We start from the raw sequence: 230,686 nt of genomic DNA, 5'->3' as shown, positions 1-230,686 counted from the left end.
AGACTTCCAAAATCTTCTTGTTTGCCATTTCGATAACGAGCTCTTTGCCGCGCAGCACGGCAATCGCAATCGGCGCATCTGATAGCAGATACCTTAGGCGGTTTTCAGAAATGGATAGTGCGGTGCTCCGTTCTTCTACCTTACTTTCGAGTGCCTTTCTGCCTTTCACCGTTTCCGTAACGTCCCTGGCGGTTTCCAATATAGCATAGACTGCTCCAGCACTGTCCTTGACCGCCCGGTACGCGTAATCAAAATAGAACAACTGAAGTTTGCCATCCACAACCAGTTCTGCAGCTATGGCTTCGCCGATATCGTCAATGCCTGTTCTCCAAACCTCCTGAAGCATTTTTGAAAATGGCTGGTTGGCAATTTCGGGTAAGGCTTCTGCTAATGTGCCGCCGATGACCTCAGGACCTTTGCCCCATGCCTTAAGCATGGCCGCATTGGCAAGCTCAATCCGGATCTCTTCACCTGAATATACAGCAGTTGGTGTTTCTGAAGTACATAGGATTTCCAGTAGGCTGTCGTTATTCAGTCTCTTACCTTGATTCATGCTTGATGTTAATTGTTGGGGGCTTTGATTTGTGTTCAGGAGATTTATAGCTGCCTTGAAGTTGATCTACAAGAAAGGGGCTGCAATATAAGCATTTGATTACGGCAAAGCTGCCGCTATTAAAACTAACACCAGCGCGCGTTTGCAGCTGAAAATGCAAGTACTGAATTGTTTTCACAAGTGAATAGGCAATTTATTTCATACAAATAACCAAAAAACGTGGTAGTAGTAACAACAGTTTACAAGGCGATTTATTGAAGATCCTAAAGCATATTTTCGTTGCACAAAAACCAAGATCAATATGAAACACAACTATTTTCGCTCTTTCATGTTCCTTGCCCTCGGCGCAATGATCATGAGTTGTTCTAAAGAGGAAGCAACACCCACAAAAGCTGACCACAACAAACTGGCGGCTTCAGACTACATTGATGATTTGCCAGTTGTGATACCAGCATCAACAGTGTATCCAAATGAACCCGAAGTGCTTAGCGGGGTCACACACCTCATCCGCTATGGTGAAGAAGAGTCTGATCCGAAGTCTCCTTTTACCGTGACTGAAATGCCTGGCAAAGCCTACCTGGATGAAACCTGTTTGTTCGACTTTTCAAAAAAGACTTATGGGAAGGGATTCTCCTTTATCAAAAATAAAAACATCAACCTTGGATTTCATACCAGCCTGACACCGGACGTACAGGTGATTAAATTACCGACAAATTTACCTCCGGTTGATGGCTGGAACCTTCCATGGGGCAGTATGCCTATGGTTCAGGGTAATCCGAAGGAGGTATTGTTTGCGCGGATTATAGACGAGGTGACACTGGTGTTCTCAAAGCCAATCATCCAATTTGGGGTGGAACTAACGCCGAACAAAAGAGATTATGATTGTAGTGTCTATGTTAGCGCAGGAAAGATGCAATACGATTATACCAGCGGATCCGTATCCAAAATCGCCAGAACCCCGGGTGGCGCCAATTTCTACGGTATCAAGGCTACACAGCCATTCACAACAGTAACGATCAGCTGGACAAAGTCTACAGGGACAGACCCAAGAGATCCAGAGGGTTTTATCTTAGCAAACTTGCGTTACAAACTTGCAAAATAAGCTAAAACACCATACATCATGAAAAAACATTTTATTATCGCTCTAGCTGCAATAGGCTTACTTGCGACCTTAAACAGCTGTTCTAAAGATGAAGCGGCAGAACCAAACAAAAAGCCCAGATATAAACTAGCCAAATAAAATTAATGAACATGAAAAGAAATCATTTTCGCGCTATTATGTTCGTGGTTTTAGGAACCATGATCATAAGCTGCTCCAAGGATGAAGGATCCATAGGCAACCCAGATGAAAAGCTAGCGACTACGACAAAGGCTGCTGTAACGCAGGAGTATTCAAACGTCTTTAAAGGTACATGGGAACCAGGGAGTACAAAGCCAGGCACCATTTTCTTTCCCCCACCACCAGATGACCCATGGAGCTGGCCTAGTTACCCTTATACCAAAATTTTAACGCCCACATCGGAGTACCTGGAAGAAACCTGCCTTGTGGATGTTTCCAAGCTGGCGAACGGCAAAACTTATAATCAACTTACCAATGGAAAGCTTACGATGGGATTTTTTGCATCGCCATATAATAATGGAGATTCAAGATATGACCTACTTAAATTGAAGTCAAACGATCGTACGCAGTGGAACTCTGCCTGGGGTACATCGCCAAATGTGGAAAGCGAAAATCCAGATGTATTTTATGCAGGGATTAGCCGCGACAATCTGGTGATCTATTTCTCGAAGCCACTGATTGAATTTGGATTTGAAGTAGCACCAAATCGCAAAAATGGTGATCACAGCATTTCGGCGCAGTATGGCGACTGGTTGTTTGATGGCGCAAAAGGTGGATCAGGAGCTGTAACCAGAAGTCCAAATGGCGCCCGACTAATTGCAGTGAAAGCCACAAAGCCTTTTACCATGATTATGATCAGCCTTGGTGATCATCCAACACAAGACATTCCGGCAAATGGTATTGCAATGGCAAACTTCAGATACAAGCTGGCAAAGTAAGTTCCAATAATTACAAAACAAAGAGGCCGTTCATCTTTCAATGATACGGCCTCAGTTTTTAATTACTGCACCGTAATTTCAACACGGCGGTTGCGCTGGCGGCCTTCTTCTGTTTTGTTGCTCGCCACAGGTATCGTACTTCCGTAAGGCGTTGTGACGATTTTATCCGCTTTCACGCCTTTACGCACGAGATAGTTTTTTACAATCAATGCGCGTTTGTCAGACAGCATCCAGTTGTACTTATAACGTCCTACCGAATCCGCATGGCCCTTTAGTGAAATGGTAAAGTCTTCGCTCTTAACCGCAGCGGCCAGTTGATCCAGGTTCGCATAATATTTGGATCTGACCAGCGACCGGTCATTATCATACTCCATGTTTTTGATGAGTGCTGCAATTGCGGCCCGTTTCATACTCTTGGTGGATGCTACAGGATTTGCAGGGACAACTTTTTTGGCTGGATTTAGGGTCGCGGCCAGCAGCAATGCGGCCATACTTGTGGTGATGAGGATCGTTTTCATAAATAGTTGGTTTAGGTTTTTTGAGCGGCTTGTTTTAGTAATATTTCTTCTTTCCTTTTTAACAGGAAAGCATATTGGTTTTCGTAATTGAGTTGCTTGCGTTTCAACAGTACAAGCTTTTGTTCCATGGGCGCCATCAGCTGGAGCATTCCAGCCGCACGGACATCCGAAGCTTCCACAACAGCCGACCTTTTTTGAAGGGTAGCCGCGATACTTCCAATCTGTTGAGTCATTAAGGTTCTGATCTTAGCGGTTTGTTGCACAAGCGGTTTAAATGCAGGGTCGGTACGCAGGTGGCTTTGTAAAAGTTGCTGGCTCTGTGACTGCAGTGCAATCAACTGGCGGAGCAACGCATCCAGCTTGGGATCTGCTAAAGCTGCGCTTGAAGGCGGAAGCACAGTCAGGAGATCCTGCTTGAGATAGCGTGTCAAACCTTCCAGGGCGCTGCGCTTGAAAGCGATTTCGTTCCGTGCAACTTCGCTTTCCCTTGCAAGCTTGAGGTAGTTTGTCGCAGCGGGCGACTGTTCTGAATCACGGGCGGTCCTGCTCAAGGCATTCAGTTCCGCCTGTAAAGAATCGACCTTATCATCAAAAGCCAACAATTGCTGATCCAGCTGTTTGATGTCAATTGCCGCTTTTGTTGCACGCTCCTCCGCGAGGCTGGTATTCAATTGGGAAATTACTTTGTTCAGGAATGCTTCTCCCCTGCTTTGTACCGGGTCTTTAACGGAGAACTGCGTGAAACCTGGATTATTGGTATCCATTTCGCTGAGCAATCCAATGAACAGTTTCTCTGTAACGAGCTCCGGATTCTGTACATCAATAATAATGGTCTGTCCATCGTAAGCCGCATAAGCCGGCATCCTGGTAATCATCCAGGATCCAATTTCAGTTGTATAGATTCTGTTGAATTCGAATTCCGCAGCAGCCCCCTTACCATGTTTTAGCAAATAGGTGTTAGGGTCTTTCATAGAAAGCTCAAATCGTGCGACAATCGGCGCGCCCGTTCGAACCAGTTGGAATTTAACCGGAGCCTCATTGAACAGTTCTGGGTTGCTGATCCAACCCTTCTTTTGGTAGCGTACCGCAAGGTTTAAATCCTTGACCGCTGTTGCAACTGCTGCACGTAACTTCAGTTTCCCCAGTTCATCAGGCTGCCAGGTCTTAAAGTCTGCAGCATCCGTATGGAGTATTTGTGTAGAAACGACATTAGCTGGGTTTTTATAACGCAGGTAGAAGAAAACAGCGCCCAGGAGCAATACCAGCACAAAGACGTAAGTCTTCCAGGATACCGCAAAGCGGAAAGCACGTGCCTCGCCGACCTTGATACTGCGATGTTCCTGACGGTGTCGAAGCTGATAAGGTATACTTTCTTCCTGATTCATGTGCAACATTAAACGCGCGCGTACAATGCGCTTGTTGCTTTACATACGAATGGCGGTTTGCCCTTGGATTGTGTATTCGTAAGATGAGGTGTTCTTCGTGTACTTTATACCGTTAGGTGTGCAATTTCTACACAGCTATTTCACGCCTGCAGCTTGGGCAAGGAACCGCAGCGTAGCCTGTATGGAATTAAGAAAGGATTGGAGCTTTAGCCAGTTGAAGCGTAAAAGAAAAGGTGCTCCCTTTGGCAAATTCGCTTTCTACCGACAGCACGCCATCATGCCTTTGTACAATCTCTTTGCAAAGGTACAGCCCGATGCCAAACCCTGAGGTATGCTTCACAGGGCCCTGCTCCACGCGATAAAAAGGATCAAACAACTGCGGAATATCTTCTTTAGCAATGCCTATACCCTCGTCTGACACCTGCACCTGCGCCACATCATCCTGGACGATGCAGGAAACGCGGATTGTGGAACCTGCAGGAGAATATTTTACGGCATTATTGATCAAATTTTCAAGTACATGACCGATCTTCTCCTCGTCTGCATAAACCATTGATGATTCTACAGGTGCAAAGATGAGCTGATGTGTGCTCACAGCCAGGATCGTTTCTTCTTCTATTTCGCGGATCAGCACGGCCAGATCAAAGTACTGACGGTCGATATGGATCTTGCCCGACGCTAAACGGGAGATATTCAGGAAGCCATTGATGATCCTGGTCATTTTAGTCAGTTGCTTTCCAGCCCGCTCCATCATGATTGCAGTAGCGCCATCACCCTGCGCCAGTACTTTCTTCTTCGCCACCTGAACGTAACTGATGGCGGAGGTTAAAGGTGTCTTTAACTCATGGCTCACCATGCTGATGAAGGTATTCTTCCGCTGTTCATCCTGCTTGCGCTCCGTAATATCAATTACAGAAGCAATGTAGCCCGTAAAGGTGCCATCAGAATTGAAGCGCGGCGAACCATACACCAGGAGCCAGCAATATTCACCGTTGCCACGCATGAAGCGAAGTTCTGCCGATAAGGCTTGCTGATTTTTAACCGCACTGAAATACTGCTCCGAATAGGCTTCCCGGTCCTCAGGATGAACCAGGTTCCTCCAGCCATTCTCCAGTAACTCCTCCACCGGCCGACCGCTTAACTTCGACCAGGCCTGGTTCATATAGATCACCAGTCCCTGCCGGTCCCCAACCGCAATCAATATCCCGGAACTCTCCGCCATATTGCGGAACCGCTCCTCCATTTCTGCAATCTCCTGCTTCGCCAGGATTTGCTCCGTAATGTTGGTCGTGCTGTTGATCAGGTGCGTAACGTTTCCTTGTTCATCGAGCAAAGGCTCATTTACATTGGTCCAGTATTCTGTAGTATAACTATCGGTTTCTTCAACGTAAATTTCGTAACGGAACACCGGCAATTCATCTACAGCCTTGCTGGCAATGGCACGTAAAAAAGAACTGTGTACGCTGTTCTGCTCGGAAGGGTCGCTCTGGCTACCAGGATAAATTTCAAATAAGCCATGTCCCAGTAATTGTTCCCGGTTTTTATGGGTAATCCGCAGATAATGGTCACTTACCGCAAGTATCGTAAATTTTGGCGCATCGGCTTTCATCACCAGCGAACGGCTGGAATGCTTAAAAAAATCTTGAAACTGCCTGCTGGTATAAAAAGCATCAGCATTATCGAAATGGCTCACGGATCAAAGTTAAGTTAAAAACCTACACAGCACTAAAGCAATATTCATGCAAAACAGGCTTTGTACATCTACAAACAGCAATGTAGTAGGTTTGTTCCATGAGGCGCAAATGATAATACAGGACTGTTAAAACAGAAAAATCGGCAACTAGGCCGATTTTTCTGTTTTAAAGGTATCCCAGATCCAGGGGAAGATGGTCTTCATCCACATCTTGGTCTTCTCCCGGAAAACATGCTTCGGGAAGTGTTTCTTATAAAATTTCATGTAATTGTCGTACGACAGCCCTTTTACGCTACGCATGTATTCAATGCGCTGTTTTAAGGTCGACTCCCCCTTGGACAACCACTTTTTACCATGGTCATTTTCACAGATGCCCAATGCCTTCGATGTGATCATCACGGGAATGTTGTGCTTTCTTGCAGTCAGGGTGTATTCAAAATCTGCAAAGCCGTGTTTATAGCTGTCGGTCAGGATGCCGATCTTCTCCACTACCGTATGGCTAACGAGCATGATGTTCGCATTGCCAAGGTCTATCGCTTGTGGATCGCGGCCATTTGGCGACAGCAGTTTAGCTTTTGGATCACCGGCTTTCAACAGCTTTCGTCCGCCATAAGATACCTTGCGACTATCCAGCGTGCTATAGGTGCTGCCCACCAGGATGATGTCTTTGGTATTTAAGCGGTGCAGGTCGAGCTTGAACACGTCGAACATTTCCGGAAAGATCAGTGTATCATCATTCAGCAATAAGTAGTAGTTGTAACTGATTTCTGCAGCAAGGGCTGCTTTCCAAGCCGCATTACTGCCGGCCGCCCAGAACAGGGAACCGTCGCCAACCAGGATATTGACTTGAGGGAATTTTTCTGCAACGGCTTCTTTTGTACCATCAGTACTCCCATCGTCGACCAAATAGACGTCATAACTAACATTCTCCGGCAAATTACTGCCATACAAAGCCGCTAAACAACTTAATGTTTTCGCTTTTCTATTATGACAGGTGAGCAGTACGGCAATTCTATTCATTTCTTTCTTCAATCCAAATTTTGCTGTGCGGGAATCAACACCTACGTAAATGCCTTGATTCCAATTCAAAAGTGACAAATTAAATCCACAGCAAGGTTTAATTTCAGTGATCTTTATGTTAAGCCATCGCTTCGGGTCCAATCGGTACAGGAATTGTAAAGCCTCGATCATACATTTGCATAAAACAGACCGCAATGCCTACACTGCCCCTCATCTCCATTATCGTACCCGTTTACAACCGTGCGGACCGCATCGGGCAAACGCTCGACAGCCTTTTGGCGCAAACGCAGCGAAATTACGAAATTATCATGGTAGATGACGGATCAACAGACCGTACTGCGGAAGTCATTGCCCCTTATCTCAATGCCCACGTATTCTACTACAGGCAGGAAAATGCCGGTGCGCCGGCCGCACGAAATTATGGCTTTGAACGGTCTAAAGGGAAAATGATCGTCTTTTTCGACTCGGATGACCTGATGTTGCCCAGCCGGCTGGAAGAACAGCAAAAAGCGATGCAACGCGAAAATGCCCAGGCTTGTGCCGCAGGTTTTTACATTAACCTGATTGGGGGCGACACCTACCTGCCGCCTGTACAAGGCCAGGAAAGCATCATGGAGCTGTTCATCAACCGTAAACTGCTTGGCAGTACACAAAGCTGGATGTTCTCCCGGGAACTGGTGATGCAGGTAAAAGGCTTTGACACGGAATTAAGCTGCAGGCAGGATATCGACATCGCGTTCCGCATCCTGAAGCTGAACCCGAAAGTCGCGCTGCTGCGCAAACCGCTCTCCCTGTTTATTGATCATGAGGGCGCCGAACGCATCATGAACAACTGGAACAGCCCGAAACACCTGGACTCCAAATCGCGGTACCACCGTAAAGTATTGCGCTACCTGGCTGCAAATAAACGTGCGGACCTGATGATTAAAGCGCTAGATTACTATTACTGGGACGTCCTGCCTTCGTACATGAAATTAAATCGTTATGGAAAAGTTGCCGGCTATTATGGGGCGGCGCTGGAAGCGTCAAAAGACTTGCCGTTGGGCAGCCGTCTGAAAGTGCTGGCTTCAGCGGCTAAATCGCTGACGCACTGGGCGGCCAAGGGTTTGAAAGGTTGATTTGAAGCTTTATTTAACAATGAGGCTTCGGGGACGTCGAGCCACCACTCTAGATCCCCAAAACCTTTTTGGTAATTATAAAGAACATTTCTATAGACCTTTCTACCGGAGGTCTTACCAAAGTTAAACAACTGTTTCAATAAAAAGTTGTAATATTTATAATATTGAAGAATATTCTTTAAGAATCTTCGTTTTAACTCCCTGACCTTTAGTAAACTGTATTTTCTAACAGCCAAGCGAAGCCCTTCTGCCATGCATTTACGCGTTAAGCTTGCTTCTGGTTTTAAATTCGCGTAATAGTACGCGTCATTTTTTCGTGCTTTTCCCGGAGTTTCCTATATTGCAGTCCTTTAACAACGTTCTCGAATATGGATTTTTCCACTTACAAAGTTTTTTTCAAAGCAGTACTGGATGGCGCGAAGCGCCTGCCCCCCTACAACAATCCCGATTACCTCAATTACACCAAACTGAATTGGTCCAGACAACGCCGCTGGTTAGATACCGGAAAGCTCGATGAAATGCTGGTGGAGAAGATCAAGGCGATCGACAAGCCCCAGACCTGGATTGTGATTACCGAGCCATGGTGCGGAGATGCTGCGCACATTCTGCCTTTCCTTTACCTGCTTTCCGAACTTAATCCACTGGTGAAACTCGACATCCAGCTTCGCGACAGTGATCCTTATCTCATCGATCGCTACCTCACCCGTGGTGGTAAGTCCGTGCCCAAGCTGATCGTACGTGATGAAGCCGGTAAAGACCTGCTGGTATGGGGTCCTAGGCCTGCCGCAAGTCAGGAGCTATACGACCGCCTCAAAGCGGAACATGCAGATGATGAGGAGCTGAAGCTGCAGCTTCAATGGTGGTACAATGAAGATAAAGGGGTCAGTTTGCAGCAGGAGCTGCTTGAACAATTACCTTAAAAATGAACAACGCACCGGATCACCCCGAGCCCTACAGCCTTCGGGGCAATGTAAAACTACTACAGACCAGATTAAGACAGGCAGAAACACTCGCTTCCGTCGCCATTGCCCAGGCATCTTTGGGCACCTGGCATCGGAACCTGACGACCGGGCATTTTGAAGTGTGCGATAGGCTCCGTGAAATCTTCGGCCTTGCTACCGATGTTCCACCAAGCTATGAGGACATTCTTTCCAGGATTCAGGCGGACTACCTGCCCCTGGTCCTGGCACTGATCCGGCAGTCCTTAGCGGCCAATGATGATCACGACATCGAGTTCCCACTCAACGTGCCTGGTAAGCGAAACCCGGTGTGGGTCCGCGCAACCGGAAAAGTAATGACCGCCCCGGAAAGTAAGGAAAGTTATTTTATCGGAACGGTTATGGATTTAACCTCCCAACGGGATCTTATGTTAGTAAAGCAGGGATTTGTGCAATCGATAACCGAGGAATTAAAAACACCTTTAATTGCGCTATCGGCTTATCTGCAGGTACTGGAGCGAAAACTGGAACCACAGGAAGGCCTGCCAGGGAGGGAAATGCTGCAGAAAATGCAGGTGCAGGTGGAAAAGATCAATGCGGCAATAGCGGCTTTAAAGAACCAAAAATTGTAGCTGCAATATTTTCTTTCCCGAATTTTAAACCAAGTACCGGATTTCTCGTTAATATGAATACAATTGTAAAACAAAAATGGAGAGGGTAATACAAATCGTTGAAGATGATGCAGACATCAGATTTATAGTCGAATACGTTTTAGAGGATGCCAGTTACAAAGTGGAAAGCTTTGAAAGCGCTAAAGCATTTTTGAACCGCAGCAATAAAGAAGACGTAGACCTCGTGATCTTAGATGTTATGCTTCCCGACGGTAGTGGTATTGACCTGAGTAAAACCATGAAGGAAGGCTCCACCACGCGTGGTATTCCGGTGATCATCATGTCGGCACATGCCGCATCTGAAATTGCGCTTACTGAAGGTGCGGCAGATGGCTTTATCCAAAAACCTTTCGACATCGACCATTTCATCAAACAGGTAAATCAGTTTATTAAATCCAGAACTTAATTTTTCCCGGTCGCATCATTTCTTAGATCAAGCACATTTTTTTTGCTTTAAAAATCAAGCGCATCGTTTACCAAATTAAGGGTATTATTTGCAGTTGCTGGATGCAGATAATTGATATCTTTGCGGCCAATGATTCGTCGCATAATTGCTTTAGCCTTACTGCTTGCCATGCTAAGTCCCATCTTAGCTAAGCTGTTTGTCTATGCGGAATTCAAATCCAATCAGGCGTATATTGCTGCCGCGCTGTGTGAGAACCGGGACCGCCCGGAACTGAACTGCGAAGGTAAATGTTACCTGATGAAGAAGTTGAAAGCAGCAGAGGACAAGGAGAAAAAGCAGGAAAATCAGGCGCAGAAGAAAGCCTCCGTGGATCTGTTTTTTGTAGAGGAAACGGTTGCTCCTGTGCTTGTCGTTACCATTCCGGCGCAAAAGAAAGCTTCAGCCCAGAAGTTTAGCCTGCCGGAATTTGACCGCGAAATTGCCCACCCACCCAGTTGTTAAAAGAAATCTTTCTGCGCCATTTTAGGGACTTTTGCTAATTGATTATTTTGCAAATTGCATATTGCTTAGTGCCTATTGCGGCTACGTGAGACTGCCATGCTTTGTTGTGCACGATTGTCGGCTTGTATCTCGAATGCTGAGTTTCATGTCGATGCATTTAGGCTGGTTTGTTATTAAACGCAGCGTGATTGTAATTGGGCCGCATATCATTGTGATTTGCAGAACAAGCTCGTTGTATTTTGCTTTGTATGATCATGAGACACATTGAGCCATATCTAATGTTCCTGACCGCATGACTATGCCTGGCTTAATTGCAGATGCAGTAGCAAAAGCAGCTGATCAGCTGTAGATCCCCTGGCGCATATTCATTTTTCTTTTAACAGTTTTTTCCCCATAGATGAAAAGATCCTTTTTCAGCATCCTGATGCTGTTGCTGCTTTGCAGTGTAAAAATTTTCGCACAAAATCCCATCAACAACAATAGAAAAGCGCGGGGGGCTAAGTCCCAGGCTTCGAAAGCCATAACCAGTGACTCCACAATCCATAAATCTCCGGCTGACACCCTTGGGGGCCAGCGTCTGAAAGAAGTGGAAGTCAAACGGCAGAAACCCCGTTACCAGATTTCCCGGTCCAGCAGTGCCAGTCGCACGGAACAACCCTTGCTCCTGAGTCCGCAATCCATACAGGTGATGAGCAGCGAAGCGCTGGCCGACCGCCAGGCTTTTACGCTCAATGAGATCGCCGGCACCTTTACAGGTATGAAAGCCAATAATGGTAATGGCTCCTTCAACATGCGCGGCTTTACCGCCTATTCCCCTACTGATGCCAGCTTCCTGCTTTACAATGGCCTGCGTGGCAACCTTTTCCTCTGGAGCCAGCAGCCCCTGCTGTATAATATCGAAGCTGTGGAACTCCTGCGCGGGCCTTCAGGTGCCCTGTTTAGTGAAGGTGCACCAAGTGGCGTCATCAACTTCATCACCAAGAAACCGCTGGCAGAAAGTGCTGCCCGCATCGAGCTCAGCCTGGGCAGCTGGAATTTCCGCCGTGCTGCGCTTGATCTTGGTGGTCCGCTGACACGCAATAGAAAGTTGCTGTATCGCGCGAACATTGGTTACGATCGCGGGGAAAGCTTCCGCAATGATCAGGACAAGGAGAACATCTTTCTGGCACCTTCCCTGACTTACATCTTCAATGAAAACACAGACCTGAACCTGGAAATCAACTATGCCCGGCAGAAAGCCGTGCATCAGTACGACAATGGGACCTTCATCAAGACCAATCCGGACGGCAGCTTTGATTTCAACTATTATCCTGCGCGGCTGACTGTGCAGAGCCCCAGCGACTATGGCCGGACCAGCAACAGCTCCGCCACGCTGAGTTTCAATCATCGTTTCAATGACAAGCTAAAACTGACGGTGGTACAGCGGGCGGTGCGGAACGTGCTCGACTATACCGATCATATTCCACAGGGGCAGATCCGCAATGATTCGATCAGTCGAGGGTACCAGGACTGGGAGACGGACCGCTTTTCGCTGCAAACAACCGCCTTCGCCAATTACAACCTGAAAACCGGCTTGCTGCGCCATGAATTCGTTTTCGGTGCCGATTACAACCGCTACGGCTGGACACAGAATGATTACCTGTACAAGGCATCGACGCGAATATCAATCTTTAATCCGGATTACCGGAATGACCCGCCCGGAGCAGATGCCGCGGTGTTGGAGTCGGACGACAATAAACGCATCACCAATCTTGCCGGGGTCTATATCCAGGATCAGATCAGCATCGGGAAAAGTCTGCGGGCATTGCTTTCCCTTCGCTACGACAACTACGATGCGAAGGAAACTCCACTTTCTGCCCGGGATGGCAAACAAGGTGATGCATTGCATGCCGCGGGCTGGATCCCGAGACTGGGCTTAGTTTACCTGCCCGCCGCAAACCTTTCCATTTACGGTACTGTTCTGCGGTCCTTCAATCCGCAGACCTCCAATAATGCACTGGCTGGTGGTCCCTTCCCCACCCGGACGGCGACACAGTACGAGCTGGGGTCAAAAGCAGAATTGCTGAAAGGCCAACTCTCTGCGGTGTTTTCCGCCTACCAGATTGATTATGCCAACATCCTGACCGCCGCACCGACGCCGGAGAATTCACACCGGCAGGCTGCGATTGATGGCACAAGGAGTCGCGGCTTGGAATTTTCGTTGAGTGGCAGTATCCAGCAGTTCAACATCATCGCCGGTTATGCCTTCAATGAACATGTCCTGCGCAGCAGCAGTGCTTATGGACAAAAGTGCTACCGCTTTGCGAATGCGCCGAAACACATGGCCAACCTGTGGCTGAAGTACAACGTTGCGGCGAATACATTGAAAGGGCTGGGCATTGCCGGCGGTGTACGTTACGTCGGGGATCAGGTGGGGCTGATCAGCAATCAGAATTTTATCTTTCCGGAATATACCGTGTTTGATGCGGCCATCAATTATCAGCACAACCGGTATAACATTCAGCTGAATGCATATAACCTGGGCGATAAACATTATTTCACCGGCAGCCGTTCCAGTACTGTAACTGCTGGTCTTGGCGATCCATTCAACATCAGGCTTGGCCTGAGCTACCAGATCCGATGAGCGCCATGAAAAAGATTACCCAGATGGCCTTTGCGCTACACAGCTGGCTCGGACTTATAAGCGGGATTTTCCTGCTGCTGTTGGGCCTGAGTGGCTCCGCACTGGTCTTTATGAAAGAAATCGATCAACAGCTTAATGCCGATCGCCTGCAGGTTCATCCTGCAGGCCCGGCTTTGCCGCTGGACAAGCTATACCGGCAAATTGCAGGCAGACACCCTAACCTCGCCGGCATTGCCTGGCTGAACCCCGATGCACCAGCAGATCGCGCCTGGGAATTCCGCCTGTACCAGAACGATGGGAAGCTCAGTACCTACGACCTGGGGATGATCAGCATCAATCCATATACCGGTGAAATTATCCGGGAAGGGCGGCTGCGCGATTTCAATCCCAGCCTGATGCACTGGATCCTGCAATTTCACTGGAGCTTCCAGCTGGGGATTCCAGGTTTATTGCTGGCCACGATCTTCGGTATGACCATGCTGCTGTCCATGCTTACGGGGCTAATCATCTACAGAAAGTACGTCTGGCGCGTGCTGCTGTTCCGCGTGCCCATCAAAGGGAAGAACTGGCGGACACGGACTTCAAGTCTGCACCGCGTCATTGGTATTTGGACGCTGCTGTTCAACGTGATTATTTTCTTCACCGGTTTCTGGATGAACATGTTCTCCATGGATCCGGGGTACTGGAAGAAACAGCTGACACCAGCCGCAGCAAATACCCTGAGTACACACAGCATGGATAGCCTGCTTGCCGAAGCAAAAGGGGCAATGCCGGGCTTGATGATCCGGAACATTTACCTGCCCACACAACCAGGCAAGGATTTCCGCATCAGCGGGATGCTGCATGGCGAGCTCCCGTTATTTCACAATGGCAATTCTGTTTCGGTAGATCCGATCAGTGGCAAGCGGAGCAGCCTGCAGCGGTTTGAAGATCTGGGCTTCTGGGCCAAGTTAGAAAGCACCTTTATGCCGCTGCATACAGGGAGTTTTGGGAATACTGGTGTTAAGGTTTTCTATGTGATTTTGGGTTTGCTCCCAGGTTTGATGTCAATTACCGGCGCGCTCCTGTTTTTTAGACGGCGTTTTTCATAGCCCTTTATCCAAATTTTCAGCAATCCATTTAGCTTTGCTAAATAGCAGTAGCTTAATGGATTGCTGATTTTTTACTGCATTAAAAATGGAAATTCCAACAGCTTCGTTACTTAAAATTAACATAGCGTGTAGCGTAGATCTCGATTTTTATTAGACATTTGCCGCTAATGAAGGGCACACGTAAACATACGTTGAATAAGTTTTACCAGGTAGGAGCCTTCCTGCTGGTGATGCTCTTCCTGTCTATTTCTGTCGCACAGATCTTTCACAGTCACCCGAAAGTTGCGGCCATGGAACAGACGCATGATCATGACCACGATCAGCTGAGTGCTGCCGACAAGTGTATGATCTGCGATTACCTTGCACATCAGAAATCAAAAGAATTCTACATCAATCATCCTGTTGTACTTAGCGTACCCCTTCCGGATGCCATTACCTTAAACAGCAATGTCTTTGTTGGCAACTACAAGTTCAGTCTTCAGGGTTTCACCAACAAAGGTCCGCCTACTTTTTCCTGCTAATTCGTCTGCGCTTTAGCCGCTGACCCTGCATGCCGCCATATCTGGCCGGCTACCGCATTTCTATTTCTCTAATTTCTTAATGCCACAAAAATGACGACTTCTGTATGGAAGGGCATTTTCACAGCGGCGTTTTGTATGTTTTCCCTTTTGCTGCATGCACAAGCTTTACGCTTGTCGGGCAGCATCGTGAACGCTGCAGGACAGCCCCTGGCGAATGTCCGCATTTCCCTCTCTGCCCAAAACCTGCAAACGACTTCGGATGCGAAGGGTAATTTCCGCTTTGAAAACCTGCAAGCCGGCAAATACAGGCTATCGGCGCAGCTTGAAAGCTACCAACTGCTACAGCAGGAACTGGAACTTTCTGGCGACCGACAGCTTCGGCTGCTGCTGCACGAACAGCAACATCAGCTTCAGGAAGTCGTGGTGCGCGACAACCTGGTGCAGCAGCGCAAGCAGGAAGAATCCCTGAATGTGGAGGTGGTTAAAGCCGACTTCATCCAGCGAAATCTGGGTGGCAGTTTGATGAAGACCCTGGAGCGCCTGCCGGGGATTAAGACCATTGGTATTGGCTCCGGACAGTCGAAACCGCTCATCCGTGGACTGGGCTTCAACCGTGTGGTGGTGGTCGACAAAGGCATGAAACATGAAGGACAGCAATGGGGCGCCGATCATGGGCTGGAGCTGGATCAGTTTGCCGCGGGTAGCGTGGAGCTGATAAAAGGTGCGGCTTCTTTCGTTTATGGCTCGGACGCCATTGCCGGCGCCATAGACGTGAAGCCTGCTCCAGTACCTGCTGCATATACCTTAGGTGGTGCGGTGGACCTGATTGGTAAAAGCAACAATGACCTTTACGGCACCTCGGTAAATGTTTTTGGTCGCAATCAGCACCTGTTTTTTGATGCCCGGTATACCGATCAGCGTTATGGCGACTACCGGGTGCCGACAGACACGGTGTTCGTGTACGACTATGCCGTGCGCTTGCATAACAATCAGCTTCGCAACACCGCTGGGCGGGAAAGTGGGATGCATTTCAGCACGGGTTACCTGAGCGATCACTTCCGTTCCATCTTTTACCTGAGCAACACCTATAGCAAGAGTGGCTTTTTCGCGAATGCCCATGGTCTGGAGCCGCGGCGCGTGGATGAGGTGCTGCATGATGCGAGCAGTCGTGACATCCAGCTGCCCAGCCAGCGTGTGAACCACTTCAAAATCATCAACCGCAGTAGCTACCAGTTTGCGGCACATCAGCTGGAGCTGGAACTGGGTTATCAGCGGAACTTCCGGGAAGAATTTAGCATGTACGTGAACCATGGCTTTATGCCGCCACAGTACCCGGAAAGCATGACCATTCCTACCGACCTGGAACGCGGTTTCGACAAGCAGGTGTATGCTGCGAACCTGCGCGACAACATCAGCCTGGGTGCACACCGCCTGCAAGTGGGCCTGAACCTGGAACGACAAAATAACACCATCGATGGCTGGGGCTTCCTGGTGCCATCCTTCAATCAAAGTACCGCAGGTGCATTCGTGTACGATAAGCTAAAAGTTAATGAGGACCTGCTTTTGCATGGTGCCCTGCGCTTTGATTATGGACAAGTTAAGCTGTTTGAATACCGCGATTGGTTCCCATCTTCGATTAATGAATCGGGTGTTGCCGTACCGGAAAATGTGGTTCGCGCCGCAGATTTGACACGCAGCTTCAAGAGTTTGGTGTGGTCGCTCGGCATGAACTACAATCGCGAGCAGCTGGAACTAAAGGCGAATGTGGGTAAGAGCTTCCGGATGCCGATCGCTAAGGAACTCGGTGCCAATGGCGTGAATTATCACTATTTCAGCTATGAGCGCGGGAACCCCAATCTGGATCCGGAGCAGAGCTACCAGCTGGATTTCAGCGCAGGTTGGAATGCAGAGAAATGGTCGGTACAGCTGAGCCCCTTCTACAATTACTTCCCGAATTACATCTACCTGAATCCGACTTCGGCGCACGACCGCAATTATGGCGCAGGGAACCAGGTGTTTGAATATGAGCAAAGTAAAGTGATGCGTTATGGTGCGGAGCTGCAGCTGAAGTACAATTTCTGGAGGAACTTAAGCACGGAAGTGCTGGCGGAATACCTGTACAGCGAGCAGCTATCTGGTACAAAGAAAGGTTATACCCTACCCTTTTCGCCACCGGCTTCGCTACTGCTGAACCTTAGCTGGAACCCGGAACTGCGTGGACTTGCAAACAGCTACTTCTCTGTGGACCTGCGGATGACGGCTGCGCAGAACAGCATTGTGCCGCCGGAGAAGAAAACACCCGGGTATAAGACGGTGAACGTGCAGGCTGGGACGCGGTTCAAGGTTCAGGGGCAGGAATTTCAGCTGAGCTTGCAGGCGCAGAACCTGTTTAATTCGAAGTATTTGAACCACACCAGCTTTTACCGTTTGATCGAACTGCCGGAAGCAGGCAGGAACCTGATCCTTTCGCTTAAAATCCCTTTTATGATCAATAAAGCGGAGTAGCGGCGCATTAGAGGCTATTGTTCTACCGCCTGATCGAACTGCCCGAAGCGCGCAGGAACCTAATCCTTTCGCTCAAAGTGCCTTTTATGATCAATAAAGCGAATTAGCGGCGCATTAGACGCTATTGAGATAAGCTGAGCTGTAAATACAGCCGCAGGCTAGAGATACAGTGCAATGCAGGGAACAGCATGGAAAAGGCCGATGGACGGCAATTCAGCAGGACGAGAAATGATCATTTAGTATGACAAGAAATGATAAACAATTCAATTCAACAAAATCAAGAAACAATAAACAAGACAGTTAAAAACAACCAGAACAAAATGAAAACAACAATCAACATGAAACACAACAAACTCATCGCAGGCTTCCTGCTAATCGCAGCAACTTTTGGCGCATGTAAAAAAGACGATGATGTCGTAGACATCGCTGCACCAACCATTACGGCTATGGAAGTTGGTCCAAACAACAGCAAGGTTGCACATCCGGGTAACGACGTGCATGTGGAAGCGCAAATTGTCGCAACCGCAAACATGGAAAGTGTAACCCTGGAGATCAATCCGAAAAGCGGGACAGGCTGGAAACTGAACACCGTGTATACGGAGGGTTTCGCAGGATTGAAAAACGCAGAATTCCACAAGCATGTTGACGTACCTGCAGATGCAGCACTGGGTAGCTATACCGTGAAACTTAAGGTTCGTGACACGAACGGCAAAGAGACCACAGTAGAGTCGGACCTGGAGCTGAGCAACGATCCAAGCTTACCGAAGGTGACTGGCTTTGAAGTGGGACTGAACGCCGCTGGTAACGACCTGCATGCAGAAGCATCGGTAACCGCCATCAACAAACTGGCGAAAATAGTGGTGGAAATCCATGGTAACGGCTGGGAAAAAGAATTCACTTATGAAGATGCAAATATTGTTGGCAAGACGACTTACAACTTCCACAAGCACATGGATGTGACCGCAGCACCTAAAGGGCACTACCATGTACACTTGAAAGTGGTGGATCAGGCAGGCAAAGAAGCCGAGTTTGAAGGGCATTTCGACAAGCCATAATTAGGGCATCCAAAGGGTTTTGACTCAACATATCAACATAAAATGAAGAAGATAAAGAAACCTTATACACCCATTAGTTTCTTTTATTCCATTGGTACATGTGATGTAATCGGAACCAGATAAACAAATAACAAGCATAATTAACCCAAACCGGGAGGCTTAATGCTTTCCGGTTTTAATCGCATAATACCATGAATAAATTTAGAGGAGGCATCCTGATGCTATTGAGTTGTGCAGCGCTGATGGCCGGCTGTAGTAAGGATGAAGCAAGTCCGGTGGACGAGACTTACCCGGTGATCGACATTACAGCAGCTAATGCTTTTCCAAAGCAGTGCAGTGTGGTGGAGCGCGGTAAGTCCTTCACGTTCCGTGCAACATTTAGTGATAATGTGGAACTTGGTTCTGTGAGTGTGGACGTGCATCATAACTTCGATCAGCACAGCCACAGCACAGAAGTATCGGCTTGCGAAATGGAAGCGAAAAAAGTAGCAAATAAACCGTTCCTGCTGATTCAGGACTTTCCCCTGGCGGCCGGCTTAACGAATCATGTGCTGGAAAAGGAAATCGCGGTTCCAGCGGATGTGGACCCGGGTGATTACCACTTTCTGGTTCGCGTGACCGATAAAGCGGGCTGGCAAACCATCAAGGGGATCAGTATTAAAGTAAAATAGGATAGCAGCCGGACGTATAAATTTGTTAACTTTTGTGTAACATTTATACAATCTAACAATTTTATTTCCGGCTGCTATAAGTATTTATATCTTTGAGGTGAGAGCGTTAATGCAGGGCGGTGATCGAGAGATTACTGCCTTGCATACCTTTAACTACCCGCAATGAGGTCTGAAGCTGAATTTTCAGATTTAAGATGCATTGCAGGGACTTGAACTTCGCCATTCGCAATTCGTAGAAGCAAATTATATCTTTCCAGTAAGTCAATGTACTTTTCTTTCCAGGCATCAAAAGTTTCTTCTTTAACCATTGCCGGCTTTTCCGGAACGATAAAGTCTTCCGGAACAAATTGTGCAGGAAATTCTACAGAGAAATCATGGTGAATGGCTTGTCCGATTTTAATGATGTTTTCGGGTTTAAGCTTAGGTTGCAAGAACCAGTTGTAGATGGAACGACGGTTAACGCCGGTTAATTTAGCGAGATCCGTTAAAGAGTGCCCCTGCCTTCTGATTACGCGCTCAATGATGTCACCTTGATGTACTGCCATATTTATTTGTTTTTTTAGATAGATGTAAGTGTATAAACTACACAAAGCTTAGAAATGAATTACCCACACTGTAGACATTTGTTCTCGATTTTTCCCAATTATTCCTGGCAGAAATACTTAAAATGCTCGTTTAACGTTACAGTAGCTCAATTTCAGCAGCCTTGCTATCTAAATTGTGCAAACACCAGGCCTGTCAGCCTTTATGATCCAACCAGAGCTCCGCAGCGGTTACATCATTAAAGAATGCAAGTTCAATATTCACAGTGCTGATCTCTACGGTTTTTTGTGCGGAGAGCTGGCTAAATGCACTTTTAGATTGAACCCAGGCCATGTGCCGTAATCCTGCCTGTTCAAGGCTCACCAACAGATCTTTTGCGACCCATTCTGCAGATTCCGACCAATTGCCCAACACCTGTGTATTGTCGTTCAGCAATTTTTTCGCACGGTTGATCCGGATAAGATCCAGGATTTTCAGCCCGCCGCGCTGCACGGTTTCCACCCGCTGGTAGCCCGACCAGAATGCTTCAATCCGCCTTGCGGCTGCATTGTATTTGATCTCCACATAATCATCTTTATAGAATCTACTATCGTCGGTTATCGGTTGCTCCGTTAATGTACTTTGTAGCGGCAAGCGGAAGTAAAATGTTGAACCTTGTCCGGGTTCACTTTCCAGCCAATAGGTACCATGGTGTCTCCTCAGAATTTCGGCAGAAATGAAAAGTCCAAGGCCAAGGCCTTCAAAGCGCATGGCTGTGTTGTCGGATCGGTAGTAACGATCGAAGAGCTTGGTGAGATTCCGCTTGTCGATACCTACGCCATAATCCTGCACGCCAATGATTGCGCTATCAACTTCTTTGCTGACGCGAACCAGCACTTCCTCGCCTCCGGGCGAGTATTTGATGGCATTATCCAGCAAATTTACCAGCACCTGCTCCAGGCGCATGCGATCGCCAACAACCTCGAAGCTGCTTCCACTATTCAGGATGATCTCATGGGAGCTCGCGGTAAGTTGCACGTTCTCTATGGTTTCCCGAACCATATCAAGCAAATCGAAAGGCTGCATTTCATAGGTCATCTTGCCTGCGTTGATTTTGGTGACATCCAGCAGGTCGTTGATCAGCCTTTCGAGTCGCAGGATGTTGTTAAATGACTTCTGAATGTACACGCCCATTTGCTGCCCATCCCGCACCCTGTTCATCATCTGGTTGAAGGACTTGATGCTGGTGAGCGGGGTTTTCAGCTCATGACTGGCGATGGAAAGGAACTCGTCTTTGCGTTGTTCATTTTCCTTCTGAATGTCGATATTGGTGTTGGTACCGAGCCAGAAGGTGACTTTTCCGGCTTCAACCATCGGTACGGCGCGGCCAAGATGCCAGCGGTAAATGCCATCTGCGAAGCGCAGGCGGTATTCGGCGGTATATGGCGTTCCGGAGCGCAGTGCTTCCTGCCAGGCTTCGAAAATCAGTGGGAGATCTTCGGGATGTGCAAAATGTGGTAAGCCCATTTCCAGAACCTCCTCCAAACCCTGCCCCAGATCATTACAGAGAATATCATTGACAGCTATAAGTTGGCCCTCGGGATTGGTGGTCCAGACCTGCTGCGGTATGGCATTTAGCATAAACCGGAGGCGTTCAGCCTCTCCTTCCGCAGCTTGTTGCAGTTCCTGAAGCCTTTGGGTTCTGCGTCGCACGCGTTCCTCAAGTTCTGCATTCATCTCCATCAAACTTTGCTGCGCTTCTTCCAGTTGTGTATTGGCTTCACTTAGCGCCGCCACCGTTGCGTTTAATTCTCTATTGGCGCTGTGCAGTGCTTCCGCGGAGGACTCTAGTTCTTCGTTGGTAGCTTGCAGTTCTTCCAACGCCTGACTGAGTTCCTGATTGACGCTCAGCAGTTCCGCTTCGCGAATTTCGAGTTGTATGCGGGCATAAACGGCCTCGGTGATCTCATACTTAAAGCTCAGGATACCGGTGATTTCGCCATGTTCATTCCGCCAGGGTTGGTACACCAGGTTGAAATATCGGTCGACCGCTTCCCCCCGGCCATCAATTATTGGAATTTTAATTTCGGTTCTGGTGAAAGTTGTGCCCTTATGGTAGGTATCATGCAACACACTCCAAACCGGTGTCTCTTTTGCACCGGGAATCATCTCTGATACCGTACGGCCGATCGGGTCCTTGCCGGTTAGGAGTTGCTGCCTGTATTGCGGATTTACATATTCGTAGGTAAATGATGGTCCGGTAACGATGGCGATCTGCGCCGGTATGGCCTCGAAAAGCATTTTCATTTGCACGCTGAGCAGATTTGATTTGGCCGATGACTGCTTCTCCTGTTCAAGACTTTCCCACAGCCTACTCTCCCAAATCACCTGCGCAGTAACGTTGTTGATGTCGTGAATGACATAAGATACCTCTCCATGCTCATCGCATATAGGCGTATGACTCATGATCCAGTAAGATTCGTTGGGGGGTTGATCAGGTTCGTCCCAATTTGGTATAAGAAACCGCACAACGGGCATTTCGTGCCGCGATTTGGTTTCCAGTGCAGTTTGCATGGATTGTTCCATTCCCGCATCTATGGCAAGCTTCCAGTTTGGGTTCTGGTCGAAAACATCATAAACGTTCCAGCCCAGCATCACTTCGCGCGTACGGCCCACCAGCTTGAGGTAGGCATTACTAGCATTTAAAACCCGTAAATCCGGCGTTAGGACAAGGCAGTAGTAGGGTACTGTTTCGAAAGTCTTAAAGATATCGGGCTGAAAAGACCCAGCAGCTTTTATTTCCATAGCGGGCATCATGAGGTACTTAAAGCTAAGAAATTTCCGTAACAAAAAACCCGGTCGTGTATGACGACCGGGTAAGCGGTATTGGGCTTAGTTACAGGTGTTCTGACTACAAAATATGCTTGTCTTTGTTATCCGGATCAATGTTTTCGGTGTCGACTTCGGTATGACGTACGGTATCTACGATGGTTTGGTCGCTTTCGGTCACTTCCTTATTCAGGCTTACTTCTTCAACCACACGCGCATCTTTGCTCACTACAGGAATTTCTGCACTTTCCGTCATCTCTACGGTGCCTTCCTGGAAAGTGTTGAAATCTGCTTCAGAAGCGGGACGGTCTACAGGGGTGCGGTTCACGGTTACGCGTTCCTGACGTAAACGGATGCTTTCTTCCACCGGGCGCTCCACAATGCGGCTACGCAAACGGACACCACCAGTTCGGATTTCCTGTTTGCCGACATTCAGATTTTCCTCCACAACTTTGATCGAGTCTGGGTTGTTCAGGTTTTGGTCGATATCACCAGTCAGGCTTTGACCAAGGTTTACATCTGTATGCCCCAGGTTGGTATCTACATGACCCAGGTTTACGTCTGCATGTCCGAAGTTTGCCGTGTCTGCCTGCCCAAGCGTTGTGTCTCTATCTTGCGTGTAACCCGCAGAAGTGGTATCATGGATATCATTCAGAGATGCTTGCTCGAAATCGCTCGGTGTAGCACTTGCGAATCCTCCAACAGGTGTTGCATCATCGGCAGCTGTGCTCGAATAATTTGCAGTAGTTGCGGTGTCAAAGTCGCCAGTACTCAGGTTTGCTGCACCCGGGATGTTAGCTTCTGAAGTATCCCAATCGTCGCTGTCGTTCACGTTTACTGCACCAAACTCATCCATCAGGTCTGCCGCACGTTCTGCTTCATCATAAGAATAGGCATGTACGGTTACGATGGTTCCGCGTTTTCCAGCTTCGATGTGACGGTTTACCAGTTGGTCATCATCATCATCGTCGCTGCTGAACAGGTTTCTGAAGAAGCCGCCAATCGAATCATCATCTTTTTTATCGTGTTGATGTAATCTCGATTCTGCAGTCACGTCGGTTACTCCACCAGTGATGTCGTTGCCATCATAGTCCGGTGCGGTATAGTTCGAGTCTGCAACATCGATGTTTGCAGGACTGATGCCGGCATTTTCCAGGTGTTGACGTGCGACTGAAGCTTCTGTGAAGGTTTTGAAAATTCCAATTACGGTGTGTGACATAGTTTTAAAATTTAGGGGGTTGTTTTTCTTAGGTTAATTATTGTTTTTCGTAGGTATTGTAGGGTGTATGTAGGTACTAGATGCTATAGTAAAGGTGTATTGTTGGCTGGCGTTCTGGTTACGGTAACGGATTCCTTGCGGAGGATCTCGGTGCCAGTAACGGTTTGTTCGGAGTGGCGTTTGGTGATGTGCAGCTCCTCGACAAGCATCAGCTTTTTTTCTACGACCAGCACTTCTTTAATTACCGGAATAATGAGCGTTTCACCTTCATAGCGGCTTGCAGGTGGTGCGGTATCGATGTACTGGTTGATGGGTTTACGTTCCATAATCACCTCCTCTTGCTGCAGCGGCAATGCATAGTCCACCGCCTCTTCGGTTACGGTCTTGGACACCTGCACACGGCCGGTCTCCTGCCATACCTTGTCGATGTGCAGCTGCTCTTCAATTACGGGAATTACCGTCTGCGGTGCCTGTGGTTTGTTTTCCATATTTCGGTTAAGATATACTACTCAACCACTTAGGCGCAGGAATGTTTAAAATTCCTATAGAATTATTATTGTATTCACACAGTAACTATTGTGTTACAAAAACAATAATCATCCGTATTCCACTGGACACGAAATAGTTTTAGGACATGTTTATTGGCCGGATGGTGGCGGTACTTCGGTGCCCCAATTCTTATTGGGTTGATTTCCCATGGTAAAGACCAGATGACCACCTCTCATTAACTCATCGCGATATAACCAGCAATTATTCAGCGGCTTGCCATTGAATGTCACCGATTGGACATAGCTATTTTCTTTGCTATTGTTTACCGTTTTAATGGTTAAAGATTTTTTATCACCAAGGCTAATAATTGCATGATCAAAGAGCGGGCTGCCAAGTTGTATGATTGGCCTGGCATCGGTTAGACCTTTTACATCAAAGAGACCCAGGGCATTCATAACATACCAGGAGCCGAGTTGTCCCTGATCCTCATCCTGACCATAACCATAGCCATGAATGGCGTCTGTACCGTAAAATTCTTCACCGATTTTTCTGGTCCATTTCTGCGTCAGCCAAGGTTTTCCAGAGAAGTTGAACAGCCAGCTAATGTGTAGGTTGGGTTGGTTGCCGTGGTTGTAAATGGCATTTATTCCGGCAAAGGCGTCTATGGTTTTGCCGCCGCCAAATGCTAACTTTTCCGAGACAGTGAAAATGCTATCCAAGCGATTGTTGAATGTCTCCTGACCTATTGCTTGTATTAATCCTGCCGGGTTATGGGGCACGTAAAAGGTGTACTGCAATGCATTACCTTCCTGAAAGCCTCGCCAAGGCTGGTACGGATCTAACTTTGCTATAAAGGTGCCATCTGCTTTTTTGGGATGCATGAGCTTGGTTTCGGGATTTAACAGCGCGCGCCAGCCGTTTGAATATTTAAGCAGCTGTTTATAGTCGTCCTGCTTACCTAAGGCTTTTGCCATTTGGGCTGTTGCAAACGCGCTAAAGCTATATTCAAGTGTATGTGATCCGGAGAAATAGGAACCCGTGGAGTCGGTAGCGAAATCACGGCCATTGCCTTCCAGGTGTGGTACATAGCCCTGCATTAAAAATGCTTTGGTATCCATTTTACCTGCGCCAATGATTCGACCTTTGTAGTTCAGATCATTCGCCTTAACGGCTTCATAGGCCAGATTGACATCATAATTACGGATGCCGGAATTATATGCAGCCGCGATGGCTAAACCAACAAAGTTGGTACCCACGCCAGAGATGTATTCACTATTTGCTATACCATCACCAAACCACCCGCGGTCTTTATATAGTTGTAACTGCGTGTTTACGAAACTACCATACCACTCCGGATAAGTCAGTGCCCAGAGTTGGGTGATGTTCCAGAAACCGCCCCAGATGGCATCGGTATTGATGAATTCAGCTTTAAGATCCTGATCTTTTTGCACCGGTAACTGCCCGATCGTACCGCCATGTTTAGGGTAGGCACCATTTACATCACTGGCAATGCCCCGACCCAGCAAAGCATGATACAGCCCGGTATAAAACTTGATCTTGTCGGCCGCACTATTACCTTTTACCGCAATCTTGCTCAGCTCCGTGTTCCAGGTCTTTTGTGCATTTTCTTTGGCTTGCTCAAAGGACAATCCTGTGCTTTCGGTACTGAAGTTGGTTTTTGCATTTTCAATAGAAGTATAGGAAAGTCCGGTTTTTACTTCTATGATTTCCTTGTCTTTCGTTTGATAATTAAGGACCAACCCCGCACCAATGCCTTTCGCAGCAGTGGTATTTGGCTGAAGGGTAGCTTTGGTGAATGCGGTTACATTTAGGGGTTTCTTGCTAAGCTCCCCATAAAAGAACATGGCCACCTTCCCCTGAGGATCGTATGTGTTTACATACTTGGGATAGGTAAACACATAGCCCTCAAAATGCGTATCATCAACCATCCTGATGCTGGCATCGGTAACGGCGCCACTTTCACCCTGGGTGTTGCCAATGTCCAGGATGATACGGGAAGCGTCATGTTGCGGGAAATGGTAGCGCTGAAAACCAACCCTTTTGGTCGCGGTAAGTTCGGCCGTAATGCCGTAATCGTCAAGCAGGACCTTATAGTACCCGGGCTCAGCTTGTTCATTTTTTCGATTGAAACTGGATCTGTAACCGCTGTTCGGGTCTTCAAGAACACCGGGCTTAACCTTCAATTCGCCAGTGACAGGCATATAGCTGATGCCACCCACCTGCCACTCATGAAAGTGGACGAAGCCTTCAATTGATGTATGCCGGATGTCATAACCTACCGCTTCCCAGCCGGAGGGATTACCATAATGTCCATTTGTTGAAGGTGCGAGTTTTGCCATGCCATAGGGAACCGCCGCGGGTGTATAAAAGAACCAACGGCTATGCGCGGTTCCGATGTTCGGATCCACATGTTTTAGGTAGTTTTCTCGTTTTACACTGCAGGATACCAGTGCAAGCAGCATGATCAGGAGTGTGAGTTGACAAGATTTTTTCATATGCTTTGTTGTAGAAAGGATCAAATTAAGGTTTTCGTTTATTGTATAATGCGCTGCTAAAAATGGGGCAGCATATGCATCAGCCTTTATGGTTTGATCTCCAAAAGGCTTCTATGTCTTCAAGCGAGCGGCCCTTTGTTTCGGGTATTCGTTTTGAGGTAAGCCATATTGCCGGAGCGCAGCATAATGCAAATAGCCAGAAGGTCCAGGCAGAACCGAGACTTTCGAGCATTACTGGTGTGAGCTGCCCAACCAGAAAGTTGCCTATCCATAGGGAAAGGGTTGCCAGCGCCATGGCTTTGCCCCGAATTGCATTTGGGAAAATTTCTGCAATGACAACCCAGCACACTGGTCCGAATGAAAATGCGAAGCAGGCGATGAAGGCTAAGATAAACAACAATATCCAGGGTCCGGAGGTGATACCTAAGGCGAACAGCGTTCCAATGATAATCAGTGAAGCGACTACCCCACCGACACCTAAGAACAACAATGGCCGTCTGCCCCATTTGTCCACCGTAAATATGGCCACAAAAGTGAATACGACATTGACCAGCCCAATGGTTACCTGACCGCCAAGTGCTGCATTGAGGGTAAAGCCTGCTTGTTCCAGAATACGCGGGCCATAGTAGATAACCGCATTGATGCCGCAGACCTGTGAAAGAAATGGCAATAGCAGACCAATCCATAATGCCCTGCGGTATACAGGCGTAAAAAGTAATGCGAGTGGCGCTTCCTTGATGTTGCGCTGCAACTTGAACGCTAGAATTTCCTGCCGCGCCTTTTCGGCTCCTTCTATTTTAGTGAGGATCATTTCCGCTTTTTGTTCCTGCCCCTTCAGCAGCAACCAACGCGGGGATTCCGGCACGATGAAAAGGCAGACCAGGAATATGAAAGCTGGAACTGCACCTAGACCGAGCATTGCCCGCCAGACTTCCGTATGGAGAATGCTATTTAAGCTTTCTGAAGCATAAACAGCCGAGGCATTATCTGCCAGGTAAGCATTTGTGAAATAAGCGAGGACAATACCGATGGTTAAAGCCAGCTGGTAGAGTGATACCATCATGCCCCGCAGCTGTGAAGGGGCAAATTCAGAAATGTACAAAGGCGAAACCATGGAGGCGACACCAATGCCGAGCCCGCCGACCAGGCGAAAGAGGATCAGTGCTGCAAAGGACTGCGCGAACATACAGCCAATGGCAGAGACCAGAAAGAGCACGGCTGAAATGATGAGGACATTTTTACGCCCATATTTGTCACTTAGCTTACCCGCGCAGCTGACGCCAACAATACAGCCCAATAAGGCACAGCTTACATACCAGCCTTCACTGACTGAATTGAGCACAAAATCCTGTTTAACCAACCCGATGGTGCCGGAAATCACCGCAGTATCAAAACCGAACAGGAAGCCCCCTAAAGCGGCAACAAAGCAGACCATGTACAGGTACATGCCGTTTTGCTGAGAAACTGTGTGGTTGTTTGTTGGAATCCGCATGCTCACTACTTTAAAAATGCCTGGATGACTTTAGCTCGGCCTGTACCGAGATTGGTTAACTGGTACGACTGTGCCGCAGCCGGGACAATGAAAGTTTCTGCATAAGCAAACTGGCAAATTGTGCCATCGGCTGTTTCTATCCGTATTGAAGCACCTTCAACCAACATGAGCACATGACAAGTGTCTGCTGTAGCTACACTGATGATGCTATCAAATTCAAATCGCTGCACATCATAGAAGTGTTCCTTGTGCGTTGGCAAGTGTACAATCTCCCAGTCAGCACCCTTTGCAACTGTTATCGGTTTTGCGAAAAGCTCCCTGGGTACCTGTTTACCTTTGCGGCTGAAGTCAAGATTATGGAAAGCGTGTTCGATGTTTATCGGCCGGGGTTTGCCGTCCAGGTCCAGTCTTAGCCAATCATACATTTTAAAGGTAAAGATATAGGGCGTAGCACTGATCTCCAGCACCAGGTTTCCGCTACCGGCGCTATGTACCGTTTTATTCGGTATCAAGAAAAAATCATGTTTATGCGCTTTGAATGCCTGTACGTATTTTTCAATGTTCACTTCAACACCATTTTGCTGGCTGTCTTCTAGTGTTTTGCGGAAGGCATCCGGATCGATGTCATCCTGAAAGCCAAGGTAGACCTTTGCTTTATCCTGGCAATCTAAAATATAGTAAGTCTCATCCTGCGTAATGTTTTCAGCAAAGTTTTCCTGTATGTATTCCACATCCGGATGGCATTGTATAGACAGGTTTCCGCCCTGAAAGGTATCCAGAAAGTCGAAGCGGATGGGAAATTCTTCACCAAATTTTTCCGCATGTTGACCAAGGACCTCGTGTTGATTATGGAACATCAGGAAATCAAAGGACACTTCGAGCAAGTTGCCATCACTTTCGAACACCAGTCCGTTTTCCGGAGAGATGAGTTCGAAGGACCAGGCATAATTTACGACATCCGTATTCAGACCGTTGATGTGGTTCTTGAGCCATTGTCCGCCCCAGGCGCCTGGTTCAAACCAGGGTCTTGCACGGATTACGGATTTGCTCATCTGGTTTAAGCCAGCAGCGAGATCCCCCTGATGCATCCAGTTGATGGTATCCGGCCATTGTCCGTCGGCAACAACGTTTATTTTTCTAAGTAACGCTTTTTTATGCTTGTTGAGCAGTACCCAATCGACGAAGTAAAATCGTTTATACATCAGGTAGGGTTCCAGGAACTTGTCGGAGCCCAAATTGCAGACCGCAGCTGCCCGCATCCGGAACTGCAGCTCATTTTTTGGCAGATCGATGTAAATAATCGGTGCGTCCCAATTGGCGAGGGCAGCCCCTGTACCGATGATGATGTTTATGGATCTTTCAGGATCTGGCACTTGCATTTCCAGCGAAGGCTTGTCGTACAGGTCCGCCAGCCTTAAAGTACATTTGGTTCCCCAAACGGCATCGTCAGCGCCTAAAAAGGGCTGGACAAGGCTATCGATCTCCGCAGGCGACTTCATAAAATCTGCGGCACTAATCCAATTGGCACTATGCCCTTGTTCAATCAAACAGTTGTTAATCGCAGCTTGCACCTGATCCCAGAATACGCCAATATATCCATCGATAATGACCTGCTGTTGTGCAATGATCCATGTTGCAAGCGCATCATAGCCGTTAAAGATCTTATTAGCAGCAAGAGTGAAAACCGGATGGATATTATAGCCATCTGGCACAATTGGCGCTGGAGCGATTTGTGCAGGCATGAGGTGTTGTGACGTTTTGCGCAGTGTAGTTGCATACGCTCGCTTGTTGTCGGCGAAGTTCAGGTTCATATTTGGATGTTGATGCTTAAGTACCCAATACAGCAGTTTAACAACAAGTAATCGGGCATAGTAATAAGTGGTTTATAAATCACTTATGTACAAACATATAAAATTAAAATTTAAATTCTCAGCCCCAAATCATGATTATATTCCACAATACGTAAGGATTACTACCGCTAAACACCATCGTTTAGCATTAATGTATGTACATATATACATTCATTAAATATTTCTATTTTTGCCGTATAACATCATCATGCAATATAAAATTGATCCTAAGAGCAGTGTGCCCTTGCATTTACAGGCAGAGCAAATATTGCGGGCGCTGATTGAGGAAGAACAATATCAAAGTGGCAAGAACATCCCGAATGAGGTGGAGCTGGCCGAAATATTGGGCATATCGCGGACAACACTCCGAATGGCGATCCATAAACTGGTTTTTGAAGGCTTGTTGGTGCGGAAGAAACGTGCTGGCACCAAGGTTGCGCCGCGTGTGGTCAGCTCAAGATCAAATAACTGGCTAAGTTTTTCGCAAGAGATGCGCTTACGGGGTATACCCATCAAAAATTTTGAGCTTCATGTAGGCTGGGAACTACCCGATGAGAAGCTGACGAGTTTTTTCAACATACAAAAAGACACGTTTGTATTGAAGATGGAAAGAGTAAGAGGAAGACCTGAAGAACCTTTTGTTTTCTTCATTTCTTATTTTCATCCAAGTGTTGGGCTTACGCCAGATGATGATTTTACACGGCCATTATATGAGGTACTGGAACAGGAGCACGCCGTTGTTGCGACTTTATCGAAGGAGGAAATCAGCGCCACTAGCGCAACTGAGCGCATTGCTAAGAAACTTAACGTAAATGTTGGCAGTCCGATCCTGGTTAGAAAGCGATTTGTATACGACCAGCAAGATCAAGCTATAGAGTACAATATTGGCTACTACAAAGCAGATAGCTTCATTTACACCCTGGAAAGCACCAGGTAAACACTGGCGCTGAAGCATTTATACCATAAATGTTTTTGAAAGTTTCTCACAATTACCCACCTGATGCTGAAGGCACAAACTGCAGCGCTGGCCGGATCAAACGGCCCGCGATCAACCTTTAGATAATTACCATCTGGCGTTTTGTATTTGTTTTCCCGATTTTGTGGATAACCATGTGTATAAGTTTGTGGCCCGGGAACATAGGGTTACTTGTAAAATTTTGATCAGCTACTTACCTTGTTTCATACAATAATTAGCTTGAACATTATGACGTATCTCATAAACAGAAAGAGATTTATCTTAAACAACATTGAAGCGCTTCTGAAAGCAGCATTAAATCCTGCCAACATTGAGGCCAGTTTATCCACACAACCCTTAGCGGAACTTCAGCTTTTGCTGGAGAACAGTGGCAATACAGCGATTGAAAGCCTCAGGGCATTTCGCTACCAGGTACCGCCTGTTGATTTCCAAAGACTTTGTCAGCAGAACTATTCGGATCTCTTTCGTTTGCAGGATCATGTTGCGGCATGGCAGCAGGATCCCCTTTGGGATACCCTGCGTTTAGATGCAAAGGCTTTTTATGCTGCGCTGGATAAGATGCTTCATGGAGTGCAAATCTTTCTGGAAAGCACTGGGATTCGTGGGATGGCTGCCGAAGAGTTGCTGCCTGCATGCTATCTGGAAAAGCAGCTTAGCGCGATGGCAAAGAACATTAATCTGCTGCGATCCCGGTTTCTATCGGCCGCCGCTGATCCGGCACTCCAGGATCTGCTTGTTGCACATTTCCAGTCCTTCTGTACGCGGCGGGAGGTTCGGCAGCAGGAACTTTGGTATATGGAGCAGCTGATGGAGGCGATGCTGGCAGGTTTAAGTACATCCAAAGCAGCGGATAACGACCTTTTTCTGATGCACGAGCTGGTTAAATGGAACTTCAATTCCCCGGAAGGCTATGGTTATTGTCGCGATAAGTTGATGGCAGCGTTTGGGGAAATCGCCGGCAGCAAAGGACAATTGCAAGAGCTAATCTGGCAGCAGAAGGGACTGAAACAGCTACTTTGCGTGCCGGGCATGGCGCTTAACCATGATTATCCAAGTCTTAAAGAACTTCTGCTGGAATTGTTGAGAACTGAAATCGCATATCAGGAAACAACTGTGGCGGAAAGTGTTTTGACAGCAGCGGCAAATTCCGAATTACTGTCCGGGACGCAGGGGAACATTGCCGCATACAGCCATTCCAAGTGGCAAAAGGGCAAGCTAAAACCACAGGGGGACGCGCACCAGCAGTTACCAGGATCTGACAAATTTCAATTGCAGCTCAATCAGCGGGTGCTGGCGATCTGGACGCAGGTACTGATGTCCATGCAGATTTTGAAGGTTGGCATAAAAGGTCAACGTCGGTTTACGCAGTTCCTCGCGGATCATTTCACAACAGCGGGCATGGAGACGATCCAGCCGGAAAGTTTTCACCGGCGCTACAAGGAAAAACACAGCGGCTCCTGTGAAATTCTCATCACCATTCTGGAGCAGATGATCATGACTATCCGTTACGAATATATTGGCATCAACATCCCCATAAAAAAATAATAATATTTTTTTTGGCCAAAATCGGCCTTGAATATCATTTAGATCGATGTGGCGGAAATGTGGCGGAAATTCCGCCACATCCGCGCCGACGGCATTGACCTTCATTTGTATCGTAATGTTTGCGCAGGGTTAGACCAGCAACACGGCGGAACTTACGAATTAAACAAATCTTATAAACCCCTTAAAAAACAAGAAAATGGGAATTTACAACGAAGGCATCCTCGGCTTTTTCAGAGGAAAAGTAGGACGTGTTATTGGTAGTGTTGTTCGTGGCGTACACTACATGAAAGGACTTGGCGACGTACGGGTAGACAATCCGACGCAGTCGCAACTGGATCAGCGATTAAAGTTCGCTTTAATGACGAGCTTTTTACGTCCACTAAATGGACTGCTTAAAACAGGCTTCGCAGCCGGCAAGTCGGGTTTAACGTCGATGAACAAGGCGATGGCGGCCAACCTGAACAAAGCGATTACCGGCATTTCGCCAGACTTCGCAATCGATTACTCGAAGTTCACTTACAGCAAGGGCAACCTGGTGAAGCCAATGGGTGTAACGGTGGATGTTGCGGCGAACTGCAACCTGGTGTACAACTGGGAGAACCCGGGCGCAAGCGCTGGAACGGACAAGGTGACCTTACTGGTTTACAACAAAAACAAGGACGTGTATGTGATTTTGCCAGGTGCTGCACCGAGATCGGCAACCACCTATACACTGCAGTTACCTTTGGATTTCGCTACTGACCTGGTACACATCTGGTTGAGCTTCGTATCTGCCGATGAGAAGGACGTGAGCGACAGCTTGTACATGGGCTCATTGAACGTTTACTAAGCAAAAACAAAGAAGCGCGCCTTGCTGGTCAGGCGCGCTTCTTCATTTAAAATCAGATGAAAACACTAGGTATAAAATTCTTAGGCTATTTCAGTCGCTTTCCAGGATTGCGACTTCGCCTGCTTCCCCTTGAAGCCCTGCTGCTGTTCGGATCACTACTCTCCCTTTGGGTACTCGGGAGTCGCTGGATGCAGAACAACATGCCCCTCTCCGGCAGCATCGACCCGAACATCTGGCTGCTGATCCTGCTCTCAATAATCTGCTTTGTTGCCCTCACGGCCTTTTGTGGGTTGTTGCTGCAGCGCATCTGGCAGCGGCTGGGCCTCCCGGCAGTAACGATTTTGGTTTCACAATTTAACACGCTTGCACCATGGCAACAGCTCGGATTTTTCTACTGCTCCTTTGCACTGCTCCTGCTTTCGGCCATTGGCTGCCTCATCGCCATCTGCTAAAGCGCGATGCCGGAACATTAACCGTCGCGCGTTTTTCTGGTTATAAAAGTTCAGCCATGGAGCGTTCACCTGGTGTAGAAATTTCAACGAGCGTAGGTTTAGCGGGTATGGAGGCTTTGGCTGCTGCCCGGATTGTTGGCATTGCAGAAAAACAGCTGGGGGTGCGCGAGCAGGGTGGCCATAATGCGGGGACCCAGGTAGAAGCTTACCTGCGGTATGTGGGTCTGGGCAAAGGGCATCCCTGGTGCGCCGCCTTTGTGAGTTGGGTGCACGGACAAGCTGGTTTTGCACAACCCCGTTCGGGCTGGTCGCCCAGCCTCTTCCCCACTGCCCGGCGGATTCCGAGGGCAAAACCTGCTGCCCTACTGGGCATCTATGTTGGAAGCTTGAAACGCATTGCGCACGTAGGCCTGGTTACTGGCGTTCGCCAGGATTGGGTTGAAAGCATTGAAGGAAACACCAATCCTGCTGGCAGTCGCGAAGGCGATGGCGTTTACCGCAGGTTGCGACACCGCAGAGCGGTTAGTTTATATGCTTACTACTTGTAAGGATGCTATAGCAACTTCATAGTTACATGCAGCAAACATCACCTGCAGCAATTCCACACTTATATATATAACACCGATAGTATGCAGCTGATTTTTTCTGGCAGTAGCATTTTCATAGCTAGATCAATTTCATAGTAACAGACGCAATAATATATACAGCAACATATTGACTTCAAATGCTCTTCAGGCATTCTTCAACACCGATCGCATATGCAATTACAACTTAACACCACTAATAACAGACAACATTCAGGCAAGATGCACTCGCCACATTACGTCCTTAGGTTGGGCATCGCCATGCTTTTCAGTTCCGCCGGATGCGGGATGATGCAGAAAGTGGATCGGGAACGGCTGCAAAGCGAACAATTCAGCGCAGCAAGCAGCAATAAAGACAGCCTGAGTTTGCAGGGGCAACATACGGCAAGTCATTTTCGGTTGGAACAATCCAACTCTAGTGCTGCAACCTATGTACTGGAAATCTGGCCGAAAGGAAGTTTCAGCATTCGCAATGGCAATGAATTTATTGGTGAGGCGGAAAAGGTGTGGGTTCATGGAAGGCATTCAACCCTGCAGAAGCAATCGCTTGTTGCAGATTCGAGTCATACCACCATGAAGCTGGAGCAGCTGCAGACGGCGCAGCAGCAGTTGGAAAGCCATCGCTCGAAAGCACTCCAGCTGAAAAAGCACCCGGCCTGGGGATGGGCACTGATCCTGCTAGGACTGGCCGTGGGACTGGATCTTGCATACACCTTGTACAAAAAAAAGAAGGCGACTCACCGCTGAGCCACCTTCCCTATAATTCGTAGTCGTATTCTAATTCCTATTCTTATTATTATAAGTATTCGAGCGTATCTTATTGGAATGATCCAGGATATCTGCCTAGGCCAGCTTCGATAAAGCCTCTGTAAGCCCATTTAGCTTTGTAATCTTTACCGAATAACAGTGGGTAATCGTGGTCAGCATTTGCATAACCTTTGTTGAAGTATGAAGTTTTGTCTGAAACACCCCATGTTGTGATGCCCCATTGTTGTTTTTTAGGTACTACGTCCAGGTAACCTTGAACGATTTCTTTGAATTTTTTACCTTGTGCTTTTGCTAATGCATCCGGAAGTTCGAACGTTTTAGGCATGCCATGTTTTACAGAGATGTCCAGCTCAGAGATGTGTACCAAAAGGCCTTTATCTGCTGCAAGTTTCAAGCTTTGTGTAATTGGCGCTGCATCCATTCTTACCACTGTGTGCAGTTGGAAGCCCATACCATGGATGGTAACCCCTTGTTTTTTCGCCTCATCAACGATGTTCAACAATTCTTTCATTTTCTTGCCACCATATTCTTGTCCGTAGTCGTTCAGGAATAATTTTGCTGATGGATCTGCTTGTTGAGCGTATTTGAATGCTTTGATGACATAGTCTTTTCCAAGCTTACGGTACCAGATGCTGTTGGTGTATTTTCCACCTTCTTTTACGGCTTCGTTTACCACATCCCAAGATTGAACTTTACCTTTGAAATGCTTCATTACGGTAAAAATGTGGTCTTTCAGCAATTGCTCCCAAGCTTTCTCATCACCCTGGAATTCTTTAACCCATTTTGGTTCGTTTCCGTCATGTGCCCAAATTAGGGTGTGACCGTGAACTTTCATGTTGTGTTTTTGAGCGAATTCTACAATAGCATCAGCTTTAGCGAAAGTGTATTTGTCTTTTGAAGGGTGTAGCGATCCCCATTTGAAATCACTCTCAGAACTTAGTCTGGAGAAATCTTTAATAAGGGTGTTTGCATACTCCGGTTTCTCAAGTAATTCTTTTACGACAGCTGCGCCGATCGGGAATTTGAAAACACCTTTTAGTGTGTAGTCTTTTAAGTGGTAACTACCTTTTGCAGCAGTCTCATTTAAGTCACTTGCGGAAATTACGGTCTCTACAGTATTTGACGCTTCCACTGGGGCAAGTTCTTCATCTGCCGACTTTTTACAGGCGCTGAAAGATGTTGCGAATAAAGCCAACGCTAATGTTGCTGCTTTGAATGTGTTTTTGGTGATTGGGCCGGTAAACCTCATGATGTTGATTTTATAGGGTGTAATACTTTGTTGTTGTTTGACAATGCAATATTACGCAACATTTTGGGATTTATACTATGTTATTAAATATTTATACGGTAGAACACGTATTTGGCAACGTATTTGCATTCAGCGCGAAGCATAAAAATACACTAAGGCTTTCTCCTTTCATTGCATTTAAGACGTTTAGGTTGAGCTTGGTTGATGTTTATTTTTGAAGAACAGGCATTGATTGAAAGGCCTTGAAGCGCCTATTTAGCGGGATTATTGATTAGACAAACACCTACAACATAGGACATTAGCGCGCCAGAATGAAGATGGCTAGTAGCCGATGGATGAAGCGCGCCATATTATGGCATTTAACGCAATCGTACACTATTTACTATTGAAAAAAATTTAAAATATTTTTTCAAAAAGCCTAAAATGATCCAAAAAGACCTTCAAAACGGCTGAATTTAACGCCATTTTGGGATGAGATCAGCAGAACGACGGGAGGAAAAACGCGTGAATTGGGGAACATTGGGTAAATACGTGTTCAATTCGGGATTTACATCCCTAAAAAGGAAAACCCGCAGACCTGATTAAAGCTGCGGGTTACAAATATTTTAATAGAGGTGTTATCGGGATTTCTTCATGATGCCAACGCTCGTTCTTTCAGCATTCAGGAAGTACTCATCGTAGTCTGGACTCACCAGCTTTTCTACCACACCCTTAGGGGTAAGATGAAGATCATAGTAGGATACGACTTGCTTTGCCATACCGGCGATCTGCTGATCATCCAGACGCAGCGCCTTTTGTATCACCTCCATGAAGTTTTCATTGGTATAGATCAGCGCATCTTTCATGTCCTGCAGCTGTGGCATCAGCATATCGGAATATTCCTGGTGAATAATCGGTATAGCGCCGACAGACATCGCTTCAATCAGGTTGTGCGACAATGGCATGTCCACCCCAGGGCAGGCGATGAAGAATGCATAACGCGCGATGGTTGGGCGAAGCAGCTCCATCGGCACCTTAAAATTCCTTTGCTGTACGATGTCGATCTTACCCTCCACATGGTTGTTCAGCAATTCATCGTATGTTTTGGGGAACCTGCAGTTCGGTAAGGTACTCAGCATCCGTCCGATCTCTACCCGATCGACCATATCAAACTTCTTGTTCTTACTTAAACGTTTGTAAACCGCAGGGTTAAAGTTTCCAGCAAAAAAGATGGAACGCTTTCGCTCTTCCGTAGACACCGGTGCATTCCAAAGCCCACGCTTGTACATATTGGGGTGCATGCCGATGGGGATGTGGTAACTGCGCTTGTCGTGCCTGAAGATGGTTGAGAAGTAATCGTTGGAAATGGACTTGCAGCCAAGCTTCTTGCTTTGATGATCGGAAAATACAGCCACAGCATTTTCAGGGGCCTCTTTCGAAAACACCACTTCATTTTCATGGATCAGCAGGCGCGCATAAGGTGCACCCAGGCTCAGCATGAACTTTAGATTAGGTTTGTAGAATACCTGATAGCCCTCCAACTGCAGGAACTTGGCAACGAGGTAGCTAAACCGGACATAGCTGTTGCCACTTAAGTCGAACCAAACAGCTGGTTTACCATTCGGCTTCGCAGCAGTGTTCGCTGCTTTGCGCTTCAAATGGGTTACGAATAGATCTACATCAAGGTATTTACGGTGCAATTTGTCCTTTACCTGCTTGGATAGTTTCTTAAGATCTGCCATATAATTTTAAAACGGTTTATTTATGCTACGCCCCTCTGCAGATACCGGATCGTGCCGGAGGATGAATGCGCTGTTAATGTTTGTATTCAATTCTATTATTTGCCGTATCAATTGCGCCTGCTCATGGCATTTATGATCGCGTAATACGCGGGCTTCGCACGGTAGTACATATCGAAAAGCATGGGATGGTCGTGATTCTTGTTCTTGTAAGGACCATTTCTAAAGGCATCCGCATCGCCAACATTCCAGGTGGTGATGCCAAACTGCTGCTTTTTAGGAATGGAACGGAACGCTTCAAACACGGTTTTGTATTTGTGCGCCTGCAAGTTGGCAAGTTCATCATCCATCTGGAAAACCTTGGGCTTCTTATAGCGCACCGAAATTTCCAGCTCCGAAACATGCACAAGCAGTCCGGTGCTTGCCGCCATCCTGATACCTTTAGCCAGACCATTGTCCGACATCCGTACCACCACGTGCATCTGCAAGCCTAGCCCATGGATTGGAATTTTCCGCGCTTTGAAGTCCTTCACCATCTTCAGGATGGCTTCCATCTTCCTTCCGCCGTATTCCTGGCCGTAGTCGTTAAAGAACAGCAGTGCCTTTGGATCCGCCTCATGCGCGTATTGGAAAGCCAGCTCGAGGTATTCCGGACCGATATTCTCCAACCATACGCACTTCTTTAATTTACCATTATCCTCAAACGCTTCGTTCACCACATCCCAGGACTTCACACGGCCTTTAAAGTGTTTAACCACGGTTTGGATATGTGTTTTCAGGAGTTTCTTCCAGGCTTTTTTATCACCCTTATAAGCATCTACCCATTTTGGGTTCTTGGCCGACCAGATCAGCGTATGGCCGTGGATGCGCATGCCGTTGGTTCTGGCGAAGTTCACCAGTTCATCGGCATCGGCCCAGCGAAATACATCTTCGGAAGGATGCAGCTTACCAAACTTCATGGCGTTTTCTGCCGTGATGCTGTTGTACTGACTGATGATTTTATTGCGGTAGCCTTGGTGCTTACGCAGGAGCTTGATGTTGATTGCCGCACCGACGGGAAAAGGCACTACGGACTTAAGTGTAGGGGTATCTGCAACGATCGCTTCGCTGTGCACCGCAAGGACGTTAGAGTTGCTGAAAAAGGGGCTGCAAAGGAGGAGCAGAACAATAACTAAACGGATGCTCATTTATGAATTTTGTTTGTGTGTTAAATCAGGTGTTGAGCGCTTTAATTTGGGCGGAAGATAGAGAACAAAGCCGCTTAAAACAAAAAAAGCCGTACACGTTTTAGTGCACAGCTTTCTGTAAAGTGGGGATGATTATCTGCCTAAACCGGCTTCGATAAATCCTCTGTAAGCCCATTTGGCTTTATAGTTTTTGTCGAATAACAATGGGTAATCGTGATCGGCATTTTCATAGCCTTTGTTGAAGTAAGATGTTTTATCGGAAACACCCCAGGTTGTAATACCCCATTGTTGCTTTTTAGGCACATTTTCCATGTAGCCACGTACGATTTGTTTGATTTTATCGCCCTGCGCTCTTGCCAATGCATCAGACAAAGGGAAGATTTTAGGCATTTGGTAACGAACAGATACGTCGAACTCAGAGATGTGGATTAACAGGCGTTTATCAGCAAAGATCTTAAGGTTATCATTGATTTTCCAAGGCTCCATACGTAATACGGTGTGTAACTGGAAACCGATACCGTGAATTGGAATACCTTGTTCTCTGGCTTGATCTACGATATCCAGGATCAATTTAACTTTTTTACCGCCATACTCCTGACCATAGTCGTTCAGGAAAAGCTTTACGTTTGGATCCGCTTCGTGTGCGTATTTGAATGCTTTAAGGATATAATCTGGTCCTAATTTACGATACCAGATGGAGTTTACGTATTTACCGCCTTGTTTGATGCCTTCATTTACAACATCCCATGACTGAACTCTTCCTTTGAAGTGTTTAAGAACGGTAGTAATGTGCTTTTTCATCAGGCGCTCCCAATCTTGTTTGTCACCCTGGTATTCTTTAATCCATTTCGGTTCGTTTCCGTCATGTGCCCATAATAGCGTGTGACCGTGAACCTGCATGTTATTTTCTTGTGCAAATTTTACAATTGCATCTGCTTTTTCGAAAGTAAACTTTCCTTCTTCAGGCTGCAATGAACCCCATTTGAAATTACCTTCTGAACTTAAACGACCAAAGTCTCTCTTAAGCGTTGCCGCATAAACCGGATCATCTAATAATTCTTTAACAACCGCTGCCCCAACCGGGAAATCGAAAACCGTACGAAGGGTGTGGTCTTTTAAGTGGTAGCTGCCTTTTTCAGCAACTTCCCCAAGTTCTTTTGTACTAACCAGTTCGGTAGAAGACTCCTCCATTGGTGCAAGATCTTCTTCCATTGAAGATTTACATGCCATTAGATTTGCAGTGACTAGTAAAAAGGAGAGTAAGGCTAATTTAATGTTTGTTTTTCTGACAGTAGAGTTGGTGGACCTCATTTGTTGTTTAGTGGTTTTAAGTCAATAATAGTAGAATTACTAATCCTTAGGGGAAAAATGTGCCATCAAAGGATTTTTGGCACGGTCAATTACTACTATTATGAATAAAAACCTAAAATGGCAGGATAATTGCATTTGGGGGCGCTTTTCGGGAGATAAAATATTTTAAAATATTTTTTCATGGATTTTCTCTTCACCTGGATTGTGTAGAGCATGTCTACACTATGCGGAACTAGCGTTCATAAGTTTTCGTAGAACATCTGTTTAGCACCTGATTTTCAACTTTTAGTAACAAACTTGTGATATTTTTAGCTTAAGGTTAACTTATGCCATGAATAAAAAGCCCCGCTGGTTTGCGGGGCTTTTTATTCATGGCATATTGGATATGGGCTTCGCTCAGGACTCGAGGATAAGATTGGCAACCCTTTTACAAGCATTACCGTCTAAAAAACTATAAATCATCTTACTTAATTTAGCACGATGTCCAGTATACTGATCATCATCCGCCATTAATCGTGAGAAATGCATAAATAAATCTTCCTGGGTACCGATCACTGGGCCTGGCAGCATTTCAAGGTAAGGGTATTTGAAGCCGTTCTCCCGCTCAAAATGCTCAAGATCATATGGGATGAAGTAAATCGGACGGTTCAATAATAAATAGTCGTGGTATATAGAAGAGTAGTCGCTGATGAGTGCGTCTACAAATGGCAGCAGGTAATTGGCTTCCACGAATTCTTTGATGGTTGCAAGGCGGATGTTCGGCGTCAGTGTGCTTAATTTCTTCAGCAACTCGATGCAGCCTGGGTTATCGCTAAGCTCCTGCACATGCAGCCTCAACAACAAGAGTATATTATTGCGGTTCACGAAATCGGCAAGTTCCTCGGGATTGTAGTCCTCGAAAGGGAACATCATCGTTTTGGGTTCATTTCTCCGCCAGGTCGGTGCGTAAAGGATCACCTTTGCGTATTTCTTACCACCGGTGAAGCGGTTCCATTCTTCATGGGCCTCCTGTGGTGGATTGATCATCCAGTCGTTGCGCGGAAAACCGGTGATCTGGTACATCTCCGGCTTCAGGCCATTGCTGGCCGCTTGCACTTCTGCCATGAAAGGTGAGGTACTCACCGCGAACTTCATTTGTCGCGATGCAATTTCGGTATCCTTGCGGTAACCCGCGTCTACCCCAGCATTAACCGCCAGGCGGGTGTTCTTAATGGATTGGCCATGACTCAGGAAGATGACCTTTAACTCTGATGGTACCGCGCGGTAGTCGATCGAAACATCACGAAGTCTGTTTGTGAAGAACGCATACTTCGCCCGGTTGAGCAGGTACACGCCTTTAAGGCTGTCGATTCTGGCTACCCTTAGGCCCTGGGCTTTCATTTGGGCTTCCAGTTGTGGACTGGTGGTTAGCCAATAATAATTCTCCTGGGCATGGTTTCTTTCGAAGTATTCGTACAATGCCCGGCTGTTATCCATAAAGTATTCACCATCCCGGGCACCAAATAAGATAAGTTTAGATCCCCTATTGTTTACCAGTAAAGCAACGGCTTTCGACAGACAGACATAGTAAAATTTACGGATTCTGGTTAACGTGATTTTCTTATCTCGCATGTATTATTAATATATAGATGTTAAGTCTTGACTATGCTGAGGTTTTCTGCTCCAATACCGACCGTACCAATGTACTGGATGTAGATGCCGTGTATTCAAAATAGATAACTTCCACCCCTTTTTTGGAAAACTCTTTCTCCAGTGCGGTCCATTTCGGACTGCCTTCCCAGTCGCTGCCTTTGAAGATGCGGTCGAAGCTGTACAGCTCGTGATCGGCAAGCTCATCGATGCGATCCTGCGCAACCACGCGGTCTACCACACGGATGGACTCTACAATACTGCAGCGTTCATCAAAAGAGATCACGGGCACCTTATTTTTGAGTTTCATACACAGCTCATCTGTTGTTATACCAACAATAAGTTCATCGCATTGCGACTTTGCTCTTTTCAAAATGTTTAAGTGTCCGATGTGGAACAAATCAAACACACCTGTGGTATAACCAATAATCCTTTTCATAATATAAATTTAACGATAACCTAACATCGAAGGCCTAAATTGGCTTTCAGAATTAATTAAACAGTACTTTTCCGTAAGCGCCTGCGATTACTTCCGCAGAAAAGTCCTTTGATCTGCGTATTAAAGGCTCTGGATCCTGTTGTTTAGCCAGTGCAAGCAGTATTTGCTGCGCCAGGGCTTCATGATCGCCCACGGGAAACAGGCTGCCGAACTTACCTGATTGCAGGATGTAGGCCGGCCCGCCTGTGCATGCGGACGAAACAACGGGCTTTCCCAGTGATAATGCTTCTACCAATACATTGCCAAAACCTTCGTATTTTGAACTGAGCACGAAAACTGCTGCACGTTTGAGGTATGGATATGGGTTCTGCATGGCACCGGGCAGTGCTACGGATTCTTCAAGCTTGAGATCTTTGACCAGCTTACGCAAGGTCGGCCGCTCGGGCCCATCCCCCACCAGCATGAGTCTGGCCTCGGTTTTCGCACGCACCAGGGCAAAAGCCCGGATGAGCGTAGCCTGATCTTTCATCTTATCCAGCCTGCCGATGGTGATAACAAAAGGGCTGCTGGAAGCATCTAACCAGGGGTCACTAACTTCCATTTGTGATTTTTTATAAAAGCTTTTGGTGAGCACGGGATTGTCTATTTTGTGTATTTTTTCCGCAGGAAGCCAATTTTTTTCCCGTAATGCCTGCGCAACATCATCTGAATTGGCGATAACCGCCGAGGCGGAGCGGTAGGCAGATTTGATCATGGCCACCATCACCGCATTGCGGTTTAAGGTTTTGGTGATCGGGTTGATGTCGCGAATGACAAAGCGCCCTTTCCTGCCGTTCAACTTCCAGGCGAGTGCCGCAATGATCGTGGCATCGTGCCGCACACCCAGAATAGCATCTGGCTTGATCTGCCGGAAATACTTCAGCAGCTGGTAGGCATTGATGAAGGGGCGGATAAAATGATGCATGTCGATCCTGGGCAGCTTAATGACCCTCAAGCCTTCGGGCAATGCACTGAAGTCCGGATCATTGCTGTTGCCATCTGTCAGGATGATTGTTACCTCCATCCCCTCCTCAAGGTACTGCTCGCTCAGGTTCAGTGCGATTTTTGCCGCACCGCCCATTCTCAATGAAGGAATACAGATGATAAACTTTCTTGCCATTTTACTTTATAAAGGTTTGCATTAAGCGAATGAGCTTCGCCGTTTCTATTTTCAGGTTGAATGCTTCTTCGACCAGCTTTCGGCCTTCCAGCCGGATTTCTTCAAGAGTATCTGCCGGCATGTCCAGCAGGATTTTAACTTTTGCGGCAATATCGATCGGGTCTCCCTCTTTTGCCAGCAGTTGCTTTGAGACTTCCGGAAAAACCTCCGGAATGCCGGAGTGCAGGGTAGAGATGCATGGCAGGCCCATCGCTTGCGCTTCCATCAGTACCGTTGGAATGCCTTCCATGTCGCCGTCCGCTCCGGTTTTGCTGCAAAGGATGAACGCATCTGCCGCTTGCAAAGCTTCTTTTACTTTCTGGTGCGGCAAAGCACCCAGCAGCGTAATATTATTATGAAGGTCTTCCGCATCAAGCATGGTCCGGATCTCTGGTTCCAGTTCTCCGGTGCCCACGATCTTAAGCTTAAGGTCCGGGTAATGTTTCAGCAACAGCTTAAATGCAGCCAGGCAGTCCAGAAAACCCTTCTTTTCTGCCAGTCGCCCTACGGAAATGAAGTTCCGGATCGGCGTATGGATGTCCTGTCGGTACTTGTATTCATCCATACTCTTCCCCACATGGATCAGTCGCAGCTTAGTCGCCGGGCAGCCCAGTGTTTTCAGGTGTTCCATCATGTACTTGGAAACCGCTGTAACGGCACTTGCCGCAGCGAAGATTTCTTGGTAACGACTGTACCAGATTGGCGATTTTGGTAAGCGAAAAACATCATAGCCATGGAAGGATACGATGAAAGGGATATTTAATCGTAATGCCACACTCGCAATCAGGTAGCCTTGAAGGCCAAAATGTGCATGAATAACGTCAGGCCGGTTCTGCTGCAGGTAGTTGTAGAGCAGTTCCTGCCGCTGGGCATGCAGCGTCTCCGAAGCATCGAAGCGACCCAGACCGATGCGGCTTAAGCCCTTTTTTATCGCGGCTTTAAAGCGCATGCCCGCGCCTGGCTCCAGCAATTGCACCTTTTCAAACGGGCGGTCTTTAGGATTCAGCCGCTTGAAGGTCAGCACCTCATTCTCGACCTTCGTCTGATCAACTCGGGTTTGCTCGAGATCGGTAATGACATCGTAAATGAAGGTTTCCGGCAGCTTTGAGAACGTACGACATAAATGTGTTACTTTCATAAAGTGTACTCTGTATTAAATCTGCTGTAGCGAAACCATTCTCTTGAACTTCGGCGATAATTCCGTCAGTTCATCAAAAGTACCGTGGCTGTTGATTTTACCATTTTCAAGCATATAGATCTGGTCTGCCTTTTTGATGGTCGACAGTCTGTGTGCTATGATAATGAGGGTATAATTTCCTTGTAGTTTTTCGATGTTACGCTGAATGTAAAGTTCTGTTTCTGAATCCAGGGCCGAGGTAGCCTCATCCAGAATCAGGATTTCAGATTTCTTAAATAACTCTCTGGCGATGGATATCCGCTGTTTCTGTCCACCGGAGATTAACATCCCTTTATCACCCAGACTTGTGGATTCCTTCTCAGGCATCTTCTCGATGAAATCTGTCAGTGATGCTAATTCAATAACTTCCCAGAAGCGGGCGATGTTTTCTGGCGTACGCTCCGACCAGAAAGTCACGTTGTTAAACACGTCATCCTTAAAGATCACAGGTTCCTGTGAGATGTAACCGATGGTGCTTCTAAAGCTATCCATATTGTATTCGGTTACTTTAACGCCATCTAAGGAGATGTAACCGCCATTGGGCTCCAGAATTCCGGTGATGATGTTGGCCAGGGTTGTCTTTCCGGAACCACTCTCACCCACAAAGGCTATCGTTTGGTTCTTTGGAATATGCATGGTTACATCGTTGATCACGGTATGATCGCCATATTTAAAAGTCAGGTTGTGGATATCTAGACTGTTCTTAAGTCCACCGAACTCACGGTCTTTCTGCACCTCGCGATTTGATTTCATTTCTGCTTTCAGCTTGGATACCGATTCGATGGCACCAACATTCTGAATGAAGTTCTGCCATGAATTCTGGAAGTTCATCAGGAAGGACAATGCGCGGTAGAACAGCAACAAACTCAACATGATGGAACCCAGGTTACCACCTAAGAAGCGGATCTGAATTACAATAACCAGTACCACGATAATCATCACGATAGGTTCACGGATACTCGCCGTGATCGCCTGGTAGTGTCCCACCTTGCGGTTCAAACCTTCCGTCTGGTTAATGACTTTCTTCAGCTTGCGGGTAAACCCGGCGAACTGATTTGTTGCTTTCAGGTATTTGAAATAATGTACGGCCTCAATCAGGTAAGCGGTAAAGATATCGCCTTTGGAGGATATCTTGAAGGATGCTGTTTTCACACTCCGCACCATGCGGCTGAAGAACAGGTTCATGACCATTGCACCAACCGCCACCAGGATGGCGAACTGCCAGTTGGCCATGAAAGCCATGGCAACATAGGTCAGTAACATGCCGACAGAACTGGTTGAATTCAGGTAATGCGTAAGTGAAGACTGTAGTTTCTGCACCTCCGAGGTAATCACGTTCTGGATTTTACCAGCGTTCTGGTTCAGGAAACCTTTGTATGATAAGTTCTGTAAATCATCTGTTAAGCCGAAACGGATGGTACGGATGAAAGTTTGTTTTAAGCCAACCTGGCAATATAGCTCTACAAATTTGAGCATACCTTTGGCCACAAACAGCACCACCAGCATGGTTAGCACAGAATAGATATTCAAAGGAATGCTAAACTTTTCGAACATTTCGGTGAGGAAGCTCAGCTTTCCCATGGACTGCGACTGGTCGGCACTTGGCTGGCCGGTTTCGCTCATGGATTGCAGCAGCGGGATAAACATCGCCAGACCAATACCATCCAGGAAGCTGACCCCCACGCTCAACATCAATGTGATCACAAACTTGATCCCAAGGACTTTGTAAAAGAAATTAAAATACCCTAAAAAATTGTGCTTAATACTGGTCGACTCCATCTATTCCTATGCTGTTATATTAACGTTATTATGTTCGTCATCTTCCACGTCTTCGGGAAAGGTGATATTTGTTGTCATGAGAAATACCATACTTATCGCGAAAAATAAATTGTTGAAAGATGATACGGAGAGACCGTTAATGATGACAATGGTGATAAAAACCAGGATAACATCCCTGCGAATGCCACTTTTAACCAGACACTGGTAAACTGCAAATATGACAAATACAAGTCCGAGGATACCGTGGTCATAAATGATACGCAGTAAAAAGGAGTGCAATACCACCGAGTAGCAGGTACCATCCCCAGATCTACTGAACATCATCTTGAAGTAATTCATATAGCTGCAGGCGCCACTGCTAAGCCTGCTGATCCTTGGAGACCCAAATAGCCAGCTGAATAAGTCCCAGTCTTTTACCTGCGACCACCAAACCAACATAAACCGGTACCTATCCACATCTTCGATACTGTCAGATCGGGCACTGAAAATCATGTACACCGCAATGCCTAAGACCATTAATGCCCCCGGAATAATAAATACCCTGGTTTTCTTAAAGGAATCATAAATGACAAACAGCACGAGTACGCTGTACATCAGCAAGGATGACCTGGATAGCGACAGGATGGTAATTAGACCTGCAAATGCCAGCCAATACAAATATTTTTCCTTCGTTACCATATAGCGGATCAGATAGAGGGCATACACGAACATCAGCTCAAAGTTGTTCTCCATGTACAAGATCGGCCTCGGATGGCCCCTTATAACAATGGCAAAGAGGTATTTAAGAAAGAATAGACTGAAAATGATGACCAATGCTCTGTTCGTGGTCACGAATGACATGAACTGCTTTCCGACCAGGAAGGTCAGGAAGAACAGATAAACGAAGCATTTGTATATGAGCAGGAAATCCAGCACGTTAGCGCCCTGCCAGCCTACTGCATAAATGTAGGAGAAAAATATATAGAGGAAGCTGGACCACCGTATGGCGATGATCACCGGGATGGCCGGATTCTTTTTACTCCACCAAAAACCCAGTGCCGCATAAATCATGAATGTAGCTTCCAGGACGTAAACGGAGAAGTCTGCCTGGTGTTTAGTAAGCAGCAATCCTGTTGATATACATCCTAGAATTACGAGTGTTGCAACAAAGAAATTTTGAAAGAATAAAGATTTTAAGTTTTTAACTTGCCTATATATCACTGATTTCCTAACTACTTAACATAAAACCACGTATTGAATTCACCAGGGTGCTGGATGCATATTCGCCGATGGACGCCTCTTCCGGCACCTCATCCTGCAGCAGCATTTTGATGATCTTTGACTTCAGCTGCACTTCATCATAGGCCACCGGGACATAACCCAGTGCTTCCATTTTACGCGCACTGTCGACCTGGTGATTGTCACGGTGTTCGCCCAATTCGGCTTTACGTGGAATGACGATGATTGGCTTGCCTTTAGTCAGGGCAGATACAATGGAGCCCATGCCTGCATGACTGATGATCAGTCGTGCTTCGTTGATAATACGGCTGTATTCGAGTGGGTGGATGAAACCAACAAGTTTGATGTTTTTGGTTTCAAAATTTACACCTGATGCCTGAACAATAACTTCTTCACCGCCAAGTTCAGCTGCTAATGCATCCATAACTTTTACAAGTCGGTTAAATGGAGCCTGTGTACCTGTTGTTACAAAAATCATAATAATATATTACCAGCGTAAATTATTTTAGGCCCGGACAAGTCCGGCCATTGTGTGTATAAACGATCAACAAACTTCAATGCAATTCTACCACTTAGGGATAGTTTCTCTGCACTGGCGATGGTGTCGATCCATATTGTTTTTATGCCTAATATCTTTGCTGCCATTAGCGCCATCAATCCAGGTGCTGCTCCAGTGGAGATCACAAAGTTTGGCTTTTCCCGACGTACAATATCGAAGAGTTGTATGAAGATCCGGATGAGTTTATATTTATTCCAGCGGTTTGCATCCGGAACACTATAGAACTTTGACCCTTCAACCGTGGCAGACAAATTGGAATCTGTCGACACGTACACCACTTCCATGCCAGAAAAAGCGGGTAGTAGCCTTAGCAGCTCTACCCAGTGACCGCCTTTTGAAGCTACAGCAAGTACTTTCATTTTATATCTCCTGTGTATACGAAATTATTTTTCCATCGTTGAGAGATAAAAGCCTTGATGACAGCTTGTTCCTGGCTATCCACCAGGGGCTTTGTCGTTAATGTTGCCTGAAGGCCGTAGTAGAAATACAGCACGCCAGGATATATGCCCCTTTCTTTGATCAGCTTCAGCGTTTTGAAGAAGTACATGTAGAAAGGATAACCCATGTTGCGATATTCTGTAGCCTCGCGCTTAAGTCCTTTTTTGAACCCGCCCTCGGCCATTCTAGTTTGTGTAGGATACAGGTGCAGAATCTCTTGTTCAAAGAACTTCTCCGTGATGTATCCCTTGCCACGTGCAAGGATGTTGTCTATACCGTCCCAGCCTTTGAATGGCTTAAGGCCACCCATTGCTTCCAGTGCAGCACGTCTGTAAAACTTGGTCTGCCCTTGCGTGTGCCACCTGTAAGGTGATTCATAGACCTTTTTACCGTTTGCTTCTTTCGTGTAGATCACGCCGCTTGCGATTCCCAGCTTCGGAAATTGCTCGAACTTGGCCATCAAAAACTCCAGATAATCATCACGGTCGATTACCAGATCCGCATCTAGCTTTCCTACAACATCCCATTGTAGTCCAAGTTGCTCCGCAACTTTTAATCCGGCATTAAAAACATCCACCACATTATTACCGGTAGCACGTTGTGCGGAAGCACCCTCACGCCTGTGGTAGTGGATAAAAGGATATTTCGCCTGGTAATCCTGGACCATCTTCGGTGATTCATCATCAGAACCATCATCGATAAGAAGCCATTTAACCGGATGCAATGTTTGCCTTACAATGGAGTCCATTGTTTTTAAAATTGAATTGGCTTCATTTTTAAAAGGCGTTACAATTATAAGCTGCATATGATTAAGATTTTTTAAACAGGGAGTTAAACTTTCTTCTTACACCACGACCATCTTCATGGCCATAGCTTCCGTAGTTGTAGCCGTAACCGTAGCCATAGCTGTTTCCGTTTCCGGTTTTGATGTCGTTAACCAGAATACCCAACTGTTTCATTCTGTTGTTTGCATTCAGGTCTTCAACAATCTCCAGCTGCGCTTTTTCTGTATAGTTGTGTCTTACCACGTACAAGCAGAAGTCGGCGTACTCGCCCAACAACTGTGCGTCCGTTACAACCCCAACTGGTGGCGCATCAATGATGATGAAATCAAACATCGAGCGTAGCTCTTCAATTAATTCACCAGCTCTGCTGCTTAACAGCATCTCTGCCGGGTTGGTTGGGACATCACCAGAACTGATGATGTACATGTTTTCATGAACTGACAACGGTCTGATTACATCTTTCGCAAGCACCTTAGTGTCATTCACGAAGTTTGTAAAACCAAATTGATTATCAATTCCAAACTTGGTTGACAAACTTGGCTTTCTTAAATCAAGTTCCATCAATAGCACCTTCTTACCGGATAAGGCAAGTACGTTTCCAAGATTGATGGATGCGAATGACTTTCCTTCTCCTGAAGAACCAGAGGTTACCAGGATGAGGTTGCCTTTAGGTTTATTGATGTAAAAACTAAGGTTTGTCCGTAAGGCCCTGAACTGTTCCGCAATTGCCGAACGGGTCATGTTGCCCACAATAAGGTTCTTAACATCTCCACTGTGTCCGATTTCTGCGATAACCGGAACAGAAGTTCTTTTAACAATATCCGCCTTGGTGTCGATCTTAGAGTTCAACAGGTATTGACCATAGATAGATCCTGCTGGTATCAGCAAGCCCATCAGGATGCCCGCAGCATAATAGATCATCTTATTCGGACTGATCGGCGAAGTGCCTGATTTTGGTGGATCAATATTGGTTGAATTCGGTGTGTTGTAAGTTTTGGAAATAGCAGTCTCCTCCCCTTTTTGCATTAAGAAAATAAACAGCTCTTCTTTAATCTTTTGCTGTCTTGCAAGATCAAGGTAGTTACGCTCGTTTTTCGGTACTTCCTGCACCTGACCTTCAACATTACGCAATTGTGCCATTAATCGGTTGCGGGTAATGCCCAGCGAGTTCTTACTGCTGTTTAAACTTGCAAGCATGTCGCTGTTGGTACTTGCGATCTGCTGGTTCAGGTTTACAATGATCGGGTTGGTTTCTGTAACGCTCATTAAACGTCTGTCACGCTCCAGAATCAGGGAATTGTGCTTTTCAACCAGATTCGAGAACAAAGGATCAGATACCACCAATGAACTTGGGACAATACTGGAACCTTTCGCGTTTTTACGCATGTAATCTTCCAGGCTGGATAGAACGCTCAACTGCGTCTCTACCTTTGCCAGTTCATTCAGGTACTGCGAGCTGTTGCTGATCAATTCACTCGACTGCTTAGACATCTCTGTAATTTTATTACGCTGTCTGAAGCCTTGTATGTTCGACTCTAAACTACCTAGTTCACCACCAAGATATTGTAACCTCGCCTGAATAAAGGCATAGGCGCTATCTGCAAGACGGTTACGGTCGTTTACATTGGTCTCCACATAGTTCTTTAATAAACGGTTCAAGATATCCTCTCCTTTTTTAGGCACGGGATGATTCAATGTAATGTTGATTACAGAAGCAGCTGTTCCTGGAAGGATGGTGAAACTCCCCTGGAGCGATTCAACAACTTTATCAATTGAAGTGATGCCCACAACGTAAGTTGTGTTTTCTACTGGTTTACTTTCAGCTTTAAGAATCTGAACCGTACCAACACCACCCAATTTGAAAGGCTTGTTGTAAGCGACAGTTGTATCCAGGACATCAGACTTAATGCTGATTTTATCTTCAGCGGCAAAGCTCACTTCTAAAGAACGGCCGCGGATGGTGTCAATTGGCTCAACGATGTCAACCACGAATGGAGGTGCATATAGTTCGGCATTGCGCAACGAACCTTTTTCATAGTAGGTAACATTTAACTTCAGATCTGTCGCAACAGACTCCATTAGGTAACGGGTTTGCAGAATTTCTGATTCATTCGCAACAGAAGCGCTAGCCATAGAACCAAGTTCACCCAGCAACTGTGTTTCTGCCGTTTGCCCCCCTCTTTTTGGGTCGTTGATCTGAACCTTTGCAGAGACTAAATACAAAGGCGTTTGTTTCTGCGCAATGTAATAAGCTATACCAAAACATACCAGGATGGAGGCCAGGAACCAATACCATTTGGCCCAGAACTTACGCAAGAGATTTTCCAACCTAAAGTCATCCTCGAACTCCGTCATGACCTGGGTATTTTTTTTTGAACTCATATTTAGATATCGTGTATTTTATATATTATGTTAATCCTTCACAGGATCTGATGTATTGAAGCTTTATTAATCTAATCTTGTGTAGATCAACACGATGGTTGAAGCCAAACTTAAAATTAAAGTTGCAAGCGTACGAGTTGAGTTATTCAACTGGAATACTTTTGAACCGTTTGGCTCTACATATACTACGTCATTCTGTTTTAAGAAGTAGTATGGGCTTTTGAAGATATCAGTGTTGTTTAGATTCAAACGTCCGAACTCCTTTTTACCATTCACATCACGTATTACCATAATGTTATCTCTTCTACCGAAGATGGTGAGGTCACCTGCTAAGCTGAGTACATCAAGGATGGATACCTTCTCATTCGGCAGGCTATAAACTGTAGGTCGGTTAACCTCACCCAGTACAGATACTTTGAAATTCGCAAAACGTACAGTAACGTTTGGATTTTTAAGGTCACGGCTGGCTTTCTCACGAATCAACTCTTTCGCCTGCGCGGTGGTTAATCCGGATACCTTTACTTTTCCAATCAGCGACAATTCAATTTCACCGCTTTTATCTACAAGGTAACCACTTACCTGCTCTCTTCCAGTGTTTGAACCAGAGGATGAAGTCACCGAAATGTTCGTACCAGCTTGATTCACGACTGCTGCACTGCTTGGGTCGATCGTATTAATACTTACTGCGAGAATATCATCCGCCTGTATAACGGGCTCTGTGAAAGTTGCTACCTGCTCTAGCGTAGATTGCTTCGCACTAGAAACATTTTCAAGGTAAGTAACGTTTTTCCTGCTTATACAAGAAGAAATCATAAAGATTGTGCTCAGGCACAAGGTTTTTAAGATTAGGTTGCGCTTAATTGGAAGTGCCATATTTTAATTAGTTTTTTACGAGGGTTCTAAAACTTTAGCCTTTTAGTTAAATAATGTAAGCAGCCGCTGCTGAACATGCGCCTTATATCAAGAATTAATCCAAAGATAATCCATAAAAGGCTGTTTTTACTGCTTTGAGCGCGCACACAGGTCTTATGGGAAATGGAACGTGAATTTTATGAGAAAATATGTATAAACTAAACTGTCCTATTTAATCTATTTTTGCTGAGCCACCAAATTAAGGCGTTTGAGGCCCGGTACTCGGCCCTGATTTTGGTAAAACATACCCGCAGGAACGTATTTTTACACGGTTTTACGCGATTTTTTAAATAAAATAGGAGAAAATACATGATTTCCATCATTATACCTTGTTACAACAGTGAAAATTTCGTCAACAGAGCACTGGATAGTGTTTTAAAGCAGACCTACAGCAATTGGGAGCTGATCTTGGTGAACAACAATTCTACAGATGGCACACAAGGTGTATTAGATGCTTTTCAGGCGCAACACCCGGATCGGGTGCGGGTATATTTCGAAACCAAAAAAGGGGCACCAGCAGCCAGAAATACTGGTCTGAAAGCCGCCAAAGGCGAATGGATCCAGTTTCTTGACGCAGATGACGAGATTCTGCCGGAGAAATTAGCGGGCCAAATTGAATTGGGCACTTCGCAACAGGCAAGCATTGTAACAAGCCCATATACCCGCGTAAGCAATCGTGATGGTAACTATTTTGAAGTACCCCGCAGTATTTACCCTGATGATGACTGGTCGGCATTAATTCTCTCCAACATGGGCATCACCAGTTCCAACCTTTTCAAGCGGGAGATTCTGATGAAAGTAAATGGCTGGGATGAAAACCTGATTGCCTCGCAGGAGTATGATATGATGTTTAGGATCCTGCAGCTTCGCCCTAAGGTCGCTTTCGACAATACCTATAGAACCATCATCCATTTTGGTTCACTTGAATCCGTTTCCAGAACGGAAGACCGCGTGAAAGGACGAAAAATCCTGAATGCTAGAATAGACTTAAGATACCGGATCAAAAAGTATTTGGCCGACAACAACCTCCTTACCGAAGCTAGAGCAAAACATGTAGACACGTTTATCTATGAGACACTGCTACATAACTACAGAACCACTCCGGAAGATGTTCGTGAAATATTAGGTCAGCTGCATCTTGACATTCCTTTACAGAAGAAATTATATGGTTACTACTTCAGACGTAAGATGGATTTTAAAAGACTGCTGATCAAATGCGGCATTATGCGCTAAGCGTTTAGAACTTCGGAAGCAGTTCAAATCAGCATCACCAATCGGTATTAACCGAAAAGCTGCTTATTCCTAAATTCATAATTGCCCACAAGCTGGTACAACTTGCCACTTCTGACCATCTGATCCAAAACTTTCAGGTGCCTTTCATGGTGCATATCCGTGGCGGCCACATCATAGATATGATTTGCAATCAGATAATCCGCAGCTTGCTTCACCCCTTTACCATAATATCCGGATAGCGACAGCAGGTTGAGCTGGAACAATACGCCCATATCTTTAAGGCGATTGAAGCGCGGATAGTTGTTGTGGTAAAAGGTGTAGCGTTCCGGATGTGCAAGGATTACATAGTAGCCTTGTAATTGCAGATCAAAGATGACCTGCTCTATGTTTGGATGCTCAGACAAGTAAGACATCTCAATGAGAATATACTTTCCAGGAAAAGCCATCAAGTCAGGCCCCACCACAAAGGTTTCGTCAACCATATGTTCTGCAGCAGCAGCCAAATCTGCTTCAAGCCCTTTCGCCGCGAGTCCTGCTTTAAGATTCGTTAATGCAGCTGTAATCGTTTGCTTGTTATTCGGGTAAAGTTCGGTAAAGATGTGTGGCGTACAGATGAACTTATGAAAACCAAGTGCCTGCAATCCCGTAATCAGGGTAATGGACGTGTCCACATCCGGCGAACCATCATCAATACCAGGCAGCAGGTGAGCGTGAATATCTACACCGAGCCATTCAATATGGTCTACTACAGGTTTTCTTTTAAAGAAGGAGAACATCTATGTCTTTTAGCTTTTGTGCTTGCAAATCTAACACATTTGCGCACATCTGTGCAAGCATGACCGGTATTGCACTAGATTTCAGAGGCATTCTGTAAGAATTGCGGGCTGGAATGCACCTCCGGATCTTCGCAAGCGCCAGAGCTTGACGCTGCTTCGTGTGCATCATGGGCGTTAATTCGCCGGGAACGCAGGGCAATAAAGGCGAGTATCTCATTCCCAATCAAAGCAGTAAGGACTAGCGTCAACAGGACCAGGTTAACGTTCATGGCGCGCATGCTCCAGCTAAGTGTGATAAACAGGATGGTGCATCCGGAAAGTATGCTGGTTGCCCGAATGTGGTTTAACCCCATTGCAAGCAATCGGTGATGCAAATGATTGTCATCGGCGGTAAATGGCGAGCTGCCCTTCCGCAACCTTAACGCAAAAACACGTAACGTATCAAAAACCGGCACCATTAGCACTGCCGCCACCATTGCAATCCGCCATCCGCCGTTTGCAGCACCTGAGGCAAGCGGCTCAGCAGCACCTGCGGCAAGCGGCCCAGCAGCTCCAATGTTCAAATATTGGATACTAAATACCGCAGCCATCAATCCCAGGAACAAGGAACCGCAATCTCCCATGAAAATTTTCGCCGGTGTAATGTTGTAGTATAAAAATCCGAGTAGCGCAGCGGCGAGGCTTAGCGCCATAAGCGACCACATGGGTGCTTCGGCTTGATGGAACAACAGCGCAAACATGAACATGCAGATGCTACCAATCGTTCCTGCAAGTCCGTCTATACCATCAATGAGGTTAAATGCATTCACAATACCCACCACGAACACCAAAGTAAGCAGTAAACCTGCAATCGCTGGCAGCTCGTAAATTCCTAGTACCCCATGAAGGTTATCGATGCGGAAGCCCCCGGCAAGTATCAGCAACAGTGCACTGAAAACCTGCGGTATAAACTTGGCCAGGGGGGCAATTGCGAGAATATCGTCTTTAAGCCCGGTTAGAAAGACAATCAGACTGGCCGCGATGATGATATTAGCCTGCGACAACGTGGCCGCAGGAATAAATAAGGTGTAAGTAAATAGAAATGCAAGAAACAATGCAATGCCGCCAAACTGGGGAACCAACTGCTTATGTACCCTGCGACTTTCCAGGGGAATGTCGAAAAGCTTCTTCTTAACAGCAATGGCAATGATTTGCGGCAGCGCAATGACCACGAAGGACAAGCTTGTGAGGAACACCAGTAAAACCTGCATTAGATTTAAAATTATGTATACAAAAAACGCAACTATTAAGCCATGCAACCTGCATACTATTGAACCGGAAAGGTGCTTTTCTAAATTGTATATCGACCTGGTGTCCTTAGATAAACGCGTTAACCTACAAGCGCCTCCTCTTTGAATACCTCTGCTACTTTCTTCAATGCGATACCCACCACGTGGTGCATGTCATAGTATTTGTAGTCCGCAAGCCGACCACCGAAAATCACGTTTTCCTCAGATCGGGATAGCTCTTTATACTGCTTAAACATCTCTTCATTTCTGGCGTCATTCACCGGATAGTAAGGTTCATCCCCTTTTTTCCACTCTGAAGGATATTCCCTGGTGATCACCGTCTTCTCCTGTGTACCAAACTCAAAATGTTTATGCTCAATAATTCGGGTAAATGGGGTCTCACCATCGGTAAAGTTCACCACAGCATTACCCTGATAATTCTCTTTATCTAATGTTTCATGCTCAAAACGCAGGCTTCTGTATTCCAGTGTACCAAAACGGTAGTCATAAAACTCATCAATCATACCCGTATACACGACCGTGCTGGCTAAATTTTTCAGCATTTCGCGGTCTTTAAAGTAATCTACGCTTGTCCTTACCTCAATGCCCTCAAGCATTTTCTCTACAATCTTGGTATAACCACCATTTGGAATGCCCTGATAGGTATCGTTGAAATAATTGTTGTCAAAAGTGAAACGAACCGGCAGCCGCTTGATGATGAAAGCCGGCAGCTCTGTTGCCTTTCTACCCCACTGTTTCTCCGTGTACGACTTAATTAGCTTAAAGTAGATGTCTTTCCCAACGAGTGACATGGCCTGTTCTTCCAGGTTCTGTGGGTTCTCCACGAATGCATCACCAATTTGCTCTTCCAGTTTCGCTTTTGCCTCCTCCGGTGTTTTCACCTTCCAAAGCTGGTAAAAGGTATTCATGTTGAACGGCAGGTTATACAGCTCACCATTATAGTTTGCGACCGGCGAATTTGTATATCGGTTGAATTCTACAAACGAATTTACATAGTCCCAGATTTTCTTATTGCTTGTATGGAATATATGCGCACCATAGGTATGTACATTAATTCCCTCTACAGATTTGGTGTAAATATTACCACCGATATGATCACGTTTATCAATTACCAGACATTTCTTACCTCTTTTTGTTGCTTCATGCGCGAATATTGCCCCATAAAGTCCAGCACCCACAATTAAATAGTCGTATTCTTTTTCCATATCGTCTGTTTATTTCTTAATATTTTAGAAAAGCCATAAAGCCCTCAAAATGTTTTGCTTAAGCCTACTCAAAGTAATTTAACGTATTAAACCCGCCACTTTTCAGGTGTTCATCCTTCTTCATGAGCGTAAGGTCCGCATGAACCATCTCCTTAACCAATTCCGGCAGCTCATATTTTGGCGTCCAGCCGAGTTGTGTTTTGGCTTTCGAGGGATCGCCTAACAGCAGATCCACTTCTGTGGGTCTGAAGTACCGGGCATCTACGCGGACAACATCCTGGCCCGGGTGCAGGTGCTTTGGATTTAGTCCCAGCGCCTGCACCTGATCGTAATCCACATCAATGATTACCCCGCGCTCATGCTGGTCCTTTCCACTAAATTCAATTTCAATGCCCAGCTCAGCGAACGCCATCCGCACAAAGTCGCGCACGGTTGTCGTAATCCCCGTAGCAATCACATAATCTTCTGGTTGTTGCTGCTGCAAAATCAGCCACATGGCCTCAATATAGTCTTTAGCGTGGCCCCAGTCGCGCTGTGCCGATAAGTTGCCCAGATATAAGCACCTTTGCAGACCCAACGCAATCTTAGCAGCAGCGCGGGTGATCTTTCGCGTAACGAAGGTTTCCCCCCGAAGCGGACTTTCGTGGTTGAACAAAATGCCATTACAGGCATACATGCCATAGGCTTCACGGTAGTTTACCGTTATCCAGTAAGCATAAAGTTTGGCAACGGCATAAGGCGAACGTGGGTAGAACGGTGTGCTTTCACTTTGCGGAACAGCCTGCACCAGCCCGTAAAGCTCTGAAGTGGAAGCCTGGTAAATGCGTGTCTTGTGCTGCAGTCCCAGAATCCGGACCGCTTCAAGCAAGCGTAGCATTCCGATACCATCTGCATTGGCTGTATACTCCGGCATCTCAAAGCTCACCTGGACATGACTCATCGCTGCAAGGTTGTAAATTTCATCTGGCTGCGTCTCCTGAATGATCCGGATCAGGTTGGTTGAATCGGTCATGTCTCCAAAATGGAGCTTAAAGTTTATCTTATGCTCATGCCGATCCTGATACAGGTGATCTATACGATCCGTATTGAACATTGACGACCTTCTTTTAAGACCATGAACGAAATAGCCTTTTTTCAGCAGGAATTCTGCTAGATATGCACCATCCTGGCCGGTAACACCTGTAATTAATGCCGTTTTCATGTTGATAATAGGTTAAGGAAGACAAATAAACTCAATTTTTATTACTTTGCCTTTGTATATACCGCTAACCTCTTTATGAGCCCTGAAATTACTGAACATCAGCAACGAGATCATCCCGACTTAAGCCTGTTTAAAATAAGTCCGCAACCCAGTTGGATATATGATATCCAAACTTTGCAATTTCTGGATGTAAATGCGGCTGCAACCGTACATTATGGTTATTCAAGGGAAGAATTCCTGTCCATGACACTCCGGGATATCCGACCAGCGGAGGACCTCTTAATTTTAGAACATGCACTTGATGTGGTCAGAGCCGTACGGCCAGAACACACCCGGAAAGTTTACCGTCACTTAAAGAAGAATGGCGAGATCATAGATGTTCAGATTCAAAGCAACCTATATACCTATAATGGCATAGCTGCTGAGATCGTCTTGGTAAACGACATTACCGGCATCATTCAAGCGCAACGTGAGTTGGAAAACTCGAGGGAGGAGCTGCTGAAAAGTAAAGCACGGTGGAAAGCTTTGGTGCAGGAAGGCTCCGACATGATCGCCATTGTAGACCATAACCTGAACTACATCTTTGTCAGCGACAGCTGTACTTCAATTCTAAATATTAGTCCTGACACCTTCCTGAACAGTAATGTTTATGATTATGTGCGGCCGGAAGATCAGGAAATGATCAGAACCGGTGTCGCGCAGTTACAACAAGCCAAGCGGATTTCACTGGATCCCTTTCGCCTGCTCGACGGCAATGGTAAATGGCGATGGATTAAAGCCATTCTTGCAGATTTAAGTGATGATCCTGCTGTAGGTGGTATCGTCTTTAACTCCATGGATGTTACCGAATCCATATTGATTAATGAGGAACTCCAGCTCAGCAATGAACGCTATAAACTGGTGTTGAAAGCAGCCGATGAGGCCATTTGCGATTGGGACATTGTGAATGATGTGGTAGTATGGGGTTCTGGCTTTTCCGAAATATTTGGTTACGACCTTACAAACTATAACAACACACTATGGTCAGACAACATCCATCCGGAGGATCGCCAGCGCGTGCTGCAGGAGGTTAAAGAGATGATCGATGATCCAAAAAGGGAAATCTACTACAGCGAGTACCGCTTTCTGAAGGCAAACCGCGAAGTACTGCTTGTGCAGCATCGAGGATTGTATCTAAGGGATAATAAAGGACGTGCGATCCGGTCTGTTGACACGATTCGAGACATCACCGCAGCAAAGGAAAGGTTACTCCGGATTGAACAGCAAAATGAACAGCTTAAAGAAATTGCCTGGGCGCAGTCGCACCACGTACGTGCACCGCTTGCCCGCATTATAGCACTCTCCGAACTGCTTGCCGCAGAATCCATGGATCCCCGACTGGCGGAAATGGTCAGCTATCTCGCAGCTTCTGCATCCGAGCTGGATGTAGCCATAAAGGCCATTATAAAGAAAACAGAATAGGCAGGCCACAAAGCACCAGGCATGAAAAGCTAAATTTCATATTGTAATACAGACAGTTGTCCGAATTTAAACAAAGAATATTCGGAAAATTCTGAACAAGTCACCTCCGTTAAATGTTCATTTAAAACATTTACCTAAAAAACAAGGAGGAACTTTATGTTAGCAATGAATTACCGCGGTCCACGCCGCGTTCGTGCAGACCAGAAACCAATGCCTGAAATCCTTCATCCTAATGATGCCATCATCCGCGTAACACGCTCTTGCATCTGTGGTTCTGATTTGCACCTTTATCACGGACTTGTTCCGGATACCCGTGTAGGCATGACTTTCGGCCATGAGTTTATTGGTGTTGTTGAAGAAATAGGACCATCAGTAGAAAAACTGAAAGTGGGCGATAGTGTTATCGTGCCATTTAATATTGCCTGCGGCACCTGTGCTTTTTGTAAGCAGGAACTTTACGGAAACTGCCATGAATCTAACCCACAAGCTACTGCTGTAGGCGGTATATTCGGCTATTCACATACTGCGGGCGGCTACGATGGTGGTCAGGCTGAGTTTGTGCGTGTCCCTTATGCAGATGTGGGTCCAACAGTAATTCCTCCAGGCATGGATCATGATAATGCCGTGCTACTTACCGATGTTGTACCTACAGGCTACCAGGCTGCAGAAATGGGCGGCATTAAAGCCGGCGATACGGTGGTTGTTTTCGGTGCAGGTCCTGTCGGAATTATGGCCGCAAAATGTGCATGGCTCTTTGGAGCAGCACGTGTGATTGTTTTTGACCATGTCGAATACCGACTAGAGTTCGTTAAAAACTATGCAAACTGCGAGGCTTATAACTTCCGTTCTATTGAAGATCCTGTACTCTTTGTTAAGAAAACAACAGACTGGTTGGGTGCCGACGTATGTATAGATGCCGTTGGTGCAGATGCATCTGGTGATGCCATGCAAACCATTACGGGCAAGAAATTGCTGCTGCAGGCTGGTTCTGCTACTGCACTGCATTGGGCAATCAACTCCGTGAAAAAAGGCGGTATCGTATCCATCGTTGGTGTTTACGGCCCTACAGACAACCTTGTTCCAATCGGAAACGTTGTAAATAAGGGTATCACCATCCGCGCAAACCAGGCATCCGTAAAAAGACTGTTGCCAAGGTTGATCGAGCACATTGAGGCCGGCCGACTAGATCCAAAGGCAATGATTACCCATAGGGTTCCTCTGGAAGAAGTTGCGGATGCTTACCACATCTTCTCTTCTAAACTGGATAATTGCATTAAGACTGTTCTCATTCCACCATCTGCAAGAAGATAAACACAACAATTATGGAAAACTTAAATAACGATTATACACACATCAAAGGCTGGGGTATCGATGCAGATCCAAAAAACGAACCCACCTACCCGATGAAAAAGTATACCGGTGATGACCATAAGCGTCTGAACTGGGACCGTCCGCCTTTGCAGCCGGTAAACATTGAAGTGCTGCATTCCACCGAGCGACCAAACATCACTGCAGTTTTTGGAACCTCTACCCCACCTTCGGGGCTGAGTGGTGCCATCCGCAGGTATGCATTTCAGTTCAGTGAAAATCAATATATGCACTGGCTGCCTTTGCTTCTAGCCGACCGAGTTAACGTGGTTGAAGGAATTGTGGACGACCTTAAACGCGGACACATTCCAAATATATTCGCAGAGAGAGGTATGAAAGCGGAACTTAAACATAATCCAAAAGGATTAGCAAAACGCATACTGGTAACAGTTGCCGTCACTTCAATCGCCTATGCCATCCTTAAAGGCAAAAGCAAGAAACGCTAAACTAATGGAACATAAAAAAAGTCGCTGATAACCAGCGACTTTTTTTATGCATTAAATCTAATGCTTTGTTACTATATCGCTTTCTTATCTTTTGTACGCAGCAACATAATGGATCGTCCGGAAACATTAATGACCGAAGAAGCTGCAAAAACCTCTTTCGATTCATTCCAGCCGGCGGCGGTGTTCAACACCTGGATCCATTGATCGCCATAATCCGGCCCCGGTAAATGGAAGTCGAGATTATCATGGTAGGCATTAAAGATCACGTAAAAACTATAGTCAATGATCTTTTCCCCTTTAAGTCCTACACTATGGAGACCCATACCATTCAAGAACACGCCCAATGACTTGGCGTAATCCTCCATCCAATTATGATCTTCCATTAAGCCACCTTCCGGAAGGAACCAGGCAATATCATGTAAACTGGAGCCCTTTATCGGTTGTCCCTGGAACCAGCGCCGGCGGCGGAATGAGGGATGGCTTTTCGTTATGTTGATTATCTTTCGGGTATAAGCCAGGAGTTCCTGATCTACATTTTCCCAGTCAATCCAGGAGATCTCATTGTCCTGACAATAAGCATTGTTATTACCCTGCTGCGTTTTGCCAAGCTCATCACCCGCAACCAGCATCGGCACCCCTTGTGAAAGGAACAACGTGGCCAGAAAGTTCCGCTTCTGTTTATTCCGCAGCTCAATTACGCCCTGATCGTCCGTCGGCCCTTCTACACCACAATTCCAGGAGCGGTTGTGATCTTCACCATCCTGATTGTTTTCCCCATTGGCCTCATTATGTTTTTCATTGTAGGACACCAGGTCATGGAGCGTAAATCCATCATGTGCGGTCAGGAAGTTGATGCTTGCCGTCGGACGACGGTTGTCATCCTGGTACAAGTCCGGACTTCCGGTAAACCTTTGTGCGAACTCACCCAGCATACTGTCGGAACCCCGCCAGTAATCGCGGATACAGTCGCGGTATTTACCGTTCCACTCCGCCCATCCCGGTGGAAAGTTACCCACCTGGTAGCCACCTTCTCCGATGTCCCATGGTTCAGCAATCAGCTTAACTTGTGAAATGACAGGATCCTGGTGTATGATATCAAAAAATGCACTCAGACGGTCTACTTCATGAAGCTCCCGGGCAAGGGTTGGTGCAAGGTCAAAGCGGAAGCCATCCACATGCATGTCCAGCACCCAGTAACGCAGACTATCCATCATCAGCTTCAGTACGGCAGGTAGATTCGCGTTGAGGGTATTGCCGGTACCCGTATAATCCATGTAGTATCGCTTGTTATCTTCAACCAGCCGATAGTAGGTGGTGTTATCAATGCCTTTAAAGGACAAGGTAGGGCCCAATTCGTTCCCCTCTGCCGTGTGGTTGTAAACAACATCGAGGATAACTTCTATGCCCGCCTTGTGCAAGGCTTTTACCATGTCCTTAAATTCCTGGACATGCGCACCACGATAAGCATTGGATCCATAACGTACATCGGGCGCAAAAAAGCCGATGGTGTTATAACCCCAAAAGTTGCTCAACCCTTTTTCCTGAAGGTGATGATCATTAACAAACTGATGCACCGGCATAAGCTCTACGGCAGTAACACCCAAATCCTTCAGGTACTGTATTGTCACCTTATGCCCCAAAGCAGCGTAAGTTCCACGTATCTCCTCCGGAATACCCGGGTGGCGCATGGTAAAACCTTTAACATGAAGCTCATAGATAATGGAATTGTGATAACTGGTCCTTGGAAGTTTATCACCTTCCCAGTCGTACCCCGGATCTATGACCACAGCTTTGGGAATATATGCTGCACCATTGCCGTCGCTATAGCTCAGATCCTTATCTTCCGCATTGAAATCATAGCCAAACAAGGAATGATGCCAGTTAATGACCCCTGAAATCGCTTTTGCGTAAGGGTCAATCAACAACTTGTGCGGGTTAAAGCGATGTCCATTTTCCGGCTCGTACGGCCCATGTACACGATAGCCATACAGCTGTGTTGGTTTAATACCCGGAATATAGCCATGCCAGACCTGATGTGAATGCTCCGGAAGAAATTCCCGGATTGATTCCTCCCCGTCATCTTCATTATCAAATAAGCAGATTTCTACTGCTGTCGCATTTTCTGAGTACAATGCAAAGTTTACACCGTTCCCATCCCAGGTGGCGCCTAATGGATAAGGTTGCCCTGGGTAAATCGTTACCTTTTCCATTATATCGATATTCTACCTCCTGTCACCGGGATTGTTGCACCTGATATATAACTCGCCTCATCGGCAGCCAGGAACACATAAGCATACGCAACTTCTACCGGCTGCCCTGGTCTGCCCATTGGGGTGTTCTCACCGAATTTCTCCGGTTCCGGCATGGTGGAAGGAATCAGTGGCGTCCAGATCGGACCTGGCGCCACGGCGTTCACACGAATGCCTTTACCCGCTTCAAGTAGCATCTGGCTCAGGTTGGCCGTGAAGTTTTGTATGGCACCCTTGGTTGCCGCATAATCCAGCAGTGAAGCATTCGGATTGTAGGCGTTGATGGATGTGGTGTTGATGATGTTGCTACCCGGTTTCATGTAGGGCTCTGCAGCCTTACACATATAGAACATCGCGGTAATGTTGGTATCGAATGTCCGGCGCCATTGTTCAGCAGGGATCTCCTGTAATGACTGTTGTGCCATCTGATAAGCGGCATTGTTCACCAGAATATCAATTTGACCAAACTCCTGAACAGCATGTTTGATAATGCTCATGCAATGCGCCTCTTCGCGGATATCTCCCCGCACGATCACCGCTTTCTGACCTGCAGCGCGCACCAGCTCCGCAGTGTGTTCTGCATCCTCATCTTCAGCTTCATCCAGATAGCTGATCAGCACATCCGCACCCTCACGCGCAAACGCGATGGCAACGGCCTTTCCGATTCCGGAATCGCCACCAGTGATGATGGCTTTTTTGCCCTTCAAACGGCCGTGTCCTTTGTAAGATGTCTCACCGTGATCTGCCAGTGGCTGCATGAGTTTCTCCTGGCCAGGTACCGCCTGTTCCTGCTTTGGGAACGGTGGTTTAGGATATTTATCGCTTGGATTTAAGTTTATGTTATTGTTTTCCATGGTTGATGATTAGGTTAAATTTTAACAATGCAGCGTATTCAATGTTTGAAACATTATTTAAAACTTACTGATTTCTATTCTGTTAATCTGCTAAACCTGAACCTATGGAAACTAACAATAAGACTGCGCTGATTACCGGTGCAACAAAAGGCATTGGCTATGAACTGGCCAAATTGTTCGCTAAAGACAACTATAACATCATCATGGTTGCCCGTACGCCAGAGCGCCACGGCAGCATAGAAGAAGAATTTGCAATGCTTTACCCACAGGGTAAGTTTCACTACATTGAAAAGGATCTGAGCCGCGACGGCGCTGCTGATGAACTATATGAAGAAGTTAAAGCCCTGGGATTACAGATTGATGTGCTTGTCAATAACGCCGGAATTGGAGAAGCAGGCCCTTTTATCGAAACGGATCTAAAGAAGAATCTGGAAGTGGTCCATACCAACGTCATCAGTCTGGTTAGTCTTACACATTATTACCTGAAGGAGATGGTGGCCAGAAATGAAGGGCGCATTCTGCAGTTAGGCTCTGTCGCAAGTTTCAGCCCCAACCCATTGCTTTCGGTGTATGCGGCATCAAAGGCTTTTGTCCGTTCCTTCACAGAAGCAATCATCAATGAGATTAAGGATACGAAGGTAACCATGACCTTACTTGCGCCAAATGCAACAGACACGGGTTTCTTCATCAATGCAAATGCGGAAGATACCGTTGCCGGCCAGGGTGAAAAAGACAGTCCTGCGGATGTAGCGAAGGCAGGCTACGACGCCCTGATGAAAGGTGAAAACCGCCTGATTTATGGATTACCAGCAAAAGCAATGGTTACCATGGGCAATGTATTGCCTGATCAGGCACAAGCTGCCATGGCAAGAAAACAGTTTGAAGAAAAGAAAGATTAACAGCACATACTTACAATAGAAGAAGGCGGCTAACACAAAATGTTAGCCGCCTTCTTTTTAACGCATCAGCCTGATTATGGCTTCAGGATCACTTTCACGCAATCGTCTTGTTTTTCATCAAAGATCTTGTAAGCATGTGCCACATCACTTAATGGTAGATTGTGGCTAATGATGTCATCAAGAACAACTTTCTCCTGTGTAACCAGGTCGATAAGATGATCAATATAATTTAATACCGGCGCCTGTCCCTGCTTGATGGTAATACCTTTATCAAACATACGGTGTACCGGGAAGTTGTCGTACGGACTACCGTAAACGCCAACAATAGAAACGGTACCACTTCTGCGGACGGCTTTAAAGCAAGCTTCCATGACTTTAATGCTACCTTTCTGAAAGTTGATCGTAGATTTCATCTTGTCCAGGATGTTACGCTCCGGTTCAAAACCAACAGCATCTACACACACATCTGCACCACGGCCGCCAGTCATTTCACGGATGGCTTCCACCACATCTACTTTGTGCGGGTTTAGCGTATCCACTTTGTTCACCGCCTTGGCTCGCTCCAGTCGGTAATCTAAGGGATCAATCGCAATCACGCGACTTGCACCATTGATCCATGCTGCTTTCTGCGCCATTAATCCAACCGGACCGGAACCGAAAATCGCAACCACTTCCCCACCTTTAAGCTGCGCCCAGTCTATAGCCGACCAGCCTGTAGGGAAAATGTCAGTCAGAAACAAAGCTTGTTCATCGGTAATGTTGTCTGGTATTTTTCTCGGACTGATGTCTGCATAGGGTACCCGGACGTATTCTGCCTGACCGCCGGAGTAGCCACCATAAAGGTCGGTGTACCCGAACAGCGCCGCACCTTTTTGGTCTGCCAGATCGCCGTTAGGACCATAATGTTTGTAGTTGGAGTTTTCACAATGTGGCGAAGCGCCATGGTTGCAGAAGAAACAAGAACCACATGCAATCGGGAAGGGTACAATAACGCGGTCACCCTTCTTCAGGTTTTTAACGGCGGGGCCTACTTCCTCTACAATCCCCATGAATTCATGACCCATGATCATGTCGGTAGGTTGCGGAACGGCGCCACTTAAAATGTGTAAATCGGAACCACATATTGCGGTTGAAGTGACCCGGAGAATAACATCTCCGCCTTCTTCAATGCGGGGATCGGGAACGGTATCGTAGCTGATATCGCCTGGTTTGTGAAATACTGCTGCTTTCATAGTGTAGGTTTATGGCTATTCGCCTGGATTGTTGATTTGTTTTAAATTTAGTACCGGCGGACCCGTAATTACCTGGCCTTTCAGGTCATAGCGCCCGCCATGACAAGGGCAGTCCCAGCTTTTTTCAACTGCATTGAACTTGACAATACAGCCTGCATGGGTACAGGTCGGACTTAACGCCGTGATCTGACCTTGCGGATCTTTATAGACCGCAATTTTCTGACCTTTGAAATTCACCACCTCCCCGCTGTCCGGAGCCAGTTCTGCGAAAGATTCCATATCTGCTGTATTGAAACGGTCAGCAATAAAATGATAGCCCACGTCCACTTTCTCGGCTACAAAATCTTTGAAGCCCGCTACAGGTTTCAGCCTTGATGGGCTGAAGAGTTCCAGGTATTCGTTGGCCTGTCCAAGAATGGCATCCCGCAACACTTTTCCAGTGATCGTACCCAGGATCATGCCGTTACCGCTAAATCCTGTGGCCACAAAAGTGTGATCATTACTGCCCGGCATCTTGCCGATAAATGGTAGCCCATCTGCTGGAACATAGTACTGTGCCGACCAGCGATAGTCAACACTTTCCACATAATAGTATTGCCTTGCATACGCTTCCAGCGCCTCAAATGCTGCCTCAGGGTTTTCGTGTGCAGTTTTATGATCTTCACCTCCGAGTATCAGGTAAGGTTGCCCGGCTATGTTATGTGTGCGGATATAATGATATGGGTCCTTCATGTCATACGCCATGTTCTTTGGATAGTCGCCATTTTTAAGCTTCACGCCAATCACATAACTACGGTAAGGAAAGCATTCTACATCGAAAACAGTCAAGCCCGGAGGCATATGTGTCGCATACACCAGGTTTTTGCCTTTAATTTCAAAGCGATCTGTGTGCGCAATCTGCAGGTCTTCTTCGCTGGTGGTTTTTCGTACAAAAGCATTTTCAACGATGGTACCCCCTAATGACTGAAAGGCCTTCGCAAGGCCTATGCAGTATTTCATCGGATGAAACTCCGCCTGATCATTGAAGTTCACCGCAAATTCAAATGGTACCGGAATGCCATTCTCCCGAACTTCCACCGCCTCAACGCCAGCCCTTCTTGAGGCTTCCAGCAGTTTAAGGAGGGACTTGGTCTCTTGTTCCGTTTCTGAATAGATCACACCATCTTTCAATGCGAAATCACATTCAATCTGGTACTTTTCGATAAGACTTTGCACAATGGCAATGGATTCTTTTGCCGAGTTGGCGAGTGTCTTCGCGCCATCTGCACCAAAATCCTGTTCCACCTGATGGTAGTCGGTATCAAAAAAAGTATTGATGTGCGCCGTGGTTCCCCCGGTAGTCCCGAAGCCGAGATTGTGGCCCTCAAGGATGATGCACTGGTTGCCTTGTTCCTGCAGCATTAGCGCGGTTGTGAGCCCGGCTATGCCACCGCCAATGATGACAACATCATATATGGTTCCTGAATAAACAACTTCTTGCTGCTGATTAAGCCCTGGCTGCAATTGCCATGGACTTACCGTTTTACTATCTCTTGGGTTGAGGTTCGCCTGGTTCATAGGTTGTATTGGAAGGTTTAAAAGGAAACGTACCGCGCTCCGGAATTGTTTACTTTTGCTTTGTGTTTATCAGAAACTTATTCTTCTATACCGGCATAGCCCTGGCCATAACAACGGCCTTTCAACCACATCGTGAATGGGCATCAGCAGAAACAAAATCAAGCATCCAAAACCCGCTGCAGCAGGATACCGCCACATACAAAGAGGACTTTGAAGCTTCGGCAAAAGGCAGTTATGCGCCCGGCGATCTGGACCTCACAACCGGAAGCTGGCACCTGAACAATGCCTTGATCGGCAGCGCTGTTGCCGACCTCAAGCATGGCAGCCGCAGTGTGCGCATGAAAACCGGCAGCATTGCCATGAACTTCGACCTGCAGCACATTCAGCAGGTTTACATCTCCCATGGCGTATATGGCCAGGATCGGACATCAACCTGGAAGCTAATGCTCTCCGTAGATGGTGGTAAAAATTACAGCCAGGTTGGTGCAGCAATCACTGAAAAAAAACACAACTTGGTAACGGACACCTTCAGCGTTAAGCCTTTCTACAAGATGCGGTTCCGAATTGAAAATACCGGTTCTAATGCTGCAGCAAGGATAAACCTGGATGATATCACGTTCGTAAAAGTAGATCCTGCGGTAAGCACCATTGATACCAGCAAGTTAGCCGACCTAACCGCACCGACCTCCGAGCATACCGGCACCGCTACGCTTTCAGGCAAAACGCGAGGCCTTGTGTATGATGTAGATATACAGCCTGAAAAAGGAGACAACAGCAATATGCTGTTTGGCAATCCCTCCAGAGCATCATCAACCACTCCAGAGAACTACTACCTGGATCTTAAATATTACACGCAATCTTACAGCCGGAGCAAGGCGATCCCCAACTGGGTGAGCTGGCACCTGGATGCTACGACAACAACCCGGATTGCCGACCGGATGGATAACTTTGCGGGCTTCAGCGAGCTGCCGCCGGAGTTCTTCGTGGTTACCAGCAGCAGCTATGTTGGTTCCGGGTTCGACCGTGGGCATAATTGTCCCTCGGCCGATCGCAGTAGCTCGAAAGCCGCGAACAGTGCCACCTTTCTGATGACCAATATGGTGCCCCAGGCACCAAGGAACAACCAGCGCACCTGGGCCAACTTTGAGAGTTACCTGCGAAGCCTGGTGGATGCAGGCAACGAAATCTATATCATCATGGGTAATTACGGTACCGGCGGCATTGGCAGCAAAGGTCCGGCAACAACCATCGCCAATGGTAACATCGCCGTTCCGGCACATCTGTGGAAAGTCGCGCTGATCCTTCCGCAGGGGAACAAAGACCTGAGCCGCGTAAATGCAAACACCCGGATCATTGCCATCAGCACCGCTAATGTAAATACGATTGACCCCGACTGGCGCAAGTACCTCGTGACGGTAAATGACATTGAGAAGGCGACGGGCTACGACCTGCTTACCGCATTACCCGAACGGCTGCAGACGATTTTAGAACAGCGTAAAGACAACGTAAACTAGTGCCTTGCCCTCCAGGGAGGCCAATTATGATTAGCGCCCATTTTTATTAAATTTGCTTCATTCACATCTATTAAGAGCTATTAATATGACATATAAAGAAAAATTAAGCCAGATCCGTGCGCAAATGAAAGCGGATCAGGTTGAAGCTTACATCATTCCCTCCGCAGATCCACATATCTCAGAATACTTACCTAAACATTACAAGTGCATTCCCTTCGCTTCTGGCTTTCGTGGCTCAGCAGGCACATTGGTGATTACACATGATTTTGCCGGCCTGTGGACCGATTTCCGCTACTTCGAACAAGCAACAGAACAGCTTGAAGGCAGCGGCTTTGAACTGGTAAAACAAGAAGTACAGCATGCACCTGAATACATCCAGTGGCTATCTGGCAAGCTTGCTAAAGGCGCAAAGGTTGCCGCAGATGAAAGATTGGTATCAATTGCGCTAGGTGAAATGATCAGTGGAAAATTAGGACTTAAAGGCATCACCCTGGTCGACCGCGACTACCTGGGTCCAATATGGTCAGACCGTCCGGCACTACCTGCTGAACCAGCTTTCTTAATAGATACAGAACACATTGGTCAGTCTGTTGGTTCGAAGATTACAGCTGTAAGAGTGGAACTGGCGGCAAATGATGCCGACTACCACCTGATCTCTTCGCTGGATGATCTAGCCTGGTTGTTCAACATCCGCGGCCGCGATGTAAGCTACAATCCGGTTGTGCTAAGCTTTGCCTTGATCAGTCAGGATCACGCAAAATTATTTCTGGATGAGCATAAACTTACCGACGAAGAGAAGTTGACCCTGTTGAAAAATGGTGTCGAAGTATGTGCATATGGCGAAATTGAAACGGCCCTTGCAAGATTACCAGAAAACAGCTCCATCTTCATCGATCCGAAAAGAAACTGTTATGCTTACCTGAAGTTAATTCCAGCTTCTGTGCGCGTCATCAAAGACACGAATCCATCTACAAACCTGAAAGCTGTTAAAAACGATACGGAACTTGAAAACACCCGTATTGCCATGACCAAAGACGGTGTGGCCATTACCCGCTTCCTGAAATGGTTGTCTGAACAAATTGGCAAAACCCGCATTACAGAACTTTCTGCAGCAGCGCAGTTAAGAAGCTACCGGGCAGCACAGGAAGGCTTTGCAGGCGACAGCTTCAATACCATCAGCGCTTATGCCGCCCACGGTGCACTTCCACACTACTCCGCATCTGCAGAAAGCGATGCAGAAGTGAAACCGGAAGGCTTGTTCCTGGTTGATTCGGGTGGTCAGTATTTCTATGGTACCACAGATATTACCCGTACCATTCCGATGGGCGAAACCACGGAAGAGGAAAAACGTGACTACACCCTGGTACTAAAGGGGATGATCGATGGTTGTAAAGTGATGTTTCCGCAAGGCACATGTGGCTACCAGATTGATGCCATCACCAGAAAGCCCCTTTGGGATCATGCGGTGAATTATGGCCACGGAACCGGTCACGGTGTTGGTTATTTCCTGAATGTTCACGAGGGTCCACAGGTGTTTAACCCAACGGCAAACCCTGTAGCGCTTGAACCAGGTATGATCACCTCAGTGGAGCCTGGCGTATATCGCCCGGGTAAACATGGTATCCGGATCGAAAATCTGGTGAATACCGTGGTTGTCGATCAGAATGAATTCAATGTCTGGTATGCTTTTGAATGCCTGACCATTGCACCGATCAACACCTCAATTGTTCAGAAAGACTTAATGGAGCAACACCAGATCGACTGGTTGAACGACTATAATGCTTTAGTATTTGAAAGACTAAGTCCACACTTATCCGCTGAAGAAGCAGCGTGGCTTAAAGCGGAAACGCAAGCCATTTAATTCGGCAGACTGATTTTTCCCATTGCAACAGCGGGTTGGCCTTCAATATGAAATGCCGGCCCGCTTATGCATTCATTCGCCAATAAGGCAAACAAAACGGCTTCTTTCGCGTCCGGATTCAAATCCAGGATTGCCGTGCTCTCCATCTTCACACCCAGCTGTTCTTCCAGATTACGGATGAGCAGTGGATTGTGCATCCCGCCCCCACTTACATACACCCTAAACTTCGTGCCTGCCGGAATTGTAGCTTCAAGTGCCTTAACAATACCGATGCTACTGAACTTCGCCAAGGTTGCAAGCACATCTGCATGGGCTATACCTTGCTGAGCCTGACCAACGTCATCATGTGCCACGAACGCAGCTCCCGATAGGTCCATATCTTTAAGTACCTGCTCCAGATGCTGTAGACTGAAGACCTCAGGACCTGTCGTTTTCGGAAAATCGAGTGCAAAGAAAGGAAGTTCCAGCAGTCGTTGTAATAGCCCCTCATGTACCTGCCCACTCAATGCAATCTCCGCATCTTCGTCAAACTGCTTTCCAGGGAAATGCTTCTGTACGTATTGGTCCATCAGCGTGTTGCCCGAGCCTGTATCCGTAGAAAAAACGCCAGGTAGGCCTAAATTTTGAACATCCGCATTCAAAGCCGGCAACCAGGTGAAGTTGGCAATGCCGCCAATATTCAACAACACGCGGTGTACCTCCGGATCAGAAAACATCAGGTAATCTCCATACAATGCCAGCGGCGCACCTTCTCCCCCTGCAGCAATATGCTTTTGGCGGAAGTCGCTCAAGGTGATGATGCCTGTTTGCACCGCAATATGGTCCGCATCAGCAATTTGTAAGGTCGCATTTCCGTAAGCTTCCTGCTGGTGTTGAAAATACGGTGCATGGAAGATGGTCTGTCCATGGCTGGCGATAATGTCTACCTGTTCATTGCTGATGCCCCATTCCTGAAGGGCCTCATTGATGAGCGCGGCAAAGTAGGTTCCCAGCCAGGCATTGATCAGGGTTACATCCTGCAAGTCCACCTTCGCTTTAGAACTGATCGGTTTCAGTCTTTCCTTTACCTCAGGCGGATAGCTTACCGTTTTAAACTGCAACAGCGACACTCTGGCGCCGGGACCGCTGCCTTCAAATTTGCAAACAGCGATATCAAGGCCGTCCAGCGAAGTGCCCGACATCAGTCCGATAATGGTTCTTGAAGGCGCCTGTGCAATGTGAAATAGCCTGGTAAGATCTTTATGCATGCCTAAAAGTCAATTACAATTTTACGATTGGGATAGTCGAGTTTGTTGCTCTTCCGTTTTCCATAACCACTGAAATGCATGATGTTCGACTGATCATCAAACTGATCGTAAAGCACGCTGTTGGTCGTTTCAACCCGCTTCAAACCGGGTACCGCTTCAGATTCCAGGTATACAATCGTGGCTTCGTTATCTTTTTCAAAGCCCAGGTAAGTTAAAGCCAGTGTTTTCTGCGGCGTTCTGAAGTTCAGATTGGCTAATATATATTTCTTCACCAGCACATCCATGGCCTTGTGCCGGGCCTCAGCAGTTAAGTCCGTTTTTACCTGATAGGCCTTCGCCAGTGCGAGCTCAAAATCATCGGTAAAGAGCCTGCAACTTACTTCAAGCGTGTTTGTCTTCGAATTATAGTTGATGTCGGTCGAACTTACGTGAAAGGGGTGGAACGCTTCAGCACTCAGGTTTATTGGCGCAAGGCAGCCCAGTATTAGGTAACAAATTAATAGCGGTCCGCGCATTCTCTTTTGCATAGGTCAATTCTTTTTTCGGTTTACAAAAAAACACTATAAATTTAAACATTCCATAAAAAACAATAATGAAGAAACTCTACATCTCTTTGCTTATTGCCGGTGTTGCCTTTCAGGGCCTAAAAGCACAAAACATCCAGAATAACCCTGGAAGTAATCACGGTAATAAGTTCGAACAACTGGGAACCATCCTGACTACACCCAATGAGCAGCGTACTGCAAGTGGTGCACCAGGCGTGAAGTACTGGCAGCAGCAGGCTGACTATGACATTAAATGTACCCTGGACGAGAAGAACCTGCTTCTTAAAGGAACCCAAACGGTAACTTACACCAACAACTCTCCTGACGTGCTTACCTACATCTGGCTGCAACTGGACGAAAATGAGCACAGCACTTCTAAGAATGCTGATTACCAATCCAGCAGCAGAATGCCATCCATGTCTACCACGCAAATGGTAGATCGTGCAGCAGCAGAAAGCCAGGAAAACGGATATGGGGTAAACATTACTTCCCTTACAGATGCTTCAGGTAAAAAGCTAACCTACACGGTAAACAAAACCATGATGCGTGTGGAAATGCCACAACCATTGAAATCAGGACAGAAATTTGTTTTCAATGTGGCATGGGATTACAAAATCACAGACCGAATGGTACTTGGCGGACGTGGTGGTTACGAATTCTTCCCTGAAGACGGCAACTACCTGTTTACCATGGCACAGTGGTATCCAAGATTATGTGTGTACAGCGATTTCCAGGGCTGGCAAAACCACCAGTTCACCGGACGTGGCGAATTCGCACTCACCTTCGGTAACTTCAAAGTACAGATTACCGTTCCTGCAGACCACATCGTGGGCGGTACCGGAGAGGTAATCAACTACAACGCTGTACTTAGCCCTGCACAGTTAAGCAGATACAAACAAGCAACAACTGCAAAAGCACCTGTTGAAATTGTAACCCTTGCAGAAGCTAAAGCGGCAGAAACCAAGAAAAGCACGCAAACTAAAACATGGGTGTTCCAGGCACAGAATGTACGTGACTTCGCATGGACTTCATCAAGAAAGTTCGTTTGGGATGCTATGGCACAACCTGTAGAAGGTAAAAATGTAATGTGCATGAGCTTCTATGGTAAAGAAGCCTATGGTCTTTACAGCAAGTTTTCAACTAAGGCCGTTGCCCATACCGTGAAAACATATTCTGATTTCACCTTCCCTTATCCATACCCTACTGCACAAAGTGTTGAAGCTGCGAATGGAATGGAGTACCCGATGATCTGTTTCAACTACGGCCGTACCGAAAAAGATGGCACTTACAGCGAAACATCTAAAAACGGTATGCTGGGTGTAATCATCCACGAAGTTGGTCACAACTTCTTCCCAATGATCGTAAACAGCGATGAGCGTCAGTGGACCTGGATGGATGAAGGATTAAACTCCTTCCTGGAATACATGACCGAGGAGCTTTGGGACAACAAATTCCCTAGCAAAAAAGGTCCTGCTTATACCATCGTAGATTACATGAAATTACCAAAAGATCAATTGGAGCCGGTTATGACCAACTCTGAGAACATCGTACGTTTCGGACCAAATGCATATTCTAAGCCAGCAACTGCTTTAAACATCCTTAGAGAGACCATCATGGGTCGCGAGCTGTTTGATTATGCTTTTAAAGAATACGCAAGAAGATGGGCTTTCAAACACCCTACACCTGCAGATCTATTCAGAACTATGGAAGACGCCAGCGGCGAAGACCTGGATTGGTTCTGGAGAGGCTGGTTCTACAGCACAGATGCCTGCGATATCTCCCTGGATTCTGTTAAAGTTGCAAGACCAGACTTCAACGGTAAAATCCCTGCACCAAGAACAATCAATGCGCGTGTAGATAAACCACAGGTGAATGCTTTTGAAGACATTTCTAAAGTTAGAAACCGTGAAGACAAACGTATCGTGTTCTACACAGATCAGGATAAAAACGCAAGAGATTTCTACTGGAGCTATGCACGTGGCACCGTTAAAGTAGACTCTACGCCAACCAAAATGGAATTCGGCAGACAGATCGAGCAATTACCAGCTGCGGAACAAGCTAAATATGCTGGAAAATACTTCTACGAAGTTAACTTCAGCAATAAAGGCGGATTGATTATGCCAGTTATCGTTGAGTTTACTTACAAAGACGGTACGAAAAAACTTGATCGCATTCCCGCACAGATCTGGCGCCATAACGAAAAGAATGGCTCGAAGTTCTACGTTGAAGACAAAGAAGTGGCTTCAATTAAACTGGATCCAATGCGCGAAACCGCTGACATTGATGAGTCTAACAACGTTTGGGGTGGTGAAGCTAAACCTTCAAAATTCCAGTTATTCAAACAAAGTGGCGCTACTGCAGCCCGCGGCCAGTCCGTAGGCACAAACCCAATGCAAAAAGCAGTTAAGTAGTCGTTTACCACAATAACAAAAAAGCTCCGGATCGCATGATCCGGAGCTTTTTTATTATATCGTCTTAACCGTTAGAGTCTATAAGGTAGTAGTTTCCTGGTTTGCAACAGATTGCTCCAGCTGCGTATACCACTCCAGGCCATACTTACGGATGAGTGGACCTTTTAGAAACTGGTACACGGGCACTTTCAGCTCACGACCAAAGGAACAGGCATCACTGCAGATGCTCCAACGGTCATAGTTCAAGACCTCAAACTCCGGATACTGCGTAATTCTTATTGGGTAAAGGTGGCAGGAAATCGGCTTTGGCCAATCCACTAAGCCCTGCTCATAGGCTTTCTCTATCGCGCATTTGGTAATACCATTTTCAAAGGTCACATAAGCACACTCTTTATTCCCGTCTACACATGGTGTCGTCAGGTCGCCATCCATATCAAGCACGGACGTGCCGTATTCCTCAATGGCAGCAATACCCCGTGGTGCAAGCAGGTGTTTGATCTTTGGGTAAATGTCGGCCAGAATTGCCTTCTCTGCATGCTCCAGCGGCGCCCCCGAATCCCCTTCTACACAGCAGATCCCTTTACATTTATTCAAATTACACACGAAGCTCTCCGAGATCAAATCCTCATGTACAAGGGTATTTTGTACTTCTATCATATCAATTGATTTTGGCAAGCGGGTACTTCAGCCCATCTGCCGATGAAATTTCCATGGTAACAGCCCCAACCAGAATTTCAACCTGAGCCTTTACAGGCACCCTGTTGCCATCATCTGTTATCCACAGGTATAGTTTACTATCTTTTCTAAAAATCCTTCCTGGCTGTATAGAAGGACTGAATTTTAAACACCTGATCTTACCCAGGTTTGTCTTGATGACCTCACGGCCAACAAAGGCGATCTCCAGCTGGCTGATCTCATCACCCAGGAAATAATTAAGCTTAAACTTATCCCCAATCTTCATCTTGGAGATGTCAAGACTTCTGGCGAAATAATATGCGGAAACGAGATCAAAGGTCTGATTGGTTGGTCCTGTAAAGGTTCCCCGGTTGGAAACCACCTTTCGGGTCTTTTGGTTGAACCGTGCTTTGTCTGTTCTTTTATACCCACCTTCCCGGATGTTCTCCTGGTAGAAGTAAGGGGTTAGGGTTTCCTGATCAATATAAGAGTCGTAATGATCCCTGATCTTGTAAAACACATCGAATGTTCCGGAGGTACGACCATCAACAGAAAGCCGGTATGTGGGTTTGTTTTCAAACTTCATATCGGAGTTCAGGACCTTCAGCGTACCTTCTGCTGCGGTGATAAAGCCATACTTAAGTTTGTACTTAAGAACTTCTCCAGGTTGGAAAACCGGCTGCGCCTGTACAGGCAGCTCCTGTGCAAATACGCTGACGCTAAATAAACTAAGGGATAGGAATAGCAGGAAATGTCTCATGCGAGCATTAAACAAAAAGCTTTCCAATTAATCCTTGCGCTTAAAGATCGGCACTGTGGAGCAGGGTTCGCCATACATGATGCTCTTCGCCACTTTGCTCAACTGTCTGGTAATTTCTACATAAGCAAATACCGGAATGTCGATGTCCGCACAACCTTTAACCACCACACGCTCGTTCAGGTAAGCATTGAAGTCGATCTTTGCCAGCGCTTTACTAAGCAGCACTGCCTCCAGTGTTTCCAGGCTTCCAAAAACAAGCTCATACACATGAGGGCTCAGGCGATTAGACAATAACATATACGCCCAGGTAGGTACAATAGCATCTGCAGAACAAATGATGGCTACGTTCTTCCCAGCATACTGCGACCAGTCGTGCGTTTTAATAAACTCACGGAAATCCTTTTCCCTTAACATCAGGCCATGAAAAAGATTGTCCTTAATATCATAGACCACACGTTCCGCCTGGTTATAATAGGCTTCCAGATCAAGGGTGATTAACCCACTGGATGCTACTTTGTTGACTATATTTTCCTGAATTTCCATTTCTTATAACATAAAAAAACCGGAAGAGCAATTCTTCCGGTTACAAAATTACGTAAAATAAGGTTAATAGAATTTCACCCTATTGTCTTTTATCTTGACTTTATCCTGTAGTGCCTGGAAAGCCGCGCCTAATGAACGTTGCGCAATTCCAAGTGACATGGTTTCTTTTTGCTTGTAAGTATTCGCCAACGGCGCTGGTTTACTGAAGCTGGTTGCTGCATAAGCATAAACACCACGCTCACCATCAACTGGTCCGCCAACCTTGTTCAATGCTGTTCCGAAAACGGCACCAATAAGTTTGTTTTCCTGTGCTGCACCTGGTAGAATTGGGTTCGCAAATACCACGTTTTGTACTGGCGTAACTGGTTTACCTAACTTCTGTGCCACCTGATTGATGTTTGATGCACCTTTTAGCGCAGCATTCATTTTCTCCGTAAGCATTTTAGCTTTCACTGCAGTGATCACCATTGGCTCAATATCCTTTTTCACGGCTTCCATTGGTAACAAGCCTTTTGGACGGATATCCGTAAGCTGTGCAACCACATAAGAATCTTCCATTTGGAATACTTCTTCTAACACATCTCCTTTTGAAGCATCAAATGCTGCTTTGATAATCGGACGTGGGGTATCCAAACCTGGCGCATAACCCTGGCTTGCAGTAATCTTATCAGCAACTGCTACAGTGTAGCCATTTTGCTTTGCTACATCAGCGAATTTCTTGTCTTTAACAGAAGCCAGGAAACTTGTTGCTTTTTTATAAGCAGCTTCTTTAGTTTTCGGACTTGCAGCAAGGTTTTTCTCGATGTAAGCCAGCTTCACCACTTTAGAAGAGCCGATTTGTTTTTCAATTTTGATCAGGTGTACACCGAATTGTGATTGTACAACCTTCAAGTCACCAACCTGGCCATCGAAAGCAGCATTTTCAAATTCAGGAACCATCTGGCCACGGCTAAAGGTACCTAAGTCGCCACCTTTATCTTTAGAACCATCGACGCTGTATTGCGCAGCAAGCTGTCCGAAGTTGCCACCTTTTTGTACCAGTGTTTTTAAAGAGTCTGCAAGTTTAGTTGCAACATCAACACCACCAAGGGTTGCAGGGTTTAAAAGGATATGGCTAGCCTTAACTGAATCCGGTGAAGTACGTGCATTAACAACTTTTGCAAGTTTGTATGAACCATTGCTAAGCACAGGTCCGTAGATGCTGCCAACTGGCAAGGCAAATACTGCCGAGTCTACTGCAGGATCCAGTCTGCCTTTAGTCAGGTAAGTGAAAGGAACTTTAACTTCAGAATTCACAGCAGCAAATAGAGAGTCATTTTTGCTTACCCTTAGGTCCTGCGCCAATTTCTCCACTTGTTTGCCAACAGCTAAAGAGTCCGCTTTCGTTGGATTGATATTGAAAGAAACATAGTTGAACGTACGGGTTTCCGCAGGATTGTCAAAAAGCTTCTTGTGATTTGCATAATAATCATTGTAATCTGCATCTGTAGGTTTTACAGAAGCATCAGCGATGCTTGCATAATCAAGCGACACATAGCTGAAGTTCGCCAGTTTATTCCTGTTCGAATACTCTTCGTTTGCCTCCAGAGAAGTTACATATACGGAGTTCTTAACCAGGTTAGCATATTTTTGCTGCAGGGCCTGCTTCTCGATTTCAGCCTCAAGCATATCCCACTGTGCTTTAAGCTCCGCATTTTTCTGCGCCTGCTTTAAAGAGCCGATTACTGCGGCACGATCCAGCTGACCAGTTTGTGGGTTACCAAAGTACTGCACGATAATCGGGCTTGGTTTGCTGCCCTGATATAAATCAAACAGCTCATCACCGGAGATCGTAAGACCTAAACGGTTGTATTCTTTAGAAAGCACAACGTTAGCAACTTCAGCATTCCATACGTTTTCAACCGCCATGGCCTGCATTTGCGGATTTGCAGCACCGCCATATTGTTGTCTGAACTGTGCTTCTGTTTGTTCTACCTTCCGGCCAAAGTCTTCAATGCTGATATCTTCACCATCTATGGTTCCAACAACCCGCTGGGATTCTGCCCAAAATGGCTTCCCAGTACTAACCACATCACCTAACAAAAATGCAACAATTGCGAAACCGATGGCGCCAATCAAAATGTAGCCTGCACGATTACGCAAAAATGTCATTAAACCCATAATAATCTGTATTTACTTTTTTTAAGAGGGCGCAAGATACAACTTTTGCGAAAAAAAGAAAACCTTATAATGGTATTTGAATAAGTAATTAAAAATTAGCGCGATATAGCGCCAAACGGAAGCATTTTATTGGGTAAGATCGCCCTTAATATAGGTCTCCCCATAAGCGTTCTCGAAGGCCACAGTGCTGAAATCTTCGGGTGCCGTGAAGTTGATGGCGTTGATCACCGTACCATCTGGTTTGGTGATTATACCTTTCGGAGAAGTGAAGGTTTTGGTGTTCTGATTCCACACCAGTTCCTCCGTATTGAAGGTTAGATTGGCATTTATGACAACTACATTTTTACGGAAAATCGTAATCTGTTCCGTCTCTTTCATGATGGCATACTCGGAAGTAATCGTGCCCTTGGAGGCTTGTAGCTCGTCGTAGAACTCCACCTTTACGCCCTTCGGCATTTCCTGATAATTGCCTCCGGTTTTTGGAGTCACCTTATCCAGCACAGGTGCGAAACCTTTTGCTTTTACTTTAGCAGAGTCACTATAGATGACCTCCGCGCCAAAGGTGCGGTTTGCATTCAGCGCCTCCTGTTGCAGTTTAACGGTTTCCACCTTCTTCAGTTCATCATCGTTGCATGCAGTAAACATCATAATGCTTATGCATGCAACTAAAACCCGATGGAAACACCTGCTTTTCATTAATCGAACTTGAATCGTTGGAACCAGCGATCGTTCAGGGTAAAGCCTAAATGGAAGTTAATGAAGTTCTCCTGAATCAGGCTGTTGGTTAATGCACCACGTTTACCGATTTCTGTTGTGAAGTTTATCTTGTAGAATGATCTTCGTGCCGGCGATGGTGCCAGTGGAAAACCAAAGCCGAAACTGATTGCCGACTGCTTAATATCCTGATCATTCAGCTGTACATAGGTCTTATCATAGCTAAAACCAACACGGTAGTCTACACGGTTCCAGTAACTTCCAATAGAAGTGATATCCGGTGTAATCTGGCCACCGGCAGAAAACCCGTAGGTATCCTGCAGCTGCTGATTCACGTCACCAATAGACAAATCCGACCACTTACCCCGTCTGTAGTCTGCACCGATTACCCAAACGTTATACTTTTGCAGGGAAATACCGAAATTATGCATCATCGGCATTTTCATCTTTAATGAAGAACCCTCTGTATTGGATAACTGATCCAAATACGGCGTTTCATCGCCCGTCGTCGGATTCTTGGTGTACTGTGATGCCACAATCGAACGCTTCGAGTTGATGCTCGAACCTGCAGTTCCGGAATAGCCCATGGTAAAGGAAGTCTTGCTGTTGAAAGGGATATTATATTGTGTGCCGTAGCTGAATGCAACACCACCAATACTGTTTTTCGATTGTACTCTTGCATTAACCACATTAGGATTGCCCAGTTCATCTGTCTGGTTTACCAATTCTGAAGAACCGGTTTGTAACAGATTACCAAAGATATACTCTGCATTTGCACCCAAACGGAAGTGGTCGCCGATTTGGAATCCATAGCCCAGATAAGCTTTATTCAAGCCACCTTCACCAGAATACAGGTAATCGATCTGCTCCGGACTGCTACCTGCTGCCGAACCCAGGGTTGCCCGGTTCTTAAATTCATAACCCAATTCCGTGTATGGAAGAACACCCACGCTCAATGCCGAACCTCTGGATACAGGGAAGGCAAGCGTAACATGGTTTAAGGAACCATTGAAACTGCGTTCACTTACATCATCTTTCTTAAGGTTCATGATCGTTCCGCTGGCGCCAATATCTGCCGTAGTTAAGGTAATCCCCGCATAAGATGCAGGATTCTGCATATTGATGTTGCTATAACCAGTAGGACTGAATATCGCAGTAGAAACACCACCCATTGCCCGGAATTGCGGCAACACCAAGGGTTTTACGTTCCCTAATCCAAACTTAGAGTATGGCGATTGTGTCGTTACCTGCGCTTTTGCCGCGGTGCCAAAAAGCAATGCCAATACAGCTGCGGTATAATTTATCTTTTTAAACATATTCAAATGCAATGACTTCATTTAATCCTTTAAGTACCAGATATGGATCATGAATGATCTGCGGCGCAAAGATGCTGTTTTTAAACTGCTCCAGCAAAAATCTCGCATCCCCTCCGGTAACCATGATTTTCAACGTATCGTTTTCTTTATATTTCTGATTTATAAACCCTTCCAGTTCGCTGGCCACACCTTGTAACACGCCGGAAATAATCGCCGTCTGCGTGTCCGTCCCGGCCGGTATTTCCGTGTTTCTGTCCCACTTCAGGTGCGGAAGATTTCCGGTATAGTGCGCCAGTGCATTAAACCGCATCTGAATGCCAAGGCTGATACTCCCTCCATCATACCTGGCATCCGCCGAAAGGTAGTCGTAGGTAATACAAGTACCCAAATCAATGATCAAACAGGCGGTATTGGCATACAGGCGATGCACAGCCAGGAGCTTTGCCCATCTGTCCAGACCTAATGTACCAGCTGATTTATAGTTGTTTTGGATTCCGGTATTCTTTTCAACAGAAAACGGGATGTATCGTGTATTTGCTTGCAGAAAAGTCACCAGGCCATCCTGCGCATGGTTAACATTTGATAGAATCGCACAATCCACATCATATTCGGTAATCAAAGACTTCAGCAGGGCTTCATCGATGCTGGGGAATACTTCATGGAAGCGCATTTCCCGATCTTCGAACACAGCAACCTTGCTATTTGTATTACCGATATCGATGGTTAGATTACGCATTCACCATTCCAAGAATGGATTCAAATATGATTAAGCCATCCTGATTATCTAATATTGGATCAGCAGCACGCTCTGGGTGTGGCATCAAACCAAACACGTTACGTCCTGCATTACAAACACCAGCGATATTACCGATAGAACCGTTAAGATTCGACTCGCTGCTCATATCGCCATTTGCATCACAGTAACGGAAAAGTACGCTGTCCGTATCGTTCAATAACTTAATGGTATCCTCATGTGCGAAGTACTGGCCCTCACCATGTGCCACAGGAATCTTTAATAAACGGTCCGGATTAGCTAGTCTGGTCAGCATGCTGTTGGTTGTCGCAACTTTCAGATAACTGTTCCTGCAGATAAATTTCCGGTTTTCGTTGTGCAATAAGGCGCCAGGTACCAGGTTCGCTTCTGCTAGGATTTGGAAACCATTACAGATACCCATCAGGTATCCACCATTGTTTGCAAATCGTACCACTTCCTGCATAATTGGAGAAAAGCGTGCAATTGCGCCTGACCTCAGGTAGTCACCAAAAGAAAATCCTCCTGGCAAAATGATAAAATCTGCACCTTGCAAATCGTGATCTTTATGCCATAAACGAACAACTTCCTGACCAAGAATATGCTCTAAAACATATATAACATCTTGATCACAATTGGAACCAGGGAAAACTACTACGCCAAATTTCATGATACAAAGCTATCAATCTTTAGCAAGTTTCAAGGGGTCAAATTGTTAAAAAAAGTTAAACGAATAAAAAGTACTGTATGGCTAAAACCAGTATCAGGAATAGACTTTCATAGAACCAGCGCTTACTTGCATTGGAAAAATAATAGGCAAGCAACACCGCACCCGGGGGCACACAAAGGAGAAAATGGTACAGCCGGAAATTGGGTTTCGTGTAGAAACTGATGATTGCACAGATGAACATGAAGAACAACATCTGGAAAGCTTTTCTGGTGCTGATGAAACTCCTGAAGAAATTATCCCGCAGCTGGATCATGGCAAGCACCATCATCACACTAACCGGTACCAGCACCAGGTAATCATTGTAATTGATCTTGAATGTTGCCGGAAACTTGTTCGCCAGCGGCAGCCAGATCTTATAAAACATACCCAGATTATCATTCAGGTAGTAGAACACCCCGAGAAAGAAGAAAATGGTAATGAAGCCAACCAAACCCGATACCCATTCTCTCCAGCTGAAGGAACGGTATAAAAGCAGGGAAAGCCATAACATCAGCAACATCACGATAAAGGGAAAGTAGATCAGGGTGCCAACGGCGATGATCATTCCAATATCAAACATGATCATGATGACATTCTGTGACTTCCCGATTTTCAACAGTTTATCCATCATCCAGATCAGCAGGAAATTACAGATGAGTGTTGGACTTAACACCAGGAAGGGCATAAATAGACTGGCGCCGGTAATGTAAAGCAGCGCCGGCAGGTACCCTGGTTTTGGTAATAAACCGTGATTGTTGATGATAATGTTGAATATGATGGCCTGTATAAAGATGATCAGGCCCGCAGCAATCACATTGGTCGTGGGGCTGAATGCGCTGGTTAAGGGAATCTGCAGGAAGAACTTGGTGTACGGCTCCAGAAATTCAAAGTTCAGCGCGTCAGGTATCTCCACAAGAAGTACAATCCGCATAAAAAAAGTATACGCGAACAGCAGGAGTAAGTTTATCGGATTTGACGTTCTGAATTGATTGATCATGTGCGGCTAATTAAGCATTTTATCTGGCAAACTGTTTGACCAAACGGTCGATTACCGAAGCGGTTTCATCTGGATAGTCCACATGGATCACGCGACCATGATCAATCCATTCTTTAAGTATCGGCAACCAGTTTTTGTTGCTTCCCCAGATTACCGGTATGCCGAACTTCTTTAATGCGAAAGCGTTACACTGCTGTTCATATTGAAACTTCATGGGCACAACCAGCAATTTCTTACCGAGAAACAGCGCCTCCGCCGGGCCTTCAAAGCCGCCACCGGTGAGTAGGCCGGTACAGCTCGCCAGACTGGCATTGTATTGTTCATTGTTGATCAGATTGACCTGCACATTCTTACTTGTATATCCAACGATCGCATGTTTGGAAAACACCTGCCATTGCACATGCGGTAGCTGATGGAGAATGGGAATCAGAAACTTATCATCAATTGCGGGTAAATACACCGTGTAGTGGCCGTCATCACGCACCTGCAGCTCACGGATCTGGGATCTGATCACCGGCGTGTTGATGAAATGGTCATACTTTTCAAAGTGGAAGCCTACATAGTGACTTGCCGGTGCATAGTATTTCAACACCAGTTGCGCCCAATCGATACTTTTGGGGCGTGGTACGTTCCTCGACTGAAAAGAGGCCTGGTGACTTAGGCCCACGCTTTCCAGGCCTTTACGTTTACATGCCCAGGCCGTTACAGGTTCAAAGTCGTTAATGATTAGGTTGTAATCCTTAAGGGGTAGCTTGTTCATATCCCGGACAAAGCGCGGCAAATTCATGCTGCGCCAGGTCTCATAATGATTTACACCACCCTTCCTGCCGAAAATGAAACTAAAGCCATGCAGCTCATACTTTACATTTTCAATCAGACTGACATCCGCCTGCGTACCGCTGATCAGTAAATCAAGGTTGCCATACTGCTGAAGCAAGGGAACAATCGCTCTCGCACGGCTGATGTGCCCGTTGCCGGTTCCTTGAATTGCATAGAGAATCCTCATTAAGTACTTAATCCCCTAGGCTTGCGCCACACGAACTTTGTCTTTACGCTTTTCTGAATACACTGCAAAGCCAAGGAAAGCAATCAGCAAAATACTACCTGCCATGGAAACTTTCTCACCCATGTAGTAAGATGTTGGTTCAAACTTAAATTCAACAGTGTGATTTCCGGCTTCCAGCTGTGCTGCACGAAGTACATAATCCGCACGGAAGTAAGGCTTCTTCACTTTGTCGACATACATATTCCAACCCTTGTCATAATAGATTTCGGAGAATACGGCAACCGCATCATTCGGCGAACTGTACGAATACACCAGGTGATCCGGATGGTAGCTATCAAGCTTAATCATCGATGTCGGCGCACCAGGACCAACTTTTTTCAAGTCAATAAGCCCCTTATACCGCTGATCAACAATCGCCTCACGCTTTGGATCAAAGCTGTTAATCGCCTTCATCTCCTCGTCAGCATCTTTCGCAAACTCAATTTTCTGCACGAACCATGCATTTCCTGCTGCAGTATTGTTTCTGGACATCTTGTATGCGCCAGTCTGACGATCCTGTGTAATCACATATTTTGTGTTCAGCATATCCAGGGCATCCTGGTTGATGCTTTTTGAGAACTGCTTATCGATAAGCTCCTGGTAGCGTTTCAACTTCGCTGCATGATATCCACCAACAGTTTTATGGAACTGCGATGCACTTGCATCCTGGAACGTAGAAATCGTTAAATCCATCACCCTGAAGTTCGGATCCTTGTCGGCAAGAATAAAAGTATCCACATCTCTGGCCTGAAAGTGGTTCTCCAGATCAGATTTGCTCGCGAAATTATCTTTATTCAGGTACCTGCGATCCACCTGCCAAAGGTCTACCAGCACCAGAATACCAATCAGTACATACACGAATTGCATGTTCATTTTTTTGGTGAATAGTGCCCATAGTAAACCATATGCCAAAGCGATAAATAACACGGTACGCAATGCGTCTGCTCTCGCAATGTCAACACGATCAGCAATCAGGGCATTCGCGATTTTCTGCGCCATGGCAGTGTTATTCTCCATGATTTGCGTTAAAGCCTGAACAATCTGCGGGTGGTTAGCGCTGGTAAAGCTAAACAGTGCCGTAGGCATAATGGCAACCAGCAATGCAAAGCCACCAGTGATGGCAGCAGCCATAGTTAATTTCTTAACCAGCTCCTTTTGCTCGTATTTACCTTCAGTCTGTGCTTCACGTAAGGCTAAGAAGGCCAAAATTGGAAACAGAAGGCCAACAATAGCAAGGATAGATTCTACAGCACGAAACTTGTTATATAGTGGGAAGTACTCAAAGAACAGGTCAGAGATCAGCGGGAAGTTCCGGCCGAAAGACAGCAACATGAACAGAATCGTTGTACCTAAAATCCACCACTTGATGCGGCTTCTTACGATCAGCAAACCAAATACAAACAGGAAACAGATGATCGCCCCAAAGTAGTAAGGACCTGATGTGCCTGGCTTTTCGCCCCAGTATTGCTGCATGCCCAATTGACCTGCAAGCTGCTGAATAGCGCCAGTAGGGTCTCCACCGGTAACTTCAGCAAGGGATTTGTAGAGGTTGCTTTCTGGTTTTACCAGTTCATCTATACTGGTCGCACCGCCATATAAATTTGGAATCAGGAAAGTGAAACTCTCCCCTACACCCTGGCTCCAGCCATAAGCATACTCCTTAGATAGTCCGTTCTTTTCTTCAGCTTTGTCGGTTGTCAGGTTTGATTTACCACGGTTCGACTGTTCACCATACTCGTAAGTGGTCCACATTGTTCCCGCATTCACCATCAATGCAATTACAGCACCTGCCGCTAAATAGCCAAGCCCCTTGCCTACAATAGCAAATCGCTTGTCTTTAAAAGCATGATAGATTTCAATACCGATGAAGATTAGTAGCGCAATTGCCAGATAGTAGGTCATCTGGATGTGGTTGGCACGGATTTCCAATGCCATGAACAAGGCGAATAAGCTACCGCCAAGCAAATACCTGCCGCGCATACTCATGATGACGCTGGCTAGAATCGGCGCACAGAATGCAATTGCCAACGCTTTGTTGCTATGCCCCGCCGCAATAATGATGAAATTATAAGAGGTGAATGCAAACGCAATGGCGCCTGCGGCAGCAAGGAATGGGTTTATCTTTAAGGTACAGAATAGTAGATAGGCGCCCAGAAGGTATAGCAAAACAACATCTACGGGATCCGGAAGTACTGTTTTGATCAGGTTAATTCCATGGGAAGCAATGTTCATTGGATATTGAACCCAGATCTGGTAAGCGGGCATACCGCCGAACATCTGATTGGTCCAAAGGGGGCCTTTTCCATCCTTTTCCTTGTAGTCCATAATTTCTTTCTGCATCGCCTTTGCCTGCAAGACATCGCTTTGGGCGGGGCCTTTACCCGACAAAACCGGGCTGAAGTATGCAAAACAGATGATTATGAAAAACGCAATGATGGCCAGATGTGTGCCATTCCTTTTAAACCATGTATTCATTAAAGGTTAGTTTAATTTAAATCTAACCCCAAAAATATAAAAAGGAAGGAAATAAGCGCCTAAATGAAAAATTATAAAATATTATTTCACTTCCTCATACTCCACGAAATCACCGAGTTTGTCGGCATTACCCTTCTTCGCTTGTGGTGGTACATAGTCGATGTTGATCGAGCCTTCCGGACTTCGTCGGCTTTGGCGCTGCTGTTGTTGCTGCCTTGGGTCGGCGGCAGACTGCTGCATTTTACTGAACATATTTTTTAGCACAAGTGGAAAGATCAGCCTCAGCAATAACCTGATCAGCCAAAGTACCATTATTGTGATAAATATAAATTTTACTAAACCCATGCTTTACGAACTGTTAACTACAAATATGACGGATTTGCTTTTGCATTATTACATTTATATGGAATTTATTGCATAATGATTACATACGCAATAAATCTCCATGTTAGTCTTCATCCAGGATCTCCGCTACGCGTCCAACTTGCCCATCTTCCAGTCGAACTTTAATCCCCCGGGAATGGTAAGGCGCTGAGGTTAAAAGATTTGCTACAATCCCCTCCGTCAACTTTCCGGTACGCTGATCTTTTTTAAGTATAATGTTTACCGCCAATCCGGGATAAACGTCTTTTCTATTCCTTCCGTCCATTTCTATTTTGCAAATCGCTCTTCAAATATTTTCTCCATGGCAAACATCTCATCCCGCAATCTTGCGGCCAGCAGGAAGTCCATGTCCTTCGCTGCCTTTGCCATATCCTTTTTCGTCTTATCAATGGCCTTTTGCATCTCCGGCTTGCTCATGTATTGCACAATCGGATCCGCAGCAAGACTCACATCATCAAACTCCACGTAAGCTTTTGCGCTTTCATTCTTATCCGCAAAGTTCAACATGGATGTTTGCTCCATGATGGCTTCGCGCGACTTCCCTACGGTTTTCGGCACAATGCCCATCTCCAGGTTATGCGCAATCTGGCGCTCGCGACGTCGCATGGTCTCTTCTATGGTCTTCTCCATAGATTCAGTTATGCTATCCGCATACATGATCACACGGCCACGGTCGTTCCTTGCGGCACGGCCAATGGTTTGAATCAGGGAACGCTCAGATCTTAGAAAGCCTTCTTTATCTGCATCCAGAATCGCTACTAAAGATACCTCCGGTAAATCCAGACCTTCCCGCAGCAGGTTAATGCCAATCAGCACGTCAAACTCACCCAGCCTTAAGCCACGCAGAATCTCCACACGCTCCAGCGTCTTCACTTCCGAGTGGATGTACCGAACCTTAATGTTCAGCCGGTCCATATACTTGGTCAGCTCTTCTGCCATACGTTTGGTCAGCGTGGTCACCAGCACCCGGTCACCCATTTTGATGGTTTTATGCACTTCATCCAGCAGATCATCCACCTGATTAATGGCGGGTCGTACCTCAATCTCCGGATCCAGCAGCCCCGTTGGCCGGATCACCTGCTCAATAACGATACCTTCAGACTTCTGTAATTCATAATCCGCAGGTGTCGCACTAACATAGATGGTCTGCGGCGCAAGTCTTTCAAATTCATCGAAATTCAAGGGGCGATTGTCCAACGCAGAAGGTAAGCGGAAGCCATATTCTACCAGCGACATCTTCCTGGAGCGGTCACCACCGTACATAGCCCGGATTTGCGGGACCGTAACGTGGCTCTCATCAATCACCATAAGGTAATCATCTGGAAAATAATCGAGCAAACAGAAGGGGCGCATGCCAGGTGAGCGGCCATCAAAAAACCTCGAATAGTTCTCAATACCGGAACAATATCCCAGCTCCTTCATCATTTCAATATCGAAGTTCACACGCTCTTCAAGGCGCTTGGCTTCCAGCAGCTGCCGGTCACCAATCAACTGGTTTTTACGGATCTCAAGCTCCTCCTGAATCCCCCAGATGGATGAATTAAAACGATCTTTCGGCGTCACGAAAAGGTTGGCCGGGTAAATCGCCATGTCTTCCAGCTTCTCCAGGGTCTTCCCGGAAACGGGATCAATGACCGATAACTCTTCAATGTCATCACCGAAAAACGAGATCCGGTAAGCATTATCCAGATAGGCCGGGTATACATCTACCGTATCCCCTTTTACGCGGAACGTTCCGCGCTTAAAATCATTGATGGTCCTTGCATAAAGGATTTCAACCAGACTATGTAAAAAAGTATTCCGGGACACGCGCGTGCCGACCGCAAAACGAAACACCGATCTCGAGAAGTCTTCCGGGTTCCCCATACCGTAAATACAGGATATGGAGGAAACAACGATCACATCCCTGCGGCCCGACATTAGTGCGGAAGTCGTGCGAAGCCGAAGCTTTTCGATTTCCTCGTTGATGCTTAAATCTTTCTCTATATAAGTGTTGCTGCTGGGCATATAAGCCTCCGGCTGATAGTAATCGTAGTAAGAAACGAAGTAGTTTACTGCATTATCCGGGAAAAACTGCTTAAACTCTCCGTAAAGCTGCGCCGCAAGGGTCTTGTTGTGACTCAAGATCAGCGTTGGCTTTTGCGTCTGCTCAATAACATTTGCAACGGTAAAAGTCTTTCCCGAGCCTGTCACCCCGAGTAAAGTCTGGTAATGTTCGTTATTATTTACACCCTCCACCAGTTGCTTGATTGCATTTGGCTGATCACCGGTGGGCTTATAATTTGATACGAGTTTAAATTTCATAGGTAATCAAAGATAAGGATTATTGGGATATTGGAATATCGTCTTAATATCCTAATTTTAGGTACCTTTACTGCGCCTATGATGTTCGAATTAAACAAAATAAATTCCATTGCAAACACCTATATCGCTGAACTAAGGGACGTTGATATTCAACGTGATCCGGCACGCTTCAGAAGAAACCTGGAGCGCCTTGGTGAATTCTTTGCTTTTGAAATCAGCAAAACGCTGAAGTATGTCGATCGGGAAACGCAGACGCCCCTGGGCTTTGCAAACACCAAATCCCTGCTCTACACCCCTGTTTTAGGAACCATTCTCCGCGCCGGCTTACCCCTGCATACCGGCATGTTAAACGTTTTCGACCTGTCGGATTCTGTATTCGTCTCCGCTTACCGCAAAGTGCATAGCAGCGGCGCTTTCACCATCCAGATCGAAAACATCTCTACCCCCGACCTTAACGACCGCATTTTAATCATGTCAGATCCCATGCTTGCCACGGGCTTAAGCATGGTTATGTGCTGCAAAGAGCTGCTGGCCAGATTTAAGGTTAAGGAACTGCATATTGTCGGACTTATTGCAAGTGCTGAAGGCATCCGCCACATACAGGCGAATTTACCTTCTGCGAAGTTGTGGGTCGGTGCAATTGATGAGGAAATGACCAGCAAATCCTACATTGTACCCGGCCTGGGTGATGCTGGTGATCTGGCATTTGGCAAGAAACTATAATGAAAAAACACATCTTCTTTGACCTGGATCATACCATCTGGGATTTCGATAAAAATGCCGAAGAAACCCTCATGGAGTTGTACCAGCACTACAAGCTGGATACACTTGGCCTCAGCTCCGCAGATGAGTTCATCCTCAACTACACGCTGAATAACCATGCCCTTTGGGCGGATTACCACCTAGGCAAAATTACCAAAGAGATCCTCCGCGCAGAACGCTTCAAAAGAACTTTCGTACAGATGGGCATTGTCCCGGAACTCGTGCCTGTCCAGTTTGAAGAGGATTATGTACGCTTGAGCCCCACTAAAACCAATCTCTTTGAAGGCTCCCTGAAGGTACTTGAATACCTGCAGCAGCGATATGCCTTACACATCATCACCAACGGCTTTAAGGAGACCACAATTACCAAAATGAACCTCTCCGGCCTGAACCCCTACTTCCAGAACGTCATCATCTCCGAAGATGTCGGATATAACAAACCAAATCAGGCTGTTTTTCAATACGCCCTGGATCAGGCAAAAGCCAGCAAGGCTGAAAGCATCATGATTGGCGACAGCCTCGAAGCAGATATCTATGGTGCCCAGAACTTCGGTATGGATGCCATCTTTTTCAATCCATTGAAGAAAGAAAAACCGGCAGACGTACAGCGTGAGATTTATCATCTGGAAGAGCTGCTCTTACATTTCTAATCAACCGCCCATATGAAAGCAGCAGGTCTTATCACGTCCATTCAGGCAACTACGGCCGCTTACCGGAACCGGCTCAAGGCCGTTACAGCAGCTACTTTCGTCAGCACCCCTACAGCCGGAGGCTGGTCGTACTCGGAAGTGTATGCGCACATTTTCGATTTAAGCATCCTATCGCTGGATGCCATCGACCGCTGCCTTTCGCCCGATGCGAAACCAAGGCCTACGCACTTCATTACGCGGGCCATCCTATTCTTCGGTGCCTTTCCGCCGCTCATGAAGTTCAAGGTGCCCCGACAATTTGAATCCAGCGTCCGGAAAATCAGCATCGAGGAGGCTACACAGCTTATCAATGCCTTCGAGCTTAAGCTTGAACAGTATGAAGAAAAAGTTATACAGGCAAATCCACTGCTGAAAACTGCCCATCCAAGACTTGGCTATCTAAATGCCCTGCAGTGGTTACGATTTACAGAAATCCACCTTAAACATCACCTAAAGCAACTCAGCAGAATCGCAAGGCAAGATAATTTCACATCTTTGCGCCCATGAAGATCCCCGGAATTAAGGGCTTTGATGAAGCTGCTTTCCAGAAATACTTAAAGAATACAGGTTGGCTGATGTTTGGCAAGATCCTAAGCATGGTCATTAACCTGGTTACTGCAAATTACCTTGGCGCCATCTCTTTCGGCGACCTGAGTTTTGCAGACGCCCTGACAGCAATCATTGCTGCAGTCGGCACACTGGGCCTAGACAGCTTCATCATACGCGAAATTATCCAGCAGCCAGACAAGAAAGACGAGATTCTGGGCACTTCCTTATACATGCGGATCGGCGTCAACTTAATACTGGTGCCATTGTCTGTGCTGATATACATCGTTTTCCACCATTTTTCAGGGAACCACGACAGTAGCCTTACCTGGATCGTGTTCTTCCTCGCCTTTGCGTCCTTCTTCAAGTCCTTCAACGTCATCGACTCCTACTTCCAGTCGCAGGTGGCTTCGAAATACGTAGTCCAGGTGCAGAACATCTGTGTCATCATCTCCGCAGTTGTAAAAGTGCTGTTGGTGGTTTACGGCCTTCCAGTCATCTATTTCGCCGTTGCGCTTTGCTTCGACGGCTTCATCCTTGCTGCGGGGCTCGTCTGGATGTACCACCTTCGTGGCTTAAGCATGCGGAACTGGTACTTTAAAATGGATCGGGCAAAGTCGCTGCTTAAGCAATCTTTTCCTTTGATCCTCTCTGCGGTGATGGTTTCCATTTACATGAAGATCGATCAGGTGATGCTAAAGACCGTCGGCAGTGCCGAGGTGGGTATCTATGCCGCAGCGGCAAAACTCAGCGAAGCCTGGTATTTCATACCTGTGGCCATTGTCACCTCCGTCTTCCCCGCCATCATTCATGCGCGAAGAACAGACCTGGAGCGCTACAACAAACGTATGGGGAATCTCTACGATCTGTTGATCTTTATCAGCCTTCCTGTGGCCTTATTCATCAGCTTTTTTGGTTCCGATATCATTAGTCTGCTATACAGAAGTAACCAATTTGAAGGGGCGGGACCTATGCTGGCCATACACATCTGGTCGGGCGTTTTTGTGTTTTTAGGCAGTGCAAGCACACAATACCTGCTTGCAGAGGGCTATACCTTGGTCTCCTTTCAGCGCACGGCCCTGGGTGCTGTACTTAATGTGGTCCTAAACTTGTGGTTAATTCCGCTGTACGGGGGCTTGGGTGCGTCTATCGCAACATTGATTGCCTGTATGTTTTCAACCTTTTATCTTTTATTTTTACGGGAGACCAGGCAGCAAGGCATTATGATGTTAAAATCCTTATTTTTGATTTCTGCGGCACAAAAAATATTTAAATCTTGAGCACACTTAAAGCATTAACGACGTTACTGGCTAAACCGCGCCGGTTGAAAGCCTTACTATCTTACGGGCATAAAGGTTACCTGAATAGCATCGGCTGGTTTCGTGCCTTTGACGAGCAGCAGGCCATTGATGGCAACGGTGATCCGATTCCTTGGGTAACCTATTCGTTTATCGACTTCATCAAGGGCAGACTCAACAAGAATCTTGTCGTTTTTGAATATGGCTCCGGCAGCTCCACCCTCTTTTATGCAAAGCAGGTACGCAGGGTCGTGTCGGTAGAACATGATGAAGAATGGTACAAGAAGATTGTAGGCAGTAAGCCGGATAATGCTGAAATGATCTATACGCTGTTGAGCACCGATGGGGAATATGCCCGCAAGGCCTCGCTACTTAACGAGAAGTTCGACATCATTATCGTGGATGGCAGAGACCGCGTGAACTGCTGCAAACATAGCCTTGCCGCGCTGAGCGAGAAAGGTGTAATCGTGCTTGACGATTCCGAAAGGGCAGCCTATAACGATGCACGGATTTTGCTGAAACAAGCCGGCTTTAAAGAATTATCCTTCAGTGGCATCTCACCGGGGTTGTTCTACCTGAAAGCAACTTCAGTCTTCTATAAAGCAGATAACTGCCTTTCCATCTAAGCATTCCTATGTTAAGTGAAGACGTAAAAAGCGCCTACAATGAGTTTTATAAGTCCAGCGACGAAGCCTGGCGCATGCTTGGCGCAAGTGCCAAGGCTAAAAACATCATGGAGGTCTGCAAAAGCATAAAGCCACAGTCGGTCCTGGAAGTGGGCGCCGGCGATGGCAGCATTCTACATTTCCTGGATCAGGCAAACTTCTCTCCGGCAATCTATGCATTAGAAATTGCAGACACCGGTGTGGAATTGATTAAGAACAGAAGACTTAAATCGCTTAAGGCGGTCGATTCCTTCGATGGCTATAAAATCCCCTACCCCGATCAGCATTTCGACCTCGTAATCCTCGCCCATGTACTAGAGCATGTGGAGCATGAACGCATTTTACTCCGCGAACTAAAACGCGTCGCGCAGTACATTGTCATCGAGGTGCCCCTGGATTATCGGTTCGGTGTGGACAAAAGAATGAAGCACTTTCTGAACTATGGGCACATCAACATGTACACCCCAACCTTGATCCGCTTTCTGCTTCAGACTGAAGGTTTAGAAGTTGTTGCCGACAAAACCTCGCTCACGCCGACCGCAACGATCAAGTTCAACGAGTTCGAGAATAAAAAAAACAAAAAGACCTTAACCAGGGTACTTAAAATAGAATTGGAATACCGCCTGAAAAAGCTGTTCGGATCTATTCTGGGCAAGAAAAAGCAAGAGCAGTTTGGCAATGCTTATACCGTATTAACCAGTAATTCAAGTCAAACCCTGCAAATATTTTAAGATGCAAAATTTCGCTCCTATAGCATTATTTGTCTACAACCGCCCGCAGCATACCGAAAGGACCATTAAGTTCCTTCAGCAGAATGAGGTTGCGGCAGAAAGCCGGCTTTTCATTTTTTCCGATGGCCCAAAGTCGCCCGCCGATGAAGACAAAGTGCAGGAAGTGCGTGAATTTCTGAAAACCGTTGATGGCTTCAAATCTGTAGAAATCATCCAGCGTAAAGAAAATGCCGGATTGGCCAATGCCATTATTGAAGGGGTAACGCAACTTATCAATGATTACAAGCAGGTCATCGTTTTCGAAGATGATCTGGTGACCTCCCCGCATACGCTTACCTATTTCAATGAAGCGCTGAACCGTTACCGCTATGAACATAAGGTGATGCATATCGGCGCCTATATGTATCCGCTAAAAACGCCAAACTTACCGGAAAGCTTTTTCTACCGTGCAGCCACGAGTTGGGGCTGGGCAACCTGGGAACGTGCATGGAAGCAGTTTGAACCGGATATTGATGTGCTGATCCCGCAATTCGATTCGAGGATGATCCATGATTTCTCCATCGATAAAACCATGAACTTCTGGAAGCAGATCCAGGATTTCAAGAAAGGGAAAAATAACTCCTGGGCAATCCGCTGGTATGCTTCGATATTCCTGAAAGGTGGCTTAACGCTAAATCCTTCGCATTCGCTGGTCAACAACATCGGGCATGATGGCACCGGGGTGCACTCCGGCATGAACGACATCTACAATGTAATTGTAAATCCGAGACCAATCCGTCAGTTTCCCGCCACCATCAAAGAACATCCAGTGGCTTATCAGTCCATCAAGAAGTTCCTGGCGCACAGAAAGGGATCGTATTGGGCCAGAATAGTACGTTTTGTGAGAGCAAAGCTATCCTAAAGATTTCAGCCGAACTTATCCCTTCGGCTTCCTTGCCTCCAGAATGATGTACGGGGAGAGTTGCTTCGAATTAAAGGGGAACACCTTTGTAAACACCTTGCCAGCCGTCCATACCGCTTTTTTAAACAGCTTGACCATGGCTGGCTTATTTTTCTCATCCTCCAGCCAGATGCTGAAATGCCCATAATACCCGGCTCGCACAACCTCAAGTCCCGCTTGGCGGCAGATGCCGGCCAGCAATGCCGGATCCATGCAGCTGATGTTGTGAATCTTATAATTTTCAGGGTCAAACTGCTTCTGAAACCAACCGTTCAGCGCGTTAAAGTTCGGTAGGGTGATAAACAGGCTGCCTCCAGGTTTTACAAAGTTGATGTGCCGCTTAATGATGTCTGCGGTATCCACAAAATGTTCGATGAGCCCACACGACAAAACCAGGTCGTACTGCTGCTCAGGAACATACTTGAAGAGATCCGTTTCAATTACTTTGATATCCTGGTCGCCCAAACCATTAGCAGCCAGCAGGGATTGCGTTATCGGCGGATGAATAAAATAATCTAAAAGCGTAACATCCAGTTTAAAGTACTTTTTAAGAAATACCGCGTAGTAACCCGGGAAGCCACCCAACTCTATAGCGGTTTGCACCTGTTGCTCCTTAATGATCGTACCCAGTTCTTTATGAAACAGATAATCGGCAGGCACATTGATGGATAAACCCGATTTGCGCTCCCAGTAATTCACCCAAAAAGCTCTGTCTGTTAAAAGATTATTCATAAAGTTATTTGCGCTTAGCGCTCCAGGACACTACTATGGAATGGAGACCTCCAAAAATACAAGATTATAGCAATCGCTAATCAATAATCTGTATTTTTGAGAAATTGAAAGTTGTACACCTAAATACATACCAGGGAAACGGTGGCGCAGGAAGAGCCTGCCTCCGCTTGAATCATGCGCTGAATGCGAGTGGTGCAAGTTCCCGGGTGATGGTCTTTTTTCAATTTGAAAACAGTGCGCAAACCGGCACCTTCAGCAGGAACATCTTCCGGAAGGCAATGGCCGTTTTCAACATCATGGCCGAACGTTATCTCGTAAAACTGTTCGCCAAAAACAGTAAAACACCCTTTTCCCTCAGCTGGTTTGGCCGCAACATCACCAAACACCCCAGCCTTAAAGAAGCCGATATCATACACATTCACTGGATTAACCACGGCTTTTTAAGACCCAAAGATCTGGCGAAACTCGATGAACTCGATAAGCCCATTGTGTGGACTTTCCACGACAGCAATGCTTTCACCGGGGGCTGTCATGTTCGTTACACCTGTGAGCATTACCATAAATCCTGTGGAAACTGCCCATTGCTGAAAAACAGCGGCGAAAAGGACAGCTCACATCAAACCTGGAAGCGCAAAAGCAAGGCCTATGCAGAGCTCAATTGCCATATTGTTGCGCCAAGCAACTGGATGGCCGATTCGGTAAAAATGAGCAGCCTGATGGGCTTCCGGCCAGTTTCGGTAATCCCGAACACGATCGAGACCAATGTCTTCAAACCTTACGTCAAAGCGGAAGCTAAACGTATGCTCAAGATCCCTGCGGAAAAATTTGTCCTGATGTCCGGCTTTATGCCTTCAAAAAATGACAAGCATAAGGGCACCAGTTATCTGATTGACGCGCTTAATGATCTTGCCAGCAGACCAGGCATAGATAAGCACAACATTGAACTGGTGATTTTCGGTAACAAGGCAAACGCCGATATGCCTGAATTCCCTTTCAAAACGACTTTCCTCGGTTCCATACATAATGATAGTCACCTGGCCAAGTGTTATTCTGCAGCAGACGTGTTTATAGCGCCTTCATTGGAAGATAACCTGCCGAACACGGTGATGGAAAGCCTTTCCTGCGCAACCCCCGTGGTTGCCTTTAAAACAGGTGGTATTCCGGACATGGTGCGACACTTGGAGAATGGCTACCTGGCCGAATACAAATCCGCTGAAGATTTGGCGACAGGCATTGAATGGCTCTACCACGATGAGCATGCCCCAGAAATACAGAAAGAAGCCCGCCGCTCCATTCTCATGCATTTTTCAGAAGAAGTTGTTGCAGATAAACACCTGCAGCTCTATCAGGAACTGTTAAACCGACACCCCAAATAATACCCAGTACATGTCTGCACCTGTTTTAAGCATCATTACCATTGTCTACAATAATGTTCGGGACATTGAACGCACCATGCGCGCTGTGTTGAACCAAACCTATCCTCATATTGAATATCTGGTGATCGACGGTGCTTCCACAGACGGAACAAAGGACATCATCGCGCGGTACAAGGACCAGTTAGCAACGTTCATCTCAGAACCCGACAAGGGCATCTACGATGCTATGAATAAAGGACTGAAGCTTGCCACCGGCGACTATGTATTGTTCATGAACTCCGGTGACGAGTTATATGACCCGGAAACCGTTGCTGCTGTATTTGCATCAGGCGCAGATGCCGACATCTATTATGGCGAAACAGAGATGTACAATGAAAACTGGGAGAGCTTAGGCCAAAGGCGCCACCAGGCACCCGAAAAGTTTACCTGGGAAAGCTTCAAGTATGGCATGAGCATCAGTCACCAGGCCATCTACATCAAACGCACCATCATTGAGCCCTACGATCTCCGGTACCGCTATAGTGCCGATATTGACTGGATCATCAAAGCGACGAGAAAAGCCAGCAAAATTGTGAACACCAGGCGCTATGTGGCTAAATACCTTGTTGGCGGGGTCTCTAAACAAAAACACCTTGAAAGCCTGAAAGAACGCTTCCACATCTTCACGAAGTATTACGGACTCCTTCCAAATCTGTTCAACCACATGGTGATTGCAGGGAAACTGCTCTACTACTTCCTGAAACACCGGCGTACCAACGACTAAAACGCCAGTCGCTTTACCTCCAGGGCATTTAACACCGGACGGCCTTCAATTGCCTTAAACTGCAGGTAGATCCCCTTATTGTCCTTAATAATAACCTTGGCCTTTTTCTGCACCGCGAGGGCGAGACCAAATTGCTTCGGTAGGTCCAGACGATTTGCAATCAGGTGTCCATGCAGATATACGCTGAACACGCGATCTTCTTTTGCCGATTTCTTGTATGAAGGCAACAGGTTGTAAGGCAATACCGTGGTCATCTCTGCCCCCATCAGCTCCGCGAAGTACATGGTTACTTCGTACTTACCATTAGGCACATCCAGTTTATAGCCTTCCAGCCCAAGCCTTTGTGTCTGAAAAACGGGATCTAGGGCCGTACCTACGATGTTCTTATCCGAGCCAAATGGCTGATGACCGGTCTCTTTCTTGTAAGGTACACCGCCAATATAGCCCCATGAGCCTTTCCGATACGCCTGATCCGGCAACCAGATCTTATTTCCAGTTTCATCTTCGAAATACCTGGGATCACCCAAGGATATCGCAAGTGCTTTAAATGGCAGCTTCTTGCTGCTAAGATCGGCAGGAATGAGGTTGAAGTTGATGCTCGCCTGATCTTCCAGGCGCGCTGCGCCACTTGCCACCACCTTTAAGGCGTTCTTACCATGCTGAAACGGCACGTTCCAGACCGCGATATGGTCTTTGAAGTTCTTTTTGCCCATCGATTTCCCATCTAGGAAAAGTTCAGCATCACCAACATTACCGAACACTTCTACGGGCTGCGTAACAACGTCCTGTCCCTGCATTGCCGAGCCGCTGCGTCGGTCCTGCGCTGCAGCACCTATCTTTAGGTAAGGGGTTTTGGACAAGAAAGCACAATATAGAAAGTAGGTGTTTTTGGCCTGCCGGTCAATGGTCATTATCCCTTTGTTATTGATGTGGGGCATGGTCTCTTCACGATCTTCAGAGGCGAAATCCGCAAAGTTCCAGACCTGAGCACCTGCCACAAAAGGCTTCGACAGTATGGCTTTCAAATAAGTTTGATGGAACCTGGTGGCATACTCTACGCTTTTATCAAAGCGCTCTGGTTTATAAGCATGTATCCTGGGGTCAGCATCTGCACCATATTCTGTGATCATGAATGGCTTGCCGGGCACTTCCGCATGCAGCTTGTCCAATGCCTCCGGAAAGTTTGCCAAATCTCCACCATACCAGCCATGATACACGTTCCAGCCTACAACCATGGGTATGTCGGTCAAACCGGCTTCCTTGTAAGTCTTGATGCTGTGGTGGTTTGGAATCATGGTATAACGGTAGGGATCTGCACGCCTGGTCATCTTTTCCAAGGCCAGTGCCAGTCGCCGAACATTCTCCACGTAAATCTTCTTTCGCGATTCAGCATCCTTGAACTGCATTTTCAGCAGAATCTCATTCATATACGTCCACATGATGATGCTCGGATGATTGTAATGCTGTTTGATCATTTCCATCTGCATCCGAAGTGCATTATTGGTAAATGCCTTGCTTTCTGTAATTTCACTCACCAGCGGTGTTTCCAGGGATGCGAGTAATCCGAGTTCATCACAGGCATCCAGCACTGCCTGATCCTGCGGATAGTGCGCCACCCGCAGGAAGTTTGCACCCATCGCTTTGATCTTGCGCAGGTCCTCCACTTGTAAAGCTGCGGGTACTGCATTCCCTAAGCCTTTATAGTCCTGATGGCGACTCGCGCCCATCAGCTTATAGGGTTTTCCATTCAGGAAGAAGCCTTCATTTACATCAAAACGAAACCAGCGCATACCTGTCCGGTGTTCTAGCTTGTCGAGCACAGCACCAGTTTGTGCATCAACGATACTGCTGATTACGGTATACAGTGCCGGCTGTTCCGGCGACCAGAGTACTGGATTGCTAAGTGTTGGCAGCTGATGCGTAAAGGCCACCCGCTTCCCGGCGCTGATCTGCCCCAGGGAGAAGTCGTCACTATAAACAACTTGCCCCTGTGGATCTTTAACCAGGTTACGGAGCACAAGCGTCTTAGTAGCAGCAGATTTATTGATCAACTGCCCCGATACTTTTAGCGCAGCCTTCGCTGCCGAGACTTCCGGTGTGGAGATGTACAGGCCAGAGGAGCCATGATCCGGATCATTAAAATGCACCGGATTCAGTACGAGTAGCGACACCTTACGGTACAGCCCACCGAAGAAAGTGAAATCACCACTTAATGGCGCAATATCTTTGTTGAAACGATTGTTAACTTTTACGGCGATGGTTTGCAGGGCTGAAGCTTCGTTGCGCATCAAGTCCGTCACCGGCACGATAAACCTGGAGTAGCCCCCAATATGTGCACCCGCCTTTTTGCCATTGACAAACACCTCCGTTTCCTGATTGGCACCATCAAACTGCAGGTAGAGCACTTTCCCTTTCCATGCAGCTTGGGTCTTCATCACGATCTTGTACCAGCCTGCACCGCGGTAATAACCCGGAACATCGTCAAAAGCGTCTACCGCATTCCAGGTATGTGGAACAGTTACCGGCTGCCAGCCAGCATCCAGGTTTGGCAGCATCGCCTGATTTTTGGGATCTTTCATAAAAGTCCAGGTTCCCGAAAGTGGTACCTCCCGCCCATTTTGCGGCGACGGTTTAGCCTGCGGCCAGGCCATAGTTGCAAACGGAAATAAAAAACTAACCAGGGTACAGAGAACTACCCTAAAATGAAGAAGACCTTTCATAGGAGCGTAAAAAGCAATTAGATGCGCGCAAATTTAAAGTATGAAAGTCGGTCTGCACTACACAATCCAGCCCAACACTTTCACAATCATGGCCGCTACGGCGGCAAGATCCTCCGGCAATAAAGAATTTCACGGTAAACAAAGACCATTATAATACATGAAGGAAAACAAGGCGTAAAAATCACAAAAGCTTCTGCTTTCAACCGCGTTTCGTTCGCCTATTGTTCGCCTTTCGTTCGCCTATCCTTCGGCTCAAGGCGAAGGATAGGCGAACAGGGGCCGAATAAAAGCCGCTCCAGCTACCACCTGGATGTCTGTCGATGCGCAGTACAGCTGTGGAGCGGTCATGATTATGTCTGAATTCGTTTGAAGTCCAGCTCGCAAAAACAATCTGGATTGTGGAATGTAGTTTATGCAGACATTATTATAAACTTAAATCATATAACAATGGGACAATTGAATAACAAGAACATTGCAGTACTTGCAGCAAGTGGATTTGAAGAATCGGAATTAACCAGCCCGGTACAGCGCTTAAAGGAAGAAGGTGCAAACGTACATATCATATCCATTAAAGCTGGGAAAATTCAGGCCATGAAAGGCGATAAAGACTGGACCATCGAACTTGATGTAGATAAAGTGGTATCTGAAGTAGATGCAGCGGATTATCACGGGTTGATGTTACCTGGTGGGGTTCTCAATCCGGATGCCATTAGAGGCAGTGAAGAAGCCATCAGCTTTGTGAAAGCATTTTTCGAAGCCGGCAAGCCTGTTGCAGCAATTTGCCATGCACCACAGATTCTGATTACCGCAGATGTTGTTAAAGGCAGAAAGCTAACCTCGTATCAGACCGTTAAGGTGGACCTGGTAAATGCAGGTGCCGAATGGCTGGATGAAGAAGTTGTGGTTGACCAGGGATTGGTGACCAGCAGAAGTCCGAAGGATCTGCCTGCTTTTAACGACAAGATCGTTGAGGAGTTTGCAGAAGGTGTACACGACGGCCAACACGCATAAGCGAAACCATGAAGTATAAAAAAAGGGGAAATGATTCATTTCCCCTTTTTTGTGTTTTATGGGTTTGTAGACCATAAGCCGGCTTCTTTTACGAAAACACGGCGGTTTAATTTAAGTTGTGAAACCATGAATTCCGCAAAATCTTCAGGTTGCATGACGCGCTCCGGATTTCCGTCGGTCAGGTTCAGGTCTTTGGCCATGTCTGTTGCAATGGTGCTTGGCAGCAATGTACTTACACGGATGTTATGTTTGCGTACTTCCTGCATGAGGGATTCAGACATACCGATCAGTCCAAATTTTGATGCACTGTATGCACTGGTTACCGCGGCACCATTCTTACCTGCGGTAGATGAAATGTTCAGGATGTCTCCGGTTTTGCGTTCGATCATCTCCGGTAATACTGCGCGGGTCATGTAGTAAGGACCGAAAAGGTTCACTTTCACGATTTCCTCCCAGCGTGCTGGTTCAAGCTCCATAAAAGAACCGAATGAGGAGATACCTGCGTTGTTGATTAAGATATCAATCGCACCAAGCTCCGCTTTTACTTTCGCTACGGCTGCGTTTACCTGTTCGATATCCGCGACGTTCACTGTTGCGATAGCAGTCTTAACTCCGTATGTTTTCAGTTCAGCTGCAAGTGCCGACAGATCGGCTTCCGTTCTGGCAAGAAGTGCAATGTTTACACCTTCTTTCGCCAGTGCGATGGCTACTGCCTTTCCAATGCCCTTTCCGGCACCGGTTATGATTGCATTTTTTCCAGTTAGAGATTCCATATAATTCCAATTTTGGACAAATGTAGAAAAAAGCACTGCTGGAAAAACAACGGCAGTGTAAACAAAAAATGCCGGCAGGATAAGCTGCCGGCATTGTATATATAAAGTTTATACTTCTTAAATGAAGTATAGCTTTTGGCTATTGATAGTTTTTAGCGTTGATTTTACGTGCATTCTCTGTTAAGTGAATTTTACGTAAACGCATGCTTACTGGTGTAATCTCGATGTACTCATCAGCCTGGATATATTCCATAGCTTCTTCCAGAGAGAACTTAATTGCTGGTGCGATGCGGGTGTTATCATCTGTACCGGAAGCACGCATATTGGTTAAGGCTTTACCTTTAACAATATTTACAACCAAGTCGTTATCACGGATGTGCTCACCAACGATCTGACCTTCATAAATATCTACACCCGGATCAACGAAGAAACGGCCTCTATCCTGAAGTTTGTCGATTGAATAAGCAGTTGTTGTACCTTTTTCCATAGAAACCAATACACCACTTAAACGCCCAGGAATTGTACCTTTCCAAGGCTCGTAAGCTTTGAAACGGTGTGCGATGATTGCTTCACCAGCAGTTGCAGTAAGTACGTTATTTCTTAGTCCGATGATACCACGTGCAGGGATATCAAACTCTAAGTGTTGAAGATCACCTTTAGGTTCCATGATCAATAACTCACCTTTACGTTGTGTTACCAATTCAATTACCTTACCAGCAACATCACCCGGTACGTCAACGATTAAAGTTTCAATAGGCTCACATTTTTTACCGTCAATTTCTTTAACGATAACCTGTGGCTGACCTACCTGAAGCTCATAACCTTCACGACGCATGGTTTCAATAAGTACTGATAAATGGAGAATACCCCTTCCGTATACCAGGTACGCATCTGGAGATTCAGTTTCAACAACCTTAAGTGCAAGGTTTTTTTCCATCTCTTTGTACAGACGCTCTCTCATACGCTGAGAAGTAACGAATTTACCTTCTTTACCGAAGAAAGGAGAGTTATTGATGGTGAACAACATGTTCATGGTTGGCTCATCGATGCTGATAACCGGAAGTTGTTCTGGTGCTTCAAAATCAGCGATGGTATCACCGATATCAAAACCTTCAATCCCAACTACGGCACAGATATCGCCAGATTTTACTTCTGTAGCTCTGATTTTACCAAGACCTTCGAAAGTATAAAGTTCTTTTACTCTAGACTTCACCATTTTACCATCACGTTTGATCAATGTGATCGGCTGGTTTTCTGTGATGCTACCGCGGTGTACACGACCAATTGCAATACGACCTACGAAAGAAGAATAATCTAGAGAGGTGATTTGCATTTGTAGTGTACCATCATTGGTTGGTGCAGGTGGAATAGATTCCACTACAGCGTCCAATAACGCGAAAATATCTGTTGTTGGTTTAGTGTAGTCTGTGCTCATCCATCCTTGTTTAGATGAACCATAGATTACAGGGAAGTCCAACTGATCTTCTGTAGCCTCAAGGTTGAAGAACAATTCAAAGATTTGCTCGTATACCTCTTCCGGACGACAGTTTTCTTTATCTACTTTATTTACAACAACAATAGGCTTAAGACCTAATGCCAATGCTTTTTGTGTTACAAAACGTGTTTGTGGCATGGCACCTTCAAAGGCATCACAAAGCAACAATACACCGTCAGCCATTTTTAATACCCGCTCTACCTCACCGCCAAAATCCGCGTGACCAGGAGTATCCATGATGTTGATCTTAACATCTTTGTACATAACGGAAACGTTCTTCGAAACGATGGTAATACCACGCTCGCGCTCCAGATCGTTATTGTCAAGGATTAAATCACCTGTTTGCTCGTTGTCACGAAAAATAGAACAAGTGTGTAAAATTTTATCAACCAAGGTGGTTTTACCGTGATCGACGTGTGCTATAATAGCTATGTTTCTTATTTTTTGCATAAAATGCGCCTGTATTTTGGCGCAAAGATAAGGTTTTTAATCGTAAAAACCACGTATGTAAAACGCTAATATCTTGATACTAAAAGACTGTCGTTCTGGGGAAAGCCCAACACAGGAATGCGGGCAGTGCAATTGCCCAGCATGGTACTTCATGCCGGCCACCCACCATCTCATAATAAAAGACCTCTTCCGGCCGGGTATAACCCTTCTCCAGCAATTCTTTAATGATGTCGATGGTGTCGTCTATGGAATCTATGATGTAGTTATGATTACGGTCTTCCGTCTCATCTTCTGTTCCGGTCATGAGCCATACTTTCAGCTCCGGTTTACCCGCTGTTTCGCGTATCACCTGATGCATGATCCGGTCCTCCGGCGTGTAGCCGTCGTCCAGCGCTTTCGTACGCCACCAGAAAGATGCAGAAAAAGCGCCGATCAGGTCGAAACGATCCGGATTCCGCCAGGCAATGTCGAAAGCGCTAAGCCCACCCAGGGAGAAACCAGCAAAGCCGACTTTTGCCTTATACTTCAGGTTGAACTTTCGATCCAGTTCCGGCAACAGCTCTTTGATGATGAAGTCGTTGTACAAATCTGCCTTGCTCCCACGCTTCTGAAAATCCGGCCTTCCGGCAACGCCGTACTCCTGCATGCGCTCATCGGAACACTTGATTGCAATGAGGATGAGCGGATCAATGCGTTCGGCAGTATACAACTCCTTAAGATTCGCCTCCAGTTTCAATCCTTCCGCGTCCTGTCCGTCATTCAGCAGCAGCAGGTTCATTGGGGTATTTGCTGGTATACCTGCAGGCACATAGGCGATGTACTCCACCCGGCGTCTAAGTGGGATGGATTTCAGGATATGTGTGCTGATTTTGAGCTCGGGGATCATCATAATTATGCTATTTACAACCTGCCCGAGCAAAATGTTTTCCACAAAGCGGTTTAACCTTTAAAAATATCGGCCTGCGGGTAATATTTTTTGCAATATCATCGCATTTCAGCAACAAAAGAATCGTATTCTTGTTTACCAAGAGTTCTTCATATCTCATCATCTAAATTACTTCTATGCAGGAAGAATACATCAAGTGGTATAGTCCTAATCTGAATATGGACATTGACATGCTGACCTTTGGTCACGCTGGCCATCCGCTCCTTTTATTTCCAACCAGTCAAGGGCGTTATTACGAGAATAAAGACTTCAAACTTATCGATTCCATACACTACTTTATCAATTCCGGTAAGGTGAAGGTGTACTGCCCGGATGGGATAGACAGCCTGAGTTTTTATAATAAAGGCGTGCATCCGGCAGAAAGAATTAAGAACCACAGCTGGTATGACAAGATGTTGCTTGAAGAAGTGGTGAGCCGTGCGCAACATGATACCGGACATCATAAGGTTATTACCGCGGGCTGCAGCTTTGGTGGGTACCATGCGGCAAACTTTGCTTTTCGCTATCCCTGGTTGGTATCTCATATGTTCAGTTTGAGCGGGGCATTTGACATCCGCGGGCAGCTGGATGGCTTTTACAATGAAGAAGTGTACTATCATAATCCGGTGGACTATCTGCCGGGCGACCATAATCCGGACCTCTGGAAGATGAAGATTGTTTTGGGTACAAGTGACCGGGACATCTGCAGGGGTTATAATGAGCAACTATCAGAAATTTTAAATAAGAAGGGCATTTCCCATTGGCTGGACATCCGGCCAAATGCGGATCATGACTGGCCGATATGGCGGGAGATGTTACCTGACTACCTATCTAAACTCTAAAAAACTAAACGTATTTACGATGAAAAAAATTGGGATTTTATTCGGACAAGAAAGATCTTTTCCGGAAGCTTTTGTTAAACGTGTGAACGAGCTTGCCGAAGGAGAATTTGTTGCGGAATATGTGAACATTGACAAGATTTTCCAGGGTGAACCACTGGACTATGCTGTTATTCTGGACCGCATTTCGCAGGGTGTACCTTTTTATAGAGCAGCAATGAAGAATGCTGCCATTACGGGTACTGCAGTGATCAACAATCCTTTCTGGTGGAGCGCGGATGAGAAGTTCTTCAACAACGCGCTCGCTGTAAAGCTGGGCATTCCGGTACCGAAAACGGCGCTGATCCCTTCAAGGGATTTGCCTACAGATACTTCGGACGCGTCTTTCTCGAACCTTGCTTACCCACTGAACTGGGATGCTATTTTTGAATACACTGGTTTCCCGGCTTACATGAAGCCTTTTGATGGCGGCGGCTGGAAAGATGTGTACAAGATCAATGACAAAGAAGATTTCTTTGAGAAGCATAAAGAAACCAAACAGTTGGTGATGATGCTTCAGGAAGAGATCAAGTTTGAAGAATATTATCGCTGTTACTGCATTGGTGGCAAGTATGTCCGCATTATGCAGTATGAGCCAAATAATCCTTTCCACCTGCGCTATGCGGTAGATAAGGCACCATCCAGCGAGGAGCTGTTGCAAACCATGCACGATTATGTCGTGAAGCTGAACCAACACTTGGGTTATGACTTCAATACCGTAGAGTTTGCGGTGCGTGACGGTATTCCTTACGCGATTGACTTCTGTAACCCTGCTCCGGATGCGGAAATTACCAGCGTAGGTGAAGACAACTTCAACTGGGTAATTGAACATTCTGCATTGTACGCCATTGAACGTGCAAGGGCACATAAGCCAAATCAGGAGAACTTAACCTGGGGCGAGTATGTAAAAGGTTCCGTGAAAGCGGGTGGAAAGATTAAGCTTGAAGCTGCAGAAGAAATTCCAGTTTCTGAAGAGCTTGCTGCACCGGTAGAACTGGAGCCACAGCAGAAAGCAGGCAAGTCGAAGTCCGCAACAGCAGAAAAGACCTCAAAATCAACCAAAGCAAAACCTGCCGCAAAAGCAGACAAGTCGGCCGCACAGGGTGAAATCTCCGAGAAAAAGGATGCTACAGCGGAGAAGAAGGCACCTGCTGCGAAGAAAGCGAGCACAGCGAAAGCGGGAAGTGGCGATAAAGCTGGCGCTGCACAGGCAGAAAAACCTGCTAAAACCAGCAGCAAGGCTGCAGCACCAAAGGCAAAAAAAGAAAGCAGCAAGAAATAGTCATTATTTAAGCGGATCGTCATGAAGAACGAGTTTACCCTTGGCATTGAAGAAGAATACATGGTTGTTGACCCGGTGACCCGGGAGCTCACTTCGCATGACCAGAAAATTGTTGAAGCCGCGCAAAAGATACACAAGGACCAGGTAAAGGCAGAAATGCACCAGGCCGTTGTGGAAGTTGGCACCGGTATCTGTACGGATACCACGCAGGCCAGAAAAGAAATCTCCCAGCTGCGATACACCGTATCGCAGCTTGCCGGAGAACAGGGCCTGCGGATTGGTGCATCGGGCACCCACCCCTTTTCGCATTGGGAGAAGCAGTTGATTACCGAACACCCGCGGTACAGTGAGATTGTAAATGAACTGCAGGAGGCTGCAAGATCCAACCTGATCTTTGGCCTGCATGTACACGTTGGTTTCCAATCCAGAGAGCTGGCCGTACATATTGCCAATCAGGTCCGGTACTTTTTACCGCACGTATTTGCATTATCGACCAACTCCCCTTTCTGGGAATCGAGGAATACGGGCTATAAGTCTTTCCGCACGAAGATCTTTGATAAATTCCCGAGAACCGGCATACCTGACATCTTTAACAGCATCGAAGATTATGACAATTACGTCAAATTGCTGATCAAAACGAACTGCATTGACAATGCTAAAAAAATCTGGTGGGACATCCGCGTGCATCCGTTTTTCCAGACCATTGAGTTTCGGATCTGCGATTGTCCGATGCTTATTGATGAGACAATGGCCTTAACAGCCCTTTTTCAGTCGCTTTGCGCGAAATTATACCAGCTGCGTTTAAGGAACATGTCTTTCATCAATTACTCGCGGGCATTGATCAATGAGAACAAATGGCGTGCTGCCAGATATGGCATAGATGGCAACCTGATTGATTTTGGCAAGGAAATGGAGGTGAACTGCCGAAACCTGATTTTAGAATTGCTTGATTTTGTGGATGATGTGGTGGACGACCTGGGTTGCAGGGAAGACATCAACTACGTTCATAAGATGCTGGCAAACGGAACAGGTGCAGACCGGCAGTTAGCCGTTTTTGAACAAACGGGTAGCCTTGAGTCGGTTGTAGATTTTATAACCAACCAGACGCTTATAGGCGCGAAACAGTAAAAAATGGATAGTAATAAGAAGATAAAGGTTGCTGTAATAGACATGAACAATGGCGCAGCAAACCAGGGTATGCGGGGGATCATTGAAATTCTTGGTAAATATGAAGTCGACCATGATGTCGCCTTTTCACTGGAAATATTCAATCTAAGGCAGCGGGGAGAATTACCAGGGTTGGACTACAACCTTTATATTTCTACCGGTGGCCCGGGCAGTCCTTATGATGGTGAAGGTGAAGATTGGGAAAACCGGTTTTTTGATTTGCTTGACGCGATACATACGCACAATGCGGATGACGCTGCTGAAAAGAAATATGTGTTTTTGATCTGCCATTCTTTCCAGCTGGCCTGCAGGAAGTTTAACTTAGGACAGGTAAAAGAACGTAAGTCGAACGCCTTTGGGATATTCCCGATTACGCTTACCGAAGCTGGTGAGCAGGAGCCATTCTTTAAAGGTTTGACCAATCCGTTCTACTCCGTAGATAGTCGTGACTGGCAGGTTGTGGAGCCAGATGAAGCCGCATTTGAACGCTTCGGCGCACGGATTTTGGCGCTGGAGAAGGAAAGGCCGAATGTGGACCTGGAGCGGTGTATTATGGCGATCCGGTTTTCTGAGGAGATCCTTGGTACGCAGTTTCATCCGGAGGCAGACCCTACGGGGATGCGCATGCACCTGCTGAAGGATGATAAAAAGCAGTCCATCATTGCCAACCACGGTGAGGAAAAGTACTACGATATGCTGGACAGCCTGGAACATCCGGAGCGGATCTCGCTTACACAAAGCGTGATTCTACCTAACTTTATTTCACGAGCAGTTTCGAACATTTTAGAAGAAGCATAATTATGATCAGGTCATACCGGGAAAGTTTTAACGCGAACTTTACAGCAGCGAAATACGAGGAATTTCTTCAAAAAGCGGATGAAGGCTTCCCGCCTATTGAGTTCAGACTTGCAGAAACGCCGGTGTTTATTCCCAATGACCTGAAAGCGTTGCTTATAGAAGCCGGTGATGAGGTTGTCAACTTCATCAAAAAACCTGGCTTTAAAGCGCTCACTAAAAAAGCCATACCTTTTGAATGGGAGGTGCCCTTTGAAAACAGTCACCCCCATTTTATTACCCTGGATTTTGGCATTACCAAAGATGCGGAAGGCAAACTGATGCCCAAGCTCATCGAAATGCAGGGCTTTCCTTCGCTGTATGGCTTTCAGATGCATCTTTCCGCCTTGTATAAGGAAGTGTTTGACCTGGATCCGAAGCTTAGTCCTTACTTCAATGGCTTAACGGATGCAAGTTATATGGAGCTGTTGCGAAAGATGATTGTCGGGAATCACCCCCCCCACCAGGTCGTATTGATGGATTTGGACGTCAACAAACAGAAGACCGCCATTGACTTTTACATTACCGCTAAACACCTCGGGATTAAGATTATTGGGCTGGAAGACATCTTCCGGGAGGAAAATCACATTTGCTACCGGGAGAATGGCGCTAACGTACGCATCAAACGGATTTACAACCGGCTGATCTTTGATGAAGTCAAGGACGACTTCAGCTTGTTTAAAGAATGCTTTGATCCCCGGGAGATCATTGACGTGGAATGGATGACACATCCCAACTGGTTTTACAGGATCAGTAAATACACGATGCCTTTTCTGGAAAGCAAGTATGTTCCAGAAAGCTTCTTCCTGCATGAAGTAAAAACACTACCACCAGATCTGGAGAACTATGTATTGAAACCGCTTTTCTCTTTCGCCGGTATGGGCGTGGTTATCGATGTAACGGAGGCTGACATCGCTGCGATTGAAGATCCGGAAAACTGGATCTTGCAGGAGAAGGTACAGTATGAACCGGTGTTACAGTCGCCTGATGGTGGCGTAAAGGCGGAACTGCGGTTGATGTATGTATGGCCGGATGGTGAAGAGCCTATGCTCGCCATAAATCTGGCGCGTTTAAGTCGCGGTAAGATGATCGGTGTGCGGTACAATAAGGATTTCGATTGGGTGGGCGGTACCGTTGGGCTGATGGAGCCATAATTTTACATTGGATCGACTGGCTAAAGCTTTGATATGGCTAAATTTGGGTATGGATATGCAAGCAGCATTAGTAGCAGTTTTATTCGCGGCGGCCTTGTTTTACATTGGCCGGATCATTTATCGTTCCATAAAGCCCAATAGAGACGGTGGCTGCGCCTCCGGCTGTAATAAGTGCAGTGTAGATTTTAGCAATATAGATCCCAAATCGAAATAGACTTCCTCTATATGCTTGAAAATTTCAAATCCTATCTTCAACAACGCATTGCACTTACGGATGAGCAATTTGAGCAGATTGCTAAAAATTTAAAAATTAAGACCTTCGTGAAGAATGAGCTTATTCTATCCCAGGGTGAGACGAGTACGCGTACCTATTTCGTGCTAGACGGCCTTATGCGCAGCTATTCTATTGATAATAAAGGCAAGGTGCACATCATCCAGTTTGCGCCAGAGTCCTGGTGGATCTCGGATCGCAATGGGCTGCTGAACAATGAAGCATCCGATTTTAACATGGATGCGATAGAGGCGACTACTGCCGTGATTATTCCGAAGGATTTCTTTTGCACTGCTGCGGCATTTTCGCCGGAGTTTACGCTGTTGAACTCCACGATGCTGAACAATGCGATTCGCTTTATGCAAAAGCGGATAAATCTGCTGCTTGCTGCAACAGCTGAAGAACGGTATCTGGATTTCATAAAGCTGTATCCCAACCTGACCCTGCGGGTGCCGCAGTGGATGATTGCTTCCTATCTTGGCATTACGCCAGAGTCTTTGAGCCGTGTCCGGAAGGATCTTGCGCACAAGCATTTCAAGTCCTGATTTCTTAACATACATCAAGGGTCATAAACTATGGTCTGTTTACCTTTGTTATAACAACTAACAATCTAAATAAGACAATCATGGCGACAACACAATGGACCTTAGATCCAACCCACAGTGAATTACAGTTCAAGGTAAAACACCTGATGATTACCACGGTAACCGGAAGTTTCAGAAACATCACCGCGACATTGGAAAGTGAAGCAGATGATAACTTCGATAATGCAAAAGCGACCTTCAGTGCTGAAGTAGGTTCTGTAGATACTGGTAATTCAGACCGTGACAAACACCTGGTAACCGGTGACTTTTTCGACGTGGATACACACCCAACCATGACTTTTGATTCGACGTCTATCACTGCTGATGGCGATGATTATAAACTTGCCGGAAACATCACCATTAAAGGTGTGACCAGACCAATTGTACTTGATGTTGAATTTGGCGGTACTGCGGTAGATCCATGGGGAAATACTAAAGCTGGATTTACTTTGAGTGGCAAATTAAAGCGTGGTGACTTCGGTCTTACCTACAACGCGACCCTTGAAACTGGTGGCGTGATGTTGGGTGATGAGGTTAAAATCCTTGGAGAATTGCAGTTTGTAAAACAAGCATAATAGCGCATAATATTAGGCTGGCCAACAAGGCATAGCAGATTAGCATAAAAAAAAAGCCGGGCGATGACCCGGCTTTTTTTATTTCTTTATGCCCTCGGTGTTACTTTGTTTAACGCCATCTGCTCCGCCATTTGCTGAGCGGTTTTTACTTACGCTATCTCGTACAACGGTGTTGATATTGCTTTGACTAAGGCCGGTGGTGTCTGCAGCACCTGAATCAGATCCAGAGGAATTCTGACCACTGGCAGAATTCATAGCCGGTGCCTGTGTGGTATCAAGTCTTACGGAATCTGCGACTGAGTCGTCGCCTTTATCTCCGGCAGTACAAGCTGCTAGTGACAACGCCAAAAAGGAAAATGCTAAAACCGGTTTGAATAAACTTTTCATAATTAGGATTTTCTTTTATTAACCTGCCGTATTGAAGAATTGTTTTTTCGAATGTTCAGATTGCGGTTTTAGCTATGGCATCCTTTTGTTCATTCATAAACCGTGTTCGCATGTGTGTGCTCATCGCCTTTGCACTACTTTTTTATTAGTCGTTTGAGCTTAAGCGTTCTTTTCAATCAGACATACGGCATAGGCAACAACGCCTTCTTCTCTGCCGATGAAACCCATGGTTTCGTTCGTCGTCGCTTTTATGGAGATATCATCTATGGAAATGCCGATGGCCTCTGCTATATTTTGCTGCATCTGAGGGATGTGCGGGTTGATTTTTGGTGCTTCAAGGCATAACATCGCATCAATATTACCCACATTGAAGCCTTTTTCCTGGATCAGTTTCACTGTTTCCTGCAGTAAGATCATACTGCTGATGCCTTTCCATCTTGGATCCGTGTTTTTGAAGTGAAAACCGATATCGCGCAGGTTTGCCGCGCCAAGCAAAGCATCGCAGATAGCATGCAACAGTACATCGGCATCGGAGTGGCCAAAAGCACCTTTATGGTGTTGAAGATCTACGCCGCCCACGATAAATGGATGATTGTCTTTTAACTGGTGAACATCGAAACCGAATCCTACTTTAATTTTCATGTCGCTGATTTATTGATGATGAACCTTTGGGTATTCCGAATGTAGCACGCTACTGTTGGATGCTTTTGGTTCTTAATTTTTTAAAATGGGCTGATATACCCATGCCGGCTTTGTGCCAATGCGCCGAAATTAAACATTAAGCTAATCTTTAAGGTATTTGCCATCGGACTTTTTTCTAAGGTGCCTGGCAGGTAGGCCAGATCGAGCTGCATGGAGTGATACCGGAACCCTGCACCCAAAGTTGGATAGCTGCCAGTTCCGTTGCCCTGTGGTGCATACTGATAGCCTGCCCGGATGGAGAACTGTTGTTTGAAGCTGTAATCCATCCCGAATGAAAGACTGATCGCTTTGAGTTCTTCAATCAAGGGTTGATCGCTGAAGGCGCTCCACATCCCAGCCGGAAAACCTACATGGCCTGGATCTTCGGAAACGTTGGGTCTTGTGGCGGGCACCAGCATTTTGCTGAGGTCCATGGCAAAGGTGAGCTGACTCAGGTCATCCACTTCCAGGCTTGCTGAGGTTCCAATGTGCAGGTTGGTTGGCAAGTAGATGGGTTCGTTGCTGTCCGTTCTTGTGGAAGGGCCGATGTTCGAGAGGTTTATGCCGGCTGCGACCGTGGCCGGATAACCAAAGAGCTGTGCAGGTTTACGCAGGTAGGCGGAGACATCTGCGGCAACTGCCGCGGCCGTGGCTTGCATTGCGCTGCCTTGTTCATTCAGCGAAAGGCGTGACTGTACGTAGCGGATGGTGGCGCCAAGAGCGAAATCAGGACTGAGCTTCCGGGCGTAGGTGAAATCAAACGCATATTCCCTGGGGTGTGCCATGCCGAGCAATACAGCTTCTTCATTTCTGAATACCGTTTCGCCAACGGCAAAGTACCTTAAGGAGAGGCCTATCGCCTGCTTTCCATTATTGAGGGACGCACCAAAATAGCTAAGGCTCATGTCCTTTATCAATCTGTTTAACCAGGGATTGTGGGAAAGGCCAAAGCTCAGCCGGTGCGGCGAGAATACAATAGCTGAAGGATTGACGTTCAGGCTATTTACATCCGGCAGCCTTGCAACGCCAGCTTCGCCCATGCTGGAGGTCTGTGCGTCCGGAATGATACCCATAAAAGGAAAGTTGATGGATGTGGCAGTATAATTGCTATGGGATTGTTTGTCAGAATTTAAATTTTGTGCACTTGTGGTGTAAAATCCGGAGAAAACAAGCGTCAAAAGGATCAGGATTTTTGTTGAGGCCTTAGGATTCATATTAATTTTGTAAGTTGTAAATGAATTCTACAATTTATATGATACAGAATTACTTAGCCCGCAACTTTCGATAATTTCAATTAAATTTTGAACATATATATATTTTGGTGCATAACTTAATTTTTTAGTAATTTTAACCCTCAAGTTTATCGCGTTGCGTCTATGAAAAAAACATACCTATATTCATTATTTGCATTACTAATTGTTGGCTTATATTCATGTAAGTCGAAGACCGTCAGCAAGTCGGATAAAACAGGTTGGAATTATAATGAAAAAGAATTCGGCGGCTTTCAGGTACCGGCAAATTATGACCGTGGTGCACCGGGACCAGGATTGGTTGCAATTGAGGGCGGTGTATTTGTAATGGGCGGAAGCGCACAAGATGTTCCTGGTCAGGAACTCGGCAATTACAACCACAAACGTGAAATTACGGTGTCTTCATTTTATATGGATGAAACTGAAGTTTCCAACACCAATTGGCTGGAGTATCTGGACTGGATTAGACAGTCTTACCCTGATGATTACGAATATTATTACAATGAGCTGCCAGATACTTTGGTATGGCGCAGACCATTATCTTACAACGAACCTTACGTAGACAATTACCTGAGACACCCGGCTTACGGGGAGTATCCGGTAGTGGGCGTTACCTGGGAACAGGCACAAAGATATTGCACCTGGAGAACTTCCAGGGTGAATGAGTTGCTGTTGCGTTCTCAAGGTTACATGACTTCATTTGAAGATCTATATGGCACTGGGAAGGGCAGAAAAAAAGATCAGGTTCAGGCTGCACCAAGACCAGAAGGTCCATTTAACACGGATGTATACCTGAATGGTCAGTACGATGATCGCGGGAAAAATGCGATGAAAGATCTTGGTACCGCTGCCGCAAATCCTACGGGCAAGAAAGCGGATGCACCGACCAGAAACGTTCGTTTAGAGGATGGTATTCTAAAACAACCTTACCGTTTGCCTACAGAGGCAGAATGGGAATATGCTGCTTTAGGCCTTATCGGCAATACGGAATATGAAAACATCAGCTCAAACAAGATCTATCCATGGGATGGTTTAGGTTTAAGCTCTGCTAAGAAAAGTACAAGAGGTATGATTCTGGCGAACTTTAAACGTTCTAAAGGGGATTATATGGGTGTTGGTGGATCATTGAACGATAAAGGAAGTTTAACGGTTTCTGTACGTTCTTATCTGCCCAACGATTTCGGCCTATACAATATGGCTGGTAACGTTAATGAGTGGGTTTCTGACGTATTCCGTCCGACCACCTTCGAGGCTGCTGAAGCATTCAACCCATATAGAGGTAACAACTTCCAGGATAAGAAGCTTTTGGAGCCGGGATCGGCAAAGATTGCGGTTGACAAGTACAACAATCCGATTCTGGTACCAGCAACGAATGGTAAAAAGCAAACCTGGGCAGAGAAACAAGCGGCATTGGCTGCGAGTGCTGCTGCTACAGACTCTTTGGGTAATACAACCGTGGCGAGCAGCTACGTTGCCGATCAAAGAGGTTACCGTGACAGACAAAATGAACTTTATGGTGAGATCACCCTGGTAAATGATAAATCTAGGGTATATAAAGGTGGATCATGGGATGATCAGGCTTTATGGTTAAACCCTGCGACCAGACGTTTCATGCAACAGGATGAGTCTACGGCAGACATCGGCTTCCGTTGTGCAATGACAATGTTGGGTGCATCGGAGATCAATCCGAGAAGCAGCAATAACTTCAAGACAAAGCCTGCAAGGAAATTCAATCCAAAGAAGATATAATCAGCGGCGTAGCCGTGTAGAAACAGAAAAGGCGCCTTATGGGCGCCTTTTTCTGTTTATAAATATCTTGTGCTGTAGCCTTTGTTTTAATAGCCCCTGCTGGGTTTTACTAGCGTATTTTGGTTGCCTGCTGATCCCTATTGGAATTGCAGCAACACGGTGTTCTTTTCGATCTTATCGCCTTGTGTGACATTGATCTTCTTGATGATGCCGTCGGTGGTGGATTTAAGAATGTTCTCCATTTTCATGGCTTCCAGGACCAAAAGGTTATCGCCTTTCTGAACCGTTGCCCCCTCCTCTACCATGATCTTCAATACCAGGCCAGGCATTGGGGCTTTAATTTCGCGGATTTTAGTACTTACCGCTGCATCCATGCCGAGTTGTTTTAACAGTAGATCAAACTGATCTTCCATCTGCAGGTTGTAAAGATTACCGTTTACTTTTATAGTTGCGGTTTTCTCCGGTGTGTTTAGCTCAACCACTTCTACATTGTAAGATTTGTTCTGGTAGATGACGCTGGTCGTATTACTATGTGTAAGCGCCTGTTCATCCAGCTTAACCGCATTGCCGTTTACGATGAAAGTCTGATCAGCTTGTTCTACTTCAAAATTGAGGTGTTCATTCACTTTTACTTTATACATGATGCTGGCATTTTAGCGGTTAAGGTAGTTTATTTCAAAACAAGCTGCTAGGGCGGCAGTTTCAGTACGCAGGCGTGTTGTTCCGAGTGTGACTGGCATGAAGCCTTCCGCCAATGCGGAACTGATCTCCTGTGGGCTAAAATCACCCTCAGGACCAATAAGCATGAGGTAATTGCCATGGGGCTGTACCAAATCTTTTAGGTAGCGGCGTTGTTCATCGTCAATGCAGTGCGCAATTAGCTTTGAGACGCTTTTCTGAGCGCTTGTGTTAGGGCTTGTGTGAAGATTTGTCTCTTGAGCATTTTTCTGCTGAGCGTTTGTCTGCTGAGGGCTTGTGTGAAGGTCTGTCTGTTGCGCGTTTGTCTGTTGCGCGAGCAGTTCAGAAAAAGTGACTGCCGGGTTAAGCACTGGATGATAGGCCTGAAGCGACTGCTTTACTGCGGCGGTAATTACCTTTTCCAGGCGATCACCTTTAACCACTTTGCGCTCAGAGCGCTCGCAGATAATCGGGGTAATTTCATCTATACCAATCTCTGTTGCCTTCTCCAGGAACCACTCCAAACGGTCGATGTTCTTGGTTGGTGCAACGGCAATATGGAGGTGATGATTGCGCTTCTGGTATGCTTTCGTTGTTTTTGTAATCCGGAGTTCGACATGTTTTTTTGCCGCAGTTTCTATTTCTGCTTCATAAAGGCCGCCGCGGCCGTCGATCAAAAAAACCGTATCGCCTACAGACAGGCGAAGCACTCTACTACAGTGCTTACTTTCCTCTTCGTTAAGTTGATAGTGTGCCTGATCCTGAAGATCCGGCGTATAGAAAACATGCATAGCTTATCTTTAGTGCAAATCTACCGCGTCGTCCTTGTTGATTACAAGTTCAAGTTTAATGGTTTCCACGTTCTGTTCCGTCTTTTTCAGAACGGTAAAAAGGTAGCCATAACACTCTTCGCTTTCACCCACTTCTGGAAAACGACCGAAAGTATGGGAGATTAGTCCACCAATGGTGTCATAATCTTCATCTTCCGGCAGGTCGTGTGGAAGGTATTCGTTTACGTCGTAAACGGTCGCATAAGCGTTGATGATAAATTCCGTGTCGGAAATCTTCTCCACGGTTGGTTTTTCCTCATCGTACTCATCCTGGATTTCTCCAACGATTTCTTCTACGATGTCTTCAAGGGTAACCATACCAGCCGTTCCGCCGAACTCATCGATGACGATGGCGATTTGAATACGTTTTTGCTGGAGTTCGCTTAGCAGATCATTAATCTTCTTGGTCTCAGGCACGAAATAAGGCTTTCTAATGATGTCGCTCAGCTTCCACTCCTTATGAGATGCGAGTAGTGGTAAAACATCTTTAGCGTGGATGATACCGACAATTTTGTCAATGATATCATCATATACCGGGAAACGGGAATATCCTTCAGAAATGATCATGTTGATCACCTCTTCTTTAGTTGTGTTCAGTTCAAAACCAGATATTTTGGTTCTGGGTACCATAATGTTCTTAACAACACGTTCGTTGAAGTCGAAAACATTCTTAATCAGCTCATGCTCGTTGTTATCGAGGGCGCCACTTTCGCGGCCCTGATCAAGCAGGTAGTACAATTCCTCTGTACTGTGAATGGTTTCATGGGCACCAACATTGTTGATTCCGAATACTTTTAGGATGATGTTTGCAAATCCATTCAGCAGCCAGATGAAAGGTCTGAAAACGATGTAAAATACCTGAAGTGGAAAAGCAATGAATAGCGTGGTTTGTACCGGACGTTGTATCGCCAGTGATTTAGGTGCAAGCTCACCGAAAACAATGTGCATTACTGTAATTACAGAGAAGGCAATGATTGGTGAAGCTGTTTTCGAGAATGATTCTACGAATTCCGGTGATGAACCGAAAGAGGCAAGCAGGTTGTGAAGGATATGCTCCATTACAGATTCCCCTACCCAACCTAAGCCCAGGGAAGCTAAAGTAATACCTAGCTGTGTTGCAGCTAGGTATCCGTCTAAATGTAAGGTAATGTGCTTAGCAATATTTGCTACGCGACTACCCGATTTAGCTTGTATTTCTATTTGCGACGCTCTGACTTTAACGATTGCAAACTCTGCTGCAACGAAAAAGCCGTTAAGGACGACTAAGAAAAACGTTAAAAATATCTGAAATCCCATTAAGATTTGTTTCTATAGGTGGTATCGTACAGTTCCAGACTTTCTTTAATAACTTTAAATGCGTACTCTCTGCCAAGCAATTGCTCGATGGCAACATCTTTACCTTCCAGTGCTTTGTAATCCTGGAAGAATCTTACAATTTCCTTCATGGTATGTGGCGGCAACTCATCAATGTCATTGATGTAGTTTACAGACATATCATTTTTTGCTACTGCGATGATTTTATCATCTTGTTCGCCATTATCAACCATGTGCATAACACCGATTACTTTAGCCTCAACAATAGACAATGGATAAACATCAACAGAACATAATACAAGGATGTCTAGTGGGTCATTATCATCACAGAAGGTCTGTGGAATAAACCCGTAATTTGCAGGATACATTACGGAAGAGAATAATACCCTGTCAAGTTTGATTAGATTAGAATCTTTATCGATTTCGTATTTCGCTTTAGATCCTTTTGGAATTTCAATGATTGCGTTAACACATTCAGGCAGCTTCTCGCCTGGTGATACCTGATGCCACGGATGGTGATCGTCTTTATTCATTTTTTGATTTAGAAAGTTTTTTAATCTTCATTGTTCGACGCAGACCTTTTTCTCAAGAATGCAATGATTACGGGTATTGTCGTGATAACGATGAAGCCTAAGATTATATATAGTAAATATTGATTTATTTCCCTCTCAAATTTCTTGCCTAAAAAATAGCCGAGCAAAGTTAAGGAAGCAATCCATAATATCGCACCTAATATGTTATAAAGCGCGAATTTTCGGAAGTCGAGTTTAACCACCCCAGCGATAATTGGGGCGAAGGTTCTTACAATGGGCACAAACCTGCCCATAATCAGTGCAAAGGCACCTTGTTTGTTGTAGTAGGCCTCTGCGGCTTTCAGGAAACGCTTCTTGAAGAAGAAGGAATCTTTACGTTGGTAAAGCACCGGACCTGTTTTGCGGCCGAACCAATAACCCGTAAAATTACCTGAAATTGCGGCTGCCATAAGGCCGGCGATAAGGACATAAATGTTGACATCGAGTTTTCCGGTTGCGACAAACATCCCGGCAAGGAAGAGTAGATAGTCTCCTGGAAGGAAGAACCCAAAGAAGAGTCCTGTTTCAGCAAAGATCACGAACACCACTACATAGAAACCACCTTCTCTAAGTAATTTTTCAGGATCGACGAGGTGGTGTAGATAGTTCCAAAAATCTTGCATAGTTCTATTCTTCGTAAAACTACAAATAATAATCTGTAGAACGGATTATATCAAGTTTAAAATAAAAGATGGATACACGCCCAGGAAGACCGTAATCACGACCGAAAACACCAATACAATCTTGTATTGCAATGGGATAACCAGTTGTAGTTCCGACCCTTCCTTGAAGTACATGGCCGCGATAACCCTGAAGTAATAGTAGAAACCAACGAGTGCATTCAGGATTGCAAATGCAACCAGGTAGATCTGATAACGATCCATCACATTGAGGAACATCACGTATTTTCCAATGAAACCTGCAGTTAGTGGTATACCGGCTAGAGATAACATTGCAACGGTAACTGTAAAGGCCAGAAAAGGATTCTTATTACCCAGCCCATTGAAGGCTTCGAAAGTATCTGCACCGGTTCGCTGTTTAACCATGATCATCGCCGCAAAAGCAATGATGTTGGCAAAGGTGTAAGCTGACGCATAAAACAGCACATCATTTGTGCTTCTGGAGCTTATGGTTACTAGGGAGAATAAGAGATATCCGGCATGGGAGATGCTGGAATATGCAAGCATACGCTTGAAGCTCTTTTGGAACAGTGCTGTCACGTTTCCAATGAAGAGGGTTAGACATACAATCACCATCAATGGTGGCAACCAGAAGTCATGTAACGGCGCGAAGGTTCCGGAGAAAAGTCTTAAGAAAGCGGCGAAGCCAGCGGTCTTTACGACGGTCGACATGAATGCCATAATCAGGCTTGGTGAACCTTCATAGACATCGGGCACCCAGAAGTGGAAAGGCACTGCCCCTACTTTAAAGCTTAAGCCAATCATCATCAGGATTAAACCTGGATAGAACAAAGGTGAAACCGTCTTGTAGTTGCTGATCAGGTATTCATTAATGACATCCAGGTCAAATGAACCTGTTGCGCCATAAATCAGCGCTATACCGAACAATAGGAAACCGGTAGAAAAGGCACCCATTAGAAAATACTTCAATGAAGCCTCATTGGAGCCAAAGTTCGTTTTGCGGATACCGGCAAGGATGTAAAGTGCTACGGACATGATCTCGATACCGATAAACAGCATAGACATGTTTTTGTAAGACACCATGATGATCATGCCGGCGAGGGAGAACAACATGAGCGTAAAGTATTCCGCTATGTTTTCGCTGTGTTCCGCAAAGTAATTCTGCGTTAGCAGGAAAACCAGGATAGATCCGGAGATGCACAAACCAGAAAATGCAAGTCCGAAATTGTCCATCTGCATCATGTTATAGTACACATGGTTGGTGTCCCAAGAGGTAACAACAAATCCCAATGCTGTAAATAAACCAAGTAGAGTAAGTGGCAATAACGCTTTCTTCGCTTTAAACAAGCCTGCATAAAGAACGACTAATGCGGTTACGGTAATTGTTATGATGATATTCATGGTCTATTTTACAGAAATTAATTTTTGATTTACCTGCTCCAATAATTGTTGAACTGCTGCTTCAGATAGATGAAGTACAGGCTTAGGGTAAACCCCTATGACAATAATTAAGGCACATATGATGTAAAGTACAACTTGTTCTGAACCCTGTATGTCGCGGAAAGTAAGTGTAAGGTCGTTGGTTTTGCCCAGCATGATGCCCTGGTAAGTTCTGAACATATAAACCGCACCAAAGATGATGGTAAGTCCTGCGAAAACCGCTGCCCAGATGTTCACCTGGTAGACACCCATTAACAGCAGGAATTCACCGATAAAGCCATTTGTTCCCGGTAGCGCCACTGTTCCAAGTACAATGATCAGGAATACGATGGCCAGCTTAGGCGCAACTTTGGCAATTCCGCCAAGCGCTGCAATGTCGTTCGTCTTCATTCTGTTGGCAATGATGTCCATGATGAAGAATAAACCAACAACGTTGATACCGTGGCTCAACATCTGAATCATTGCACCTTGCAACCCTTGTGCATTCAGGGAGAAGATCCCCGCTGAAATCAGACCGACGTGGGCGATGGATGAATAAGCGATAAGTCTCTTCGCATTTTGCTGTTTGAAAGCAATGATGGAAGCATATACAATACCGATGATGGAAAGGATAAAAGCTGTCATGCCCCACTCCGTTAATCCAAGTGGCACCACTGGAAGGATCCACCTAATGACACCATAGATCCCCATTTTCAACATGATGCCCGAAAGCAACATCGTACCTGCGGCAGGTGCTTCCGTATACGTATCCGGTTGCCAGGTGTGGAAAGGAAATATCGGCATTTTGATTGCGAAGGCCAGGAAGAAGGCCCAAAACACCCAGCTTTGCTGTGCGGCATCCAGGTCTAGATTATAGAACGCCTGAATGTCAAAGTTCTGTGCCGGGTTCTGCAGGTACAGGTAAATGATGCCCAGGAGCATGAATAACGATCCACCGACGGTGTAAACAAAGAACTTCATGTTTACACGGATCCGGTCTTTACCGCCCCAGATGGCGCAGATGAAGTAGATCGGGATCAAGGCTGCTTCCCAGCCGATATAGAACAGAAAAGCGTCCATCGCGGTAAATACCAGCAATAAGCCCGTTTGCATAAATAACATCAAGGCTAGAAATGCAGGTTCATTCTTGTGACCTGACTTAAAGGTTGTCAGAATGATGATCGGAATCAACAGGTTGGTTAACAATATCGGAATGATACTTAGTCCATCCACACCTGCCTTAAAGCTAATACCCAGTGCGGTGATCCATGGATAGTTGATGCCAAACTGTAAACTGGCGTCGGGTATGAAATTCAGGACCAATACGGCAGCAATGCCAAGAGACACCAGCGAGGAAATTAGCGCGACAGGCTTTGCAGCACTGCCGGAGCATGCGGTAACAATTGCACTAACCAGCGGAAAGAAAAGAAGTATTAATAAGAGTTGTTCCATTATGTTTTCTGAACGATCTTCTAGATGGATAAATAAGTATACAATAACATAGAGATGATGCCGACAACCATCATGAAAATATAGAATCCGACGTTACCGGTCTGAATCAATCGGAGGCTTTTACTCGCTTCGTTGGTTCCCCAGCCCAGGCCATTCACAATTCCGTCAATAATTTTGGTATCCATGATGCGGTAGAAGAACCCGGACATGGCATCCAGTGGCTTTCTGATGATGGCATCATAAAGTTCGTCTATGTAAAATTTGTTGTAAGATAATCCAACCAGGCTACTGCGTTCTGCATTTTCGTCAGCAGGAACATGTGCTTTGCCTATGTATCTGTTATAGGCGATGCCGATGGAGATGAGTACACCCACTACGGTGATGCCCATTAACATGTATTCTGTAGCGTGATCTGGCGCTGCAGCATGGTGGGTGATTACTGGCGACAACCATTCAGATAGCCAGTGGTGACCACCTAAACTGTGTGGTATACCAATGATTCCGCCGATGGCAGAAAGTACAGCCAGCACGATCAATGGTATGGTCATCGATTTTGGAGATTCATGTATGTGATCTTCCGCATGGTGTGTAGTGCCTCGGTATGTTCCATAGAAAGTCAGGAACAGCATTCTAAACATGTAAAATGCGGTTAGGAAGGCGGTAAATACCCCGATGGCCCACATAATTTTGTTTTGCTCGTAGACGTGTGCAAGGATTTCATCTTTAGAGAAAAAGCCTGAAAAAGGTGGCAATCCTGCGATGGCGATCGTACCGATCAGCATTGTCCGATACGTAATCGGCAATTTCTTGCGCAAGCCACCCATGATACGCATATCCTGCGCATGGTGCATGGCATGAATCACCGAACCCGCACCTAAAAATAGTAATGCCTTAAAGAAAGCATGTGTGATGACGTGAAAGAATGCGCCGTCGTAGGCGCCAACACCCAAACCAAGGAACATATATCCAAGTTGGGACACCGTAGAGTAAGCAAGTACTTTCTTGATGTCTGTTTGCGTTAGTGCGATCAAAGCACCCAGAAGCGCCGTGGCTAGACCGATGATTGCAATTAGATGCTGAATTACCGGCGCAAGTTCAAATAGCACATTTGAGCGTGCAATCATATAAACACCAGCGGTAACCATGGTCGCTGCGTGGATCAATGCAGAAACGGGCGTCGGTCCTGCCATCGCATCCGGCAGCCAGGTAAATAGTGGTAACTGCGCTGACTTACCGCAAGCACCGATAAACAGGCATAATGTGATCAGGATAATTGTACTGTCGCCCGAAGAGATCAGTCCGGCAGCTTTTGGGAAAATTTCTTTAAACTCCAGACTTCCGAAGGTATTGAAGATCAGGAAAACGGCAATCAGGAAGCCTAAATCACCGATACGGTTCATGACAAAGGCCTTTTTTGCCGCTGAAGCATAGTTGTTGTTGCTGTACCAAAAGCCGATAAGCAGATACGAACATAGCCCCACGCCTTCCCATCCGATGAACATGACGATGTAGTTGGAACCCAGTACCAGTAGCAACATGAAGAAGATAAACAGGTTCAGGTAGCTGAAAAACTTACCAAAACCATCGTCATCATGCATGTAGCCGGCGGAGTAAACATGAATCAGAAATCCCACCCCTGTGATGATCAGCAGCATAATGCTACTCAGTGGATCTACCAGAAAGGATAGTGGAATGTTCAGCTGCCCAGCCCTTATCCAGTCAAACAGAAAAACTTCATGGGATTTATGGGTGTCATTGCCAAGTGCCATGAAAATGGCGACACTTAGCACAAAGGATGCAAATACCGCTGTACTGCCGATAAATGCCACCGTATTTTTTGATAGGGTATTTCTGCCTAAGCCATTAATGATGAAACCCAGAAAAGGAATCAGTGGAACCAGCCAAACTAAATTTATGATCATCTTTATTCTATTCTATTTTACCACTTAAGGCGATTCAGGACATTTATATCGGTTGAAGACGTATTGCGGTAAACCATTACAATGATACTAAGTCCGATTGCAACTTCCGCCGCTGCGAGTGCCATAATGAAGAACACGAACACTTGTCCGGATGCATCGTTATTGTGCACGGAAAAAGCGGTCAGCAGCAGGTTTACTGCGTTTAGCATTAACTCTACGGACATAAAGATCACGATTGCATTTCTGCGGGTCAGTACGCCAAGAACACCAATGGAAAAGATGATTGCGCTTAACCAGATGTAATGATTAAGTGGCACGCCCTGCAAGGTTTGAGTAAGTTCTCCCACTATATTTTTTCTTTTTTAGTTAACAATACCGCACCAACCATTGCCGTTAGCAACAGGATAGATGACAATTCAAAAGGTAGCATAAAAGGGCCGAAGAGTTCGCGACCAAGGTTCTGGATTAATCCTAGTCCGGGGTTCTTAAGCAGCAATGGATTGGAAACCGCTGTGGCTTTAAGTGACCCAACTAGCGTAACCACAAGGCAACAACCAGCAATGATCCCCACGATTTTAACCAGGGGCGACTTCAAAGGCTCATTGTCCTTGTTGAGATTCAGTAGCATGAGCACGAAGAGGAACAGTACCATGATTGCACCCATGTAGACGATGAAATTCACCACGGCCAGGAATTGTGCATTCAGCAGAATGTAGTGCACCGTAAAGGTGAAAAATGTTACAATCAGATAAAGTACGCTATGCACCGGGTTCTTCGAAAAGATCACCATCAGAGAGAAGAAAACGCTTAGTGCTGCTACGATATAGAACACGGATGTACCCATTAATTTTAGTGTTTTTGTGCCAAGCTGGCTATTATATATATTTTAAATTTAAGCTTACGCCCAACTATTTCAGGGTTAAAGGTGCTTCTACAAGCTTGTCCTTCCCGTAAATGAAATCTTTTCTCAAGTAATCTGAAGGCACGATCGGCCCGTCAAGGTAAATTGCTTCTTTCGGGCAAGCCTCTTCACATAATCCGCAGAAGATGCATCTAAGCATATTGATCTCGTACATCGCTGCATATTTCTCTTCGCGGTAAAGGTGTTTCTCTTCCGGTTTACGTTCTGCTGCGATCATCGTAATGGCTTCTGCAGGACAAGATAATGCACACAATCCACAAGCTGTACAGCGCTCGCGACCTTCTTCATCGCGTTTAAGCGAGTGCATACCGCGCCAGTTGGTTGAAAATTCCCTTTCAACCTCCGGATACCGGATCGTTGCTTCTTTTTTAAAGAAGTGGCTTATGGTGATCGACAATCCTTTGGTTATTGCAGGCAAATACATACGCTCTGCAAATGTTAAGGGCTTCTGTGCTAATACTTTCTTTTTATTGGTTAATGGTTCCATGAAACCTCCCTATTTTTTTCCGCAAGCGGGATTATTAAAATTTCTCGATGATGGCAATTACCACCCCTGTTACAATTATGTTGGCAATGGCAAGTGGTATCAACACTTTCCAGCCTAAATGCATCAACTGATCATAGCGGAAGCGCGGAATGGTCCAGCGTACCCACATAAAGAAGAAGATGAAAGCAAATATTTTAATGAAGAACACGAGGGTTCCGATCAGCGGACCAATGGTCGTTCCGGTGTGCTGTAGCACCCAATCCATTCCAGGGTAGTTATAGCCCCCGAAATAAAGAGAAGCGATTACTGCCGAAGAAACAAACATGTTGATGTACTCTGCAAACAGATAGAAACCCAGCTTCATTGAAGAATATTCCGTGTGGTAACCTCCGATTAGCTCTGTCTCACACTCCGGCAAATCGAAAGGTGCCCGGTTTGTCTCCGCGAAAGCACATATCAGGAACAGGATAAATCCTATCGGCTGGTAAATCACATTCCAGTGCCAGCCATGCTGCTGCTCTACAATTTCCTTTAAGCTTAGCGTACCTGATACCAGCAATAGTGCAATGATAGAAAGGCCCATTGCAATCTCGTAGCTGATGTTCTGCGATGCCGCACGAATAGCGCTCAGCAGTGAATATTTATTGTTGGATGCCCAACCGCCGATCATTACACCGTAAACACCCAGAGATACCACACCAAAGATATAAAGCAGTCCCACGTTGATGTCGGTTACCTGCAATGGTATAACGCGTTCGCCAATCTGAATGGCCGTTCCCCATGGAATAACTGCCGTACCGATACAAGCCGTAAGCATGGCAAGTCCCGGCCCCACCATAAACAACCACTTGTTGGAGTTCGTAGGTACAATCTCTTCCTTCATGAACATTTTAACACCATCTGCAAGAGGCTGTAGGATCCCGAAGGGACCAGCTCTATCAGGCCCTAAACGGTCCTGCAGAAAGGCTGCCACCTTGCGCTCCGCATAAGTGGAGTACATGGCGATTACCAGGCTAATTGCGAAGATTATGGTAACGAGTATAAATTTCTCTAAAACAAAGGCTATCTCCATCAGAATTTACTGGTTTTTTCAAGTTCTATTTTATTCGCTTGCTGCAATTTCAGATTCACCTGAATAACAGGAAGCGGCTGCATGGTTTCATAGTGATTCGATGCAATTACCGAAGCATCACTAATATGAGTTGGCTGTTCAAGCACCCAGTCAGACGTCTGTTTCTTTTCAAAACGGCAGGTATTGCAGATAAACGCTTCCACTTCTCCGTACACATCTTTTCTGGCCGTTACGCGTAAAACGTTTTCACCTTTGTACCAAAGGGTTACCTTTCCACTGCAGGTTGGGCAGTCACGATGTGCATCGATCGGTTTAGTAAACCAAACACGATTTCTGAATCTGAAGGTTTTATCGGTAAGTGCGCCCACTGGACATACGTCTATGACGTTGCCTGAAAAGTCGTTATCAACTGCTTGTTGGATATAAGTCGATATTTCTGAGTGATCTCCGCGATTAAGCACGCCATGAACACGTTGCTCAGTGATTTGATCTGCAAGGAACACACAACGGTAGCATAAAATACACCTGTTCATGTGCAGCTGGATCTTATCTCCAATGTCTATACGGTCGAACGTACGGCGCTCAAATTCATATCTGGTTTTCTGCAAACCATGCTCATAGGTCAGGTTTTGCAAATCACACTCTCCAGCCTGGTCACACACGGGGCAATCCAGCGGGTGATTGATCAGCAGAATTTCAACAACACCACTGCGTGCCTCAAGAACTTCCGGAGATGTAATGTTCTGCACCTCCATGCCATCCATAACCGTTGTGCGGCACGAAGCAACCAGCTTCGGCATTGGGCGTGGATCTTTCTCCGATCCTTTACTCACCTTAACGATGCAGGTGCGGCATTTACCGCCACTACCTTCTAATTTGGAGTAATAGCACATTGCAGGCGGCACAATGTCACCTCCAATTTGCCTTGCGGCATTTAATATTGATGTTCCGGGCTCCACTTCTACCGTGATCCCGTCTATAGTCACCTTAACTTTATCACTCATAATTGATGATGGTACTGGGTTAAATTATGTAGTAACTTCTGTTTTTGCAATAGGCACCGCATAGTTGGCCAAACCGTAATTGGTTTCAAGGCACTTTACAGGCTCTTTTACATGCCATTCAAATTCATCCCTGAAGTGTCTGATTGCACTGGCAACCGGCCATGCTGCTGCATCTCCAAGCGGACAAATGGTATTTCCTTCAATCTTGCGTGCTACATCTACCAACAGGTCGATATCGCTCATTCTACCCTCGCCAAACTCAATCTTGCGCAGGATTTTCTCCATCCAGCCAGTACCTTCACGGCAAGGCGAACATTGTCCACAGCTTTCATGTGAATAGAAACGGGCGAAGTTCCAGGTGTTGCGAACCATGCACTGGTCTTCATCAAAGGCGATGAAACCGCCAGAACCCATCATGGTTCCGGTGATAAAACCACCTTCCGACAAGCCTTCATAGCTCATCAGCCTTGGTTCTCCATTGGCAAGCTTCAACGTTAAGTTTGCAGGAAGCACTGGTACGGAAGATCCTCCGGCCACAGTCGCTTTCAAGCGCTTACCATTGGCAATACCGCCACAGTATTCATCAGAATAAATAAATTCTTCAACAGGAAGTCCGAGTTCAATTTCATAAACACCCGGACGAACCAGGTTACCGGATGCGGAGATCAGCTTGGTGCCTGTGCTCCTGCCGATACCGATTTTCGCGTATTCATCGCCACCATCATTGATGATTGGCACTGTTGCGGCAATAGATTCAACGTTATTAACCACCGTTGGGCAGCCATAAAGACCAGCAATTGCCGGAAATGGCGGCTTGATCCTTGGATTGCCACGCTTGCCTTCAAGTGATTCCAGCAGTGCAGTTTCTTCACCGCAAATGTATGCGCCACCACCGGGCTGAACGTAAAGTTCCAGATCATACCCAGTGCCCAGGATGTTTTTTCCAAGGTAGCCGGCATTTTTAGCTTCCGCGATGGCGCGTTCTAAAATGCGCACCTGCGGCATCATTTCACCACGAACGTAGATGTAGGATGTCTTCGCACCCAGCGCGAAGCTGGAAACAATCATGCCTTCAATGAGCGCATGTGGAATGTGTGTCATCAGGAAACGGTCCTTAAAGGTACCAGGCTCCGATTCATCTGCATTGCAAACCAGGTAGCGTGGTACACCTTCCGGCTTGGCCAAAAAGCTCCACTTCATCCCGGTAGGGAAACCCGCACCACCTCTGCCACGTAGACCCGACTTCTTAACTTCTTCCACGACTTCGTCGGGCGTCATTTTCAAAGCCTTTTCTACCGCGCGGTAACCGCCGTTCTGGCGATAGACATCAAATGTATTGATGCCAGGTACGTTTATATGTTCTAATAATAGTTTACGACCCATTATTTATTTCGTAAGTCTTGGATTAACTGATCTACCTTTTCCTCGTTCAGGTTCTCATAAAAGGTGTATTCCGGTCCGATTTGTAAAACCGGTCCAAAGCCACAAGCGGCAAGGCATTCTACACCCCGCCAGCTGAAAAGTCCGTCGGGTGTCACTTCACCTTCTTTCACCCCAAGTGTCTGTTCAATATGCGCCATCACCTTCTCTGCACCCACCAGGCAGCAAGGGCCTGTTCTGCAAACTTCAAGCATATATTTTCCTTGTGGTTTCAGGAAGTACATCGTGTAAAAAGAAGCAACTTCATAAACCTCAATCGGCATTATGCCGAGGTAACCTGCAACTTTATCCATTGAAGGTACGCTTAACCAGCCAAAAACAGCTTGTACCTCATGTAACATCGGCAATAGCGCCGACTTCTGCTTGCCTTCAGGGTATCTGCTTATAATTTCATTAAACTTCTCAATCAAAGTTTCAGGAAATACTTCTGGTTGTTGTTCTTCTACTTTAAGCATCTAATTCTCCAGCAATAATATTCATACTACTCATGTTGATGATGGCATCCGACAACAGCATACCTTTACTCATGGGTGCATACATTTGATAATTTATAAAACTTGGTCTTCTGAAATGCAGCCGGTATGGTGTCCGGCCGCCATCATTGATCAGGTAGAAACCAAGCTCGCCATTTCCACCTTCTACCGCATGGTAAACTTCTGCTTTTGGCGCATCAATTTCACCCATAACGATCTTGAAGTGGTAGATCAAGGCTTCCATATTGTTGTACACTTCTTCCTTCGGTGGCAGATAAAAATCAGGCACATCGGCATGGAAAATGCCTGCTGGTTCGTTTTTCAACTTCTCCATAGCCTGTTCAATCAGTCGTACACTTTGCCACATCTCCTCGTTTCTCACGAGAAAGCGGTCATAAATGTCACCACTGGTGCCAACCGGAATTTCAAAGTCAAAATCCTGGTATGAAGAATAAGGCTCACTAACACGCACATCATAGTCTACACCAGTTGCACGCAATAATGGGCCTGTCCAGCTAAAATCCAATGCCTGTTCAGGTGTAACAGCAGCCACGCCAGCTGTACGGTCGATGAAGATCCTGTTCCGGTTAAGCAAACTTTCAAATTCCCGCAAAGCGACCGGAAAATCCTTTAAGAACTTGTTGATCTTGGCGAAAGCGATTTCATTGAAATCACGTTCAAAGCCGCCGATCCTTCCGATGTTAGTCGTTAGTCGCGCACCGCAGATCTCCTCATAAATCTCATAGATATGCTCCCTGAACTGAAATAGATAAAGGAAAGTCGTTGTCGCACCGGTATCCTGCGCAATAATTGTGTTGCAGATGATATGATCTGAAATCCGCGCCAACTCCATTACAATCACACGCAGATAATCTACACGCTTAGGCATTTTAATGTTAAGCAGCTTTTCTACGGTCATGTGCCAGCCCATGTTATTGATCGGTGAAGAACAATAGTTCAGGCGGTCTGTTAATGGCGTAATCTGGTAAAAAGGGCGGTGTTCCGCGATTTTCTCAAAGGCACGGTGAATATAACCGATGGTAGATACACCACTAACGATACGTTCACCATCAAGCTGAAGTATGTTTTGAAACACACCATGTGTCGCAGGGTGCGTTGGGCCCAGGTTCAGGGTTACCAATTCACTTTGCGGATCATTATCTGTAAATACGGGTTGGTTATGTACCATAATTATCTGCCAAAATATTCATCTTTCTTGTCCACCCTGTTCGGATCTTCAAGCGGGTATTGTTTTAACATTGGATGCACACCCAGTTCATCCATATTCAAAATTCTGCGTAAGTCCGGGTGACCATCAAACAGCACCCCGAACAGGTCATACGTCTCACGCTCCATCCAGTTCGCACCGTTCCACAAATTTGAAGCAGTCGGAATGTTTGGTGCCTGTGTGTTCAGGAATACTTTAATCCTGATACGCACCTTTTCCACCATGTTGTGCAGGTGATAAATCACTGCCAGGCCATTCGCCCGCTCAGGATAGTGTACCGCTGTGATGTCCGTTAAAAAATGGAAGTTCGTTCTCGGATCTCCCTTCAGAAAGGTCAACAACGCAATGATATCATCTTTAGTGGTCTCAATCGTCAACAAGCCATAGGGCTCATCTACATTAGAAACCCGGTCACCAAATTCGGCGCTTAACAGTTGTATTAAATTATGGTTGGTCTCTTCTGTCATTATAAAATTCCGTATGAGGCTAACATTTCTTTATATTCAGGTGAATCCCGCCTTCTGCCAGACTCATTACGTACCAGCTCCTGTATCTTTCCAAAACCATCTAGGATAGCTTCAGGGCGCGGAGGACAACCCGGAACATAAACATCTACGGGAATGATCTCGTCAATGCCCTGCAGTACCGAGTATGTATCAAAGATACCACCACTCGAAGCACAGGCACCTACCGCCATTACCCAACGGGGTTCTGCCATCTGCAGATAAACTTGCTTCAGCACAGGGCTCATTTTCTTCGCAATCGTACCCATCACCATCAGCAAGTCTGCCTGGCGGGGTGAAAAGCTCAGGCGCTCGGATCCAAAACGTCCGAAATCATAGTGTGAGCCCATTGTAGCCATAAACTCAATACCACAGCATGATGTTGCAAATGGCAAGGGCCACAAAGAATGTGAACGAGCCAATCCAATGACTTTATCAAAGGATGTGGCAAAGAAGCCAGATCCCTCTATGCCCGGAGGGGCGTTAACGATATTGATTTCACTCATGATCTAACAAAAAAAAAGTTCATTCTGACGAAGAATGAACTACAAATCTACAATAATAGAGCAATTTACATAGTGCTGGTTTGATTTAGAAAGAATCTAAATAGCTTAATTCCAGTCTAATGCTTTCTTCTTAATCACGTATATAAAGCCCAACAACAGGGTTCCCATGAAGATGAACATCTCAATCATTCCGTCCATTCCAAGCTCCCTGAAGTTTACTGCCCAAGGGTACATAAAGATCACTTCCACATCGAAAAGCACGAATAAAATCGCCACCAGAAAATATTTAATAGAGAAAGGCTGTCGCGCATTTCCAACAACTTTAATCCCTGCCTCGAAAGTAGATAACTTGTCTGCAGTTTTACGGCTCGGACCTAAGTAGTGTGTCGCGATTAATGTTACAACAACAAAACCAAGGGCTACGATAACCTGGAATATAATCGGGAGAAAATCTACGGGTACACTTTGAGTTTCCATATTTATGCTTGAATGACAAAAATAAAAGAAAATGGCAGCATAACAAGGCTACCATCTTATTTATGAAATATTTATCTGTTTCTACTCGAACGCGATCCTCCATTTAAGGCTTTCATGCCCGATACCGCAGTAACATCTTGCGGCTCCAACTGCAACACTTTGCCCCAGTATGTCCGTGCCATATCTCTATCGCCTTTTGAGACTGCAAACGTTGCAATCGCATTGCCGGCCTCTACGAGGTTCCGTTTTGTCGCGGCAGACTGTGCCTGGCCGCTGCGCTCTACGCCCTCAATATACGCTTGATAGGGTTTCACCATTGCCCCCTTAGGGAATAGGCGATCTTCAAGCAAGCTCAAGGCTCTGCCGCTCCACAGGTAAGCTTCAAACCGCGACGGAACCGCCTGTAAAACCTGGTTGAAACTTGCATTCGCCTGCAATAGCCAATTGCCCGGCGGATTCTCTTGTTTGTTAAAAGCTTCCACGTACCTGAAGAACAACGCCGTTCCATGATACATGCCGACTTCGCCGATATCCGCCGGTTTACCGCCAAGGCTCCTTAAAAGTTCATAGGTACTAATTGCCTGCGCCCAGTTACGTGCATTGTAATAATCCTTCCCGATGGCCTCGATTGCTGATGTCTTTGAAGAATCCAGTTTAATTGCCTTCGTTGAACTTTCCAAGGCTACATCCGTTAGTTTTAGCTTCTGCTGAATTAAACTCAGGTAGGTATAATCATCCGCAGTGATTTTCGTTTTATCGGCCGTGCGCTCCAATAAGCTGTTCATGTGCTGCAAGGCAGCAGGATAGTTCCCGTTTTCATATGCGGCATATCCCCTAAGTCGGGTAATCATCAATCCATTAGTACTCGCTGGGTCCACGGTCGTTAAGGAAGCAAGTTCAGTTTCTATGGTGCTGAAGTCGCCCAAAGTATATAGCAGCTGCGCAAAGTTCAACTTAAGCGCCGGATCAGCGCCGGTCAGCTCCAGATAGCGTCTGTAGCTTGCTATAGCACCTGAAGCGATATCCGTCTGCTTGTTACCAGATAGATATTGTTGCTGGTACATTTCCGAATGCAGGCGATAAGCGGGCGCGTAGTTGGCGTCCTTCTTCAACAAGTCCTGTAATGCGGCCTCCGCTTCCACGTACTGCCCAGCCTTCAGGTGCATCTCAGCAACGTGAAGTCCAACCTGCATCAGGGTGCTGTCTATTTGTGCTGCCTTACGATACTGCTCCAGTGCTTTTGCAGTCTGGCCCTGTAAGCCATGGTAGTCGCCCAGCGCCAGGAAGATTCTGGCATCCTTGTCGGACTTATCCAATGCATCTGCCTGCTGTAAAAAGGGTAAAGCTGCACTAAAGTCTGGTTTAGTCGCTTGGAGGTAAGCATTTCCGATAGTCAGCTGGGCCTCGTACTTACGACGCCCGCTTAAACTAACAGCCTTATCAAAATTGACCTTTGCTGCCAGGGTATTTTCCGTCTGCAGATTAAGCTTCCCGATCCCTACGTAGTTCAAGGGCTGCTTAGCATCAAAGCGTATACCTTGAGTAAAAACGGTTTTCGCCGAATCTGGATGCCCGGTTAAGATATACACTTTACCCAGGTGATAATAGTTCTCCCCTGCTTTAGGCTGAAGCCGAATCTTAGCTTTTAATATCGCTTTCGCAGATTGGTACTGTTCAGCGCTAATGGCCTGTTGAGCATTGTCCAGCCCCTGCGCAGCGACACCCAAACTGAGCGTAAGCAATCCAAAGATTGACATGTATTTGATGATAATCATAGTGTATCCGAATGCGCCTTGTAAATGCCTCATTAAATAAGCCATTGTATATACTTAACAAAGGGCTGTAAACAAAAAAGAGAATGCCATTACAGCACTCTCTTTCTTATATTGAATTATTTAACCTTATTTCTTTCCTGTTTTAGCAGGTCCTGATAAAGATTTAATACCTGCCAATGCTGTTGCATTTTGTGGGTCAAGTGCTACTGCTTTATTCCAGTAGGTTCTTGCTTTCTCTTTGTCAGTTGTAGAAGCAAATCCTGCGATTGAATTATAAGCTTCAACCATGTTTTTCTTAGTTGCAGGTGTTTGTTTATCTACATGTGCTTCAGCAGAATCTAAATATTGCTGATAGTATGGCACGTAAATTCCCTGAGGATTGGTTTCACTATCTTTGAAATAGTTAACCCTTGCACGCCATAAGTAGCCATCATAAGTTGTTGGAGATAATCTTACCAATTTAGCAAATGATGAATCTGCCTTAACCAACAGGTCTTTTGAAGGATTTTTCTTCGCAGTATAATCTGCAGCATAGCTAAAGTATGCAGCTAAACCATGGTAGTAGTAGTTGTAAAGAGAACCTACACCACTTGGGTTTAATCTGTTTACCACATCATAGGTAGCAACTGCTTTAGGATAGTTCTTCGCTTCGTAGAAAGATTTAGCCATGTTAGCCAAAGCTTCTGCTTTTGTAGAATCCATCTCAACTGCCTTGGTAATGTTAATCAAAGCAAGACTATCTTGTTTCTGCTGCATTTGAGCTTGACCTAAGTACAAGTAATCATCTGCTACAATACGGCTGGTGTCTTTAACTTTCGTAAAAAACTCATTCATGTATTGTAATGCCTGCGGATAGTTTTTGTTCTCGTAAGCAGAGTAACCTCTCAAACGGGATACGATTAACGCCTTAGGGCTATTTTCAGCCATTGCAGCTAACGCACTTGTTTCAGCTTCAAGCTTTGCATAATCTTTAGCGTAAAACAAGATCTGTGCGTATCTGATACGTGAATCAAAAGATTTATCAGTTAAATCAAGATACTTTTGATAATTCTCAATCGCTGCCGCAGATTTAGCCTGACCGTTTGGATCACCGAATGACCATTGGTTGTATAGCTCTGAAAGCTCTCTGTAAGCAGGACCGTAGTTAGGATCTTGCGCGATTACTTCTTTCAATGCTGTTTCAGCCTCTGGAAATGCACGAGACTCTTTGTACATCTTTCCAATCTGAACTTTAGCCCTTAAAATGTTCGGGTTAATATTCAACGCTCTCATGTAGTTTTGCAATGCCTCAGAGTTCTTTCTCTGGTAAGCATAGAAATCACCAAGTGCTAAAAAGGTTTCCGCGTCTTTATCATTCTTATCCAGCTCATCTGCCTTTTGCAAAAATGGTAGCGCCGCATTAAAGTCTGGTTTTTCAACTTCTATGTAAGCTTTACCAATGTATAGTTGAGGGATATAATCGTTCTTTTTAGATACGTCCAGTGCTTTACTGAAATTGGTTTTTGCAGATGCTGCATTGTTTGCCATCAAGTCTGCTTCACCAAGTCCGATATAGTTTAATGGATTTTTAGGATCTGCAGTAACACCCTGTGTAAACACAGCTCTCGCAGAGTCAACATATTCCGTTTTCAAATATGCTTCACCTAAAGTATAATAATTGTCTCCTTTGCTGGCTTGAGATTTTACAAGGCCTTTTAGCATTGAAGTCGCTTTTTGATACTGTTCAGCATCCAAAGCTTTCTTGGCATCTTCCAGGCTTTGAGCAAAAGAGGCAGAACCCATTACTGCTAAACCTAGACTTAAGGTTATTGCTTTTTTTGTCATCTTCATATTTCAAATATATTATTTAGTTTGAATTCTTTAAGTTAAAATCCCTTGAAATCAGCTTGTGTGGTCCCAGACCTGATTTCAAGATTATAAGTTGTCCTCTCGGACTTGCTAACCAGTTTGCAAATCCCGTACCGACACCATCTTTACCTTCGCAGTTAATGATGTATATATTCCTAAGAAATGGATATATCCCACTAATGAGGTTGTCTTGGGTAGGTTTGTAAAATGCATCATCGCCCTTTCCACCTTTGACGTTCTTCACCCCCATTAGTTTAACCTTCGCATAATCACTTTCACCCGTCTTACCAGCTTGTAAATACCAGTTAAGTCCGATAACGCCGATGTAGTCCTTATTTTCGGCAACGTATTTTATAACGTCAGCATTGCTCTGTAAAGTATACACACCCTTACTAGGAAGCGTTTTTATTTTCGCAAGATCTTTAAAATAAGCTACAGTACTCGAATACGGGTTATCAAAAACAAGCTTCTTATTACCTGTGTAACTTCCCTCCAATATGGCGATCATTTCATCAGCAGTTACCGTGCTATCCGGATTGCTACTGTTGGCAATTAGTGCTACACCGTCAATTGCAAAACGCTGCGTGTAGGCAACAATACCGCGCTTGGTATAGAATTCCTCTTCTTTAGGTGTTAACACCCGTGACATCACGATTACCCTTACACTGTCATTCAAAAAGGTAGGCAAAATACGTTGCTCCTGGCCTTTAATCAACTCCACTTTCGCATCCGGATAATCCGAATTAAACACAACGAGCTGCTCATCAACGATGTTCGAATAGGTGTCATCTACCAGGATCTTTACGGAACCGCTGGTTCTGGTCTCCTGCTTAGCCGCCTCGCCATCTTTCGCTTTTTGCTTGCAACCACTGAACCAAAGTAAAATGCATATTAAACCAAGATACTTCATATTATCTATCTGATTGATTAAGTCTGAAAAACCGGATGATTGCATACACGATCAAAAGGATGCCGAATAGAATCCTGTAGGTCGGTTGAATGTCGAATGGAATGTCCTTCCAGAAGATTAATAGTACGCCTAATGCAAAGTAAAACAGCAGTATGATTAGGCCGAAAATAAACAGAAATCGCTGTTGGGGCGATTTCTGCTTAAAATTATTGTAGTTAAACATATTTTAACTCTTATTGAGATAAGGTGAAACTGATTGGAATGTTGTACTTAACACGTACTGGCTTTCCATTCTGAATACCTGGGGTCCATTTCGGGCTAGCCTTTAAAACGCGCATTGCCTCTTCATCTGTACCACCTCCAAGTTTTTTACCTGCCAATTGAATATCCGTAAGTTCACCGTTTTTCTCTACTACGAAAGAAAGGAACACTTTACCCTGAATATTATTCTCAGCTGCCATTGGAGGATATTTTACGCTTTTTTGTACATAAGCATAAAATTTGTTAAGCCCTCCAGGGAAACTTGGTGGTGTTTCGATACTTACGAAATCGTACACCTGGTTATCTTCTACCACTGCTGCTTGTTTCGGACCTTCACCTACTGGTGCAGTGATCACGATGTCTGCATCCGGATCTCCGGCAATGGTTTTTTGACCTGGGTCAGCCTTTTTCAAATCTTCGATCTGAGGTGGCTCCTGGTCACGTACCTCAACATCCGGTTTTACAATCGGAGGTGGGAACTTCACCTGATCCTGCTTTGGTGGTGGTGGCTCCACTGGTGGCGGTGGTGGTGTTTTTGGATCCACTGGTGGTGGTGGCTGAATTGCTACCTCTACCGCTTGTTCCACTACTTCTTCTGGCATCTGCCCTTTTATCAAGCTGATGATATTTGGGGTTAAGAACAGCAAAATGAATGCTGCTGATGCCATCAGCGTTGCTTTTGTTGTAGTTGAAGCATTGTTCTGACGGAGCCTGTAGGCGCCGTAGGACTTATTCTTGTTTTCAAAGACAACATCAAGCCATTCTTTTCTGAACAAATCTATTTTAGACATTGTGCTTGGTTTTAGTTGTTATAAATGTTAGAGTATACCATTTTGCTTCATTACAGCAATCTCTGCATCAAGGATGTTTTCATCATCAATAGCCGGAGCTGCGGTGATCTGAGCAATATTCAACTCATCCATAATATCCACAAAGTTCTTATAGGTTGCTCCTGAAGTCGGCTTAATAACAACAACTAAGGTTTTCTTAGGGTCGTTACCGTATAAATCAGCAACTTTCTTTTTGTTTGCAAGGATGGACTGTCTTACTTCAGTAAACCCTTCAATGGTTGGTGTTGCTGTTTTTGCCTCACCCATATACCAGGCTACCTTGTTGTTTTTACCGAGTAGGATGGTCATAGTTTGAGAAGCACGCAACTCTAACCTGTTGGTATCGTCTTTTTCGTTTTTATCGGGTTTTGCAATGTCCATTGCAATAGGCTTTGAAAGTGACGTGGTTAGCATGAAGAAAGTGATCAACAAGAACGCTAGATCCACCATCGCGGTTAAATCTACTTTCGTGTTGGCTTTCTTGGTTCTAACTTTGCCGCCTTTTTTGCCACCCCCGCTGGAGGTATCTAATTCTGCCATTGCTTTTTGTTATTGAGCACCGCCTTCGGCCGATGTAATTAAACTAAACTTATTAATTTTCTGTTTTTGAAGGATGTCCACGATTTTCTTAACTGTGGGATATTCTTCCTCAGCATCTCCACGAATACTAATCCGCATTGCTTCAGAGTGCAACTCCGCAACTGCCTGACGTGAATTTAGTATCCAGTCCGCCAATTGGTTGTTTGTTGAATCTGCAGGAATACCGGTCGCCAATCCTGACTTCTCACGTGCAGCTTCATCCGGTAGGTTGATGTACTGCTTCAAGCTTTGAATCGGTACACCAAACGATTGGATTACACCAAAACGCTTACGTTCAGTTGGGGTAAATTCAAGTTTGTACTGGGCTGCCATTTTATCCAAAGTGGCCATCTTCACGTCTTGTCCAGCTACTTCATAAAACACCTTGCCATGTCCAATCGATAATTTCGCAATATCAACATCAGGAACCGGAATTTTATAGGTCGATGATGGTATTGTAATCTTAAGAGGATCCGGTTGACGTGCTGTAGCTGTTAAAATAAAGAAAGTCAGTAGTAAGAAAGACACGTCGCACATGGCGGTCATATCTATCGAAGTACTCTTTCTTTGAACCTTTGCTCTTGGCATAATCTAAATATTACTTATGTTTTTATTAATGATGTTTATTCTCCCGGTTTTCCATAAAGCCGGTAAAAAAAATTCATTATTTCTTATTTATGCGTAGAAGCATAAGTCTGGATGATGCTGAAACCAGCTTCATCAATTGCATAAGTTAATTTGTCAATTTTAGAAGTCAAGATGTTGTACATGATAATCGCAACAGTTGAAGTCGAGATACCAGTTGCTGTGTTGATCAATGCCTCAGAGATACCATTCGCTAGTGCCGCTTGATCTGGTGCTCCAGATGTAGCCAAACCACCGAAGGCCTTGATCATACCTGTTACTGTTCCCAATAGACCTGTTAGGGTACCTACTGATACTAATGTTGCAATTACAGTTAAGTTTTGCTCTAACATTGGCATTTCCAAAGTTGTAGCTTCTTCGATATCTTTCTGAATCGCAAGACATTTTTGATCTGTATCCATGTTGGCTTCAACTTCCATCTCACGGTATTTTTTCAAACCAGATTTAATTACGTTTGCTACAGATCCTTGTTGTCTGTCACATTCTGCCATTGCAGCTTCGATGTTGTTTGAACCTAAGAATCCTTGGATTTTCTTAATGAAAGTGTCTAAGTTTCCGTTTCCTGTTGCCTTACCAATAACGATGAAACGTTCTACTGAAAATACAACTACCATTAAAAGCATACCCATTAGGATCGGTACGATGAAACCACCTTTGTAAGCCATACCACCGTAGTTACCTGGAAGTGGGTGATTGTCTGGATTGCCATCTACGAAGTTTGATGGATTACCAAGTACAAACTTGAAAAGTAGAATACCGATAATGATACAGATAGGGATAACAAGTGTTGCGAACAGGTTAGAAGCTGTAGACGAGCTTTCTTTTTTAACTGGTGTAGTTTTTGGTGCGTTTGCCATTTTTTTGTTTTTAGTTTTTTAGTTTTTAGTTTGTTTTAATTCTGATAAATTTCTGTAATACACTTCAACGGCTAATGTAGGCAATTGTTGCTATAACAAATTTAAAATTTCCAATTTAAAATTACAGTTAAATTTCAAAAGTTATCATTTCGTTACGTTAGCTGAGAGACTCTGGTAAAATCAAAAAAAGATTGCCGCTTACCAGACAATCTTTCACAATTAAAACTAAAAAAAAAATCAAATGCAAATTTTAACCTAAAATTCCTTCTTTAAAAGGCTTTTTCACGTACTTTAGGTATAGAAGCGCGCATTTCCGCATTTGCATTAGGTTCGAATGCGCTGAAGTTTCCCAAAAATGCTGCAGCAAGTTCATTTGCTTTTGCATCATACGCCGCGCCGTCACTCCAGGTATTTCTAGGATCCAGGATTTCTGAAGGTACATCAGGACAGCTTTCTGGTATTTGCAGGCCAAACACCGGATCTGCATAATAAGTCATTTCATCCAGTTCACCATTCAGCGCAGCCGTAATCATTGCACGTGTATGTGCCAGCTTTATACGCTTTCCAATGCCGTAAGGGCCTCCGCTCCAGCCGGTATTGATCAGCCATACGTTAACCTGATGTTTATCCATTTTTTCGCCAAGCAACTCCGCATACTTCGTTGGATGTAGTGGCATAAAGGCTTTTCCGAAACACGCGGAGAAGGTAAGCTGCGGCTCTGTTACCCCTGCTTCCGTTCCTGCAACCTTCGCGGTGTAACCCGAAATGAAGTGAAACATCGCCTGTCCGCGATTTAACCTCGATATCGGTGGTAAAACACCCAAGGCGTCTGCAGTAAGGAAAAATATGTTCTTAGGCACGGGTGCAACCGAAGGCTGTACCGCATTGCTGATGTATTCTATAGGGTATGCAACACGTGTATTTTCCGTTTTACTTACGTCTTCATAATCCACACTTCTGGTTCCCGGAAAGTAATTGATGTTTTCCAGCAAAGCACCAAAGCAAATGGCATTGAAAATCTGCGGCTCTTTCTCAGCAGTAAGGTCCACGCATTTCGCATAACATCCACCTTCAAAGTTAAACACAGACGTTTCACCCCATCCATGTTCATCATCTCCGATCAAGCCTCTTTTTTCATCTGCCGACAGCGTTGTTTTGCCGGTTCCGGATAATCCAAAGAAAATGGCCGTATCTCCATCAGCGCCAACATTTGCCGAGCAGTGCATAGACAATGTCTTTTTCTCCGTCGGCAACAGGAAATTCAATACTGAGAATATACCCTTCTTTATCTCTCCGGTATATCCGCTTCCACCTATTAATATGATCTTTTTACTGAAGTTGATGATGGTAAAGTTGCCCTGACGGGTGCCATCGGTTGCCGGGTCGGCTTCCATGCCTGGTGCGGCTAAAATTGTCCAATCCGGTTGTACGGCCGGATCGGTATCCTGCTTCCGTAAAAACAGATTATGTGCGAAAAGACTCTGATAAGCGGTTTCCGTAACTACACGGATGCTGATCTCGTATGCCGGGTCAGCACATGCGAAAGCATCGCGCACGTAGAATTGTTTATCATTCAGGTAAGCAACAACCTTATTATATAGGGTGTCAAACTGCGCAGTTGTAATTTTAATGTTTATATCGCCCCACCAAACCGAATCGTTGGTTAGCGCGTCGGCAACAATGTACCGGTCCTTCGGCGAACGCCCTGTAAACTTCCCGGTATCAATAGCCAGTGCCCCATTGTCTGCAAGGGTGCCTTCTCCGTTTTGGAGCGCTTCTTCCACCAGTTCTGGAACACTCAATTGATACTTCATGAAACTTGTACCCAATCCAAGGTAATTCAAATCAGGCTTTGCAAGCGAAACTTCATACATAATATTTGGTTTATGTTGCAAATCTAAATACTTTACAAGGAAATAAAGGCGAAACGCAGCGATTTATTTTACTTATTGTGCTGCTTACACTATACGTATCTTTCTAATAAGCAGCACGTTACACCTAGGCTTAAAAACACTTAGCCTCCCGATCTTTTGGCCTTAAATCCTTCTCTTTGCAAGAGGCTCAGCACCTTATCTCTAAAATCACCCTGGATGATGATTTCAGCATCTTTGGCCGATCCACCTACACCACATTTCGTTTTAAGCATTTTGCCCAGCGCCTGCAGCTCCTCATCCGTACCTCTAAAACCAGTAATGAGCGTAACCGCCTTGCCACCCCTGTTTTTACGGTCTAATGTAACCCGCAGATCTTGTTGCTGATTCGGCACATGCTGCGCCTCCTGAACTTCCTCCGGATATTCAAAATCAGGATCTGTAGAATACATGATTCCACCAAGATCCGCTAGCGACTTCTTTTTAGGCTTCATAAGCTGGTGTAATAATATTTAAAGATAAAGGTACTACGGCGATCTCAATTTCCTTGCCCATTTGGTAAGGTTCGCCGTCAATATGAATGGCGGCAGCTTTATCGCGTAAGATACGGATCTGGCGCCCACGAATGATTTCAACCACTTTACTATGATGCGTTTTTCCGCGCAGCATCTGTATGGCCAGCTTTGGTAAGCGCAGCAAAGGAAAAGATTTAATGACACAAACATCCAACAGCCCGTCGGTAACTGATGCTTCCGGAGAGATGTACGTATTGTTGCCATACTGTGAACTGTTCGCAATACTCACCACAAAAGCTGCTCTGCTGATGCTTTTGCCATCAACTTCAATCTGATATAGCTCGGGTTTATAGTTGAGCAACTCCTTCAAACCAGTCTTCACATAGCCTGAAAGGCCGCGCTTCTTATCACTTGCAAACAAGTCACTAATGTGGGCGTCGAAGCCCATGCCCGACATGTTGAAGAACGGCCTGCCGTTAAATGTGGCCGTATCGATCCGCATCGTGCGTAATCCATTGATCACTTTAATAGCCTTTACCGTATCCATTGGAATCTGCAGGTACCTGGAGAGCCCATTGCCGGATCCAAAAGGCAGTATGCCCAAAATCTTATCCTGCTTCAGCACTTCCGTACCCACTTCATTGATGGTTCCGTCCCCACCTACCGCAACAATTACATCAAAGTTCTTCTGACCGGCCTCTGCCGCCAGCTCCGATGCATGGCCCGCATATTCAGTAAAGCGGAAGTTGGCATTGAAGCGCGCCTTATCTAGGTGCTGGTCAATTAACCCTGGAATATTCGTTTTATCACGTCCGCCGGATATCGGATTTATAATGAATAAGATGTTTGTTTTAGACAAAGTAACATTTTTAAGAAGCTGCAAAATAATTGATATTTTTTGACTATATGAATATATATCCTATTTTTGGGCGCTTAAAGTGGACTGATTTTGTGATGCCATCTAACGATGGCGGGATTGCAACCACGTAAAAAAAAGTGCTAACCATCAATACACTTCCTTTTACTGACTGTTTGACCAGGATCATCACCCATTTTAATTAATTTTTAATTCTTAATAAATTACTTAGAATGTCATACTTATTTACATCAGAATCTGTTTCCGAAGGTCATCCTGATAAAATAGCAGATCAAATATCAGATGCCCTAATTGATAACTTTCTAGCATTCGATTCTGATTCAAAGGTTGCCTGCGAAACACTGGTAACAACAGGACAGGTGATCTTAGCCGGTGAGGTTAAATCAAGAACTTACTTAGACGTACAACAGATCGCACGCGACGTGATCAGGAAAATTGGCTATACCAAGAGTGAATATATGTTTGAGGCAAATTCATGTGGCATTCTTTCCGCCATCCATGAGCAGTCGCAAGACATCAACCAGGGTGTAGATCGTTCCAACAAGGAAGATCAGGGTGCTGGTGACCAGGGCATGATGTTCGGTTACGCAACCAACGAAACTGAAAACTATATGCCACTAGCGCTGGACCTGTCGCACAAATTGCTACAGGAACTGGCCATCTTAAGGCGCGAAATGAATGAGATCACTTACCTGCGCCCGGATGCGAAGTCGCAAGTAACCCTGGAGTACGACGACAACAACAAGCCTGTGCGCATTGATGCCATCGTGATCTCAACACAACACGATGAGTTTGACGAAGAAGCGACGATGCTTGCTAAAATCAAGGAAGATTTGGTGAACATCTTAATTCCAAGAATCATCAGCAAAAATCCGCAGCACGCACATTTATTCAATGATCAGATCCAATACCACATCAACCCGACCGGCAAATTCGTAATTGGTGGTCCGCATGGCGATACCGGCTTAACTGGTCGTAAGATCATTGTTGACACATACGGTGGAAAGGGTGCACATGGTGGAGGTGCTTTCTCCGGAAAAGATCCGAGTAAAGTAGACCGCAGTGCCGCCTATGCTACCCGTCACATTGCTAAGAACCTTGTTGCAGCGGGTGTTGCCGACGAGATCCTGGTACAAGTGAGCTATGCGATCGGTGTTGCTAAACCTATGGGTATCTACATCAACACTTATGGTACAGCCAAGGTGAACAAAACGGATGGCGAGATTGCCCGCATTGTTGAAGGCATTTTCGACATGCGTCCGTACTTCATCGAACAGCGTTTGAAATTGAGAAATCCGATCTACAGCGAAACGGCAGCTTATGGCCACATGGGCAGAACACCAGAAACGGTAACCAAAACTTTCAGAACACCAAACGGTGAAGAGAAGGTGGTGACGGTAGAACTGTTTACCTGGGAGAAGCTTGACCACGTGACAGAAGTGAAAGCTGCTTTTGGTTTGTAAGCAACAGCATAACAGTCAATTATCAAGAAAGAGCTGCTGGATTTTCCGGCAGCTCTTTTTTTGTGGCGGTAATTCCCGCAAACCATTTAGAAGCCCTGTTGTTTTATTGATACTAAACATATTAAAGATGGAACAACCAGCAGAAATGAACACCTTAAGCCAGATCCTTGAGAAATTAAGGCAAAAAGGTTACGATAACGAACTTACAATGACTGAAGATGGAAAGATGAAAGGTAATAAGATCGACAAGACTTATGACCCGGAAGATTTGACCATCATCAAAACATACCGCTTTGAAGGCCACTCTGATCCAGGTGACAACGCTGTGATCTACATTCTGAAGGATAATGAAGAAAACATTTCTTTCATTTCAGACGCTTACGGCATGTACAGTGAACAAAAAGGGGAAGGCTTCGATGAGTTCCTGAAGAAGATCAATACTGCAGACCGAGACATGCAGGAATTATTTTAAAAGAGGGCCGTAAGGCCCTTTTTAGTTTAAGCCATTTCTCCCCTCATAAAAACTGATCAATTTCCTTTGCAGTTCGGCCACGGTACGCTGGTCTTCTTCGTGCTGTCTGATCAGCTCCGCGATAGTCCTTTGCATGGAATCATCTACTGGCTCTCCAAACCTATGGATGTCTGAAGGATGAATGCCGTAAATTGCAGCCAACTGTGTTAAACGCGTTCCCGTAACATCGGTAGCCCCTGTTTCAAGCTTGCTGTAAGCTGGGACAGAACAATTCAGCAGAACCGCAATCTGCTGCTGCGTCTTGCCATACTTTAACCGTAAACCTTTTAGTTGTACATGGATTTTTACCATAAGATATATTACTTAGATGCCGGTGAATTCCGGTACTACAAAATATATTTCAGGACTAAATACAGGTGATAATAATACTTAAAATTAATTAAGCTTTCCAGTACATCTATTGCGAATACGTCAACTCCAGTATACATCCCTTATACGAAACCTCATCGGTATGCTGTTCAGATGGCCCTGAACTTACCGCGCCATTATCTGCAGATAAATAAATCTTCTTGCCATCCGGCGAAATCGCCAGATCACGATACCTTACTTTCCCTTTAACATAGACCTGCGGTTCTTCGCCGATAATCCTGCCTTCGCTATTCAACTTAAACCGCAGCAAAGCAGCCCCTTTCAGTGTCGTAATCAGTAAAGAGTTTTTCCATCCCGGAATGCCGTCGCTGCTGTACAACTTAATACTGGAAGGTCCGTAAGCCTCCCAGTGCTGTTCTTCACCTTTCACCAGTTTCGAAAACAAGGCTGTCAGGCGCTCGTGCGGAATGGCATACATGCTCTTCAGCGGATCCCGGTAAGCAGAACCGATCTTAGTGGCGCTGCTTTTTTCCGAAGCAATTAGCGGATAACTGGTATGCCATTTTCCTGGGATCTCTGCATGATCAGATACCGAAGCGGCCATCCCATCATAGTTACCATCATTATACCCAATGATCAGTGGATGTCCATAGTTGCCACCGCGTTCAATCAAGTTGATTTCATCATCGCCATACGGCCCGTGCTCCACACTGTAAAGCATGCCTTTCCCGTTCACCACTCCATACGTTAAACCCTGCGGGTTCCGGTGCCCCTTAGACCACACCGCATTCTGCTTACCTGCATTGAATGGATTATCGTTCGGAATCCATTTATCGAATGCACCCTTGTCACCATCGGCTTCCGTATTGAAACGTAGAATCTTCCCTTCATAGCTGTTTCTATCCTGTGCTTTATTCTGCCGACCACCATTCGCAAACTGCCCCGCACCCATGTCCCCAATGCTGTAATACAGATATGGCTTTCCATTCACTGGTGCAATGAGCAGTCGCCCGCCGTTATGGTCACTGCTTGCGGGTATGCTGTCGCAAAGCACGATTGGCTCCACAAGGTGACCAGCGGCTTTATCGTACGTGTACCGCACCAGGCGCCCGGTAAAATGATAGCCCTTATATGCAGGCAGCCCACCGTCGCCTTGCGCCTTTGCACCTTTGAAGTCGTAAACATAGGTCAGATACACGTAGGGTTTACCACGAAGCAGATTCGGATGTAAGGCCATGCCCATCAATCCGCCCTGCGGCCAGGGTTTGCCACCATCCTGCTTATCGTCTAGCTGATCGTACCTCGGAAAACCCCGCTCCCCAGCCAGGTCCAGCAGCTGCGTTTTACGTCCACTCAGCGGATCTATGCGCCAGACCTTGTAATTCTTGGATTCTGTAACCCAGAGCTGATCGTCCGGCCCGTAAATAATTGACCAGGGGTCGCTGAGCTTATCGGCCACCACCCTGATCTTAAAATCTTCTTTTGCCGGTGTCTGCAAAGCCTGCCCAAAAAGGGCACTGTTAGCAGTTGTAATAACAATAATGCAAGTGAAAAGGAAGCTATTAAGGAGTCGTTTACGCATGTTGAGCTAGGGTTAGAAATATTTATGCTGCTCAAGAACAAGCAGAACCGTCTGGGGGTTTTGTAATATTGCCGGCACAAGTGCCCATTTGCGTCAACATCAGCAGCTATTCGACCAGGGAAATGAGCAGTCCTTAACAGGGTCCCGACAGGGGGATAACAGGGGGCATACAGGGGGTTAACAGGGCCCTAGCCTGGTGAACCCCTTGTATGCCCCTTGCGGGCTGCCGGTCATCCCGCACTATGCTACGTTTACGTTCCGTTGTTATTCTGGTGGCGAGTACCTGCAACTGCAGTAGCATTCAGGTAAATACCCCCGCCTTGCAGAAAGTACCCCATTTCACATTAAAGCCCCTAAGCCTTTTGAAAGGCATTGATTTTGTTCCTTCACCAATATATTAAACCTAAACCAAAACGATATGATACAGGGTATTACAAAAGACATGCATGTCTTTGCAGACTACAGTTACATCCCAATGGTTTTACTGGCACCCAGGTTGATGGGCTTCGAACAGGATCGTACCAGCGCCATGGTCTGCCGTTCTTTTGCTTTAGCAGAGCTCGGCACCAGTTTACTCACCGATGCCAAATGGGGGGCCATCCGGTGTATTCCTTATAAAACGCACGCCATCATCGACTTGGCTTCAGGCGTCATGGCCTTAGCCGCAGCAGTAACAAAACCAATCGCCAGCAATAAACCCGCAAGAAACACCTTGATCATGATGGGCATCACAGGCCTGGTGGTGGGTACACTTTCCATAATTGGTGCGAAACGTGGTTGATGATACTGGTTTTTTTTACGTTCTTAGTGATCAACTAAATATGATCACCCAAACCTGATATTTCATCAAGATGAACGTAAAAACAAACCGCTTTAACCTACTTTTGCTCTGTGCAATTATGCTAAGTGCCAGTGCATGCAACAGCAGCAACAATTCTAAAGAAGCAGATTCAACAACCAAAACCAACACCGTGACCCTAAACCCCAAAGATTTCGAGAAAACAATAGATGGCAAAGCTGCACAGCTTTTCACCCTGGAGAATAAATCCGGCACCAAAGCGCTGATTACCAATTACGGTGGGCGACTGGTAAGCCTGTTTGTGCAGGACAAGGATGGCAATCTTGTTGACGTGGTTGCAGGCTTTGATAACATCACCGGCTTTCAGGAATCCAAGGAACCTTATTACGGCGCAACCATCGGCCGTGTGGCCAACCGCATCGCAAAAGGCAAGTTCAACCTGGATGGTAATGCCTATACCGTGTTCACCAACGATGGCCCGAATGCTTTACATGGTGGTAAGAAAGGTTTCCAGGATGTGGTGTGGGATGCTAAACAAGTGAATGGACAAACCCTGGAACTGCAATACCTGTCTAAAGACATGGAAGAGGGCTTCCCGGGAAACCTGACAGTAAAGGTTATTTATGAACTGCAGGACGATAACGGGCTGAAGATCAGCTACCATGCCACAACCGATAAGAACACCGTGGTAAACCTGACCAATCACGCCTTCTTCAATTTGAACGGCGAAGCCAGCGGCAGTATCCTTGGCCATACGGTACAGATCAAAGCAGATCAATACACACCTGTGGATAAAACCTTAATCCCGACTGGTAAGATTGAAGACGTTGCGGGCACACCGCTTGATTTCAATAAAGCGGAAACGATTGGTGCACGCATTGAAGACAAACATGAGCAAATGGTGTTTGGTGCAGGTTACGACCATAATTATGTGCTTCGTGCGCATGGCGCAGATGATGTTGTGGCTACGGTTGCCGGCGATAAGTCTGGTATTGTAATGGAGATCTCTACTGCAGAGCCTGGCCTACAGTTCTATAGCGGGAACTTCATGAAGAGTTTAAATACAATGAAGGGCGGTCATAAGGACGATTACCGTACCGCATTCGCCATGGAAACCCAACATTTCCCGGATGCGCCAAACCAGCCATCTTTCCCGTCAATCACGCTGAAGCCCGGCGAGACTTACCAGACGGTTTCAACTTACAAATTCAGCACTAAAAAATAGCAATGGCCCGAAAGGGCCATTTTCTTTGCTATACGGTTGGCAGGGTGAACCAGAAGGTTGTGCCCTGGCCCAACTCGCTTTCTACGCCGATTTCCCCCTGATGTCTTTTAATGATCTCCGCAGCGATGTATAAGCCCAGGCCTAAACCAGAATACTGGCCCGAACTGCTGTCCGCCCGGTAAAAGCGATCAAACAGATAAGGGATCTTCTCCTTTTCAATGCCTGGCCCATGGTCCGTGACGGAAACTTTAACTTCTCCGGGCATTTGTAACACATTAATCTCAATTTCTTTGTTCGCATAGGCGTACTTCATGGCATTGTTGACCAGGTTGATGATCACCTGCTGAACGCGCTCCGAATCTGCTTCTACTTCAACATCCAGATCTCCCCCGGTTTTAATGTTAAACAGACCTTCACTGGTTACGTGCAAACAACATTCATCAATAACGCCTCCCAGGCGGAACCGCGTCTTCTGCAGGCGAAGCTGTCCCTCTTTCAGGTTGTTTACATTCAGCAGGTCGTCAATTAGAGCCGTGATCTTCCGCATGCTCTTATTGGCCTGGGTAATCAAGCTTGCCGCTTTCGGTGTTTGTGCCTGCTTCATCGTATCCAGCACCTGCAAGGAGGCCTTCATGGCCGTTACTGGTGTACGTAACTCATGACTGGCGATGCTGATGAAATCATCTTTATCCCGCTCTGCTAATTTCTCTTTGGTGATGTCCGCGATGGTACCCAGCAACTTCCGCGGCGCATGATGCTGCGTATCCACCGGCTTTGCCTGTAAATATACCCATCGCACGACGCCATCGACGGTGCGGATCCGGCCTTGAAAATCCACGACAGCATCAAAGTTGATGTTTGCCAGCGCTTGCTGAAGCTTGACTTGATCTTCTTCGAAAAACTGGTTCAACAGCTGCGCCTGATCCCAGGTGTTTGAATCTTCCTTGATGTTGAACAATTGCTTGAAACCCGCACTATGAAGAATGGCACCCTCAGCAAGATCCAGTTCCCATACCGCCATACGTGAATTTTCCAGTGCCATACTCAGGCGCTGCTTGGTCTCCTCCAGGTTCTTCTCCATGGTAAAATCATCCAGCACTGTGAAGCCATAGTACTCCTCCTCCTGCCGGAACAAAACCGTCGTGATGTGTACCCAGGCCAGCGAACGATCCTTGCGGATCAGGCATGCGTCCAGCTTGAAACGCCGCTTCCCTTCATGCCACATCGCATGCTGCAGCTCTTTCCAGTGGTGCTTCACATCTTTGCAGGCATATTCCATGATCTCCGTACCAATGATTTCTTCCGCTGTGTAGCCCAACAGATCTACCAGCGCCTGATTTACGCGGAGAATTTTCAGATCTGAATTGATGATCTTGCTTGCGGCGGAAGTGTACTCAAAAATTGCTTCAAACCTTTCGTAACATTCCTCAAATTTGTTTTTATAATCGGTTGCGGGCTGTTCATCCTTCATAAAATATTTTCTTGCGAATACCATAACAAAAAAATATTTCATTGGTTTCTAATGAGCTATGAAAGCAACAGATATCACCGCAAACTTCTACAATGTCAAAGGCATCCGCATGCACGTTATTGAGGCGGGTCCCAGCGATGGAAAGCCGATCATCTTTTTACATGGCTTCCCTGATTTCTGGTACGGCTGGAAGGACCAGATCGGCTATTTTGCAGCACTTGGCTACCATGTTATTGTACCGGATCAACGTGGCTATAACTTAACGGTAAGCCCGCAAGGCATAAAGGCTTATCGCTGTAAGCACCTGATGGAAGACATCTGCAGCCTGGTACGAACCATGGACCTGAAAGATGTACATCTGGTGGGGCACGACTGGGGCGGTATCGTGTCCTGGATGCTTGGCATCTACCACCATACATTGTTCAAAAGCATTGTCATCCTGAATGCCCCCCACCCAGGCGCACTGCGCGTTAAACGACCCATGTTGCAGATTTTTAAAAGCTGGTACATCTATTTCTTTCAGATCCCTCGTTTACCGGAATGGCTCTGCAGCCGGAACGACTTTAAATTTCTGCGCAACAGTATGGCCGGAACCGCAGTGCCGGGCACCTTCAGCGTACAGGATCTTGAACGTTATAAACAAGCATGGAAAGGCCGGATTCGCTACATGATCAACTGGTATCGCGCCATGCGACTAAGCAAGGAATTCCGTGAAAACATGAAGACCCCGAAGCTCATCAACAATCCTTTACTGTTGATCTGGGGTGAAAAGGATAAGTTCCTTGATTTTCAGCTTGCAAAAGCAAGCATGGCGTTCTGCATTGATGGGCGATTGATCAGCTTTCCGGATGCAACACATTGGCTGCAACATGAAAAAAGCGCGGAAGTGAACCGCGCTATTATGGATTTTATAGAAGAGCTGCCGCCTGAGCAGGCTATGCGCTAGTGTCTTTAGTTTATTTTGATGAAGCGGTCGGCACAACCTTCCACACACATGATCGGTCCGGAAGGACTCATGGTAAGCACACCATCTTTCAGCTCATAAGCATAGTTCTGCTCCGTTTTGTCGGCTTTCATAAAGACGATGGTTTTGGTATCCTTGATGACGTAGCTTACATAATTTGAAAATACGTTACCTGCTAAACGGCCATCTGTTTTAAATTCTACAACAAGATCTTTCTTACTCTGCTCCCACTTACCCGGACTGCCGTCTGAGATGTAAGATTCACGGAGCTTCCACTTGCCAGGGATGGTGTCCTGATCAAGTTCAACGGTATCCTTATCACAACCTGCAAAAAGGAAAAGTAGTACAATAGAAAAGATTTGAATGGCGCGTTTCATAAACGTTAATTTGATGATTGATTGATATTTAAACATACGAGTTTGCCATCAAAAGCGCTACATGGATTTTAAGCTTTTTCCACCAAAAGTTTCTCGCAGATCAATTCACTGAACACTTCAGTAGATTTTCCTACTACTTCAATCTGCATGCTGCCATCAAATGGTTCTTTAGACAGTACCTTCAGCTGGTCGCCAAGCAAGATCGACCGCCCGTTTAGAAAACGTAGGAAAGCTTCCGAGGAATCCGCTACCGCTTTCAAGGTTACCACTTTCCCTGCTTCACATACATTTAGCGGCACATAACTGGTCTTGATGACCTTCCCGTTTTTATCCGGAATCGGAGAACCGTGGGGATCAAACTTCGGATAGCCCAGCAAGGCATCCATCTTTTCGAAAAATAGCGGTGACTGGATGTGTTCAATCTGCTCCGCAATCTCATGTACCTCTTCCCAGTTGAAGTCCATCTTTTCCACGAGAAACATCTCCGTTAAGCGGTGTTTACGGATGATCATGGAGGCTTCTTTTTTGCCCTTTGCGCTAAGCTTTACTGGCTTATAGCTCTCATAGGCCACCAACTCCTTCTCCGCAAAACGTTTCATCATGCTGTTTACACTAGGCATCTTGATGTTCAGCCGCTTACTCAGATCATTAATGCTGACCTCATCATCGGCATTGCAGAGGTTTAATAAAGCTTTAAGGTAGTTCTCTTCAACAACGGAATACATGATCCAAAACTACGAAATCTCTTGCTTGTATAAATATTTAAAACAAAGCCATTGTTAGACTTGTCTAACAATATATATTTGTAATACTAATTCAATGCTTAAGATGATACTAAGACTTCTACTATTTTTACCCCTGCTTTGTCTAAGCAGCTTTGCATTTGCACAACAGCAAACAACTAATGCTAAGGTAATTGACAGCCTTGCCCTGCAACATCAAAAGCTGCACACAAAAGAAGGCAAGGAGCTTGATGAAGTTGTGGTATCCGGCACCATGAAGGCAGTTTCCAAGCTGAACAGCCCTGTGCCCGTAGAGGTTTATACCGCTAAATTCTTCCGGGCAAGCCCCAACCCTTCCATTTTTGAGAGCCTGCAAAACATCAATGGGGTACGCCCGCAGCTAAACTGCAACATCTGCAATACCGGCGACATCCACATCAATGGCCTTGAGGGGCCGTATACTATGATTTTGATCGACGGCATGCCCATCGTCAGTGGCTTATCGACCGTCTATGGCTTGAGTGGCATTCCACAGGCCATCATAGACCGAGTGGAGATTGTTAAAGGGCCAGCCTCTACGCTGTACGGTAGTGAGGCAGTTGGCGGGCTCATCAACGTCATCACGAAAAAACCGGAAGATGCACCTAGAATTGCTGCCGATGTTTTTGGAACCAGCTGGGGCGAACTCAATACAGATCTGGCCGCCAGGTTTGATGTTGGGCAGCGCGCAAAGTCGCTCCTGGGCATCAACCATTTTATCTACAATCATCCCATCGATAACAATAACGACAACTTTACAGATGTAACCTTGCAGCACCGCGTTTCCGTATTTAACAAATGGGATTTCAGGCGCAAGCAGAACCGCCAATTCTCCATCGCCGGACGTTACGTTTATGAGGACCGCTGGGGCGGTGAAATGAACTGGGCGAAGCAATATCGTGGCGGGGATGAAGTTTATGGAGAAAGCATTTACACCAGCCGATGGGAAGTCTTCGGGAACTATCAGCTTCCGCTAAAAGAAAAGATGTTCTTCACCTTCAGTGCGAACACCCACAATCAGAATAGCGTTTATGGAACGCTGAACTACCAGGCGAAGCAACAGATTGGCTTTGCTCAACTCACCTGGAACCGCAACTTCGGGAAACATGATCTGCTTGCAGGCATCGCTTACCGTTATACCTTCTATGATGACAATACTCCCGCGACCGCGGCAGCAAATAACCTGAGCATCAATATGCCTTCGCACATCAATCTTCCCGGGGTCTTTCTTCAGGATGAGATCAGGCTGGATACCAACAACACCATCTTAATGGGCCTTCGCTACGATTATAATGCGATTCACGGCAACATTTTTACCCCTAGAATTAATTACAAGTGGAACTCAGACGATCAGCATAACATCCTTCGGGTGAGTGTTGGTAATGGCTTCCGTGTTGCGAACGTTTTTACAGAAGATCATGCCGCACTTACCGGTGCACGCCAGCTGGTGTTTCTGGAGGCGTTGAAACCGGAGACTTCCTGGAACGGTAACATCAATTTCGCGAAACGTATGTACACCCACAATGGCGGCATCTTTGGGCTGGATGCCAGTGCATTTTATACCAGGTTCAACAACAAGATCATTGCAGACTACGATATCGATCCCAATAAAATCATCTATAACAACCTGGACGGCTATGCGGTATCTAAGGGCATCTCGCTGAACACGGATCTAAGTTTAAAAAATGGACTGAAGTTCCTGATCGGCGGCACGCTCATGGATGTTTACAGCAAGCAGCAGGGCCTAAAAATCAAGCAGCTATTTACCGAACATTTCACGGCGGTATGGAACATTGGCTACAAACACGATAAAACGGGCATACAGCTGGATTATACTGGGAATATTTATGGCCCAATGCGGTTACCACTGCTCAGCGATACTGATCCCCGCAAGCCAAATTCTCCCTGGTGGAGCATCCAAAATGTACAGCTGACGAAAAGTTTTGGCAATGGGATAGACCTGTATGGCGGGGTTAAGAACCTGTTGAACTGGACACCCAACAAGGGCAACCCATTTCTAATTGCCCGGGCACATGACCCATTTGATAAGCAGGTACAGTTTAATGAAGCAGGTCAGGCGCTGGTGACTCCGGAGAATCCCTATGGCCTGACCTTCGACCCCACTTATGTATACGCACCCAATCAGGGGATCAGGTGGTTCTTTGGTATTCGTTACCAGTTGAAGAACTGATTACCGTCCGTCACCGTCAAGCAGATTGCCTAAGCCACCGAGAATGCTGCCCTCTTCTTTACGGGCACCAGTGCCATATTGCAAGATCCGTCCTGCCAGTCTGCTGATTGGCAGCGATTGAATCCACACCTTGCCGGAACCACGAAGCGTAGCAAAGAAAACGCCCTCTCCACCGAAGATGGTGTTTTTAATACCGCCTACGAATTCAATATCATAGTCAATCCCCGAGGTAAATCCAACGAGACAGCCCGTATCAATCTTTAGCGCCTCACCGTATTGAAGTGTTTTTTCGACCACATGCCCACCTGCATGCATAAAGGCCATGCCATCTCCCTCCAGCTTCTGCATGATGAACCCTTCGCCACCAAACAGGCCTGTACCAAGCTTACGCTGAAAGGCAATGCTCACACTTACCCCTTTTGCCGCACAAAGGAAAGCATCCTTCTGGCAGGTGATCCTACCGCCAAGCTGCTGCAGGTTGATTGGAATGATTTTTCCCGGATATGGCGATGCAAAGCTCACCTTCTTTTTGCCATAGGCGATATTCGTGAAAGCTGTCATGAACAGGCTCTCCCCGGTAAGCATCCGCTTGCCTGCACTGAACAGCTTACCGAGAAGCCCACCCTCCTGCTGACTGCCATCTCCAAAGATGGTTTGCATCTGAACGCCTTCATCCATCATCATAAAGGCGCCGGGTTCGGCAATGGCAGTTTCATTCGGGTCGAGTTCAACCTCTACATATTGCATTTCTTCACCATAAACATGGTAGTCGATTTCATGATTGCTGATCATCTGATTCTGTTTTTTAGATAAGGAAAATTACAAATAAAAGCAGCAGACTTTCAAATGCCGGACAGATGAAAATTAATGGTGACAATGGATTGGGAAAGGTTCGGAGTTAATTACAACCGAATCATAATATTTGGCATGTCGAAGAATAACCTTCGTTTTCTGAGACAAAGCGTTAGGTTGTCTTTCTGGTATATGGATGTGTGGCAAAATTTAGAGATGTACAACGCATCTTCTTAATGCATTCCGTCAACAAGTTCTATTCTTCAATTAATGTCAAATTCAAATTGGTGTATTGATCTTGCGTATTATTTACATCTATTTGATAAGTGTAACTGCCATTTTTAAGCGTTGTCTCGCCTACATAGTCAATTGGCTGGATTGTATATGTTTTTCCATCAATTTCTAATTTAACGAAAGCATATCTGTAAGCCTTATTAAATTCCTTATACTCTGTTTTTTGTCCGGAATTTAAATTCCCAAAATTTACATCGCCCGTTGTTGTATTAATCACAATATCTTTAAAGTTATACTGGCTGGAATTTGATAATCGAATTTTCAGCCCTGATGGATTGTCACTGCCATCTTTTGAGCAACTAATCATTGCAACAATTGTAATGACTAAAATCAGAAATTTTTTCATGCGGTTATATGTTAGAGGTAAGATACAAATTCTTTGTCTGGTTCAGTTCGAATGATTGCCAGTGGGTAAGATTCTTTCCTGGTATTCATATGAGTTAATTAAATTTCCTGTATCAAACAGATCGTTTTTGAGACTAACAGCTTTAAACTATTTTCTCATGGACAAACAAGTTCGGTAAAGTCTAAATTTGAGTAAGACAACTATAGCTTTTTTTGTTAAAGTAGGAATACGCTAACCTCACGTGATATCTAAATATTATCGACAAGTAATGATCAAAATTATACAAGACTTCTTACAGGACGCTACAACTCAGTCCATTCATGTTGATGAAGTTGTGGATGAGCAATTATTAGTCAGTAAGAAAAATCTGTGGGATCACAGTCTTGCATTTTTCAATAATATAGTAGCTGAAGTTAAGAGTGCTCAACTGACACATATAAAGGTCGATTTGCAAGTTGAACTAAACAGGGATGTAAATATTCTTGTCGGTGCCCCAGAAGATGAGGAATCTTTAATCGACTCAGTAGACATATTTGCTATGCCAGAAGTTATAATCTCGAAGCCTAGAAAAGAGCTTTGGTGTCCGAAGATTGAATTATATACATGTCCCATTTTCTTTGATATTGATGGGCTAGGTCAAGATATATTCATTTTGTATGAGGAATATCGAACAATTGAGGAAAAGCAAGAAGGTTTAGAATTCACCAGATGGCTTACGGTTTCTTATGTAAACGACACGATCACCAATACCCTTTGAAAGGAAGCTAATGCTTCCTTTATTGAGACAAATGTTAGCAAGCGCCTACTGTTTAGTAATTCTTACAATCGTAAGGCGGCTACATATGTTCTTTACATAGCAAGAAACAATTATAATATTGTTAATAGGACGGCAGAGTAAAGTAGAATAGAGATCCCTTCCCTTCAACGGAAGTAAAACCTAAATCACCACCATGTAGCTCAATGATTTCTTTGGAAAGATGAAGTCCTAAACCATGACCAGGTATGTCTGTCTTTTTTATTGATCCAGTGCGGCCGAAACGTTGAAACAACTGACTTTGCTCCTGATCTGCAATGCCCAGGCCGAAATCCTGAACACTTACCTTAACGCTGCTTTCGTCTGCCTCTGTGCGCACAACAATTTGGGTCTGCCCAGGTGAATATTTTACAGCATTTGATAATAAATTAGTAATCACGCTTCCAATTTGGATTCTATCTACATATACCACACCATTATCTTCTTCTTTGAATATAATCTGGTGAGAAGATTGACTGGCTTCAAATGCTCCAGCTACATCATGCACCAGACTACAAAGGTTGAGCGCTTCCTGGTTAAGCGTCAGTTTGCCCGTAGTCATTCTGGTTGTATCAAGCAGCGCAGATATTAAAGCACTCATGTGACTGACCTGCTCACTAATTTTATTTACTGCTTTTTTGACAATGGGCTTCGCATCCTGGAGTTCCCTTTGAACAATCTGTGTATATGCCTTTATGACTGAAATCGGGGTCTTTATCTCATGAGAGGCAATTGAAATGAAAACTTCTTGTTCTTTTGCCAGATCTTTGCTTTTCACCCAGTCTTCAAATTCCAGGCTAAACATCAAGTTTGGTGGTTGATATATCCTGCGAGGCTTAACGCTCATTGATCTTACGCCACTCTGGGGATGGTTAAACTGAACGTTAAAGCTTGAGTGAAATTTATGGGATTTTAGAGTTTCATCAATTAACGTACGCAATTGCGCAACATTGAGGCCGGCATCAATTACGTCGAAGAACTTTTTCCCGATAACAAAGGACATTTGTTCAAGGTTAAACAGCTTCAAAAATGAAGAACTTGCATTTATAATTTCCAGGTTCGTATTGAGCATTACTATAGGCTCGGTATATGACTGCACAATAGTTTTGGCCAGCTCTCTTTCTTCATTGATATTAATATCGGCCTGTTCCTTTTCAGAAATATTCCGCATGATCTTAGTAAAGCCGATATGCTGCTGTGCTTTGTCAAACAGAGGAAACACAACTCCACTAGCCCAAAACCTATGGCCTCCGTTCTTTACGTGAAATCGCTCGTCGAGGGCCCTTCCCTCTCTTAGTGCAGTACCAAGTTCAATAGCAGGTACAAGCATTTCTCTATCTTCAGGAGTATATAAAATGTCAGCATTTTTGCCAATTATGTCTGCTTGTTTATAGTGTAAGACTTTCTCAGCTCCGTTGCTCCATGTAGTTATGTGCCCGCTCTTATCAGTTGTGAAAACCGCGTAATCTGCTAAACTCTGTATTATTAAATCGCTGAGCTCAGCGGTTAGGTAATTATCTTCATTCTGCATTAACATTAAACCCGGGATTATGCGTTTGGTTTGAATAGGTCACCTAGGCAAGTAGCTGTCGCCTATTATCTGGTGGTGGTACGTTAACAATTTAGCAAGGATAAGTTCACAAGTAGTGGTATCTATCATTAATTAATTAGTTTTCTTTTAATAATTTCTTCCTAATACTGCAATTTCCCTTCTATAATCAATTTAGCCTCCTACACCAGGCAGAGTGAAGGTAAATGTAGATCCCTCTCCAAGCGTGCTTTCAGCCCAAATTGCCCCTTTGTGCCACCCAATAATCTCAGCACATAGATATAAACCGATTCCAAATCCTGATGTTGAATTCATATGTAAACCTTCTACGCGGTAGTATCGTTGAAACACTTTGGTTAAATCTTCTTGTTTTATGCCTATTCCCTGATCCTTGACACTAACTTTTGCTGTATTATTATGTAAAGAACAAGCAACATGAATAGTGGTGCCAAGCGGTGAATACTTCACTGCGTTGGCTATAAGGTTATGGATGACTTGAGTAATCTTGTTTCGATCTGCGTTAACCAGATTAGATTGAATGGGTTCAAATACAAATTTGTGACTGCCAAGAGTAGCAACTACCTCATCTTCTATCTCTTTAACTAAGGTTGCCAGATCAAAAGTTTCTTGATCAAGCGTTATTTTACCTGATTCCAACATGGAAATATTTAAAAATCCATTGATCATGCTTGTCATTTTAGTAACCTGCGCATTCGCTTTTTTCAAGGCAACGTCAATAAAATTATCCTGCTGATTTTTAAGTCTAATTTGCAATAGCTGAATATAGCCCTTCATAGATGTAAGTGGTGTCCTGAGTTCGTGACTTACCATTCCAATAAAATCGTTTTTACGGATTTCATTTAACTTTTGTTCGGTTATTTCATGAAGTACACCAGCGAGATAATCTCCATCATCGGCTTGCTGGATTTCTCCAATTCCACGTATCCACCGGATCTTGCCATCCTGATAGCCAATAATGGGGTACTCTATGTCTAGTCTGGAATGGTTGGTAATAGCGGATTCAAAAACAGCAGCAGCCTCCAATTGGTAATCAGGATGGATTTGGTTAATAGCTTCATAGTAGGATACTTCTGCCTCCAAAGGAAAACCAAAGAACTCCTTCACCTTTGGAGATGCCTTGAGGCTTCGATCTTGAACATTGATGTAAAAGGTGCCTAATCCGGCAGCATCAATCGCCATGCGAAGGTTTTCTTCCGCACGCTTGATTTCAGCCGCGGATAGATGCTGCTCTGTTATATCCATTATAACCCCGGTAAAAGCTGAGAATGTACCCGAGGGATCCATTTTTAAATTTCCAATTGCACAAAGCCACCGTAGACGTTTGTCATGCATGCCTATGACAGGATAAGTAATGTCATAATCGCCACCATGAAACATTGCGTTTTCAACCTTGGCCTTAACAAAATCGCGGTATTCGCCATCTATCTGCATTAATGCCTGCTCAATGGAGAAGGGTTCTTCTGGATGAAACCCATATAATTCCTTTAAACGGTTATCTGCAATAAATTCAAGCGTTACTGAATTAAGGTGCCAGGTGCCAAAGTTTGCCGCACTTATTGCCAGATGATAGGCGACCTGATCTTCTTCGATTTTTTGATGAGCTTTGGTGAGGTTCTGATTAACTAGGGCAAATGCTTTGTTTGTGTGAATAAGTTCTTCATTGGACGCTTCTAGTTCCTCATTGGTTGCCGCTAGTTCCTCATTAAGTGTTTGTAATTTTACTGAGCTTTGTGCAAGTGAATCTTCCCACTGCTTGCGTTCGGTTATATCTCGAGTGGCACCAGCTATTGCTTCAACTTCACCTTGCTCATCAAAGACCGGCATGAGGATGTAATCATATACCCTAGGACCTAAACTTGCATGCGAGAAAGATACTTCTCCGCGTATTGGCTGCTTGGTTGTCTTGATCTGATCAAATTCCCGCTCATGCATTTCTGCATGCCAGGGCGCATATCCATTCTCATGCAGTCTTTTTCCGATAATTTCATTCCAGTTTCTGCCCAGCATGGTTATTAGGGCGTCATTAGCATAAGAAAATCTATAATTTAGATCAAAAACATACATCAAATCCGGGATGCTTGATAGTACGGTCTCATACAACCGTTTCTGCTGATCTGACCGCGCTCTGGTTTCTTTCAGGGCCTCTTCTGCTTGTTTACGGCCAGTAATATCACTGGCTGTACCAAACCATTCAATGATTTCTCCCTGGTCGTTCAAAATAGGTACTGCACGGGAAAATGTCCATCCCGGGGTACGATCTGCACGCAATACCCGATGTTCAAGTTGAAATATCTTCTTTTCTGCTATCGCATCGCTGATCGCTTCTTTTACCATCTTCAGATCTTCAGGATAAATGTTATCTAACATCCAATCTGTTGTTGGTTCTTGAGCATCCTTTAAAAAGCCGCGGCCATCAAGTTCATGCATTATTTTCCAGTCAGCACTCAAGGAGTATATGACGTCGGAAGTAGCGGTAACCAGCGCTCTAAATCGCGCCTCACTTGCAGCAACCCTTTGCTCATCTAAAGAAGCTTTATGCGAAAAGTTATTCATACTCAATTATAGGGTATTCTGATAAAGATAAAACATAAGGATTTGTTTTATCTGCACTGTGTGATACAGCAAGTTGAGAAATTTAAACTCAACATCTCAAGGTCAAAGGCTTTGTTAAAGAATAAGCATGCAGAATTTAATTTGCATTAGCTGATGGTTCATCACCAAGAAACCTATTATCATCCAATTTTAATAGAAAGAAAATGGCAAATTTCAGAAATTTGAAGAAATTGTGTCAAAAATCGAAGCAGATGCATTAAAATTTTATGACGGTGCAAACGGTGCTGCAGGAACGTGTCTCAGAAAAGCAATGCGGGATCTAAAGGTATTATCCCAAGATATTAGAACCGAGGTAACAGAGAAAAAGAACGCAAAGTAATAGTGTGTAGATTTTTATTGCGGCGCCCATGGTTGAAAATGGGAGTGTAGATTGCAAACTAAACGTCAACCATCTGTTAATAGCACCAGACATAAAGCAATTAAAATGAAAAATCTTACTTTTGTATAGTGCTTGCCCCTAATGATTAAGGGTGATAGTAAATTTTAATATTCTGCCAAATACGCTCACTAAACATCTATTTCTCATCCTAAAATTAGGCTTGGTGCCTTTTAAAGGCATATGGAAAATATCGACTTTCTAAAAAAAGAAATACAGTCCTTAAGGGCCGAAATTGAACGTCTAAAATCTGATAAACGTTTAGTTGCTCTTGCTAATCAACACCAGGCAGCCTACCAGCAGAGCCAGGTCCGTTTTAGAACGGTCTTTGAAAATTCTAGGCTCGGGAACATAATTATTACTTCCGATTTAAAGATATTACAGGTTAATAGTGCCCTTGTGGCCATGTTGGGTTATGATCAAAAAGAAGAGATAATCGGAACCCGTATTATGGATTACGTTCCGGAAGGTTATCAGGAACATTGGAAATTACTTCAAAGCAAATTGTGGCATGCTAGAATGCCATTTTTTAGTTTGGAGACCTGCCTTAGGCGAAAAGATGGCTGCATCTTTTGGTGCCAGGTCACCTCAATCTTATTTACCGACCATGATGACACTTTGGGGTATACGATCATAGAAGATATTTCGGTGCAGCATAAGCTAAAGGAGGATAGAGAAAACTTTATCAGCATAGCCAGTCACGAGCTTAAAACACCTTTAACAAGCCTGCAGGCCTATTTGCAGATCATGAACCGAATTATTGAAAATGAGAGGGTAATTTCTGATAAGTTGATCAAACTATCATCAAGTGCAAATCATAGCATAAACAAGCTGGGGTTGCTAGTCAACGATCTACTCGATTCAACCAAAATAAGCAAAGGCCAGCTCAACTTGAACATTTCTAGTTTCAATATCTCTAAGTTGGTAGAAAATTGCTGCACGCATATACAATCAGAGGGGAAGTATAGCCTTACTTATAAAGGAGATGTTGAACTTAAGGTCAGTGCAGATGAACAAAAACTGGAACAGGTTCTAATAAACTTAGTAAACAATGCTGTAAAATATGCACCTGAATCTAAGAAATTGTGATAGCCGTAGAGGAACAAGCTGATTACGTCAAAATAGCTGTCATTGACCAAGGCAGGGGTATTTCTAAGGATAAACTTCCGCTACTGTTTGAAGCGTACTACCAGGTGAGAGAATCTGGAATGAACAACCATGGCCTAGGACTTGGTCTATATATATCGGCTGAAATCATCCGGAAACATAATGGAAAAATTGGTGTAGAAAGTGAAATGGGAAATGGCTCCACATTCTGGTTTACCATACCAAAAAGATGATTTAGAATACCTACCTATTTAGGATTATTGGTGAGCCAAATATGGCAAAGCATTATAAAATATTGAACATCATATATTTACTTAACAGGTAAGAATCTTCCTTCTCTTTTTGTTGTATTTGGGATAACCTGAGTAAACCTACATCTAAAAGAAAATATACTCGATTTAGGTCGGTATACTATAATGGTACATGATTTCAGATGGCTACAAACTGATAGGGGAGTTCTTAAGCTTCGTTTATTGAGACAAACCATCGTTGGTCTTTGGCAACAAGAAAAGCTACAGCTAAGATATGAATGTATAAATACTTCATGATATCACTAGTGTAGCTTTCTATTTTATTTGTACCACCCGGCTTAAAGTCTTTTACAAATCCTAGAAACCGCTAATAGTGAGGGGTATGTAATAATGGGCGCTCATGTTATGAGTTTTGTTTGTATAAACAACTCCAAAAAAATACTCTCCATTTGCCCACGCTTTTTCACCATCAATTCTACCTGCTGGAATATTGTTGTCAAGAGATGCTCCGATTGAGAATTCCTTTGGACTGAAGTCTGGTAAACCGACATAATTGGTGAAGGTTTCTATGGCTGCTAGACCGGTGTGCTCTCTAGAGTCAGTTACAATAACTTTTGAGAAGTCTATTTTGTCAACGGATTCAGGTAAATGTCCTGCACTTTTCTTAATCAAAAGTGTATACATTATGCCCTGATCCTTCACCTTGCTAACATCAACGAACGCTTTGAGTTTTTCGTTTTTGGCATAACCTTTATCATCTCCTAGCATGAATCCACGGTTGAGGATATAAACAAATCCCTTGTCAACTTTCTCCAGCATTAAGGAGTACATCTCTGGATTAACAGGAAGACTTTCCGCACTGACAAGTGTTATGTTGTGTTTTTCTTCTTTACTGGAACCGTTTTCATCATCAATTTTAATGATAAAATCATAGGTCCCTATGGGTGCATCTTCAGGGATGGTAAAATGTTTATGAACATTTGTGTTTTTCAAACCTTTGAATTCCATCCAGGTAAGCTCAAAGGACCATTCTTTGGGATACGTATTTCCAGATCTTTGTTTAATCTGCACTTGAACAGTATTGATCTTATTGCCGGCGGTCACATCCATATCTAAATGGAAGTCTCTTCCAATTACGCCTTGCCCATTGTTGCCAGAGCCGATTTCCAGATTTTCAATCATTGGCGAAGCAAGTTCGGCTTCAACCTTATCTTTTTTACAGGCCACGAAAGTGGAAGTAAAAAGAAAAATTAGTAACAGGGTTTTAATTGTCTTCATTTCTTTGATGTTAGTATTTGATTTAATTGGTTTAAAAGTTTATAGCGCTTTCCCATTTACTAGGGTGATTGGGGGAGCATCCATGACATTGGCCTCGCTTAGTTTTAATGTTCCCCTTACTTTTATAGGCTCGTAGGTAAACTTAACCGGCTCATTCAAGACAACCATAACCATTATCGGAACCCCATTTTGTCCACAAAAGAAGCATTGGTTGATGGGCAAAGTGGAAAGCATGAATTTAGTTTGCTTCATGCCGTCTTTAATGGGAACGATGTACCCTTCAAGTTCAAAGGTCCGGTTAGCATGGCTTTTTATTTCCGGAGTGAATTTGGCATAGCTCTGGTTATTCTTAACCATTTTAAATTCCACTCCACCTATAATCTCCCAGTTGAAAGAGAAAATCTGATCAGATGGGTCGTGCTGGGCCTTTGCGATTATGCCATTGAACATAAGTATTATTAAAAGCAGCTTTTTCATTTGAAGTATTGATTGTATTAAGTTTAGTTCTTTGATAGCGTTTCTGAGATGTTGACATTGTAAGCTTGCCAGGAAGGGATGATGGATGCGAGTATTCCTAGTACCAGCCCGGAGATGAGCAGGTATACTTCCGCTTGCACAAAATAAAGCGCGTTAAGTTTGGCCTGGCTGCTTTCCTGAAAATGGCTGATTATTCCTAAAACAGCATGCCCGAGTGCGATGCCGATTAAAGCTCCAGCCACTGTTAATACGATGCCTTCTGTGATGACAATCAAAAAGAGCTTCCCTCTTGAAGCACCTAGGGTCCGCATTATAGCTAAGTCGTAGCTGCGATCCTTTAGTGAGTTGTAAAGGTTCACAAAAACACTAATGGCTGCTATAAACATAATCAGGATTGCAAACCACTGCAATGTGTCTACGCCAATGCCAATTAAGGAGAATAAACGAGTGCTTTCCTGTGCAGGTGAAGCGGCCTGCATATTCGTAGATTCATTAACCATCCTTGGAAAGAGTGCCACAGCCATTGGCGATCGAAATTGAATTAAAAGGGATGTAATTTCCTGATGTTCATTTTCTGATGAAGCTTCATTTGCATGGTCATGATCTTCCCCTTTATGATGGGCATCATGCATTTTCCAGATACTGGATATGTTAGTCAGAATCAAATTATCCGTCACATTCCCTTTTGGCTGTAAGATGCCGGTTATGCGGTATGCTTTGGCTTTATGGATGTCTGAGCCACCGCTTAGTCCATGTGCGCCATAAAACTGATCACCAACCTTCAAGTGCTGGTCTCTAGCTACAGCAGATCCAATGGTGGCTTCAAAATCAGCATGCCAGATGCGTCCTTTATCCAGTTTAAGTTGATACAGGTTGACAAAATTTGTGTCCGTGCCTACAATGCGAGCACCATTGTAATTGTCACCCAATGCCAGAGGGACAGCACTTTTTACCCAGGGATTCTGCATCAGCGACTGTGCTTCTTTTAGCGGGATGTTGCCAGTAGGAAAATCTATATGATATATGCTGCTTAAAATTAGCTGAAGCGGACTTCCTTTTGCACCAACAACCAGGTCAATGTCTTTAGAATTGTGCTCCAGCTTATCATTAATCTGTGTAGAGGCCAGAAGTAAAATGGTTAAAATACCAGTTCCAAATGCGATTAGCAGTAGATTTAAAGAAGATGAAAGCGGTTTAGAACAAATGCTTCTCCAGCTTATATGGATAGGACTCATAAGATGTAAGTATTAGAAAATGGATCTTTAATTCTTTTATCGTGAGTGGCTACAACCAGCGTCGTTTGGTTAAGCTCGGACTGGGTAAGCAGCAGATCCAGCACTGCAAATGCATTTTTGTCATCCAGGCTTGATGTCGGCTCATCGGCAATTAATAGGGCTGGCTTATTAAGTACTGCACGGGCAATCGATACCCTTTGAAGTTGCCCCTGGCTCAGCTGGGCTGGATAGGCATTTTGCTTATCTAAAATGTCCAGAGATGCCAATACTTCCTTGATCCTTGCCATGTCTTTAGCCAGGTTAGCGAATCGCTGCACGATAATCAGATTCTCCAAAATGGATAAACTACCTATTAAATGCGGGCGCTGAAAAACAATCCCAATGTTTTGCCCTCGAAACTGATCCAGGCTTTTAGAAGACAGGCTATATATAGAGGTGCCATTTATATTTACTTCACCAGCGCTGGGCTGCAAAATGCCGGTCATCAGGTGAAGTAAGGTAGTCTTGCCACTCCCTGAATTCCCCAGCAGCAGCCAACGCTCATTGGTTTTAATATGCCAGTCTTTAAATTCGATGGTTTGTCCACCTTTATAGCTGTGCGAAAGAGATTTTAGTGTGATCATATATGTATTGCTGCTATGAGCTTGATGTTAAAAGGCATCGCCACGTTCCTGATTGAACCTGGTTTCCTTAGTGCTTCCATTTCTTTTTAAGGTATGTAACCTGTTTCCCGGAAGGTTTATAATACATTGTCCAGTATAGCTTCCGTTTTCGCTGACCATGCTGATAAACCAGATTACCTGCTCCTGTAGTGATAATGGTTATGCCTAAAGGGATCAAAAGAGGATATAGTAGCAGGCGCAAGTCCGTGTGTCCGGATGTCGTTGCATGTAGTTCGTGTTGCACTTCATCCATTATGGCAATAGAGCGTAGTATACCACAAATCATAATGATCAATCCAACGATTATACTTTTCATTTCTCAACCATTAAGAATCTACATGCGTCCCCCCCGGCTGACCTGCAGCCTGTAGCATCAGATTGTGTAATTCAAAATTGCGAACGAAGGGATTTAGCAATTCACTACCCGGGCCGAGCATGGCTAGTTCCACATAATCTGCTGAATGATCCATTGAACCCCAACCCACCGAGGTGTAAGCGGTTTGCAGCCGCGCTAGTTCCTGGTACGGTAAATTTCTAGGATTATAAATCCCTTTTTCGTCAAGTGTCTGATAGTGCTTGAGTATTCTTGCGGCCTCTTCCTTGCTAATGGAGTAGCCCTGTGCCTCGGCTATTTTATCGACGAGCGTTGATGCGCTGGTATTCCTATCTACTCCACTTAAGATCCATTCATTGGTATGCTTAAAGGTTTGAACCCTATCGAAGTTTTGGTTCGCTTTATTTCCATAGAATAAGCCTGGATTTGCATTTCCATGATCTGTTGTAATAACAACCAGCGTGTCCTTGTTTTTTTCTGCAAAATCTAACACCACTTTAATTGCATCATCAAAAGCGATCTGGTCATAAAGAAGTGCTCCGATGTCATTTGCGTGTGCTGCCCAATCTACTTTTCCAGCCTCAACTTGCAGGACAAATCCTTTAGGGTTTTTACTAAGTTTTTCAATTGCTGTTGCAGTCATTTCCGAGAGCGTGGGAATACGCTCAACCAGGCTAGCATCATTCGACCGGTCAAGGGTATATGGAAGTCCGTCCTGGTGGAAAACACCAAGCAGCTTATCCTGAGATTTGGCTGCATGCATCAGGTCCTTCTTGTTTTCTAATACGGTATAATTTGCATTACGATATCTTTTAAATACATCTTCTTTGTCTTCCCGAAGTGAGGGGCTGAAAAATTCAGTACCTCCACCTAAAAGGACGTCAAAGCCCGAAGAAAGGTATTTCAATGCGATACCTGCCTGATCACTTCTACCTTTGCTGCTTACGCAGAATCCAGCAGGTGTTGCATGTGTAATGGGTACGGTGGTCACACATCCTGCAGACTTACCTGCAGCTTTGAACTTCATCCAAATCGGGGTGTTTTCTGATCCATCCGCATTGGTGTTCAGCGATCCGTTATTTACCCGCTTTCCGCCTCCCCAGGAAGAACTAGCCGCTGCTGAATCGGTAATGAGTGAACTAGCAGAAGCGGTGTCCATGAATGCCCGTTTAACCCGGTTTTGTTCATAAAGGGAAATCCAGTTACTAACGCGGCCTTCTTTTCTACGCAGTAGCATGTCGGCCATGTTCAAAGTACCGGCACTCATTCCATCGCTGACCATAAAAATAATGTTCTTGGCCTGGCCATCCTTTAATTCTATATGCTCGTGTTCCTGCGCTAAAATTGCTGTAGGAGATAAGAGCGAGGCACCGATAAGTGCTGAGCTACCCTTAAAAAAGTCTCTTCTTTTCATTGTATTAGGGGAAAGTTCCTGTTGAGGTTTTCATTTCTTGTTACCTACTTTAAAAGCAGGTAGTTGATTCCATTTAGATCAAACGGCACCGATCTATCGGTGCCGTTTAACAATTAATCGTTGTGACCTGCGCTACTTTCAAAACCAAATAAGGTAAGCCTTATTGGTCTGGATGTAACCTTATGTTTTACCACTGTACTAAAGTTTTGAAGGTCAATCTGATGTACTTCACCTAAGGCTGGAACAGCGATGTAGGCATATGATGAAGTGGATTCCAGTACCGGTTTATAGGTGTCAGTTGTTTGAACTGCACCAATCACGCCACCTTCTTTTTTAAGCGCTCCTGTTGAGAGATCATAAATTCGAAGCTTACCATCTAAGGTCAGCACCAAAAGATTTTTGCCAGCGTAGTCAACCTTGCATTGGAAAGCATCGTTCCCAGCGTAAATTGGAGATACTTTATTTGCCGCAACATCAATCATGTAAGCCCCTTTTGTTGCTACAAATCCAATGAACTTGTTTGCCGCTTTCGCATAGTAAATGTTAGCTAAACGGAAAGCTCCAAACCCTTCGGGATTGGGGACAAGTCGCTGCTCACCGGTGGCGTTTACCACAAGCACCCCTCCAGCTGCTGCAGCTGCATCTGTATAGCCACCGAATACTGCAACTCGTCCGTCTGTAGCGTTGCCATGGATGGCGCCGATCTCAAGATTTGATGCATGTATTAGTTTTCCAGTCTTGTCGATGACTTGAACCCGGTTTGGAGAGGCTCCCGCAGTAGCTGCCACAGTCACCGCATAGGTACCATTATCAAACTGGGCCATGGCGCCATGATGAGGAAGCAGACCTGCGTTTATAACACTAAACTTTGCACCAGCTTTGCTAAAATCCTGGTCACTGGCAACGCTTAGTGTGCCATCACCATCGTTGAAAATGATGGATTCAGTTCCCTTACTTTTAAAGTGCGTAGGTTTGATCCCCTCAGCTGAAATGCTGCCCCATTTGGCCTCATTAATAACATCTACATGGTCAACATGGGAGGCAAGACCACTGTCAAATACGTCGACAAGATTTTGACTTTGATATAAAACAGCCGCATATCGGCCCGAGGCGGTACCATAAAGATTGGCCATTGGAAACTTAGCATTAAACTGCTCGACCTTTGCTGAGAATGGATCAATAAGACTAAGCTGCGTGCTTAGCTCGTCACTGATCAGCAAGCGAACATATTTACTTTCCTTAGTGCTTTCATCACCTAGCTCGGGACTTGTGATTTCTTTATCTTTTTTACACGCTGAGAATGTCGCTGCAACAATGAATAGCAGACTTAATTTTTTAAAGTTTGGTTTGAAGTTCATGATTATGATTTAAGTAGGAAGTATATTAGAATGGAAACTGAGGCGCACAGATAATTGTGCATTACCCCTGGCGGGGTTGTTAGTGGCTGATGCGCCAATCCTGATTAAGCAGACCTCAGCCTATCGGTAAGAGTCCAATTACACTTTTATAATAGCGATCAAAAATTGATTTACAACCTAAAAGCATGCATGTATGTCTAGAAATCGCACATGGCAAATTCAAACAACATCCAAGCTATTGCAATAGCCACCGTTGTTTGGGCATCAGAAATGATAAATGTATTATCAAGCAATAGCGGCTAAAGGCGGGCCTTTGTTGGTAAATCCCTGAAGCGTGAACTTATAGACACCTGCAAAAACGCCTGTCAAAATGGTGGTGTAAGTTGAAACGCGTTGGATAGAAGGATGATCCGTCGGTACTAAGTACTTATGATGCTCTTGATGTGACAGAAACGAGCAAATCGGACATTTTTTGGATGCAATTGTGATCTGTTTTTCGCTGTGTGTTGTCGGAGCATCATTGTGATGGGAGTGAATTGCCGGAAAAACAAACGCTAAAAGCAGCAGCATGACAAGCACCATTGACGTGGCCTTATACAGCTGAGCTGACTTATTATGTTTGTCTTGTATCACAATGCACCAAAGTTGCATAAAACTATTTAGCCCCGCAATATCATTGATAAAAAAGTAATGTAAAGAATCTGAAGACATTTCTTTAATGCAACAATGTTGCGTATGTTTACCGTCATGAAATCACTATTGAAATCGGGGCAGCTTGATCAGCTGGGGATGGGCGCCTCTATAGCTTGCGCCATCCATTGTGCCGTTTTGCCAATTGTAGCCACATCGTTGCCTTTGATCGGTCTGGAGTTTTTAGCAAACACTTGGGTGGAGATCACCATGATCTTCTTTTCGGCGCTAATTGGCACATGGTCAATTGGAGGCTCTTATGCAAAGCATAAGAGGTGGTCACCAATGGTTTTGCTCCTATCTGGATTTTCATTGATCGCCACTGGTCATTTTGCCTGGCATGAAGTGGAGTCCATATTAATTCCCCTGGGCGGCTTCACTATTGCCATTGCACATTTTATTAATTGGAAGTACATCCAGGTTTGTGGCCACAGTCACGAAAACAAGAAATGAGTAATAGAAGTAGTGGAAACCTATTCCTATCATGCCTTGTGCTGTTTGCATTATCTTTCGTTAGCAAGCAAAGTAGGGCTCAACATCGAGCGGGGGACTTATTACAATCAAGATCCTGGGCCATTATCGGAACACTTGATTTCAAGCAGGGGAGCGGTAATGAAATTTATCCAGTGTTCTCAGATGAGCTTAAAAAACAAGCAAACCACGATTTTGAACTTCAAGGTTATCTAATACCGATTAGAGATGGAATGAAGCAAACACGTTTTCTACTATCCACCCTACCAATTAACCAGTGTTTTTATTGCGGAAAAAATGGAGTTCCAATCATGATTTTAGTTGAGATGGCTGAAGGGCTAGAATTCACTTATAAGCCTATCCGGGTACGAGGAAAGCTTAAGTTGAAAAGAGTAAACATTCGGGATTATCCTCCGATTGTATTATCGGACGCTGTTTTGCAAAAGTAAGTATACCGTTCTTAAACACTAAACGCAGTACGAGTTAGAAATTTATAGAAGAAATAATGAGAAGACATAAACTAGTAATTGGTGTGTTCCTGATGGCCATCAGCATGATTAACCCTGGATGCACACATAAAAAGCCCGAAGCCAAAGACATTTACCGGCAGTACATTAATAGCAAGTTGTCTGGTAGATAAAGTCAGAATTCCATATAAGCTCGGACTTTAATCCCCGCATTAGTTGAAGTGAAGCATTCGTTTGAACATAGCAGAGACTTCTGCTATGTAAACCTACAACATTGACATTTCAAAGATCCTGTCATATGGCTAATTGTTATCTTTGTAAAAATAAGATAGATTATGGGAGCATCTGCGGAAGAAATACTTAAAACGCATGGATTAAGAAGTACCCGCCAGCGACATGTGGTACTTGAGGAATTCTCTCAAGCGGACTTTGCACTTTCACAACCTGAATTGGAAAAGAGGCTCAAAGGTGAAATGGATAGAGTTACACTTTATCGTATACTAAGTTCTTTTGAAGAAAAAGGGATACTGCACAGTATTGTAGATCAGTTTGGTACAACAAACTACGCAAGCTGCAGCTCCAGCTGCAGTGCAGGACATCATAAAGATCAGCATATTCATTTCAACTGTTTAAACTGCAGGAAAATTTACTGTTTACAATCCACTAACCCCCCAGTTGATATTCCAACAGGCTTTAAAGCAGAAAATGTTTCAATAGTGGCAACTGGCTTGTGTAAGGTATGCAGCTCAAATTAAAGACCGGACATAATAGCCCGGCCTTTAACTTAATGAACAAACGCACATTTTAATTCATCAAGACTATTCTCCTTTAGACATGTTAAGTGTTAAGGTTGTTGTGAAACCCAATCCTGTTGTTGTTAAGGCTTTCACCGTGACTTTATAAGCGCCTTCAGTAAGTACAGAATTTTTCTTCACCGACACCGATCCTGTTTTTGAATCTATGGTAAAGATGTCATCAATATTCTCAAAGGCTTTATTATCTTTTTCTATCGAGACAATCTCAAAAGTGGACTTATAATCCTGTGGGTAGAGTGTTGGTGGAGTGGATTTGTAACCGTTTGACAGTGCGATGTGCAACTGGTTTAAAAGGATAGTAAGATCCAAATCAGCGTAATACTGCCCGTAGAAGAATTTGATCTGAGGCATGAAAATAACCCGGAAAGATCTTAAGGCAACGCTAAAGCCATCTTTTTGAAGACTTGGAACCACATCATATGCCTTTTCGGCTTTCTTGTTTGGATCACCTGCACTTGCTGAGAACTGTAGCTGGTTTGATTTTAAGGTGACTTCAGCACCAAGGGAAGTGCTATTCTCGATCCTCCATGTGGTTCCTTCCAGCAGTATTCCTGGCGCTTCAAGCTCAAAGTTGGCGGGATTACCGTACAACACATAGGTGAAAGGAATTGCAGCCTCATTATCCAGACCTTTGATATTCAGCTTTGCAGGAGTGACTTCAATTTCAATTGATTGCCTTCCTTCAAAGGCCTTTTCAGCAGAACTTGCTACCACCGTGATCTTATAGCTTTGAGGAATTTTGCTTCCGCTGCTGGCCGACACTGCACCATTTGGGTATAACAATGTACTATTCACATGTATTTTACCTGTATTCTTTTCTATCGTAACCGCCTCGGTAAGTTTATCATGTAGCCTGGTTGAACTGTTAATCTGCACGTTTTCAGTTGCATTGAAATCAAAGCGAATTTGTAAATCTGAGGCGTTTCTAATGTTTTCGGGGAGCAGGATCTCCTGCTGGTCACCGTACACTAGTGAAAGGCTTCCTGGAAGGTCTATGGGGACCTGATTCAAAGGAATGTCTTCATTTTTCTTGCAGGCCGAAATGGAAAGGACCATGCCCAGCACCATCAATAGTTTTGTGGTTTTTGTAAAAAGTTGCATAAATAAGATTTTTGTCAAAAGTATATTTTACATACCGTATATGCAATATAGTTGCGTTTGCAAAGGCAGTCTTACAGCATTTAAAGTGAAAGCTTATTTTTAAATATCTGAGAATCAACACCCATTAAGATTAAGCCATCTAATTTGTTGCAACAATGTTGCACAATAATACTTGAGTGCTATATTTGCCTGCCTTTAAATAAATGTATCAGGTGCAAACATTCCATTTTAAAAGATCTATTGAAAATTACGCAGGCAAGCTTTTTCTGATTGTAATCTTGTTATCTAGTTTAAGCGTATATGCACAGGAATCGCAATACAGGGATAGTCTAAAAACAGTAGACTTGCAGGAAGTAAATATTCAGGGAAGCAATGCGCCCAGTGGATCCGGCAAGCACACGATCTCACGAAAGCAACTTCAGGTTGTACAAGCTGGTACTCTAGGAGAAACCTTAAGTCATGTTCCTGGCGTACAAAACAGTTACTTTGGACCCAATTCTGGTACTCCTGTAATTAGAAGCCTTAGTGGTAACCGGGTTAAAGTTCTCAGCAACGGATTATCAATTAGTGATTTAGCCGGAGTAAGCCCTAACTTGAATCTGATCGTTGACATGGACAACACTTTAGGGATTGATATTCACAAAAGTGATGCGAGCATTCTTTTTGGTGGTAGAGCGATTGGGGGTGCAGTGAATATCAAAGACAATACTGTTCCTAAAAGGAAAACATCCAGAGCTCTTGATGGCTTTGTAACTGCAGCCGGGGGAACCAATAGTGGTTTCAGGCAAGCTGTAGATCTTAATGGTAATACTGGTAAACACTGGGTATGGCACTTTGGGGCGATGAATCGCTTTAACAAAGACCTTAGAATTCCAGGAAATACAAAAGCGCCCATTGCCTTTGATCCTGGCATAGATCCGCTTACCCAAACAATGGCTCAGGTAAACGTGGAGACACAGACCATAAGAAATTTGACCCTTTACCCGTATCTAAGCCAGTTTGTTATTGAAAACTTGAATAATCCGGAGTGGGCGTTGAGCGAAGCGGACATCTATACCTTTCAAGAAAACTCGGTTATTGGAGGCGTGGTTGTACCTAATCCTGGAAATTTGCTATACATTCCCGGGCAGCCCGCTGGTACTCCCCTTTCTACAAAAATTGTCAAAGGTATACACGATTACGCACCGGTAGTTAGGGGAATAATGCCTAATAGCCATTCAAATAGTTATGCCTTAAATCTTGGCACAAGCTATATTGGCGACAGCTTTTCTGCCGGTTTGGGATATAAAAGGTCTTACGGATACTACGGTATTCCCGGCTTCGCACTGCGAAAGCTTCCTGGGCACACCCATACCCATGATGATGGCTATACGCATGAAGTAGGCGGAAGTACTGGCTATCTACCAATAAATACCAGGTCGGCATCAAATAGCATTCTACTGGAATCTCAGTACCGTGCTTCAAAAAGCAGCATAGAATCTATTAGGATGAATTATGTAATGCAGTGGTCAGATGATAGTGAACTCATCGGTGATTACCTGGCCAATATGTTCACTTCTACCCGGCAAGTTGCAAGGCTAGAAGTAGATCAGCGAGTAAGCAGCTTTTTGAAAGGTACAAGTGGGCTGGACTATGCTTCTTTGAAATTAATTGGCAGTGGTGAGCAGCGCTATTTACCGGATAATTCCAGTAACGAGTATGGCCTTTTTACCCTGCAACAAATTACATTAAAGCCGGTAGCCCTCGATCTTGGATATCGCCATGATCTTGTTGAACGAAGGGCCAGGCGAACGCCAGGATATACGCCCAGTAGAGGTCTTGCTGGTGGAAAGCTGAGTGACAGGAATTTTCATCTTAACCAATATAGCGCTGGATTGCAGCTTAACCTGAAGAGCATTGCATTTATCCGAGCCGCTTACTTACATGCTGAAAGAGCACCTGACGTAAATGAACTTTATTCGGGGAACAATCACTTTGCCATCATGCTTGAAGAGAATGGTGATGATAAGCTTAAAAAGGAAACCGCCAAAACCGGGGAGCTATCAACGGGAATAAATTTGAAGGGAATCCACCTGCAGTTCAGCTATTACCAGAGAAGGTTCCAGAACTACATGTACCTTGCACACACTGGTATCTCTCGCTCTGGTGGCTTTTTAGTTAAAGAGTGGCGGCAGGCAGATACAAAGCTCACAGGATGGGAGGCAGAGATTGGCTATAATCGTGCATTAGGATCTAAAGCGAAGCTTGAAATTGCATCTTATGTTGACTTGGTACAGAATATAAATGTTTCAGATGATCGAATGAGAGACTGGGCAGAGGGTGATTATATGCCCAATATGCCCACCAGCCGGTTTGGATTTTCGGGTGGTATTCAAGTTAAAAACCTGGCACTAAACATCGGGTTAGATCGCTACCTTCAGCAACGATACTTAGGCAAAAACATCAACCCTGAACCACCGATGCCAGCCTATACCCTTTTGAATGCAAGACTTGCTTATGAAAGTTCAATCAGGGGTTTTAGAGTGGAATACTTCACAGAAGGCCACAATTTGTTAAATACCGAGGCACGTCCACAGAATTCATTTCTTAAGTATTTAGCGCCGCTTCCCGGGATTAATATTGCTTTAGGCATAAAAGCGAGCATCAATTAATGCTGTGGGGGAGCAATGAAACATAATGCTGTAGCTACTGCCGGTATGAAGACATTTGCCGTTCAGTCCTGTTCGAACAGCGAAAAGCAGGATAATATTTTCGTTTGATCAGACACCTGGGGATTACAACCTTCCTTCATTAGGGCTAAACGTGTTTATCCTATTCCTAGCATACATGTGTATATTCAAACTTGGCTGTAACAACCATTGAAGGCTTGACTGAAAGCTATGCCGACTTGATATAGCCATATTAGATAAATCAAAATACCCCATATTGAGGATAGTACATGCCATGTGTCGAGTATTTCTGAACTGAAAATCCCTGCTAAGATTGATGGTAAAAACATCAATATGAACAGCTGCCAGTGTTTTATGCGTAATACAAAATTCATTTTGCCGATGTTAAGGAAATCAGTTTAGATTTTATATTTGTCATACTTGTTTATTATAAATTTAATTCAAAACGGACCAATAGCTTTGAATCATGGAACAATATACATTTTGATAAGCATACATTGAGATATGCGTAAATTCAGCTATGAAGAACAAACGATACAGCTAACTGCTGCTATAGACATTGCTATAAATGCTTTCCAGTTGTTTCCTCCTCCAAATTGGTATGAAAACAATATCCAACGAGCTATAAACACCTACATATCCTTAAAAAATAGCCTCATAAACCCAGAACCAAGGTACAAGAATACGAAGAGCCTAAGCTATTTAGAAAACGATGTGTTCACTTATTTTCAAGAAGGTTCAGGAAAAACAGTCGACTTTTTCTGGGCACAAATAAAAAGTTCAGGGCTTCACTATCGAAGAGAGAACAAGCTTGCTCGAGTAATTAAACGAGGAAAAATAAGAAATCAACTGGAATATGATTTCATCATAGATGTATTGGTACCCTACCAGCAAGAAGGAATTATTGGCCCCACCGAAACAAGCCTGCTAAATAATCTTATTGCTGCATATGATGAGAAACATCGTGACAAGTAGGTATAGTTCTCAAGTTGATTACTTATTGATTGCAGGTCGTTAATTCTTTCACAGCCATTCATTTCTTGATTCTTTGGATTAGCTGCAGATACGCAGCGTTATCTATTGCACGTGCATCGATCGTGAAGAGTTTAACCTTGTTAGCCCCAAATATCTTTATGTCTTTGGGACGGGTAAACTTTTTATCCCATAGTATTAGATGTAAAAGACCTTGATTACTTGCGAGGTTACTATTTCCCTGCTCCAAGACTTTAACCTTCTTAATTTCATCCAATCTAATGCGCTTTGGCAGAATGTTAATCCTATTCTTAATAATTAAGAACCCATTATCTATTATCACGATTTCCCTTTTTAGGAATGCTATAGCAATAAAAAACAAACCAGGTAGTAGCCAAAAACAGGTAAATAAACTGACTTCGTAGTGCTTTAATGCGACATAACCTAAAACTACAATTATTAGTCCCCAAGTTAATGTGGCAATAAAAAGCCTGTCGTCGCTTTTAAACTTTATCATGTTGTATCCAATTCAATATGAATGATCCCGCTCACACACCTTGATACAAATAAAAGCATATCGAAGTTAGCTAGCACGTAGATTAACAATAAAAAACAGATTTAAAACTACCGGGAGCACAACAAGATTATTCCGTTGAATTTCACACAAATGCTGGAATATAAGAGCTTAGTGATTGAGCCTTAAGATGCTTTCAATAAAAACGCATCAACCACTTTAATTACAATACGTCGGGTATTTCCAAAAGTAACCTGGTTGCTCCCGGGAGGCTCAACAAGGCAATTCAGCAATAAAGTATCATCTACGATAAGAATGGTAAGCAGCTTGCGAGCACTGAAAATCCGATTTGTACGATTATCATAATTTGCACCGGAAGCGATAATCTTGTCCTTACCTTGTTCATCTATCAGCCAGGCATTTTCTTTCAGGATATCAACAATTAAAGTAGCTGCCGCGCTAGGGTCAAAGCCATTAAGGCTAATGGCATAGAATTCCAACTTCCTAAATTCCCGATTAAACGTTAACATTCCAGCAACGATCATTACGGTCCCTATCAATAATAGATTATGTTCTTCAAAAGGCATCTCTTTAGGAAAATCCTCAGTTACCCCTTTATAAATAAAACTACCTCCGGTAAACAATAGAATAATAGATAAGGAGTAATGGAACAACAAATTAATGGGACTAAGTTTTATTCGTTTCATTGCAGTAATTCCTGATTATCTTGGGTGCCAATTGCCTTTTTTGTAATACATATTGCCAAATTTCGAAGAATTGAAGATCAGGTGAAAACTACTGCCATCTCGGTATATTGTCGGGATGCTGTCAATCAGATGAGATCTGGGAGCGCTTACATTGATAATAAGTCTATGGGAAGGGTATATGTCCACTGTCTTAATCGTGCCGACGAGCTTTTTAACAGGCCTACCTCCCTCCATAGTGTAGAAGTATAAAGAATCGTTTTCCTTGATTTCAAACTTGAAAGTATCATATTGCCAGTTAGCATTTCTTCCTGAAAAGTAGCTTCTATCCACGATATACTCACCAGCAAAGTCTTTCCTTCTGAGCTTTTTCTTCTCGGTAATCGCATTTATTAAAAATGAGAGTACGATAAGCATAAAAATGAGCAACCATATAAACCCAAGAACTTTACCATACAGTACCTTTCTCGTAAGCAGCCATCCAATTAATAGGATAATTGTCAGTGGAACAAGTACAAAAATGAAAAGCAGGTTGAATCCAAACCCCATTATTCCCTAAGCGATATTATTTAATGTTACTAATTGGTTAAAACAAGGTATCCATATTACATGATATAACACCACTTTTTGAACAATTTGCCAGTAGCATATTGATGCATTTAAAAAGAATGTCGGGCATCTATTTTATAATTCTACGGAGGGAACAAGATTCACTAGTTTATCAGTCTGCCTTCTATGAAGGCAGACTGATAAACCTTTACAAAAACTGGTCTACCTCCCGATAAGCTTGTATCACGCGTTGCTCGCCTGCCGCTTCCGGTCTTGAATTACCATGCTCCATACCCATAACGCCCTTGTAACCCTTCCCATGAATATGCTTAAACAGATTCTTATAGTGGATCTCGCCTGTTGTTGGCTCCTTCCGCCCTGGGTTATCGCCAATCTGAATATATGCAATCTCATCCCAGCAGCGATCCATGTTCACAATCAGGTTGCCCTCCGTTTTCTGCATATGGTAAATATCATACAAGATCTTACAGGAAGGACTATTCACCGCCTTACAAACGTTATACGTCTCATGCGTTTGCTGTAGAAACAGTTCCGGCGTATCACTTAGCGTTTCCAGCACCATAATCAGCCCAGCGGGCTCAAAGATCTCCGCACCTGCACGCATGGCATCCACTACATTTGCCATTTGAATGCCGTAAGGCAACCTGCGGTCATAAAAACCCGGCACTACCGTCAACCACTTCGCGTTGCAGCGCTTCGCCGCTTCTACCGACCGCTTACAAGTATCGACAAACTTATCCTTGAACTCCTTTTTACCAGTCGTCAGGGATGTCTTCCAGTTGTCGCCGCCATCAACCACGAACACACCCATACGCATCCCAAGCTTTGCCAGCAGGTTCCCGATTTTGGTCTGCTCCTCTGTGGAACGCCCCAGGTAGCCGTTGTCTTCAATGGAGCGGAAACCCTGATCGTACATAAACTGGATCTGATCCAGAAAATTCTTTCCTGCACTGTTACTGAACATGCCCTCATGCGGTGCATAATCCAGGTTAAAAGTCTTACCTTTTTGCGCTAAAGCGCCATTTGCCGAAGCGCTACCTACCGCAGTGCTACCTACCGCAGCCGATGCTTCACCCGGCAAGATCGATCCTGCCATCAGTGTGCCGCCTGCAAGCAGGCTATTTCTTAAAAATTCTCCTCTTTTCATGATGATTGTTCTTGTTAATCTACCAGCAGTGTTTTGAATCCGGTGGTAAGTGTATCTGCCAGACTTCCATCCGGCCTGTGGTAAATAAAATAAGCTTCCAGCTTTGCCTTATCCGCAAAAGCCATCGCCTCTTCAATGCTGCCCATCGCCATCAATGCGTTATCATAGCCATCTGCCGTTAAAGCATCTCCGGCATAAACCGTTACACTGATCATCGGCGACTTCAAAGGATAACCCGTCTTCGGGTCAATCAGATGGCTGATCCGCCCTTCCTTGTACTTCCTGTACTTATTGAAAGTTCCCGAACTGGTCACAGCGCCTTCTTTTAACTCCAGAATGTGCCGGAAAGGCGCTGCTTTAGCAACTGCAGCACTTCCTTCCGGTGAAGGACCTTCAATGCCAATCCGGAAACCTGTGCCATCCGGCTTCGCACCATGTACAACCACCTCACCGCCAATCTCAACCATGTAAGATTTAATACCAGAGGCCAACAGATAATTCGCAATAACGTCAACGCTGAAACCCTGCGCAATGCCGTTCAGGTCTATCGTAACCCCCGGATGCTTCTTGTAGAGCACATCACCATCCAGCTCCAGCTGCCACATGCCAACACGCGCTAAAGTTTCCTTCACCGTGCTGCTGTCTGGAAATTGCTGTACCCTTTCCGGCCCAAAACCCCAAAGCTGCACCAGCGGTGCTACAGTAACGTCAAATCGCCCTTCCGAAGCTTTGTAAACCTCAAACGATTTTAGCATTACACTAAGGAAATGCGCATCTATCGGCAAACCCTTTTCAGACTTGTTAAACTGGTTGATCTGTGAATCTGGCTTGTATAAAGACATTAAAGCATCAACCTGCGCAAGCAAACTGTCGACGTCAGCTTTCTTTACCCTTTCCGCATCCGAATAATACCGCAGATTGTAATCTGTACCCTGGGCATAACCATGGATGCTGTACAATCGCTGTTCCCCTGACTTAAACAGAAAGGGGAACAGCAATAAAATACAAATGATGGCTGATCTGTAAATGAGCACGTATATTCCTTAGATCACTTTTGTTTTACCAGGTGTTGGAATCGGGTATAAGCCATTCTCATCCGGCAGCAGTCTTGGTTTTGCATCCCAGGCCAATTGTTCCGGGAACAAGCTGTTGTTTGCGTTCAGTGCCTCATCCCATTTAATGGTCTGCCCTGAATACGTCGCATAACGCCCCATGATCGCTGTTAAACAGCTCTTCGCACCACGTTCGGCATCGCTGAATTTGTATTCACCTTTACTGATCGCCGCAAACAGCTCATCATGTTCCGTCTGGTATGGATTTGCATTACCCTTGGTCGGGTGACTGAATAGCTCTTTACCGGTATGATCCCAAAGGATCCCCTGGTTGTTGGCCGACAGGTAAGTCCTACCCTTGGTACCCTGAAAAGTTTCATCCACCCGGTTCGAGGTACCTTCAAAGTGGCGGCACTGGCTATAGATCACCGCACCATCCGCATAGGTAAGTTCCACAGCATGGTTATCGTAAATCTCTCCGTAATCTTTGCCCGTTCTCCATGCGCGACTGCCAGTACCCTGAATAGAGGTCGGGTAAGCATTCTTCGCCCAGTTCGCAATATCAATGTTGTGTACGTGTTGCTCCACAATGTGATCTCCGCAAAGCCAGTTGAAGTAGTACCAGTTGCGCATCTGGTATTCCATTTCTGTTTGTTGTGGCTGACGTTTCTTCACCCATACCCCACCACTGTTCCAGTAAACCTGTCCGCCTACAATGTCGCCAATGGCACCATCCTGAATGCGTTTCATCGTTTCCCGGTAGTTCGTCTGGTAACGGCGTTGCAGTCCCACAACCACGTTCAATTTCTTTTTCTTGGCAATTTCCGCAGCGGCAAGCACCTTGCGGATCCCTGGTGAATCTACGGCAACAGGTTTCTCCATGAACACATGTTTACCCTTATCTACCGCTTCCTCAAAATGCATCGGGCGGAAGCCCGGAGGCGTAGCCAACAGCACAACATCCGCCAGGGCGATCGCTTTTTTATAGCCATCGAAACCCACAAAGCGACGGTCCGCAGGCACATCTACCTTCTCTTTGAATTTATCACTCAGCAGCTTGTAGCTCTGATCCATCCTGTCCTGAAAAGCATCAGCCATAGCCACCAGCTTCAGGTTAGATTTCGTAGTCAGGGCCTGAAAAGCAGCACCCGTACCACGGTCACCACAGCCAATCAAAGCAATCTTTATCGTATCATCTACACCGGAGTGTCCTGCAGCAAATGCAAACTGGTCAAGCAGTAAGCCGCCTGTAAGTAAAGCACCGGCCTTTAGAAAGTCCCTGCGCGGCGCAGATAGTTTTTCATTTTCCATTCTGTTTATATTTTGGTTTTTAGTTTTAATAATCTGGAATTACGGGTGTATCATAGTACTTTTCAATCTCCGCTGCTGAGGGTGGTACCGCTGGCCGTACCAGTCGCATGCCGATGAATGGCGCTTCCGGGAACCACCAGTTGCTCTTTGGAATCTGTGGATCAATCTGCTTCCATGCCGGGTCAGAAGCAAGCCTTGCCGCAGAACGCAGGTCGTTTGCCGGATCTTCATAGGAACCGCCCCTGATCACATGCGAATACAGTTTATCCGGCACATTCACTGGGTCCTGTTGCCCATTCTTCACACCGGCATAATAATCCGCCTGATACTGGTCATACGTCCATTCCGCTACGTTTCCATACAGATCGTAGATCCCCCACTTGTTGGGTTTCTTCTTACCCACCTGCTGCGATTTGCCGCCACTGTTGTCCTTATACCAGGCATACTCACCCAATGCTTGCACATCATCCCCAAAGGCATATTCAGTGGTGCTGCCTGCGCGACAAGCATACTCCCACTCCGCTTCTGTAGGCAGGCGATAGAATACGCCGGTCCGTGCATATAGCCATTTGCAGTATTGTATAGCATTGTAGTGCGTCATCGCCAATGCCGGATGATTCTCCTTGCCCATACCGAAGGTCATGTCCAGATAGGGTTTAGTTGGACGGGTTACCGCATCCACATTCGCCGGTACGGCACCAACACTATGGGTGGTTTCGTAGTCCTTGTAAAGGAAAGCCTCGTACAAGTCCCAGGTCAGTTCATGGGTACTCATCCAGAAGGCACTGATCTTTACCTGATGTGGGGGCTTCTCATCATCCTTGCCCTTATTGCTGCCCATGGTAAAGGCACCCGCAGGCACCGGCTGCATGGAAAAGGACAGCTTTGTACCATTGATCTCTTGCACGTAAGGCTTCCCTTTCTGCTGTGCGAAGCAGAAAGTGGAAGCCCACATAAATGTTAATACACCAAAAATTCTTTTTCTCATCGGCTAAGTAAGCGGATCTAATATCCGGGGTTTTGTATCAGTTGATTGTTTCTATTAATCTCGTCGCGACTAAATGGTCTGAAGTAGATCTTATCCTCCCATTTGCGGTTCTCCTGGGCGGTCTCTGTCGTCGGCGTATAAGTGTAGTTGTAAATCTCAGGGTCATAGCGGTATGGCGAAGACAGCGTTTTGCCAGGTTTAAATTTACCGGTAACCTTAATGTAGGTTGTTTTACGACCTAAGGTTTGCGGTGCAATCATCCAACGGCGTGCATCGTGATAGCGCTGCTCTTCGTACACCATTTCTATGCGGCGCTCATGGCGGTAAGCTTCTTTTAAAGCATCTCCGGTCGCGGTTATTGCTGGCATGCCCGAGCGGAAGCGGATTCTGTTGAGCCATAAACGTGCTTCGCTTTCCTGACCAAGCTCAATGCTCGCTTCCACGTAGTTGAACACGGCTTCCGTATAGCGGAAGAAAGGCCATGGCACAAACTGCGGATTGGAAGCCTCAATGATGTTCGGATCCGGATCAATAAACTTGTGGGTATAGTAGCCGGTCCAGCTACCATTCCAGTTCTCAATGGAGCTGCCACGGGTATCCAGACCTTTAAAGGTGATTACACTGGAACCTTCCTGCAGGTCGTACTCACCAGTCTGAATCTGATTCGCCGGATCAACATTGCCGGATACCAGATTTCTCGGCTTCCAGTTTGCACCATCATATAAAATGGTAGCATAGAAGCGTGGATCACGATTTACGTAAGGCGATGCCTTTTGCGCAGCGTTGCTCCAGCTGAATGGCGTACCATCCTGCATTTCGTAATCATCCACAAGCAAACCGATAGGCGTATTTCCTGCCCAGTTGTGGTAGCCGTTCGGTCCATTTGCACGGCCATAACGCATGTCACTACGGTCAATAAAATAGCGGGCAAAGATCAGCTCGCTTGCTGCCGAAGCATCAACCCCCGGTGCCTTGCTGCCACCACCCATTGCTATGCTCTTGTAATTCATTCGTCCTTCTTCCGGTGTTACTGGTGCCGTAAGGTTTAATTTATAGCCTGCACCTGCATCAAGAATGGCCTTTGCAGCAGCTTGCGCTGCGGTCCACCGAGCGGTTCGGTCACCTGAAAGATAGCCAAGAAACTCTGGATTTGCAAAACCGGCAATCACGGACGACTTCGTTTTTGCAGTCGGGATGTCGTGTAAATCACTGGCTGCATAAAGCAAAACGCGCGATTTCAAAGCCATTGCCGCCATGGATGTGGTACGTCCTTTTTCCATGGTACGACCATTCAGAAGCGTAATTGCCTTCTCACAATCTGCAAGGATTGCCGTAACACACTCCTCATAAGTGGCCCTTTTTACCTGAAAATCGTCATTCAACGCATAACTTTTCGTAATCAGCGGCACACTTCCATAGTACCGAAGCAGTTGCTGATAGAAGTAGCCCCGCAAGAAATACGCTTCACCAAGAAGCTTGTCTTTAATGTTTTGATCGGCAATTCCATTCTCCCCACCTTCCAATCTTTCAATAACAATGTTACAAGAACGGATGCGATTATACATCTGGTTATAGCCATAAGTTTCATCCACCCAGCCTAAAGTCGTAGGGTTAATGGTACCGGCATTGATCAGGTCAATACCCCGGTTCGGGTGCGTGAACATGGACTCATCCGAAAGGGAGGACAACATCTGTTCATCAAATCCACCTACATCCAGGCCATTGTAAATCTCCGTTACAAAGCCTTGTGCAAGTGCGGCATCCTGCCAGACCAGCTCTGCCGAGATCTGATTTGGTGGCTCCACCGCCAGGAAGTCTTTTTTGCAACTCAACGTTACTGTTGCAAGTATCGCCAGTGCGTATAAATATTTATTTCTGTATATCGGTTTCATATTTAAATTTTTAACGGTTCCCATTTATGTCTAAAATCCTGCTTTTATACCTGCATTGATCACCCGTGCCTGTGGATAATACTGCGCACTGGAGTTGGTAGATTCCGGATCCCAGATTTTGATCTTATCCAGGGTAAACAGGTTCAAACCATTTGCATAAAAGCGCAGGGAGCGTAAGCCTATACGTTTGCTGAACTCCGGATTCAGGGAATAACCCAGCTCCACGTTTTTCAACCTTACATAGTTATTGCTCCGGATCCAGTAAGTATTCTGCGCTGCATTGTTGGTATCGGTATAATAGGTTTGTCCACGGTTAGACAGCCTCGGAAACTCACTGCTCGGATTGTCGATGCTCCAACGATTGATGTAAGACCATTCCAGGAAGTTACCAATGTCTCCCGATTCGGTTAAGCCCACAATCTGTACGCCGCCCGTTGCACCTTGAATCAATGCTGAGAAGTCGAAGTTTTTGTAGGTCAGGTTAATGTTCAAACCACCGGTAAACCTTGGCACATTGGTTTTATCCAATCTGATCTGGTCATCACCATTGATCTTGCCATCACCGTTCACATCGCGGAACTTCATATCGCCTGGCAGCAACCTGTTTGTTAATCCGGTATAATCAATCTGATTGGCATTAATCTCTGCCTGATCCCTGAACACGCCAGTGTACTCATAAGCCAGCCCTGTTCCGGTTGGCATACCCGTAGAACGTTGCCATTCCGGTGCACCTGGTGTCTCATCCCAAAACACGATCTTGTTTTTGGAGTAACCACCATTCACACTAACCATGTAGCCAAAGTCGCCAGCCTGATCCGCATAACTCAGCTTAAACTCGTAACCTTTGTTATCCACCTTACCCAGGTTCACCGGCGGCAATTTGTCGGTAATACCCGAACTACCCGGGATGGAGTTACCTCTGGAGATCAGGATGTTCGTACGTTTATTATAAAAACCATCAAGTTCCAAAGTCAGCTTGTTGTTCAGGAAGGATGCATCCAAACCGATGTTGGCATTGTTGGCAACTTCCCATCCGAAGTCCAGGTTAGGCACACGATTTTCGAAAAGCGTTTGTGTCAGCTGATCATTGATCACATAATTCCCGAAGCCCATGGTACTCAGGTACTGGTACTCGGCGAGTGCATTACCGAAGTAGGCTTCAGCACCCATTTGTCCCCAGGATCCACGAATTTTCAGGTTGTTCACGAAGGAGACATTGTTTTTAAAGAATGACTCCTCTGAAATACGCCAGCCCACGGACACACCCGGGAAGAACCCGAAACGTTTATCTTCCGGGAAGATGTACGAACCATCCGCACGCCACAGGAATTCCGCAAGGTACTTCTCTTTGTAGTTGTAGCCCACACGGCCGAAGTAGCTTAACCTCGCCCTGCGATACAGGTTGTACGGTTCATCCGCTGGATTGCTGATGGCCTGCTCCTTATCGCTACCGCCAACAAGTTCCTGCAATGCGGTAGAAAGGAAGTACCTGCGGAACGCTGAAAACCCACTATTATCTACCTTCTCACGTGTCACACCCGCCATTAAATTAAACTGATGGTCGTTGATCTTCTTATCGTAGTTGATCATACCCATCAGGTTGATGGCCAGCTGATCCCCGGCATATTCCTGCAAGCTCGGATCGGTACGCTCTGAGCGGACTGACCCAACCAGTACCGGCGTTACGCCATCTGCTTCGAAGGTCTTTTTATCCCAATCGTATAGCGTCCATGGGGTTTGCCAGCGCTTACGTTTTCCAAAGAACTTATCGATTGAAGCCGTAGTGGTCACGCGCAGGCCTTCGACCCCTGGAATTTTAATCTCCAAACGCCCGGTAGACTGGAAGTAATCACGGCGGTCGCGATCATAGCCCGTAAGGTCTGTCGCAATTACATAAGGGTTGTATCCAAATTCGATATCACGACCCGGCAAACCGTTTGGCCAGACCTCAATTTCTGTTGGTTTACCACGCATCAGCATCCGGAAGATATCACCCGCCCCTACCGTAGGGAAGTTTCGCATTTCCTCCCGGCCAGTAATGCCCAGCGTTGCGGTTACATAGTCGTTAAACTTGGATTCCAGGTTGATCCTGAAATCATATTGTTGATACCCTGTCGCGGATTTTTTATAATAACCATCCTGATCCAAATAGCCCATCGAAACGAGGTACTTGGTGTTTTCGGAACCACCGTTTACCTGTATATTATGGCGTTGTTGCGGTGACCAGGTTCTTAAGGTCGTGCCGTACCAGTCGGTATTTGGATACCGCAAAGGATCGGATCCATCCCCAAGCTTCTGGATTTCATCCGGGCGGTAAGCTGCATTTAAAGTATTGCCATTGTCCGGTCGAACGTAAGAGCCGGTCGTTTTAAAGGCGTCCCAAGCTGCCGACCACTGATCTACCGGCAGGTCAGACCCGAAGATGTTCAGCTCGTTCAGGATTTCTGCATACTGCGTGGAGCTGGACATTTTCGGTGTACGTACCGGCTGCTGTAGTCCGTAGCCGAAATCGTACGACACCTGTGGTTTACCACTTTGCCCTTGTTTGGTGGTGATCAGGATTACCCCGTTTGCTGCACGGGATCCGTAGATGGCCGCGGAAGCATCTTTCAACACCGAAACGCTTTCAATGTCATTGGGATTGATCCTTTCCAGACCACCAGCCCGGTTTGGAACCCCATCAATAACGATCAGCGCATTATTATTTCCCAGGGAGTTTACCCCACGGATTCGGATGGCAGAACCATCGTATCCGGGTTCACCACTGGCCTGAACGGCCGTTACACCTGGTAGTCGCCCTGCCAGGGAGTTCGATAAGTTGGCTGTCGGGGTTTTGGCGAGCTCCGCACCTTTTACTGCCGTAACCGCACCAGAAACAACCGCTTTTTTCTGTGTACCATAACCCACAACGATGACTTCAGAGAGGGATTCATTATCCTCCATCATGTTCACGTTGATTGCGGTGCGACCATTTACCGGCTGTTCATTGGTTACAAAGCCGACGTAGCTGAAGACCAGCACACCATTCTCCGGCACCCGGATGGTATAGCGACCTGAAGCATCTGTGGTGGTGGCGATGGTGGTGTTTTTAAGTTTAACACTTACCCCGGGAATGCCGGCGCCATTGGCGTCTTTGATTTGGCCCGTGACCACAATGTCGGCACGCTCGTAGGCGAAGCGACTGTTTGGAAAGGCCGCAGCAGCGGCCTGTTCACAAGCAAATAAAGTGGAGACAAAGATCACGTTCGTGAGGAACATGACGCTGTTTTTTCGAAAGCGGAAGCGTAGAGTGTTGACACACTGTTCCCTTTTTTTCATAAATTTGTGGTTGATTGTTAAAAATCTGACAATAGTGAATACTGTTTTCGGAGGAAAAAGGAGTTGAGTGTTGGCGCATTCACTCCTTTTTTTTTTGCGGTTAAGTCATGTCTAATCGTTTATCGGTTTAACTTATATGGTTAATTGTATGCTTATGAGGCATCTACCGGAAATGAGCAGCGAAAATTATGGATATAGGGAAACTTCCCGGACAAGCGCGGTTAGCAGTTGTGCGGAAACAAAATCAGTATTTCCAGTAAATGGTGCTGCTTTAGACTCGAAAAGGAATATTGGTCGTAAATAAGTGACAGACTTTGTACTTTTTGATGCGCTGATGCGGTACACGTGGTTCGTGGTGACCGGTCAGCTGAGTTGAGGTAGGTAAAGGTTTAGGCATAAGGATATATTTGGTTGTAACAAAATTAATATTTTAATTATAACCTCCAAATATTTAATCATTCGATTGCAAAAATTAAGTTATACCATTTATTTCTCAATTATTTACAGCGACTAAGCGCATCCCGCCATCCTTTAGGCTCCCCACAACCCTGCAGTTGCACCCTAAATCCTTCCTGAAGGGAAACTAAACCAATTCGTTAACTAACCGGACCTCAGGCGCCTATTGTTCGCCTTTCCTTCGGCTGGAGGCGAAGCATAGGCGAACGAAAGGCGAACAATAGGCGAACGAAAGCCGGCCAAAATACTTCGTCAATGTGGGTTCTTCCACAAGCTTTTTACCATTTATAGCGCATAAAAAAACCGCGCTGACCAGAGTCAGCGCGGCTTATATGATATTGTTTAATCGACTACCAGAAAACGGTATAAAGGGCCACAATGATACCCAATACGATCAATGCACCTGCAGCAAAGCTGTTGGTGGTTTTGAACATACTGCTGTCGATCTCCAGACCCTTCGGGTTTGCACCTTTACGCCCTTCAATGGTACTGATGACCCACATCACGATTACACTGATCAGGAATACAAAGCCCATACGATCCAGGAATGGAATTTCGTAAAGCCTGCTACCATCTTCCTGTGTTACCAGCTTCGAGAAGCCGTATGGACTTAACCATTCCAGGTTTGCAAACTTCGGCAATACTTTGAAGAGTACAGAAAGCAGGAACCCACCAATAGTTGCGAACAATGCTGCATTGGATGTGGTTTTCTTCCAGAAGAAACCAAGAATAAACATCGCGAAGATACCTGGGGATACAAATCCGGTGTATTCCTGAATGAACTGGAAACCACCTTTTTTATCCATACCCAGGTGTGGTGCAATAACAATGGCGATAACCATTGCTGCAATTACCGTGATACGGCCAACAACAACCTGTCTGTTTTCATCTGCATTCTTGTTGATGACTTTCTTGTAAACATCCAGTGTAAAGATGGTTGCAATACTGTTTGCCTTTCCAGCCAGGGAAGCGACAATCGCAGCAGCTAATGCAGCAAAAGAAACGCCTTTAAGTCCTTCAGGTAACAGGTTCAGCAATACCGGATATGCAGAGTCGGCATTTAGTGAACCACCCTTCTGCATGGCATTCTGAAAGTCGCCATAACCTTCCTTGTACAGCACGTAAGCCGCAATACCAGGTACCACAACGATCAGCGGCATCAACAGTTTAAGCACTGCAGCGAATAACAAACCACTTCTCGCGGTTTGAAGATCCGCACCAAGTGCACGTTGCGTAATGTACTGGTTACAGCCCCAATAGTTCAGGTTTACGATCCACATACCACCGATCAGTACCGTTAGTCCCGGAAGGTCCATGTAGTTTGGATTCTCCTGTTTAAAGATCATATGGAAGTGATCTGAGGCCTTCTCGGTAATGAGTTTCATGCCGTTTGCAACACCTGAGCTACCGAAGTGCGTAGCAACAAGTTCCAGTGCCAGGTAGGTTGTTGCCAAACCACCCAGGATTAAAAAGAATACCTGAATTACATCGGTGTACCCGATTACCTTCATACCGCCCAGGGTGATCAGCACCGCGAAAATCGACAGGATATACATACACGCGGTGATGTTTATCCCGGATACGCTGTTGATGGCCAATGCGCCCAGGTAAAGGATGGAGGTAAGGTTAACGACCACGTACAGCAGCAGCCAGAAGATCGCCATGATCATGGCTACGGTGCTGTTATACCGCTGCCCCAGGAACTGCGGCATGGTATAGATCTTATTCTTGAGGTAAACCGGGATAAAGAAGACCGCGACAATGATCAGCGTTACGGCAGCCATCCACTCATAGGTTGCAATTGCAAGTCCCATGGTGAAGCCGGAGCCACTCATACCGATAAACTGTTCTGCGGAAATGTTGGAAGCAATAAGCGATGCACCGATTGCCCACCAGGTTAATGAATCTTTAGCAAGAAAAAAGTCTTTCGAGTTTTCTGCATCTGATTTCTTCTTGTGGTAAACCCAGTAGCCGTAGGAGGCTACGATAACAAAGTAGACAAGAAAAACGACGTAGTCGTAGGTTCCTAATGAATTCATGTAGTTTTAAAGTTTATATTTGGTTAAATATACCTATTGACAATGTTTTCCAACAGTTCCTGTTGGCCGCTGATTGTCTCAGGTTCTCCATGTTCTACCGCATAGTTTCTAAGATCTTCCAGGGTCAGTTTACCATCTTCGAAATCTTTTCCAGCTCCGGCGTCGTAAGATGCATATCTTTCCTGACGAATTTTCTTATAATCTGATTTTTGTAAAATCGCGTCTGCAGTAACCAGGGCACGTGCAAAAGTATCCATTCCACCGATATGTGCATAGAATAAATCTGCAGCATCAGTAGAGTTTCTGCGGATTTTCGCGTCGAAGTTAATACCGCCACCTTGCAGTCCGTTATTTTCAAGTACGATCAACATCGCCTCTGTTACTTCATTGATGTTGTTCGGGAACTGATCGGTATCCCATCCGTTTTGAACATCACCACGGTTTGCATCCATGGAACCTAATAAGCCTGCATCTGCAGCAACCTGCACTTCATGCTGGAAAGTATGTCCGGCTAAAGTTGCGTGGTTCACTTCCAGGTTCAGTTTGAAATCACCCATAAGGTCGTACTGACGTAGGAAGCTGATTACCGTTGCCGCGTCATAGTCGTACTGATGTTTAGTTGGCTCACATGGTTTCGGCTCAATAAAGAACGTTCCTTTGAAACCCTGTGCGCGCGCATAGTCTTTCGAAGCATGCAGGAATTTCGCTAAATGCTCCTGCTCACGTTTCATGTTCGTGTTCAACAGGCTCATGTAACCTTCACGACCGCCCCAGAATACATAGTTTTCACCACCTAACGCGATGGTTGCGTCCAATGCAGATTTCACCTGGGCAGCACCGTGTGCCAACACATGGAAGTTCGGGTTGGTAGAAGCACCATTCATGTATCTGCGGTGCGAGAACAAGTTGGCCGTTCCCCAAAGTAGTTTCACACCACTTTCCGCTTGCTTTTGCTTTGCATATTCCACAAGCGTTTGCAGACGTCTTTCATTTTCAAGTACGTCGTTGGTAAAATCCACCACATCCACATCGTGGAAGCAGTAATATGGCAGGTTCATTTTGGTCAGGAACTCAAATGCAGCATCCATTTTATCTTTTGCGCGTTCCACAGCGTCTGCTTTTTCATCCCAGGGGTGATTGATGGTGGCTTCACCAAATGGATCGCCACCTGTGGCAACGAAAGAGTGCCAGTAAGCGCCAGCAAAACGAAGATGGTCCTTCATCGTTTTACCCGCAACGATACGGTTTTCGTCATACCAGCGGAACGCCAGTGGATTATCTGACTCCAACCCTTCATATTTAACTTGTTCAATTCCTTTGAAGAATTCCTTTTCTCCAGTAATTACATTTCCCATAATTTTATTGTGCTTAGATTAGTTTTGTTTATTTAAATAGCCCAGCCAGCTTTGATAAACCGGCTCGTAGGCTGCTGTATTCGTTGGTGTTACCAGTTGCAGTGGTTTGATGTTCTCGAACGCTTCTGCAGCGGTGCTGAATGTACCCGCGCCAATGCCGGAACCCAGGGCCGCCCCTACGCTACCATCATTTTGATATAGTTCTACCGGTACGCCGGTAGCATTTACGAAAGCTTCCAGGAACAGCGGACTTAAGAATAGGTTTGCCTTTCCTGCACGGATGACGCTTGGGTGCAGACCATTGCTGCGCATGATGTCCAGCCCGTAGCGGAAAGAATAGGCAATGCCTTCCTGCACGGCGCGGAAGATGTGTCCCTGATGATGCAGGTTGAGGTCGATATCATGCAGATGCACACCAACAATCTTGTTGTTCAGCATGCGTTCTGCGCCATTTCCAAACGGCAGAATGCGGATGCCTGCAGCGCCAACAGGCGTTTTTGCGGCTTCGTCATTCATCTGTGCATAGTTGATCGCGGCGCCGAACAGGTTTTTCGTCCATCGGTTTAAGCTGCCGGTGCCATTGATGCAGAGCAACACACCCAGGCGTTGCGCTTCCGCAGTATGGTTCACATGGGCGAACGTGTTTACGCGCGACTGTGGATCGTAGGTTAGCTGATCGCTGACGCCATAAATCACACCGGAGGTGCCCGCCGTTGCAGCAACCTCACCAGGTTGGAGTACGTTAAGCGATAAAGCGTTGTTTGGCTGGTCGCCGGATTTATAGGAAACCACCGTACCTGCTTTCAGGCCCATCAGTGCTGCCACTTCGGCGCTCACACGACCATGATCCGAGAACACGGGTTTGATTTCCGGGATCAGCGCAGCATCTATGCCATACAATTCCATAAGCTCCGCAGAAACGGTGTTCGTTTGAAAGTCCCAAAGGATGGCTTCTGATAATGCGGAAATACTTGTGGTGATCTCATTGGTTAACTTCATGGCGATAAAGTCGCCCGGTAGCATCATCTTGTGAATGCGTGCATATACCGCTGGCTCCTGTTGCTTTACCCAGGCCAGTTTGGATGCGGTGAAGTTGCCCGGAGAATTCAGCAGGTGCGAAAGGCAGAACTCATGCCCTAACTTTTCGAAAGCGTCATTCCCGATCTCTACAGCGCGACTGTCGCACCAGATGATGCTATCGCGCAGTACCTGCTGGTCTTTGTCGACCAGCACCAGACCGTGCATCTGATAAGCGATACCGATGGAGGTGATGTCCTGTGGATTGAAAGTTGCATTTTTCTTGCAAAGGTTGAATGCCTGTTGCACATGCGCCCACCACATCTCCGGGGACTGTTCTGCCCAGCCGGGTTGTTTGGCAATGATGTCGCTTTCTTGTTCGGGGTATTGTCCGGAGATGATGACTTGCTGCGTGTTTGCATCCACCACCGACACTTTAATGGACGAAGTGCCTATATCGATTCCTAATAATAACATATTTGCTAAGGATTGACCCCGTTTAGTTTATCTTGGTTACAGAGAAACGAATTTAGTATTTAATATTTTAAGTTGGCAATCGATTGCCAAAAAATAATCTGCATTTTTGTAAATATGAAGACCCCGCAAAAAAGAACAACCATATACGACATTGCAAAGAAGCTGAATATCGCTGCCTCTTCTGTGTCCAGGGCCCTTAGCAACAGTTCTAAGGTGAATCCTGCAACGAAGGCGCTGATTTTGAAAACCGCAGCGGAGATGAATTATCAGCAAAACGTTATGGCTTCGAACCTGAGAAAGGGTAGTAACCGCACCATTGGCGTGGTTGTTCCCCGCATCAATCAGGGGTATTTCTCCAACATCATTGCAGGGATGGAAGACATCACCTACAATAAAGGTTATAATCTGATCATCTGCCAGTCCAACGAGTTGCATGCCCGGGAGGTCGACTGTGTAAACGCATTGATCAATCAGCATGTAAACTGCATTGTCATTTCCATTGCTGCTGAACCCGGCGGGCATGAACACCTGCAGCAAGTGCTGGATCATCGGATCCGCCTGATCCAATTTGACCGGGTAGTGGATGAGCTGGAGACTTTTAAAGTCATTAACGACAATGAACGTGCTTCCAGCGAAGCGGTTAGCCATCTGATACAACAAGGGTATCAGCGCATCGCGTTGCTTGAAGGCCCGCAGAATCTGGATATTTTCAGGCAGCGTAAGGAAGGTTACCTGAGTGCGTTGCGGAAACACGGCTTGCCGATATTGGAGGAGTTGATGTGTGAGAATGCCTGGACCAAGGAGCTCAGTGCGGAAGCAACCCGCAAGTTGCTGGGCATGAAGAACCCACCGGATGCGATATTTGCTTCTACATCAGACTTTTCCGCGTTGGGCGTACTGGAAGTTGCCACCCAGATGGGGATCAGCGTACCAGAACAACTTGGCATCTGCGGCTATTCCAACGAACCCTTTACAGAAATTACCAGTCCTTCCATCACCACCATAGACCAGTATAGCTTCAGTATGGGCAAAACGATCGGCAACCTTTTCTTTCAGGAGATGGAAGTTGCTGATTTACATATCGAACCAAAGATCATGAGCATAAAACCAAAGCTTATCGTGCGGAAGTCTACACAGCGTTCTTAAATATACCGGGCCTACCCCACTGGGATGATTATTAAAGAATGCAATGGATTGCATTCTTTAATAATTTGTTTACTTTAGTGCTATTAACCAATACCATCCCGAATGAGCACCCGAAAAATTGTAACCATATACGACATTGCTGAGCGACTAAAACTAGCGCCATCAACAATTAGCAGAGGTTTACAAGACAATCCCGCGGTAAACGAAAAGACGAGAAAGCGCATTATGGCTGCTGCTGCGGAAATGGGTTACCGATTTAACACATTCGCCAGCAACTTAAGGAAACAACGCAGCAACATGATTGGCGTGATTGTGCCGCGCCTGAATAGTTACTTTATATCTTCCATGCTTGCCGGCATTGAAAAGGAAATCAACAGCGCCGGCTATGACATGCTGATTAGCCAGTCGCTGGAACTGGAAGCAAATGAGATCAAATATGCCAGAGCCATGCTGAACAACCGTGTGGATGGCCTGATTGTTAACCTTGCTGCAAATACGCGCAACCTGGACCACTTCCAGGAATATAGTCGCCATAACCTGCCACTTGTCTTTGTAGACCGTGTTTTTGAGGATGATGACTTCAACAAAGTGATGATCAACAACAGCAGAGCCGGTTACGACATCACCCGCCACTTAATTGAACAAGGCTGCCGCCGCATTGTACACCTGACCGGAAGTTTGATGCGTAACGTTTACCAGGAACGTAAGGCGGGCTACCAACGTGCTTTAGCGGAATTCCAGATCCCTTACGATGAAGAACTGGTGCTGGAAACGGAGCTTACGGAAGATGCTTCCGCAGCCGCAGCAGAAAAGATCCTGAAAATGAAGAACCGTCCCGATGCCCTGTTCGTGTCTAACGACATGTCGGCCGCCATTTGTATGAAGGTTTTCAAGGATGCCGGACTGCACATTCCGCAGGACATCGCCGTTGCGGGTTTCAACAATGAAATCATCTCCCGCCTCTCCGACCCCATGATTACCACCATCAATTATCCCGGAGAAGAAATGGGCAGAACCGCTGCGAGGCAGCTGATCAATTTGATTGAACATAAGTCGGACAACGACCTGACGAAGTCTATTATACTGAAGTCGCAACTCGTTGTGCGCGGCTCTACCTTAAAAAAGCCTACAACCAACCTATAGTACATGAAAACAAAACTAGCAATAGTGACCGGTGGTGCAGCCGGACTGGGACTTGCGATGAGCACGAAATTCGTGGCAGCGGGCATCCGTACAGTGATGATCGGCCGGAACGAAGCAGCATTAAAGGCAACGGCAGCGACACTTGGCGAGCTGTGCAGCTACAAGGTCCTGGATCTGCAAAAGCTGGATGCGATTCCAGCCTGCATAGCAGAAATCGTAAATACCTTCGGCCAGATCGATATCCTGATCAACAATGCCGGTATAAATATGAAAAAGGATTTTCTGGAAGTTACCGATCAGGATTTCTACAACATTATCCAGACGAATGTGCTGTCGGTATTTGCCATCAGCCGCGAAGTCAGCAAGGTGATGGTGAAACAAGGTCAGGGCGCCATTGTAAACATCAGTTCGATGGCCGCACAATATGGTATTCCAAAAGTTATTGCTTACACCGCGGCAAAGTCGGCCATTGAAGGCATGACCAAGGCTATGGCTGTTGAACTATCGCCACTGGGCATTCGCGTGAATTGCATTGCGCCTGGGTTCATTAAGACAGCGATGTCTTCCAAGGCGCTGGACAATGATCCGGAACGGAAGAACAAGGTACTCTCGAGAACCCCGATGGGGCATCTGGGACTGCCGGAAGACGTCGCCGATACCGCATTATACCTGAGCAGTGATGCCGCAAAATACATTACAGGCACCATCCTACCGGTTGACGGTGGGAACTCCATAGGATTTTAGACATAAGGGCAATGCGATGAAGCAGAAAATACAGTTTACACAAAGCATGCGCTGGTACGGGCCGAATGATATTGTAAAGCTTTCGGACTTGCGCCAGGCAGGTTGTACAGGTGTCGTTACGGCCCTGCATCACATTCCGGTTGGCGAGGTTTGGCCGGTTGAAGAAATTCGCTTGCGGCAGCAGCAGATTGCTGATGCCGGCATGGAATGGACCGTTGTGGAAAGCCTACCCGTACATGAAGGCATTAAGACCAAAAGTCCGGACTGGCCGAGGCTGATTGCGAACTACCAGGAGAGCCTGAAGAACCTGGGCGCCTGTGGCATCAAGGTGATTACCTATAATTTTATGCCGATCCTGGACTGGATGCGCACAGAAGTAAGCTATGAGCTTCCCGAGGGCAGCAAAGCCCTGCGCTTCGAGCGACTCGCCTTTGTAGCATTTGATTTGTTTTTACTGCAGCGCCCCGGCGCCGAGCAAGATTACAGTCCTGCAGAAGTAGCGCGTGCAAGCGCGCATTTTGAGGCAATGGACAGCGACGCAAGAGCGGCTTTATTCAAGAATACCATGTTGGGGCTTCCAGGCTCGGATGTACCCTTCACCCCCGAGTTCATCCTGAGTACGTTGGGTACCTATGCACACATTGACGCAGCGGCGCTCAAAAACAACCTAAAGGATTTCTTACAGGCTGTGCTTCCAACGGCAGAAGCCGCCGGGCTGAAGATGGCGATCCATCCGGATGATCCGCCATATTCCATTCTTGGTTTGCCAAGGATTGTGAGTACTGCTGCGGATCTGGACTTCCTGCTGGAAGCTTATCCTTCTACTGCGAATGGCCTATGCTATTGTACCGGATCTTTAGGGGTACGCGCAGATAATGATCTTACGGACATCATTGACAAACATGGGGAACGCATCCATTTCGTACACCTCCGGAATGTAAAGCGTGACGCTGCGGGCAACTTCTTTGAAGCCAATCACCTGGATGGTGATGTGGATATGTATGCCGTGGTGAAAAAGCTGGTTCAGGTGATGCAGGAAACCGGCAATAGCCTCACCATGCGGCCGGACCACGGACACCAGATGCTGGATGATCTGCAAAAACAAACCTATCCTGGCTATTCGGCAATCGGCCGGTTAAAGGGACTCGCAGAACTTCGGGGCCTGGAACATGGCATCCTGAATGCATTGTAAAATTTAAAACAACCAAATATGAACAAACTGACGAAAAAAGAACTGGCACTTCTGCTTTCTTTCCCTTTGCTGCTTGCAGCATGCAGCGGCGGCGCCAAGCAGGAAGCGGAAAAAGAAGCAGACGGTGCATTTAAAGGGGCCATCTCTAAGCCCCTGGTGACTGATATTTACACCGCCGACCCATCAGCACATGTCTTCAACGGCAAAATCTACATCTATCCTTCACATGATATTGATGCCGGTACGCCTGAAAATGATAACGGTGACCACTTTGACATGAAAGATTACCACATCCTTTCTATGGACAGCATCGGTGGCGCGGTAACGGATCATGGCGTGGCATTGGACATTAAAGATATTCCATGGGCAGGTCGACAGCTTTGGGCGCCAGACGCGGCATTCAAGGATGGTACGTATTTTCTGTACTTCCCGGTTAAAGACAAACAGGATGTATTCAGAATCGGGGTTGCAACATCAAAGTCACCCACAGGACCGTTTAAACCGGAGCCTAAACCAATTGAAGGGAGTTATAGTATAGACCCTGCAGTATTTACGGATACGGATGGCAATTCATATATGTATTTCGGTGGCATCTGGGGTGGCCAGCTGCAGCGCTGGAAAGATGGGAAGTATGATGCCAATGGCTCAAAAACCGATCTGGAAGATGATAAACTTCCATCTCTAAATGCTAAAATCGCGAAGCTTAGTCCGAACATGAAGGAATTTGCGGAGGCACCGAAAGATGTTGTGGTGGTTGACAAGGATGGTAAACCGATGCTAACGGGTGATCATGACAGACGTTTCTTTGAAGCGGCCTGGGTACATAAATACAATGGTAAGTATTACTTCAGCTACTCCACTGGTGACACGCATTTTCTGGCGTACGGCATTGGCGATAGTCCATACGGACCGTTCACTTACCAGGGTGCCTTTATGAAGCCTGTTGTAGGCTGGACAACCCACCACTCTATTGTTGAACAAAATGGAAAATGGTTGTTGTTTTACCACGATACAGAAGTTTCAGGTGGCAAGACACACCTGAGGAACGTGAAAGTCACTGAGCTGAAACATGATGCAAATGGAAAGATCGAAATGATTGATCCTTACAGCAAGAAATAGTAAGCTGCGCCTTAATTAAAAAACCCCTATTCCTTTGATTATGAATCATCAGAATAGGAGTTTTTCTTTTTTAATGTCCTTTATAGACGTGCCTTGTTGTTATTTATAGATCAGGTCGTTACCTGTATATTCAAGTGTTCGGAACAGCGCCTGGTTTGTTGAAGGCGTACCTGAAGAGGTGGCATACAAGCCAAAGAGGGCACCGATGAATCCACCTGCAACTTTGGTGCTGAGGAATTTACCATCTTGCACCTCCCCGATTTGTTTCCATTTACCATCAGCTGCCGCGTAGTGGAACCGGTACTGGTCGCCATCTGCAGCGATCTTGAATTTCAATTCAGCCGTATTCTGAGGGATGGATAGTTGAGATAAGAGGTCCATATCCGCGCTTTGATCCTTCGCTTTGAAGAGCTGGACCACTGGCTTACCTGCTTTATCTACTGACTTCGCCAGGAAGTAGAAATGGGCTTCGTCCTGCAAGATTACCAATCCCGCTTTTTCATTTTCACTTTTTGCATTGAAGCTAATGGTTGTGGTGGCTTCACTTTTTAAATGTTGCTGTCTTCTGCCTACGAAAGATGGATTGGCTTTGCCCATAACGGTTTCCGGCTGCAGTGCCAGGCTCAGGCCATTTGCGCTTGGTTTGTACCAGGCACCTGGTTTGGTGCGCAGGAACAGCAAGGACAGGTCTTTATCGGTACGCAGATCGTGTTTCACCGTAAAGTTTCCATTCTGCGGCACCTGCCCCGCGACCGGTTTAGTCTTGAAATTTACATCGTAGGCATATTGTACTTCCTTTACGTCTGGGTTGATCACCGGCCAGCCAGTGCTCCAGCTTACCGGTGCGATGAAGGTTTCCCTGCCAGTATTGTAGTAATCGCCTTCATAAGGGCGGACGCCAAGGAATACCGCATAGGTTTTTCCATCCGGACCTTCTACAAGGTCGGCATGGCCGGTTGAAGTCACCGGGTTCTTGCGGTTCGGATCTAAGCCTTTCTGGGTTAAGATCGGATTCTTATCGTAAGGCACGTAGGGTCCGGTGGCTTTGTCGCTCCGGAAGGCGACCTGCGTATGGTTGATGGAAGTTCCGCCTTCTGCTGCAAGCAGATAATAATGTCCATCCCGTTTATAGATGTGGGGGCCTTCTATCCACACGGGCTTTTTAGAAAGGTCTACCCCGCCATTGATCAGCTGGATTTCAGCACCTTTAACTTTAAGTGCTTTGGCGTCGAAAGCGAACATGCGTACCGTGCGATGGCCATCATACAGCGGTTTGTTCTCTGGTGCCTCACTGTTGTAAATGATGTATGCTTCATCGCCATCAAAGAACAGGGATGGATCAATGCCACGGACTTCGGGTATGGCAACCGGATCGCTCCAGGGCCCGGCAGGATTGGTCGCCGTGATCACGAAATTGCCCATATTATCAATATCTGTACAAGTGATGTAGAAGGTACCATTATGGTAGTTTATGGTTGGCGCGAACAAACCACGCGTGAGCCGCTCGCCCATGAAGTCCATTTGCGATGGCCTGTCGATTGCGTTTCCGACTTGCTTCCAGTTGTTCAGGTCTCTACTATGAGACACCGGAATACCCGGGAAGTAGGAGAAGGTAGAATTAATCAGGTAGTAGTCGCCCCCAACCTTTATTATGCTGGGGTCTGGATAGAAACCAGGCAGAATGGGATTGACCAGTTTGTTTTGCGCATAGCTGGCCAGGGATAGGAATAGCAGTGTGATCAGGGAAAGAATTCTCATAGACATGATTTTAAATTGTACGCAATCTTTAATATACAAGTGCTTATCCTTAAAAGTAACAAATAAATCATCATGCACAATCGATTGCTAAAAATATTGCTTTTACGTGCATGGATTTGCTTGCTGATCGAAATAATATGCGCTCATTATGCTTCTTTTAGGGTTTTACCAGCAGAGAATCGTATGGTGTCGTTTGAGTTTATGACCAGGGTAATACGCTGATAAACTTACAATAAGGCAGAAGATCTGACGAACTGCGACATAGAATTTGTTTTATGCAATCAAATGAGCATATTTGATTATACCAAATAATATCGATTGCATTTAAACCGTATGAAATGAATAGGATTCTGACACTTTGCGCAGCAATCATTGTACTGTGTGCCTTCCAGCTTGCGCCAGTCAAGGACAAGAAAGGACTTAAGGACTATTATAAATCATATTTCCCGATGGGTGTTGCCGTTTCAGGGCGATCAACGACGGGTCAGGAGGCTGATTTCATTTTGAAGCACTTCAACAGCGTCACACCGGAGAACTCCATGAAAATGGGGCCCATCCATCCAAAGCAAAACACATACAACTGGGCTGAATCTGATGCCATTGTGAATTTCGCAGTGAAAAACAAGCTTAAGGTACGCGGCCACAACCTTTGCTGGCACGAACAGACGCCCGATTGGATCTTTAAGCATGAAGACAATTCGGTGGTATCCAAAGACAGCCTGCTGAATCGCCTGCGCGACCACATCCACACCGTGGTGAAAAGATATAAAGGGAAGATCTATGCCTGGGACGTTGTAAATGAAGCCATTGATGACAATCCGGCAAACTATTTACGCCCATCTGAATGGCTGAAAATCTGCGGTGAAGAATATATCGCCAAGGCTTTTATATATGCCCATGAAGCAGACCCTGATGCGCAGCTCTATTACAACGATTACAATACAGAACGCCCGGAAAAACGGGATCGCATCTTCAAGCTGTTGAAGCAATTGAAGGATCAAGGCGTGCCCATTCATGGTGTAGGCTTGCAGGGCCACTGGTCTTTATATGAACCAACGAAGACAGAACTGCAGGAGACCATCCAGAAATTCGCTTCGCTGGGGCTGAAAGTTCAGATTACCGAGATGGACGTTTCTGTATATCCATGGGAGAAAGAACGCCGGAAAATACGTCCAGGCGAGCAACAGCTATACACAAAAGAAATGGAGGATAAGCAAAGCAAGAAATACGCAGCGTTATTTGAGGTCTTGCGACAGGAGAAAGCATCCTTGACTGGCGTGACCTTCTGGAACGTATCTGACCGTTACAGCTGGCTGGACACTTATCCTGTAGAAGGCCGGAAAAATTACCCGCTCTTGTTCGATCAGGAATACAAACCTAAAAAGGCTTTCTGGAGCGTTACAAAGTTCTAAATCCGGCTTTATCGCTGATTTGTGCTGGATATCATTGCCTGGAGTAAGGTGTATGACCCGTGCCTAGTACTGTGTAGTGCATCTTCGGATGCGATTATTTCACATTTAATTTTTTCAACCATATGTTTCTAAAGTCTTTCAAATTGCTGGTTTGCATCGTGCTGGTCTGTCAGGCAAATACTGCGCTGCAGGCGCAACAACGCGGCAGCAGTGCTGGTCAGGTCATGGTTTCATTTACACCAGGCGGCGGAAGCTTCCCACTGGTTACGACAGAAAACGCTGCACAGCTGTATGTAGAAAGCACCAATCCGGCAGGAGTAAAACGTACCATTGAAGACTTTAATAAGGACGTTGCGCGGGTAAGCGGAAAGCAGTTGAAAACGACAACGGCACTTCAGGGTAAACACCTGGTTATTGCCGGGGTGATCGGTCAGCATACCGCAATCGACAAGCTGGTGAAAACCGGGAAGCTAGATGTTAAAGGTATCGCGGGCACCTGGGAGAACCATGTGGTGCAACGCATAGCGCAGCCCTTTCCTGGGGTTGATGAAGCTTTGGTGATTGCCGGGAGCGATAATCGGGGTACAATCTACGGTCTTTACACGCTTTCAGAACAGATGGGCGTATCGCCATGGTATTGGTGGGCAGATGTTCCGGTAGTTAAACATGAAAGCATATATATCCAGCCTGGCCGGTTTAGCCTTGGTTCACCAGCGGTAAAATACCGGGGGATCTTTTTAAACGATGAGGCCCCTGCCCTTTCGGGCTGGACGGCGGCTAAGTTCGGCGGCTTCAACAGTAAGTTTTATGCGAATGTCTTTGAATTGATCTTACGACTAAAGGGCAATTATTTATGGCCGGCGATGTGGGGCAATGCGTTTTATGCGGATGATCCTGAGAACGCGCGACTCGCAAATGAATATGGCGTCGTGATTGGTACTTCGCACCATGAACCGCTGATGCGTGCCCATGATGAATGGCGCAGGTTTGGAAAAGGCGCCTGGAACTACAACACGAATGCAAAGGCCTTGCAAGACTTCTGGAAAGACGGCATCACCCGGATGGGCAAGAATGAAAGTATTGTAACGATTGGGATGCGTGGCGATGGCGATGAACCCATGAGTGAAGAGCACAACATTAGCCTGCTGGAAAAAATTGTTACGGATCAGCGTAGCATCATTGAATCGGTGACAAAACGTAAAGCTGCTGAAACGCCGCAGCTTTGGGCGCTTTATAAGGAAGTGCAGGACTATTATGACCGGGGTATGCGCGTGCCTGATGATGTGACGTTGCTGCTGTGTGATGACAACTGGGGTAATGTACGCAAGTTGCCCTCACTGGATTCTCCATCCCGCCAGGGCGGTTATGGCATCTACTACCACTTCGATTATGTGGGTGGGCCGCGCAACTATAAGTGGATTAACACCAATCCAATTGCTAAAACCTGGGAGCAGATGCACCTGGCTTATGAATATAACGCCAGACAGATCTGGATTGTAAATGTTGGTGATTTGAAGCCAATGGAGTTCCCGATCAGTTTCTTCCTTGACTATGCCTGGGATCCGGAGCAGATTCCTGCAGATGCACTGGAAAACTATACGATTAACTGGGCCTCGAAACAGTTTGCAGAGCAGTATGCTGAAGAAATTGCTTCCATCATAATCACCTACGGCAAGTACAGCGGGCGTAGGAAGCCTGAGCTATTGGACCAAACCACCTTCAGTCTGAAGGCACATGCAGAGTATGAAAGGGTTGCGGAAGAATACAAGCAGCTTTTGGCGAAAGCAGAAGCTACCGGTAAAAAACTAGGCCCGGCATTTCAAGATGCGTACTACCAACTGGTTTTACATCCTGTGCAGGCATCTTCGAACTTGTACAACCTTTATCTGGCCGTTGCGAAGAATCACGCCTATGCGGCGCAAAACCGCATTGCTGCCAATGATGAAGCGGCCGCAGCCCGGAAGTTTTACGCGAAGGATGCCGCAATTACGCGTTTCTACAACGATACGCTGGCAGGTGGAAAATGGGCGCATATGATGGATCAGACGCATATTGGATACACCTACTGGCAGCAACCGGACTCGAACAAGATGCCAGAAGTAAAGACCGTCGTGCCACTTAATAAAGCAATGATGGGGATATCACTGGCGGTTGCCGGCGATACGCTTCCAGAGTTTAACCGTTACAGCAGGCGGCAACAGTATATAGAGATTTACAACAAAGGGAACGGTGCTTTAAATTACAAAGTTGAAAGCAAACAACCCTGGCTAAAGCTAAGCAGCAATGCGGGCAAGGTGGATAAAGAGGCGCGGATTTTGGTGCAGGTAGATTGGGCCATAGCACCCGCAGCAAATACGGTTGTGCCGATTGTTTTGAAAAGTGGCAAGCAGCGCTTTACGGTTTATGCATCTTTGAAACACTATCCGGCGGATTTGAAAGGTTTCGTGCCTGATGATGGGGTAATCTCCATTGAAGCGGCACACTACACACAGGCAACACCGGGTCGTTCCGCATCCTGGAAGATCTTGCCGGATCATGGCAGAACCTTGTCGGGCGTAACACCTTTCCCAGTTACAGCCAAAGCCGTTGTGCCAGGCTCTTCCGACAGTCCGGTGCTGGAATACCAGATCAACACAACCACCTCAGGGCCGCTTAAAGTGGCGGCATACCTCTCGCCAACGCTGAACTTCCAGAACAACAAACCGATACACTATGCGGTATCGATAGATGATGAAAAGCCACAGGTGGTGGAACTTAATCCTGAAAAAGGCGATCGGAACTGGGACAGGAATGTAGCGGAGAACATCAATATCCGCACAACCATACACCAGACAGGAAAACCGGGTGCACATACGCTGAAAATATGGATGGTCGATCCAGGAGTAGTACTGCAGAAGTTGGTTGTTAGTCCGGAAAATTACAAAGAAGAAACCTACCTGGGACCACCAGAAAGCACCTATAAACTATAACCAGATATGAAAAGAAACCTGCTTGCACTATGCCTGCTGCTGCTGATTTGCAGTCAGACCTACGGAGAATCGGGGTACCGCTTATGGCTCCGTTACGATAAAGTAAAGGATCCGGCCTTGCTGGAAAATTATCAACGCATGGTTACACAGCTTGTTTTTCCGGGCAAGTCGGCCGTGCTGAATGCGGCTAAACAGGAACTGAAGCTTGGCCTGAAAGGGCTGCTGGGTCAGGACCTGAATGCGGCTGCGGTTAGTCCTACACTTTCCGGGGCACTGCTTGTTGGCACACCAGCTTCTGCAAAAGCAATTGCTGCATTGCCTCTGGCCAGCAAATTAAAGGCACTGGGCAAGGAAGGTTTTCTGATCCAATCGGTACAAGTAAAAGGTAAAGCAACGACGGTTATTGCAGCCAATTCTGATGTGGGCGTGCTGTATGGCGTATTCAAGTACCTGCAACTGCTGCAGACCGGGAAACCGCTGAGCAACCTGAACATCAGTTCGGCTCCGAAGATCCAGCTGCGCATGCTGAACCACTGGGATAACCTGGATCGCTCCGTGGAGCGTGGTTATGCAGGTTTATCGCTCTGGGATTGGAAGACTTTGCCAGATGTTTCAAACCCGAGATACCGCGATTATGCACGCGCAAATGCATCCTTGGGCATCAACGGTACAGCACTCACCAATGTGAATGCAAATGCGAAGATCCTGACCAAGGAATACCTGGTTAAAGCCGCAGCACTTGCTGATGTTTTTAGAAGTTACGGCATTAAGGTGTACTTAACGGCAAGGTTCAGCGCGCCAATTGAAGTTGGTGGCTTGAAGACTGCCGATCCGCTTGATCCTGCGGTGCGCCAATGGTGGAAGGACAAAACAACTGAACTTTACAAGTACATACCTGATTTTGGCGGCTTCCTGGTGAAAGCGAATTCAGAAGGGCAACCTGGTCCGCAGAACTACGGCCGCAACCATGCCGATGGTGCAAACATGCTTGCCGATGCCGTAGCGCCACACGGTGGCATTGTGATGTGGCGGGCTTTTGTGTACGACAACAAGGTTCCGGAAGACCGGGCGAAGCAAGCTTACTCCGAGTTTAAACCACTGGACGGCACCTTCAGGAAAAATGTGATTGTGCAGGTTAAGAATGGCCCGATCGACTTCCAGCCACGCGAGCCATTTAGCCCGCTTTTCGGCGCCATGCCGAAGACCCCACAGATGATGGAGTTTCAGATTACCATGGAATACCTTGGGCAATCTACACACCTCAGCTACCTGGGGACGTACTTTAAGGAAGTACTTGATGCCGATACTTACAGCAAAGGCAAGGGTTCTACGGTGGCCCGCATTGTTGATGGCAGCCTGGATAAACATAGCATTTCGGCGATGGCCGGCGTGGCCAATATTGGGCTGGACAGCAACTGGTGCGGCAATATCTTCAACCAGGCGAACTGGTATGTTTACGGGCGACTGGCCTGGGACCATGATTTACAAGCGGAAACAATCGCAGATGAATGGCTGAAAATGACCTTCACGAGTGACAGTGGTTTTGTAGCGCCGGTTACGCAGATGATGATGGCCTCCCGGGAAAACGTGGTGAACTACATGACCCCGCTGGGCCTGCACCACATCATGAGCGAAGGCACCCACTATGGACCCGGCCCCTGGGTAAACAGCGCGGAACGTCCGGACTGGAACTCGACTTACTACCATCGTGCGGACAGTGCAGGAATTGGCTTTGATCGTACTTCAAAGGGCACCAATGCGGTGGCTCAATACGCAGCGCCGGTTCGGGAGATGTTTGAGCAGGTGGAAAAAACCCCAGAAGCGTACCTCTTGTGGTTCCATCACCTGCCATGGACGTACAAAATGAAGTCGGGCAATACGCTTTGGAATGAGCTTGTGGACAGGTACTACTTTGGCGTATCCGCGGTGCAATTAACCAGACATACATGGGCGGGCCTGGAGCCTCATGTGGATGCACAACGTTTTAAAGCTATAACGGCCTTGTTGGAAAGGCAGGAACAGGAAGCCAAATGGTACCGTGACGGTTGTGTGTTATACTTCCAGACTTTCTCTAAGATGCCCATCCCTGCGGGATACGAAAAACCTGCACATGAGCTGGCCGCATACATGAACCCTAACTTTATCCCGATGCCGCCACTGCCTGCTATTCTGCAGTAAGGGGAGACAGGTTATTTAATTCTATTATCTTATTCTAGCGCCTGCGCCATTATGGGCGACAACACTTATGAAAAGCACTGCCGCAGGGTGGTGCTATTTTGTATTTATTAAGCTTTAATCCCTTATTTACCGCATTCGATTGTCTTGTTATTTGCACTAGAATGTAATTGACACGAAAATTTTTGTACTACACAGGTTTCGTTTAATCTTCTAACTAGCCGGATTATGCATAGCAATCAAACTGTAAAACAGCGTTTTATTCAGATACGCATTGATTTTGGAAGATTTTAGACGATAAGCAGCGGTTAACAAAAGCATGCTGCTTAAAATATTTTGAAATAAAATTATGCAATCGATTGTTTTTACTAGTAATGTTTTCCTACATTTAGATAACCAAATATTAAACTTCATTCAATGGAAAAGATTTTACTTAAAAAGACGGTTGGGGTGCCCCTATCCCAGTCGGGTATCTTTTGTAAAAAAAGTGCCTTTATGCTGCTGATTATTCTGCAGACATTCTTATGGCAAGCAAACCTGTTTGCACAAAGCATCATCAGGGGTAAAGTAACAGACGAAAAAGGCCAGGGCCTACCTGGTGCCTCCGTGACCATCAAAGGTAGAACCGGCGGCGCGTCTACAGATTCAAACGGTAACTACAGCATTTCAGCAGCGCCTGGAAGTACGCTCGTGATTACCTTCATCGGCTATGATGCCAGGGAAGTTCCGGTGGGCAGCAACAGCACTGTAAACGTGCAGCTGAGCGCAGGCATAAACGCATTGGAGCAGGTGGTGGTTATCGGATACGGTATGCAACGCAAGAAAGATGTTACCGGTGCGGTTTCATCCATTAAAGCAGAAGCCTTGCAGGAAGTACCATCAACCAACGTTGTTAACCAGTTACAAGGCCGTATTTCTGGCCTTGATGTGACCAACACCAGCACAACACCTGGTGCAGTTGGCCAAATCCGCTTACGTGGTGAGCGTTCATTTGCAACTTCTAACACGACAGCAAATAATCAGAACGGTCCATTGTTCGTTGTAGATGGTGTGCCATTTATTGGTGGTACCCTGAACGACATCAATCAGAATGATATTCTTAGTGTGGATGTGTTGAAAGATGCTTCCGCAGCTGCAATTTACGGCTCCAGAGCATCTGGTGGTGTAATCATCGTGACCACCAAACGTGGTAGAAGCGGCAAGGCAGTGGTAAGTTATAACGGCTACTATGGCGTTAGCAAAATTACCGACAAGTACCCGGTGATGAATGCAACGCAATACGCGGCTTTTAAACAGGAGTCCATTGCAGGTAACTCCGGTGCGAGTCCGAATTCAACACCGTATCCTTTCACCACTGCAGAACTTGAAGGTATTGCCAATGGTACCAACACCGACTGGCAGGATTTGATCTTCAGAAATGGTTATTCGACAGATCACCAGTTAAATGTGTCAGGTGGTAATGAAAAAACTTTGTTCTCCATCAGTGCAGGTTATCACAAGGAAAATGGCGTACAGTACGGTCAGGATTTCGATCGTGGATCACTGCGTGCAGCGATTGATCATACCTTCAATGATCGTGTAAAGGTGGGTATGACTTCCTTTCAGACGCTAAGCCATACCAATGGTGCTAGCTTATTTCCCCTTTACAACTCAGCGGTAATCAGCCCGCTGATCTCGGCACGCAATGCGGATGGCACCATCAATCTTTTTCCTATGACGGGATCTGTGGATCAGCCAAACCGCCTGAACCCTTTGACTATTCGTAATGAGTACATCCAGAATCTGGATAGAAGGTTATATTCTTTCAATACCTTATATGGTGAAGTGCAGATTATTGATGGTCTGAAATACCGCTTAAATGGTGCAATCACTTACGGACAGAACCAGGGTAACAACTACAACCCTGTAAATACGGTTTACAATACGGCGCAATCGGCATCGCAGGCTGCAGAAAGTGTAAACAACTCAGAGAACTACACCTGGTTGATTGAAAACATCTTAACGTACGACAAAGTATTTGCCGAGAAACACCACTTGACTTTTACAGGACTATATAGCGTGGAGAAAGATCACAGCCAGGGCTTACAGATTTATGGTGTAGGTATGCCGGCAGATTATTTACAGAGCTATAACCTGTTTCTTGCAAACCAGATCAACTTCCAGAGCAACAATCAGCCGTACTTCTCGGATCGTGGATTGATCTCTTACATGGCACGTTTAAACTACGTGTTTAATGAGAAATACCTGTTTACGGCTACTGTGAGAAGAGATGGTTCTTCTGTATTGGATCCGGATAATCAGTACTTCACCTACCCTGCTTTTGCAGCTGGCTGGAACATCGACAAGGAGGACTTTATGAAGAATGTTGGTTTTGTGAATGGCTTGAAATTGAGAGCTGGTTACGGCGTAACCGCAAGTCAGAACGTAGCACCATATCAGATCCTGGGTAACCTTGGATTGAACGCTTACAACTTCGGCCCTAATGGCCAAAATGGTTACCTGGTGACCAACCTGGCAAGCAAGCTGAAGTTTGAGCACACGAATAACTGGAACATCGGACTTGATTTCAGCTTGTTCAACAACCGATTGTCGGGTATGATTGATGTGTATCAACAAAAAACCTTTGACATTCTGCAAGTGGAGACACTACCTGCAAGTAATGGTGCAAACAGCACAACTGTTAATGCTGGTAATTCAAAAGGTAAGGGTCTTGAAATCTCCCTTAGCAGTGTAAACATCAAGAATGACAATGGTGGTTTCAACTGGTCTACAGACTTTAACATTGCTTTTTCAAGAAGCGAGATTACCGCCTTACATGACGGTTTGCAGGCAGACATCACGAACGGATGGTTTGTGGGTCAGCCGTTTAACGTGATCTACGACTATAAAAAACTTGGCATCTGGCAAACAGACGAAGCTGCACAAGCAGCGGTATACGGTCAGCGCCCTGGTCAGATCAAAATCGAAGATGTCGATAAGGACAATCGCATCAGCGGAAATGACCTTCAGATCCTGGGCAGCTACCAGCCAAATTACGTTGCTGGTTTAACCAACAGGTTCAGCTATAAAGGTTTTGACCTTTCCTTCGTTGCTTTTGCAAGAATGGGTCAGAAAGTAGCGGTGACTTACCTTGGCTCTGATGCTGGTGCACAAGGCTTCCCTTTCTTCAACCAGGGACGTGTAAACCAGATCAACGTGAACTACTGGACACCAACAAACCCATCTAACGATTTCCCTCGGCCGGATGCAAACTTAAGCGGTCCACAGTATGCTTCTACCTTGCAGTACCGTGATGGTTCGTTCATCAAAATGCGTAGCATCAACCTTGGGTATAACATTCCTTCGAAATTCACGCAAAAGGCAGGCATCAGCTCCGTAAATGTGTACCTGACTTGCACAAACCCATTCATCATCTACTCCCCACTGGTAGACAGTGGCCTGGCGATCGATCCAGAGGGTAATGGTTACGGAAATCAGATTCCGGGTGCTTCAGGATTTTCAACAAACGCTTTGGGCCGTGCAGTTACGGTAGGCTTGAACAACCCGATGGCACGTACTTTCCAACTTGGTGTAAATGCAAGGTTTTAATTACATAGGTTAAATACAATCAGACATGAAATCATATAAAAAAATAGCAATCATATTTACCGCTCTTGGCGCAATAGCTGCCACAGGGTGTAAAAAGATCCTGGATCAGGAGCCTAAGTCGAACATCACGCCAAATGTACTTGCTTCACAAGGTGGTGTAGTGGGTGGTCTTGCCGGCGTTTACTCAGATCTGCGTAACCTTTGGGGAACTGAAGGATTCATGTACTACACCAATTTAGGGGTAGACGAAACGCTTGCCGGTGGTGGTGCTTCTTCGAGTGGCAGCAACTTCGCAACGTACAAGAACTACACAAACAACATTTCAGAGGTTTACAATCCACTTTACGGGGTGTTTGCAATTGCTTACCAAGACATCAACACGCTGAACGGTGTATTGGAATTTGGACCGGCAGCTTTTGCCGATGAGCGTATTCGGACCGCTTACCTGGCGCAGGCCAAGTTCCTTCGTGCGTTCTACTACTACCACCTGGTGCAAACCTTCGGTGATGTACCATTGCACACCACCTTCATCAATACGGCAACCCGCTCCGATTCCCGCGCACCGATTGCTGATGTGTATGCACAGATCATCAAAGATCTGACGGAAGCGTCCACAGAGTTGCAAACCAAACCTGGTGAAAATGCCTCTCCATTTGGTGGCCATGCAGCGACAAAAGCCAGTGCACTTTACCTTTTATCGAAAACATACCTAAGCCGCGGCTGGTCTAAAGCAGCACAAACAGACGACTTCAGTAATTCACTTGCTACTGCGCAAAAGTTAATCAACGAAAGAGCGACCTACGGAAAAGGCCTGTATCAGAACTACGCTGACGCCTATAATCCAGCGAATGACGCAACCAACATGGAGAGTTTGTTCGCCATTGAACGCAGTACGGATCCTAAGTACGGAGATTTTGTACCAGGAAACTCCGGTGGTAAAGCAAATGGATGGGCTTATTTCTTCAGACCCAACTATCCGACAGTTACCGCGAACTACCCGACCAACTCTGGTGCGAGCGTAATGACCAGGGACATTCCAAATGGCCGTCCCTTCTTCCGTGTACGTCCGAACTATGATTACGTGAACAATGTGGCGTTCAGCGATAAAACAAACGATTTCCGCTACTGGAATACTTTCCAGACCACCTGGATTGCAAATACGGCAAATGTAACTACCCCTCGTGGTGCATTAACCGTGGGCGTAGATACAGCGATCTGGATGCCACCATACGACCCAGGTGTAACGAAACGGGCCGCTTTCAAGGGTGTTGTTTTTCTTCCACCAAGCGTAGCCGCTACCGCGAGTGGTGTAAATGCAAATGCGAGCACCAACACCTTCTTCCCTGCAGTAAAGAAGTTTGATGATCCGAACCGCCCTGCTGTGAACGATCCTTCATCGCGCCCAGCAGTATTGTTCCGCTTCTCTGAAGTTTACCTCATTGCTGCTGAAGCAGCATTCAAGATGGGCGACCTGAATACGGCTGCCGAGATGATCAATGTGTTACGCACCCGTGCAGCATACCGCCCGAACAACATGCCGGCAAATGCAGTTGCAAACATGCAGGTTACGCCAGGACAGATCACCATCGATTTCATCCTTGATGAACGTACCCGTGAGCTTTATGGAGAATCGTTAAGGTGGTGGGATCTTGCCCGCACGCAGTCTTTGATTCGTCGCGTTAAGCAATACAATGCAGAAGCTGGTCCGAACATTCAGGAACATATGATCCTAAGACCAATACCACAAACACAAATTCAATTGGTAACGCAGGGCCCTCCATTCCCTCAGAACCCAGGATTCTAACCTTATACTATGCGCTTTCATTAAAACAGATCTGGTTATGCCAGGTCTGTTTTTTAGATTTAACACCTATTGTTTCCATATGAAATCAAGATCTAAAACCTTTTTGGTGGCGCTACTGGCCATCTTCTCTTTCACAGAATTGCCTGCACAAGTTCGTCTGCCGCAACTTGTAAGTGACGGCATGGTACTGCAGCGGAACGCGCCTTTGAAAATCTGGGGTTGGGCGGCACCGGCCGAAAAGATCAGCCTAACCTTCAATGGAAAAACATACAACACCACCGCTTCCGGCGAGGGCAAATGGCACATCATGATGAAACCCTTGAAAGCTGGCGGCCCTTACACCATGAACATCCGCGCCAGCAACAGCATTCAACTGAAAGACATCCTGATCGGCGATGTGTGGTTTTGCTCAGGGCAGTCGAACATGGCACTACCAATGGAACGGGTGAAGGAAAAGTTTGCGAATGAAGTTGCCACGGTAAATTACCCGGAGATACGGAATTTCTTTATCCCCACCATCGCTGATGTAAGCAAGGTTCGTGAAGATCTTCCGCCAGGGAAATGGACGCCAGCCGTACCGGAGCACATTCTGAGCTTCGGCGCAGTGTCGTACTTCTTTGCCAAAGACATTTACAATAAATACAAAGTGCCAATCGGCATCATCAACTCCAGCGTTGGAGGCACGCCCATCCAGGCCTGGACCAGTGAAGAAGGTTTAAAACAAATTCCCCAATATGCGAGCCGCGTTGAACAGCTAAAAGACAGCCTATTCGTGAAGAACCTGGTGCAGCAAACCGCCGTTAAAAACAAGGCAGTTGCGGCACAGTTCACACCTGACGATGCCGGCCTGAAAGGTGCAAAGACCTGGTACGATCCCACGTATGTGCCGGAAAACTGGCATGCATTCTGGCTGCCCGGCTACTGGGAAGACCAAGGCATCCGGGGCTTGAAAGGTGTCGTTTGGTTCAGAAAGGAGATTACCTTACCGGAAAGCGTGAACGGCAAAGCCGGAAAGCTGATGTTCGGCGCCATGGTTGATGCAGATGAAACCTACGTAAATGGTAAGCAGGTCGGTAATGTGACTTATAAGTATCCACCCAGAAGGTACGAAATCCCGGCAGGACTGCTCAAAGCTGGCAAGAACACCATTGTAATCCGCTTAACCAATACTACAGACAAAGGTGGCTTCGTGCCGGATAAATCGTACAACCTGTTGGTAGATGGGCAGACCATAGACCTTCGCGGCGACTGGCAGTATAAAGTGGGACAGGTTTTTACCTTCTCAAAGGATATCCCTTCAACACCAAACTTCTCTGCGCAGGATGAACCTACAGGCTTGTACAAGTCGATGGTCGCACCCGTACTCCCTTATGCCATCAAGGGCGTGCTTTGGTACCAGGGCGAGACCAACTCACACAAACCTGAAGAATATGAAACCCTGCTGAAAGCACTGATTGCAGACTGGCGAAGCAAATGGGCGCAGCCGAACCTGCCTTTCATCTATGCGCAACTACCCAACTTCATGGAGGTCGACTACGCCCCTGCCGAGAGCAAATGGGCGGTGTTAAGGGAAGGTCAGCGGAGAACACTCGCTGTACCGAATACCGGCATGGCCGTTGGCATTGACGCCGGTGAGTGGAACGATATCCACCCGCTGGATAAACAAACCATCGGCAAAAGGATGGCCCTTGCTGCACAGAAGGTCGCCTACGGCGATGCCAAAGTTGTCGCCTACGGACCCATGTTCGAGTCTGCAATAGTTGAAGGTGACCAAATCAGAATCCGCTTCAGCACTACAGGCTCGGGCTTAGTCGCCAAAGGCGATAAGACACTGAAGCATTTCGCCATCGCTGGTGCTGATAAGAAGTTCGTCTGGGGAACCGCAGCGATTGAAGGCAACGAAGTTGTGGTATCCAGCAAGCAAATTCAACAGCCACGATATGTGCGTTATGCATGGGCAGATAACCCCGATTTCGCCAATTTGTACAATCAGGAGGGATTACCAGCTTCGCCCTTTAAAACTGATGAATAGACTCGGCTTCCTGCTTGCTGCGCAATACCCTCGGTTTAACCTTTACATCAGGCACTTCCGAAGGCGCAGCCAGCTTGGCCACTTTCTTCTTCTTAAACTTCCGGCCGTACCAGATCAGAAAACCGGTTACCGGTAGGGTTCCCCCGATTAAGGTCGCAAGGAAGGCCAGTACTTTCCCTGGAAAGCCTAAAATGCTACCCACGTGGATATCGTAGTTCATCTTCCGAAGTTTGCCGCCAAAGTCTGAAGACGCATAACTTTTCGAGTACACATCTTCGCGCTTTAATGGTGCCAGGGTGTGCCGGTCAAAAGTGTATCCCTGACTGTTGTAAAACTGCCCTGCAGTTGGATATACCGTGATGTCAATCGCCGATGTGGCCTTAGATAGATCCGGATATACATAGTAGAACCCTTCGGACTTCGGGTGGTTGTTGATGACCTTGTTCCAGGCCAGGTCCATGGCTTGTTCGGCAGTGTAAAACTTGTTCAGCGCAAGGCTGTCCGACTGCATCCGCCTGTTGTACTCCGGTAATTTCTCCCCACCGGAAGTTACCCAGTACACCCCTTCGCTGTACCACTGAATGCCATACACCATGCCCGATAAGGCAATGGCCAGGAGGAATAGCAGCGAGTAGAACCCGAGTACATTATGCAGATCAAGGTTTACACGCTTGAAAGAAGCACCCCATTTTATCTTAAAGCTTTTATCTACTGTCGATTTGCTCCACTTTTTCGGGTACCACCAGATCATGCCTGTAATCAGCAGCACCACGAAAACCAGGGTCCCGTAGTTCACTACCGGCCGACCTATTTCAAAGGGTAGCCACAAAAAGCGGTGGCCATTCAGGATAAAGCGGAAGAAGTCCGTTTCCCCTTTTTGGCGTACTTCCTTCTTCAGTAGCTCACCGGTATAGGGGTTTAGCTTCAAGGTTATGCCACCACCCCGCCTGCCGGTTTCCTCCGGATTCCGCAACACCAGGTTTATGGTTCTTCCTTGCTGGTATTGCGCATAACCGATCACCTTATCGGGATACAAGCCTGCGGCAATGTGTTGTAACTGTGAAGGCTTAAGGACGGGTTTGTCCTGCCTTTCAATCTTCGTCTCCGGCTCCAGCAGTCCGGTAATTTCTTCATTGAAAACCCAGATGCAACCAGTAAGGCATACAATTAAGACAATGATGCCAGAGGCAAGCCCAAGCCATAAATGCAGCCATTTGTTAATGCGGGTAAAGCGTGAATCTTTAGCCGACTTCTTTCCAGGGGTTTGTTTTGCGCCTGCCATCATTGTCATGATTAATGTTATTTTAAATGTTGAATTGCTGTGATCACGCCACCTTCTACTTTTAAGCCGCGGGTTGCTGTCGCATTTGATGCGTCAATCTTATACACGTAGCTTGACCCATCTTTAAGAGTTACACCGAAGTATGCGGTTTTACCATCTTTAGGGCTGTAGTTATTTGATGTTACCGCCTGGATTTGGGAAACTTCGGGCAGTCCTGTAACCATCTTAAAAGTTTTATCAACCACGTTCACAATACCCAGCCTTTTGCCGGTATTGAAAGCGCCTTTTTCCGCCTTCGCATCTGCATTTACCACGAAGTTATTTCCACCGATATACAACCAGTTGGTTACCACAAAGCCGTTTGATGCCGCTTCAACGTCCATCAGGTAGCTTCTGTCGAATTCTGTAGTACCTGCCTTGATGCGGGTAATTGCCGATGGTTTAGTAGAGGTAAGCGCACCGCCCTTGGTTGCCACACTTGAAGAGAATGCGTAAACATCGCCGTTTTCGACAACCGCAAGTCCGTCTGTGAAGTATCTGCCGATAAAGCTGGTACGATCGTCCTTGATGACTTTCTCCAGCTTCATTTCAGGATACGAATACACAGCGATCCATGCATTATCTGGGTAGTCCGTTCCAAATCCATCATTACAGCAAGCCTTGATGGAGAAATATGGGGCATACACCTTGGTACCTACCTGTTTAATCCAGCTGAAGAAGGCCGTCTCGCCATTGTTGGATGGTGCGTGCACATCGATCGTACCTTCACCACTAATCAGCAGCGAATTTGTATTCACACGGTACCAGTTGGCTAATGGTGCTGTAATGTCCCTTGGTATTTTCAACAATAGCAGATCGTCATTAACGGGCGCAAAAGCCTGAACAGTTTCGGTCTGAAAATTAGAAAGCTTGTTCAGCTTGCCGTCTTTAACATCGTAGGTCGTAACCGCACCTGGGTTGTCCTGTCCATATAGCATACTGAAGAACTTGTTGTTATGCGTCACATAGTAGCGGTAGGTCCCGTCCTGTTCCACCCCATTCTTTTTAATCGTCTCTACACCCTCGTCCAGGCTGTTCGTCGTGATCAGGTAGTCTGCCACCCCTGTAGAAGCTGCGGGTGTAACGGCCAGTACAAAGTTGCCATTCGCACCCGGTGAAACCGGATCCACAGGTGTAACATTAGATTCGTTTTTAGTACATGCGCTGAGTACAGCAGCAAAGCTGAGTGCAATAAATGCTTTGGTAAAATTGGTTTTCATGATGATAATTGTTTTATGAGGCGTTGGTTTATATGTTATGGATTGATTTGCATTATTGTTCGCGATAGCCTGTTTATCGCCCTGCGTTAAGGAAATAGCGGATGTTCAGGTAAAAGGAACGCCCGGGCTTCTGCAGACTGAAGTTGTCGAACAAGTCGGCATTGCCGAGGTTCTTCGCTTCCAGCCCGATGTTGTACCGGCCCCGGCCCATGCTGTAAACCACATTCACATCGTGTGAAAGCTGTCGCGGAATGACCTTCTTCTCATCGCCTGCACCACGACCACCCAGGCTTGGCCAGTACAGCCAGAAAGCATGCACATACAGCAAATTGTAACCAACAGTGAGGTTGTTGCCTTTCTTACCAAAATCCTTTACCGAGGCGGATACATCAGCATTGCCGAAGAGGTATGGGATGTTTGGCATCTGATCTAAATAGAGCGGACTGGCACCTGTGGATCCAGGTTCAAACTGCTGTAGATTGCGAAGGAATTGATAGGTCACCGTAGTACCGGCCGTAAACCAGTTTTTGTGCGAATAGCGGATCTCTGCATCCCCACCCCAGGTGCTTACACCATCCCGGTTATCAGCCACGAGTTTCGACTGATTGTTATTCAGCCTGTTGTATATAAAATTATCCGCATGCCTGTAGATCCCGTTGGCGGTAAGTAAAATGGTGTTGTCTTTGTCCAATGGAAACCCATAAGTGATACCCAGGTTTACATTGTTACTTTGTTCAGGTTTCAGGTTGGCATTCCCCTCCTGATTTTCAACGTCACCAAAGATTTCCTGGGCTTCAGGCATGCGGTTAGTCAGTTCGTAAGATGTCTTTAATTGTAAATTCTGGCTGATGAAGTAAGTCGCAGCAGCGCCATAGCCGAACCTGTTCTGATTGGCCTGATTGCTTGCGCCGCTGCCATCAACATTGCCTTGATAGATGTATTTACCGAACACTGTAGCACTCCACTTATCTTTGATATCGAAGTTGTAACCAAAGCCAAGCACATTCTTGTTCGTCTTCTTTGGTCGTTCGTATTCGTTGTTCTGTGGATTCAATTCATCGCTGCCCTTACGATTAAAGGTGCTGAACACTTCACTGAGTGCAAGCGACTGCCGTTCGTCAATCTTGTAATTCAGCGTTGCTGTCGCCAGGCCGTTGTTGTTTTTGTATTTGTACAGGCTTCTGGAACGCTCCCCGTTGTTACCTTGTGGCTTACTGTTCCCGTACCAGTCGTAACGAACGTTCATGGTGTCGATATTCTGCTCTTCACCAAGGTTGTAGTTGGCATTTACCGTTAAGTCCAATCCCTTGATCAGGTTCGTCTTCTTGTATTTCAAGCTTGGCATGACGATGTTGCCCCTGCGGTGCCAGCCGCCAAAAACAGAGACCATACGGGCACCAGTCTGAATTTCCTTGTAGTTTTTTCCCAGGGTGATTCCGATCAACAACTTGTCTGCGTAACTTTTGTCCACCACACCTACGTTGGCAATCAAGGTTTCATTATGGTAGTTGTCGTGAAAACGTCTTAGTGCCGCTTTCGGCGCATAGGCACCAGTGTTTATATCCGAAGCTTCCACGGTCACGCTGTAATCATTGTCAGAATAGTTCTGAAAGGCATTCAGTTGTACCGTAAACCCCTTTGCTGTTGTTGCAGCAGCGTTAATCACCGTACGATGCGTATTGAAAGATCCGAAAGAATAAGAAGCATCAAAATAGTTGCGGTACTTGTCGCCCGTAACAATATTTACGGCGCCACCCAGTGCATCAGAACCCAGCCACATGGGTACTACACCTTTGTAGACCTCCACACGCTCGGCAATATTGATGGGGATGTTGTTGATCTGGAAAGAAGATCCGAAATTATCCATTGGGATACCATCGATGAAGTACTTCACATGATTACCTGAAAAGCCATTCAGCGACAGGTTGAAGTTTGAACCTACACCACCAGATTCCCGCACACGAATACCCGCCACGCGGTCCAGCGCACCGGAAATATCCAATGTGGTATTATAAAGCTTCTTCGCATCAATGGCCGATACATTGAAAGCCTGACGGTTCGTTTCCTGCGCAACCGTGCGGCCAATCACGGAGACTTCTGAAAGATCCTGCTCCGAGTCTTTCAGGATGAACTGAAGTTCTGTATTGCCCTCCGCAGGAACGGTAATCTTCCGATCCAGCGCTGTAAACCCGATATGCGTAATCCGAAGCGTGTATGTTCCGGATGCTAACATTAACCGGAACTTGCCTTCTTTATCCGTAAGACTTGTCTTTCCGGTAGAGCGGATCTCTATTCCTGCACCATACACCGGGGTACCATCGGCACTTTTTACCTGGCCATTAAAGCTGTGCAGTTGCTGCGCATGCACAGAGAAACCAAGAAAGATCAGCAGTAGAAATGGGATAGGGAAATAGATTTTTATCGTTGAAAGTTGCATTTTGTATAACAGGCTTATTTAGACTAATTCTTAACTTGGCCAAAAATACAGGATACCATCTACGAGATTTGCAGCAATTCGTACGGATTTAACAGCACAATGTTTAAGGTTCAGATTAGAAAAACAACGGAATTTATATTAGAAACTACCTTCGAACCGATTGACTATCCATTAGTTAGCATCTTTTTCGGTACAGATCTATTGTACCTTAGCTATCGGTATGCTCCAGAAGCACCGCAAGATTTAACAAACCAGCCCGAACAAGCTCCAATACTTGCGATAACGATTTCTGAAGACACTTACATGAAATTAACCGGTGAGTTTCCGATTAGTGATGGCATGGATGCCACTGGCTCTTTTGCTGCAAAGAGAATAACATCAGGGGTCCGGAACATCATATTTGAACTACTGGAAGGCGACTTCCATCCACGATTTCGTGAGCCTTACCTCAAGGCAAAGGTTTCTGAACTACTGGTGCTGATGTTATCTTCGGAATATATGGAAAAGCCTTCCGGGCGCTGGACCGTCAGAGAGATTGCGATGCTCACAGAGGTGAAGGAGCTGATTTCCCTGAACCTGCAAAACTGCTACTCCATTGAGCAGCTCGCTGAAATCTCCGGCATGAACCGCACCAAGCTCCAGGAAAGTTTTAAAGATATGTTTGGCAAAACGATCTTCACGTTCACTACGGACATGAAAATGTTAAAAGCGAAATTGCTGCTGGAGGATGCCCAGGCATTGAGCCTTAAAGAAATTGCGAGTATGCTGGGCTATAAACATACCAACCACTTTTCGGCAGCTTTCAAAAAGCGCTACAACATCTCCCCTTCGCAGGTGAAAAAATCATAACTGAACCTCAGGCTTGCATTGCTGGCTTTAAATTTCTGCTGAAACTACAGCAGCCCTAATTCCCTTAACTGCGCGGCATCAATGTCCTGAGCAGGATTAAAGTCTGAGGTATTCATGTAATTGACAATTGAATTGTAAAACTGCCTGGCTTCAGGTTTATCCATGATCAGGTTTAGCTGAGACATACAGACCAGTAGTTTCCCTTTGCCAACCTTGAACTCGAATACCATGCCCAGCTTGTGGTTACGCTCTAAATTATCAATCACCTGAACAACTGGCCGGTAAGCCTGACTTGTTTTGTCCAGAATCAACGGGTTGCTTGCTTTGATGATAGAATACCATTGCCAGTTGGTGTGGCTATCCGTAGGAAAATCTCTAAATAAAGGGTGATCGGCGTTGGTCAGCAGGCCAAGTGTCCCGGGAGAGACAGGCTTTTTATTGCTTTCACTAATGCCTTTAAACATGCCATAGTTCCAGAACTCAGGCGGAAATAAACCGCCCACAGCATTTGCTTTCACATCAGCAGCCTGAGGGAAAAGTAACACCTTCGCACCGCCTTGCAGCTGCTTCAACGTGTTGGCATCTAACCTGGTCAGCACATTAACGGCCTTCTTAGGGGCCACAGGCGCATCTTGCGGATAAACCCAGATCGGGTAAACATTCTTGTAAGCTGTATTTTCCAGCGTAATCTCCAGAAACAGCTGTTCTGCCTGCTTTATAGCCGACAGCGGAATGTTAATCTCTTTCACGGTGGTCAGCCCACCTTGTTTAAAGACCATACCTTCCAGTACCGACATAGCGATGGGCGTACCATTTTTCCTTTTTAATTTCCAGATTATGGCTTGTTGAAGATCTTTATTCGAGTAGTTTGCAACCTCTAATTTGGCTTTAAAAGGTTCACCATTGGTCCACACGTACTTTGGAAAGGCAGCCAGCAGCACCACATCGTTAATTGACATGCGCCAGTCTTCCTTGCTAATCACCTTTTTATCATCCATGAATGCATCAAGGATGCCCACCAGTGCCGTCCCCTGACCAGGGAAGTCCTGTAAGTCCAACAGCTGAAAACCACCAAAACCGCTGGTGCGGAACGCCGCTTCCAGCTCTGCTTTATAACATAGTGCGGCCCACATTCCAGATGCTTGCTGGAACGCGATGTTCTGATCCATCATTCCCGCACTTTGCAACCGCTGCTTAAACACCTCCAGGTTCCTGGCTTCCACGACGCCGGTGTACTTGGAAATTTCGCGGTAATCCGGATAAATCTGATACTGACCGATCTCGTGACTCACAATCGGCACCCGCAACTCCGACACCGGGTAGCTGTAATCAAAATCTGTAGAAGGTGGCAGGGCATTTAGGCGTGCACCATTTTTGGAATCCGCAAAAGCATGTGTCATCCGGGTATGGGTAAGTATCGTATCCCCTTTGGAGCCGGTTCTGGATCCTACGAAGAAATCTGAGGATTTCTGTAGTGGATGATAGCCAATATTTACGTTAGAGCCCATGGTATAAAGCGGGCGTGGATCATAGGCTTTAAAAGCCAATATATTCTGTTCCACGCGATCGTGACCACCCCAGATTTCATTACCATGGGAAAACATCACAAACGATGGGTGATTTGCAAAATGTTTGAGCATGGCAATGCCTTCTGCCCGCAGTGCGGAGGCAAGCGTGTCATTGTCCAGGCCGCCCCAAAATGGCAGCTCCACTTGCAGGTAAATGCCCAGCTGATCGGCAGCGGTGAATGCTGCTTTTGGTGGCGACCAGGAATGGAACCGGTAATGATTGATGCCCCACGCCTTCGCAACGTTGAAGATCTTCAGCCAGCCATCTACATCCATCGGCGGATGACCCGTTAAAGGAAAAACAGCAGCATCGTGCTTTCCCTTTAAGAACGTTGTGCGGCCGTTGATGCTGAACTGTGTGCCATTGGTAGAGAACTTTCGCATTCCAAACTCAGCAGTAGCAGCATCTTTAATCTTTCCTCCTGAAATGGCAGCGGTTAACCGATATAGCGGCCGGTTATACTCATCCCAAAGCTGCATCGCATCACCGAAATCGTAGCTTAAGGTCATTTCAGCAGCACTTGCTTGCTTAAAGCGTTGTGTTGCCAATTTAGTGATTTTCCCATCCGCGATATGCTCCAGCTGCAAGTCCACCGTAACCTGCTTTAAATCGGCTGCATTGCTAATGCCCATTTTGACGTTAATCTTTTTATGCTCAACATCCGGAAAAACCTGAAGGTTGTTGATGTATGTTTTTGCAGTTGCTTCCAGAAACAGCTCCCCGATGATGCCATTCCAGTTTGTCTGCGCGTCATCAGAATAGATGTGCACGTTGCCGTAAGGCGTCAGCTTTAGGATATTGTCTACCCGTATCGTAACGGTGTGTTCACCTGGTGTGAGGTACTTAGATAGGTCGAATGTCTGGGGCGACTGTAGAATTGAAGAGCCGCCAACTAAGGTCTGATCGATCCAGACTTTGGTCGTCTTGGTACGTTCCAAAAACAGGCTGATGTGTTTCCCCTTAAAATCCTTTGGTATAATCACTTTGCGGCGGTACCATGCGGGACCTTCGTATTTGTACACGCGGCTATAATGCATGGTTGTTAAATCCTGATTATGGTAGCCCTTTTTGTTGAGGTCGGTTGTACCAGGCAGATTCATCTGTCCATCAAAGTCCTTCGAGTACCATTGCTCCTGAATGCCTTTATCCGCCGAATCTAGTGCAAACTCCCATGCGCCCTTTAAGTCCAACCGCGCTCTTGTTGGTATATCATGCTTGTTAATGCCAGATTGGGCGAAAGAAAAAACAGTTGTAAAGCTAAGCAGGAGCGCGAGGAAGGTTACTTTCATGTGTATGCTAACGTAAAGGAATGCCTAATTTAAAACTATCCACCCAAAGTTTATTGCAAAAAAACGGGCTGCCAATTAGCAGCCCGTCACCGGTAGATAGATCGATAGATGGCCTTAAAGAATGAAAAACACTTTCGAAGGACCTTGTACGGTGCCTTGAGGTTTTTCTTCCGCCTTGTAGCTTTCCTTAAGCATTTGTTTAATGTCACGCTCCGCAGTCATCGAGATGGTGGTCGTCGGTGTATCTGTAGGCATGTTCTCAAAAGGATCCTGCAAGTGAATGGCCATTTTCTCAATAAGAAAAAATGAGCTTGAAATCGCGATTACCAATGGTATCTCCACAACACCGAAGAATTCAATTAATCCGAAGGGCAGCAATAGGATAAACAGAATTAGCGACATGTGGATGTAAATGCTGTATGTTGCCGGGAATACCGTGTTTTTAATCCTTTCACAACCTCCGAGTTCATCGGTAAGCCTGCTGAAGGTACGGTCAATCTCGACCTGCTGGAATTCGTTAATCCAGCCCAGCTTATAAGCATAGCGCAGATCATTACCCTGCAGCTCCAATAGGCCCACAGGTATATTGGTGTAGTTTTTCACATTCTGCAGGTCTTCCTCGGAAATCCACTTTTCAAGCTGATAAGTTGGATCCTGGTTACGCAGGTGGCGACTTAAACTGAAGTTCCAGGCAATCTGGCGGTGTGCCATCCTTTCGCAGAAAGCTCTTTTTTCTTCAGAACCATAATCTACGTCCACGAAGGTGAGCAACTGTCTTGTCAGTGTTCTGGAATCGTTCAATATCGCACCCCAAAGCGTTCGGGCTTCCCACCAGCGATCATAAGCCTGATTGGATTTAAAGGCCAATAGTAGAGAGATGACCGTACCTAAGATCGTGGGAATCGCAATGGGGATGGAAATCCTTGTAAAATGAAAGTTATTATACATCAGCGCCACCAGAATGGAGTACAGGGATACAAAGATCAGTTCCTTACGGATCTTCCCCAGGATGTATGTAAATGGTATGTTTTTCTTTAGTAGCATGGTCGTAAGTTTAGGTAAACAGCTTTAAACAGCTTCTTGTAGGAGTTCTTCCGCAACATAGGCAGGTTGTGCTTGCTGCGCCTGCGGCTTAATTTTGATGACATCAAGGCCGCATCTTTGAATCAGACCTTCAGGATTTACGCTCATCTTGTTCAGCGGCTGTAAGGAGCAGTTTTTCAGATCCAGCACCCCATCAATATCATGCGCTTCCAGGTAGTTTCTGAACATACCCAATGTGCTGCCATAGAAGAAGTCGACCTTCACATTTACGAGCTGGGGAAATCTTGCTTTCAGCGACGCACATGCCTGATAGAATTCGTCACTCACAAAATCATATTCCTTATTGCGCCTTGAAAGCATCAACAAGTCTGTAATGGAGTCAGAAATTTTAAAAAGGTGAATGAAGGTTAGCTGGATTCTGCTATCTTCATACTGTCTGCACAGATCTTTGATACATGTTAAACTGTTAACATTGAAATCGGTGGGAATTAAGATGTTTTTCATATCAGTAGGTTTAAGTGATTGCTTGTTTATTTACAATACAATACTACCCCTGAGACATTAAAATGAAATAAGCATCACATTAGACCTTCATTAGAAATGAAATAGGCCTAAAAAGGACAAATCAAACCTGAACAACTCAATTTCAACGATTTACGAATAAGAAGCTTATTAGAATGCCATGCGCATTAGAAAGTTATTAGAAATGGTCGTTTAAATCATGCCGGTTACTAGATTAACCGACAGAAATGGGCAGGTAAACCTGTATTTCAGTACCCTTATCTTCCTGCGAACTAATGCCGATGGAACCCTTATGTAATCTGATGATATTAAGGGTAAGTGGCAGACCGATGCCGAAGCCTTCAAATTCACTGGTGTTGGAAGCCCTGAAGAACGGTTCAAATACATGCTGCTGATCTTTTTCCGGAATACCGATACCATTATCCGTTACCACAATGACGATAAACCCATTTTCCGTCTTCGCCTGAACTTTAACTGGTTGTTTTTTGGAGTATTTACAACCATTCATCACGATGTTGCTGAGCGCAAGCAAAAGCAGGTTGTTGTTCCCAGCGGTATATAACTGGGATTCTTCTTCCGGTAAGGTGGAGAAGTCAATATCAATGGTACAATCTGCATCTATTTTCTTCACGGCGTCAGCCACATTCATGACCAGCTCATCCACCCGGATCTGCTGCCAATTCTGCTTCTTACCGTCGAAGCCGGATTGGGCGAGGCCAAGCAAGCTGGTTAGTATATGATGCAGCTTTTCCGCTTCTGCAAGAATGGTCTTTACCGATGCCTCTGAAACTGGATCCAGCTTCCTTCCAGATAGCAATAGTTCTGCCTCACTAGTCATGATCGTTAAAGGGGTTCTCAATTCATGGGAAGCATTGCTGATAAAGTTATTCTGCGTCTCAAACGCAGTTTCCAACCGGGTTAACATGGTATTGAAAGTAGAAATCAAGCTGGAGACCACATCATTTCCCTTAACCTCCGGGAGTCGCGAATGCAGGTTATTGGCTTTAATCTGCTTCACACTAATGGTAATATCCTGAATGGGCTTCATGGTATAGTGCGAAAGGACAATCCCCGCAATATAGGATAGCACAATGGAGATGAGGAAGCAGACGATCAGGATCTTTTTTAACTGCGTGAGCTCTTTAAAGCCATATGGGTCTGAGGCAGCTACAATAACCATGTACCGGGCGCCCTTTGCTTCAAAGGTTTTCCCGAAATAGAAGTGGTTGGATTCGTTGTACTTTGCACTTCCGTTATCAAGAATAGACTTGTAGAAGCTTTGCGGTAACTTAAGTGGATGTGGAAAGTTGTCTTCATTGCTGTCGATCTTCACGACATAGTTCTTTTCATCCTCCAGCTTTTCCAGGTACCTTGCCCGGACCTCTTTATAGGCGTCAGTATTGCGATCGGTAAATAGGTTTGTTTGTGCGGTGAGGTTTACCCGCGCTTCCAGGCGGTCGAAAAAGTCTTTGAAGCTAAACTGCGATACAAAATAGAAAATTGCTGCATTGAGCAAGATCAAGCCTGCGGCTGATATTGCGAAAAACAGCAGGGTGATTTTAGTCTGAAACTTCATTAACATCTGCTTTGAACATGTATCCCATTCCAAATACGGTATGGATCAACTTCGTGTTATATCCTTGATCTATTTTTTTCCGAAGATAATTAATATATACATCAACAACGTTCGTTCCCATGTTAAAGTCGATATCCCATACATGTTCCAGGATCTGAATGCGTGACAGCACCACGTTCATGTTGCGTAGGAAGTATTCCAACAGGCGGTATTCGGTAGCCGTTAACACGATCTGCTTCCCATCGCGACTAACAGTCTTGGAGAGCAGGTCGACCTCAAGGCCTTCTATACGCAGGGTATTTCTAACAGGGGCTACATTCTTGCTTCTACGTACCAGAGAACGGATCCTGGCTTCTAACTCTGCAAACTTGAAGGGTTTTACCAGATAATCATCTGCACCGCTGTCGAGCCCTGTAATGATGTTTTCCGTACTACTTAAGGCGGTGAGCATTAAAACAGCGACGTTGTTATCCGCTTTACGAAGCTCCCGGCATACCTGGATGCCATTCATGCCCGGAAGCATGATGTCTAGAATGATCAGATCAAACTGATGCTTCATGGCCATCTCCAAACCAATCTGTCCATCCCCTGCCACACTTACCTCCATGCCTGCTTCGTTTAGTCCTCTGATGATTACAGAAACCAAACCAGGCTCATCCTCAATTAGTAGTATTTTCAATTGTCTGTATTTTTCTGAAAAGTATAAAGATAATGCCAGAATCGGACATGTTAGTGTATGTTCTACACGTACCTGACACAAAACATAAGGTTAAACGTAGGGAATTGTTTGGCTGATCGAAAGAATGATCGTGCGTCAATAGGAACCCATAAATAAATATTAAACGTAATACGGGTCTATGAAAAAGCATCTATGTAAAAGTAAATAAGCTTCGATGAATCATACAGCAATCAGACTGGTGCTATAGGAATTGAAGCAATTAGAAAAACCTGTATATACAAGAAAAGCCTGCAAGTTTTCACTTACAGGCTTTCTTTAAGATTTGGCACCGACCTACTCTCCC

General features: G+C 45.7%; 201 protein-coding genes and 1 pseudogene (1 of these 202 cut by a window edge). 74 read left to right on the top strand and 128 right to left on the bottom strand.

What is annotated here, in order from left to right; genetic code table 11:
* Positions 1-553, bottom strand: partial view of a PAS domain-containing sensor histidine kinase gene (locus IEW69_RS09215; RefSeq protein WP_188626551.1) — the 5' portion only. 1,805 nt of this gene lie to the left of the window's left edge; only the first 553 of its 2,358 coding nucleotides appear in the window; it begins with the start codon at positions 551-553; its stop codon lies beyond the left edge, outside the window.
* A 301-nt stretch (positions 554-854) separates the two neighbouring features.
* Here IEW69_RS09215 and IEW69_RS09210 point away from each other — a divergent pair, with 301 nt between their 5' ends.
* Positions 855-1,655 carry a hypothetical protein gene (locus IEW69_RS09210; RefSeq protein WP_188626550.1) on the top strand — a complete coding sequence of 267 codons (801 nt, stop codon included), beginning with the start codon at positions 855-857 and terminating at the stop codon, positions 1,653-1,655.
* A gap of 149 nt (positions 1,656-1,804) precedes the next feature.
* On the top strand, positions 1,805-2,611 hold the full coding sequence (locus IEW69_RS09205; RefSeq protein WP_188626549.1) for a hypothetical protein: 807 nt from the start codon (positions 1,805-1,807) through the stop codon (positions 2,609-2,611).
* A 62-nt stretch (positions 2,612-2,673) separates the two neighbouring features.
* Here IEW69_RS09205 and IEW69_RS09200 read toward each other — a convergent pair whose 3' ends face one another.
* The 4 genes from IEW69_RS09200 to IEW69_RS09185 form a co-directional block, all read right to left on the bottom strand.
* Entirely contained in the window at positions 2,674-3,129 is a 456-nt protein-coding gene (locus IEW69_RS09200) for an OmpA family protein (RefSeq protein ID WP_188626548.1), read from the bottom strand.
* Between the two features lie 11 nt (positions 3,130-3,140).
* Positions 3,141-4,514 (bottom strand): GumC domain-containing protein, encoded by a 1,374-nt coding sequence (locus tag IEW69_RS09195; protein ID WP_188626547.1) that lies wholly within the window; start codon positions 4,512-4,514, stop codon positions 3,141-3,143.
* Between the two features lie 187 nt (positions 4,515-4,701).
* A complete protein-coding gene (locus IEW69_RS09190) occupies positions 4,702-6,207 on the bottom strand; it encodes an ATP-binding protein (protein ID WP_188626546.1) in 1,506 nt (501 codons plus the stop codon).
* 147 nt (positions 6,208-6,354) lie between these two features.
* Positions 6,355-7,227 (bottom strand): glycosyltransferase family 2 protein, encoded by an 873-nt coding sequence (locus IEW69_RS09185; protein WP_188626545.1) that lies wholly within the window; start codon positions 7,225-7,227, stop codon positions 6,355-6,357.
* Positions 7,228-7,421: 194 nt separating this feature from the next.
* Here IEW69_RS09185 and IEW69_RS09180 point away from each other — a divergent pair, with 194 nt between their 5' ends.
* The 11 genes from IEW69_RS09180 (at position 7,422) to IEW69_RS09130 (ending at position 19,327) form a co-directional block, all read left to right on the top strand.
* Complete coding sequence (locus IEW69_RS09180; RefSeq protein ID WP_188626544.1) at positions 7,422-8,345, top strand: glycosyltransferase family 2 protein; 924 nt, start codon at positions 7,422-7,424, stop codon at positions 8,343-8,345.
* Positions 8,346-8,713: 368 nt separating this feature from the next.
* A complete protein-coding gene (locus IEW69_RS09175; RefSeq protein WP_188626543.1) occupies positions 8,714-9,265 on the top strand; it encodes a thioredoxin family protein in 552 nt (183 codons plus the stop codon).
* Between the two features lie 2 nt (positions 9,266-9,267).
* Positions 9,268-9,915 (top strand): hypothetical protein, encoded by a 648-nt coding sequence (locus IEW69_RS09170; protein ID WP_188626542.1) that lies wholly within the window; start codon positions 9,268-9,270, stop codon positions 9,913-9,915.
* A gap of 76 nt (positions 9,916-9,991) precedes the next feature.
* Positions 9,992-10,360 (top strand): response regulator, encoded by a 369-nt coding sequence (locus IEW69_RS09165; RefSeq protein ID WP_188626541.1) that lies wholly within the window; start codon positions 9,992-9,994, stop codon positions 10,358-10,360.
* A 129-nt stretch (positions 10,361-10,489) separates the two neighbouring features.
* The gene (locus IEW69_RS09160) at positions 10,490-10,861 is read left to right on the top strand and encodes a hypothetical protein (protein WP_188626540.1); all 372 of its coding nucleotides are present in this window, start codon (positions 10,490-10,492) and stop codon (positions 10,859-10,861) included.
* Between the two features lie 397 nt (positions 10,862-11,258).
* Positions 11,259-13,484 (top strand): TonB-dependent siderophore receptor, encoded by a 2,226-nt coding sequence (locus tag IEW69_RS09155; protein WP_188626539.1) that lies wholly within the window; start codon positions 11,259-11,261, stop codon positions 13,482-13,484.
* Positions 13,485-13,489: 5 nt separating this feature from the next.
* Complete coding sequence (locus tag IEW69_RS09150; protein WP_229663575.1) at positions 13,490-14,575, top strand: PepSY-associated TM helix domain-containing protein; 1,086 nt, start codon at positions 13,490-13,492, stop codon at positions 14,573-14,575.
* 167 nt (positions 14,576-14,742) lie between these two features.
* A complete protein-coding gene (locus IEW69_RS09145) occupies positions 14,743-15,096 on the top strand; it encodes a hypothetical protein (RefSeq protein WP_188626537.1) in 354 nt (117 codons plus the stop codon).
* A gap of 90 nt (positions 15,097-15,186) precedes the next feature.
* Complete coding sequence (locus IEW69_RS09140; protein WP_229663574.1) at positions 15,187-17,601, top strand: TonB-dependent receptor; 2,415 nt, start codon at positions 15,187-15,189, stop codon at positions 17,599-17,601.
* 320 nt (positions 17,602-17,921) lie between these two features.
* The gene (locus tag IEW69_RS09135) at positions 17,922-18,656 is read left to right on the top strand and encodes a DUF4625 domain-containing protein (protein WP_188626536.1); all 735 of its coding nucleotides are present in this window, start codon (positions 17,922-17,924) and stop codon (positions 18,654-18,656) included.
* A gap of 191 nt (positions 18,657-18,847) precedes the next feature.
* Positions 18,848-19,327 (top strand): DUF4625 domain-containing protein, encoded by a 480-nt coding sequence (locus tag IEW69_RS09130; protein WP_188626535.1) that lies wholly within the window; start codon positions 18,848-18,850, stop codon positions 19,325-19,327.
* A 149-nt stretch (positions 19,328-19,476) separates the two neighbouring features.
* On the opposite strand, the gene IEW69_RS09125 is transcribed toward IEW69_RS09130, so the two are convergent.
* The 7 genes from IEW69_RS09125 to IEW69_RS09095 form a co-directional block, all read right to left on the bottom strand.
* On the bottom strand, positions 19,477-19,872 hold the full coding sequence (locus tag IEW69_RS09125; protein ID WP_229663573.1) for a helix-turn-helix domain-containing protein: 396 nt from the start codon (positions 19,870-19,872) through the stop codon (positions 19,477-19,479).
* 193 nt (positions 19,873-20,065) lie between these two features.
* Positions 20,066-22,654, bottom strand: a complete 2,589-nt coding sequence (locus IEW69_RS09120; RefSeq protein ID WP_188626534.1) for an ATP-binding protein — start codon at positions 22,652-22,654, stop codon at positions 20,066-20,068.
* 106 nt (positions 22,655-22,760) lie between these two features.
* Positions 22,761-23,897, bottom strand: a complete 1,137-nt coding sequence (locus IEW69_RS09115; RefSeq protein WP_229663572.1) for a YsnF/AvaK domain-containing protein — start codon at positions 23,895-23,897, stop codon at positions 22,761-22,763.
* 83 nt (positions 23,898-23,980) lie between these two features.
* Complete coding sequence (locus IEW69_RS09110) at positions 23,981-24,385, bottom strand: YsnF/AvaK domain-containing protein (protein WP_188626533.1); 405 nt, start codon at positions 24,383-24,385, stop codon at positions 23,981-23,983.
* Between the two features lie 150 nt (positions 24,386-24,535).
* The gene (locus IEW69_RS09105) at positions 24,536-26,902 is read right to left on the bottom strand and encodes a GH92 family glycosyl hydrolase (protein ID WP_188626532.1); all 2,367 of its coding nucleotides are present in this window, start codon (positions 26,900-26,902) and stop codon (positions 24,536-24,538) included.
* A 79-nt stretch (positions 26,903-26,981) separates the two neighbouring features.
* Positions 26,982-28,394 carry a sugar porter family MFS transporter gene (locus IEW69_RS09100; RefSeq protein ID WP_188626531.1) on the bottom strand — a complete coding sequence of 471 codons (1,413 nt, stop codon included), beginning with the start codon at positions 28,392-28,394 and terminating at the stop codon, positions 26,982-26,984.
* Between the two features lie 5 nt (positions 28,395-28,399).
* Entirely contained in the window at positions 28,400-30,205 is a 1,806-nt protein-coding gene (locus IEW69_RS09095) for a class I mannose-6-phosphate isomerase (protein WP_188626530.1), read from the bottom strand.
* A 247-nt stretch (positions 30,206-30,452) separates the two neighbouring features.
* Between IEW69_RS09095 and IEW69_RS09090 the strand changes: the two genes are divergently transcribed.
* From IEW69_RS09090 to IEW69_RS09065, 6 genes are all read left to right on the top strand, one after another.
* The gene (locus tag IEW69_RS09090) at positions 30,453-31,181 is read left to right on the top strand and encodes a GntR family transcriptional regulator (protein ID WP_188626529.1); all 729 of its coding nucleotides are present in this window, start codon (positions 30,453-30,455) and stop codon (positions 31,179-31,181) included.
* A gap of 267 nt (positions 31,182-31,448) precedes the next feature.
* On the top strand, positions 31,449-32,765 hold the full coding sequence (locus tag IEW69_RS09085; RefSeq protein ID WP_188626528.1) for a hypothetical protein: 1,317 nt from the start codon (positions 31,449-31,451) through the stop codon (positions 32,763-32,765).
* Between the two features lie 196 nt (positions 32,766-32,961).
* Positions 32,962-33,594 (top strand): DUF6266 family protein, encoded by a 633-nt coding sequence (locus tag IEW69_RS09080; RefSeq protein ID WP_188626527.1) that lies wholly within the window; start codon positions 32,962-32,964, stop codon positions 33,592-33,594.
* Positions 33,595-33,650: 56 nt separating this feature from the next.
* Positions 33,651-34,046: a hypothetical protein gene (locus IEW69_RS09075; protein ID WP_188626526.1), complete on the top strand. Its 396-nt coding sequence runs from the start codon at positions 33,651-33,653 to the stop codon at positions 34,044-34,046.
* A 56-nt stretch (positions 34,047-34,102) separates the two neighbouring features.
* Positions 34,103-34,594 carry a C40 family peptidase gene (locus IEW69_RS09070; RefSeq protein WP_229663571.1) on the top strand — a complete coding sequence of 164 codons (492 nt, stop codon included), beginning with the start codon at positions 34,103-34,105 and terminating at the stop codon, positions 34,592-34,594.
* Between the two features lie 210 nt (positions 34,595-34,804).
* A complete protein-coding gene (locus tag IEW69_RS09065) occupies positions 34,805-35,377 on the top strand; it encodes a hypothetical protein (protein WP_188626525.1) in 573 nt (190 codons plus the stop codon).
* A 70-nt stretch (positions 35,378-35,447) separates the two neighbouring features.
* Here the strand turns inward: IEW69_RS09065 and IEW69_RS09060 are convergent, their stop codons facing one another.
* The 15 genes from IEW69_RS09060 to IEW69_RS08990 form a co-directional block, all read right to left on the bottom strand.
* Positions 35,448-36,647, bottom strand: a complete 1,200-nt coding sequence (locus tag IEW69_RS09060; protein ID WP_188626524.1) for an endo-1,4-beta-xylanase — start codon at positions 36,645-36,647, stop codon at positions 35,448-35,450.
* Between the two features lie 617 nt (positions 36,648-37,264).
* Positions 37,265-38,368, bottom strand: coding sequence for a protein kinase family protein (locus tag IEW69_RS09055; protein ID WP_188626523.1), 1,104 nt, complete (start codon positions 38,366-38,368; stop codon positions 37,265-37,267).
* 107 nt (positions 38,369-38,475) lie between these two features.
* On the bottom strand, positions 38,476-39,552 hold the full coding sequence (locus IEW69_RS09050; RefSeq protein ID WP_188626522.1) for an endo-1,4-beta-xylanase: 1,077 nt from the start codon (positions 39,550-39,552) through the stop codon (positions 38,476-38,478).
* A gap of 132 nt (positions 39,553-39,684) precedes the next feature.
* Positions 39,685-40,863 (bottom strand): endo-1,4-beta-xylanase, encoded by a 1,179-nt coding sequence (locus IEW69_RS09045; protein ID WP_188626521.1) that lies wholly within the window; start codon positions 40,861-40,863, stop codon positions 39,685-39,687.
* A 396-nt stretch (positions 40,864-41,259) separates the two neighbouring features.
* A complete protein-coding gene (locus tag IEW69_RS09040; RefSeq protein ID WP_188626520.1) occupies positions 41,260-42,474 on the bottom strand; it encodes a CDP-glycerol glycerophosphotransferase family protein in 1,215 nt (404 codons plus the stop codon).
* Between the two features lie 31 nt (positions 42,475-42,505).
* Positions 42,506-42,931 (bottom strand): FAD synthase family protein, encoded by a 426-nt coding sequence (locus IEW69_RS09035; RefSeq protein ID WP_188626519.1) that lies wholly within the window; start codon positions 42,929-42,931, stop codon positions 42,506-42,508.
* Between the two features lie 52 nt (positions 42,932-42,983).
* Entirely contained in the window at positions 42,984-44,090 is a 1,107-nt protein-coding gene (locus IEW69_RS09030) for a glycosyltransferase (protein WP_188626518.1), read from the bottom strand.
* Position 44,091: 1 nt separating this feature from the next.
* Positions 44,092-45,267: a glycosyltransferase gene (locus IEW69_RS09025; RefSeq protein ID WP_188626517.1), complete on the bottom strand. Its 1,176-nt coding sequence runs from the start codon at positions 45,265-45,267 to the stop codon at positions 44,092-44,094.
* A 15-nt stretch (positions 45,268-45,282) separates the two neighbouring features.
* Positions 45,283-47,085: an ABC transporter ATP-binding protein gene (locus IEW69_RS09020; protein ID WP_188626516.1), complete on the bottom strand. Its 1,803-nt coding sequence runs from the start codon at positions 47,083-47,085 to the stop codon at positions 45,283-45,285.
* A 6-nt stretch (positions 47,086-47,091) separates the two neighbouring features.
* Positions 47,092-48,192, bottom strand: a complete 1,101-nt coding sequence (locus IEW69_RS09015) for a hypothetical protein (protein WP_188626515.1) — start codon at positions 48,190-48,192, stop codon at positions 47,092-47,094.
* A gap of 100 nt (positions 48,193-48,292) precedes the next feature.
* Positions 48,293-48,727 (bottom strand): glycosyltransferase, encoded by a 435-nt coding sequence (locus IEW69_RS09010; protein WP_229663570.1) that lies wholly within the window; start codon positions 48,725-48,727, stop codon positions 48,293-48,295.
* Between the two features lie 50 nt (positions 48,728-48,777).
* The gene (locus IEW69_RS09005) at positions 48,778-49,221 is read right to left on the bottom strand and encodes a glycosyltransferase family protein (protein ID WP_188626513.1); all 444 of its coding nucleotides are present in this window, start codon (positions 49,219-49,221) and stop codon (positions 48,778-48,780) included.
* Positions 49,218-50,105 carry a glycosyltransferase family 2 protein gene (locus tag IEW69_RS09000; RefSeq protein ID WP_188626512.1) on the bottom strand — a complete coding sequence of 296 codons (888 nt, stop codon included), beginning with the start codon at positions 50,103-50,105 and terminating at the stop codon, positions 49,218-49,220. The genes IEW69_RS09005 and IEW69_RS09000 overlap by 4 nt, the downstream gene beginning before the upstream one ends.
* Before the next feature lie 4 nt (positions 50,106-50,109).
* Positions 50,110-52,467 carry a GumC family protein gene (locus tag IEW69_RS08995; RefSeq protein WP_188626511.1) on the bottom strand — a complete coding sequence of 786 codons (2,358 nt, stop codon included), beginning with the start codon at positions 52,465-52,467 and terminating at the stop codon, positions 50,110-50,112.
* A 66-nt stretch (positions 52,468-52,533) separates the two neighbouring features.
* A complete protein-coding gene (locus IEW69_RS08990) occupies positions 52,534-53,340 on the bottom strand; it encodes a polysaccharide biosynthesis/export family protein (protein ID WP_229663569.1) in 807 nt (268 codons plus the stop codon).
* Positions 53,341-53,688: 348 nt separating this feature from the next.
* Here IEW69_RS08990 and IEW69_RS08985 point away from each other — a divergent pair, with 348 nt between their 5' ends.
* Positions 53,689-54,612: a glycosyltransferase family 2 protein gene (locus tag IEW69_RS08985; RefSeq protein WP_188626510.1), complete on the top strand. Its 924-nt coding sequence runs from the start codon at positions 53,689-53,691 to the stop codon at positions 54,610-54,612.
* Positions 54,613-54,659: 47 nt separating this feature from the next.
* On the opposite strand, the gene IEW69_RS08980 is transcribed toward IEW69_RS08985, so the two are convergent.
* From IEW69_RS08980 to gmd, 4 genes are all read right to left on the bottom strand, one after another.
* Positions 54,660-55,388: a tyrosine-protein phosphatase gene (locus IEW69_RS08980; protein WP_188626509.1), complete on the bottom strand. Its 729-nt coding sequence runs from the start codon at positions 55,386-55,388 to the stop codon at positions 54,660-54,662.
* Positions 55,389-55,462: 74 nt separating this feature from the next.
* The gene (locus IEW69_RS08975) at positions 55,463-56,638 is read right to left on the bottom strand and encodes an MraY family glycosyltransferase (RefSeq protein WP_188626508.1); all 1,176 of its coding nucleotides are present in this window, start codon (positions 56,636-56,638) and stop codon (positions 55,463-55,465) included.
* A gap of 119 nt (positions 56,639-56,757) precedes the next feature.
* Positions 56,758-57,882, bottom strand: coding sequence for a UDP-galactopyranose mutase (gene glf / locus IEW69_RS08970; protein ID WP_188626507.1), 1,125 nt, complete (start codon positions 57,880-57,882; stop codon positions 56,758-56,760).
* A 64-nt stretch (positions 57,883-57,946) separates the two neighbouring features.
* On the bottom strand, positions 57,947-59,083 hold the full coding sequence (gene gmd, locus IEW69_RS08965) for a GDP-mannose 4,6-dehydratase (protein ID WP_188626506.1): 1,137 nt from the start codon (positions 59,081-59,083) through the stop codon (positions 57,947-57,949).
* Between the two features lie 75 nt (positions 59,084-59,158).
* Between gmd and IEW69_RS08960 the strand changes: the two genes are divergently transcribed.
* From IEW69_RS08960 to IEW69_RS08950, 3 genes are all read left to right on the top strand, one after another.
* A complete protein-coding gene (locus IEW69_RS08960) occupies positions 59,159-60,544 on the top strand; it encodes a PAS domain-containing protein (protein WP_188626505.1) in 1,386 nt (461 codons plus the stop codon).
* Between the two features lie 156 nt (positions 60,545-60,700).
* On the top strand, positions 60,701-61,855 hold the full coding sequence (locus tag IEW69_RS08955; protein WP_188626504.1) for a zinc-dependent alcohol dehydrogenase: 1,155 nt from the start codon (positions 60,701-60,703) through the stop codon (positions 61,853-61,855).
* An 11-nt stretch (positions 61,856-61,866) separates the two neighbouring features.
* Positions 61,867-62,358, top strand: coding sequence for a hypothetical protein (locus tag IEW69_RS08950; protein ID WP_188626503.1), 492 nt, complete (start codon positions 61,867-61,869; stop codon positions 62,356-62,358).
* A 71-nt stretch (positions 62,359-62,429) separates the two neighbouring features.
* On the opposite strand, the gene glgX is transcribed toward IEW69_RS08950, so the two are convergent.
* Together glgX and IEW69_RS08940 are read right to left on the bottom strand one after the other, a co-directional pair.
* Positions 62,430-64,568 carry a glycogen debranching protein GlgX gene (gene glgX, locus IEW69_RS08945; RefSeq protein WP_188626502.1) on the bottom strand — a complete coding sequence of 713 codons (2,139 nt, stop codon included), beginning with the start codon at positions 64,566-64,568 and terminating at the stop codon, positions 62,430-62,432.
* Entirely contained in the window at positions 64,568-65,461 is an 894-nt protein-coding gene (locus tag IEW69_RS08940; protein WP_188626501.1) for an SDR family oxidoreductase, read from the bottom strand. Before IEW69_RS08940 ends, glgX begins: the two co-directional genes overlap by 1 nt.
* Positions 65,462-65,565: 104 nt before the next feature.
* Here IEW69_RS08940 and IEW69_RS08935 point away from each other — a divergent pair, with 104 nt between their 5' ends.
* Positions 65,566-66,360, top strand: a complete 795-nt coding sequence (locus tag IEW69_RS08935; RefSeq protein ID WP_188626500.1) for an SDR family NAD(P)-dependent oxidoreductase — start codon at positions 65,566-65,568, stop codon at positions 66,358-66,360.
* 74 nt (positions 66,361-66,434) lie between these two features.
* On the opposite strand, the gene IEW69_RS08930 is transcribed toward IEW69_RS08935, so the two are convergent.
* Both IEW69_RS08930 and IEW69_RS08925 read right to left on the bottom strand, forming a co-directional pair.
* Entirely contained in the window at positions 66,435-67,592 is a 1,158-nt protein-coding gene (locus IEW69_RS08930; RefSeq protein WP_188626499.1) for a zinc-dependent alcohol dehydrogenase, read from the bottom strand.
* Between the two features lie 15 nt (positions 67,593-67,607).
* Positions 67,608-69,149 carry an FAD-dependent oxidoreductase gene (locus IEW69_RS08925; RefSeq protein WP_188626498.1) on the bottom strand — a complete coding sequence of 514 codons (1,542 nt, stop codon included), beginning with the start codon at positions 69,147-69,149 and terminating at the stop codon, positions 67,608-67,610.
* A gap of 62 nt (positions 69,150-69,211) precedes the next feature.
* Here IEW69_RS08925 and IEW69_RS08920 point away from each other — a divergent pair, with 62 nt between their 5' ends.
* Positions 69,212-70,663 (top strand): DNA/RNA non-specific endonuclease, encoded by a 1,452-nt coding sequence (locus tag IEW69_RS08920; protein WP_188626497.1) that lies wholly within the window; start codon positions 69,212-69,214, stop codon positions 70,661-70,663.
* 85 nt (positions 70,664-70,748) lie between these two features.
* The gene (locus tag IEW69_RS08915) at positions 70,749-72,524 is read left to right on the top strand and encodes an aminopeptidase P family protein (RefSeq protein WP_188626496.1); all 1,776 of its coding nucleotides are present in this window, start codon (positions 70,749-70,751) and stop codon (positions 72,522-72,524) included.
* Here the strand turns inward: IEW69_RS08915 and IEW69_RS08910 are convergent.
* Positions 72,521-73,771 carry an anhydro-N-acetylmuramic acid kinase gene (locus IEW69_RS08910; RefSeq protein ID WP_188626495.1) on the bottom strand — a complete coding sequence of 417 codons (1,251 nt, stop codon included), beginning with the start codon at positions 73,769-73,771 and terminating at the stop codon, positions 72,521-72,523. The two genes, IEW69_RS08915 and IEW69_RS08910, sit on opposite strands and share 4 nt — an antisense overlap.
* A 2-nt stretch (positions 73,772-73,773) precedes the next feature.
* A complete protein-coding gene (locus IEW69_RS08905) occupies positions 73,774-74,298 on the bottom strand; it encodes a DUF6702 family protein (protein ID WP_188626494.1) in 525 nt (174 codons plus the stop codon).
* Between the two features lie 65 nt (positions 74,299-74,363).
* Here IEW69_RS08905 and IEW69_RS08900 point away from each other — a divergent pair, with 65 nt between their 5' ends.
* Entirely contained in the window at positions 74,364-76,727 is a 2,364-nt protein-coding gene (locus IEW69_RS08900; RefSeq protein WP_188626493.1) for a M1 family metallopeptidase, read from the top strand.
* Between the two features lie 78 nt (positions 76,728-76,805).
* Here the strand turns inward: IEW69_RS08900 and IEW69_RS08895 are convergent, their stop codons facing one another.
* From IEW69_RS08895 to uvrB, 14 genes are all read right to left on the bottom strand, one after another.
* Positions 76,806-77,384, bottom strand: a complete 579-nt coding sequence (locus tag IEW69_RS08895; protein WP_188626492.1) for a DUF3109 family protein — start codon at positions 77,382-77,384, stop codon at positions 76,806-76,808.
* A 1-nt stretch (position 77,385) separates the two neighbouring features.
* Complete coding sequence (locus IEW69_RS08890) at positions 77,386-78,162, bottom strand: DUF3108 domain-containing protein (RefSeq protein ID WP_188626491.1); 777 nt, start codon at positions 78,160-78,162, stop codon at positions 77,386-77,388.
* Positions 78,163-78,189: 27 nt separating this feature from the next.
* A complete protein-coding gene (locus tag IEW69_RS08885) occupies positions 78,190-78,705 on the bottom strand; it encodes a DUF2480 family protein (RefSeq protein WP_188626490.1) in 516 nt (171 codons plus the stop codon).
* A 63-nt stretch (positions 78,706-78,768) separates the two neighbouring features.
* Positions 78,769-80,865, bottom strand: coding sequence for a peptidylprolyl isomerase (locus tag IEW69_RS08880; RefSeq protein ID WP_188626489.1), 2,097 nt, complete (start codon positions 80,863-80,865; stop codon positions 78,769-78,771).
* A 126-nt stretch (positions 80,866-80,991) separates the two neighbouring features.
* The gene (gene lptC / locus IEW69_RS08875) at positions 80,992-81,513 is read right to left on the bottom strand and encodes an LPS export ABC transporter periplasmic protein LptC (protein ID WP_229663568.1); all 522 of its coding nucleotides are present in this window, start codon (positions 81,511-81,513) and stop codon (positions 80,992-80,994) included.
* Between the two features lie 47 nt (positions 81,514-81,560).
* A complete protein-coding gene (gene bamG / locus IEW69_RS08870) occupies positions 81,561-82,895 on the bottom strand; it encodes a BamG family beta-barrel-assembly machinery protein (protein ID WP_188626488.1) in 1,335 nt (444 codons plus the stop codon).
* Positions 82,888-83,631, bottom strand: coding sequence for a type III pantothenate kinase (locus IEW69_RS08865; RefSeq protein ID WP_188626487.1), 744 nt, complete (start codon positions 83,629-83,631; stop codon positions 82,888-82,890). The genes bamG and IEW69_RS08865 overlap by 8 nt, the downstream gene beginning before the upstream one ends.
* Positions 83,624-84,316 carry a phosphoribosylformylglycinamidine synthase subunit PurQ gene (gene purQ / locus IEW69_RS08860; RefSeq protein ID WP_188626486.1) on the bottom strand — a complete coding sequence of 231 codons (693 nt, stop codon included), beginning with the start codon at positions 84,314-84,316 and terminating at the stop codon, positions 83,624-83,626. The genes IEW69_RS08865 and purQ overlap by 8 nt, the downstream gene beginning before the upstream one ends.
* A gap of 55 nt (positions 84,317-84,371) precedes the next feature.
* Positions 84,372-85,352, bottom strand: coding sequence for a DUF6427 family protein (locus IEW69_RS08855; protein WP_188626485.1), 981 nt, complete (start codon positions 85,350-85,352; stop codon positions 84,372-84,374).
* A gap of 19 nt (positions 85,353-85,371) precedes the next feature.
* Positions 85,372-86,358, bottom strand: a complete 987-nt coding sequence (locus IEW69_RS08850) for a glycosyltransferase family protein (protein ID WP_188626484.1) — start codon at positions 86,356-86,358, stop codon at positions 85,372-85,374.
* A gap of 15 nt (positions 86,359-86,373) precedes the next feature.
* Positions 86,374-88,872 carry a hypothetical protein gene (locus IEW69_RS08845; protein WP_188626483.1) on the bottom strand — a complete coding sequence of 833 codons (2,499 nt, stop codon included), beginning with the start codon at positions 88,870-88,872 and terminating at the stop codon, positions 86,374-86,376.
* Between the two features lie 81 nt (positions 88,873-88,953).
* Entirely contained in the window at positions 88,954-89,217 is a 264-nt protein-coding gene (locus tag IEW69_RS08840; protein ID WP_188626482.1) for a DUF4834 family protein, read from the bottom strand.
* 103 nt (positions 89,218-89,320) lie between these two features.
* The gene (locus IEW69_RS08835) at positions 89,321-89,521 is read right to left on the bottom strand and encodes a YwbE family protein (protein WP_188626481.1); all 201 of its coding nucleotides are present in this window, start codon (positions 89,519-89,521) and stop codon (positions 89,321-89,323) included.
* A 2-nt stretch (positions 89,522-89,523) separates the two neighbouring features.
* Positions 89,524-91,560: an excinuclease ABC subunit UvrB gene (gene uvrB / locus IEW69_RS08830; protein ID WP_188626480.1), complete on the bottom strand. Its 2,037-nt coding sequence runs from the start codon at positions 91,558-91,560 to the stop codon at positions 89,524-89,526.
* 78 nt (positions 91,561-91,638) lie between these two features.
* On the opposite strand from uvrB, the gene upp reads away from it, so the two are divergent.
* From upp to IEW69_RS08795, 7 genes are read left to right on the top strand one after another with little or no spacing between them, the layout of a single operon-like run.
* Entirely contained in the window at positions 91,639-92,283 is a 645-nt protein-coding gene (gene upp, locus IEW69_RS08825; RefSeq protein ID WP_188626479.1) for a uracil phosphoribosyltransferase, read from the top strand.
* Positions 92,283-92,972: a YjjG family noncanonical pyrimidine nucleotidase gene (locus IEW69_RS08820; RefSeq protein WP_188626478.1), complete on the top strand. Its 690-nt coding sequence runs from the start codon at positions 92,283-92,285 to the stop codon at positions 92,970-92,972. Before upp ends, IEW69_RS08820 begins: the two co-directional genes overlap by 1 nt.
* A gap of 12 nt (positions 92,973-92,984) precedes the next feature.
* Positions 92,985-93,518 (top strand): DinB family protein, encoded by a 534-nt coding sequence (locus IEW69_RS08815; RefSeq protein ID WP_188626477.1) that lies wholly within the window; start codon positions 92,985-92,987, stop codon positions 93,516-93,518.
* On the top strand, positions 93,515-94,837 hold the full coding sequence (locus IEW69_RS08810) for a flippase (protein WP_188626476.1): 1,323 nt from the start codon (positions 93,515-93,517) through the stop codon (positions 94,835-94,837). The genes IEW69_RS08815 and IEW69_RS08810 overlap by 4 nt, the downstream gene beginning before the upstream one ends.
* Positions 94,834-95,481, top strand: coding sequence for a class I SAM-dependent methyltransferase (locus tag IEW69_RS08805; protein ID WP_188626475.1), 648 nt, complete (start codon positions 94,834-94,836; stop codon positions 95,479-95,481). Before IEW69_RS08810 ends, IEW69_RS08805 begins: the two co-directional genes overlap by 4 nt.
* Positions 95,482-95,489: 8 nt before the next feature.
* The gene (locus tag IEW69_RS08800) at positions 95,490-96,251 is read left to right on the top strand and encodes a class I SAM-dependent methyltransferase (protein ID WP_188626474.1); all 762 of its coding nucleotides are present in this window, start codon (positions 95,490-95,492) and stop codon (positions 96,249-96,251) included.
* A gap of 1 nt (position 96,252) precedes the next feature.
* Entirely contained in the window at positions 96,253-97,152 is a 900-nt protein-coding gene (locus IEW69_RS08795; RefSeq protein WP_188626473.1) for a glycosyltransferase, read from the top strand.
* Positions 97,153-97,167: 15 nt separating this feature from the next.
* Here IEW69_RS08795 and IEW69_RS08790 read toward each other — a convergent pair whose 3' ends face one another.
* Complete coding sequence (locus IEW69_RS08790; RefSeq protein WP_188626472.1) at positions 97,168-97,923, bottom strand: class I SAM-dependent methyltransferase; 756 nt, start codon at positions 97,921-97,923, stop codon at positions 97,168-97,170.
* Positions 97,924-98,027: 104 nt separating this feature from the next.
* Between IEW69_RS08790 and IEW69_RS08785 the strand changes: the two genes are divergently transcribed.
* Together IEW69_RS08785 and IEW69_RS08780 are read left to right on the top strand one after the other, a co-directional pair.
* Positions 98,028-99,299: a glycosyltransferase family 4 protein gene (locus tag IEW69_RS08785; RefSeq protein ID WP_188626471.1), complete on the top strand. Its 1,272-nt coding sequence runs from the start codon at positions 98,028-98,030 to the stop codon at positions 99,297-99,299.
* A gap of 10 nt (positions 99,300-99,309) precedes the next feature.
* The gene (locus IEW69_RS08780; RefSeq protein ID WP_188626470.1) at positions 99,310-100,062 is read left to right on the top strand and encodes a glycosyltransferase family 2 protein; all 753 of its coding nucleotides are present in this window, start codon (positions 99,310-99,312) and stop codon (positions 100,060-100,062) included.
* Here the strand turns inward: IEW69_RS08780 and IEW69_RS08775 are convergent.
* Positions 100,059-102,641 carry a glycoside hydrolase family 2 TIM barrel-domain containing protein gene (locus IEW69_RS08775; RefSeq protein WP_188626469.1) on the bottom strand — a complete coding sequence of 861 codons (2,583 nt, stop codon included), beginning with the start codon at positions 102,639-102,641 and terminating at the stop codon, positions 100,059-100,061. The genes IEW69_RS08780 and IEW69_RS08775 overlap by 4 nt on opposite strands.
* Before the next feature lie 588 nt (positions 102,642-103,229).
* On the opposite strand from IEW69_RS08775, the gene IEW69_RS08770 reads away from it, so the two are divergent.
* The gene (locus IEW69_RS08770) at positions 103,230-103,793 is read left to right on the top strand and encodes a type 1 glutamine amidotransferase domain-containing protein (protein ID WP_188626468.1); all 564 of its coding nucleotides are present in this window, start codon (positions 103,230-103,232) and stop codon (positions 103,791-103,793) included.
* Positions 103,794-103,849: 56 nt separating this feature from the next.
* Here IEW69_RS08770 and IEW69_RS08765 read toward each other — a convergent pair whose 3' ends face one another.
* From IEW69_RS08765 to IEW69_RS08755, 3 genes are all read right to left on the bottom strand, one after another.
* Positions 103,850-104,566, bottom strand: coding sequence for a 3-ketoacyl-ACP reductase (locus IEW69_RS08765; protein WP_188626467.1), 717 nt, complete (start codon positions 104,564-104,566; stop codon positions 103,850-103,852).
* A gap of 139 nt (positions 104,567-104,705) precedes the next feature.
* The gene (typA, locus tag IEW69_RS08760) at positions 104,706-106,511 is read right to left on the bottom strand and encodes a translational GTPase TypA (protein WP_188626466.1); all 1,806 of its coding nucleotides are present in this window, start codon (positions 106,509-106,511) and stop codon (positions 104,706-104,708) included.
* A 79-nt stretch (positions 106,512-106,590) separates the two neighbouring features.
* Complete coding sequence (locus IEW69_RS08755) at positions 106,591-107,400, bottom strand: alpha/beta hydrolase (RefSeq protein WP_188626465.1); 810 nt, start codon at positions 107,398-107,400, stop codon at positions 106,591-106,593.
* 173 nt (positions 107,401-107,573) lie between these two features.
* On the opposite strand from IEW69_RS08755, the gene IEW69_RS08750 reads away from it, so the two are divergent.
* From IEW69_RS08750 to IEW69_RS08715, 8 genes are all read left to right on the top strand, one after another.
* The gene (locus IEW69_RS08750; protein WP_188626464.1) at positions 107,574-108,278 is read left to right on the top strand and encodes an esterase family protein; all 705 of its coding nucleotides are present in this window, start codon (positions 107,574-107,576) and stop codon (positions 108,276-108,278) included.
* 19 nt (positions 108,279-108,297) lie between these two features.
* Entirely contained in the window at positions 108,298-109,596 is a 1,299-nt protein-coding gene (locus tag IEW69_RS08745; RefSeq protein WP_188626463.1) for an ATP-grasp domain-containing protein, read from the top strand.
* Between the two features lie 21 nt (positions 109,597-109,617).
* A complete protein-coding gene (locus IEW69_RS08740; RefSeq protein ID WP_188626462.1) occupies positions 109,618-110,724 on the top strand; it encodes a carboxylate-amine ligase in 1,107 nt (368 codons plus the stop codon).
* A gap of 3 nt (positions 110,725-110,727) precedes the next feature.
* Positions 110,728-111,561: a type 1 glutamine amidotransferase gene (locus tag IEW69_RS08735; protein ID WP_188626461.1), complete on the top strand. Its 834-nt coding sequence runs from the start codon at positions 110,728-110,730 to the stop codon at positions 111,559-111,561.
* 2 nt (positions 111,562-111,563) lie between these two features.
* Positions 111,564-112,751 (top strand): hypothetical protein, encoded by a 1,188-nt coding sequence (locus tag IEW69_RS08730; protein WP_188626460.1) that lies wholly within the window; start codon positions 111,564-111,566, stop codon positions 112,749-112,751.
* Positions 112,752-112,800: 49 nt separating this feature from the next.
* A complete protein-coding gene (locus IEW69_RS08725) occupies positions 112,801-112,965 on the top strand; it encodes a FeoB-associated Cys-rich membrane protein (RefSeq protein WP_188626459.1) in 165 nt (54 codons plus the stop codon).
* Between the two features lie 11 nt (positions 112,966-112,976).
* Entirely contained in the window at positions 112,977-113,567 is a 591-nt protein-coding gene (locus tag IEW69_RS08720) for a Crp/Fnr family transcriptional regulator (protein WP_188626458.1), read from the top strand.
* 80 nt (positions 113,568-113,647) lie between these two features.
* Complete coding sequence (locus IEW69_RS08715; protein ID WP_188626457.1) at positions 113,648-114,181, top strand: YceI family protein; 534 nt, start codon at positions 113,648-113,650, stop codon at positions 114,179-114,181.
* A gap of 78 nt (positions 114,182-114,259) precedes the next feature.
* Here IEW69_RS08715 and IEW69_RS08710 read toward each other — a convergent pair whose 3' ends face one another.
* The 3 genes from IEW69_RS08710 to porV form a co-directional block, all read right to left on the bottom strand.
* Positions 114,260-114,568: a hypothetical protein gene (locus IEW69_RS08710; RefSeq protein ID WP_188626456.1), complete on the bottom strand. Its 309-nt coding sequence runs from the start codon at positions 114,566-114,568 to the stop codon at positions 114,260-114,262.
* Positions 114,569-114,727: 159 nt separating this feature from the next.
* The gene (gene ispF, locus IEW69_RS08705) at positions 114,728-115,210 is read right to left on the bottom strand and encodes a 2-C-methyl-D-erythritol 2,4-cyclodiphosphate synthase (protein ID WP_188626455.1); all 483 of its coding nucleotides are present in this window, start codon (positions 115,208-115,210) and stop codon (positions 114,728-114,730) included.
* Between the two features lie 80 nt (positions 115,211-115,290).
* Positions 115,291-116,463, bottom strand: coding sequence for a type IX secretion system outer membrane channel protein PorV (porV, locus tag IEW69_RS08700; protein WP_188626454.1), 1,173 nt, complete (start codon positions 116,461-116,463; stop codon positions 115,291-115,293).
* A gap of 162 nt (positions 116,464-116,625) precedes the next feature.
* On the opposite strand from porV, the gene IEW69_RS08695 reads away from it, so the two are divergent.
* The gene (locus IEW69_RS08695) at positions 116,626-118,248 is read left to right on the top strand and encodes an SUMF1/EgtB/PvdO family nonheme iron enzyme (protein WP_188626453.1); all 1,623 of its coding nucleotides are present in this window, start codon (positions 116,626-116,628) and stop codon (positions 118,246-118,248) included.
* Positions 118,249-118,385: 137 nt separating this feature from the next.
* Here IEW69_RS08695 and IEW69_RS08690 read toward each other — a convergent pair whose 3' ends face one another.
* From IEW69_RS08690 to IEW69_RS08545, 30 genes are all read right to left on the bottom strand, one after another.
* Positions 118,386-118,889: an acyl-CoA carboxylase biotin carboxyl carrier protein subunit gene (locus tag IEW69_RS08690; RefSeq protein WP_188626452.1), complete on the bottom strand. Its 504-nt coding sequence runs from the start codon at positions 118,887-118,889 to the stop codon at positions 118,386-118,388.
* A 12-nt stretch (positions 118,890-118,901) separates the two neighbouring features.
* Complete coding sequence (locus tag IEW69_RS08685) at positions 118,902-119,717, bottom strand: RsmE family RNA methyltransferase (protein ID WP_188626451.1); 816 nt, start codon at positions 119,715-119,717, stop codon at positions 118,902-118,904.
* A gap of 9 nt (positions 119,718-119,726) precedes the next feature.
* Positions 119,727-121,052 carry a hemolysin family protein gene (locus IEW69_RS08680; RefSeq protein WP_188626450.1) on the bottom strand — a complete coding sequence of 442 codons (1,326 nt, stop codon included), beginning with the start codon at positions 121,050-121,052 and terminating at the stop codon, positions 119,727-119,729.
* Positions 121,052-121,603, bottom strand: a complete 552-nt coding sequence (locus IEW69_RS08675) for an inorganic diphosphatase (protein ID WP_188626449.1) — start codon at positions 121,601-121,603, stop codon at positions 121,052-121,054. Before IEW69_RS08675 ends, IEW69_RS08680 begins: the two co-directional genes overlap by 1 nt.
* Positions 121,604-121,623: 20 nt before the next feature.
* Positions 121,624-122,265, bottom strand: coding sequence for a DedA family protein (locus IEW69_RS08670; RefSeq protein WP_188626448.1), 642 nt, complete (start codon positions 122,263-122,265; stop codon positions 121,624-121,626).
* A 45-nt stretch (positions 122,266-122,310) separates the two neighbouring features.
* Entirely contained in the window at positions 122,311-123,684 is a 1,374-nt protein-coding gene (locus IEW69_RS08665) for an NADH-quinone oxidoreductase subunit N (protein ID WP_188626447.1), read from the bottom strand.
* A gap of 3 nt (positions 123,685-123,687) precedes the next feature.
* Entirely contained in the window at positions 123,688-125,154 is a 1,467-nt protein-coding gene (locus tag IEW69_RS08660) for a complex I subunit 4 family protein (RefSeq protein WP_188626446.1), read from the bottom strand.
* A 20-nt stretch (positions 125,155-125,174) separates the two neighbouring features.
* Positions 125,175-127,073 (bottom strand): NADH-quinone oxidoreductase subunit L, encoded by a 1,899-nt coding sequence (nuoL, locus tag IEW69_RS08655; RefSeq protein WP_188626634.1) that lies wholly within the window; start codon positions 127,071-127,073, stop codon positions 125,175-125,177.
* A 20-nt stretch (positions 127,074-127,093) separates the two neighbouring features.
* Positions 127,094-127,423, bottom strand: a complete 330-nt coding sequence (gene nuoK / locus IEW69_RS08650; protein ID WP_188626445.1) for an NADH-quinone oxidoreductase subunit NuoK — start codon at positions 127,421-127,423, stop codon at positions 127,094-127,096.
* Positions 127,423-127,920, bottom strand: a complete 498-nt coding sequence (locus IEW69_RS08645) for an NADH-quinone oxidoreductase subunit J family protein (protein ID WP_188626444.1) — start codon at positions 127,918-127,920, stop codon at positions 127,423-127,425. Before IEW69_RS08645 ends, nuoK begins: the two co-directional genes overlap by 1 nt.
* A gap of 64 nt (positions 127,921-127,984) precedes the next feature.
* Positions 127,985-128,485, bottom strand: coding sequence for a NuoI/complex I 23 kDa subunit family protein (locus IEW69_RS08640; RefSeq protein ID WP_188626443.1), 501 nt, complete (start codon positions 128,483-128,485; stop codon positions 127,985-127,987).
* A gap of 34 nt (positions 128,486-128,519) precedes the next feature.
* A complete protein-coding gene (gene nuoH / locus IEW69_RS08635; RefSeq protein ID WP_188626442.1) occupies positions 128,520-129,557 on the bottom strand; it encodes an NADH-quinone oxidoreductase subunit NuoH in 1,038 nt (345 codons plus the stop codon).
* Positions 129,557-130,561 (bottom strand): NADH-quinone oxidoreductase subunit G, encoded by a 1,005-nt coding sequence (locus IEW69_RS08630; RefSeq protein WP_188626441.1) that lies wholly within the window; start codon positions 130,559-130,561, stop codon positions 129,557-129,559. Before IEW69_RS08630 ends, nuoH begins: the two co-directional genes overlap by 1 nt.
* Positions 130,562-130,585: 24 nt before the next feature.
* Positions 130,586-131,944, bottom strand: coding sequence for an NADH-quinone oxidoreductase subunit NuoF (nuoF, locus tag IEW69_RS08625; protein WP_188626440.1), 1,359 nt, complete (start codon positions 131,942-131,944; stop codon positions 130,586-130,588).
* Positions 131,944-132,456 carry an NADH-quinone oxidoreductase subunit NuoE family protein gene (locus IEW69_RS08620; RefSeq protein ID WP_188626439.1) on the bottom strand — a complete coding sequence of 171 codons (513 nt, stop codon included), beginning with the start codon at positions 132,454-132,456 and terminating at the stop codon, positions 131,944-131,946. Before IEW69_RS08620 ends, nuoF begins: the two co-directional genes overlap by 1 nt.
* A complete protein-coding gene (locus tag IEW69_RS08615; RefSeq protein ID WP_188626438.1) occupies positions 132,449-133,663 on the bottom strand; it encodes an NADH-quinone oxidoreductase subunit D in 1,215 nt (404 codons plus the stop codon). Before IEW69_RS08615 ends, IEW69_RS08620 begins: the two co-directional genes overlap by 8 nt.
* Positions 133,664-133,665: 2 nt before the next feature.
* Complete coding sequence (locus IEW69_RS08610; protein WP_188626437.1) at positions 133,666-134,169, bottom strand: NADH-quinone oxidoreductase subunit C; 504 nt, start codon at positions 134,167-134,169, stop codon at positions 133,666-133,668.
* The gene (locus IEW69_RS08605) at positions 134,169-134,711 is read right to left on the bottom strand and encodes an NADH-quinone oxidoreductase subunit B (protein WP_188626436.1); all 543 of its coding nucleotides are present in this window, start codon (positions 134,709-134,711) and stop codon (positions 134,169-134,171) included. The genes IEW69_RS08610 and IEW69_RS08605 overlap by 1 nt, the downstream gene beginning before the upstream one ends.
* 105 nt (positions 134,712-134,816) lie before the next feature.
* Positions 134,817-135,188: an NADH-quinone oxidoreductase subunit A gene (locus IEW69_RS08600; RefSeq protein WP_188626435.1), complete on the bottom strand. Its 372-nt coding sequence runs from the start codon at positions 135,186-135,188 to the stop codon at positions 134,817-134,819.
* 71 nt (positions 135,189-135,259) lie between these two features.
* Positions 135,260-136,996 (bottom strand): tetratricopeptide repeat protein, encoded by a 1,737-nt coding sequence (locus tag IEW69_RS08595; protein ID WP_188626434.1) that lies wholly within the window; start codon positions 136,994-136,996, stop codon positions 135,260-135,262.
* Positions 136,997-137,089: 93 nt separating this feature from the next.
* Entirely contained in the window at positions 137,090-138,793 is a 1,704-nt protein-coding gene (locus IEW69_RS08590; protein ID WP_188626433.1) for a tetratricopeptide repeat protein, read from the bottom strand.
* Positions 138,794-138,809: 16 nt separating this feature from the next.
* Positions 138,810-139,721, bottom strand: coding sequence for a PstS family phosphate ABC transporter substrate-binding protein (locus IEW69_RS08585; protein WP_188626432.1), 912 nt, complete (start codon positions 139,719-139,721; stop codon positions 138,810-138,812).
* A 1-nt stretch (position 139,722) separates the two neighbouring features.
* On the bottom strand, positions 139,723-139,944 hold the full coding sequence (locus IEW69_RS08580; RefSeq protein ID WP_188626431.1) for a hypothetical protein: 222 nt from the start codon (positions 139,942-139,944) through the stop codon (positions 139,723-139,725).
* A 10-nt stretch (positions 139,945-139,954) separates the two neighbouring features.
* Positions 139,955-140,773: an energy transducer TonB gene (locus IEW69_RS08575; RefSeq protein WP_188626430.1), complete on the bottom strand. Its 819-nt coding sequence runs from the start codon at positions 140,771-140,773 to the stop codon at positions 139,955-139,957.
* 27 nt (positions 140,774-140,800) lie between these two features.
* Positions 140,801-141,352 carry an ExbD/TolR family protein gene (locus IEW69_RS08570; RefSeq protein WP_188626429.1) on the bottom strand — a complete coding sequence of 184 codons (552 nt, stop codon included), beginning with the start codon at positions 141,350-141,352 and terminating at the stop codon, positions 140,801-140,803.
* A gap of 9 nt (positions 141,353-141,361) precedes the next feature.
* The gene (locus IEW69_RS08565; protein WP_188626428.1) at positions 141,362-141,979 is read right to left on the bottom strand and encodes an ExbD/TolR family protein; all 618 of its coding nucleotides are present in this window, start codon (positions 141,977-141,979) and stop codon (positions 141,362-141,364) included.
* An 83-nt stretch (positions 141,980-142,062) separates the two neighbouring features.
* Positions 142,063-142,893: a MotA/TolQ/ExbB proton channel family protein gene (locus IEW69_RS08560; protein ID WP_188626427.1), complete on the bottom strand. Its 831-nt coding sequence runs from the start codon at positions 142,891-142,893 to the stop codon at positions 142,063-142,065.
* Positions 142,894-143,162: 269 nt separating this feature from the next.
* Complete coding sequence (pckA, locus tag IEW69_RS08555) at positions 143,163-144,767, bottom strand: phosphoenolpyruvate carboxykinase (ATP) (RefSeq protein WP_188626426.1); 1,605 nt, start codon at positions 144,765-144,767, stop codon at positions 143,163-143,165.
* Positions 144,768-144,907: 140 nt separating this feature from the next.
* On the bottom strand, positions 144,908-145,258 hold the full coding sequence (locus IEW69_RS08550; protein ID WP_188626425.1) for a translation initiation factor: 351 nt from the start codon (positions 145,256-145,258) through the stop codon (positions 144,908-144,910).
* On the bottom strand, positions 145,248-146,138 hold the full coding sequence (locus IEW69_RS08545; protein WP_188626424.1) for a diacylglycerol/lipid kinase family protein: 891 nt from the start codon (positions 146,136-146,138) through the stop codon (positions 145,248-145,250). The genes IEW69_RS08550 and IEW69_RS08545 overlap by 11 nt, the downstream gene beginning before the upstream one ends.
* A gap of 230 nt (positions 146,139-146,368) precedes the next feature.
* Here IEW69_RS08545 and metK point away from each other — a divergent pair, with 230 nt between their 5' ends.
* Both metK and IEW69_RS08535 read left to right on the top strand, forming a co-directional pair.
* Entirely contained in the window at positions 146,369-147,619 is a 1,251-nt protein-coding gene (gene metK, locus IEW69_RS08540; RefSeq protein WP_188626423.1) for a methionine adenosyltransferase, read from the top strand.
* 127 nt (positions 147,620-147,746) lie between these two features.
* Positions 147,747-148,091 (top strand): hypothetical protein, encoded by a 345-nt coding sequence (locus IEW69_RS08535; protein WP_188626422.1) that lies wholly within the window; start codon positions 147,747-147,749, stop codon positions 148,089-148,091.
* A 21-nt stretch (positions 148,092-148,112) separates the two neighbouring features.
* Here the strand turns inward: IEW69_RS08535 and IEW69_RS08530 are convergent, their stop codons facing one another.
* Positions 148,113-148,442 carry a helix-turn-helix domain-containing protein gene (locus IEW69_RS08530; protein ID WP_188626421.1) on the bottom strand — a complete coding sequence of 110 codons (330 nt, stop codon included), beginning with the start codon at positions 148,440-148,442 and terminating at the stop codon, positions 148,113-148,115.
* A 106-nt stretch (positions 148,443-148,548) separates the two neighbouring features.
* Positions 148,549-150,042, bottom strand: coding sequence for a PQQ-dependent sugar dehydrogenase (locus IEW69_RS08525; RefSeq protein WP_188626420.1), 1,494 nt, complete (start codon positions 150,040-150,042; stop codon positions 148,549-148,551).
* Between the two features lie 418 nt (positions 150,043-150,460).
* Between IEW69_RS08525 and IEW69_RS08520 the strand changes: the two genes are divergently transcribed.
* Together IEW69_RS08520 and IEW69_RS08515 are read left to right on the top strand one after the other, a co-directional pair.
* Positions 150,461-150,823 (top strand): hypothetical protein, encoded by a 363-nt coding sequence (locus IEW69_RS08520; protein ID WP_188626419.1) that lies wholly within the window; start codon positions 150,461-150,463, stop codon positions 150,821-150,823.
* A gap of 70 nt (positions 150,824-150,893) precedes the next feature.
* A complete protein-coding gene (locus IEW69_RS08515; protein WP_188626418.1) occupies positions 150,894-152,066 on the top strand; it encodes an aldose epimerase family protein in 1,173 nt (390 codons plus the stop codon).
* 28 nt (positions 152,067-152,094) lie between these two features.
* On the opposite strand, the gene IEW69_RS08510 is transcribed toward IEW69_RS08515, so the two are convergent.
* A complete protein-coding gene (locus IEW69_RS08510; protein WP_188626417.1) occupies positions 152,095-153,537 on the bottom strand; it encodes a PAS domain-containing sensor histidine kinase in 1,443 nt (480 codons plus the stop codon).
* A 58-nt stretch (positions 153,538-153,595) separates the two neighbouring features.
* On the opposite strand from IEW69_RS08510, the gene IEW69_RS08505 reads away from it, so the two are divergent.
* A complete protein-coding gene (locus IEW69_RS08505) occupies positions 153,596-154,483 on the top strand; it encodes an alpha/beta fold hydrolase (RefSeq protein ID WP_188626416.1) in 888 nt (295 codons plus the stop codon).
* A 5-nt stretch (positions 154,484-154,488) separates the two neighbouring features.
* Here the strand turns inward: IEW69_RS08505 and IEW69_RS08500 are convergent, their stop codons facing one another.
* Both IEW69_RS08500 and IEW69_RS08495 read right to left on the bottom strand, forming a co-directional pair.
* The gene (locus IEW69_RS08500) at positions 154,489-154,878 is read right to left on the bottom strand and encodes a hypothetical protein (protein WP_188626415.1); all 390 of its coding nucleotides are present in this window, start codon (positions 154,876-154,878) and stop codon (positions 154,489-154,491) included.
* A gap of 68 nt (positions 154,879-154,946) precedes the next feature.
* Positions 154,947-155,603 carry a metal-dependent transcriptional regulator gene (locus IEW69_RS08495; protein ID WP_188626414.1) on the bottom strand — a complete coding sequence of 219 codons (657 nt, stop codon included), beginning with the start codon at positions 155,601-155,603 and terminating at the stop codon, positions 154,947-154,949.
* Between the two features lie 94 nt (positions 155,604-155,697).
* Here IEW69_RS08495 and IEW69_RS08490 point away from each other — a divergent pair, with 94 nt between their 5' ends.
* On the top strand, positions 155,698-157,830 hold the full coding sequence (locus IEW69_RS08490) for a TonB-dependent receptor plug domain-containing protein (RefSeq protein ID WP_308420573.1): 2,133 nt from the start codon (positions 155,698-155,700) through the stop codon (positions 157,828-157,830).
* Here the strand turns inward: IEW69_RS08490 and IEW69_RS08485 are convergent, their stop codons facing one another.
* Complete coding sequence (locus tag IEW69_RS08485; RefSeq protein WP_188626413.1) at positions 157,831-158,622, bottom strand: TIGR00266 family protein; 792 nt, start codon at positions 158,620-158,622, stop codon at positions 157,831-157,833. It lies immediately after the preceding gene.
* A gap of 256 nt (positions 158,623-158,878) precedes the next feature.
* Positions 158,879-159,262: a hypothetical protein gene (locus IEW69_RS08480; RefSeq protein ID WP_188626412.1), complete on the bottom strand. Its 384-nt coding sequence runs from the start codon at positions 159,260-159,262 to the stop codon at positions 158,879-158,881.
* Positions 159,263-159,530: 268 nt separating this feature from the next.
* On the opposite strand from IEW69_RS08480, the gene IEW69_RS08475 reads away from it, so the two are divergent.
* Positions 159,531-160,019, top strand: a complete 489-nt coding sequence (locus IEW69_RS08475; protein WP_188626411.1) for a hypothetical protein — start codon at positions 159,531-159,533, stop codon at positions 160,017-160,019.
* Positions 160,020-160,140: 121 nt separating this feature from the next.
* Here the strand turns inward: IEW69_RS08475 and IEW69_RS08470 are convergent, their stop codons facing one another.
* Positions 160,141-161,586, bottom strand: a complete 1,446-nt coding sequence (locus IEW69_RS08470; protein ID WP_188626410.1) for a sensor histidine kinase — start codon at positions 161,584-161,586, stop codon at positions 160,141-160,143.
* A gap of 192 nt (positions 161,587-161,778) precedes the next feature.
* Entirely contained in the window at positions 161,779-164,178 is a 2,400-nt protein-coding gene (locus IEW69_RS08465; RefSeq protein WP_188626409.1) for a PAS domain-containing protein, read from the bottom strand.
* Between the two features lie 217 nt (positions 164,179-164,395).
* On the opposite strand from IEW69_RS08465, the pseudogene IEW69_RS16925 reads away from it, so the two are divergent.
* The 3 genes and pseudogenes from IEW69_RS16925 to IEW69_RS08455 all read left to right on the top strand — a co-directional run.
* Positions 164,396-164,557, top strand: a pseudogene (locus IEW69_RS16925) (BF3379 family histone-like protein); the annotation flags it as partial.
* A 240-nt stretch (positions 164,558-164,797) separates the two neighbouring features.
* Entirely contained in the window at positions 164,798-165,703 is a 906-nt protein-coding gene (locus IEW69_RS08460) for a sensor histidine kinase (protein ID WP_188626408.1), read from the top strand.
* Complete coding sequence (locus IEW69_RS08455) at positions 165,700-165,954, top strand: sensor histidine kinase (protein WP_188626407.1); 255 nt, start codon at positions 165,700-165,702, stop codon at positions 165,952-165,954. Before IEW69_RS08460 ends, IEW69_RS08455 begins: the two co-directional genes overlap by 4 nt.
* A 375-nt stretch (positions 165,955-166,329) precedes the next feature.
* On the opposite strand, the gene IEW69_RS08450 is transcribed toward IEW69_RS08455, so the two are convergent.
* The 8 genes from IEW69_RS08450 to IEW69_RS08415 all read right to left on the bottom strand — a co-directional run bounded on the left by IEW69_RS08450 (position 166,330) and on the right by IEW69_RS08415 (position 173,441).
* Positions 166,330-167,250 carry a DUF4625 domain-containing protein gene (locus IEW69_RS08450; RefSeq protein ID WP_188626406.1) on the bottom strand — a complete coding sequence of 307 codons (921 nt, stop codon included), beginning with the start codon at positions 167,248-167,250 and terminating at the stop codon, positions 166,330-166,332.
* Between the two features lie 39 nt (positions 167,251-167,289).
* A complete protein-coding gene (locus IEW69_RS08445; RefSeq protein ID WP_188626405.1) occupies positions 167,290-167,727 on the bottom strand; it encodes a hypothetical protein in 438 nt (145 codons plus the stop codon).
* Positions 167,728-167,750: 23 nt separating this feature from the next.
* On the bottom strand, positions 167,751-168,962 hold the full coding sequence (locus tag IEW69_RS08440) for an ABC transporter permease (protein WP_188626404.1): 1,212 nt from the start codon (positions 168,960-168,962) through the stop codon (positions 167,751-167,753).
* Positions 168,959-169,585, bottom strand: a complete 627-nt coding sequence (locus tag IEW69_RS08435) for an ABC transporter ATP-binding protein (protein WP_188626403.1) — start codon at positions 169,583-169,585, stop codon at positions 168,959-168,961. The genes IEW69_RS08440 and IEW69_RS08435 overlap by 4 nt, the downstream gene beginning before the upstream one ends.
* A 67-nt stretch (positions 169,586-169,652) precedes the next feature.
* Entirely contained in the window at positions 169,653-169,940 is a 288-nt protein-coding gene (locus IEW69_RS08430; protein ID WP_188626402.1) for a hypothetical protein, read from the bottom strand.
* Positions 169,941-169,950: 10 nt separating this feature from the next.
* A complete protein-coding gene (locus IEW69_RS08425) occupies positions 169,951-171,372 on the bottom strand; it encodes an alkaline phosphatase (RefSeq protein ID WP_188626401.1) in 1,422 nt (473 codons plus the stop codon).
* Positions 171,373-171,485: 113 nt separating this feature from the next.
* Complete coding sequence (locus tag IEW69_RS08420) at positions 171,486-172,730, bottom strand: hypothetical protein (protein ID WP_188626400.1); 1,245 nt, start codon at positions 172,728-172,730, stop codon at positions 171,486-171,488.
* 285 nt (positions 172,731-173,015) lie between these two features.
* The gene (locus tag IEW69_RS08415; protein ID WP_188626399.1) at positions 173,016-173,441 is read right to left on the bottom strand and encodes a hypothetical protein; all 426 of its coding nucleotides are present in this window, start codon (positions 173,439-173,441) and stop codon (positions 173,016-173,018) included.
* Positions 173,442-173,477: 36 nt separating this feature from the next.
* Between IEW69_RS08415 and IEW69_RS08410 the strand changes: the two genes are divergently transcribed.
* The 4 genes from IEW69_RS08410 (at position 173,478) to IEW69_RS08400 (ending at position 175,113) form a co-directional block, all read left to right on the top strand.
* Positions 173,478-173,873, top strand: a complete 396-nt coding sequence (locus IEW69_RS08410; protein ID WP_188626398.1) for a MerC domain-containing protein — start codon at positions 173,478-173,480, stop codon at positions 173,871-173,873.
* Positions 173,870-174,340 carry a hypothetical protein gene (locus tag IEW69_RS08405; protein WP_229663565.1) on the top strand — a complete coding sequence of 157 codons (471 nt, stop codon included), beginning with the start codon at positions 173,870-173,872 and terminating at the stop codon, positions 174,338-174,340. The genes IEW69_RS08410 and IEW69_RS08405 overlap by 4 nt, the downstream gene beginning before the upstream one ends.
* 56 nt (positions 174,341-174,396) lie before the next feature.
* Positions 174,397-174,531: a hypothetical protein gene (locus tag IEW69_RS16995; RefSeq protein ID WP_262890758.1), complete on the top strand. Its 135-nt coding sequence runs from the start codon at positions 174,397-174,399 to the stop codon at positions 174,529-174,531.
* A 162-nt stretch (positions 174,532-174,693) separates the two neighbouring features.
* Positions 174,694-175,113, top strand: a complete 420-nt coding sequence (locus tag IEW69_RS08400; RefSeq protein ID WP_188626397.1) for a Fur family transcriptional regulator — start codon at positions 174,694-174,696, stop codon at positions 175,111-175,113.
* Between the two features lie 63 nt (positions 175,114-175,176).
* Here the strand turns inward: IEW69_RS08400 and IEW69_RS08395 are convergent, their stop codons facing one another.
* On the bottom strand, positions 175,177-176,274 hold the full coding sequence (locus tag IEW69_RS08395; protein WP_188626396.1) for a hypothetical protein: 1,098 nt from the start codon (positions 176,272-176,274) through the stop codon (positions 175,177-175,179).
* Positions 176,275-176,618: 344 nt separating this feature from the next.
* Between IEW69_RS08395 and IEW69_RS08390 the strand changes: the two genes are divergently transcribed.
* Both IEW69_RS08390 and IEW69_RS08385 read left to right on the top strand, forming a co-directional pair.
* Positions 176,619-178,925 carry a TonB-dependent receptor gene (locus tag IEW69_RS08390; RefSeq protein ID WP_229663564.1) on the top strand — a complete coding sequence of 769 codons (2,307 nt, stop codon included), beginning with the start codon at positions 176,619-176,621 and terminating at the stop codon, positions 178,923-178,925.
* A 522-nt stretch (positions 178,926-179,447) separates the two neighbouring features.
* Positions 179,448-179,918, top strand: coding sequence for a hypothetical protein (locus tag IEW69_RS08385; RefSeq protein ID WP_188626395.1), 471 nt, complete (start codon positions 179,448-179,450; stop codon positions 179,916-179,918).
* 58 nt (positions 179,919-179,976) lie between these two features.
* Here the strand turns inward: IEW69_RS08385 and IEW69_RS08380 are convergent, their stop codons facing one another.
* The 12 genes from IEW69_RS08380 to IEW69_RS08325 all read right to left on the bottom strand — a co-directional run bounded on the left by IEW69_RS08380 (position 179,977) and on the right by IEW69_RS08325 (position 196,755).
* Positions 179,977-180,432 (bottom strand): hypothetical protein, encoded by a 456-nt coding sequence (locus IEW69_RS08380; RefSeq protein WP_188626394.1) that lies wholly within the window; start codon positions 180,430-180,432, stop codon positions 179,977-179,979.
* Positions 180,433-180,614: 182 nt separating this feature from the next.
* Positions 180,615-181,136, bottom strand: a complete 522-nt coding sequence (locus tag IEW69_RS08375) for a hypothetical protein (RefSeq protein WP_188626393.1) — start codon at positions 181,134-181,136, stop codon at positions 180,615-180,617.
* A gap of 15 nt (positions 181,137-181,151) precedes the next feature.
* Positions 181,152-181,550 carry a hypothetical protein gene (locus tag IEW69_RS08370; RefSeq protein WP_229663563.1) on the bottom strand — a complete coding sequence of 133 codons (399 nt, stop codon included), beginning with the start codon at positions 181,548-181,550 and terminating at the stop codon, positions 181,152-181,154.
* A 340-nt stretch (positions 181,551-181,890) separates the two neighbouring features.
* On the bottom strand, positions 181,891-182,850 hold the full coding sequence (locus IEW69_RS08365; protein WP_188626391.1) for a hydroxypyruvate isomerase family protein: 960 nt from the start codon (positions 182,848-182,850) through the stop codon (positions 181,891-181,893).
* Positions 182,851-182,864: 14 nt separating this feature from the next.
* Complete coding sequence (locus tag IEW69_RS08360) at positions 182,865-183,884, bottom strand: FAD:protein FMN transferase (RefSeq protein WP_188626390.1); 1,020 nt, start codon at positions 183,882-183,884, stop codon at positions 182,865-182,867.
* A gap of 9 nt (positions 183,885-183,893) precedes the next feature.
* The gene (locus tag IEW69_RS08355; RefSeq protein WP_188626389.1) at positions 183,894-185,213 is read right to left on the bottom strand and encodes a Gfo/Idh/MocA family protein; all 1,320 of its coding nucleotides are present in this window, start codon (positions 185,211-185,213) and stop codon (positions 183,894-183,896) included.
* Between the two features lie 25 nt (positions 185,214-185,238).
* Positions 185,239-186,201: a formylglycine-generating enzyme family protein gene (locus IEW69_RS08350; RefSeq protein ID WP_188626388.1), complete on the bottom strand. Its 963-nt coding sequence runs from the start codon at positions 186,199-186,201 to the stop codon at positions 185,239-185,241.
* A 17-nt stretch (positions 186,202-186,218) separates the two neighbouring features.
* A complete protein-coding gene (locus IEW69_RS08345; RefSeq protein ID WP_188626387.1) occupies positions 186,219-188,093 on the bottom strand; it encodes a RagB/SusD family nutrient uptake outer membrane protein in 1,875 nt (624 codons plus the stop codon).
* Positions 188,094-188,123: 30 nt separating this feature from the next.
* Complete coding sequence (locus IEW69_RS08340; protein ID WP_229663562.1) at positions 188,124-191,411, bottom strand: SusC/RagA family TonB-linked outer membrane protein; 3,288 nt, start codon at positions 191,409-191,411, stop codon at positions 188,124-188,126.
* Positions 191,412-192,217: 806 nt separating this feature from the next.
* The gene (locus IEW69_RS08335) at positions 192,218-193,906 is read right to left on the bottom strand and encodes a sodium/sugar symporter (protein WP_188626386.1); all 1,689 of its coding nucleotides are present in this window, start codon (positions 193,904-193,906) and stop codon (positions 192,218-192,220) included.
* Positions 193,907-193,929: 23 nt separating this feature from the next.
* Positions 193,930-195,261 (bottom strand): xylose isomerase, encoded by a 1,332-nt coding sequence (gene xylA / locus IEW69_RS08330; RefSeq protein ID WP_188626385.1) that lies wholly within the window; start codon positions 195,259-195,261, stop codon positions 193,930-193,932.
* Positions 195,262-195,279: 18 nt separating this feature from the next.
* Positions 195,280-196,755, bottom strand: a complete 1,476-nt coding sequence (locus tag IEW69_RS08325; protein WP_188626384.1) for a xylulokinase — start codon at positions 196,753-196,755, stop codon at positions 195,280-195,282.
* Positions 196,756-196,869: 114 nt separating this feature from the next.
* Here IEW69_RS08325 and IEW69_RS08320 point away from each other — a divergent pair, with 114 nt between their 5' ends.
* From IEW69_RS08320 to IEW69_RS08300, 5 genes are all read left to right on the top strand, one after another.
* A complete protein-coding gene (locus IEW69_RS08320) occupies positions 196,870-197,901 on the top strand; it encodes a LacI family DNA-binding transcriptional regulator (RefSeq protein WP_188626383.1) in 1,032 nt (343 codons plus the stop codon).
* 102 nt (positions 197,902-198,003) lie between these two features.
* Positions 198,004-199,044, top strand: a complete 1,041-nt coding sequence (locus tag IEW69_RS08315) for a LacI family DNA-binding transcriptional regulator (RefSeq protein WP_188626382.1) — start codon at positions 198,004-198,006, stop codon at positions 199,042-199,044.
* A gap of 3 nt (positions 199,045-199,047) precedes the next feature.
* The gene (locus IEW69_RS08310; RefSeq protein ID WP_188626381.1) at positions 199,048-199,788 is read left to right on the top strand and encodes an SDR family NAD(P)-dependent oxidoreductase; all 741 of its coding nucleotides are present in this window, start codon (positions 199,048-199,050) and stop codon (positions 199,786-199,788) included.
* Between the two features lie 16 nt (positions 199,789-199,804).
* On the top strand, positions 199,805-200,980 hold the full coding sequence (uxuA, locus tag IEW69_RS08305) for a mannonate dehydratase (protein ID WP_229663561.1): 1,176 nt from the start codon (positions 199,805-199,807) through the stop codon (positions 200,978-200,980).
* Between the two features lie 18 nt (positions 200,981-200,998).
* The gene (locus IEW69_RS08300; RefSeq protein WP_188626380.1) at positions 200,999-202,099 is read left to right on the top strand and encodes a glycoside hydrolase family 43 protein; all 1,101 of its coding nucleotides are present in this window, start codon (positions 200,999-201,001) and stop codon (positions 202,097-202,099) included.
* Between the two features lie 99 nt (positions 202,100-202,198).
* Here IEW69_RS08300 and IEW69_RS08295 read toward each other — a convergent pair whose 3' ends face one another.
* Positions 202,199-203,857: a glycoside hydrolase family 43 protein gene (locus tag IEW69_RS08295; protein ID WP_229663560.1), complete on the bottom strand. Its 1,659-nt coding sequence runs from the start codon at positions 203,855-203,857 to the stop codon at positions 202,199-202,201.
* A 338-nt stretch (positions 203,858-204,195) separates the two neighbouring features.
* Between IEW69_RS08295 and IEW69_RS08290 the strand changes: the two genes are divergently transcribed.
* The 6 genes from IEW69_RS08290 to IEW69_RS08265 all read left to right on the top strand — a co-directional run bounded on the left by IEW69_RS08290 (position 204,196) and on the right by IEW69_RS08265 (position 217,837).
* A complete protein-coding gene (locus IEW69_RS08290) occupies positions 204,196-205,269 on the top strand; it encodes an endo-1,4-beta-xylanase (protein WP_188626378.1) in 1,074 nt (357 codons plus the stop codon).
* Positions 205,270-205,391: 122 nt separating this feature from the next.
* The gene (locus IEW69_RS08285; RefSeq protein ID WP_188626377.1) at positions 205,392-208,238 is read left to right on the top strand and encodes a glycosyl hydrolase 115 family protein; all 2,847 of its coding nucleotides are present in this window, start codon (positions 205,392-205,394) and stop codon (positions 208,236-208,238) included.
* A gap of 6 nt (positions 208,239-208,244) precedes the next feature.
* Positions 208,245-210,416 (top strand): alpha-glucuronidase family glycosyl hydrolase, encoded by a 2,172-nt coding sequence (locus tag IEW69_RS08280; RefSeq protein ID WP_188626376.1) that lies wholly within the window; start codon positions 208,245-208,247, stop codon positions 210,414-210,416.
* Positions 210,417-210,830: 414 nt separating this feature from the next.
* On the top strand, positions 210,831-214,001 hold the full coding sequence (locus IEW69_RS08275; protein WP_188626375.1) for a SusC/RagA family TonB-linked outer membrane protein: 3,171 nt from the start codon (positions 210,831-210,833) through the stop codon (positions 213,999-214,001).
* A 25-nt stretch (positions 214,002-214,026) separates the two neighbouring features.
* The gene (locus tag IEW69_RS08270; protein ID WP_188626374.1) at positions 214,027-215,805 is read left to right on the top strand and encodes a RagB/SusD family nutrient uptake outer membrane protein; all 1,779 of its coding nucleotides are present in this window, start codon (positions 214,027-214,029) and stop codon (positions 215,803-215,805) included.
* Positions 215,806-215,884: 79 nt separating this feature from the next.
* A complete protein-coding gene (locus IEW69_RS08265) occupies positions 215,885-217,837 on the top strand; it encodes a sialate O-acetylesterase (protein ID WP_188626373.1) in 1,953 nt (650 codons plus the stop codon).
* Here IEW69_RS08265 and IEW69_RS08260 read toward each other — a convergent pair.
* The 3 genes from IEW69_RS08260 to IEW69_RS08250 all read right to left on the bottom strand — a co-directional run bounded on the left by IEW69_RS08260 (position 217,821) and on the right by IEW69_RS08250 (position 222,815).
* Positions 217,821-219,119, bottom strand: coding sequence for a PepSY-associated TM helix domain-containing protein (locus IEW69_RS08260; RefSeq protein ID WP_188626628.1), 1,299 nt, complete (start codon positions 219,117-219,119; stop codon positions 217,821-217,823). The two genes, IEW69_RS08265 and IEW69_RS08260, sit on opposite strands and share 17 nt — an antisense overlap.
* A gap of 17 nt (positions 219,120-219,136) precedes the next feature.
* On the bottom strand, positions 219,137-220,378 hold the full coding sequence (locus tag IEW69_RS08255; protein WP_188626372.1) for a DUF4374 domain-containing protein: 1,242 nt from the start codon (positions 220,376-220,378) through the stop codon (positions 219,137-219,139).
* A gap of 73 nt (positions 220,379-220,451) precedes the next feature.
* Positions 220,452-222,815, bottom strand: coding sequence for a TonB-dependent receptor (locus tag IEW69_RS08250; protein WP_188626371.1), 2,364 nt, complete (start codon positions 222,813-222,815; stop codon positions 220,452-220,454).
* Positions 222,816-222,914: 99 nt separating this feature from the next.
* Here IEW69_RS08250 and IEW69_RS08245 point away from each other — a divergent pair, with 99 nt between their 5' ends.
* Complete coding sequence (locus IEW69_RS08245) at positions 222,915-223,664, top strand: helix-turn-helix transcriptional regulator (RefSeq protein WP_188626370.1); 750 nt, start codon at positions 222,915-222,917, stop codon at positions 223,662-223,664.
* Between the two features lie 44 nt (positions 223,665-223,708).
* On the opposite strand, the gene IEW69_RS08240 is transcribed toward IEW69_RS08245, so the two are convergent.
* The 5 genes from IEW69_RS08240 to IEW69_RS08220 all read right to left on the bottom strand — a co-directional run bounded on the left by IEW69_RS08240 (position 223,709) and on the right by IEW69_RS08220 (position 230,343).
* Positions 223,709-226,522 carry a DUF8487 domain-containing protein gene (locus IEW69_RS08240; RefSeq protein WP_188626369.1) on the bottom strand — a complete coding sequence of 938 codons (2,814 nt, stop codon included), beginning with the start codon at positions 226,520-226,522 and terminating at the stop codon, positions 223,709-223,711.
* Positions 226,523-226,636: 114 nt separating this feature from the next.
* Positions 226,637-227,566, bottom strand: coding sequence for a bestrophin family protein (locus tag IEW69_RS08235; protein WP_188626368.1), 930 nt, complete (start codon positions 227,564-227,566; stop codon positions 226,637-226,639).
* A 24-nt stretch (positions 227,567-227,590) separates the two neighbouring features.
* Positions 227,591-228,070, bottom strand: a complete 480-nt coding sequence (locus IEW69_RS08230) for a hypothetical protein (RefSeq protein WP_188626367.1) — start codon at positions 228,068-228,070, stop codon at positions 227,591-227,593.
* Between the two features lie 232 nt (positions 228,071-228,302).
* Positions 228,303-229,664, bottom strand: coding sequence for a HAMP domain-containing sensor histidine kinase (locus tag IEW69_RS08225; protein ID WP_188626366.1), 1,362 nt, complete (start codon positions 229,662-229,664; stop codon positions 228,303-228,305).
* On the bottom strand, positions 229,648-230,343 hold the full coding sequence (locus IEW69_RS08220; protein ID WP_188626365.1) for a response regulator transcription factor: 696 nt from the start codon (positions 230,341-230,343) through the stop codon (positions 229,648-229,650). The genes IEW69_RS08225 and IEW69_RS08220 overlap by 17 nt, the downstream gene beginning before the upstream one ends.
* Between the last annotated feature and the right edge of the window lie 343 nt (positions 230,344-230,686).

The organism is Pedobacter quisquiliarum, from assembly GCF_014642175.1.
Taxonomy (GTDB): Bacteria; Bacteroidota; Bacteroidia; order Sphingobacteriales; family Sphingobacteriaceae; genus Pedobacter; species Pedobacter quisquiliarum.
This window is presented reverse-complemented; position numbering and strand designations above follow the sequence as displayed.

What these genes read in the sequence shown, in the direction of transcription:
- IEW69_RS08510 (WP_188626417.1), bottom strand. Translation starts at nt 153,537, where the DNA reads ATGAAGGATGAACAGCCCGCAACCGATTATAAAAACAAATTTGAGGAA.
- IEW69_RS08300 (WP_188626380.1), top strand. Translation starts at nt 200,999, where the DNA reads ATGAACAAACTGACGAAAAAAGAACTGGCACTTCTGCTTTCTTTCCCT.
- IEW69_RS09125 (WP_229663573.1), bottom strand. Translation starts at nt 19,872, where the DNA reads ATGGCAGTACATCAAGGTGACATCATTGAGCGCGTAATCAGAAGGCAG.
- IEW69_RS08530 (WP_188626421.1), bottom strand. Translation starts at nt 148,442, where the DNA reads ATGGTAAAAATCCATGTACAACTAAAAGGTTTACGGTTAAAGTATGGC.
- uxuA (WP_229663561.1), top strand. Translation starts at nt 199,805, where the DNA reads ATGAAGCAGAAAATACAGTTTACACAAAGCATGCGCTGGTACGGGCCG.
- purQ (WP_188626486.1), bottom strand. Translation starts at nt 84,316, where the DNA reads ATGAAATTTGGCGTAGTAGTTTTCCCTGGTTCCAATTGTGATCAAGAT.
- gmd (WP_188626506.1), bottom strand. Translation starts at nt 59,083, where the DNA reads ATGAAAACGGCATTAATTACAGGTGTTACCGGCCAGGATGGTGCATAT.
- IEW69_RS09070 (WP_229663571.1), top strand. Translation starts at nt 34,103, where the DNA reads ATGGAGCGTTCACCTGGTGTAGAAATTTCAACGAGCGTAGGTTTAGCG.
- IEW69_RS09090 (WP_188626529.1), top strand. Translation starts at nt 30,453, where the DNA reads ATGCAATATAAAATTGATCCTAAGAGCAGTGTGCCCTTGCATTTACAG.
- IEW69_RS08930 (WP_188626499.1), bottom strand. Translation starts at nt 67,592, where the DNA reads ATGAAAGCAGCAGTATTTCACAAACCAGGCGATATCAGCTACGATACC.
- IEW69_RS08855 (WP_188626485.1), bottom strand. Translation starts at nt 85,352, where the DNA reads ATGATCAATCAATTCAGAACGTCAAATCCGATAAACTTACTCCTGCTG.
- IEW69_RS08235 (WP_188626368.1), bottom strand. Translation starts at nt 227,566, where the DNA reads ATGCTACTAAAGAAAAACATACCATTTACATACATCCTGGGGAAGATC.
- IEW69_RS09035 (WP_188626519.1), bottom strand. Translation starts at nt 42,931, where the DNA reads ATGAAAAGGATTATTGGTTATACCACAGGTGTGTTTGATTTGTTCCAC.
- IEW69_RS08470 (WP_188626410.1), bottom strand. Translation starts at nt 161,586, where the DNA reads ATGCAGAATGAAGATAATTACCTAACCGCTGAGCTCAGCGATTTAATA.
- IEW69_RS08880 (WP_188626489.1), bottom strand. Translation starts at nt 80,865, where the DNA reads ATGGGTTTAATGACATTTTTGCGTAATCGTGCAGGCTACATTTTGATT.
- IEW69_RS09060 (WP_188626524.1), bottom strand. Translation starts at nt 36,647, where the DNA reads ATGAGGTTTACCGGCCCAATCACCAAAAACACATTCAAAGCAGCAACA.
- IEW69_RS09000 (WP_188626512.1), bottom strand. Translation starts at nt 50,105, where the DNA reads ATGCAGCTTATAATTGTAACGCCTTTTAAAAATGAAGCCAATTCAATT.
- IEW69_RS08415 (WP_188626399.1), bottom strand. Translation starts at nt 173,441, where the DNA reads ATGTCTTCAGATTCTTTACATTACTTTTTTATCAATGATATTGCGGGG.
- IEW69_RS08230 (WP_188626367.1), bottom strand. Translation starts at nt 228,070, where the DNA reads ATGAAAAACATCTTAATTCCCACCGATTTCAATGTTAACAGTTTAACA.
- IEW69_RS08865 (WP_188626487.1), bottom strand. Translation starts at nt 83,631, where the DNA reads ATGCGTAATCTAACCATCGATATCGGTAATACAAATAGCAAGGTTGCT.
- IEW69_RS08895 (WP_188626492.1), bottom strand. Translation starts at nt 77,384, where the DNA reads ATGATAGAAGTACAAAATACCCTTGTACATGAGGATTTGATCTCGGAG.
- IEW69_RS08850 (WP_188626484.1), bottom strand. Translation starts at nt 86,358, where the DNA reads ATGAGGATTCTCTATGCAATTCAAGGAACCGGCAACGGGCACATCAGC.
- IEW69_RS08685 (WP_188626451.1), bottom strand. Translation starts at nt 119,717, where the DNA reads ATGCATGTTTTCTATACGCCGGATCTTCAGGATCAGGCACACTATCAA.
- IEW69_RS08935 (WP_188626500.1), top strand. Translation starts at nt 65,566, where the DNA reads ATGGAAACTAACAATAAGACTGCGCTGATTACCGGTGCAACAAAAGGC.
- IEW69_RS08395 (WP_188626396.1), bottom strand. Translation starts at nt 176,274, where the DNA reads ATGCAACTTTTTACAAAAACCACAAAACTATTGATGGTGCTGGGCATG.
- IEW69_RS08590 (WP_188626433.1), bottom strand. Translation starts at nt 138,793, where the DNA reads ATGAAGATGACAAAAAAAGCAATAACCTTAAGTCTAGGTTTAGCAGTA.
- IEW69_RS08670 (WP_188626448.1), bottom strand. Translation starts at nt 122,265, where the DNA reads ATGCAAGATTTTTGGAACTATCTACACCACCTCGTCGATCCTGAAAAA.
- IEW69_RS09045 (WP_188626521.1), bottom strand. Translation starts at nt 40,863, where the DNA reads ATGAGGTCCACCAACTCTACTGTCAGAAAAACAAACATTAAATTAGCC.
- IEW69_RS09120 (WP_188626534.1), bottom strand. Translation starts at nt 22,654, where the DNA reads ATGGAAATAAAAGCTGCTGGGTCTTTTCAGCCCGATATCTTTAAGACT.
- IEW69_RS08770 (WP_188626468.1), top strand. Translation starts at nt 103,230, where the DNA reads ATGGGACAATTGAATAACAAGAACATTGCAGTACTTGCAGCAAGTGGA.
- IEW69_RS08450 (WP_188626406.1), bottom strand. Translation starts at nt 167,250, where the DNA reads ATGAAGACAATTAAAACCCTGTTACTAATTTTTCTTTTTACTTCCACT.
- IEW69_RS08915 (WP_188626496.1), top strand. Translation starts at nt 70,749, where the DNA reads ATGACATATAAAGAAAAATTAAGCCAGATCCGTGCGCAAATGAAAGCG.
- ispF (WP_188626455.1), bottom strand. Translation starts at nt 115,210, where the DNA reads ATGAAAATTAAAGTAGGATTCGGTTTCGATGTTCACCAGTTAAAAGAC.
- IEW69_RS08515 (WP_188626418.1), top strand. Translation starts at nt 150,894, where the DNA reads ATGAACGTAAAAACAAACCGCTTTAACCTACTTTTGCTCTGTGCAATT.
- IEW69_RS09135 (WP_188626536.1), top strand. Translation starts at nt 17,922, where the DNA reads ATGAAAACAACAATCAACATGAAACACAACAAACTCATCGCAGGCTTC.
- IEW69_RS08630 (WP_188626441.1), bottom strand. Translation starts at nt 130,561, where the DNA reads ATGAGTGATAAAGTTAAGGTGACTATAGACGGGATCACGGTAGAAGTG.
- IEW69_RS08950 (WP_188626503.1), top strand. Translation starts at nt 61,867, where the DNA reads ATGGAAAACTTAAATAACGATTATACACACATCAAAGGCTGGGGTATC.
- IEW69_RS08430 (WP_188626402.1), bottom strand. Translation starts at nt 169,940, where the DNA reads ATGAAAAGTATAATCGTTGGATTGATCATTATGATTTGTGGTATACTA.
- IEW69_RS09180 (WP_188626544.1), top strand. Translation starts at nt 7,422, where the DNA reads ATGCCTACACTGCCCCTCATCTCCATTATCGTACCCGTTTACAACCGT.
- IEW69_RS08645 (WP_188626444.1), bottom strand. Translation starts at nt 127,920, where the DNA reads ATGGGTACATCCGTGTTCTATATCGTAGCAGCACTAAGCGTTTTCTTC.
- IEW69_RS08245 (WP_188626370.1), top strand. Translation starts at nt 222,915, where the DNA reads ATGTTTAAGGTTCAGATTAGAAAAACAACGGAATTTATATTAGAAACT.
- IEW69_RS09010 (WP_229663570.1), bottom strand. Translation starts at nt 48,727, where the DNA reads ATGGATGCATTAGCAGCTGAACTTGGCGGTGAAGAAGTTATTGTTCAG.
- IEW69_RS08800 (WP_188626474.1), top strand. Translation starts at nt 95,490, where the DNA reads ATGTTAAGTGAAGACGTAAAAAGCGCCTACAATGAGTTTTATAAGTCC.
- IEW69_RS09140 (WP_229663574.1), top strand. Translation starts at nt 15,187, where the DNA reads ATGACGACTTCTGTATGGAAGGGCATTTTCACAGCGGCGTTTTGTATG.
- IEW69_RS08265 (WP_188626373.1), top strand. Translation starts at nt 215,885, where the DNA reads ATGAAATCAAGATCTAAAACCTTTTTGGTGGCGCTACTGGCCATCTTC.
- IEW69_RS08580 (WP_188626431.1), bottom strand. Translation starts at nt 139,944, where the DNA reads ATGTTTAACTACAATAATTTTAAGCAGAAATCGCCCCAACAGCGATTT.
- IEW69_RS08810 (WP_188626476.1), top strand. Translation starts at nt 93,515, where the DNA reads ATGAAGATCCCCGGAATTAAGGGCTTTGATGAAGCTGCTTTCCAGAAA.
- IEW69_RS08520 (WP_188626419.1), top strand. Translation starts at nt 150,461, where the DNA reads ATGATACAGGGTATTACAAAAGACATGCATGTCTTTGCAGACTACAGT.
- IEW69_RS09075 (WP_188626526.1), top strand. Translation starts at nt 33,651, where the DNA reads ATGAAAACACTAGGTATAAAATTCTTAGGCTATTTCAGTCGCTTTCCA.
- nuoH (WP_188626442.1), bottom strand. Translation starts at nt 129,557, where the DNA reads ATGGAGATAGCCTTTGTTTTAGAGAAATTTATACTCGTTACCATAATC.
- IEW69_RS09165 (WP_188626541.1), top strand. Translation starts at nt 9,992, where the DNA reads ATGGAGAGGGTAATACAAATCGTTGAAGATGATGCAGACATCAGATTT.
- upp (WP_188626479.1), top strand. Translation starts at nt 91,639, where the DNA reads ATGATGTTCGAATTAAACAAAATAAATTCCATTGCAAACACCTATATC.
- IEW69_RS08535 (WP_188626422.1), top strand. Translation starts at nt 147,747, where the DNA reads ATGGAACAACCAGCAGAAATGAACACCTTAAGCCAGATCCTTGAGAAA.
- IEW69_RS08385 (WP_188626395.1), top strand. Translation starts at nt 179,448, where the DNA reads ATGCGTAAATTCAGCTATGAAGAACAAACGATACAGCTAACTGCTGCT.
- nuoF (WP_188626440.1), bottom strand. Translation starts at nt 131,944, where the DNA reads ATGGGTCGTAAACTATTATTAGAACATATAAACGTACCTGGCATCAAT.
- IEW69_RS09055 (WP_188626523.1), bottom strand. Translation starts at nt 38,368, where the DNA reads ATGGCAGATCTTAAGAAACTATCCAAGCAGGTAAAGGACAAATTGCAC.
- IEW69_RS09025 (WP_188626517.1), bottom strand. Translation starts at nt 45,267, where the DNA reads ATGAAAGTAACACATTTATGTCGTACGTTCTCAAAGCTGCCGGAAACC.
- IEW69_RS08315 (WP_188626382.1), top strand. Translation starts at nt 198,004, where the DNA reads ATGAGCACCCGAAAAATTGTAACCATATACGACATTGCTGAGCGACTA.
- IEW69_RS08960 (WP_188626505.1), top strand. Translation starts at nt 59,159, where the DNA reads ATGAGCCCTGAAATTACTGAACATCAGCAACGAGATCATCCCGACTTA.
- IEW69_RS08225 (WP_188626366.1), bottom strand. Translation starts at nt 229,664, where the DNA reads ATGAAGTTTCAGACTAAAATCACCCTGCTGTTTTTCGCAATATCAGCC.
- IEW69_RS09195 (WP_188626547.1), bottom strand. Translation starts at nt 4,514, where the DNA reads ATGAATCAGGAAGAAAGTATACCTTATCAGCTTCGACACCGTCAGGAA.
- IEW69_RS08340 (WP_229663562.1), bottom strand. Translation starts at nt 191,411, where the DNA reads ATGAAAAAAAGGGAACAGTGTGTCAACACTCTACGCTTCCGCTTTCGA.
- IEW69_RS09130 (WP_188626535.1), top strand. Translation starts at nt 18,848, where the DNA reads ATGAATAAATTTAGAGGAGGCATCCTGATGCTATTGAGTTGTGCAGCG.
- IEW69_RS08505 (WP_188626416.1), top strand. Translation starts at nt 153,596, where the DNA reads ATGAAAGCAACAGATATCACCGCAAACTTCTACAATGTCAAAGGCATC.
- IEW69_RS08485 (WP_188626413.1), bottom strand. Translation starts at nt 158,622, where the DNA reads ATGATCAGCAATCATGAAATCGACTACCATGTTTATGGTGAAGAAATG.
- IEW69_RS08480 (WP_188626412.1), bottom strand. Translation starts at nt 159,262, where the DNA reads ATGAAAAAATTTCTGATTTTAGTCATTACAATTGTTGCAATGATTAGT.
- IEW69_RS08735 (WP_188626461.1), top strand. Translation starts at nt 110,728, where the DNA reads ATGGATAGTAATAAGAAGATAAAGGTTGCTGTAATAGACATGAACAAT.
- IEW69_RS08900 (WP_188626493.1), top strand. Translation starts at nt 74,364, where the DNA reads ATGAAGAAACTCTACATCTCTTTGCTTATTGCCGGTGTTGCCTTTCAG.
- xylA (WP_188626385.1), bottom strand. Translation starts at nt 195,261, where the DNA reads ATGGGAAATGTAATTACTGGAGAAAAGGAATTCTTCAAAGGAATTGAA.
- IEW69_RS08570 (WP_188626429.1), bottom strand. Translation starts at nt 141,352, where the DNA reads ATGGCAGAATTAGATACCTCCAGCGGGGGTGGCAAAAAAGGCGGCAAA.
- IEW69_RS09100 (WP_188626531.1), bottom strand. Translation starts at nt 28,394, where the DNA reads ATGCGGATTCCAACAAACAACCACACAGTTTCTCAGCAAAACGGCATG.
- IEW69_RS08975 (WP_188626508.1), bottom strand. Translation starts at nt 56,638, where the DNA reads ATGCAGGTTTTACTGGTGTTCCTCACAAGCTTGTCCTTCGTGGTCATT.
- IEW69_RS08250 (WP_188626371.1), bottom strand. Translation starts at nt 222,815, where the DNA reads ATGCAACTTTCAACGATAAAAATCTATTTCCCTATCCCATTTCTACTG.
- IEW69_RS08745 (WP_188626463.1), top strand. Translation starts at nt 108,298, where the DNA reads ATGAAAAAAATTGGGATTTTATTCGGACAAGAAAGATCTTTTCCGGAA.
- IEW69_RS09005 (WP_188626513.1), bottom strand. Translation starts at nt 49,221, where the DNA reads ATGAAAGTACTTGCTGTAGCTTCAAAAGGCGGTCACTGGGTAGAGCTG.
- IEW69_RS08620 (WP_188626439.1), bottom strand. Translation starts at nt 132,456, where the DNA reads ATGCTTAAAGTAGAAGAACAACAACCAGAAGTATTTCCTGAAACTTTG.
- IEW69_RS08425 (WP_188626401.1), bottom strand. Translation starts at nt 171,372, where the DNA reads ATGAAAAGAAGAGACTTTTTTAAGGGTAGCTCAGCACTTATCGGTGCC.
- IEW69_RS09080 (WP_188626527.1), top strand. Translation starts at nt 32,962, where the DNA reads ATGGGAATTTACAACGAAGGCATCCTCGGCTTTTTCAGAGGAAAAGTA.
- IEW69_RS08780 (WP_188626470.1), top strand. Translation starts at nt 99,310, where the DNA reads ATGTCTGCACCTGTTTTAAGCATCATTACCATTGTCTACAATAATGTT.
- IEW69_RS08605 (WP_188626436.1), bottom strand. Translation starts at nt 134,711, where the DNA reads ATGAGTGAAATCAATATCGTTAACGCCCCTCCGGGCATAGAGGGATCT.
- IEW69_RS08940 (WP_188626501.1), bottom strand. Translation starts at nt 65,461, where the DNA reads ATGGAAAACAATAACATAAACTTAAATCCAAGCGATAAATATCCTAAA.
- IEW69_RS09020 (WP_188626516.1), bottom strand. Translation starts at nt 47,085, where the DNA reads ATGGAGTCGACCAGTATTAAGCACAATTTTTTAGGGTATTTTAATTTC.
- IEW69_RS08845 (WP_188626483.1), bottom strand. Translation starts at nt 88,872, where the DNA reads ATGAATACATGGTTTAAAAGGAATGGCACACATCTGGCCATCATTGCG.
- IEW69_RS09145 (WP_188626537.1), top strand. Translation starts at nt 14,743, where the DNA reads ATGAAGGGCACACGTAAACATACGTTGAATAAGTTTTACCAGGTAGGA.
- IEW69_RS08495 (WP_188626414.1), bottom strand. Translation starts at nt 155,603, where the DNA reads ATGTATTCCGTTGTTGAAGAGAACTACCTTAAAGCTTTATTAAACCTC.
- IEW69_RS08955 (WP_188626504.1), top strand. Translation starts at nt 60,701, where the DNA reads ATGTTAGCAATGAATTACCGCGGTCCACGCCGCGTTCGTGCAGACCAG.
- IEW69_RS08995 (WP_188626511.1), bottom strand. Translation starts at nt 52,467, where the DNA reads ATGAGTTCAAAAAAAAATACCCAGGTCATGACGGAGTTCGAGGATGAC.
- IEW69_RS08720 (WP_188626458.1), top strand. Translation starts at nt 112,977, where the DNA reads ATGCTTGAAAATTTCAAATCCTATCTTCAACAACGCATTGCACTTACG.
- IEW69_RS08285 (WP_188626377.1), top strand. Translation starts at nt 205,392, where the DNA reads ATGTTTCTAAAGTCTTTCAAATTGCTGGTTTGCATCGTGCTGGTCTGT.
- IEW69_RS08345 (WP_188626387.1), bottom strand. Translation starts at nt 188,093, where the DNA reads ATGAAACCGATATACAGAAATAAATATTTATACGCACTGGCGATACTT.
- IEW69_RS08890 (WP_188626491.1), bottom strand. Translation starts at nt 78,162, where the DNA reads ATGAGACATTTCCTGCTATTCCTATCCCTTAGTTTATTTAGCGTCAGC.
- IEW69_RS08255 (WP_188626372.1), bottom strand. Translation starts at nt 220,378, where the DNA reads ATGAAAACCAATTTTACCAAAGCATTTATTGCACTCAGCTTTGCTGCT.
- IEW69_RS08565 (WP_188626428.1), bottom strand. Translation starts at nt 141,979, where the DNA reads ATGCCAAGAGCAAAGGTTCAAAGAAAGAGTACTTCGATAGATATGACC.
- IEW69_RS08405 (WP_229663565.1), top strand. Translation starts at nt 173,870, where the DNA reads ATGAGTAATAGAAGTAGTGGAAACCTATTCCTATCATGCCTTGTGCTG.
- IEW69_RS08350 (WP_188626388.1), bottom strand. Translation starts at nt 186,201, where the DNA reads ATGAGAAAAAGAATTTTTGGTGTATTAACATTTATGTGGGCTTCCACT.
- IEW69_RS08755 (WP_188626465.1), bottom strand. Translation starts at nt 107,400, where the DNA reads ATGATGATCCCCGAGCTCAAAATCAGCACACATATCCTGAAATCCATC.
- IEW69_RS09205 (WP_188626549.1), top strand. Translation starts at nt 1,805, where the DNA reads ATGAAAAGAAATCATTTTCGCGCTATTATGTTCGTGGTTTTAGGAACC.
- IEW69_RS08280 (WP_188626376.1), top strand. Translation starts at nt 208,245, where the DNA reads ATGAAAAGAAACCTGCTTGCACTATGCCTGCTGCTGCTGATTTGCAGT.
- IEW69_RS09040 (WP_188626520.1), bottom strand. Translation starts at nt 42,474, where the DNA reads ATGCGAGATAAGAAAATCACGTTAACCAGAATCCGTAAATTTTACTAT.
- IEW69_RS08815 (WP_188626477.1), top strand. Translation starts at nt 92,985, where the DNA reads ATGAAAGCAGCAGGTCTTATCACGTCCATTCAGGCAACTACGGCCGCT.
- IEW69_RS08985 (WP_188626510.1), top strand. Translation starts at nt 53,689, where the DNA reads ATGATTTCCATCATTATACCTTGTTACAACAGTGAAAATTTCGTCAAC.
- IEW69_RS08420 (WP_188626400.1), bottom strand. Translation starts at nt 172,730, where the DNA reads ATGAACTTCAAACCAAACTTTAAAAAATTAAGTCTGCTATTCATTGTT.
- IEW69_RS08475 (WP_188626411.1), top strand. Translation starts at nt 159,531, where the DNA reads ATGATCAAAATTATACAAGACTTCTTACAGGACGCTACAACTCAGTCC.
- IEW69_RS08270 (WP_188626374.1), top strand. Translation starts at nt 214,027, where the DNA reads ATGAAATCATATAAAAAAATAGCAATCATATTTACCGCTCTTGGCGCA.
- glf (WP_188626507.1), bottom strand. Translation starts at nt 57,882, where the DNA reads ATGGAAAAAGAATACGACTATTTAATTGTGGGTGCTGGACTTTATGGG.
- glgX (WP_188626502.1), bottom strand. Translation starts at nt 64,568, where the DNA reads ATGGAAAAGGTAACGATTTACCCAGGGCAACCTTATCCATTAGGCGCC.
- IEW69_RS09095 (WP_188626530.1), bottom strand. Translation starts at nt 30,205, where the DNA reads ATGAACCTGAACTTCGCCGACAACAAGCGAGCGTATGCAACTACACTG.
- IEW69_RS08500 (WP_188626415.1), bottom strand. Translation starts at nt 154,878, where the DNA reads ATGAAACGCGCCATTCAAATCTTTTCTATTGTACTACTTTTCCTTTTT.
- IEW69_RS08675 (WP_188626449.1), bottom strand. Translation starts at nt 121,603, where the DNA reads ATGAATAAAGACGATCACCATCCGTGGCATCAGGTATCACCAGGCGAG.
- IEW69_RS08775 (WP_188626469.1), bottom strand. Translation starts at nt 102,641, where the DNA reads ATGAAAGATCCCAAAAATCAGGCGATGCTGCCAAACCTGGATGCTGGC.
- IEW69_RS09085 (WP_188626528.1), top strand. Translation starts at nt 31,449, where the DNA reads ATGACGTATCTCATAAACAGAAAGAGATTTATCTTAAACAACATTGAA.
- IEW69_RS08325 (WP_188626384.1), bottom strand. Translation starts at nt 196,755, where the DNA reads ATGTTATTATTAGGAATCGATATAGGCACTTCGTCCATTAAAGTGTCG.
- IEW69_RS09175 (WP_188626543.1), top strand. Translation starts at nt 8,714, where the DNA reads ATGGATTTTTCCACTTACAAAGTTTTTTTCAAAGCAGTACTGGATGGC.
- IEW69_RS08410 (WP_188626398.1), top strand. Translation starts at nt 173,478, where the DNA reads ATGAAATCACTATTGAAATCGGGGCAGCTTGATCAGCTGGGGATGGGC.
- IEW69_RS08365 (WP_188626391.1), bottom strand. Translation starts at nt 182,850, where the DNA reads ATGAAAAGAGGAGAATTTTTAAGAAATAGCCTGCTTGCAGGCGGCACA.
- IEW69_RS08290 (WP_188626378.1), top strand. Translation starts at nt 204,196, where the DNA reads ATGAATAGGATTCTGACACTTTGCGCAGCAATCATTGTACTGTGTGCC.
- IEW69_RS08980 (WP_188626509.1), bottom strand. Translation starts at nt 55,388, where the DNA reads ATGTTCTCCTTCTTTAAAAGAAAACCTGTAGTAGACCATATTGAATGG.
- IEW69_RS08820 (WP_188626478.1), top strand. Translation starts at nt 92,283, where the DNA reads ATGAAAAAACACATCTTCTTTGACCTGGATCATACCATCTGGGATTTC.
- IEW69_RS08370 (WP_229663563.1), bottom strand. Translation starts at nt 181,550, where the DNA reads ATGCTTATCGTACTCTCATTTTTAATAAATGCGATTACCGAGAAGAAA.
- IEW69_RS08765 (WP_188626467.1), bottom strand. Translation starts at nt 104,566, where the DNA reads ATGGAATCTCTAACTGGAAAAAATGCAATCATAACCGGTGCCGGAAAG.
- IEW69_RS08680 (WP_188626450.1), bottom strand. Translation starts at nt 121,052, where the DNA reads ATGGGATTTCAGATATTTTTAACGTTTTTCTTAGTCGTCCTTAACGGC.
- IEW69_RS08730 (WP_188626460.1), top strand. Translation starts at nt 111,564, where the DNA reads ATGATCAGGTCATACCGGGAAAGTTTTAACGCGAACTTTACAGCAGCG.
- IEW69_RS09210 (WP_188626550.1), top strand. Translation starts at nt 855, where the DNA reads ATGAAACACAACTATTTTCGCTCTTTCATGTTCCTTGCCCTCGGCGCA.
- uvrB (WP_188626480.1), bottom strand. Translation starts at nt 91,560, where the DNA reads ATGAAATTTAAACTCGTATCAAATTATAAGCCCACCGGTGATCAGCCA.
- IEW69_RS09115 (WP_229663572.1), bottom strand. Translation starts at nt 23,897, where the DNA reads ATGTCACACACCGTAATTGGAATTTTCAAAACCTTCACAGAAGCTTCA.
- IEW69_RS09170 (WP_188626542.1), top strand. Translation starts at nt 9,268, where the DNA reads ATGAACAACGCACCGGATCACCCCGAGCCCTACAGCCTTCGGGGCAAT.
- pckA (WP_188626426.1), bottom strand. Translation starts at nt 144,767, where the DNA reads ATGTATGAAGTTTCGCTTGCAAAGCCTGATTTGAATTACCTTGGATTG.
- IEW69_RS08595 (WP_188626434.1), bottom strand. Translation starts at nt 136,996, where the DNA reads ATGAGGCATTTACAAGGCGCATTCGGATACACTATGATTATCATCAAA.
- IEW69_RS08600 (WP_188626435.1), bottom strand. Translation starts at nt 135,188, where the DNA reads ATGGAAACTCAAAGTGTACCCGTAGATTTTCTCCCGATTATATTCCAG.
- IEW69_RS08260 (WP_188626628.1), bottom strand. Translation starts at nt 219,119, where the DNA reads ATGGCAGGCGCAAAACAAACCCCTGGAAAGAAGTCGGCTAAAGATTCA.
- IEW69_RS09160 (WP_188626540.1), top strand. Translation starts at nt 10,490, where the DNA reads ATGATTCGTCGCATAATTGCTTTAGCCTTACTGCTTGCCATGCTAAGT.
- metK (WP_188626423.1), top strand. Translation starts at nt 146,369, where the DNA reads ATGTCATACTTATTTACATCAGAATCTGTTTCCGAAGGTCATCCTGAT.
- IEW69_RS08560 (WP_188626427.1), bottom strand. Translation starts at nt 142,893, where the DNA reads ATGGCAAACGCACCAAAAACTACACCAGTTAAAAAAGAAAGCTCGTCT.
- IEW69_RS08710 (WP_188626456.1), bottom strand. Translation starts at nt 114,568, where the DNA reads ATGAAAAGTTTATTCAAACCGGTTTTAGCATTTTCCTTTTTGGCGTTG.
- IEW69_RS08445 (WP_188626405.1), bottom strand. Translation starts at nt 167,727, where the DNA reads ATGAAAAAGCTGCTTTTAATAATACTTATGTTCAATGGCATAATCGCA.
- IEW69_RS09150 (WP_229663575.1), top strand. Translation starts at nt 13,490, where the DNA reads ATGAAAAAGATTACCCAGATGGCCTTTGCGCTACACAGCTGGCTCGGA.
- IEW69_RS08610 (WP_188626437.1), bottom strand. Translation starts at nt 134,169, where the DNA reads ATGACAGAAGAGACCAACCATAATTTAATACAACTGTTAAGCGCCGAA.
- IEW69_RS08725 (WP_188626459.1), top strand. Translation starts at nt 112,801, where the DNA reads ATGGATATGCAAGCAGCATTAGTAGCAGTTTTATTCGCGGCGGCCTTG.
- IEW69_RS08295 (WP_229663560.1), bottom strand. Translation starts at nt 203,857, where the DNA reads ATGAGAATTCTTTCCCTGATCACACTGCTATTCCTATCCCTGGCCAGC.
- IEW69_RS09155 (WP_188626539.1), top strand. Translation starts at nt 11,259, where the DNA reads ATGAAAAGATCCTTTTTCAGCATCCTGATGCTGTTGCTGCTTTGCAGT.
- IEW69_RS08835 (WP_188626481.1), bottom strand. Translation starts at nt 89,521, where the DNA reads ATGGACGGAAGGAATAGAAAAGACGTTTATCCCGGATTGGCGGTAAAC.
- IEW69_RS08905 (WP_188626494.1), bottom strand. Translation starts at nt 74,298, where the DNA reads ATGCAAAAGAGAATGCGCGGACCGCTATTAATTTGTTACCTAATACTG.
- IEW69_RS08275 (WP_188626375.1), top strand. Translation starts at nt 210,831, where the DNA reads ATGGAAAAGATTTTACTTAAAAAGACGGTTGGGGTGCCCCTATCCCAG.
- IEW69_RS08440 (WP_188626404.1), bottom strand. Translation starts at nt 168,962, where the DNA reads ATGAGTCCTATCCATATAAGCTGGAGAAGCATTTGTTCTAAACCGCTT.
- IEW69_RS08335 (WP_188626386.1), bottom strand. Translation starts at nt 193,906, where the DNA reads ATGAATTCATTAGGAACCTACGACTACGTCGTTTTTCTTGTCTACTTT.
- IEW69_RS08990 (WP_229663569.1), bottom strand. Translation starts at nt 53,340, where the DNA reads ATGGCACTTCCAATTAAGCGCAACCTAATCTTAAAAACCTTGTGCCTG.
- IEW69_RS08460 (WP_188626408.1), top strand. Translation starts at nt 164,798, where the DNA reads ATGGAAAATATCGACTTTCTAAAAAAAGAAATACAGTCCTTAAGGGCC.
- IEW69_RS08690 (WP_188626452.1), bottom strand. Translation starts at nt 118,889, where the DNA reads ATGTATAAAGTAAAAGTGAATGAACACCTCAATTTTGAAGTAGAACAA.
- IEW69_RS08885 (WP_188626490.1), bottom strand. Translation starts at nt 78,705, where the DNA reads ATGGAAATTCAGGAAAATATAGTCAACAAAGTAGCATCCAGTGGGTTA.
- IEW69_RS08575 (WP_188626430.1), bottom strand. Translation starts at nt 140,773, where the DNA reads ATGTCTAAAATAGATTTGTTCAGAAAAGAATGGCTTGATGTTGTCTTT.
- IEW69_RS09200 (WP_188626548.1), bottom strand. Translation starts at nt 3,129, where the DNA reads ATGAAAACGATCCTCATCACCACAAGTATGGCCGCATTGCTGCTGGCC.
- IEW69_RS08750 (WP_188626464.1), top strand. Translation starts at nt 107,574, where the DNA reads ATGCAGGAAGAATACATCAAGTGGTATAGTCCTAATCTGAATATGGAC.
- IEW69_RS08740 (WP_188626462.1), top strand. Translation starts at nt 109,618, where the DNA reads ATGAAGAACGAGTTTACCCTTGGCATTGAAGAAGAATACATGGTTGTT.
- IEW69_RS08665 (WP_188626447.1), bottom strand. Translation starts at nt 123,684, where the DNA reads ATGAATATCATCATAACAATTACCGTAACCGCATTAGTCGTTCTTTAT.
- IEW69_RS08910 (WP_188626495.1), bottom strand. Translation starts at nt 73,771, where the DNA reads ATGCATAAAGATCTTACCAGGCTATTTCACATTGCACAGGCGCCTTCA.
- porV (WP_188626454.1), bottom strand. Translation starts at nt 116,463, where the DNA reads ATGAATCCTAAGGCCTCAACAAAAATCCTGATCCTTTTGACGCTTGTT.
- lptC (WP_229663568.1), bottom strand. Translation starts at nt 81,513, where the DNA reads ATGATGTTTACTGCATGCAACGATGATGAACTGAAGAAGGTGGAAACC.
- IEW69_RS08320 (WP_188626383.1), top strand. Translation starts at nt 196,870, where the DNA reads ATGAAGACCCCGCAAAAAAGAACAACCATATACGACATTGCAAAGAAG.
- IEW69_RS08465 (WP_188626409.1), bottom strand. Translation starts at nt 164,178, where the DNA reads ATGAATAACTTTTCGCATAAAGCTTCTTTAGATGAGCAAAGGGTTGCT.
- IEW69_RS08435 (WP_188626403.1), bottom strand. Translation starts at nt 169,585, where the DNA reads ATGATCACACTAAAATCTCTTTCGCACAGCTATAAAGGTGGACAAACC.
- bamG (WP_188626488.1), bottom strand. Translation starts at nt 82,895, where the DNA reads ATGTTTAAAAAGATAAATTATACCGCAGCTGTATTGGCATTGCTTTTT.
- IEW69_RS08615 (WP_188626438.1), bottom strand. Translation starts at nt 133,663, where the DNA reads ATGGTACATAACCAACCCGTATTTACAGATAATGATCCGCAAAGTGAA.
- IEW69_RS09110 (WP_188626533.1), bottom strand. Translation starts at nt 24,385, where the DNA reads ATGGAAAACAAACCACAGGCACCGCAGACGGTAATTCCCGTAATTGAA.
- IEW69_RS08310 (WP_188626381.1), top strand. Translation starts at nt 199,048, where the DNA reads ATGAAAACAAAACTAGCAATAGTGACCGGTGGTGCAGCCGGACTGGGA.
- IEW69_RS08660 (WP_188626446.1), bottom strand. Translation starts at nt 125,154, where the DNA reads ATGGAACAACTCTTATTAATACTTCTTTTCTTTCCGCTGGTTAGTGCA.
- IEW69_RS08715 (WP_188626457.1), top strand. Translation starts at nt 113,648, where the DNA reads ATGGCGACAACACAATGGACCTTAGATCCAACCCACAGTGAATTACAG.
- IEW69_RS08400 (WP_188626397.1), top strand. Translation starts at nt 174,694, where the DNA reads ATGGGAGCATCTGCGGAAGAAATACTTAAAACGCATGGATTAAGAAGT.
- IEW69_RS08640 (WP_188626443.1), bottom strand. Translation starts at nt 128,485, where the DNA reads ATGGAACCATTAACCAATAAAAAGAAAGTATTAGCACAGAAGCCCTTA.
- IEW69_RS08375 (WP_188626393.1), bottom strand. Translation starts at nt 181,136, where the DNA reads ATGAAACGAATAAAACTTAGTCCCATTAATTTGTTGTTCCATTACTCC.
- IEW69_RS08585 (WP_188626432.1), bottom strand. Translation starts at nt 139,721, where the DNA reads ATGAAGTATCTTGGTTTAATATGCATTTTACTTTGGTTCAGTGGTTGC.
- IEW69_RS08525 (WP_188626420.1), bottom strand. Translation starts at nt 150,042, where the DNA reads ATGCGTAAACGACTCCTTAATAGCTTCCTTTTCACTTGCATTATTGTT.
- IEW69_RS08840 (WP_188626482.1), bottom strand. Translation starts at nt 89,217, where the DNA reads ATGGGTTTAGTAAAATTTATATTTATCACAATAATGGTACTTTGGCTG.
- typA (WP_188626466.1), bottom strand. Translation starts at nt 106,511, where the DNA reads ATGCAAAAAATAAGAAACATAGCTATTATAGCACACGTCGATCACGGT.
- IEW69_RS09050 (WP_188626522.1), bottom strand. Translation starts at nt 39,552, where the DNA reads ATGAGCATCCGTTTAGTTATTGTTCTGCTCCTCCTTTGCAGCCCCTTT.
- IEW69_RS09105 (WP_188626532.1), bottom strand. Translation starts at nt 26,902, where the DNA reads ATGAAAAAATCTTGTCAACTCACACTCCTGATCATGCTGCTTGCACTG.
- IEW69_RS16995 (WP_262890758.1), top strand. Translation starts at nt 174,397, where the DNA reads ATGAGAAGACATAAACTAGTAATTGGTGTGTTCCTGATGGCCATCAGC.
- IEW69_RS08355 (WP_188626389.1), bottom strand. Translation starts at nt 185,213, where the DNA reads ATGGAAAATGAAAAACTATCTGCGCCGCGCAGGGACTTTCTAAAGGCC.
- IEW69_RS08925 (WP_188626498.1), bottom strand. Translation starts at nt 69,149, where the DNA reads ATGAACCAGGCGAACCTCAACCCAAGAGATAGTAAAACGGTAAGTCCA.
- IEW69_RS08790 (WP_188626472.1), bottom strand. Translation starts at nt 97,923, where the DNA reads ATGAATAATCTTTTAACAGACAGAGCTTTTTGGGTGAATTACTGGGAG.
- IEW69_RS09185 (WP_188626545.1), bottom strand. Translation starts at nt 7,227, where the DNA reads ATGAATAGAATTGCCGTACTGCTCACCTGTCATAATAGAAAAGCGAAA.
- IEW69_RS08240 (WP_188626369.1), bottom strand. Translation starts at nt 226,522, where the DNA reads ATGAAAGTAACCTTCCTCGCGCTCCTGCTTAGCTTTACAACTGTTTTT.
- IEW69_RS09065 (WP_188626525.1), top strand. Translation starts at nt 34,805, where the DNA reads ATGCAATTACAACTTAACACCACTAATAACAGACAACATTCAGGCAAG.
- IEW69_RS08380 (WP_188626394.1), bottom strand. Translation starts at nt 180,432, where the DNA reads ATGATAAAGTTTAAAAGCGACGACAGGCTTTTTATTGCCACATTAACT.
- IEW69_RS08695 (WP_188626453.1), top strand. Translation starts at nt 116,626, where the DNA reads ATGAAAAAAACATACCTATATTCATTATTTGCATTACTAATTGTTGGC.
- IEW69_RS08490 (WP_308420573.1), top strand. Translation starts at nt 155,698, where the DNA reads ATGCTTAAGATGATACTAAGACTTCTACTATTTTTACCCCTGCTTTGT.
- IEW69_RS08550 (WP_188626425.1), bottom strand. Translation starts at nt 145,258, where the DNA reads ATGAAGCCTAAAAAGAAGTCGCTAGCGGATCTTGGTGGAATCATGTAT.
- IEW69_RS09030 (WP_188626518.1), bottom strand. Translation starts at nt 44,090, where the DNA reads ATGGCAAGAAAGTTTATCATCTGTATTCCTTCATTGAGAATGGGCGGT.
- IEW69_RS08795 (WP_188626473.1), top strand. Translation starts at nt 96,253, where the DNA reads ATGCAAAATTTCGCTCCTATAGCATTATTTGTCTACAACCGCCCGCAG.